Annotated in this window: 219 protein-coding genes, 7 tRNA genes and 1 other RNA gene (2 of these 227 running past the window's edge); 89 read left to right on the forward strand and 138 right to left on the reverse strand. The window is 70.0% G+C overall.

Going from position 1 to position 225,634, the window contains the following annotated elements; translation table 11 throughout:
• The 3 genes from ABD882_RS05730 to ABD882_RS05740 form a co-directional block, all read left to right on the forward strand.
• On the forward strand, positions 1–422 hold the end of the coding sequence (locus tag ABD882_RS05730; protein WP_345185225.1) for an ATP-binding cassette domain-containing protein. 1,933 nt of this gene lie to the left of the window's left edge; the window shows 422 of its 2,355 coding nt (coding positions 1,934–2,355); its start codon lies beyond the left edge, outside the window; its stop codon occupies positions 420–422.
• Between the two features lie 13 nt (positions 423–435).
• Positions 436–1,260, forward strand: coding sequence for a TrmH family RNA methyltransferase (locus tag ABD882_RS05735; protein ID WP_345185227.1), 825 nt, complete (start codon positions 436–438; stop codon positions 1,258–1,260).
• 80 nt (positions 1,261–1,340) lie between these two features.
• Positions 1,341–1,577 carry a hypothetical protein gene (locus tag ABD882_RS05740; RefSeq protein ID WP_345185228.1) on the forward strand — a complete coding sequence of 79 codons (237 nt, stop codon included), beginning with the start codon at positions 1,341–1,343 and terminating at the stop codon, positions 1,575–1,577.
• An 80-nt stretch (positions 1,578–1,657) separates the two neighbouring features.
• On the opposite strand, the gene ABD882_RS05745 is transcribed toward ABD882_RS05740, so the two are convergent.
• Positions 1,658–1,960, reverse strand: coding sequence for a hypothetical protein (locus tag ABD882_RS05745; protein WP_345185230.1), 303 nt, complete (start codon positions 1,958–1,960; stop codon positions 1,658–1,660).
• A gap of 219 nt (positions 1,961–2,179) precedes the next feature.
• A complete protein-coding gene (locus ABD882_RS05750) occupies positions 2,180–2,533 on the reverse strand; it encodes a metalloregulator ArsR/SmtB family transcription factor (RefSeq protein ID WP_345185232.1) in 354 nt (117 codons plus the stop codon).
• 83 nt (positions 2,534–2,616) lie between these two features.
• On the opposite strand from ABD882_RS05750, the gene ABD882_RS05755 reads away from it, so the two are divergent.
• On the forward strand, positions 2,617–3,939 hold the full coding sequence (locus ABD882_RS05755; protein ID WP_345185234.1) for an NAD(P)-binding domain-containing protein: 1,323 nt from the start codon (positions 2,617–2,619) through the stop codon (positions 3,937–3,939).
• Between the two features lie 257 nt (positions 3,940–4,196).
• Here ABD882_RS05755 and ABD882_RS05760 read toward each other — a convergent pair whose 3' ends face one another.
• The 3 genes from ABD882_RS05760 to ABD882_RS05770 form a co-directional block, all read right to left on the reverse strand.
• Positions 4,197–4,535 carry a hypothetical protein gene (locus ABD882_RS05760; protein WP_345185235.1) on the reverse strand — a complete coding sequence of 113 codons (339 nt, stop codon included), beginning with the start codon at positions 4,533–4,535 and terminating at the stop codon, positions 4,197–4,199.
• A 153-nt stretch (positions 4,536–4,688) separates the two neighbouring features.
• Entirely contained in the window at positions 4,689–5,630 is a 942-nt protein-coding gene (locus ABD882_RS05765) for a class I SAM-dependent methyltransferase (RefSeq protein ID WP_345185237.1), read from the reverse strand.
• Positions 5,631–5,686: 56 nt separating this feature from the next.
• Complete coding sequence (locus tag ABD882_RS05770) at positions 5,687–6,232, reverse strand: GNAT family N-acetyltransferase (RefSeq protein WP_345185239.1); 546 nt, start codon at positions 6,230–6,232, stop codon at positions 5,687–5,689.
• Positions 6,233–6,294: 62 nt separating this feature from the next.
• Here ABD882_RS05770 and ABD882_RS05775 point away from each other — a divergent pair, with 62 nt between their 5' ends.
• Genes ABD882_RS05775 through ABD882_RS05785 form a run of 3 tightly spaced genes read left to right on the forward strand, consistent with a single transcriptional unit; the run spans position 6,295 to position 8,249 of the window.
• Positions 6,295–6,669, forward strand: a complete 375-nt coding sequence (locus ABD882_RS05775; RefSeq protein ID WP_345185241.1) for a TfoX/Sxy family protein — start codon at positions 6,295–6,297, stop codon at positions 6,667–6,669.
• 3 nt (positions 6,670–6,672) lie between these two features.
• On the forward strand, positions 6,673–7,323 hold the full coding sequence (locus ABD882_RS05780; protein WP_345185243.1) for a DUF2461 domain-containing protein: 651 nt from the start codon (positions 6,673–6,675) through the stop codon (positions 7,321–7,323).
• Entirely contained in the window at positions 7,323–8,249 is a 927-nt protein-coding gene (locus ABD882_RS05785; protein WP_345185245.1) for an alpha/beta fold hydrolase, read from the forward strand. Before ABD882_RS05780 ends, ABD882_RS05785 begins: the two co-directional genes overlap by 1 nt.
• 31 nt (positions 8,250–8,280) lie before the next feature.
• Here the strand turns inward: ABD882_RS05785 and ABD882_RS05790 are convergent, their stop codons facing one another.
• Complete coding sequence (locus ABD882_RS05790; RefSeq protein ID WP_345185246.1) at positions 8,281–9,024, reverse strand: formylglycine-generating enzyme family protein; 744 nt, start codon at positions 9,022–9,024, stop codon at positions 8,281–8,283.
• Between the two features lie 56 nt (positions 9,025–9,080).
• On the opposite strand from ABD882_RS05790, the gene ABD882_RS05795 reads away from it, so the two are divergent.
• From ABD882_RS05795 to ABD882_RS05830, 8 genes are read left to right on the forward strand one after another with little or no spacing between them, the layout of a single operon-like run.
• On the forward strand, positions 9,081–9,593 hold the full coding sequence (locus ABD882_RS05795) for a DUF2127 domain-containing protein (protein ID WP_345185248.1): 513 nt from the start codon (positions 9,081–9,083) through the stop codon (positions 9,591–9,593).
• A gap of 9 nt (positions 9,594–9,602) precedes the next feature.
• The gene (locus tag ABD882_RS05800) at positions 9,603–10,178 is read left to right on the forward strand and encodes a dihydrofolate reductase family protein (protein WP_345185249.1); all 576 of its coding nucleotides are present in this window, start codon (positions 9,603–9,605) and stop codon (positions 10,176–10,178) included.
• Between the two features lie 49 nt (positions 10,179–10,227).
• On the forward strand, positions 10,228–11,667 hold the full coding sequence (locus ABD882_RS05805) for an adenosylhomocysteinase (RefSeq protein ID WP_345185251.1): 1,440 nt from the start codon (positions 10,228–10,230) through the stop codon (positions 11,665–11,667).
• Positions 11,664–12,977, forward strand: coding sequence for an amidohydrolase family protein (locus tag ABD882_RS05810; RefSeq protein WP_345185252.1), 1,314 nt, complete (start codon positions 11,664–11,666; stop codon positions 12,975–12,977). Before ABD882_RS05805 ends, ABD882_RS05810 begins: the two co-directional genes overlap by 4 nt.
• Positions 12,974–13,411: a cupin domain-containing protein gene (locus tag ABD882_RS05815; RefSeq protein ID WP_345185254.1), complete on the forward strand. Its 438-nt coding sequence runs from the start codon at positions 12,974–12,976 to the stop codon at positions 13,409–13,411. Before ABD882_RS05810 ends, ABD882_RS05815 begins: the two co-directional genes overlap by 4 nt.
• 53 nt (positions 13,412–13,464) lie before the next feature.
• A complete protein-coding gene (locus tag ABD882_RS05820; protein ID WP_345185256.1) occupies positions 13,465–14,322 on the forward strand; it encodes an ABC transporter substrate-binding protein in 858 nt (285 codons plus the stop codon).
• Entirely contained in the window at positions 14,319–15,185 is an 867-nt protein-coding gene (locus tag ABD882_RS05825; RefSeq protein ID WP_345185257.1) for an amino acid ABC transporter permease, read from the forward strand. The genes ABD882_RS05820 and ABD882_RS05825 overlap by 4 nt, the downstream gene beginning before the upstream one ends.
• On the forward strand, positions 15,182–15,919 hold the full coding sequence (locus ABD882_RS05830) for an amino acid ABC transporter ATP-binding protein (RefSeq protein WP_345185259.1): 738 nt from the start codon (positions 15,182–15,184) through the stop codon (positions 15,917–15,919). The genes ABD882_RS05825 and ABD882_RS05830 overlap by 4 nt, the downstream gene beginning before the upstream one ends.
• A gap of 21 nt (positions 15,920–15,940) precedes the next feature.
• Here ABD882_RS05830 and ABD882_RS05835 read toward each other — a convergent pair whose 3' ends face one another.
• The 4 genes from ABD882_RS05835 to polA form a co-directional block, all read right to left on the reverse strand.
• A complete protein-coding gene (locus ABD882_RS05835) occupies positions 15,941–16,714 on the reverse strand; it encodes an SGNH/GDSL hydrolase family protein (protein ID WP_345185261.1) in 774 nt (257 codons plus the stop codon).
• Positions 16,715–16,766: 52 nt separating this feature from the next.
• Positions 16,767–17,801 carry an LLM class flavin-dependent oxidoreductase gene (locus ABD882_RS05840; RefSeq protein WP_345185262.1) on the reverse strand — a complete coding sequence of 345 codons (1,035 nt, stop codon included), beginning with the start codon at positions 17,799–17,801 and terminating at the stop codon, positions 16,767–16,769.
• 84 nt (positions 17,802–17,885) lie between these two features.
• Positions 17,886–19,571: a DUF885 domain-containing protein gene (locus ABD882_RS05845; RefSeq protein ID WP_345185264.1), complete on the reverse strand. Its 1,686-nt coding sequence runs from the start codon at positions 19,569–19,571 to the stop codon at positions 17,886–17,888.
• A gap of 31 nt (positions 19,572–19,602) precedes the next feature.
• Positions 19,603–22,236 carry a DNA polymerase I gene (gene polA, locus ABD882_RS05850; protein ID WP_345185265.1) on the reverse strand — a complete coding sequence of 878 codons (2,634 nt, stop codon included), beginning with the start codon at positions 22,234–22,236 and terminating at the stop codon, positions 19,603–19,605.
• A 116-nt stretch (positions 22,237–22,352) separates the two neighbouring features.
• Between polA and ABD882_RS05855 the strand changes: the two genes are divergently transcribed.
• Positions 22,353–22,730, forward strand: coding sequence for a hotdog fold thioesterase (locus tag ABD882_RS05855; protein WP_345185847.1), 378 nt, complete (start codon positions 22,353–22,355; stop codon positions 22,728–22,730).
• A 7-nt stretch (positions 22,731–22,737) separates the two neighbouring features.
• Here the strand turns inward: ABD882_RS05855 and ABD882_RS05860 are convergent, their stop codons facing one another.
• The 17 genes from ABD882_RS05860 to rpe form a co-directional block, all read right to left on the reverse strand.
• The gene (locus ABD882_RS05860) at positions 22,738–23,289 is read right to left on the reverse strand and encodes a GNAT family N-acetyltransferase (protein ID WP_345185266.1); all 552 of its coding nucleotides are present in this window, start codon (positions 23,287–23,289) and stop codon (positions 22,738–22,740) included.
• Between the two features lie 4 nt (positions 23,290–23,293).
• The gene (locus ABD882_RS05865) at positions 23,294–23,911 is read right to left on the reverse strand and encodes an ANTAR domain-containing response regulator (RefSeq protein WP_045252013.1); all 618 of its coding nucleotides are present in this window, start codon (positions 23,909–23,911) and stop codon (positions 23,294–23,296) included.
• A 43-nt stretch (positions 23,912–23,954) separates the two neighbouring features.
• Positions 23,955–24,040: transfer RNA gene (locus ABD882_RS05870), tRNA-Leu, on the reverse strand.
• A gap of 88 nt (positions 24,041–24,128) precedes the next feature.
• On the reverse strand, positions 24,129–25,577 hold the full coding sequence (gene pyk / locus ABD882_RS05875; protein ID WP_345185272.1) for a pyruvate kinase: 1,449 nt from the start codon (positions 25,575–25,577) through the stop codon (positions 24,129–24,131).
• A 55-nt stretch (positions 25,578–25,632) separates the two neighbouring features.
• Positions 25,633–27,096: a glutamate synthase subunit beta gene (locus tag ABD882_RS05880; RefSeq protein WP_345185274.1), complete on the reverse strand. Its 1,464-nt coding sequence runs from the start codon at positions 27,094–27,096 to the stop codon at positions 25,633–25,635.
• The gene (gltB, locus tag ABD882_RS05885) at positions 27,089–31,678 is read right to left on the reverse strand and encodes a glutamate synthase large subunit (RefSeq protein ID WP_425563331.1); all 4,590 of its coding nucleotides are present in this window, start codon (positions 31,676–31,678) and stop codon (positions 27,089–27,091) included. The genes ABD882_RS05880 and gltB overlap by 8 nt, the downstream gene beginning before the upstream one ends.
• A 108-nt stretch (positions 31,679–31,786) precedes the next feature.
• Positions 31,787–32,806 carry a prolipoprotein diacylglyceryl transferase gene (gene lgt, locus ABD882_RS05890; protein ID WP_345185275.1) on the reverse strand — a complete coding sequence of 340 codons (1,020 nt, stop codon included), beginning with the start codon at positions 32,804–32,806 and terminating at the stop codon, positions 31,787–31,789.
• A 29-nt stretch (positions 32,807–32,835) separates the two neighbouring features.
• Entirely contained in the window at positions 32,836–33,624 is a 789-nt protein-coding gene (gene trpA, locus ABD882_RS05895) for a tryptophan synthase subunit alpha (protein ID WP_345185277.1), read from the reverse strand.
• The gene (gene trpB, locus ABD882_RS05900; protein WP_345185279.1) at positions 33,621–34,838 is read right to left on the reverse strand and encodes a tryptophan synthase subunit beta; all 1,218 of its coding nucleotides are present in this window, start codon (positions 34,836–34,838) and stop codon (positions 33,621–33,623) included. Before trpB ends, trpA begins: the two co-directional genes overlap by 4 nt.
• The gene (gene trpC / locus ABD882_RS05905) at positions 34,835–35,611 is read right to left on the reverse strand and encodes an indole-3-glycerol phosphate synthase TrpC (RefSeq protein WP_345185850.1); all 777 of its coding nucleotides are present in this window, start codon (positions 35,609–35,611) and stop codon (positions 34,835–34,837) included. Before trpC ends, trpB begins: the two co-directional genes overlap by 4 nt.
• 2 nt (positions 35,612–35,613) lie before the next feature.
• Positions 35,614–35,844, reverse strand: coding sequence for a DUF6704 family protein (locus ABD882_RS05910; RefSeq protein ID WP_345185280.1), 231 nt, complete (start codon positions 35,842–35,844; stop codon positions 35,614–35,616).
• A gap of 79 nt (positions 35,845–35,923) precedes the next feature.
• On the reverse strand, positions 35,924–36,505 hold the full coding sequence (locus ABD882_RS05915) for a Trp biosynthesis-associated membrane protein (protein WP_345185281.1): 582 nt from the start codon (positions 36,503–36,505) through the stop codon (positions 35,924–35,926).
• On the reverse strand, positions 36,505–36,900 hold the full coding sequence (gene hisI / locus ABD882_RS05920) for a phosphoribosyl-AMP cyclohydrolase (RefSeq protein WP_425563332.1): 396 nt from the start codon (positions 36,898–36,900) through the stop codon (positions 36,505–36,507). Before hisI ends, ABD882_RS05915 begins: the two co-directional genes overlap by 1 nt.
• Positions 36,901–36,917: 17 nt before the next feature.
• The gene (gene hisF, locus ABD882_RS05925) at positions 36,918–37,679 is read right to left on the reverse strand and encodes an imidazole glycerol phosphate synthase subunit HisF (RefSeq protein WP_345185284.1); all 762 of its coding nucleotides are present in this window, start codon (positions 37,677–37,679) and stop codon (positions 36,918–36,920) included.
• Complete coding sequence (gene hisG, locus ABD882_RS05930) at positions 37,679–38,518, reverse strand: ATP phosphoribosyltransferase (protein ID WP_345185287.1); 840 nt, start codon at positions 38,516–38,518, stop codon at positions 37,679–37,681. Before hisG ends, hisF begins: the two co-directional genes overlap by 1 nt.
• A gap of 37 nt (positions 38,519–38,555) precedes the next feature.
• Positions 38,556–38,819, reverse strand: coding sequence for a phosphoribosyl-ATP diphosphatase (locus ABD882_RS05935; protein WP_345185288.1), 264 nt, complete (start codon positions 38,817–38,819; stop codon positions 38,556–38,558).
• Complete coding sequence (gene rpe, locus ABD882_RS05940) at positions 38,816–39,511, reverse strand: ribulose-phosphate 3-epimerase (protein WP_345185290.1); 696 nt, start codon at positions 39,509–39,511, stop codon at positions 38,816–38,818. Before rpe ends, ABD882_RS05935 begins: the two co-directional genes overlap by 4 nt.
• Before the next feature lie 123 nt (positions 39,512–39,634).
• Between rpe and ABD882_RS05945 the strand changes: the two genes are divergently transcribed.
• Positions 39,635–40,414, forward strand: coding sequence for a COG4705 family protein (locus ABD882_RS05945; RefSeq protein ID WP_345185291.1), 780 nt, complete (start codon positions 39,635–39,637; stop codon positions 40,412–40,414).
• A 7-nt stretch (positions 40,415–40,421) separates the two neighbouring features.
• Here ABD882_RS05945 and ABD882_RS05950 read toward each other — a convergent pair whose 3' ends face one another.
• From ABD882_RS05950 to ABD882_RS06100, 31 genes are all read right to left on the reverse strand, one after another.
• Positions 40,422–41,870, reverse strand: coding sequence for an RsmB/NOP family class I SAM-dependent RNA methyltransferase (locus ABD882_RS05950; RefSeq protein ID WP_345185293.1), 1,449 nt, complete (start codon positions 41,868–41,870; stop codon positions 40,422–40,424).
• Positions 41,867–42,793: a methionyl-tRNA formyltransferase gene (gene fmt, locus ABD882_RS05955; protein ID WP_345185296.1), complete on the reverse strand. Its 927-nt coding sequence runs from the start codon at positions 42,791–42,793 to the stop codon at positions 41,867–41,869. Before fmt ends, ABD882_RS05950 begins: the two co-directional genes overlap by 4 nt.
• 48 nt (positions 42,794–42,841) lie before the next feature.
• Complete coding sequence (locus tag ABD882_RS05960) at positions 42,842–44,797, reverse strand: primosomal protein N' family DNA-binding protein (protein ID WP_345185297.1); 1,956 nt, start codon at positions 44,795–44,797, stop codon at positions 42,842–42,844.
• 14 nt (positions 44,798–44,811) lie between these two features.
• Positions 44,812–46,005, reverse strand: coding sequence for a methionine adenosyltransferase (gene metK / locus ABD882_RS05965; protein ID WP_345185299.1), 1,194 nt, complete (start codon positions 46,003–46,005; stop codon positions 44,812–44,814).
• A 110-nt stretch (positions 46,006–46,115) separates the two neighbouring features.
• Positions 46,116–46,370 (reverse strand): DNA-directed RNA polymerase subunit omega, encoded by a 255-nt coding sequence (gene rpoZ, locus ABD882_RS05970; protein WP_179434547.1) that lies wholly within the window; start codon positions 46,368–46,370, stop codon positions 46,116–46,118.
• 117 nt (positions 46,371–46,487) lie between these two features.
• Positions 46,488–47,435: a guanylate kinase gene (gene gmk / locus ABD882_RS05975; protein WP_345185302.1), complete on the reverse strand. Its 948-nt coding sequence runs from the start codon at positions 47,433–47,435 to the stop codon at positions 46,488–46,490.
• On the reverse strand, positions 47,395–48,237 hold the full coding sequence (pyrF, locus tag ABD882_RS05980) for an orotidine-5'-phosphate decarboxylase (RefSeq protein WP_345185303.1): 843 nt from the start codon (positions 48,235–48,237) through the stop codon (positions 47,395–47,397). Before pyrF ends, gmk begins: the two co-directional genes overlap by 41 nt.
• The gene (carB, locus tag ABD882_RS05985) at positions 48,234–51,521 is read right to left on the reverse strand and encodes a carbamoyl-phosphate synthase large subunit (RefSeq protein ID WP_345185305.1); all 3,288 of its coding nucleotides are present in this window, start codon (positions 51,519–51,521) and stop codon (positions 48,234–48,236) included. Before carB ends, pyrF begins: the two co-directional genes overlap by 4 nt.
• Complete coding sequence (gene carA, locus ABD882_RS05990; protein ID WP_345185306.1) at positions 51,521–52,708, reverse strand: glutamine-hydrolyzing carbamoyl-phosphate synthase small subunit; 1,188 nt, start codon at positions 52,706–52,708, stop codon at positions 51,521–51,523. The genes carB and carA overlap by 1 nt, the downstream gene beginning before the upstream one ends.
• Positions 52,705–53,226, reverse strand: a complete 522-nt coding sequence (locus tag ABD882_RS05995; protein ID WP_345185308.1) for a PH-like domain-containing protein — start codon at positions 53,224–53,226, stop codon at positions 52,705–52,707. The genes carA and ABD882_RS05995 overlap by 4 nt, the downstream gene beginning before the upstream one ends.
• Positions 53,223–54,524, reverse strand: a complete 1,302-nt coding sequence (locus ABD882_RS06000) for a dihydroorotase (RefSeq protein ID WP_345185310.1) — start codon at positions 54,522–54,524, stop codon at positions 53,223–53,225. Before ABD882_RS06000 ends, ABD882_RS05995 begins: the two co-directional genes overlap by 4 nt.
• Positions 54,521–55,492 carry an aspartate carbamoyltransferase catalytic subunit gene (locus ABD882_RS06005; RefSeq protein ID WP_345185311.1) on the reverse strand — a complete coding sequence of 324 codons (972 nt, stop codon included), beginning with the start codon at positions 55,490–55,492 and terminating at the stop codon, positions 54,521–54,523. Before ABD882_RS06005 ends, ABD882_RS06000 begins: the two co-directional genes overlap by 4 nt.
• Positions 55,489–56,028, reverse strand: coding sequence for a bifunctional pyr operon transcriptional regulator/uracil phosphoribosyltransferase PyrR (pyrR, locus tag ABD882_RS06010; protein WP_345185313.1), 540 nt, complete (start codon positions 56,026–56,028; stop codon positions 55,489–55,491). Before pyrR ends, ABD882_RS06005 begins: the two co-directional genes overlap by 4 nt.
• A gap of 78 nt (positions 56,029–56,106) precedes the next feature.
• Positions 56,107–56,487, reverse strand: a complete 381-nt coding sequence (locus tag ABD882_RS06015) for a type II toxin-antitoxin system VapC family toxin (RefSeq protein WP_345185315.1) — start codon at positions 56,485–56,487, stop codon at positions 56,107–56,109.
• Positions 56,484–56,747 carry a hypothetical protein gene (locus ABD882_RS06020; protein ID WP_345185317.1) on the reverse strand — a complete coding sequence of 88 codons (264 nt, stop codon included), beginning with the start codon at positions 56,745–56,747 and terminating at the stop codon, positions 56,484–56,486. The genes ABD882_RS06015 and ABD882_RS06020 overlap by 4 nt, the downstream gene beginning before the upstream one ends.
• A 52-nt stretch (positions 56,748–56,799) precedes the next feature.
• On the reverse strand, positions 56,800–58,377 hold the full coding sequence (locus tag ABD882_RS06025) for a Rieske 2Fe-2S domain-containing protein (protein ID WP_345185318.1): 1,578 nt from the start codon (positions 58,375–58,377) through the stop codon (positions 56,800–56,802).
• Positions 58,378–58,447: 70 nt separating this feature from the next.
• Positions 58,448–61,390 carry a DEAD/DEAH box helicase gene (locus ABD882_RS06030; protein WP_345185320.1) on the reverse strand — a complete coding sequence of 981 codons (2,943 nt, stop codon included), beginning with the start codon at positions 61,388–61,390 and terminating at the stop codon, positions 58,448–58,450.
• 163 nt (positions 61,391–61,553) lie between these two features.
• The gene (nusB, locus tag ABD882_RS06035; protein WP_345185321.1) at positions 61,554–61,964 is read right to left on the reverse strand and encodes a transcription antitermination factor NusB; all 411 of its coding nucleotides are present in this window, start codon (positions 61,962–61,964) and stop codon (positions 61,554–61,556) included.
• Between the two features lie 3 nt (positions 61,965–61,967).
• Complete coding sequence (gene efp / locus ABD882_RS06040; protein ID WP_345185323.1) at positions 61,968–62,531, reverse strand: elongation factor P; 564 nt, start codon at positions 62,529–62,531, stop codon at positions 61,968–61,970.
• Positions 62,532–62,650: 119 nt separating this feature from the next.
• On the reverse strand, positions 62,651–63,109 hold the full coding sequence (aroQ, locus tag ABD882_RS06045; RefSeq protein WP_345185325.1) for a type II 3-dehydroquinate dehydratase: 459 nt from the start codon (positions 63,107–63,109) through the stop codon (positions 62,651–62,653).
• 12 nt (positions 63,110–63,121) lie between these two features.
• Complete coding sequence (locus tag ABD882_RS06050; protein WP_345185326.1) at positions 63,122–63,637, reverse strand: GNAT family N-acetyltransferase; 516 nt, start codon at positions 63,635–63,637, stop codon at positions 63,122–63,124.
• On the reverse strand, positions 63,634–64,740 hold the full coding sequence (aroB, locus tag ABD882_RS06055) for a 3-dehydroquinate synthase (protein ID WP_345185327.1): 1,107 nt from the start codon (positions 64,738–64,740) through the stop codon (positions 63,634–63,636). The genes ABD882_RS06050 and aroB overlap by 4 nt, the downstream gene beginning before the upstream one ends.
• The gene (locus ABD882_RS06060; RefSeq protein WP_345185328.1) at positions 64,737–65,264 is read right to left on the reverse strand and encodes a shikimate kinase; all 528 of its coding nucleotides are present in this window, start codon (positions 65,262–65,264) and stop codon (positions 64,737–64,739) included. Before ABD882_RS06060 ends, aroB begins: the two co-directional genes overlap by 4 nt.
• Positions 65,251–66,480, reverse strand: coding sequence for a chorismate synthase (gene aroC / locus ABD882_RS06065; protein WP_345185329.1), 1,230 nt, complete (start codon positions 66,478–66,480; stop codon positions 65,251–65,253). The genes ABD882_RS06060 and aroC overlap by 14 nt, the downstream gene beginning before the upstream one ends.
• Positions 66,481–66,484: 4 nt before the next feature.
• A complete protein-coding gene (locus ABD882_RS06070) occupies positions 66,485–67,384 on the reverse strand; it encodes a shikimate dehydrogenase family protein (RefSeq protein WP_345185330.1) in 900 nt (299 codons plus the stop codon).
• Positions 67,354–68,733, reverse strand: coding sequence for an endolytic transglycosylase MltG (gene mltG / locus ABD882_RS06075; RefSeq protein ID WP_345185331.1), 1,380 nt, complete (start codon positions 68,731–68,733; stop codon positions 67,354–67,356). Before mltG ends, ABD882_RS06070 begins: the two co-directional genes overlap by 31 nt.
• A 1-nt stretch (position 68,734) precedes the next feature.
• On the reverse strand, positions 68,735–69,208 hold the full coding sequence (ruvX, locus tag ABD882_RS06080; RefSeq protein WP_345185332.1) for a Holliday junction resolvase RuvX: 474 nt from the start codon (positions 69,206–69,208) through the stop codon (positions 68,735–68,737).
• Positions 69,205–71,865, reverse strand: a complete 2,661-nt coding sequence (gene alaS, locus ABD882_RS06085) for an alanine--tRNA ligase (protein ID WP_345185334.1) — start codon at positions 71,863–71,865, stop codon at positions 69,205–69,207. Before alaS ends, ruvX begins: the two co-directional genes overlap by 4 nt.
• Before the next feature lie 68 nt (positions 71,866–71,933).
• Positions 71,934–72,125 carry a hypothetical protein gene (locus tag ABD882_RS06090; RefSeq protein WP_345185335.1) on the reverse strand — a complete coding sequence of 64 codons (192 nt, stop codon included), beginning with the start codon at positions 72,123–72,125 and terminating at the stop codon, positions 71,934–71,936.
• Between the two features lie 133 nt (positions 72,126–72,258).
• Complete coding sequence (gene rpsD, locus ABD882_RS06095) at positions 72,259–72,888, reverse strand: 30S ribosomal protein S4 (protein WP_345185337.1); 630 nt, start codon at positions 72,886–72,888, stop codon at positions 72,259–72,261.
• Between the two features lie 207 nt (positions 72,889–73,095).
• Positions 73,096–74,433, reverse strand: coding sequence for a replication-associated recombination protein A (locus ABD882_RS06100; RefSeq protein ID WP_345185338.1), 1,338 nt, complete (start codon positions 74,431–74,433; stop codon positions 73,096–73,098).
• 92 nt (positions 74,434–74,525) lie between these two features.
• Here ABD882_RS06100 and ABD882_RS06105 point away from each other — a divergent pair, with 92 nt between their 5' ends.
• The 3 genes from ABD882_RS06105 (at position 74,526) to ABD882_RS06115 (ending at position 77,127) form a co-directional block, all read left to right on the forward strand.
• A complete protein-coding gene (locus tag ABD882_RS06105; RefSeq protein ID WP_345185340.1) occupies positions 74,526–74,813 on the forward strand; it encodes a hypothetical protein in 288 nt (95 codons plus the stop codon).
• Positions 74,814–74,905: 92 nt separating this feature from the next.
• Complete coding sequence (locus ABD882_RS06110; protein WP_345185341.1) at positions 74,906–76,492, forward strand: DUF349 domain-containing protein; 1,587 nt, start codon at positions 74,906–74,908, stop codon at positions 76,490–76,492.
• A 77-nt stretch (positions 76,493–76,569) separates the two neighbouring features.
• The gene (locus tag ABD882_RS06115) at positions 76,570–77,127 is read left to right on the forward strand and encodes a type IV toxin-antitoxin system AbiEi family antitoxin (protein ID WP_345185343.1); all 558 of its coding nucleotides are present in this window, start codon (positions 76,570–76,572) and stop codon (positions 77,125–77,127) included.
• A 24-nt stretch (positions 77,128–77,151) separates the two neighbouring features.
• Here the strand turns inward: ABD882_RS06115 and ABD882_RS06120 are convergent, their stop codons facing one another.
• The 10 genes from ABD882_RS06120 to pdxS form a co-directional block, all read right to left on the reverse strand.
• Positions 77,152–79,452 carry a RelA/SpoT family protein gene (locus tag ABD882_RS06120; RefSeq protein WP_345185344.1) on the reverse strand — a complete coding sequence of 767 codons (2,301 nt, stop codon included), beginning with the start codon at positions 79,450–79,452 and terminating at the stop codon, positions 77,152–77,154.
• 57 nt (positions 79,453–79,509) lie between these two features.
• Positions 79,510–80,508, reverse strand: a complete 999-nt coding sequence (gene secF / locus ABD882_RS06125; protein WP_345185346.1) for a protein translocase subunit SecF — start codon at positions 80,506–80,508, stop codon at positions 79,510–79,512.
• Positions 80,508–82,238 carry a protein translocase subunit SecD gene (gene secD / locus ABD882_RS06130; protein WP_345185347.1) on the reverse strand — a complete coding sequence of 577 codons (1,731 nt, stop codon included), beginning with the start codon at positions 82,236–82,238 and terminating at the stop codon, positions 80,508–80,510. The genes secF and secD overlap by 1 nt, the downstream gene beginning before the upstream one ends.
• Positions 82,239–82,291: 53 nt before the next feature.
• Positions 82,292–82,747 (reverse strand): preprotein translocase subunit YajC, encoded by a 456-nt coding sequence (locus ABD882_RS06135; protein WP_345185349.1) that lies wholly within the window; start codon positions 82,745–82,747, stop codon positions 82,292–82,294.
• Between the two features lie 75 nt (positions 82,748–82,822).
• Positions 82,823–83,851 (reverse strand): Holliday junction branch migration DNA helicase RuvB, encoded by a 1,029-nt coding sequence (gene ruvB / locus ABD882_RS06140; protein ID WP_345185350.1) that lies wholly within the window; start codon positions 83,849–83,851, stop codon positions 82,823–82,825.
• Positions 83,844–84,446: a Holliday junction branch migration protein RuvA gene (ruvA, locus tag ABD882_RS06145; protein ID WP_345185352.1), complete on the reverse strand. Its 603-nt coding sequence runs from the start codon at positions 84,444–84,446 to the stop codon at positions 83,844–83,846. The genes ruvB and ruvA overlap by 8 nt, the downstream gene beginning before the upstream one ends.
• A gap of 9 nt (positions 84,447–84,455) precedes the next feature.
• A complete protein-coding gene (ruvC, locus tag ABD882_RS06150) occupies positions 84,456–85,040 on the reverse strand; it encodes a crossover junction endodeoxyribonuclease RuvC (protein ID WP_425563333.1) in 585 nt (194 codons plus the stop codon).
• A gap of 253 nt (positions 85,041–85,293) precedes the next feature.
• Positions 85,294–86,052, reverse strand: coding sequence for a YebC/PmpR family DNA-binding transcriptional regulator (locus ABD882_RS06155; RefSeq protein WP_345185354.1), 759 nt, complete (start codon positions 86,050–86,052; stop codon positions 85,294–85,296).
• 105 nt (positions 86,053–86,157) lie between these two features.
• Positions 86,158–86,769, reverse strand: coding sequence for a pyridoxal 5'-phosphate synthase glutaminase subunit PdxT (gene pdxT, locus ABD882_RS06160; RefSeq protein ID WP_345185853.1), 612 nt, complete (start codon positions 86,767–86,769; stop codon positions 86,158–86,160).
• Positions 86,763–87,665 (reverse strand): pyridoxal 5'-phosphate synthase lyase subunit PdxS, encoded by a 903-nt coding sequence (gene pdxS / locus ABD882_RS06165; protein WP_345185356.1) that lies wholly within the window; start codon positions 87,663–87,665, stop codon positions 86,763–86,765. The genes pdxT and pdxS overlap by 7 nt, the downstream gene beginning before the upstream one ends.
• A gap of 86 nt (positions 87,666–87,751) precedes the next feature.
• Between pdxS and pdxY the strand changes: the two genes are divergently transcribed.
• Complete coding sequence (gene pdxY, locus ABD882_RS06170; protein WP_345185357.1) at positions 87,752–88,603, forward strand: pyridoxal kinase PdxY; 852 nt, start codon at positions 87,752–87,754, stop codon at positions 88,601–88,603.
• A gap of 206 nt (positions 88,604–88,809) precedes the next feature.
• On the opposite strand, the gene ABD882_RS06175 is transcribed toward pdxY, so the two are convergent.
• The 6 genes from ABD882_RS06175 to ABD882_RS06200 all read right to left on the reverse strand — a co-directional run bounded on the left by ABD882_RS06175 (position 88,810) and on the right by ABD882_RS06200 (position 93,303).
• Complete coding sequence (locus tag ABD882_RS06175; RefSeq protein WP_345185359.1) at positions 88,810–89,406, reverse strand: HIT family protein; 597 nt, start codon at positions 89,404–89,406, stop codon at positions 88,810–88,812.
• Positions 89,403–91,331, reverse strand: a complete 1,929-nt coding sequence (gene thrS / locus ABD882_RS06180) for a threonine--tRNA ligase (protein ID WP_345185854.1) — start codon at positions 91,329–91,331, stop codon at positions 89,403–89,405. Before thrS ends, ABD882_RS06175 begins: the two co-directional genes overlap by 4 nt.
• Positions 91,332–91,676: 345 nt before the next feature.
• Positions 91,677–92,864, reverse strand: coding sequence for an alkaline phosphatase family protein (locus ABD882_RS06185; RefSeq protein ID WP_345185361.1), 1,188 nt, complete (start codon positions 92,862–92,864; stop codon positions 91,677–91,679).
• Between the two features lie 146 nt (positions 92,865–93,010).
• Positions 93,011–93,082, reverse strand: a tRNA-Val gene (locus tag ABD882_RS06190).
• A 26-nt stretch (positions 93,083–93,108) separates the two neighbouring features.
• A tRNA-Cys gene (locus tag ABD882_RS06195) sits at positions 93,109–93,179 on the reverse strand.
• Between the two features lie 48 nt (positions 93,180–93,227).
• A tRNA-Gly gene (locus ABD882_RS06200) sits at positions 93,228–93,303 on the reverse strand.
• Positions 93,304–93,533: 230 nt separating this feature from the next.
• Between ABD882_RS06200 and ABD882_RS06205 the strand changes: the two genes are divergently transcribed.
• Together ABD882_RS06205 and ABD882_RS06210 are read left to right on the forward strand one after the other, a co-directional pair.
• Positions 93,534–93,609 (forward strand) — tRNA-Val (locus ABD882_RS06205).
• Positions 93,610–93,768: 159 nt separating this feature from the next.
• Positions 93,769–94,926: an N-acetyltransferase DgcN family protein gene (locus ABD882_RS06210; RefSeq protein WP_345185362.1), complete on the forward strand. Its 1,158-nt coding sequence runs from the start codon at positions 93,769–93,771 to the stop codon at positions 94,924–94,926.
• Between the two features lie 21 nt (positions 94,927–94,947).
• Here the strand turns inward: ABD882_RS06210 and ABD882_RS06215 are convergent, their stop codons facing one another.
• The 3 genes from ABD882_RS06215 to ABD882_RS06225 all read right to left on the reverse strand — a co-directional run bounded on the left by ABD882_RS06215 (position 94,948) and on the right by ABD882_RS06225 (position 98,973).
• Positions 94,948–96,156 (reverse strand): acetate/propionate family kinase, encoded by a 1,209-nt coding sequence (locus ABD882_RS06215; protein ID WP_345185363.1) that lies wholly within the window; start codon positions 96,154–96,156, stop codon positions 94,948–94,950.
• Positions 96,153–98,312 carry a phosphate acetyltransferase gene (gene pta, locus ABD882_RS06220; protein ID WP_345185365.1) on the reverse strand — a complete coding sequence of 720 codons (2,160 nt, stop codon included), beginning with the start codon at positions 98,310–98,312 and terminating at the stop codon, positions 96,153–96,155. Before pta ends, ABD882_RS06215 begins: the two co-directional genes overlap by 4 nt.
• A 73-nt stretch (positions 98,313–98,385) precedes the next feature.
• The gene (locus ABD882_RS06225; protein ID WP_345185366.1) at positions 98,386–98,973 is read right to left on the reverse strand and encodes a hypothetical protein; all 588 of its coding nucleotides are present in this window, start codon (positions 98,971–98,973) and stop codon (positions 98,386–98,388) included.
• 183 nt (positions 98,974–99,156) lie between these two features.
• Here ABD882_RS06225 and ABD882_RS06230 point away from each other — a divergent pair, with 183 nt between their 5' ends.
• Together ABD882_RS06230 and ABD882_RS06235 are read left to right on the forward strand one after the other, a co-directional pair.
• Complete coding sequence (locus ABD882_RS06230; protein ID WP_345185368.1) at positions 99,157–100,422, forward strand: sensor histidine kinase; 1,266 nt, start codon at positions 99,157–99,159, stop codon at positions 100,420–100,422.
• 9 nt (positions 100,423–100,431) lie between these two features.
• Entirely contained in the window at positions 100,432–101,094 is a 663-nt protein-coding gene (locus ABD882_RS06235) for a response regulator transcription factor (protein ID WP_345185369.1), read from the forward strand.
• 65 nt (positions 101,095–101,159) lie between these two features.
• On the opposite strand, the gene ABD882_RS06240 is transcribed toward ABD882_RS06235, so the two are convergent.
• From ABD882_RS06240 to ABD882_RS06270, 7 genes are read right to left on the reverse strand one after another with little or no spacing between them, the layout of a single operon-like run.
• Positions 101,160–102,809: an alkaline phosphatase family protein gene (locus tag ABD882_RS06240; RefSeq protein ID WP_345185370.1), complete on the reverse strand. Its 1,650-nt coding sequence runs from the start codon at positions 102,807–102,809 to the stop codon at positions 101,160–101,162.
• A complete protein-coding gene (locus tag ABD882_RS06245; protein WP_345185371.1) occupies positions 102,806–103,555 on the reverse strand; it encodes a RibD family protein in 750 nt (249 codons plus the stop codon). Before ABD882_RS06245 ends, ABD882_RS06240 begins: the two co-directional genes overlap by 4 nt.
• Positions 103,552–104,508 carry a flippase-like domain-containing protein gene (locus ABD882_RS06250; protein WP_345185373.1) on the reverse strand — a complete coding sequence of 319 codons (957 nt, stop codon included), beginning with the start codon at positions 104,506–104,508 and terminating at the stop codon, positions 103,552–103,554. Before ABD882_RS06250 ends, ABD882_RS06245 begins: the two co-directional genes overlap by 4 nt.
• Positions 104,496–105,311 (reverse strand): SAM-dependent methyltransferase, encoded by an 816-nt coding sequence (locus tag ABD882_RS06255; protein WP_345185374.1) that lies wholly within the window; start codon positions 105,309–105,311, stop codon positions 104,496–104,498. The genes ABD882_RS06250 and ABD882_RS06255 overlap by 13 nt, the downstream gene beginning before the upstream one ends.
• Entirely contained in the window at positions 105,308–106,348 is a 1,041-nt protein-coding gene (locus ABD882_RS06260; protein ID WP_345185375.1) for a glycosyltransferase family 4 protein, read from the reverse strand. Before ABD882_RS06260 ends, ABD882_RS06255 begins: the two co-directional genes overlap by 4 nt.
• Complete coding sequence (locus ABD882_RS06265; protein WP_345185376.1) at positions 106,345–106,740, reverse strand: 6-pyruvoyl trahydropterin synthase family protein; 396 nt, start codon at positions 106,738–106,740, stop codon at positions 106,345–106,347. Before ABD882_RS06265 ends, ABD882_RS06260 begins: the two co-directional genes overlap by 4 nt.
• Complete coding sequence (locus tag ABD882_RS06270; protein WP_345185377.1) at positions 106,737–107,759, reverse strand: zinc-dependent alcohol dehydrogenase; 1,023 nt, start codon at positions 107,757–107,759, stop codon at positions 106,737–106,739. Before ABD882_RS06270 ends, ABD882_RS06265 begins: the two co-directional genes overlap by 4 nt.
• 29 nt (positions 107,760–107,788) lie before the next feature.
• Between ABD882_RS06270 and ABD882_RS06275 the strand changes: the two genes are divergently transcribed.
• Both ABD882_RS06275 and ABD882_RS06280 read left to right on the forward strand, forming a co-directional pair.
• Positions 107,789–108,532: a CDP-alcohol phosphatidyltransferase family protein gene (locus tag ABD882_RS06275; protein WP_345185378.1), complete on the forward strand. Its 744-nt coding sequence runs from the start codon at positions 107,789–107,791 to the stop codon at positions 108,530–108,532.
• 5 nt (positions 108,533–108,537) lie between these two features.
• Positions 108,538–108,939 (forward strand): hypothetical protein, encoded by a 402-nt coding sequence (locus ABD882_RS06280; RefSeq protein WP_345185380.1) that lies wholly within the window; start codon positions 108,538–108,540, stop codon positions 108,937–108,939.
• Positions 108,940–108,973: 34 nt separating this feature from the next.
• Here ABD882_RS06280 and ABD882_RS06285 read toward each other — a convergent pair whose 3' ends face one another.
• From ABD882_RS06285 to zapE, 3 genes are all read right to left on the reverse strand, one after another.
• A complete protein-coding gene (locus tag ABD882_RS06285; RefSeq protein ID WP_345185381.1) occupies positions 108,974–109,534 on the reverse strand; it encodes a type II toxin-antitoxin system PemK/MazF family toxin in 561 nt (186 codons plus the stop codon).
• Between the two features lie 54 nt (positions 109,535–109,588).
• Entirely contained in the window at positions 109,589–110,824 is a 1,236-nt protein-coding gene (locus ABD882_RS06290) for an ammonium transporter (protein WP_345185382.1), read from the reverse strand.
• 117 nt (positions 110,825–110,941) lie between these two features.
• Positions 110,942–112,012, reverse strand: a complete 1,071-nt coding sequence (gene zapE / locus ABD882_RS06295) for a cell division protein ZapE (protein ID WP_345185383.1) — start codon at positions 112,010–112,012, stop codon at positions 110,942–110,944.
• Positions 112,013–112,157: 145 nt separating this feature from the next.
• Between zapE and ABD882_RS06300 the strand changes: the two genes are divergently transcribed.
• Complete coding sequence (locus ABD882_RS06300) at positions 112,158–113,051, forward strand: sulfurtransferase (RefSeq protein ID WP_345185384.1); 894 nt, start codon at positions 112,158–112,160, stop codon at positions 113,049–113,051.
• A 19-nt stretch (positions 113,052–113,070) separates the two neighbouring features.
• On the forward strand, positions 113,071–113,517 hold the full coding sequence (locus ABD882_RS06305) for a SufE family protein (RefSeq protein ID WP_345185385.1): 447 nt from the start codon (positions 113,071–113,073) through the stop codon (positions 113,515–113,517).
• Positions 113,518–113,520: 3 nt separating this feature from the next.
• Here the strand turns inward: ABD882_RS06305 and ABD882_RS06310 are convergent, their stop codons facing one another.
• Complete coding sequence (locus ABD882_RS06310) at positions 113,521–114,681, reverse strand: alpha/beta hydrolase family protein (RefSeq protein WP_345185386.1); 1,161 nt, start codon at positions 114,679–114,681, stop codon at positions 113,521–113,523.
• Positions 114,682–114,706: 25 nt separating this feature from the next.
• On the opposite strand from ABD882_RS06310, the gene ABD882_RS06315 reads away from it, so the two are divergent.
• The 4 genes from ABD882_RS06315 to ABD882_RS06330 all read left to right on the forward strand — a co-directional run bounded on the left by ABD882_RS06315 (position 114,707) and on the right by ABD882_RS06330 (position 119,972).
• Complete coding sequence (locus ABD882_RS06315; RefSeq protein WP_345185387.1) at positions 114,707–115,288, forward strand: DUF3000 domain-containing protein; 582 nt, start codon at positions 114,707–114,709, stop codon at positions 115,286–115,288.
• Positions 115,281–116,477 carry an HRDC domain-containing protein gene (locus ABD882_RS06320; protein WP_345185388.1) on the forward strand — a complete coding sequence of 399 codons (1,197 nt, stop codon included), beginning with the start codon at positions 115,281–115,283 and terminating at the stop codon, positions 116,475–116,477. Before ABD882_RS06315 ends, ABD882_RS06320 begins: the two co-directional genes overlap by 8 nt.
• Positions 116,478–116,615: 138 nt before the next feature.
• Positions 116,616–117,821, forward strand: coding sequence for a thiolase family protein (locus ABD882_RS06325; protein WP_345185389.1), 1,206 nt, complete (start codon positions 116,616–116,618; stop codon positions 117,819–117,821).
• Positions 117,822–117,827: 6 nt separating this feature from the next.
• Positions 117,828–119,972: a 3-hydroxyacyl-CoA dehydrogenase NAD-binding domain-containing protein gene (locus tag ABD882_RS06330; protein WP_345185390.1), complete on the forward strand. Its 2,145-nt coding sequence runs from the start codon at positions 117,828–117,830 to the stop codon at positions 119,970–119,972.
• Positions 119,973–120,033: 61 nt separating this feature from the next.
• Here the strand turns inward: ABD882_RS06330 and ABD882_RS06335 are convergent, their stop codons facing one another.
• From ABD882_RS06335 to ABD882_RS06345, 3 genes are read right to left on the reverse strand one after another with little or no spacing between them, the layout of a single operon-like run.
• The gene (locus ABD882_RS06335; RefSeq protein WP_345185392.1) at positions 120,034–121,671 is read right to left on the reverse strand and encodes a GMC oxidoreductase; all 1,638 of its coding nucleotides are present in this window, start codon (positions 121,669–121,671) and stop codon (positions 120,034–120,036) included.
• Positions 121,668–122,570, reverse strand: coding sequence for a diacylglycerol/lipid kinase family protein (locus tag ABD882_RS06340; RefSeq protein ID WP_345185393.1), 903 nt, complete (start codon positions 122,568–122,570; stop codon positions 121,668–121,670). Before ABD882_RS06340 ends, ABD882_RS06335 begins: the two co-directional genes overlap by 4 nt.
• Positions 122,571–122,572: 2 nt before the next feature.
• A complete protein-coding gene (locus ABD882_RS06345; RefSeq protein ID WP_345185395.1) occupies positions 122,573–124,237 on the reverse strand; it encodes an FAD-binding oxidoreductase in 1,665 nt (554 codons plus the stop codon).
• Positions 124,238–124,257: 20 nt separating this feature from the next.
• Here ABD882_RS06345 and ABD882_RS06350 point away from each other — a divergent pair, with 20 nt between their 5' ends.
• The 4 genes from ABD882_RS06350 to ABD882_RS06365 all read left to right on the forward strand — a co-directional run bounded on the left by ABD882_RS06350 (position 124,258) and on the right by ABD882_RS06365 (position 127,707).
• Positions 124,258–124,857, forward strand: coding sequence for a TetR/AcrR family transcriptional regulator (locus tag ABD882_RS06350; RefSeq protein ID WP_345185396.1), 600 nt, complete (start codon positions 124,258–124,260; stop codon positions 124,855–124,857).
• An 11-nt stretch (positions 124,858–124,868) separates the two neighbouring features.
• A complete protein-coding gene (locus tag ABD882_RS06355) occupies positions 124,869–126,380 on the forward strand; it encodes a glycerol-3-phosphate dehydrogenase/oxidase (RefSeq protein ID WP_345185397.1) in 1,512 nt (503 codons plus the stop codon).
• A gap of 65 nt (positions 126,381–126,445) precedes the next feature.
• Positions 126,446–127,138, forward strand: coding sequence for a TetR/AcrR family transcriptional regulator (locus ABD882_RS06360; RefSeq protein WP_345185399.1), 693 nt, complete (start codon positions 126,446–126,448; stop codon positions 127,136–127,138).
• A complete protein-coding gene (locus ABD882_RS06365) occupies positions 127,135–127,707 on the forward strand; it encodes a hypothetical protein (RefSeq protein WP_345185400.1) in 573 nt (190 codons plus the stop codon). The genes ABD882_RS06360 and ABD882_RS06365 overlap by 4 nt, the downstream gene beginning before the upstream one ends.
• Here ABD882_RS06365 and dxs read toward each other — a convergent pair.
• Positions 127,704–129,683: a 1-deoxy-D-xylulose-5-phosphate synthase gene (gene dxs / locus ABD882_RS06370; protein WP_345185402.1), complete on the reverse strand. Its 1,980-nt coding sequence runs from the start codon at positions 129,681–129,683 to the stop codon at positions 127,704–127,706. The two genes, ABD882_RS06365 and dxs, sit on opposite strands and share 4 nt — an antisense overlap.
• A 44-nt stretch (positions 129,684–129,727) precedes the next feature.
• On the reverse strand, positions 129,728–131,026 hold the full coding sequence (locus ABD882_RS06375) for a citrate/2-methylcitrate synthase (RefSeq protein ID WP_345185403.1): 1,299 nt from the start codon (positions 131,024–131,026) through the stop codon (positions 129,728–129,730).
• 118 nt (positions 131,027–131,144) lie between these two features.
• On the opposite strand from ABD882_RS06375, the gene ABD882_RS06380 reads away from it, so the two are divergent.
• From ABD882_RS06380 to ABD882_RS06470, 20 genes are all read left to right on the forward strand, one after another.
• On the forward strand, positions 131,145–132,305 hold the full coding sequence (locus tag ABD882_RS06380; protein ID WP_345185405.1) for a citrate/2-methylcitrate synthase: 1,161 nt from the start codon (positions 131,145–131,147) through the stop codon (positions 132,303–132,305).
• A 174-nt stretch (positions 132,306–132,479) separates the two neighbouring features.
• Entirely contained in the window at positions 132,480–133,739 is a 1,260-nt protein-coding gene (locus ABD882_RS06385) for a serine hydrolase domain-containing protein (protein ID WP_345185406.1), read from the forward strand.
• A 139-nt stretch (positions 133,740–133,878) separates the two neighbouring features.
• Positions 133,879–134,058, forward strand: a complete 180-nt coding sequence (locus ABD882_RS06390; protein WP_345185407.1) for a hypothetical protein — start codon at positions 133,879–133,881, stop codon at positions 134,056–134,058.
• A complete protein-coding gene (locus ABD882_RS06395) occupies positions 134,055–135,497 on the forward strand; it encodes a recombinase family protein (protein ID WP_345185409.1) in 1,443 nt (480 codons plus the stop codon). The genes ABD882_RS06390 and ABD882_RS06395 overlap by 4 nt, the downstream gene beginning before the upstream one ends.
• A 188-nt stretch (positions 135,498–135,685) precedes the next feature.
• Positions 135,686–135,982 carry a helix-turn-helix domain-containing protein gene (locus ABD882_RS06400; protein ID WP_345185410.1) on the forward strand — a complete coding sequence of 99 codons (297 nt, stop codon included), beginning with the start codon at positions 135,686–135,688 and terminating at the stop codon, positions 135,980–135,982.
• Positions 135,983–136,145: 163 nt separating this feature from the next.
• The gene (locus ABD882_RS06405) at positions 136,146–136,982 is read left to right on the forward strand and encodes a hypothetical protein (protein WP_345185412.1); all 837 of its coding nucleotides are present in this window, start codon (positions 136,146–136,148) and stop codon (positions 136,980–136,982) included.
• A complete protein-coding gene (locus ABD882_RS06410; RefSeq protein ID WP_345185413.1) occupies positions 136,979–138,046 on the forward strand; it encodes an AAA family ATPase in 1,068 nt (355 codons plus the stop codon). The genes ABD882_RS06405 and ABD882_RS06410 overlap by 4 nt, the downstream gene beginning before the upstream one ends.
• Entirely contained in the window at positions 138,043–138,225 is a 183-nt protein-coding gene (locus ABD882_RS06415; protein ID WP_345185415.1) for a hypothetical protein, read from the forward strand. Before ABD882_RS06410 ends, ABD882_RS06415 begins: the two co-directional genes overlap by 4 nt.
• Complete coding sequence (locus tag ABD882_RS06420; protein ID WP_345185416.1) at positions 138,222–138,443, forward strand: hypothetical protein; 222 nt, start codon at positions 138,222–138,224, stop codon at positions 138,441–138,443. The genes ABD882_RS06415 and ABD882_RS06420 overlap by 4 nt, the downstream gene beginning before the upstream one ends.
• Entirely contained in the window at positions 138,440–138,655 is a 216-nt protein-coding gene (locus tag ABD882_RS06425; RefSeq protein ID WP_345185417.1) for a hypothetical protein, read from the forward strand. The genes ABD882_RS06420 and ABD882_RS06425 overlap by 4 nt, the downstream gene beginning before the upstream one ends.
• Positions 138,656–138,767: 112 nt before the next feature.
• Entirely contained in the window at positions 138,768–139,106 is a 339-nt protein-coding gene (locus tag ABD882_RS06430; RefSeq protein ID WP_345185419.1) for a hypothetical protein, read from the forward strand.
• Positions 139,103–139,411: a hypothetical protein gene (locus ABD882_RS06435; protein WP_345185420.1), complete on the forward strand. Its 309-nt coding sequence runs from the start codon at positions 139,103–139,105 to the stop codon at positions 139,409–139,411. The genes ABD882_RS06430 and ABD882_RS06435 overlap by 4 nt, the downstream gene beginning before the upstream one ends.
• Entirely contained in the window at positions 139,408–139,986 is a 579-nt protein-coding gene (locus tag ABD882_RS06440) for a hypothetical protein (RefSeq protein WP_345185422.1), read from the forward strand. Before ABD882_RS06435 ends, ABD882_RS06440 begins: the two co-directional genes overlap by 4 nt.
• Before the next feature lie 14 nt (positions 139,987–140,000).
• Complete coding sequence (locus ABD882_RS06445) at positions 140,001–140,399, forward strand: hypothetical protein (RefSeq protein WP_345185424.1); 399 nt, start codon at positions 140,001–140,003, stop codon at positions 140,397–140,399.
• 3 nt (positions 140,400–140,402) lie between these two features.
• Positions 140,403–140,609, forward strand: a complete 207-nt coding sequence (locus tag ABD882_RS06450; RefSeq protein ID WP_345185425.1) for a hypothetical protein — start codon at positions 140,403–140,405, stop codon at positions 140,607–140,609.
• A 131-nt stretch (positions 140,610–140,740) separates the two neighbouring features.
• The gene (locus tag ABD882_RS06455; RefSeq protein ID WP_345185427.1) at positions 140,741–141,076 is read left to right on the forward strand and encodes a hypothetical protein; all 336 of its coding nucleotides are present in this window, start codon (positions 140,741–140,743) and stop codon (positions 141,074–141,076) included.
• Between the two features lies 1 nt (position 141,077).
• A complete protein-coding gene (locus tag ABD882_RS06460; RefSeq protein ID WP_345185428.1) occupies positions 141,078–141,464 on the forward strand; it encodes a hypothetical protein in 387 nt (128 codons plus the stop codon).
• Positions 141,461–141,751 (forward strand): HNH endonuclease, encoded by a 291-nt coding sequence (locus ABD882_RS19090; protein WP_425563334.1) that lies wholly within the window; start codon positions 141,461–141,463, stop codon positions 141,749–141,751. Before ABD882_RS06460 ends, ABD882_RS19090 begins: the two co-directional genes overlap by 4 nt.
• Before the next feature lie 332 nt (positions 141,752–142,083).
• Entirely contained in the window at positions 142,084–142,338 is a 255-nt protein-coding gene (locus ABD882_RS06465; protein WP_345185429.1) for a WhiB family transcriptional regulator, read from the forward strand.
• A 78-nt stretch (positions 142,339–142,416) separates the two neighbouring features.
• Complete coding sequence (locus ABD882_RS06470; RefSeq protein ID WP_345185430.1) at positions 142,417–142,728, forward strand: hypothetical protein; 312 nt, start codon at positions 142,417–142,419, stop codon at positions 142,726–142,728.
• A gap of 72 nt (positions 142,729–142,800) precedes the next feature.
• Here the strand turns inward: ABD882_RS06470 and ABD882_RS06475 are convergent, their stop codons facing one another.
• The 5 genes from ABD882_RS06475 to dut form a co-directional block, all read right to left on the reverse strand.
• The gene (locus tag ABD882_RS06475) at positions 142,801–143,166 is read right to left on the reverse strand and encodes a hypothetical protein (RefSeq protein WP_345185431.1); all 366 of its coding nucleotides are present in this window, start codon (positions 143,164–143,166) and stop codon (positions 142,801–142,803) included.
• 182 nt (positions 143,167–143,348) lie between these two features.
• Complete coding sequence (gene acnA / locus ABD882_RS06480) at positions 143,349–146,171, reverse strand: aconitate hydratase AcnA (protein ID WP_345185432.1); 2,823 nt, start codon at positions 146,169–146,171, stop codon at positions 143,349–143,351.
• A gap of 159 nt (positions 146,172–146,330) precedes the next feature.
• Complete coding sequence (locus ABD882_RS06485; RefSeq protein WP_345185433.1) at positions 146,331–147,140, reverse strand: DUF3159 domain-containing protein; 810 nt, start codon at positions 147,138–147,140, stop codon at positions 146,331–146,333.
• A gap of 11 nt (positions 147,141–147,151) precedes the next feature.
• A complete protein-coding gene (locus ABD882_RS06490) occupies positions 147,152–147,760 on the reverse strand; it encodes a DUF3710 domain-containing protein (protein WP_345185434.1) in 609 nt (202 codons plus the stop codon).
• Complete coding sequence (gene dut, locus ABD882_RS06495; RefSeq protein ID WP_345185435.1) at positions 147,757–148,266, reverse strand: dUTP diphosphatase; 510 nt, start codon at positions 148,264–148,266, stop codon at positions 147,757–147,759. Before dut ends, ABD882_RS06490 begins: the two co-directional genes overlap by 4 nt.
• A gap of 12 nt (positions 148,267–148,278) precedes the next feature.
• Between dut and ABD882_RS06500 the strand changes: the two genes are divergently transcribed.
• The gene (locus tag ABD882_RS06500; RefSeq protein ID WP_345185436.1) at positions 148,279–148,761 is read left to right on the forward strand and encodes a DUF3093 domain-containing protein; all 483 of its coding nucleotides are present in this window, start codon (positions 148,279–148,281) and stop codon (positions 148,759–148,761) included.
• An 89-nt stretch (positions 148,762–148,850) separates the two neighbouring features.
• Here the strand turns inward: ABD882_RS06500 and ABD882_RS06505 are convergent, their stop codons facing one another.
• Positions 148,851–149,144 (reverse strand): DUF4193 domain-containing protein, encoded by a 294-nt coding sequence (locus tag ABD882_RS06505; RefSeq protein WP_345185438.1) that lies wholly within the window; start codon positions 149,142–149,144, stop codon positions 148,851–148,853.
• A 197-nt stretch (positions 149,145–149,341) separates the two neighbouring features.
• Between ABD882_RS06505 and sepH the strand changes: the two genes are divergently transcribed.
• Positions 149,342–150,415 (forward strand): septation protein SepH, encoded by a 1,074-nt coding sequence (sepH, locus tag ABD882_RS06510; RefSeq protein ID WP_345185439.1) that lies wholly within the window; start codon positions 149,342–149,344, stop codon positions 150,413–150,415.
• A gap of 23 nt (positions 150,416–150,438) precedes the next feature.
• Here the strand turns inward: sepH and ABD882_RS06515 are convergent, their stop codons facing one another.
• Complete coding sequence (locus ABD882_RS06515; protein ID WP_345185441.1) at positions 150,439–151,566, reverse strand: alkaline phosphatase family protein; 1,128 nt, start codon at positions 151,564–151,566, stop codon at positions 150,439–150,441.
• 81 nt (positions 151,567–151,647) lie between these two features.
• On the opposite strand from ABD882_RS06515, the gene ABD882_RS06520 reads away from it, so the two are divergent.
• Positions 151,648–154,092 (forward strand): DNA gyrase/topoisomerase IV subunit A, encoded by a 2,445-nt coding sequence (locus ABD882_RS06520; RefSeq protein WP_345185443.1) that lies wholly within the window; start codon positions 151,648–151,650, stop codon positions 154,090–154,092.
• 19 nt (positions 154,093–154,111) lie between these two features.
• Here the strand turns inward: ABD882_RS06520 and ABD882_RS06525 are convergent, their stop codons facing one another.
• The gene (locus ABD882_RS06525; protein ID WP_345185444.1) at positions 154,112–154,591 is read right to left on the reverse strand and encodes a GNAT family N-acetyltransferase; all 480 of its coding nucleotides are present in this window, start codon (positions 154,589–154,591) and stop codon (positions 154,112–154,114) included.
• Entirely contained in the window at positions 154,588–156,684 is a 2,097-nt protein-coding gene (locus ABD882_RS06530; RefSeq protein WP_425563335.1) for a DNA gyrase/topoisomerase IV subunit B, read from the reverse strand. Before ABD882_RS06530 ends, ABD882_RS06525 begins: the two co-directional genes overlap by 4 nt.
• A 182-nt stretch (positions 156,685–156,866) precedes the next feature.
• On the opposite strand from ABD882_RS06530, the gene ABD882_RS06535 reads away from it, so the two are divergent.
• Positions 156,867–157,079: a DUF7455 domain-containing protein gene (locus tag ABD882_RS06535; protein ID WP_345185445.1), complete on the forward strand. Its 213-nt coding sequence runs from the start codon at positions 156,867–156,869 to the stop codon at positions 157,077–157,079.
• 95 nt (positions 157,080–157,174) lie between these two features.
• Here ABD882_RS06535 and ABD882_RS06540 read toward each other — a convergent pair whose 3' ends face one another.
• Both ABD882_RS06540 and ABD882_RS06545 read right to left on the reverse strand, forming a co-directional pair.
• A complete protein-coding gene (locus ABD882_RS06540) occupies positions 157,175–158,215 on the reverse strand; it encodes an alanine racemase (RefSeq protein WP_345185856.1) in 1,041 nt (346 codons plus the stop codon).
• On the reverse strand, positions 158,212–158,931 hold the full coding sequence (locus tag ABD882_RS06545; protein ID WP_345185446.1) for an alanine racemase C-terminal domain-containing protein: 720 nt from the start codon (positions 158,929–158,931) through the stop codon (positions 158,212–158,214). The genes ABD882_RS06540 and ABD882_RS06545 overlap by 4 nt, the downstream gene beginning before the upstream one ends.
• Positions 158,932–159,048: 117 nt before the next feature.
• Between ABD882_RS06545 and ABD882_RS06550 the strand changes: the two genes are divergently transcribed.
• A complete protein-coding gene (locus ABD882_RS06550) occupies positions 159,049–160,071 on the forward strand; it encodes a sugar-transfer associated ATP-grasp domain-containing protein (RefSeq protein WP_345185447.1) in 1,023 nt (340 codons plus the stop codon).
• A gap of 63 nt (positions 160,072–160,134) precedes the next feature.
• Here the strand turns inward: ABD882_RS06550 and ABD882_RS06555 are convergent, their stop codons facing one another.
• The 3 genes from ABD882_RS06555 to ABD882_RS06565 form a co-directional block, all read right to left on the reverse strand.
• The gene (locus ABD882_RS06555) at positions 160,135–160,839 is read right to left on the reverse strand and encodes a coenzyme F420-0:L-glutamate ligase (RefSeq protein WP_345185449.1); all 705 of its coding nucleotides are present in this window, start codon (positions 160,837–160,839) and stop codon (positions 160,135–160,137) included.
• Positions 160,836–162,095 (reverse strand): RNA polymerase sigma factor, encoded by a 1,260-nt coding sequence (locus ABD882_RS06560; RefSeq protein ID WP_345185450.1) that lies wholly within the window; start codon positions 162,093–162,095, stop codon positions 160,836–160,838. The genes ABD882_RS06555 and ABD882_RS06560 overlap by 4 nt, the downstream gene beginning before the upstream one ends.
• A 173-nt stretch (positions 162,096–162,268) precedes the next feature.
• The gene (locus ABD882_RS06565; protein WP_345185451.1) at positions 162,269–163,204 is read right to left on the reverse strand and encodes a proteasome assembly chaperone family protein; all 936 of its coding nucleotides are present in this window, start codon (positions 163,202–163,204) and stop codon (positions 162,269–162,271) included.
• A 110-nt stretch (positions 163,205–163,314) separates the two neighbouring features.
• On the opposite strand from ABD882_RS06565, the gene ABD882_RS06570 reads away from it, so the two are divergent.
• The 3 genes from ABD882_RS06570 to sucB all read left to right on the forward strand — a co-directional run bounded on the left by ABD882_RS06570 (position 163,315) and on the right by sucB (position 167,949).
• On the forward strand, positions 163,315–164,805 hold the full coding sequence (locus tag ABD882_RS06570) for a leucyl aminopeptidase (protein ID WP_345185452.1): 1,491 nt from the start codon (positions 163,315–163,317) through the stop codon (positions 164,803–164,805).
• A complete protein-coding gene (gene lpdA / locus ABD882_RS06575) occupies positions 164,802–166,175 on the forward strand; it encodes a dihydrolipoyl dehydrogenase (RefSeq protein WP_345185453.1) in 1,374 nt (457 codons plus the stop codon). Before ABD882_RS06570 ends, lpdA begins: the two co-directional genes overlap by 4 nt.
• Positions 166,176–166,272: 97 nt before the next feature.
• On the forward strand, positions 166,273–167,949 hold the full coding sequence (sucB, locus tag ABD882_RS06580; protein ID WP_345185454.1) for a 2-oxoglutarate dehydrogenase, E2 component, dihydrolipoamide succinyltransferase: 1,677 nt from the start codon (positions 166,273–166,275) through the stop codon (positions 167,947–167,949).
• A 14-nt stretch (positions 167,950–167,963) separates the two neighbouring features.
• Here the strand turns inward: sucB and ABD882_RS06585 are convergent, their stop codons facing one another.
• Complete coding sequence (locus ABD882_RS06585; RefSeq protein ID WP_345185456.1) at positions 167,964–169,394, reverse strand: THO complex subunit 7 family protein; 1,431 nt, start codon at positions 169,392–169,394, stop codon at positions 167,964–167,966.
• A gap of 161 nt (positions 169,395–169,555) precedes the next feature.
• Between ABD882_RS06585 and ABD882_RS06590 the strand changes: the two genes are divergently transcribed.
• Positions 169,556–170,266, forward strand: a complete 711-nt coding sequence (locus ABD882_RS06590) for a DUF4191 family protein (RefSeq protein WP_345185457.1) — start codon at positions 169,556–169,558, stop codon at positions 170,264–170,266.
• A gap of 19 nt (positions 170,267–170,285) precedes the next feature.
• Here ABD882_RS06590 and ABD882_RS06595 read toward each other — a convergent pair whose 3' ends face one another.
• The gene (locus tag ABD882_RS06595) at positions 170,286–171,482 is read right to left on the reverse strand and encodes a RimK family alpha-L-glutamate ligase (protein WP_345185459.1); all 1,197 of its coding nucleotides are present in this window, start codon (positions 171,480–171,482) and stop codon (positions 170,286–170,288) included.
• A 25-nt stretch (positions 171,483–171,507) separates the two neighbouring features.
• Between ABD882_RS06595 and ABD882_RS06600 the strand changes: the two genes are divergently transcribed.
• Positions 171,508–171,990 carry an ATP-dependent zinc protease family protein gene (locus ABD882_RS06600; RefSeq protein ID WP_345185460.1) on the forward strand — a complete coding sequence of 161 codons (483 nt, stop codon included), beginning with the start codon at positions 171,508–171,510 and terminating at the stop codon, positions 171,988–171,990.
• Positions 171,991–172,012: 22 nt separating this feature from the next.
• Here ABD882_RS06600 and ABD882_RS06605 read toward each other — a convergent pair whose 3' ends face one another.
• Genes ABD882_RS06605 through ABD882_RS06620 form a run of 4 tightly spaced genes read right to left on the reverse strand, consistent with a single transcriptional unit; the run spans position 172,013 to position 175,150 of the window.
• Positions 172,013–172,441, reverse strand: a complete 429-nt coding sequence (locus ABD882_RS06605) for an RDD family protein (RefSeq protein WP_345185462.1) — start codon at positions 172,439–172,441, stop codon at positions 172,013–172,015.
• Between the two features lie 51 nt (positions 172,442–172,492).
• Positions 172,493–173,164: a methionine ABC transporter permease gene (locus ABD882_RS06610; RefSeq protein WP_345185464.1), complete on the reverse strand. Its 672-nt coding sequence runs from the start codon at positions 173,162–173,164 to the stop codon at positions 172,493–172,495.
• On the reverse strand, positions 173,161–174,225 hold the full coding sequence (locus ABD882_RS06615) for a methionine ABC transporter ATP-binding protein (protein WP_345185465.1): 1,065 nt from the start codon (positions 174,223–174,225) through the stop codon (positions 173,161–173,163). The genes ABD882_RS06610 and ABD882_RS06615 overlap by 4 nt, the downstream gene beginning before the upstream one ends.
• A gap of 7 nt (positions 174,226–174,232) precedes the next feature.
• Positions 174,233–175,150: a MetQ/NlpA family ABC transporter substrate-binding protein gene (locus ABD882_RS06620; RefSeq protein ID WP_345185467.1), complete on the reverse strand. Its 918-nt coding sequence runs from the start codon at positions 175,148–175,150 to the stop codon at positions 174,233–174,235.
• Positions 175,151–175,372: 222 nt separating this feature from the next.
• Between ABD882_RS06620 and glnA the strand changes: the two genes are divergently transcribed.
• Positions 175,373–176,797: a type I glutamate--ammonia ligase gene (gene glnA, locus ABD882_RS06625; protein WP_345185468.1), complete on the forward strand. Its 1,425-nt coding sequence runs from the start codon at positions 175,373–175,375 to the stop codon at positions 176,795–176,797.
• A gap of 69 nt (positions 176,798–176,866) precedes the next feature.
• Here the strand turns inward: glnA and ABD882_RS06630 are convergent, their stop codons facing one another.
• From ABD882_RS06630 to ABD882_RS06645, 4 genes are read right to left on the reverse strand one after another with little or no spacing between them, the layout of a single operon-like run.
• Positions 176,867–177,793 (reverse strand): diacylglycerol/lipid kinase family protein, encoded by a 927-nt coding sequence (locus tag ABD882_RS06630; protein ID WP_345185470.1) that lies wholly within the window; start codon positions 177,791–177,793, stop codon positions 176,867–176,869.
• Between the two features lie 29 nt (positions 177,794–177,822).
• On the reverse strand, positions 177,823–180,804 hold the full coding sequence (locus ABD882_RS06635; RefSeq protein ID WP_345185472.1) for a bifunctional [glutamine synthetase] adenylyltransferase/[glutamine synthetase]-adenylyl-L-tyrosine phosphorylase: 2,982 nt from the start codon (positions 180,802–180,804) through the stop codon (positions 177,823–177,825).
• A 12-nt stretch (positions 180,805–180,816) separates the two neighbouring features.
• The gene (locus tag ABD882_RS06640) at positions 180,817–182,154 is read right to left on the reverse strand and encodes a glutamine synthetase family protein (protein WP_345185474.1); all 1,338 of its coding nucleotides are present in this window, start codon (positions 182,152–182,154) and stop codon (positions 180,817–180,819) included.
• A gap of 5 nt (positions 182,155–182,159) precedes the next feature.
• The gene (locus ABD882_RS06645) at positions 182,160–182,366 is read right to left on the reverse strand and encodes an SPOR domain-containing protein (protein WP_345185475.1); all 207 of its coding nucleotides are present in this window, start codon (positions 182,364–182,366) and stop codon (positions 182,160–182,162) included.
• 66 nt (positions 182,367–182,432) lie between these two features.
• On the opposite strand from ABD882_RS06645, the gene ppgK reads away from it, so the two are divergent.
• Both ppgK and ABD882_RS06655 read left to right on the forward strand, forming a co-directional pair.
• On the forward strand, positions 182,433–183,176 hold the full coding sequence (ppgK, locus tag ABD882_RS06650) for a polyphosphate--glucose phosphotransferase (RefSeq protein WP_345185476.1): 744 nt from the start codon (positions 182,433–182,435) through the stop codon (positions 183,174–183,176).
• Positions 183,177–183,328: 152 nt separating this feature from the next.
• Complete coding sequence (locus ABD882_RS06655) at positions 183,329–184,669, forward strand: HNH endonuclease signature motif containing protein (protein ID WP_345185477.1); 1,341 nt, start codon at positions 183,329–183,331, stop codon at positions 184,667–184,669.
• 45 nt (positions 184,670–184,714) lie between these two features.
• On the opposite strand, the gene rnpB is transcribed toward ABD882_RS06655, so the two are convergent.
• Positions 184,715–185,081: RNase P RNA component class A (gene rnpB / locus ABD882_RS06660), an RNA gene on the reverse strand.
• 12 nt (positions 185,082–185,093) lie between these two features.
• The gene (locus tag ABD882_RS06665) at positions 185,094–186,806 is read right to left on the reverse strand and encodes a bifunctional 3'-5' exonuclease/DNA polymerase (protein WP_345185479.1); all 1,713 of its coding nucleotides are present in this window, start codon (positions 186,804–186,806) and stop codon (positions 185,094–185,096) included.
• A gap of 128 nt (positions 186,807–186,934) precedes the next feature.
• On the opposite strand from ABD882_RS06665, the gene ABD882_RS06670 reads away from it, so the two are divergent.
• Positions 186,935–187,774 carry an aldo/keto reductase gene (locus ABD882_RS06670; protein WP_345185480.1) on the forward strand — a complete coding sequence of 280 codons (840 nt, stop codon included), beginning with the start codon at positions 186,935–186,937 and terminating at the stop codon, positions 187,772–187,774.
• Between the two features lie 21 nt (positions 187,775–187,795).
• Here the strand turns inward: ABD882_RS06670 and ABD882_RS06675 are convergent, their stop codons facing one another.
• The 4 genes from ABD882_RS06675 to ABD882_RS06690 form a co-directional block, all read right to left on the reverse strand.
• Positions 187,796–188,551, reverse strand: a complete 756-nt coding sequence (locus ABD882_RS06675) for a zinc ribbon domain-containing protein (protein WP_345185482.1) — start codon at positions 188,549–188,551, stop codon at positions 187,796–187,798.
• A gap of 48 nt (positions 188,552–188,599) precedes the next feature.
• Positions 188,600–188,992: a YchJ family protein gene (locus ABD882_RS06680; RefSeq protein ID WP_345185483.1), complete on the reverse strand. Its 393-nt coding sequence runs from the start codon at positions 188,990–188,992 to the stop codon at positions 188,600–188,602.
• A complete protein-coding gene (locus ABD882_RS06685) occupies positions 188,992–190,122 on the reverse strand; it encodes a pyridoxal-phosphate-dependent aminotransferase family protein (protein WP_345185485.1) in 1,131 nt (376 codons plus the stop codon). The genes ABD882_RS06680 and ABD882_RS06685 overlap by 1 nt, the downstream gene beginning before the upstream one ends.
• A gap of 47 nt (positions 190,123–190,169) precedes the next feature.
• Positions 190,170–190,243 (reverse strand) — tRNA-Val (locus tag ABD882_RS06690).
• Between the two features lie 167 nt (positions 190,244–190,410).
• Here ABD882_RS06690 and aceE point away from each other — a divergent pair.
• The 6 genes from aceE to ABD882_RS06720 all read left to right on the forward strand — a co-directional run bounded on the left by aceE (position 190,411) and on the right by ABD882_RS06720 (position 198,050).
• Positions 190,411–193,137, forward strand: coding sequence for a pyruvate dehydrogenase (acetyl-transferring), homodimeric type (gene aceE / locus ABD882_RS06695; RefSeq protein WP_345185487.1), 2,727 nt, complete (start codon positions 190,411–190,413; stop codon positions 193,135–193,137).
• A 32-nt stretch (positions 193,138–193,169) separates the two neighbouring features.
• Positions 193,170–194,369, forward strand: coding sequence for a PucR family transcriptional regulator (locus tag ABD882_RS06700; protein ID WP_345185857.1), 1,200 nt, complete (start codon positions 193,170–193,172; stop codon positions 194,367–194,369).
• A gap of 105 nt (positions 194,370–194,474) precedes the next feature.
• A complete protein-coding gene (locus tag ABD882_RS06705) occupies positions 194,475–195,407 on the forward strand; it encodes an ACP S-malonyltransferase (RefSeq protein ID WP_345185488.1) in 933 nt (310 codons plus the stop codon).
• Positions 195,404–196,402: a beta-ketoacyl-ACP synthase III gene (locus tag ABD882_RS06710; RefSeq protein ID WP_345185490.1), complete on the forward strand. Its 999-nt coding sequence runs from the start codon at positions 195,404–195,406 to the stop codon at positions 196,400–196,402. The genes ABD882_RS06705 and ABD882_RS06710 overlap by 4 nt, the downstream gene beginning before the upstream one ends.
• A 61-nt stretch (positions 196,403–196,463) precedes the next feature.
• The gene (locus tag ABD882_RS06715; protein WP_045270633.1) at positions 196,464–196,712 is read left to right on the forward strand and encodes an acyl carrier protein; all 249 of its coding nucleotides are present in this window, start codon (positions 196,464–196,466) and stop codon (positions 196,710–196,712) included.
• A 96-nt stretch (positions 196,713–196,808) separates the two neighbouring features.
• A complete protein-coding gene (locus ABD882_RS06720; RefSeq protein ID WP_345185492.1) occupies positions 196,809–198,050 on the forward strand; it encodes a beta-ketoacyl-[acyl-carrier-protein] synthase family protein in 1,242 nt (413 codons plus the stop codon).
• A gap of 275 nt (positions 198,051–198,325) precedes the next feature.
• Here ABD882_RS06720 and ABD882_RS06725 read toward each other — a convergent pair whose 3' ends face one another.
• Positions 198,326–198,829 (reverse strand): DUF3145 domain-containing protein, encoded by a 504-nt coding sequence (locus tag ABD882_RS06725; protein WP_345185493.1) that lies wholly within the window; start codon positions 198,827–198,829, stop codon positions 198,326–198,328.
• A gap of 269 nt (positions 198,830–199,098) precedes the next feature.
• Positions 199,099–199,872 (reverse strand): hypothetical protein, encoded by a 774-nt coding sequence (locus tag ABD882_RS06730; protein ID WP_345185495.1) that lies wholly within the window; start codon positions 199,870–199,872, stop codon positions 199,099–199,101.
• Between the two features lie 175 nt (positions 199,873–200,047).
• On the opposite strand from ABD882_RS06730, the gene ABD882_RS06735 reads away from it, so the two are divergent.
• Positions 200,048–202,048 carry a GmrSD restriction endonuclease domain-containing protein gene (locus tag ABD882_RS06735; RefSeq protein ID WP_345185497.1) on the forward strand — a complete coding sequence of 667 codons (2,001 nt, stop codon included), beginning with the start codon at positions 200,048–200,050 and terminating at the stop codon, positions 202,046–202,048.
• Positions 202,048–203,313: an alpha/beta fold hydrolase gene (locus ABD882_RS06740; RefSeq protein ID WP_345185498.1), complete on the forward strand. Its 1,266-nt coding sequence runs from the start codon at positions 202,048–202,050 to the stop codon at positions 203,311–203,313. The genes ABD882_RS06735 and ABD882_RS06740 overlap by 1 nt, the downstream gene beginning before the upstream one ends.
• A gap of 19 nt (positions 203,314–203,332) precedes the next feature.
• On the opposite strand, the gene ABD882_RS06745 is transcribed toward ABD882_RS06740, so the two are convergent.
• Entirely contained in the window at positions 203,333–203,497 is a 165-nt protein-coding gene (locus ABD882_RS06745) for a hypothetical protein (RefSeq protein WP_345185499.1), read from the reverse strand.
• Between ABD882_RS06745 and ABD882_RS06750 the strand changes: the two genes are divergently transcribed.
• Positions 203,496–203,801 (forward strand): low temperature requirement protein A, encoded by a 306-nt coding sequence (locus ABD882_RS06750; protein ID WP_345185500.1) that lies wholly within the window; start codon positions 203,496–203,498, stop codon positions 203,799–203,801. The two genes, ABD882_RS06745 and ABD882_RS06750, sit on opposite strands and share 2 nt — an antisense overlap.
• Positions 203,802–203,889: 88 nt before the next feature.
• Here the strand turns inward: ABD882_RS06750 and ABD882_RS06755 are convergent.
• The 3 genes from ABD882_RS06755 to ABD882_RS06765 all read right to left on the reverse strand — a co-directional run bounded on the left by ABD882_RS06755 (position 203,890) and on the right by ABD882_RS06765 (position 206,677).
• Positions 203,890–203,963 (reverse strand) — tRNA-Ile (locus ABD882_RS06755).
• A 49-nt stretch (positions 203,964–204,012) separates the two neighbouring features.
• Positions 204,013–204,543: a gamma carbonic anhydrase family protein gene (locus ABD882_RS06760; protein WP_345185501.1), complete on the reverse strand. Its 531-nt coding sequence runs from the start codon at positions 204,541–204,543 to the stop codon at positions 204,013–204,015.
• Positions 204,544–204,568: 25 nt separating this feature from the next.
• Positions 204,569–206,677, reverse strand: a complete 2,109-nt coding sequence (locus ABD882_RS06765; RefSeq protein ID WP_345185502.1) for an acyltransferase family protein — start codon at positions 206,675–206,677, stop codon at positions 204,569–204,571.
• Between the two features lie 204 nt (positions 206,678–206,881).
• On the opposite strand from ABD882_RS06765, the gene ABD882_RS06770 reads away from it, so the two are divergent.
• Complete coding sequence (locus tag ABD882_RS06770) at positions 206,882–207,364, forward strand: Dps family protein (protein ID WP_345185503.1); 483 nt, start codon at positions 206,882–206,884, stop codon at positions 207,362–207,364.
• A gap of 29 nt (positions 207,365–207,393) precedes the next feature.
• On the opposite strand, the gene ABD882_RS06775 is transcribed toward ABD882_RS06770, so the two are convergent.
• Genes ABD882_RS06775 through ABD882_RS06795 form a run of 5 tightly spaced genes read right to left on the reverse strand, consistent with a single transcriptional unit; the run spans position 207,394 to position 211,766 of the window.
• Positions 207,394–208,899: an amidohydrolase gene (locus ABD882_RS06775; protein WP_425563336.1), complete on the reverse strand. Its 1,506-nt coding sequence runs from the start codon at positions 208,897–208,899 to the stop codon at positions 207,394–207,396.
• The gene (locus ABD882_RS06780; RefSeq protein WP_345185504.1) at positions 208,896–209,546 is read right to left on the reverse strand and encodes an FMN-binding negative transcriptional regulator; all 651 of its coding nucleotides are present in this window, start codon (positions 209,544–209,546) and stop codon (positions 208,896–208,898) included. The genes ABD882_RS06775 and ABD882_RS06780 overlap by 4 nt, the downstream gene beginning before the upstream one ends.
• 35 nt (positions 209,547–209,581) lie before the next feature.
• Positions 209,582–210,586, reverse strand: a complete 1,005-nt coding sequence (locus ABD882_RS06785) for an Fpg/Nei family DNA glycosylase (protein WP_345185505.1) — start codon at positions 210,584–210,586, stop codon at positions 209,582–209,584.
• Positions 210,586–211,071, reverse strand: a complete 486-nt coding sequence (locus ABD882_RS06790; RefSeq protein WP_345185506.1) for a ribose-5-phosphate isomerase — start codon at positions 211,069–211,071, stop codon at positions 210,586–210,588. Before ABD882_RS06790 ends, ABD882_RS06785 begins: the two co-directional genes overlap by 1 nt.
• A gap of 47 nt (positions 211,072–211,118) precedes the next feature.
• The gene (locus tag ABD882_RS06795; protein ID WP_345185508.1) at positions 211,119–211,766 is read right to left on the reverse strand and encodes a TetR/AcrR family transcriptional regulator; all 648 of its coding nucleotides are present in this window, start codon (positions 211,764–211,766) and stop codon (positions 211,119–211,121) included.
• A 60-nt stretch (positions 211,767–211,826) separates the two neighbouring features.
• Between ABD882_RS06795 and ABD882_RS06800 the strand changes: the two genes are divergently transcribed.
• Both ABD882_RS06800 and ABD882_RS06805 read left to right on the forward strand, forming a co-directional pair.
• Positions 211,827–212,264 (forward strand): nuclear transport factor 2 family protein, encoded by a 438-nt coding sequence (locus ABD882_RS06800; protein ID WP_345185509.1) that lies wholly within the window; start codon positions 211,827–211,829, stop codon positions 212,262–212,264.
• Positions 212,261–213,133, forward strand: a complete 873-nt coding sequence (locus tag ABD882_RS06805; RefSeq protein ID WP_345185510.1) for an SDR family oxidoreductase — start codon at positions 212,261–212,263, stop codon at positions 213,131–213,133. The genes ABD882_RS06800 and ABD882_RS06805 overlap by 4 nt, the downstream gene beginning before the upstream one ends.
• A 24-nt stretch (positions 213,134–213,157) precedes the next feature.
• Here the strand turns inward: ABD882_RS06805 and ABD882_RS06810 are convergent, their stop codons facing one another.
• Positions 213,158–214,348 carry a ferrochelatase gene (locus ABD882_RS06810; protein WP_345185512.1) on the reverse strand — a complete coding sequence of 397 codons (1,191 nt, stop codon included), beginning with the start codon at positions 214,346–214,348 and terminating at the stop codon, positions 213,158–213,160.
• A gap of 220 nt (positions 214,349–214,568) precedes the next feature.
• Here ABD882_RS06810 and ABD882_RS06815 point away from each other — a divergent pair, with 220 nt between their 5' ends.
• From ABD882_RS06815 to ABD882_RS06835, 5 genes are all read left to right on the forward strand, one after another.
• Complete coding sequence (locus ABD882_RS06815) at positions 214,569–216,092, forward strand: HNH endonuclease signature motif containing protein (protein WP_345185514.1); 1,524 nt, start codon at positions 214,569–214,571, stop codon at positions 216,090–216,092.
• Positions 216,093–216,240: 148 nt separating this feature from the next.
• Positions 216,241–218,829, forward strand: a complete 2,589-nt coding sequence (gene pepN / locus ABD882_RS06820) for an aminopeptidase N (RefSeq protein WP_345185515.1) — start codon at positions 216,241–216,243, stop codon at positions 218,827–218,829.
• Positions 218,830–218,936: 107 nt separating this feature from the next.
• Positions 218,937–220,061: a mechanosensitive ion channel family protein gene (locus ABD882_RS06825; RefSeq protein WP_345185516.1), complete on the forward strand. Its 1,125-nt coding sequence runs from the start codon at positions 218,937–218,939 to the stop codon at positions 220,059–220,061.
• The gene (locus tag ABD882_RS06830) at positions 220,058–220,495 is read left to right on the forward strand and encodes a globin (protein WP_345185518.1); all 438 of its coding nucleotides are present in this window, start codon (positions 220,058–220,060) and stop codon (positions 220,493–220,495) included. The genes ABD882_RS06825 and ABD882_RS06830 overlap by 4 nt, the downstream gene beginning before the upstream one ends.
• Positions 220,496–220,532: 37 nt before the next feature.
• A complete protein-coding gene (locus ABD882_RS06835) occupies positions 220,533–222,203 on the forward strand; it encodes an FAD-binding dehydrogenase (RefSeq protein ID WP_345185519.1) in 1,671 nt (556 codons plus the stop codon).
• A 48-nt stretch (positions 222,204–222,251) separates the two neighbouring features.
• Here ABD882_RS06835 and ABD882_RS06840 read toward each other — a convergent pair whose 3' ends face one another.
• Complete coding sequence (locus ABD882_RS06840) at positions 222,252–222,917, reverse strand: DUF8185 domain-containing protein (protein WP_345185521.1); 666 nt, start codon at positions 222,915–222,917, stop codon at positions 222,252–222,254.
• A gap of 64 nt (positions 222,918–222,981) precedes the next feature.
• Here ABD882_RS06840 and ABD882_RS06845 point away from each other — a divergent pair, with 64 nt between their 5' ends.
• On the forward strand, positions 222,982–223,866 hold the full coding sequence (locus tag ABD882_RS06845; RefSeq protein WP_345185524.1) for an acyl-CoA thioesterase: 885 nt from the start codon (positions 222,982–222,984) through the stop codon (positions 223,864–223,866).
• A 37-nt stretch (positions 223,867–223,903) separates the two neighbouring features.
• Here the strand turns inward: ABD882_RS06845 and ABD882_RS06850 are convergent, their stop codons facing one another.
• Together ABD882_RS06850 and ettA are read right to left on the reverse strand one after the other, a co-directional pair.
• Positions 223,904–224,431 (reverse strand): acyl-CoA thioesterase, encoded by a 528-nt coding sequence (locus ABD882_RS06850; RefSeq protein ID WP_425563337.1) that lies wholly within the window; start codon positions 224,429–224,431, stop codon positions 223,904–223,906.
• On the reverse strand, positions 224,424–225,634 hold the 3' portion of the coding sequence (gene ettA, locus ABD882_RS06855; RefSeq protein ID WP_345185526.1) for an energy-dependent translational throttle protein EttA. It continues 469 nt past the right edge of the window; only the last 1,211 of its 1,680 coding nucleotides appear in the window; its start codon lies beyond the right edge, outside the window; it ends in the stop codon at positions 224,424–224,426. The genes ABD882_RS06850 and ettA overlap by 8 nt, the downstream gene beginning before the upstream one ends.

Consider the following 225,634-nt stretch of genomic DNA (forward strand, 5'->3'; position numbering starts at 1 on the left):
AGGCCAGGATCCCCGCCGCGGCGGCGATCCTCAGCCGCCTCGAGGATGTCGGGCTCGGCTACCTGTCGCTCGGCCAGCCGCTGTCGACGCTGTCGGGCGGGGAGCGCCAGCGCATCAAGCTCGCGACGCAGATGGCGGACGGCGCGGCGACGTACGTGCTGGACGAGCCGACCACGGGCCTGCACCTCGCCGATGTGCAGAACCTGCTCGGGCTGCTGGATCGGCTGGTCGAGGCGGGCAAATCGGTGATCGTGATCGAACACCACCAGGCCGTCATGGCGCATGCCGACTGGATCATCGATGTGGGTCCCGGCGCCGGTCACGACGGCGGTCGCATCGTCTTCGAGGGCACGCCGGCAGAGCTGGTCGCGGCGAAATCGACGGTCACGGGCGAGCATCTCGCCGCCTACGTGGGCGCGTGAGAGGCTGTCTGTGATGGCCGATCTGAAGATCTCGACGCGCAACTCGCGCTTCCAGCTGCTCGAAGCGCTGACCCGCAACCGCAGCCACCGCACGCGCGAGCATCGCTTCGTGGTGCAGGGCGTGCGGCCGATCTCGCAGGCGATCGAGCACGGCTGGGCGATCCTCACCGTGATTCACGACGCCGAGCGCACACTGTCGCCGTGGGCCCGGGGCGTGCTCGCTCAGGCGCCGGAGACCATCGCGATGAGCCCGGCACTGCTCGCCGAGCTGTCCGAGAAGGACGAGGGGACGACCGAGATCATCGCGATCGTGGCCATGCCGGCCGACGAGCTGTCGCGGATCCCGGTTCCCGCCGATTTCCTCGGGATGGTGTTCGATCGCCCGACGCAGCCGGGAAACATCGGCTCGATCCTGCGCTCGATGGACGCCCTCGGCGGGCACGGCCTGATCGTCTCGGGCCACGCCGCGGATCCGTACGATCCGAAATCGGTACGTGCGTCCACCGGATCGATGTTCGCGACGCCCGTGGTGCGCGCGGCGTCTCCTGGCGTGGTCTTCGACTGGGTGCGGGACCTGCGCGCACAGGGAACGCCGCTCACGCTCGTCGCCACGGACGAGCGCGGCGAGGTCGACGTCTGGGACCACGACTTCACGCAACCGTCGTTGATCCTGATCGGGAACGAGACCACCGGGCTCGCCCGGGGCTGGCGCGAAGCCGCCGACGTGACCGTACGGGTGCCGATGAACGGTTCGGCGAGCTCGTTGAACGCCTCGAACGCCGCAACGCTCATGCTGTACGAGGCTGCGCGGCAGCGGGCGGGTGCCGCGAGGACGTAGGCGCTCGACATCTGACGTCCCCATCGCTCTGCGGAAACGATGAATGGCTACGCCAGGACGTCTGCGGATAGCATGCGGGCATGACCATGGCCGATGGTGAAAGCGGCAGAACCCCCAGCGCCGAAATGGGGGAGCGCCCGGGCGTGGTGCAGGTCGCCATGCGCTGGTGGCTCGCACAGCTGCTTCTCACCGTCTACGGCGGCTACCAGACCTGGATGTCGCCGTTCAACGGGGACAGTTGCGGCGTCGGTGGTGGATCCTGCAATTTCGACGCCCTGGAGCAAGCTGCGTTCAACCTGCCGTTCGTCCCACGCTGATGCAGCATGAGGTGGCCCGGCGGTGCGCCGCATCCTGAGACCCGCACCGGAGGCGGAGGTCTCGTTTCGTTATGTCAGTTTCATGTCTGCGGACCTGGACGCAGCGACACGGGGAACAGCGCGGTGCGGGCGACGACGCGATCCCGTTCCTCGGACAGAGCAAGTCGGCGCGGATCCGCGAGATAATCGTCGAGCGCATCCTGTGATGCGAACGCGTAGAACTGAATCTCGTGTGGCGACCCGTCGGATCCGTCGCTGACGGCGCGTTGGACGATCTCGGCATCGTGATCGCGCAGCAGCGCCAGGACAGCGTCTTCGTATGCATGCAGGTCGGTACGTCGTCCCAGGTTCGCCCAGAGAAGGCAACACAGCGTGATCGGCATGGATCGATGCTGTCATGACACCCCGATGCGGTATCGCTGATAATGCACATTATGTCAGTTCGCTTCAAGAGTGGCCCACTCGATATCGACTCCGCTTATCCCCTTCGGCAGGCAGCATCTGGCGGATGAACACGGCTGCCCCTTCGGCTGGCACGGGCCGGCACTTCACTCGTAACGCGCTGCCGTCGCGGTGTACCCGCGACGGCGACCGGACCAGCCTCAGGCCGTCTCGAGCATGCGGGTCACACTACTCAGGGCCTCCGGAATGAGCCGGTAGTACGCCCAGGTCCCCCGCTGGGATCGAGTCAGGAAGCCGGCCGCGGTGAGGACCTTGAGGTGATGGGACACGGTCGGTTGCGATAGCCCGATCGGCTTGATCAGGTCGCAGACGCACGCTTCCTGGTCGGAGCTCGAGGCGACGATCGACAGCAGTCGCAGCCGTGCCGGATCCGCGAGGGCCTTCAAACGCACGGCGAGACGCCCCGCATCCTGCTGGCTGAGGGGTTCCTTCACGAGCGGCGCACAGCAGGTCGCGCCGGCGGAGACATCGATGACCTCGAGCAGCTGGACCATATATCGATACTAATCGATATTGACAGTCATCGATAGATGCGCTCATACTTGCATCGACGTTCATCGATATACGGAAGGTTCTGATGGTGACGATGCTGGATCTCACTCCCCGGGCAGTGGTCTCGGACCGACTGGCGACCCTGCCGGTCGTGATCATCGGCGCCGGACCGATCGGGCTGGCGGCGGCGGCGAATCTCGTGGAGCGGGGCATCGATTTCACGATCCTCGAGGCCGGCGATCGGGTCGCGACATCGGTTCACCTCTGGGGGCACACCCGCTTCTTCTCTCCCTGGAAGCACCTGGTCGATCCCGCGTCGCGCCGTCTGTTGGAGGCGTCTGGTTGGGTGCTATCCGCGGCAGAGGGGCGGGCGCCGACCGGGCAGGAGCTCGTCGACGACTACCTGGCGCCACTTTCCGATCTGCCGGAGATCGGATCGCGGATCCGGTTCGGGCAGCGGGTGATCGCGGTGTCCCGGGAGGGGATGGACCGCACCCGCACGGCCGGGCGGGCGCAGGCCCCGTTCCTGCTGCGCGTCCAACACGCCGACGGACAGATCGACGAGTTCACGGCGCGGGCCGTGATCGACGCTTCGGGCACCTATACAACCCCGAACCCTCTCGCGTCCTCCGGGCTCCCCCCGCTCGGCTTCAACCAGGTCACCGACCGGGTCCTGCACGCCCTCCCCGACGTTCTCGGGGCCGATCGGGCCCGATTCGCCGGCAAGCACACGGTCGTCGTCGGCGCCGGGCATTCAGCGGCGAACACGCTCATTGCGCTCGGCAAGCTCGCCCGGGACGAACCGGGCACACGGATGACCTGGGTGCTCCGGAACCCGTCCGCGATCCGGGTGTCCTCCTCCCCCGATGACGAGTTGCCGGATCGGGCGAAGCTCGGCACCCGCACCGACCGGCTCGTCGCGTCCGGGGTCGTGGCGGTGGTCGACTCGTTCGAGATCTCCCGCGTCGAGCCTGCAGGCTCCGGGATCCGGCTGATCGGCGCCCGATGCGGTGAACCGGCGGTGGCGGACGCGGACCTAGTCGTGAACGCGACCGGGTTCCGCCCCGACCTGGACATGCTCCGCGAGGTGCGGCTCGAGCTGGATGACGTCGTCGAGGCGCCGAAGCGGCTGGCGCCTCTGATCGACCCGAACTTGCACTCTTGCGGGACGGTCGAGCCGCACGGGTTCCGGGAGCTCATGCACCCGGAGCAGGGGTTCTTCATCGTCGGGATGAAGTCCTACGGCCGCGCTCCGACGTTCCTGCTCACCACGGGATACGAGCAGGTACGCTCGGTAGTCGCCTGGATCGACGGCGACGTCACCGCGGCGTCGCAGGTTGCTCTGACGCTGCCGGCGACCGGGGTCTGCTCCACGAGCGACAGCGTTGGCGGTTCCTGTTGCTCATGAGTTCCGTCCGCCCGATGGTCCCTGGCGATTGGGGGCGGGTCGAGGAGATCTTGGCAGCCGAGATCGCGGGCGGTGAGGCCACGTTTGAAACGCGCGCCCACACCTGGGAGCAGTTCGACTCCGGCGCGAGACGCCCATCGAGGGTGATCGAGCATCTTCCCGGAGAACACCGCGAGCCTGCGCCTGCATAAACAGGTCGGGTTCCGGGTCGTTGGCATCCGGGAGCGCATCTCTCGCTCCCTGAGGAGCTATCCCCGCTAGCTGTGCAAGTCTTCGGGCGGGGGCAAGGCCGAGTACTCGTCCACCGACCGCGTGATCGGCGTCGTACGGACTCGCCCGAGATACAGGTCATTGACCGGGTCAATCCCTCCTTCGACCCCGACGCCGTCACCGTGCTGGGTCCGCCGCGGAAGAATTGCGCGCAGGAGCAGGCCCAGCCCGATGAGGGCGGCGAGGCCCCAGGAGATCGACATCACGATGCCGGTGCTGAGCGATGACATGCCGAGAACCGTCGCGAGTATGTACGTCAGTATCCCGCCGGCAATCAGCGCGATCGCGATCGCGCTGAGCAGGTGCGTCAGTCGATATCGGTTCATGACATGCCCCGTCGAATCGCGGGCACGCGGCCCTCGTCCGTCTGCTCACCATAACGACCCTTTTAGTAGCCCAGCTAGGAAACCGTCAGCGCGACGCTCGCCGACGACCGGCGACGACGTAGCGTCTGACCCGGGAGGCGGATCGCCGACCCTTCAGGATCCGTATCGCTCGCGAGCAGCGTCGAGTGGTCGCCTGGCCGCGATCGTGAAGGTGCAGGGGATCTTGTCGCGCCACTCGGGACCGAACTCCCACGAGCCGTCGATGGGCGTCATCAGCTCGGAGAACTGCCACGGGAGCGTCCTGCCCTCGTCGAAGCGCTCGAGGACGAGCCCGGCCGCGAGAAGCGATCCGATGATCTCCGAGAGCGAGTGCGGCCACTCGTAGCTGCGCGTATGAGCGGTCGTGCCTTCTCCGGCGTACGTCGAGCCGTCGTCCCAGGTCTGCGCGCGACCGTTGGCGAAGTAGCGGTAGCCCACCGTCGGCGTGCCGATCCGCTCGTCGAGCGCCAGCAGCGCCGGGTGCCCGTCGCGGATGTAGAACACACCACCCGCGCGCAGGAGCACCGCGATCTGGCCCGCCCAGGTCGCGAGATCGTTCAGCCAGATGATCGTTCCGATGCTGGTGTAGACGACGTCGAAGTCCCCGGCCACGGCCTCGCGTGCGTTCAGGACGTCGGACTCCACCCACGCGATCTCGAGCCCGGCCTCGTCGGCGAGACGTCGCGCGACGTCCAGTGCGGCGGCCGAGAAGTCCAGCCCCGTGACGCGTGCACCCAGCCTCGCCAGGGAGAGTGTGTCGGTGCCGATGTGGCACTGCAGGTGCAGCAGGTCAAGATCGGCGAGAGGTGCCCCGAAGCCGTGCGCATCATCCGCCGGCACCATGCGACCGCGCAGGTGCTGCATCAGGACCGGAAGGTCGTCACGGATCACCGTGCTGAGGGCGTCCGTGTCGCCCGCCAGCGCATGGGAATCGTAGAGCCCCTCATGCAGGACCGCGCGATCCTCCCACAGTTCACGATTGGCGTCCCTGGCGTCTTCCCACTCGACAGCGCTGTCGAAGCCGGCCACAGCCGAGGCATCGTCGATTCCACTCATGTCGTGCGCTCCTCGCGTGCAGGGCTCGTCCCGCTGACCATTGTTGCGCGGCGTCCTCAGAGCTCGAGGACGGTCAGCAAGGATCGCCCGTGCGCGCTCTCCCGATTCACCACGTCGGTCTCCCGGAAACCGAGCTTCTGCAGCGCGCGCCGCGACGCGGCGTTCCAGTCCCACACGCTCGCCCAGATTCGCGGATAACCCGCCGTCCGCACCCACTCGATCACCGCCCGCCCGGCCTCGGTGGCGTATCCGCGGTTGTGCACGGATCGCAGCAGTTCGAACGCCAGCTCCGGATCCTCCGCGCTCCCATTGCCGTTGAACACCACACCGCAGTACCCGATGACGTCGCCGGTTCCTCGCAGTTCGGCTGCGAGCAGACCAGGCCTCATACCGCTGTCCTCCGCGCGGATGTGTCGCGCGATCTCTTGCACGGTCGGATGCCCGTCCGTATCCAGTCGGCGGTGGGCCGGGACCCTCTCGTCGCGCTCTGTCCACAGCTGCCGGAAGACGGTCGCATCGTCCTCTTGCTGCGGTCTCAGAAGAAGGCGATCGGTCTCGAGCCTGTTCAGTCGCGGTTCTGCGGCCATACGCCATCTTCCCATTTCGGATCCACCGGGGAAGGTCTCCCCTCCCCTGGCGACGCGAACCGTGGGATAACTGTCCTATGCAGATTCCTCGCCCCTCCGAAGACGTCAAGGCGTTCTTCCGCGCTGTCGTTCCGTCCGCTCCCGGCGTCGAGGTGAAGCCGATGTTCGGCAACCTCGGCGCGTTCGTCAACGGCAACATGTTCGCCGGCCTCTTCGGCGACGACATCGGCGTGCGCCTGCTTGAGGACCAATCGGTCGCCGCACTTGCCGCCGTGCCCGGGACCGGTCCGTTCGGGCCCGCGGAACGGCCGATGGGCGGATACACCGCCCTCCCCGCGGCGTGGCGGGAGTCGCCCGAGCAGGCCTCGGAGTGGATCGCGGTCGCCCTGGAACAGGTCGGCCGGCTGCCGGTGAAGCAGCCGAAGCCCCGCGCCGCCAAGAAGCAGGCCTGAGCGGTGTCCGCGTCGTTCCACGGGTGGTCGCCCGCCGCCGTCGAGTTCTACCGCGGACTGGAGGCGGACAACTCGAAGGGCTACTGGACGGCGCATCACGACACGTATGACGCCGAGGTCCTCGCGCCGATGCAGTCGCTTCTCGCCGAACTCGCGGACGAGTTCGGCGAAGGGCGCGTCTTCCGCCCGCAGCGCGACATCCGGTTCAGCGTGGACAAGTCGCCCTACAAGACAGCCACCGGCGCCCTGCTCGGGCGGGGGTACGTCGAGTTCTCCGCCCGCGGCATCGGCGTCGGCGCCGGACTCCACATGATGGCGCCGGATCAGCTCGCGCGGATGCGCACTGCGGTCGCCGACGACGCGTCCGGCCCGCGGCTCGAGAACATCATCGGCGCACTCGCCGATGCGGGGATCGACGTCGTCGCGCGTGAACGCGTCGCGACGACGCCGCGCGGCTACGCGAAGGATCACCCGAGGATCGAGCTCCTCCGCAACAAGAACCTCGCTGCGTGGAAGCAGTGGCCGGCGACAGAACCGTGGCTGCACACCGCCGATGCGAAGGCCCACGTGGTGGACGTGCTGCGCGCGGCGGGGCCACTGGTGGACTGGCTGGATCAGCATGTCGGGCCAACGGAGCTCGAACGCCGGCGCTGATGACGCCGTCGCGCCTGCTGGGGATGGCCGTCGTCGGCACCGTGCTCGTCCTCACCGGCTGCACCGATATTCCGGCCGCTCCCCCGGCTTCCTCGCCATCGACCTCGTCGACCTCGTCGACAGGACGCGCGTACGGGCGCCTCGTCGACATCGGCGGAGGGCGGAGCATGTTCCTCACCTGTCGCGGATCCGGCACCCCCACGATCGTCCTGTTCTCCGGGACGGGCGGTGCCGCCGATGAGTGGACGACGCTGCCCGCCGCCGGACCGAGCTCCTCTGCGGTGCCGGTCTTCACCGCCCTGTCCGCGTCCACGCGGGTCTGCGCCTATGACCGCCCCGGCACCGCGCGGGAGTCGGGAGCCACCTCCCCCACGACCGCGGTCGCGCAGCCGACCACGGCGTCGCAGGGCGTCCGCGATCTCGATGCACTCCTCGCGGCGGCTCACGAGAACGGCCCGTACCTGCTCGTCGGCGCATCCTGGGGCGGTCTGCTCGCGCAGCTGTTCGCCCGCGAGCATCGGGGGTCGACCGCGGGCCTGGTTCTGGTGGATTCCGCGTCGGCCTACCTCGAGAAGACGCTCACCCCCGAGCAGTGGCGGGCGTGGATGACGACGATCGCGACGGCGCCCAGCGCTCCGCAGGCCGAGCGTCCGGCGTACGAGCCCACACTGACGGAACTCGCGGATGCTGGGCCGGCGCCGTCGGTCCCGGCGGCCGTGCTCTCCTCCGACCAGCCCTGGGATCTGGGAGTCACGCCCGGCGCCTCGACCTGGCCGGGATGGCTGGCGGCGCAGGATCGGCTCGCCGCGGAGTTGCACGCCGCCCACATCGGTGACACGCACAGCGGGCACGGCATCCAGGTCGAGCAGCCCGCGCTCGTGACGGACGCGATCCGCGCCGTGCTCGCAGACGCCCGCCGTCGGTGAGCGGGCGGCGCGCCTGACGCCGGCGTGTCGATCAGCGCCGCGGCGTCCAGCCGCTCGGCAGCGGTCCGGCCAGCAGGGCACGCTCCTCGTCGGCGGCGAGCGACCAGCCCTGGGCTGCGTCGGCGCGGTCGAACCCGCCGCGTGCGAGGCGGAACCCGAGGTCGTCCTGTGCAGTGCGCGGATCCCCGCCCCGGCGCACGGCGGCGCGCACGCTCCACGCGTCGTCGGCGAACCCGCCACCGCGGAACACCCGGTAGTCGCCGTAGCGCGCCGGATCCAGCAGGTCCCAGCACCACTCCCAGACGTTGCCGAGCGTGTCGAACAGCCCGTTCAGATTCGGCATCCGCTCCCCCACGCGCTGCGCGTGCCGCACGCCATCCTCAGCCGTCCAGGCGACCTCCGCCAGAGGCCCGTAGTGCGGCGCGCGGGACCCCGCCCTGCACGCGTACTCCCACTCGGCCTCGGTCGGAAGGCGATAGCCGTCGGCAGTGGTGTCCCACTGCACCTCCGCCCCGTCGAACCGATATACCGGATCCAGGCCTTCCCACTCGGAAGCCGCGTTGCACACGCGGATCGCGCGCTGCCAGGACAGATCGACCGCCGGACGATCCGGGTGCTCGGCAGTGATCCCGAGCAGCTCGGAGATCTGCTCCTCCGTGACCGCGAACACCCCGATCTCGAACGGTTCCAGCTGCACGGTCCAGCGCCGCCTCGATCGGGCGTCATGCAGCTCGACGGCGCCGGCCGGCAGTGCACGCATCTCGATATCGCTCATCGCGACCCAGCCTACGAGCCCAGGCGGATCACACGCCGCGCCCGTAACATCGGCGCATGACCGTCGCAGCCCCGCACCGCACCCTCGACCGGGTGTTCGCCGTGAGCATCGTGCTCAAGGGGCTCGACGGGGCGTTCGAGCTGATCGGCGGGTTCGCGCTGCTGTTCATCTCCGCTGCGACGCTGCGCGACTGGCTGGGCGACGTCGTCTCTTTCCTCCTGGTGGGCCACGAGAGCTCACCGGTGTTCCACTGGGCGATCCATCTCGGCGACTCCTGGGGCGCCAAGACCACGCTGTTCGCCGCCGCGTACCTGCTGCTGCACGGCATCATCAAGGTCGTCCTGGTCTGGGCGCTGCTGCGGCAGCAGCTCTGGGCCTATCCGTGGATGCTGGCGGCCCTCGGCGTCTTCATCGCGCTGCAGTGTTACGACCTGATCGTGCGCTTCAGCTGGTGGATGCTCGCCCTGACGCTGTTCGACGTCTTCATCGTGATCCTCACGGCCCGCGAATGGCAGCTGCATCGTGCGCGTCACGCCGCCTCGGCCGGCGATGTCGGCGCCGGGGCGTAGCGTCACGGCATGACACGCGCGATCTTCTACACCGCCTCGACGCTGAACGGCTTCCTCGCCGACGTCGACGATTCGCTCGGCTGGCTGCTGTCCATCCCGCAAGAGGGTGCGACGGCCGACATCGCGGCCTTCACCGCCGGCATCGGCGTGATGGTCGAGGGATCCTCCACGTACGAGTGGGTGCTCAGGGAGGAGGAGCTGCTCGCGCATCCGGATCGCTGGCAGACGTATTACGGCGATCGTCCCACGTTCGTCTTCACCTCGCGCGAGCTTCCGGCGGTGCCGGGTGCCGACATCCGGTTCGTCCGAGGATCCGTCTCCGATCACTGGGACACGATCGTCGCGGCCGCGCAGGACCGCGACATCTGGATCGTCGGCGGCGGTGATCTCGCCGGACAGTTCGTCGACGCGGGACTGCTCGACGAGATCGTGGTGACCTTCGCCCCGGCCACCCTGCGCGCGGGCAAGCCGCTGCTGCCTCGGGATCTCGACCACTCCCGGCTCGAGCTGGTCTCGGTGCGCCAGGCGGGCCCCTTCGCCGAGCTCACCTATCGGCTGCGTCGGCCGTCGGACGCTCTCGCGTAGCAGTCCCGCACGGCGCGGCCGGGCATGGCGAAGCGTCTACGCTGATCACGTGCCCGACGCCCTCCTCACCGCCGAGCGCCTCGTGCGCCGATTCGCCCGCGAGACCAACCTCCTGCTCGCCGGGCGGACGGTGTCGGTCGTCGGCACCGACCTGATCGCCGCAGAGGTCCGTGCAATGCTGCAGCGACTGGGCGCCCATCTCGGCAACGGAGAAGTCGAGTTCGCCCCCGGCGCCGAACCCGAGATCACGCTGCAGGGCGCTCCCCTCCCGCTGCGGCGATCTGCCGACGAGCGGATCGACTTCGCCGGGGCGCACATGCCGGTCTCGGCCGGGGTCGCCGCCGAGCTGCGCGCGGCGCACCTCGTGGAGGGCGTTCGGATCGGGATCGCGATGGTGCTCGAACCGAAGACCGCGCAGCTCGCGCTGATGCTCCGCGACGCCGGAGCCACCGTGTCCGTCTATGCGCACCCCGACGAGATCGACGTCGAGGTCGCCCGGGCGCTGCGAGCCCGTGGGATCCCGGTCGACGGCGACCCGGCGCTGAGCGGCGCGGCCGAACGCGCGGCCGCAGTCGCCTTCCTGCGGCGCGGCCTCGACCTGTTGCTCGACGACGGATCCCATCTGATCCGGCTCGCCCATGAGCAGGGGCTCACCGACGCCCTCCGTGGCGCCGCCGAGGAGACCACGAGCGGGCTCACCCCGCTGCGCCTGATGGAGGCGCAGGGTCTTCTGCGGATCCCGGTCGTCGCGGTCAACGACGCGCCGATGAAGACGGCCTTCGACAACCGCTACGGCACCGGCCAGTCCTGCGTGTTCGCGATCGGCGACGTGCTCGAGGGCGCCGGGATCGGCCTGCGCGATCAGCCCGCGGTGGTCGTGGGGTACGGTCCCGTCGGCGAGGGGGTGGCCGCCCACCTCCGAGCCCTCGGCGTCGCCGTCGCCGTGACCGAGACGGATCCGGTGCGTGCGCTCCGTGCGGCGCACGACGGGTACGCGACCGGAGTCCTGAGCGATTTCGCGCCCGGTTCGCTGGTGATCTCGGCGACCGGCGCGCCGCACACGATCGACGCCGCGATCCTGGCCGTCGCGCACGTCGTCGCGGTCGCCGGAGGCGTGCCGGATGAAGTCGACGTGGATCCCGCCGTGCTGCGGCCTCACGTCCTCGACGGGGTCACGGTGCCGCACCTCGACCGGGTCGCGCACGGCGCGCTGCTCGTCGCCCGAGGCGGCTGCGTGAACCTCGCCGCTGCCGAGGGCAACCCGATCGAGATCATGGACCTGTCCTTCGCCGTGCAGCTCTCCGCGGTCGCGCAGCTGCTTCGCACGTCCCTCCCCGCGGGAGTGCACGCGTTCCCGTCCGAGGCCGACGATGCTGTCGCCCTCGCCGCCCTCCGCGCGCGTGGTGAGCACCTCGGAACCCCGAGCGCCGCGCAGCAGCAGGCGCAACGCGACTGGCGTTCGCCGCGCTACCGGGAGGTCTGGGCATGAGCCGGGTGACGCTGTACTCGGCGGGACTGGTGATCCCGGTCACCGCGCCGCCCATCGCCGACGGGGCCGTGGCTGTCCGCGACGGCAGGATCCTGCATGTCGGCGAACGCTCCTGGGTGCGGCGTTCCCTGCAGGACCGCGGCATCGACCCGGTCGAGGTGCACTGGCCCGGCGTCCTCACCCCGGGGCTGGTCAACGCGCACACCCACCTGCAGTACACGGGCATGGCCGAGGTCGGGCGGGGACGCTACCAGGGCTTCGAGGACTGGGCCCGGGCGTTTGATCCGGTCTACGAACGGGGCAGGGACTGGGCGGCGGACGCAGCCGACGGGGCGTCTCGCTTGATCGGATCCGGCACCACCGCCGCCGCCGATGTCGTGACGGATGTGAGCGCCTCCTCCGCGCTGCACGACGCGCGTCTGCACGGCATCACCTACTGGGAGGTGATGAGCTGGACCAACGCCGACTGGGCGCGCACCGGACGCCGTCAGGTCGAGCAGGCGCTGGATTCGCTGCCCACACCCCCGGGCACCGGGCTCTCCCCGCACGCCCCGTACTCGCTCGACATCGAGCCGCTGCTGGAGATCCCGGACATCGTCCGTGAGCGCGGCGGACGGATCCACATCCACCTCGGTGAGGCGGCGTTCGAGAGCGAGTTCGCACACGACCACGCGCGCGACTGGCACACCGCGGGGCTGGGCAGCTTCCAGGAGCTGCGCGACGCCGGATTCGGCACGAGCGCCACCGAGTTCGTGGACCAGCTCGGCGTGCTCGGCCCGGACTGCCACATCGCGCACGGCGTCTACATGAGCGCGCGGGATCGCGCGATCCTGCGCGAACGACGCACCACCGTCGCCCTGTGCCCGCGCTCGAACGCGGTGATCGGCCTCGAAGACCCGCCGATCGCCGCCTATCTCCGCGAGGGCAGCCCGATCGCCGTCGGCACCGACTCGCTGTCGTCCAGCCCGTCCCTCGACCTGCTCTCCGATGTCGCCGAACTCGCCAGGATCGCCCGCTCCCAGGGCTACACGGACCGCGATTTGCACGCGCGCCTGCTGGGGGCCGCGACCCTGGGCGGAGCCCATGCGATGGGGATCGATGTCGGCCCCGATCGCACCGGCTACCTCGCCGTCGGCGCGCTCGCCGACCTGGCCTTCTTCGACGTCGCGGCCGGCCCGGACGCGCTCGTCGAGCTCGTGGAGGCGGGGGCGGGACGCGCGGCGGCAACGATCATCTCGGGCGAGCTCCGGTACGCCGTGCCCGCTTTCGACGCACCCGACGCCCCGACCGAATCCGGAGATCCCGCATGACCGAACCCGCTCCCGCAACTGCTCTCCGTCTCGGCCTGGAACCTCATCCGGAGGGCGGGTGGTTCCGACGCACCTGGACCAGCTCCCACCCGATCGAGACGGCGGGCGGTACCCGCCCTGCCGCCACGTGCATCCACTATCTGCTGACTCCCGGCGAAACGAGCGCCTGGCACGTCGTCACGAGCGACGAGCTCTGGCTGTGGCATGGGCCGGGCCGACTCGAACTCCGACTCGGCGGCTCCGCCGACGCCGCCGCTCCCGGCGACGCGGATGTCGTGGTGCTCGGAGCGGGTGAGCAGGCGCAGGCGCTGGTGCCCGCCGGAGTCTGGCAGGCGGCTCGTCCGCTGGACGACCAAGAGGTCCTGGTGTCGTGCTTCGTGTCCCCCGGTTTCGACTTCGCGGATTGGCGGCTCGCGGAGTCCTCTACGGTATGAAGCAGTCCCCTACCCTTGTAGGAATACCCTTTCGCAGCTCTCCAGGAGTCCCCGTGCCCTTCGCTCCCGCCCTCCGGCGTGCCGTGGTCGTCGCCACCGTCGTCGCCGCAGCCCTCTCTCTCGCCGCGTGCAGCGGCTCGTCCTCGACGCCTTCGAGCGATCCCGCCTCCACCGGCGCCGCCCTGCAGACCGTGACCGCGGGCAAGCTCACGATCGCCACGGGGGACCCGGACTACGAGCCCTGGTTCATCAGCAACGACCCGTCCAACGGGAAGGGCTTCGAGTCCGCCGTCGCGCACGCGGTCGCCGCGAAGCTCGGCTACGCGGACAAGCAGATCGTCTGGACCAGGACCGGGTTCGACGCCGCGATCGCGCCGGGGCCGAAAGACTGGGATCTGAACATCCAGCAGTTCTCGATCTCGGACGACCGCAAGAAGGCCGTCGACTTCTCCTCGTCGTACTACACGACCACGCAGGCGGTCGTCGCCGCGAAGGGCACGCCCGCGGCCTCGGCGAAGAGCATCGCGGATCTGAAGAAGGCGAAGATCGGCGTCGCGACCGGCACCACCAGCTACACGGTCGCCAAGGCGCAGATCGGCACCGGCGACCTGGCCGTCTTCAACTCGGTCGACGACGTCGTGCAGGCGCTCAAGGGCGGCCAGATCGACGCGATGATCACGGATCTGCCCGGCGCGTTCTACGTGACCGGCGCGCAGTTCGACAACGGCACGGTCATCGGGCAGTTCGCGGATGACAAGGGCGGCGACCAGTTCGCGTTCGTGCTGCCGAAGGGATCGTCGCTGACCCCCGCCGTCACGAAGGCCGTCGATGCGCTGCGCGCCGACGGCACGCTCGACGGTCTGCAGAAGAAGTGGCTGAGCGAGGCCGTCAACGTGCCTGTCCTGAAGTGACCGGAGTCCCCCTCGAGGCGACGTGGCAGCCGAGCGCGCTCGAGCTGTCCCGTCGCGCACTCCGCCGCAGAGCGACCACCCGGTCGGTGCTCGTCGCGCTCGGGAGCAGCGTCGTGCTCGCGGCGGTGCTGATCCTCTCGGTCGTGAACACCCCCGGGTGGAAGGTCGTGCGCGAGACCTTCTTCGACCCGAAGGTCGCGCTCGCCAGCGTCGGGCCGATCTTCCAGGGCCTGCTGCTGAACCTGCTGGTCCTGGTGATCTCCGCGATCTGCGTCGCGCTGCTCGGCACACTGCTCGCGACGCTGCGTTCGCTGCGCGGGCCCGTGTTCTTCCCGCTGCGGCTCCTCGCCGCCGCCTACACCGACTTCTTCCGCGGCGTCCCGCTGCTGATCGTGCTGTACCTGGTCGGCTTCGGGATCCCGGCGCTCATGATCTTCCCGCGCATGCCCGCGATGTTCTGGGGCACGATCGCCCTCGTCATCAGCTACTCGGCCTATGTCGCGGAGGTGCTCCGCGCCGGCATGGACGCCGTGCACCCGTCGCAGCGGGTCGCCGCACGGTCGCTGGGCCTCACGCACGGCCAAACGCTGCGCATCGTCGTGATCCCGCAGGGCGTGCGCAAGGTCGTCCCCGCGCTGATGAACGACTTCGTGTCGATGCAGAAGGACGTCGGGCTGATCTCGGTGCTCGGCGCGGTCGATGCGGTGCGCGCCGCGCAGCTGCAGGTCGCCGAGACCTTCAACTTCACGCCCTACCTCGTCGCGGGGCTGTTCTTCGTGATCCTCAGCTGGCCGATGATCCGGTTCACGGATGTGGTGACGGCGAGGCTCAACAAGCGCGAGCAGTCCGGAGGCATCGTATGACCGTCCCCGTGATCGAGGCCGTCGGCGTCCGCAAGCGGTTCGGCGACCACGACGTGCTGCGGGGCATCGACCTCGCCGTCGCCCCGCACGAGGTGGTGGTGCTGATCGGCGCGTCCGGCTCGGGCAAGTCGACGCTGCTGCGCACCATGAACCTCATCGAGCGCGTCGACGACGGGCAGATCTTCCTGTCCGGCACCGACATCACCGACCCGCGCGCGGACGCGGACGCGATCCGCGCGCGGATCGGGGTCGTGTTCCAGCACTTCAACCTGTTCCCGCACCTGACCGTGCTGGACAACGTCACGCTCGCCGCACGCTGGGTGCACCGCACCGCGAAGGCCGAGGCCGCAGCCCGCGGGCGCGAACTGCTGACTGCTCTCGGGCTCGGCGACAAGGCCGGCGCCTACCCGGATCGCCTGTCCGGAGGACAGCAGCAGCGCGTGGCGATCGTGCGGGCGATCCTCACAGAACCGGAGCTGCTGCTCCTGGATGAGATCACCAGTGCGCTGGATCCTCAGCTCGTCGGCGAGGTGCTCGATCTGGTGCGCGAACTCAAGAACCGCGGCACGACGATCCTGATGGCGACGCATGAGATGTCGTTCGCGCGCGAGGTCGCCGATCGGGTCGTGTTCCTCAAGGACGGCGTGCTGGTGGAACAGGGGCCGCCGGAGCAGCTCTTCGAGGCGCCGCAGCATCCGGCGACCATCGAATTCCTCTCCCGCGTGCACCGCTGACCCGGGGGCGGGCTCTCCGCCTCAGTCGCCGGCGGAGTCGCGCGGAGCGATCTCGGTCCACTCCCCGAACTTGGGCCGGCGGCCGTCGCCCGAGGACCGGCCGGTGACCCGGCGCCTGATCCACGGTCCCACGTGCCGACGGTAGTACTCGGCCGTTCCCAGCCGCTCGTCCTCCGGCAGCGTCGCCGCGTTCCACCATTCGGCGGGCGCGCCCGCGCCGACCGCGTCCAGCACCCGCGCGGCGACCCGGTGGTGGCCGTTCGCGTTCATGTGCAGACGGTCCTCGGCCCAGTACACGGGCTTGCTGAGCTCCCGATCCGGCCAGTTCAGCGCCTGGATCACATCCGGGCGGTCCTGGATCCGTCGCAGCACGGCGGCGGAGAGCTCGTCCCCGCGCCGCTGGATCAGGGACGCGAGCGGCAGCCCTGCCGAGGGATTGGCGCCGGAGAGCACGATGAGGGTCGCGCCGGCTTCATCGCAGCGCCGCAGCACGCGCGAGAACGCGTCGGCGATGTGCTCGATGTCGGCGCGCGGACGCAGCATGTCGTTGCCGCCCGCGTTGAACGACAAGTGCGTCGGCCTGAGCGCCAGCGCCGGCTCGAGCTGCTGCTCGACGACGGGCCAGGCCAGACGCCCGCGGATCGCGAGGTTCGCGTACGCGATCGACTCGCCGCGCGCGTCCGCCCAGCCCTGCGCGGCGATGTCCGCCCACCCGCGCACCGATCCGTCGGGCAGCTCGTCCCCGACCCCCTCGCTGAACGAGTCTCCGATAGCGACGAAGCGAACCGCGGTCATCCCTTCAGCCTACGATGCCGCAGGCCGCGGGGCCGCCGCCCGCACCCGGACGTCAGTCGTCCGCGAGCAGCCTCCGCACGCGCGGGATGACCTCGGTGCCGTATAGCTCGATGCTGCGCATCAGCGCCTCGTGCGGCATCGACCCGGTGGCGTATTTGAGGTCGAAGCGCCCCACGCCCAGCGTCCGGACCGTGTCGGCGATCTTCGCGGCGACCCGCTCGGGCGACCCGGCGTACACGGCGCCCGCCGGGCCGACCTCGTTCTGGAACTGGGCCCGGCTGTAACCGGTACCCCAGCCGCGCTCGGCGCCGATGGTGTTGCGCATCGTCTCGAAGCCCGGGTAGGCCGTGGACCACGCCTCCTCGTCCGTGTCGGCGATGTGCCCCGGCGAATGCACGGCGATTGGCAGCGCCGGGTTCCCGAACGCGGTGACGGAGCGGTGGTACAGATCGACGAACGGGCGGAATCGCGCGGCCGAGCCTCCGATGATCGCGAGCATGAGGCCGAGACCGTGCCGCGCGACGCGCACGACCGATTCCGGCGATCCTCCGACGCCCACCCAGGCCCGCATCCCGTTCTCGGTCTTCGGGAAGACGTCCACGTTCTCCAGAGGAGAGCGGAGGGTGCCCTGCCAGGTCACCGGCTCCTCCTTGAGCAGCTCGACAAGGAGCTCGAGCTTCTCCTCGAAGAGGCGGTCGTAGTCGCGCAGGTCGTATCCGAACAGCGGGAAGGATTCGGTGAAGGATCCGCGCCCCAGGACGACCTCGGCGCGACCGCCGGAGAGCGCGTCGAGCGTGGCAAAGCGTTCGTAGACGCGCACGGGGTCATCGGAGCTCAGCACCGTCACGGCCGTGCCGAGGCGCAGGCGCTCCGTGCGCGACGCGATCGCGGCGAGCACCATCTCCGGGCTCGACACCGCGAAGTCGCGGCGGTGGTGCTCCCCCACCCCGATGAAGTCGACACCGACCCAGTCGGCGAGTGCCGCCTGCTCGACGATGTTGCGGATCGTCTGCGCGCCGCTGAGCGGCTTCCCGTCCTCGCCGACGGTGATGTCCCCGAATGTGTCCAGTCCGAACTCGATGTTCATCCCGACCCCTTTTCTATTCACCTGAATGAACTGAGGAGGGGCCGCGGACATTCCCACGACCCCTCCTGCGACCTCCGCGGGCGCTCAGCCGACCTGGAAGACGGAGCGCAGGGTGTCCAGTCCCACGCCGCCCAGGTCGAGGGCGCGCTTGTGGAACACCTTGATGTCGAAGCCGTCGCCTTCGCGAGCCTTGACGGCGTCGCGCACCTGCTCCCAGATCCGCTGACCGACCTTGTAGGACGGCGCCTGGCCCGGCCAGCCGAGGTAGCGGTTCACCTCGAACTGGCGGAACTCGTCGGACATGTTCACGTTGCGACGCATCATGTCGAGGGCGTAGTCGTGGTCCCAGACGCCTTCGCCGTCGAGCCGCGGCTTGCCCAGGTGCACGCCGATGTCGAGCACGACGCGCAGCGCGCGCATGCGCTGCCCGTCGAGCATGCCCAGCCGGTCGGCCGGGTCGTCGAGGTAGCCGAGCTGCGCCATCAGCCGTTCGGCGTACAGCGCCCAGCCCTCGGCGTGCCCCGACGTGCCCGCGAGCACTCGGCGCCAGGTGTTCAGCTCTGCGCGGTTGTACGTCGCCTGCGCGATCTGCAGATGATGTCCCGGCACGCCCTCGTGGTAGACGGTCGTGAGCTCACGCCACGTGTCGAACTCGGTGACGCCTTCGGGCACCGACCACCACATCCGGCCTGGGCGCGAGAAGTCGTCGGTCGGACCGGTGTAGTAGATCCCGCCCTCCTGCGTCGGCGCGATCATGCACTCGAGCTCGCGGATCTGCTCCGGGATGTCGAAGTGCGAGGCCCCGAGTTCGGCGATCGCGCGGTCGCTGGTCTCCTGCATCCAGCGCTGCAGCGCCTCGGTCCCGACGAGCTTGCGGGACGGATCCGCCTCCAGATGCGCGACGGCCTCCTCGACGGTGGATCCGGGCAGGATCTCGTTCGCGATCGCGGTCTGCTCGGCGACCATCCGCGCCAGTTCCTCGCGACCCCACTCATAGGTCTCGTCGAGGTCGATCGTCGCGCCGAGGAAACGCCGCGAGGCGAGCGCGTAGAGATCGCGCCCCACCGCGTCCTGCTCTCCGGCCACCGGCGCCAGCTCGGCGCTCAGGAAGGTGCGCAGGCCGTCGTAGGCCACGCGGGCCGCCGCGGAGCGATCCGCGAGATCACGCGCGAGGCTGGCGGGCAGCTGACCCTCGTCCGGATCCGCCTCCGCGACGAAGGAGGCGAAGAAGCCGTCGTCGGCGGTGTACCGCGCGATCTGCGTGGCGACCTCGACGACCTGGCGACGGGCCGGCACCACGCCCTGGGCGATGCCCTCGCGGAGCGTCGCGACGTAGCCCTCGATCGCGGCGGGGACCGCGCCGAGCCGCTCGGCGATCACGCTCCAGTCGTCGGCCGTCGCGGTGGGCATGAGATCGAACGCCTGGCGCACGTCCTGCGCGGCCGAGGCGATGACGTTCAGGTCGCGCAGATGCCACCGGGCGTCGTGCTGCTCGAGCGAGAGCCGCAGCTCGGCGGACAGGTCGGTCTGGGTCACCCGGTCGATCTCGTCGACCGGGTCCTGCGCGTCGAGCTCGGCGAGCACCCGGCGGGTCTCCGCGATCGCGCGCTCATGGCCGTCGGGGCTGAAGTCGTCGAGGCGCGCGTTGACCTCGTTGCGGCCGATGTAGGTGCCGAGGATCGGTGAGATCTCGGTGAGGGTGTCGACCCAGCCTTCGGCGATCTGGTCGATGGCGGAGGGCGTGCGCGTCGTGGGCTGCTCTGCGGTCATCCCCCGAGCCTAACCACAGGACCGCCCCGCGTCAGTGCGCCGCCTCGTTCCAGTCGGCGCCGCGGCCCACCTGCACATCGAGCGGCACCGAGAGATCAGCGGCTCCAGCCATGCGGTCGCGGACGATGCGCTCCGTGGCGTCCCACTCCCCCGGGGCGACCTCCACGACGAGCTCATCGTGGATCTGCAGCAGCACGCGGGACGAGAGCCCCTGCGCGAGCAGGTCGGCGTGGATCCGGAACAGCGCGATCTTCATGATGTCGGCGGCGCTGCCCTGGATGGGCGCGTTCAGGGCAGCCCGCTCGGCGTTCTCGCGGAGCACGCGGTTCGGGCTCGCGAGGTCGGGGAAGGGTCGGCGACGCCCGAAGATCGTCTCGGTGTAGCCGACCTCCTTGGCCGCGATCACGGAGGCGCGCAGGTAGTCGCGCACCGCGCCGAACCGCGCGAAGTACTCCATCATCAGCTGCTTCGCCTCGGACTGCTCGATGCGCAGCTGCTTCGACAGGCCGAACGCGCTGAGCCCGTAGACCAGGCCGTACGACATCGCCTTCACCTTGGTGCGCATCGCGGAGCTGACCTCCTCCGGCTCCACGCCGAACACCCGCGCACCCACGAAGCGGTGCAGATCCTCACCCGAGTTGAACGCCTCGATCAGACCCGCGTCACGGCTGAGATGCGCCATGATCCGCATCTCGATCTGCGAGTAGTCCGCGGTGAGCAGGGTCTCGTAGCCCTCGCCGACCTGGAAGGCGCTGCGGATCCGCCGCGACTCCTCCGTGCGCACCGGGATGTTCTGCAGGTTCGGGTCGGTGCTGGAGAGCCGGCCGGTCTGGCTGCCGGTCTGCACGTAGGTGGTGTGCACGCGGTGATCCGCACGGATCGCCACGTCGAGCGACTCGATGATCTGGCGGAGCTTGGTGGCCTCGCGGTGCTGCAGCAGCAGGTCGAGGAACGGGTGCGGGTTGCTCTCCTGCAGATCGACCAGCACCGCGGCGTCGGTGGAGTATCCGGTCTTCGTCTTGCGCGTCTTGGGCAGTTCGAGGTCTTCGAACAGCACCTCCTGCAGCTGCTTCGGCGAGCCGAGGTTGACCTCGCGCCCGATGATCTCGAACGACTCCGCCGCGATCGAAGACGCGCGCTCGCCCAGCTCCTGCGAGAAGCCGGACAGGATCTCATGCGAAACGGCGACCCCGGCCAGCTCCATGTCGGCGAGCGCCATCAGCGTCGGCAGCTCGATCTCGCGGAGCACCCGGTCCACATCCTCGGGCACGTCGGCGCGCAGGGCTGCCGCCACGCGCGCCGCGAACCAGGCCAGCTGGGCCGGCGATGCTCCCTCGGTCTCCGGAACCAGCTGGGTCGGATCCGCCTCGGGCAGCTTCTCCCCCAGATAGCGGTCGACGAGGTCGGCGAGGCTCTTGTCCGGGTAGCTGGGGCGCAGCAGCCAGCCCGCCAGGTTCGTGTCGTAGGCGAGCCCGCCGAGGCGCACACCCGCCGTCCGCAGCGCCTTCACCTGCGGCTTGGCATCGTGCAGAACCTTCGGCGCGTCCGACGCGAGCCAGTCGCTCAGCGCGGCCTGCACCCCCGGCGCCCACGAGAGTTCGACCAGGTCGTCGCCGTGGGCGAGCCCGACGCGCTGGGGCAGACCGCCGGAGACGGTGACCTCGACCGCGACCTCGCCGGTCGCGGCCTCCAGCCACGCGGCCACGCCGTCGGCGGCGAGCTCGCCCGCGGCAGGGAGCGCGACCGTGGCGGAGCCGTCTTCCTCCGGCGCGTCCTCCCCCACAGCCTCGAACACGCGGGGCAGGAGCGTGCGGAACTCCAGACGGGCGAAGATGTCGCGCACCGCCTGCGCGTCCATCGGGGTCACGGCGAGATCGGCGGGACCCACGGGAAGCTCGACGTCCTGCAGGAGCCGGTTCAGTCTGCGGTTGCGACGGACGTCGTCGATGTGGTCGCGGAGGTTGCCGCCCACCACGCCCTTGATCTCGCCGGACCGTTCCAGCAGCTCGTCGAGCGTGCCGAACTGGGTGAGCCACTTGACCGCGGTCTTCTCGCCCACCTTCGGCACCCCGGGCAGGTTGTCGCTGGTCTCGCCCACGAGGGCGGCGATGTCGGGGTACTGCTCGGGCCGCACGCCGTAGCGCTCCTGCACCGTCACAGGGTCGTAGCGCTTCAGCTGGGACACGCCCTGCACGTTCGGGTAGAGCAGGGTGACCTCGTCGTTCACGAGCTGGATGGTGTCGCGGTCGCCGGAGACGACGAGCACGTCGAAGCCCTGCGCGGATCCCTGCGCGGCGAGCGTGGCGAGGATGTCGTCGGCCTCGATCCCCTCCTTCATCAGCACCGGGATCGACATCGCGGCCAGGCAGTCCTGCAGCAGCGGGATCTGGCCGCGGAACTCCGACGGGGTCTCGGAGCGGGTCGCCTTGTACTCCGGGTACACATCCGTGCGGAACGAGTGACGCGAGGTGTCGAAAGCGATCGCCAGATGAGTAGGCCGCTCGGCCTTGATCAGGTTCACCAGCATCGACAGGAAGCCGTAGATGGCGTTCGTGTGCTGGTTGTCCTTGGTCGTGAAGTTCTCGACCGGGAGGGCGAAGAACGCCCGGTAGGCGAGCGAATGGCCGTCGACGACCATGAGGGTAGGCTTTACGGAGTCCGTCACACTGCCAGCCTAACGATCACCGCGGACATCGAAACGAGGAGGTCCGGGTGAGCGAACCGGCGGATGCGCACACCGCGCGGACGAGCCCTGGATTGGACTGGGCGACCGAGCGCGGAATGGGCGCGCTGGCGGAGAAGATGGGCCTGCGCTTCACCGAGTTCTCCGTGCAGCGCTGCGTCGGAACGATGCCCGTCGAGGGCAACACCCAGCCCGTCGGCCTGATGCACGGCGGCGCCTACGTGGTGCTCGGCGAATCGCTCGGCTCCATGGCCGCGAACCTGCACGCCGGCCCCGGCCGTCTCGCCGTGGGGGTCGACATCAACGCCACGCACACGCGCTCCGCGACCAGCGGGATCGTCACCGGCGTCTGCACCCCGGTCCATCTCGGCCGCAGCATCACGGTGCACGAGATCGCGATCAGCGACGAGAAGGGCCGGCGCTGCTCGACGATCCGGATCACGAACATGATCAAGGACCTGCCCGCCGGACGCTGACCGCCGGTCAGAGGGTCTCGTCGACCGGATCCTCCAGGATCCGCTGGAACAGCAGATGGTCCTGCCACTGGCCTGCGATCCGCAGATAGCGGGGCGCCTGGCCGATCTCGGCGAATCCGGTGGTTGCGAGCACACGCTGCGAGGCGATGTTGTGCACGAGCGTCGCCGCCTGCAGGCGGTGCAGCCCGAGATCGTCGCGGGCCTGGACGCTCACCGCGGCGACCGCCCGGCGCATGATGCCGCGCCCCGCGATCGCGCCGTCGATCCAGTAGCCCAGATGCGCGCTCCAGAACGCGCCGCGCACGATGTCGCTGAGGTTCACCCGCCCGACGAGGCGCCCGCGATCGTCCGTGAGCACGTAGGCCGCGGTGCGGCCGTCCGCGGCATCCTGCAGCGTGCGGGTGACGAGCTCGTCCTGGCGCTGGGTCGTGTAGTAGTCCTCACGTCGCGTGGGCTCCCATGGCGCGAGATGCGCGCGGTTGCGCGTGTACGCCGCGGCGAGCTCTGCGCCGTCACCGGCCAGGAGCGGGCGGAGCAGGATCCCGTCGCCGAGATCCATGCCCTTACTTCTTGGGCGCGAGCTGCTCGATGATCGCCTTCGCCACGTCCTGCATGGTGAGACGGCGATCCATCGACGCCTTCTGGATCCAGCGGAACGCCTCGGGCTCGCTCAGGCCCATCTTCTCGTTGAGCAGGCCCTTGGCCCGGTCGACGAGCTTGCGGGTCTCGAAGCGCTCGACCATGTCGGCGACCTCGGCCTCGAGCGTGATGATCTGCTCGTGCCGGGCGAGGGCGATCTCGATCGCCGGGAGCAGATCGTTCGGGGTGAACGGCTTCACGACGTACGCGAGGGCGCCGGCCTCGCTGGCGCGCTCGACGAGTTCCTTCTGGCTGAAGGCCGTCAGGAGCACGACGGGGGCGATGTTGCCCTTGTGCAGCTTCTCGGCGGCGCTGATGCCGTCCAGCTGCGGCATCTTCACGTCCATGATCACGAGGTCGGGACGCAGCTCGGTGGCCAGCTGCACCGCCGTCTCGCCGTCACCGGCCTCTCCGACGACGTCGAAGCCGTTGTCGCGGAGGATCTCGACGATGTCGAGGCGGATCAGCGACTCGTCCTCGGCGACGACCACGCGTCGCGGAGCGGACGAGGCGGGCTGCTCAGGCTGCTGCTCTTCAGTCACGGATCCATCCTAACGGAACGCGTTCATGGATCAGTCGACCCGCTGGTGCCGGCGGTGGGACTCGAACCCACACGTCCTTTCGGACAAAGCATTTTGAGTGCTCCGCGTCTGCCATTCCGCCACGCCGGCCCGGAACGACTGTACCGTACGACCGCTCAGGGCTCCGCGGACACGACGAAGGGGCCGATCCCCGCAGGAACCGGCCCCTTCGTTCGCGTTATTGCTTCGCCTGGTACGCGGGAGCGGCGCCGCTGGCGGCGTCTCCCACCCGGTGGATGCGAAGGTCGTTCGTGGAGCCGATGATCCCGGGAGGGGATCCGGAGATCACCACGACCTTGTCGCCTTCCTTCGCCAGGCCCGAGCCGAGCAGATGCTCGTCGACCTGGTGATACATCATATCGGTGTGCGTCACCATGTCGACGAGGGTCGTGCGGATGCCCCAGCTGACGGCCAGACGGCGGCGGATGCCGGGATCCGGCGTGTACGCCAGCATCGGGATGCGCGAGCGCAGCCGGCTCAGGCGCCGGGCCGAGTCGCCGGACTGGGTGAACACGCAGAGGAACTTCGCCTCCACGAACTCGGCGACCTCGAGCGCGGCCAGCGTGATCGCGCCGCCCTGCGTGCGCGGCTTGGTGGTGAGCGGGTGGATCCGCTCCAGGCCGTGATCCTCGGTCGACTCGATGATGCGCGCCATCGTCTCCACGACGATGACCGGGTACTCCCCCACGCTGGTCTCGCCCGAGAGCATGACCGCGTCGGCGCCGTCGAGGACGGCGTTGGCCACGTCGGAGGTCTCCGCGCGGGTCGGCACCGGGCTGGAGATCATCGACTCGAGCATCTGCGTCGCGACGATGACGGGCTTCGCCATGCGGCGGGCGAGCTCGACCGCTTGCTTCTGCACGATCGGCACAGCCTCGAGTGGCAGTTCGACGCCGAGGTCGCCGCGGGCGACCATGATGCCGTCGAACGCGTCGACGATCTCCTCGAGCGCATCGACGGCCTGCGGCTTCTCGATCTTGGCGATGACGGGGACGCGCACGCCCTCCTCCGCCATGATCTCGTGCACGCGGTCGACGTCCTCGGCGTTGCGCACGAAGGAGAGCGCGATCAGGTCGGCCCCGATCCGCAGGCCCCAGCGCAGGTCGTCCTCGTCCTTCTTGCTCAGCGCGGGAACGCTGACGGCGACACCGGGAAGGTTGATGCCCTTGTTGTTCGAGACGGTGCCGGCCACGACCACGCGCGTCGTGACGACGGTGCCGTCGGTCTCGACGACCTCGACGCGGACCTTGCCGTCGTCGATGAGGAGGAAGTCACCCGCCTTGACGTCCTGCGGGAGGCCCTTGAACGTCGTGCCGCAGATGTCCTTGGTGCCGAGGATGTCGTCGGTGGTGATCTTGAAGATGTCGCCCACGGCGAGGTCGTGCGGTCCGTCGGCGAACTTGCCCAGGCGGATCTTCGGGCCCTGCAGGTCGACCAGGATCGCGACGGCGCGGCCGGAGTCCTCTGCGGCGCGGCGCACGTTCGCGTAGTTGTTCTCGTGCACGGAGTAGTCCCCGTGGCTCAGGTTCAGTCGGGCGACGTCGACGCCCGCGTCGATAAGAGCCCGCACCGTCTCATACGTCGAGGTGGCGGGGCCAAGAGTAGCCACGATTTTGGCACGTCTCAATGCGTTCTCCGAGTGTCTCAGGGGGTGGGTGATCGGCCACGTTGCCGGGTTCAGCCTACGCGGGCTGAACTCCGATCGCGACATCTGACGGGCGGACGGGCGCGGGCAGGACGGTCTCGCCCATCAGGTGGCGATCGACCGCGGCGGCCGCGGCGCGGCCCTCGGCGATGGCCCACACGATGAGCGACTGACCCCGGCCGGCATCGCCCGCCACGAACACGCCCGGCACGGTCGAGGCGTAGTCCTCGTCACGGCGGAAGCCCCCGCGCTCGCTGCGCTGCGGACCGTCGTCGCCGTAGGCCTCGTACTCCGGGCCTGTGAAGCCCATCGCGATGAGGACCAGATCGGCGGGGATCTCCCGCTCGGTGCCGCTGCGCGGCACGCGCCGCCCGTCGACGAATTCGGTCTCGGCGATGCGCAGCGCGCGCACCTCGCCTGCCGCGTTGCCGAGGAACTCGACGGTGGAGGCGAGGTACATGCGCTCCCCGCCCTCCTCGTGCGCGGACTGCACCTCGAACACGGTCGGCATCATGGGCCACGGCTGGTGCTCGGGGCGACCGGACGACGGCTGCCGGCCGATCGCGAGGTTCGTCACGCTGAGCGCGCCCTGACGGTGCGCCGTGCCGATGCAGTCGGCGCCGGTGTCGCCGCCGCCGATGACGATGACGTGCTTGCCCTCCGCCGAGATCTGGTTCGCGATCGGGTCCCCCGCGACGGCCTTGTTCGACTCGACGAGGTACTCCATGGCGAAGTGCACGCCGTCCAGGTCGCGGCCGGGGATCGCGAGATCGCGAGGCAGCGTGGATCCGGTCGCGATCACGACGGCGTCGTAGCGGGCGCGCAGATCGGCCCAGGAGATGTCGGTGCCGATGCTCACACCGGCGCGGAAGCGGGTGCCCTCCTCGGACATCTGCCGCAGCCGCGCGTCCAGGTGCGACTTCTCCATCTTGAAGTCCGGGATGCCGTAGCGCAGCAGACCGCCGATGCGGTCGTCGCGCTCGAACACGGCGACGGTGTGCCCGGCGCGCGTGAGCTGCTGTGCGGCGGCGAGCCCGGCAGGACCGGATCCGACGACGGCCACGGTCTTGCCGGTGAGGCGCGCGGGGGGCTGCGCCTCGACCCAGCCCGACGCGAACGCCTCATCGATGACCGAGACCTCGATCTGCTTGATCGTGACGGCCGGCTGGTTGATGCCGAGCACGCACGCGCTCTCGCAGGGCGCCGGGCACAGCCGCCCGGTGAACTCCGGGAAGTTGTTCGTGGCGTGCAGCCGATCGATCGCGGCGCGGGATTCGCCGCGCCAGGTCAGGTCGTTCCACTCCGGGATGAGGTTGCCGAGCGGGCAGCCCTGGTGGCAGAACGGCACTCCGCAGTCCATGCAGCGGCCCGCCTGACGGCGCAGCACCGCGGCGTCGCCCGGCTCGTACACCTCTTTCCAGTCCATGATGCGGACCGGGATCGGCCGTCGTGCGGGGAGCTCGCGCTCCGTGACGGTCAGAAAGCCCTTGGGATCAGCCACCGGTCACCTCCAGGATGCGGGTCCAGACAATGGAGCCGTCGGGGTCGATCCCCTCGGCCTCGGCCTCCGCGCGGGCGCGCAGCACGGCTGCGTAGTCCCGCGGGAGGATCTTCGTGAAGGAGGCGGCGAACGCGTCGTCGGCGAGGATCTCGGCCGCGAGGGCGGATCCGGTGCGCTCGACGTGCTGCGAGAGCAGCTCGCGCAGCTCCTGCGTGTCCACCTCGTCGAGCGGGAGGAGCTCGAGCTCCCCCGTCTCGAGGGCGAGCGGGTTGACCCGTTCGGTGCGCAGCCCTCGCACGTAGGCGATCCCGCCGGACATCCCGGCGCCGAGGTTGCGCCCGGTGTCGCCGAGGATGACCGCGACGCCTCCGGTCATGTACTCCAGCGCGTGGTCTCCGACACCTTCGGCGACCGCGGTCGCGCCGGAATTGCGCACCAGGAACCGCTCGCCGACGACGCCGGCGATGTGGATGGTGCCGCTGGTGGCGCCATAGCCGATGACGTTGCCCGCGATCACGTTGAGGTGCGACACGAACGTCGCGTCGCGGTGCGGACGGATCGAGACCTCACCGCCGGAGAGTCCCTTGCCGACGTAGTCGTTGGCGTCGCCTTCGAGCCGCAGCGAGATGCCGCGCGGAAGGAAGGCGCCGAGCGACTGACCCGCCGTGCCGTGCAGCGCGATGTCGATCGTGCCGTCCGGCAGACCGTCGGCGCCGTGCCGTGTCGTCACCGCGTGGCCGAGCATCGTGCCGACGGCGCGCTCCGTGTTGCGGATCGGCAGGTCGAACGAGATCGGCATGCCGAGCTCGATCGCCTCGCGAGCAGCCTCCAGCAGCGGTGCGTCGAAGTGCTTGCCCAGCTCGTGGTCCTGCGGGCGGCCGCTGCGACGCGGCTCATCCGCGGGGAACGCCGGGCCCTGGAGCATCGGGGTGAGATCGAGCCCGTCCGCCTTCCAGTGCCGGATCGCCGCGTCGGTGCGCAGCAGATCCGCGCGTCCCACGATCTCCTCGAGGCGGCGGAACCCGAGCGCGGCAAGGTGCTCGCGCACCTCTTCGGCGATGAACTCCATGAAGTTCACCACGAACTCGGGCTTGCCGGTGAAGCGCTCGCGCAGCACCGGGTTCTGCGTGGCGACGCCCACCGGGCAGGTGTCCAGGTGGCACACCCGCATCATGATGCAGCCGCTCACCACGAGGGGGGCCGTGGCGAAGCCGAACTCCTCGGCGCCGAGAAGCGCGCCGATGATGACGTCGCGACCGGTCTTCAGCTGTCCGTCGACCTGCACCACGACGCGGTCGCGCATGCCGTTCAGCATGAGCGTCTGCTGCGTCTCGGCGAGGCCCAGCTCCCACGGCGTGCCGGCGTGCTTGAGCGAGTTCAGCGGGCTCGCCCCGGTGCCGCCGTCGTGTCCGGAGACAAGGATGACGTCGCTGAGCGCCTTCGCCACACCGGCCGCGACCGCGCCGATGCCGGACTGGCTCACCAGCTTGGTGTGGATCCGGGCGTTCGGGTTGGCGCGCTTGAGGTCGAAGATGAGCTGCTTGAGGTCTTCGATCGAGTAGATGTCGTGATGCGGTGGCGGGGAGATGAGGCCGACGCCGGGCGTCGCGTGCCGGGTGCGCGCGATCCACGGGTACACCTTCTGCGGCGGCAGCTGGCCGCCCTCGCCGGGCTTGGCGCCCTGGGCGAGCTTGATCTGGAGGTCGTCGGCCTGCGTGAGGTACTGGCTGGTGACGCCGAACCGCCCTGACGCGACCTGCTTGATCGCGCTGCGCCGCTCGGGATCGACCAGGCGCTCCGGATCCTCGCCGCCCTCACCGGTGTTCGACTTCGCGCCGAGGCTGTTCATCGCGATCGCGAGAGTCTCGTGCGCCTCGCGGGAGATCGAACCGTAGCTCATCGCACCGGTCGAGAAGCGCTTCACGATCGACGCCACCGACTCGACCTCGTCGATCGGCACGGGGGGACGCTCTCCCGTGCGCAGCTCGAACAGGCCGCGCAGGGTTTTCAGCTCCTTGGCCTGATCGTCGACGAGCTGCGTGTATTCGCGGAACACGTCGTACCGGCGCGTGCGCGTCGAATGCTGCAGCCGGAACACCGTCTCCGGGTTGAACAGGTGCGGGGATCCGTCACGCCGCCACTGGTACTCGCCGCCGGTCCAGAGCCGCTCGTGCGCGCGCGCCGCGGCGTCCTCCGGATAGGCGAAGTCGTGGCGTGCCTGGTTCTCGGCGAACACGTCCTCGATGCCGATGCCGCCGAGCTTGGTCTCGGTGCCGGTGAAGTAGGCGTCGATGAACTCGTGGCTGAGCCCCACGGCCTCGAACACCTGCGCGCCGGCGTAGGAGCCGACCGTCGAGATGCCCATCTTCGACATGATCTTCAGCACGCCCTTGCCGAGCGCGTAGATGAGGTTGCGGACCGCCTTCTCCGGCTCGATCCCCGTGATGTAGCCGGTGCGCACCAGGTGCTCGACCGTCTCCATGGCCAGATACGGGTTCACGGCGGAGGCGCCGAAGCCGATGAGGGTCGCGACGTGGTGCACCTCGCGGACGTCGCCCGCCTCCACGATCAGCCCGACCTTCATCCGGTCCTCGCGGCGGATGAGGTGGTGGTGCACCGCCGAGAGCATCAGCAGCGAGGGGATCGGGACGAGGTCCTTGTTCGAGTCGCGGTCGCTGAGGATGATCAGCTCCGCGCCCGCCTCGATGGCCGCGTCGACCTCCGCGCACATCTCGTCGAGGCGCTCGGCCAGCGAGTGCGGGCCGGCGTCGAAGTGGTAGAGACCGCGGATCGTCGCGCTGGAGCGCTCCGGCAGCACCCGGTCGATGTGCCGGAGCTTCGCGAGCTCGTCGTTGTCGATCACGGGGAAGTCGAGCATGATCGTGCGCGCGTGATCCGGGCCCCAGCTCAGCAGGTTGCGCTCGGGACCGACGCTCAGCGCGAGATTGGTGACGACCTCCTCGCGGATCGCGTCGAGAGGCGGGTTCGTGACCTGGGCGAACTGCTGCACGAAATAGTCGAAGAGCAGGCGCGGACGCTCGGAGAGCACCGCGATCGGGGTGTCGCTGCCCATGGCGCCGAGCGGCTCGGCGCCGTTCTGCCCCATCGGGGTGAGCAGGATCCGCACCTCCTCCTCGGTGTATCCGAAGGTGCGCTGACGGCGGGTGATCGAGGCGACCGGGTGCACGATGTGCTCGCGCTCGGGAAGGTCGGCGAGGCGCACGCGCCCCTCGTCCAGCCACTCCTGCCACGGGTGCAGGGCGGCGAGGTCGCGCTTGACCTCCTCGTCCTCGACGATGCGGCGCTGCGCCGTGTCGACGACGAACATCGTGCCGGGCTGCAGCCGTCCGCGGCGCTTGATCCGCTCCGGGGCGAACTCCAGCACGCCGGTCTCGCTGCCGATCACGATGAGGCCGTCGGTCGTCTCGGTCCAGCGGCCCGGGCGCAGGCCGTTGCGGTCGAGCGTGGCGCCGACGACGGTGCCGTCGGTGAAGATCAGGGCGGCCGGACCGTCCCACGGCTCCATCTGGTTGGCGTGGTACTCGTAGAACGAGCGCAGCCCGGGATCCAGATCCAGCTGGCGCTCCCACGCGGCGGGCACCATCATCATCACGGCGTGCGGCAGGCTGCGGCCGGTGAGGGTGAGCAGCTCGAGGACCTCGTCGAACGAGGCCGAGTCGCTGGCCCCGGTGGTGCAGATCGGCAGCAGCGGCCGGATGTCGCCGAGCAGCTCGGACTCCAGCTGGGACTGGCGGGCCCGCATCCAGTTGCGGTTGCCGCCGACGGTGTTGATCTCGCCGTTGTGCGCGAGCATGCGCAGCGGCTGCGCGAGCGGCCAGGACGGGAAGGTGTTGGTGGAGTAGCGCGAGTGCACGACGGCGAGCTCGGAGGCGAACCGCTCGTCCTGCAGATCCGGGTAAAACGGCTCGAGCTGCAGGGTCGTCACCATGCCCTTGTACCCGAGCGTGCGGGCCGACAGCGAGACGAAGTAGGCGTCGAGTTCATGTCCCGCGCGCTTGCGCAGCCGGTACGCGACGCGGTCCAGGGCGATGCCGGACAGCGCCGGGGCGGATGCGGCCGCGGGACGGGAGACGAACAGCTGCTCGAACGCCGGGCGTGCCTCGTCGGCGAGCTTGCCGAGGTGCTGGTTCGCGGTGGGCACCTCGCGCCAGCCCAGGACCGTGAGGCCCTCCTGCGCCGCGATCTTCTCGATCCCGGCCTTCTGCATGCGCCGCGCCCGCGAGTCCAGGGGCAGGAACGCGAGTCCGGCGGCGTACTCGCCGACCGGCGGCAGGTCGAAGGCGACCACCGCGCGCAGGAAGGCGTCCGGCATCTGGGTCAGGATGCCCGCCCCGTCGCCGGTTCCCGCGTCGGAGCCGATCGCACCGCGGTGCTCCAGGTTGCGCAGCGCCTCGAGGGCCAGCGCGATGATGTCATGGCCCGGCTCGCCGCGGAGCGTGGCGACCATCGCCAGACCGCAGGCGTCCTTTTCGAACGCGGGGTTGTACATGCCCTGGCGCTCCGGGAAGCCCTGACCGGGAACGGTGCGGGCGGGGTCGCTGAACGAATGGCTCGATGCCATGGCTACCGTCCTCAAGAGAACTGTTGCTCCAAGGGACTTCGTCGGCCCGCGCAGCGTGGGAGGGGGATGGTCGCGGGAACCCCGGTCGCGCCCTTGGAGGGCGAGACCTCAGCCCGCGGCGGCTGTGCTTGTGGCAGCTGCCTCGGAGTCCGCGCCCCCGGCCTCAGGCGCGCTGAGGTCGACGTACTCGGACTGATCGTCCTGCGATTCTACATCAGCCTTCTTCGGCTGCCGCCCCGGCTGGTAAGCGGACGACTCGAAGCCGGTGTGGCGGCGCGTCTGCACGAACAGGATCACGATCCCCAGCACCACGGCGGCCAGCGCCGCCCACACGTTCGTGCGCAGCCCGAAGTAGATCTCGCTCGGATCGATCCGGATCGACTCCCAGACCGCGCGGCCGGCGCCGTACCAGATCAGGTAGACCGCGAACAGCTTGCCCCACTGCAGGCGCAGCCGGCGGCCGAGCCAGAGCAGGAAGAGGCACCCGAGCGTGTTCCAGATGACCTCATACAGGAACGTGGGGTGGAACAGGGTTCCCGGGGCCAGGCCGGCCGGGAACGCCGCGTTGGTCGACTCGATCTCGAGGCCCCACGGCAGGTTGGTCGGCAACCCGAACAGCTCGTGGTTGAAGTAGTTGCCGAACCGGCCGAACGCCTGCGCGAGGATCAGTCCGGGGGCCAGCGCATCCGCGAAGGTGGAGAAGCGGACGCCCGTCCAGCGGCAGCCCAGCCAGGCGCCGATGCCGCCGCCGATGAGGGCGCCGAAGATGGCGATGCCGCCCTCCCAGATCGCCCACACGGAACCGGGCTGGAACGGGTTCCAGGTGTTCGCGCCGGGGCCGAAGTAGAAGCCCGGGTGGGTGAGCACGTGGAAGATGCGCGCCGCGATGATCGCGAGCGGCACGGCGATGATGCAGATGTCCACGACGACCCAGCGCTCCGCACCGCGCTTGGTGAGGCGGTTGTTCGTCATGAACGTCGCCACGATGATCCCCGCGATGATGCACAGCGCGTAGTAGTGGATCGTGAACGGACCGACCTGAAACGAGCTGATCGGCGGGCTCGGAATGCTGGCGTGCACGCCGAGACCGGCCGCGCTGGAAAGGGCACTGTGGAGCGCGAAAGACATGCTCACGAGTCTACGTCGTCAGTGCGTGCTCACCGTGCGCGCACGGTGCCGGTGGCGAGCTCGCGGGTCACCTCGGCGAGGCGCTCCACTCCTCCGTCCCGCAGGGCGCGCACCAGGGCGGTGCCGACGATCGCGCCGTCCGCGTACTCGAGCACCCCCGCGATCTGCGCGGCGGTGGAGATCCCGATCCCGACGCAGGCGCGCCCGGCGCCGTGCTCCCGCAGGCGCCCGACGAGCGTGCGCGCCGCCTTGTCGAGCTCGGCGCGCTCCCCGGTGATGCCCATCGTCGAGACCGTGTACACGAAACCGGTCGATGACGAGCTCACCAGGTCCAGGCGGGCATCGGTCGACGTGGGCGCGGCGAGGAAGATCCGGTCCAGGCCCGTGCGCTTGCTCGCGGCGATCCACTCCGGGGCGGCCTCCGGCGTGATGTCGGGGGTGATCAGCCCTGCTCCGCCCGCGGCGAGCAGGTCGTCCGCGTACCGGTCCACCCCGTGCTGCAGCACCGGGTTCCAGTAGGTCATGACCACGACGGGCGCGTCGACGGCCTCGGTGATGGCCTTGACCGCGCTGAACAGATCGCGCATCCGGAATCCGCCGGCGAGGGCCGCCTGCGTGGCCTCCTGGATGATCGCGCCGTCCATCACCGGGTCGCTGTAGGGCGGACCCAGCTCGATGACGTCGACGCCGTTGCGTGCCAGGGCGATGGCCGCGTCGATGCTGGTCTGCAGATCCGGGTAGCCGACCGGCAGGTAGCCGATGAACGCGCCCCTGCCCGCATCGTGCGCGCGCTGGATGGCCTCTTCTACGCGGCTCATGCTCCTGCGGCTCCCTCGTCGTACAACCCGAAGTAGCGGGCTGCGGTGTCCATGTCCTTGTCGCCGCGGCCGGAGAGGCAGACGGCGAGGATGGCGTCGGGACCGAGCTCCTGGCCGATCCGGATCGCCCCGGCGAGGGCGTGCGCGGACTCGATGGCCGGGATGATGCCCTCCGTGCGGGTCAGCAGGCGCAGCGCCTGCATGGCCTCGTCGTCGGTGGCGGGGATGTAGTCGGCTCGGCCGATCGCCGACAGCCAGGAGTGCTCGGGGCCGACGCCCGGGTAGTCCAGCCCCGCGGAGATCGAGTGCGACTCGATCGTCTGCCCGTCCTCGTCCTGCAGCACGTAGGTGCGCGCGCCGTGCAGCACGCCGGGACGACCGCGTTCGATCGACGCCGCATGCTTCTCGGTGTCGACGCCGTCTCCGGCCGCCTCCACCCCGTACAGGCGCACGCCCTCATCGTCGAGGAACGCGTCGAACATGCCGATGGCGTTGGATCCGCCGCCGACGCAGGCGATGACGGCGTCGGGCAGGCATCCGGCCTCGTCGAGGAGCTGCCGGCGCGCCTCCTCGCCGATGATCTTCTGGAAGTCGCGCACCATGGCGGGGAACGGGTGCGGGCCCGCCGCCGTGCCGAAGATGTAGTTCGTGGTCTCGACGCTCGCGACCCAGTCGCGGTACGCGTCGTTGATCGCATCCTTCAGCGTCCGCGATCCGGTGGTGACCGGGACGACCTCGGCGCCGAGCAGACGCATGCGTGCGACGTTCAGCGCCTGTCGCTCGGTGTCGACCTCACCCATGTAGATGGTGCAGTCCAGGCCGAACAGGGCGGCGGCGGTCGCGGTGGCGACACCGTGCTGCCCCGCCCCGGTCTCGGCGATCACGCGCGTCTTGCCGAGCCGCTTCGTGAGCAGCGCCTGGCCGAGCACGTTGTTGATCTTGTGCGATCCGGTGTGGTTGAGGTCTTCCCGCTTGAGGAAGATCCGCGCTCCCCCGGCGTGCTCGGCGAACCGCGGCACCTCGGTGATCGGCGACGGGCGCCCCGCGTAGGAGTGCAGCAGGTGCGCGAGCTCGGACTGGAACGCGGGATCCGCGATGGCCGCGTGGTAGGCGTCGGTGAGCTCATCGATCGCGGCGATGAGGGACTCGGGCATGAACCGCCCGCCGAAGTCGCCGAAGAACGGGCCCGGCTGGTCCCGCAGGCTCTGAGTCATGATCCGGCCTCCAGGAAGGAATGCAGAGTGGCGACGGGATCGCCGGTGACGAGCGCCTCGCCGATCAGCACCGCATCGGCACCCGCGGCGCGGTAGTGCGCGACGTCGGCGGGTGTCAGCACGGCCGACTCGGCGATCTTGACGGCCGACGACGGGATCCGGTCGACGAGCCGGCCGAACAGGTCGCGATCGAGCTCGAGGGTCTTCAGATCGCGCGCGTTGACGCCGATCAGGGAGGCGCCCAGGTCGATGGCGACCTCGAGCTCCTCGGCGGAGTGGGTCTCGACGAGCGGGGTCATGCCGAGTTCGAGGATGAGCGCATAGAGTCGCTCGAGGTTCGCCCGCTCCAGTCCCGCCACGATGAGCAGCGCGAGCGAGGCGCCGGCGGTGCGGGCCTCGAACACCTGGTACGGCGTCGCGATGAAGTCCTTGCGCAGCACGGGGACCGAGACCGCGGCCGTGACGGCCTCGAGGTCGGCCAGGCTGCCGCCGAACCGGCGCTCCTCGGTCAGCACGCTGATCGCGGACGCACCGCCCTGCTGGTACAGAGACGCCTGCAGGGCCGGATCCGGGATCTCGGCGAGGGCACCGCGGGACGGACTCGCGCGCTTCACCTCGGCGATGATCTTCACCCGGTCGGCAGGAGCCAGCGCGGCGCGCGCATCGAGGGCCGGTGCGCGATCCCGTGCGGCGCGCTCGAGGACCGCGAGAGGACGTGCCTGCTCGCGACGAGCCGCGTCCTCGACTGCGCCGGCCGTGAGGTCGGCGAGCACCATCAGTGCGCCTTCGGCTGGTACTTCGGGCCCTTCGCACCGTAGCCGGCCTTGGCCAGCACCACGCCTGCGATCGCGCCGATGACGGTGATCGCGACGCCCACCCAGACCACGACGGGCACATCGAGGAAGAACGCGGTGGTGCCGACCGCGAGTCCGAGCAGCATGATCACCACGGCGGTCCAGGCGGCAGGCGAGTGTCCGTGGCCGGGGTCGGCGATGGGGTTGGTCATGTTCTCCTCCGAGCTGCAGTGGTTCACGTCGAGTCTAATGGATCGCCCCGATTCGCCGTGGTCGACGGGCGGGGCCGGGTCAGCGGGTCGGGTCCGTGCCGCGGCTGAGATCGTCCCAGCTCTCCACGGCGTCGACGGGGCCGTCCACGGGCGCGGTCGCCGTCGTCCGGTACCGGCGCCCGCCCGACTTCCAGCGTCCGGCGGTGACCAGCGCGAGCGCACCCCCCAGCACCAGCAGGATCCACGCCGCGAGGGCGATCCATCCCCAGGCGCCGACAGCGATCGCACGCACCACCGCGCCGAGGGCCGTGTCGCCGGCGAGACCCGTCGCCTTGGTGAGCGACGGCGCCACGGCGTCGAGGGGGTGCTGCACCAGGATCCGGATCGTCATCACGCCCAGGAGCACACCGACGGCCAGTGCGATCGTCGCGAACACCCGCCGCATCACCGGGCCGACCAGCGCGAGGGCGGCCGCGAGGGCGAGCGCGGTGAGGCTGAGCGGCGCGAGCACCGGCAGGGCTGCATTGCCGGCGACATCGAGCGGTTCGCCGCCGTCGGTGCGCGTCACGGTGAGCCAGGTCTGCGTCGAGGACAGGATCCCGATGGCGCCCGCCAGCAGGATCAGCAGCAGGCTGTTCGACTTGGCCCGGCGGGTGAGCATCAGCCCTGCGCCTGCTCGGACGAGGCCGTCTGCGCCTCGTCCCCCGGCAGGATCGGATCGAGATCCACCCCGTCGAAGCACGTGCGGGTGCCGGTGTGGCAGGCCGCGCCGATCTGGTCGACGAAGAGCAGCACCGTGTCGCCGTCGCAGTCCAGCCGGGCGCCGCGCACATGCTGCACGTGACCCGAGGTGTCGCCCTTGCGCCAGTACTGCTGCCGGGAGCGCGACCAGTACGTCGCCCGCCCTGTGGTGAGGCTGCGGCGCAGCGCCTCCTTGTCGGCCCACGCCATCATGAGGACCTCGAGGGTGTCCCACTGCTGCACGATGACGGGCACGAGGCCCGCCTCGTTCCAGGTGACGAGGCGCAGTTCGGCCTCGATGCGGTCGTCAGTCACGTCGTCTCGCTCTGCTCTCATCGCACCAGCACCCCTGCCTCGCGCATCGCGGTCTTCACGTCGCCGACGGTGAGCTGTCCCGAGTGGAACACGCTCGCGGCGAGCACGGCGTCGGCGCCCGCGGCGATGGCCGGGGCGAAGTCCTCCGCCTTGCCCGCTCCCCCGGACGCGATCACCGGAACGCTGGAGACCTCGCGCATCAGACGCACGAGCTCCAGATCGAAGCCGTCCTTCGTGCCGTCGGCGTCGATCGAGTTGACCAGCAGCTCGCCGGCACCGCGCTCGATCGCCTCGCGGGCCCAGAGGAGGGCGTCGAGGTCGGTCTCGGTGCGGCCTCCGTGCGTCGTGACGACGAAGCCGCTCGCGGTGCGCGTGGTGCGCCTGATGTCGAGGGACAGCACCAGCACCTGAGCGCCGAAGCGGTCGGCGATCTCGCCGATGAGGTCGGGCCGGGCGATCGCGGCGGAGTTCACGCCGACCTTGTCGGCGCCGACCGACTGCAGCCTGGCGACGTCGTCGACCGAGCGCACACCGCCGCCGACGGTGAGCGGCACGAACACCTCTTCGGCGGTGCGGCGCACCACGTCGTAGGTGGTGGCGCGCTCGTCCACGGTGGCGGTCACGTCGAGGAACGTGATCTCGTCCGCGCCCTGCGCGGCGTAGTGCCGAGCGAGTTCGACGGGATCGCCCATGTCACGCAGGTTCTCGAACTTCACGCCCTTCACGACGCGGCCCGCGGCCACGTCGAGACACGGGATGACGCGCGCGGTGAGCGTCATCAGAGCCTCGCGGCGTGGATCGCGGTGACCAGGATCGCCCGGGCGCCGAGCGCGTACAGCTGGTCCATCACCTGGTTCATGCCGCGGCGAGGGATCATCACGCGCACGGCGACCCAGGCCGGATCCCGCAGCGGCGAGACCGTCGGGGACTCCCGTCCCGGCGCGATCGCCGCCGCCTGCTCGACGAGGTCGGCAGGGAGGTCGTAGTCGAGCAGCACGAAGCGGTGCGCGACCATCACGCCGCGCAGGCGCCGCAGCAGCCGCTCGGTGCCGTCCGCACCGTCGGGCCGGGAGATCAGCACGGCCTCCGACTCCAGGATCACCGGTCCGAAGATCTCCAGCCCGGCCTGGCGCAGCGTCGTCCCGGTCGAGACGACGTCGGCGACCGCATCTGCGACGCCGAGCTGCACGGCCGACTCCACCGCGCCGTCGAGCTGCACGAGCTCGGCGGTGATGCCGTGCTCCTGCAGGAAGGCCCCGACCAGGCCCGGGTAGGCGCTGGCTACCCGCACGCCGTTCAGATCCTCGACGGTGAAGAACCGCCCGGGGCGCCCGGCGAAGCGGAACGTCGAGGCGCCGAAGCCGAGTCGCTCGATCTCCTGCGCGGGCTGGCGCACGTCCAGCAGCAGGTCACGACCCGTGATGCCGACGTCGAGCGCGCCGGACGCGACGTAGGTCGCGATGTCGCGGGGACGCAGATAGAAGAACTCGACGTCGTTCTCGGCGTCGATCACATGCAGGGTCTTCGGGTCACGGCGACCGGCGTAACCGGCCTCCTGGAGCATCTCGATGGCGGTCTCGGACAGCGATCCCTTGTTCGGGACGGCGATGCGCAGCATGAAAGGTCTTTCGTCGGAAGCGGGAAGGGGGCGCGCTTCACAGATGTCGGTAGACGTTCTCCAGCGACAGTCCCTTGGCCAGCATGAGCACCTGCAGGTGGTAGAGCAGCTGGGAGATCTCCTCGGCAGCCTCTTCGTCGCTCTCGTACTCGGCGGCCATCCAGACCTCGGCCGCCTCCTCCACGATCTTCTTGCCGATCGTGTGCACGCCCGCGTCGAGTTCGCGTACCGTCCCGGATCCCTCCGGGCGCTCGGCCGCCTTGCGGCTCAGCTCGGCGAACAGTTCGTCGAAGGTCTTCACCCTCCCAGGTTACCGGCTCGCGCGAGGCCCCGGAGCCGCGTGACCGCAGCCGCGATGTCGTCGGCGCCGTAGACCGCGGATCCCGCGACGAAGGTGTCGGCGCCGGCCCAGGCCGCCTGCTCGATCGTCGCATCGGAGATCCCGCCGTCGACCTGCAGCCAGACGTCGGATCCGCGGCGCTTCGCCTCGTCGGCCAGCGCGCGCAGCTTCGGCATCGTCTCGGGCATGAAGCCCTGACCGCCGAATCCGGGCTCGACCGTCATGACCAGGATCTGGTCGAACTCGTCGAGGATGTCGTAGAGTGGCTCTCCCGCCGTGCCCGGCTTGATGGCGACCCCGGCCCGGGATCCGATGCTGCGCAGCCTCCGCGCCAGCGCGACCGGATCCGCCGCCGCCTCGAGGTGAAACGTGACGCTCGCTGCGCCCAGTTCGGCGTAGCCCGGCGCCCACCGGTCGGGGTCCGTGATCATCAGATGCACGTCGAGCGGGATCGGGCTGGTCGCCTGGATGCGCTCGACCATCTGCGGGCCGAAGGTGAGGTTGGGCACGAAGTGGTTGTCCATCACGTCCACGTGCGCGAAGTCGGCCGTGGCGATGCGGGCGAGATCCGCCTGCAGGTTCACGAAGTCGGCGGCGAGGATCGACGGATTGATCCGGGGAGCTGCGGGGAGTTCGACGGAGGATGCGGCCATGCGCCCATTATCGCGGTGCCGCGCGAGTGGCGATGTCAGGGCGCGCTTAGGCGCGGCGGATAGCGTCGTGGCGGATCTCTGCGCCGCGCCGGATCCGCACATCCCGTGCCTGTGAGGAGCCAGATGAGAAGTCCGAGCGACGTCGACCGGCAGAGCGGGCCCGTGCGGGTTCCGGATCCCACGGTCGGCTTCTGGGTCGCCAAGGCCGCGTCGACCGCGTTCGGCGAGGCGGCGTCCGACTTCTCGATCCACGTGATGCCGCCGGTCGCCGCCGTCCTGCTGGGCTTCGTGCTGTTCCTGATCGCCCTGGGCTGGCAGCTCACGCGTCGCCGCTACACGCCCGTCGTGTACTGGTTCACGGTGGCGATGGTGGGCGTGTTCGGGACGATGGCCGCCGACGTCGTGCACGTGGTGCTCGGCCTCCCCTATGCGGTCACCACGGTCGGCTACGCCGCCGCGCTCGCGGCGGTGTTCCTGCTCTGGTGGCGCACCGAGCGCACGCTCGACGTGCACGAGGTGCGCACCACCCGCCGCGAGCTGTTCTACTGGGCGGCCGTCGTCGCCACCTTCGCCCTCGGCACGGCTGCCGGCGACCTCGCCGCGATCGGCCTGCACCTGGGCTACGTGCCGTCGATCCTGCTCTTCGGGGTGCTGATCCTGGTTCCCGCGCTCGGCTACCGGTTCCTGCGCTGGAACGGGATCCTCGCGTTCTGGACCGCGTATGTGCTCACCCGGCCGCTCGGCGCCTCGGTCGCGGACTGGCTCGGCAAACCGGTGACCGAGGGCGGGGTGGGTGTGGGATCGGGGTGGATCGCCCTCGTGTTCGCGATCGCGATGGTCGTCGTCGTCGCGGTGACGGCGCGTGCGCGCCGGGTGCTCGCACGGGAATCCGCGGTCGGATAGGGCCCGCTCAGCCGATCTTGCGGATCAGCGACAGGAACATGGCGTCGGTGCCGTGCCGGTGCGGCCAGAGTTGGGCATGGCCGGATCCGCTGGCCGGGGCCGGCAGGTCGATCGGGCTCTGTGAGACCGCACGCAGGACCTCTCGCGCATCGAGCTCCTCGAGGTCCGCCCGGTCCCGGAGCACCGTCGACACGACCGCTGCGGTCTCGGCCAGGTGCGGAGAGCAGGTGACGTAGGCGAGCAGTCCCCCGGGTGCGAGCGCGTCCACCGCGGCGCCCAGCAGCTGCTCCTGGAGGGCGGCGAGCTCCGGCACGTCGCCGGCAGTCTTGCGCCAGCGCGCCTCGGGGCGGCGACGCAGGGCCCCCAGCCCGGTGCACGGGGCGTCCACGAGGATCCGGTCGTAGCGTCCTGGGCGTTCGGCGGCGAGCTCGCGGCCGTCCTGCTCGAGCACCTCGACGTCGGCGGGGACGGCGGCGACCGCCCGGCGCACGAGCCCGGCCCGTGCCGGGATGACCTCGTTCGCGTCCACGCTCGCGCCGGCGCGCAGCGCCTCGGCGGCGAGGAGCGCGGTCTTGCCGCCCGGGCCGGCGCACAGGTCGAGCCAGCGCTCCCCCGGTCGGACCGGCTGCGCACCGACCAGCGCGAGCGCGACGAGCTGGGAGCCCTCGTCCTGCACGCGCACCCGGCCCCGGTGCTCGGCGACGATCGCTCCGGGGTCGCCGCCGGGCGATCCGAACGCGGTGACGGCATACGGGCGCCGCGGATCCTGCGGTTCGGCGAGCCCGGGAAGTGCGACCAGCGTCACCTCGGGCGCCGCGTTGTCGGCGTCGAGAAGAGCTTCGAGCTCGTCCTCCCTGCCCTCCGCGGCGAGGGCGCGGCGGAACGCGCGGATGATCCACACGGGGTGCGCGTGACGCAGACCCAGGCGCTCGTCGTCCGAGCGGGCCGCGGCCGTGATGGCGTCGAGCCACTCCTCCGCCGTGCGCCCGGCGACCGCGCGCAGCACCGCGTTCGCGAATCCGGAGGCTCCGCGCCCCGCGGCGAGAGCCACGAGATTGACGGTCTCATTCACGGCCGCGTGCGTTGCGACCCGGGTGGCGAGGAGCTGGTGCACACCCAGGCGGAGCGCGTCGAGCACGGGCGGATCGATGTGCGCGACCTCGCGACCCGCCGCCAGCGCGATGATCGCGTCGTAGCTGCCGGCCTGACGCAGCGTCCCGTAGGCAAGTTCCGTCGCGAGAGCTGCATCGGGGCCCGCGAGGCCGGCGTCGCGGATCGCGCCGGGCAGCAGCAGGTTGGCGTACGCGTCGGAGGAGCTGACGGCGCGGATGACGTCGAAGGCCACGCGGCGGGCGGGCTGCACGTCCCGCGGGCGAGGCGGCCGGGATGCCTGGGAGCCACGGCCGGCGGAGTTCGCACGTCCGTTTCCGGAGGGACGCCGTCCGGGCGCGCTCATGCGCCGAACCTCACGGTCTCGTCCGCGGCGACGTGCAGTCCGCGGAACCAGTCCGCGGCGGCCATCGCGGGCTTGCCGGCGGGCTGGACCCGCACGAGCAGCAGCGGCTCGGTCGCGGTGCCGACGAGCACGCCCTCCTTGACGCCGCGCAGTTCGCCGGGCGGCAATGTCTCCGCCTCCGCGGCGCGCGCGATCTCGCGGACCTTCATCGGGGCGCCCTCGAAGCTCGTGTGCGCGCCGGGTTCGGAGGTCACCCCTCGGTAGCGCGCGAACACGACCTCCGCGGGCTCGGTCCAGTCCAGCAGTCCGTCGGCCAGGGACAGCTTGGCCGCGTGCGTGGCCTCGCCGTGCTGCGGCACCGGCCGCGCCGAGCCGTCGGCGATCGCGGCGACCGCCTCGGAGGTGAGCGCAGCCCCGTCCTCGGCGAGCGAGGCGAGGGCGAGATCGGCGGTGGCGTCGTCGGGGACGGGGAACGTCTGCGCGAGGTGCACGTCGCCGGCGTCGAGCGCGGGGACGAGCTGGAACACCGTCACGCCCAGCTGCGCATCGCCGGCGATCAGCGCACGCTGCACGGGAGCGGCCCCGCGCCAGGCGGGCAGCAGGGAGAAGTGCAGGTTGATCCAGCCGTGCGCCGGCGTGCTGAGCAGCGGCTCGCGCACGAGACCGCCGTAGGCGACGATGACCCCGAGCTCGGGGCGCAGCGCCGCGATGCGACCGGTGGCGTCCTCGTCCAGCCGTGCCGCCTTGATCACGTGGATCCCGAGCGCCTCCGCTTCCTGCGCCACCGGCGATGCGGTCAGGATGCGCTTGCGGCCGAGCTGCGCGTCCGGCCGGGTCACGACCGCGACGATCTCGTGCTCGGTGGCGAGCCTGCGGAGCGTGGGAACGGCGGCCGCCGGGGTGCCGGCGAAGACGAGGCGCATGAAAGGTCCTTCGGAAGGTGTTCCGCCCGCTCGAGGCGGACAGTCGATTCAGAGGTCGGGTTCGGTCACGTCCAGCCTCACTGAAAGCGTAGTCCGTGCGGTGCGGCCCTTGCCGCGGCGCCGGCCCATCGCCTCGGCGACCACGGACGCGCGCAGCGACTCCGCGACGCGTGTGCCCTCTGCGTATGGGAAGCGCACGAGCGCGCGCTCCCGGCTGTTCTCGTCGCCCTCGATCAGAACCGGTCCGAGCACGGCATCCGCGGGCAGCGCCAGCACGGCGAGATCGTCCAAGGCGCGCCGCACGCCGGCAGCGGAGCCCTCGAGCTGGGCGACGCGCACCGCCGGCGGCATGCGCAGCGGCGCCCGTTCCGCGAGCTCGGAGCGGGCATACGCCGGCTGCGACCAGGTGGCGAAGGCTCGTGCGACCGCCCCGTCCACGCCCACGAGGTGGATCGGCGCTCCCGGAGCGGCGAGGGCTGCCGCGTTCGACCACCAGCGCAGGCAGGACTCGCCGATCCGCAGATCCGGCGCCTGCAGCATGCGCGATCCGTCCAGCAGCACCACCGCGCGGTAGCCGCCGTCCGCCTGGGGCTCCGCGCCGCGCGTGGCGACGACGAGAGCGGGACGCGCATCCACACGTTCCACCGGATGCGCGCCGTCCGCCACGATCACCCGGATCCCGGGGAACGCGCGGCCGAGTTCCTCCGCGGTGCGCTCGCTCCCGGACACGGCGAGGCGCACGGTCTCACCCCCGCACGACCCGCACGCCCAGGATCGCGCTCCGCGTCCGCACCACGCGCACACGGGAACCGCTCCTCGATGCGCGGCGCCGAGCGGCCCCCCGCAGGCGGGGCAGCGCGCGGGGGTGCGGCAGGACGCGCAGAGCAGCGTCGGCGAGAAGCCCGGTCGGGCGACCTGCAGCAGCACCGGCCCGGTCGCCGCCGCCTCGCGGGCCGTGAGGAAGGCGCGGGACGGCAGCCGCTGCCCGCGGCGGTCGAGATCCTCCGGAGAGTCCAGCGCGACGCGCGGCAGCACACGGCGCTCCGCGGTGATCGCGCGGATCCAGCCGCCCTCGACCAGCCGTTCCACATCGGTCGTCCTGGAGTGCCCGGCGAACAGCAGCGCCGATCCCTCCTGCTCCTGCCGGAGCAGGGCGACGTCGCGCACGTGCGCCCCGGGCGACAGCGGTTCGGCGAGGAGCCCGTCGCCGTCGTCCCACACCGCGATCAGCCCCGCCCGCACGGGCGCATAGCAGGCGGAGCGGTTGCCCACGACGATCCACGGCGCGTCCTCGAGGGTGCGCAGGTAGGCGCGGTAGCGATCCGGCCCGGTCTGGCGCGAATCCAGCCGCGCGATCGGAGCGCCGGGGGCGAAGGCCTCCAGCGTCGTGAGGAGCACGTCGAGATCGCGGTAGTCGGGCACGACGAGGATCGCGGATGCACCGCCCGCCAGCGTCGTCGCGGCCGCGGCGGCCAGCAGCCGTGACCACTCGGGATGCCCGTCCTGCCCGGGACGCGGGATCGCCTCCACCGCTGCCCGTTCGCGGTCCTCGAGCGTCTCCCGCAGGCCCGCATAGAGCGCGACCGTCGCGGCGACCTCTGCCGCGGGAACGAACGCCGGCACAGACGGCTGCTCCGCACCCGCGGCGAGCCAGGCCTTCTCAACCCGCACCTGCCGCTTCGGCACGATGAGGCGCAGCACGTCGGACGCGCTGCCCGCGGCACGGTCGGCGACGCGGCGGGCCAGCGCGTACAGGCGCTCCGGCAGCACCCGGGCGGCAGAGACGACGGTCTCGATCTCGGCGAGGGTCCTCGCGTCGTCGTCCTCGGTTGCGCGCTCGATCACATAGGCGTCGATCAGGCGCCCCGCGGAGCGCAGCGGCACCCGCACGCGGACTCCGGGAACCGCCGCATCCTCGAACGGCGCCGGGACGGCGTAGTCGAACAGCCGGTCGAGCTGCGGGACCGGCGAGTCCAGCAGGACGCGGGCGATCGGCCGTGTCACGACGAAGGCCGCTCTCAGAGTCCGGCGGCGCGGCGCAGGTCCGAGGCTCGGGTGGTCTGCTCCCAGGTGAACTCCGGCAGTTCGCGGCCGAAGTGGCCGTAGGCCGCGGTCTGCGCGTAGATCGGGCGCAGCAGGTCGAGCTCCTCGATGATCGCCTGCGGACGCAGGTCGAACACCTCCCGGATCGCGCGCGTGATCGTGTCGTCGTCGACGGCGCCGGTGCCGAAGGTCTCCACGTACAGCCCGACAGGCTGCGCGACACCGATCGCGTAGGCCACCTGCACCTCGAGCCGGGAGGCGAGGCCGGCGGCGACGGCGTTCTTCGCCACCCAGCGCATCGCGTAGGCGCCGGAACGGTCGACCTTGGACGGATCCTTGCCGCTGAAGGCGCCGCCGCCGTGCCGCGCGGCGCCGCCGTAGGTGTCGATGATGATCTTGCGGCCGGTGAGGCCGGCGTCGCCCTTCGGTCCGCCGATCACGAACGGGCCGGCCGGGTTGATGTAGTGGGTGACCCCGTCGAGGTCGAGCCCCGTGGTCGCGAGCACGGGATCGATCACGTGCTCGCGGATCAGGGCCTTCAGCTCGTCCTGCGAGATGTCGGGGTGGTGCTGGGTGGAGAGCACCACCGCGTCGACCGTCTTGGGCGTGTAGCCCTCGTAGCCCAGCGTGACCTGGGTCTTGCCGTCCGGGCGCAGGAACGGCAGGGTGCCGTCGCGGCGCACCTGGGTGAGCCGCTCGGCGAGCCGGTGCGCCGTCCAGGCGGCCATCGGCATCAGCTGCGGCGTCTCGGTCGTGGCGAAGCCGAACATGATGCCCTGATCGCCCGCGCCGAGCAGATCGCGCGGATCGGAGGATCCGTCCTCACGGTGCTCCCTCGCCTGGTCGACGCCGCTCGCGATGTCGGAGGACTGCTCCCCCACCGAGACGCTCACGCCGCAGGAGGATCCGTCGAAGCCCGTGTCGCTGGACGTGTAGCCGATGCCGTTCACGACGTCGCGGACGATCGTGGGGATGTCGACATAGCCGGAGGTGCGGATCTCGCCGGCGACATGCACGAGGCCGGTGGTCACCAGGGTCTCCACCGCGACGCGGGCGCCGGTGTCCACCGAGAGCAGTCCGTCCAGGATCGAATCGGAGATCTGGTCGCAGATCTTGTCCGGATGTCCCTCGGTGACGGACTCGGAGGTGAACAGACGCAGCGCGCTCATCGGTGCTCCCTGGTTGGCGTGGCAGACGGAGTCCGGCCGGCCGGACTCGGGCCCAGTATGGGCGGAGCCGCCGACATCCGGACGGATGACGGCGGCTCCGAGAGGTCAGCTCACTCCGCGTGGCGGATGCGGAGCTTGTCCTCGTTGATCTCGTGCAGCGCGATCGTGAGCGGCTTGTCCTCGACCGACGAGTCCACGAGCGGGCCCACGTTGTCGAAGAGGTTCCCCTCGTGCAGGTCGGAGTAGTAGTCGTTGATCTGGCGCGCGCGCTTGGACGCGTAGATCACGAGTTCGTACTTGGACTCGACGCGGTCGAGCAGGTTGTCGATGGGCGGGTCGATGATGCCCTGGTTGCTTCCGGCCATGGTGGACCTCCTGGATCAGGCGACGCGGAGTCGCGGAGAAATGCAGGCGCGCCGCCCTTCGAGCGGTTGCTGTGCTTGTCGAGCGGTTGCTGAGCTTGTCGAAGCACAGGAAGCGGGTCAGCGCGCAGAGTCTGACGTCAAGTCTACGACCTCGCGGGCCGCCGCGGCGACGTCCGCGTTCACGACCCGGTGATCGAACTCGCTCTGCGAGGCCAGTTCGACCTTCGCGGTGCGCAGCCGACGGGCCCGCTCCTCGGAATCCTCGGTGCCGCGGCCGACCAGTCGCTGCACGAGTTCATCCCACGACGGCGGGAGCAGGAACACGAGCGACGCGGACGGATCCGCTGCGCGCACCTGGCGGGCGCCCTGCAGATCGATCTCGAGCAGCACCGTCCTGCCCTCGGCCAGCGCGCGCTCAATAGGTCTGCGCGGAGTGCCATAGCGGTACTTGTTGTGCACCGTGGCGTGCTCGAGCAGCTCGTCCGCCGCGATCATGCGGTCGAACTCGGCGTCATCGACGAAGAAGTAGTGCACGCCGTCCTGCTCGCCGGGACGGGGCGCGCGGGTGGTCGCCGAGACGGAGAGGTGGATCTCGGGGTGATGGCTGCGGATGTGCGCCGCGACCGTGCCCTTGCCGACCGCCGTGGGACCTGCGAGCACGAGCAGACGGCTGCGGCCCTCGCGCGGGGCCGTCAACGGGAACCGGGCGTCCAGCCACGTGCGCAGGGCCTGGTGCTGGCGGCTGCCGAGCCCGCCGAGCCGCTTCACCGGGGAGATGTGCAGCTCGGCGAGGATCCGGTCGCGCTTGCCGATACCGATCGCGGGGAGCGAGGTGAGGAAGTCGGGCACGCGCAGCGAACCGGCGGTCGACTCGGCATCCGCGAGGGCGGCGTCCAGCACGTCCTGCGGCGCCACCACCCGCATGCTCAGGTCGCGCTTGAGCGAGGCCCGCGCACGGCGGCGCTCGACCGCGCGGCGCGCCGCCGCAGCACGATCGACCTCGGGGACCGCACGCTTCGCCGGTTCAACCACCCATGACCTCCTGGTAGCGCGCCGCGCGCTCATCGATCGTCGCTGCGATCCGATCCGGACCGGCGGACAGAATGCTCCGGCTCTCGCAAGCCAGGACGTTTCCTGCCAGCGTACCGAATCCGGCGCGCAGATCCTCCGGTGCCGCACCCTGCGCGCCGAACCCGGGCGCCAGCAGGGGAACCGTCCGCAGCGTCGCATCGTCGAGCGAGAAGTCCGCGCGATCGATCGTCGCGCCGATCACGAGCCCGACGGAGCCGAGGTCGCCGTGGGGCGCATCGAGCGCGATGACGTCGCGCGCCACGCGCAGCGCCACGCTCTCCCCCACGACATCGGTGCGCCCGCGCTGCACCGCCGCCCCTTCCGGGTTGCTCGTCGCGGCGAGCACGAACACGCCCTTGCCCGCGGGCAGGGCGACCGTGATGGCCTCCGCCAGCGCGCCGCCGCCCAGGTACGGGCTGACCGTGAGCGCGTCCGCCTCGAGCGGCGCCCCGGGTGCGAGCCACGCCTGCGCGTAACCGGCCATCGTGGTCCCGATATCGCCGCGTTTCGCGTCCGCGACCACGAGGAGCCCTGCCGCGCGCGCGGCCGACATGACGTCCTCGAGCGCGGCGAATCCGCGGGATCCGAACCGCTCGAAGAACGACACCTGCGGCTTCACCGCGCCGACCCGGCCGGCCGCCGCGTCGACGACCCGGAGGCCGAACTCACGGACGCCGACCGGGTCCTGCGGCAGGCCCCAGGCGTCCAGGAGCGCCGCGTGCGGGTCGATGCCCACGCAGAGCGGCCCGCGCGCACGCAGCGCCGCGCGGAGCCGCTCCCCGAACGAGGCGCTCATCCCCGGGCCGCCCTGTCCTGGGCGTACTCCTGGAGGCTGCGCACCTCGAAGCCCTTGTCCGCCGCGTCCATGCCGCTCACAGCCGCACCCAGCGTCGCGATCGTGGTGAACAGCGCCTTGTCCGCGGCGACCGCGGCGGCGCGGATCTCGTAGCCGTCGGCCCGTGCCGCGCCGCCCGAGGGCGTGTTCACGATGATGTCGATGGAGCCTTCATCGATGAGGTCGACGATGTTCTTCTCGCCCGTGTCCTGCGTCTCGCTGTATTTCTCGACGACCGTCACGGGGATGCCGTTGCGGGACAGGATCTCCGCCGTGCCGGACGTCGCGACGATCGTGAAGCCCAGCTGATGCAGGCGGTGCGCGGGCAGGATCACGGCGCGCTTGTCTGCGTCGGCGACCGAGATGAACACCGTGCCAGACGTGGGCGTCCCGCCGTAGGCCGCGGCCTGGCTCTTCGCGAACGCGGTCGGGAAGTCGCGGTCGATGCCCATGACCTCGCCGGTCGAGCGCATCTCGGGGCCGAGGATGGAGTCGACGATCCGGCCGTCGGCGGTGCGGAACCGCTTGAACGGCAGCACCGCCTCCTTGACCGCGACCGGCGCGCCGAGCGGCACGCGCGATCCGTCCACCACAGGCAGCATGCCCTCGGTCTTGAGCTGGGCGATCGTGGATCCGGACAGGATCCGGCTCGCAGCCTTCGCCAGCGGGATGCCCAGCGCCTTCGACACGAACGGCACGGTGCGGCTCGCGCGCGGGTTCGCCTCGATGACGTAGAGCACGCCGGCGCTGATCGCGAACTGCACGTTCAGCAGGCCGCGCACGCCCACGCCCTCGGCGATGGCCAGGGTCGCCTCGCGCACCCGGTCGATGTCGGTGCGGCCGAGCGAGACCGGCGGCAGCGTGCAGCTCGAGTCGCCGGAGTGGATCCCGGCCTCCTCGAGGTGCTCCATGACCCCGCCGACGTAGAGCTCGACCCCGTCGTACAGCGCGTCGACGTCGATCTCGATCGCGTCGTCGAGGAACCGGTCCACGAGCAGCGGCTTGCCCTCCTCGATGATGACCTCGCCGGCCGTGCGCACGAAGTAGTCGTGCAGCGCCGGGGTGTCGTAGACGATCTCCATGCCGCGGCCGCCGAGCACGAAGCTCGGACGCACCAGCACGGGGTAGCCGATCTCCTCGGCGATCGCGACGGCGCCGTCCGCGTCGATGGCGGTGCCGTTGCGCGGCGCCACCAGTCCCGCCTCATCCAGCAGGCGCGAGAACAGCTCCCGCTCCTCGGCGAGGTCGATCGCCTCCGGGCTGGTGCCGAGCACGGTGTATCCGGCGGCCTCGATGCCCTTCGCGAGACCCAGCGGCGTCTGTCCGCCCAGCTGGCAGACGACGCCGAGGATGGTGCCGCTCTGCGCCTCGGCGTGCAGCACCTCCAGCACGTCCTCGAGGGTGAGCGGCTCGAAGTACAGCCGGTCGCTGGTGTCGTAGTCGGTCGACACCGTCTCCGGGTTGCAGTTCACCATGACAGTCTCGAAGCCCGCGTCCGACAGCGCGAACGCCGCGTGCACGCAGGAGTAGTCGAACTCGACACCCTGGCCGATGCGGTTCGGACCGGATCCGATGATGACGACCTTCGTGCGGTCGGAGGGGGTGACCTCGGTCTCGCTGTCGTAGCTCGAGTAGTGGTACGGCGTGAGCGCGGGGAACTCGCCCGCGCAGGTGTCCACCGTCTTGTACACCGGGCGGATCCCGAGCCCGTGCCGCACGCCGCGCACCTCATCCTCGGTGAGGCCGCGAAGCTGTGCGAACTGCGCGTCCGAGAAGCCGTGGTCCTTGCCCAGGCGGATCGTGGCGGCGTCGAGCTCGGGCGCGGTGCGGATCTGCTCGGCGACCTCGTTGATCAGCACCATCTGGTCGATGAACCAGGGGTCGATCGCGGTGGCCCCGAACGCCTGCTCGATCGTGGCGCCCTTGCGCAGCGCCTGCTGGAGCGTGACGATCCGGCCGTCAGTCGGGGTCTTCGAGATCTCCAGCAGCTCCTCGACCGAGCGCGGCTCCTCGCCCCAGTGGAACGAGGATCCGCGCTTCTCGAGGGACCGCAGCGCCTTCTGCAGCGCGGTCGTGTAGTTGCGCCCGATGGCCATCGCCTCGCCGACCGACTTCATGGTCGTGGTGAGGGTGGCGTCGGCGGCGGGGAACTTCTCGAAGGCGAACCGCGGCGCCTTCACGACGACGTAGTCGAGCGTGGGCTCGAAGCTCGCCGGAGTGACGCCGGTGATGTCGTTCGGGATCTCGTCGAGGCGGTAGCCGAGCGCGAGCTTGGCGGCGAGCTTGGCGATCGGGAAGCCCGTGGCTTTCGACGCGAGCGCCGAGGAGCGCGACACCCGGGGGTTCATCTCGATGACGATGACGCGGCCGTTTTCCGGATTCACCGCGAACTGGATGTTGCAGCCGCCCGTGTCCACGCCGACCGCGCGGATGATGTCAATGCCGATGTCGCGGAGGTTCTGGTACTCGCGGTCGGTGAGCGTGAGCGCCGGGGCCACGGTGATCGAGTCGCCCGTGTGCACGCCGACCGGGTCGACGTTCTCGATCGAGCAGACGACGACCGTGTTGTCGGCGGTGTCGCGCATGAGCTCGAGCTCGTACTCCTTCCAGCCGAGGATCGACTCCTCCAGGAGCACCTCGCTGGTGGGCGAGTCGTGCAGGCCCGCGCCGGCGATGCGGCGCAGGTCGGTCTCGTCATACGCGAAGCCGGAGCCGAGGCCGCCCATGGTGAAGCTGGGGCGCACCACCAGCGGGTAGCCGAGCTCCGCGGCGGCGGCGAGGCACTCGTCCATGGTGTGCGCGATGCGGCTGTCCGCGACATCCGCGCCCGCGTCCAGGACGAGCTGCTTGAAGATCTGCCGATCCTCGCCCTTCCGGATCGCCTCGACCTTCGCGCCGATGAGCTCGACGCCGTACTTCTCCAGGATCCCGCGCTCGTGCAGCGCCATGGCCGCGTTCAGCGCGGTCTGGCCGCCCAGGGTCGGCAGGATCGCGTCGGGCTTCTCCTTCGCGATGATCGTCTCGATGACCTCGGGGGTGATCGGCTCGATGTAGGTCGCGTCGGCGAAGTCGGGGTCGGTCATGATCGTGGCCGGATTCGAGTTGACCAGGATGACGCGGATGCCGTCCTCGCGGAGGACACGGCAGGCCTGGGTGCCGGAGTAGTCGAATTCGCAGGCCTGACCGATCACGATCGGGCCGGATCCGATGACGAGGACGGAGTGGATGTCGTCGCGCTGGGGCATTACTTGCTGTCCTTCGTGGAGAGATGGGCGACGACGACGTCGCGGAAGCGATCGAAGAGGTAGTTGGCGTCGTGCGGGCCGGCGGCGGCCTCGGGGTGGTACTGCACCGAGAAGGCGGGGATGTCGAGCGCGCGCAGGCCCTCGACGACCTGGTCGTTGAGGCCGATGTGGCTGACCTCGACCCTGCCGTAGCCGTTGGGGCTGTCGAAGGCGCCGTCGATCGGCGCCTGAACGGCGAACCCGTGGTTGTGCGCCGTGATCTCGACGCGTCCTGTCGCCCTGTCCAGCACCGGCTGGTTGATGCCGCGGTGACCGAACGTGAGCTTGTAGGTGCCGAGGCCGAGTGCCCGGCCGAACAGCTGGTTGCCGAAGCAGATCCCGAAGTACGGCAGGCCGGCGTCGAGCACCTCGCGGAGCACCGCGACCTGCGCGTCGGAGGCGGAGGGATCCCCCGGTCCGTTCGAGTAGAACACCGCGACCGGCTCGATGGCGGCGATGTCGGCGAAGGTCGACGCCTGCGGCAGCACGTGCACGTCGAAGCCGCGGGCCGCGAGGTTGTCCAGCGTGGACTGCTTGACGCCGAGGTCGAGCACGGCGAGGTTGCCGATCCGCGGCACGGTGTCGCTGACGACGGCCGGGGTCACCTGGACGGTGTCCACGGAGACGGCGGCGGACAGGTTCTGCCCGGCCATCTCGGGCGCCTCGGTGACCTGGCGCAGCTGCTCCTGCGCGTCCAGGGCCGCGTCGGCGCCGGAGAAGATGCCGCCGCGCATGGACCCCGCCGAGCGGATGTGCCGGGTGATCGCGCGGGTGTCGATCCCGCTGATCCCGACGATGCCGTCGCGGACGAGCGTGTCATCGAGCGAGCCGGTCGCCCGCCAGTTCGAGACCACGCGCGAGGGGTCGCGCACGATGTAGCCGGCCACCCAGATGCGACGGGATTCGGGGTCTTCGTCGTTCATGCCGGTGTTGCCGATGTGCGGGGCGGTCTGCAGCACGATCTGGCCGGCGTAGGAGGGATCCGTGAGGGTCTCCTGATAGCCGGACATGCCGGTGGCGAAGACGACCTCGCCCAGCGTGGTCCCGGTCGCGCCGTAGGCATGCCCGACGTGCCGGGTGCCGTCCTCCAGCACCAGCACGGCGGCGCCGGTCCCTGAGCCTGTCGAAAGGCCTGTCGAAGTGGTCATGCGGGTTCTCCCGTCTCGGAGGCAGCGCACAGGCGCTGAAGGTCGGTGAGCGCGGCGCCGGCGGCATCGGTGTTTCCGAGGTCGCCGGTGATGCGGAGATAGCTGTCGACGACGGTGCCGTCGACGGTGCGCCAGACGACGCGGATGAGGCCGCCCGGCTCGACCACGCGGTCGATCGTGACGGTGGCCCGGTCGGCGCCGATCAGGCGCTCCGAGGCCAGGAACACGGTGGGTGCGCCGTCCAGGCTCAGGGCGGCGCCGCGGTCGGTGATGGTGAGCTCGCCGCGGGCCCGGTACACGAGCGGCCGGATCGCGAGGCGCTCGAGCGACTGGTCGTGCTTCGTCGTCGCGACGTACAGCGTCTCGTAGCGTTGGCGGACCTCGGCGTGTTCCGGCACGCCCAGCGGTGCGGTGAGGCCGGAGTCGCGGCGCAGCCGTGCCCGCCAGGCGAGGACGCCGGCGAGGATCAGCAGCACGGCGACGACGAGGACGACGGCCCCGGCGATCTGCTGGTTCACTCGCCCAGCTCCCGGAGAACGCCGTCCTCGAGCGTGACGTAGCCGCGGTGCACGGTCCAGAGGACCTTGCCGGGCAGGTCGCGGCCGAGGTAGGGCGAGTTGGTGCTCTGCCCGTGCAGATCCGCCTCGGCGAAGACGCCCTGCGCATCCGCGTCGTAGAGCGTGAACTCCGCCGGCTGACCCGCGGCGATCGGGGTGCCGTGACCGGCGAGCGATCCGATCCGGGCGGGGTTGGCGCTCATCACCCGCGCCACATCCGCCCAGTCCAGCAACCCGGTCTGCACCATCGCCTGGTGCACGACCCGCAGCGCGGACTCGAGGCCGACCATGCCGTTCGCGGCGGCCTGCCACTCGCACGCCTTCGCCTCGCTGGGGTGCGGGGCGTGATCGGTGGCGACGATGTCGATCGTGCCGTCGGCGAGCCCCTCGCGCACGGCGAGCACGTCCTCCTGGGTGCGCAGCGGCGGGTTCACCTTGAACCGCGCGTCGTAGCCGCGCGCCAGCTCGTCGGTCAGCAGCAGGTGGTGCGGGGTGACCTCAGCGGTCACCGCGACGCCGCGCTTCTTCGCCCAGCGGATCAGTTCGACGGAGCCGGCGGTGGACAGGTGGCAGACGTGCAGCCGGGATCCGACGTGCTCGGCGAGCAGGATGTCGCGCGCGATGATCGACTCCTCGGCGACCGCGGGCCAGCCGGCGAGTCCGAGTTCGGCCGACACGGAGCCCTCGTTGAGCTGCGCGCCCTCGGTCAGGCGCGGATCCTGTGCATGCTGGGCGATCACCCCGCCGAACGCCTTCACGTACTCGAGCGCGCGGCGCATGATGAGCGGATCCCAGACGCAGAACCCGTCGTCGCTGAAGACGCGCACGTTCGCACGCGAGGTGGCCATCGCGCCGAGCTCGGCGAGACGTTCGCCCTTCTGGCCGACCGTGACCGCGCCGATCGGCTGCACCGTGGCGTAGCCGGCGGCCTCGCCGAGGGCGAGCTCCTGCTCGACCACGCCCGCGGAGTCGGCGACCGGGGAGGTGTTCGGCATCGCGAACACGGCCGTGAAGCCTCCGGCCGCGGCGGCCCGCGTGCCGGACAGCACCGTCTCGCTGGCCTCGTAGCCGGGCTCGCGAAGATGCGTGTGCAGGTCGACGAGGCCGGGCAGGGCGACCAGGCCGTCGGCGTCGATCACGCGCGCGCCGGTCGCGCTGAGGCCGGATCCGACCTCGGCGATGAGTCCGTCACGGACGAGGATGTCGGCGGATTCGGCACCGACGATCCTCGCGCCTCGGACGAGCAGGCTCTCGGTCATCGGTCTCCTCGATTCAGTTCGTCGTCGGTCTGCTCCCCGGCGAGCAGCATGTACAGCGTCGCCATCCGCACGGAGACGCCGTTCGCGACCTGCTCCAGCACGGTGGAGCGGGCGGAGTCCGCGGCCTCGGACGAGATCTCCAGACCGCGGTTCATGGGTCCGGGGTGCATCACGATCGTATCCGCGGGGAGCCGCTTCATCCGCACCGCGTCGAGTCCCCAGCGCCGGGTGTACTCGCGTTCGGAGGGGAAGAACGCCGCGTGCATGCGCTCCAGCTGGATGCGCAGCATCATGACGGCGTCCGGCTCCTCGGCCAGTGCCTCGTCCAGGTCGTACCGCACGCGCACGGGCCACGCGGAGACGTCCTGCGGGATGAGGGTGGGCGGGGTGACCAGCGTCACCTCGGCGCCGAGCGTGTCCAGCAGCCAGACGTTCGAGCGCGCCACGCGCGAGTGCAGCACGTCGCCCACGATCACGACCCGGACGCCCGCGAGATCCCGGCCACGGCTGTCCGCGCCGAACCGGCGCTTGCGGATCGTGTACGCGTCCAGGAGCGCCTGAGTGGGGTGCTCATGCGTGCCGTCCCCGGCGTTGACCACGCCGGCGGAGATCCAGCCGCTGGTGGCGAGGGTGCGCGGTGCGCCGGAGCCGGGGTGGCGCACGACGACGGCGTCCGCGCCGATCGCCTCAAGGGTCTGCGCCGTGTCCTTCAGGCTCTCGCCCTTGGAGACGCTGGATCCCTTCGCCGCGAAGTTGATCACGTCGGCGGACAGGCGCTTCGCGGCCGCCTCGAACGAGATGCGGGTGCGGGTGGAGTCCTCGAAGAACAGGTTGACGACGGTCTTGCCGAGCAGGGTGGGAAGCTTGCGGACCTTCCGGGACTGCGCGTCCGCCATGTCCTCGGCGATGTCGAGGATCTGCAGCGCGTCCTGGCGCGCGAGGGTGCGGGTGTCGAGCAGATGCCTCATTCGTCGCCCCCCTCGATCGAGACGAACTCCTCGCCGTCGTCGCCGCGCAGCCGCACGAAGACGCGCTCAGAGCGCGCGGAGGGGATGTTCTTGCCCACGAAGTCAGGGCGGATCGGCAGCTCCCGGTGTCCGCGGTCGACGAGGATCGCGAGCCTGACGACCGATGGCCGGCCGATCGACTGCAGGGCGTCGAGGGCCGCGCGGATGCTGCGGCCGGAGAAGAGCACGTCATCGACGATGACGACCGTCTTGCCGTCGACACCACCGGCCGGGATCTCGGTGCGGTGCGGGGTGCGCGTGGGATGCTTCGACAGATCGTCGCGGAAAAGCGTCACGTCGAGGGCTCCCACCGCTACGGCGGTCTGCGCGATCTCGCTGATCAGCACACCGAGTCGCTGCGCAAGCGGAACGCCGCGGGTGGGGATGCCCAGGAGAACCAGATTCTCGGCGCCGCGATTGGACTCGAGGATCTCGTGGGCGATACGCGTGAGTGCGCGCCTGATGTCGGCTTCGTGCAGCACGATGCGTGCGCTCATGGACCGGCTCCCTTCTCCGCCTCTCTGGACGGTGTTAAAGGTTGCTACTGAGGTGTGGCTCCAGTCTAGCCGGTGCGGCTACGTCCCCTGGACGGCGATCCCGCGCTCGCGGGCGGCATCGGCGAGTCGCCGGTCGAACGTCGCAAGAGTGGCGTCGAGCGCGATCGCGGTGGCCAGCACGTACGTATCGGGCAGTTTCAGGCCCGTCAGCGCACGCAGGCGAGCAGTGCGCAGCGACTCATCGGCAAGGGGCGAATACCGTTCGACGCCCAGACGCAGAAAAGCCTGCAACGCGTCCTCCTCGCGTCCTGCGCGGACAGGCCCGACGAGCGTCTCCGCCAGCGTCACCGGGTGGATCGTCAGCTCCTCCTCCGTGTCGAGCAGTTCGTAGCTCGCCTCGGTATGCGCATCCGGTCGGCCCCAATAGGAGATGAGCACGTTCGCGTCGAGGACGATCATTCAGGCCAGTCCCTGCGCAACTCATCGAGATATCCCGGCGGATAGACGTCGGCGAACATTCCGCGGGTCTCTTCGAGCACCTTCCGACGCTCCGCCCTACGCGCCGCCCGCTTCGCGGCGATCGTCTCGGTGCCGGCCTCCGCCAGGCGCGCGACGAGCTCGGACCGGGACGCGCCAGGCCACTCCTTCGCCGCCAGTTCGAGCCCCGCGGCGAGCTCAGGCGTCTGCGTCACCTGGATCCGCGGCAGTGTGGTTGCCATGCACCCAGAGTACCACCCACCCACTCAGTGGTACAGATGAGTCTGCGAACGCTCAGGCTCCAAGGCGCAGCGCCTCCGCGGTGACCGGGTCGATCTGCTGCGCGCGGATGGGGTGTCCGCTCGTGGACAAGCAGCGTCCGGTGTTCAGATCCCACTTCCAGTCGTGCATGCTGCAGGTGAGCACGCCGTCCTCGTCGACCTTGCCGGTCCTGGTGAGGTCCGCACGCAGGTGCGGGCAGCGGCGCTGCACGACCCAGCCGCCGACCTCGGCGTCCTCGGTCTGATCGGTCTGCTCCTGGTACCAGTTCTCGACGTACTCGATCCGGTCGTTCGACAGGCACTTCAGGAACGTCGTGAGGAACTCGTTGAACTTTCCGCTGCGGCCCACGCTGAACTGCATGGACAGGAAGATCGAGTTGGACCAGTCGATCTCGTGGTCGCGGATGTTGGTCGAGACGAGGTCGGCGGGGATCGTGTACCAGTAGATGCACTCCTCCCCCGCGTACTCGCGCACCTTCGCCCGCGGGAAGTCCACGACCATGTCGAGGTCGCCGATCCGGAAGCGCACATTGCCGCCGACGCCGAGCCGGATCGTGCGGGACTTCTTCAGCAGCGGCTCCCACCACTCCTTGATCGCCTGCAGGATCTCGGCGGCTGGCAGAGCGGGGGCACGAGACGCCTCCTCGTCGCGGAGCTCCTGCTGGCGCGAGGCCCGCTGCTCCTCCAGGTAGTCCCACTTCTCGTCGAAGATGTGCGCGAGCTCGGCGTCCGTGTAGAGCGTCTGCTCGCTGGTGACCTGTCCGCCGTCGACCGTCACCACGGTGCCGGGCACGAACAGGCGGCCGTCGTACTGCGGCGCCTGCTCCTGCATGTGCGCCAGGAACTGCTTCTGATCGGTGAAGATCGAATCGCCCTCCCGGCCGACGCCGTTGTAGCGGAACAGCTCGTCGCGCAGGAACATCGGCGGGCCGGCCATCGGGAAGACGTGCGGAGCGTCGACCTTCTCGATGTAATACATCGCCCGCTTGTTCTGCGCCTCCCGCTTGAGCTTCGCGAAGTTCTGCTTGGCGTCCTGCGGCAGGTCGTAGACCATGGGCCACCAGATCGCCCCGGAGACCTGCGTGAAGTACGCGTCCGGCGTGCCGAAGTGCAGGAGCGTGTCGAGGTCGAGCGGGTGCGAGTCGTTCTGGTTCAGCACGGATCCGGTGCCGTCATCGACGCTCAGCGAGGAGTCTCCGATCGGGCCGTCGCTGGGTGCGCGCAGCGGGGTGATCATGATCTTCAGCGCCCCGCGCTGGATGATCTCGCCTGCGGGTGCGTAGGTGATGTTCGTGTAGCCGAGCGCGCGCAGATCCTGCTCGAGGTCGTCGGTCGGGTACTCCGGCAGCAGCACCTCGATGTCCTTGCGGATGTAGCGCTCGAGCAGTCGCGGGTCGAAGTGGTCGCGGTGCCGGTGCGAGACGTACAGGAAGTCCGCCTCGCGTCCGAAGCGCTCCCAGTCGAGGCCGCGGTTGTCGGGGAACGGGAACCAGGATCCGAAGAATGAGGGACCGAGGACGGGGTCGCAGATGATCGAGCCGCCCTTCGTCTCGATGAACATCCCGGCGTGGCCGAGTCCCGTGATCCGCATGCGTGTTCCTCCCGTGTGGACCCGTCGATTCTACCGGGGCCGCCGGGAACGGCTCCGGACGACGCGGGGCTCAGGCCAGCAGTTCGCGGATGTCCTGGGCGGTGAGCGTCTGTGCGAACAGGTCCTCGTCGTCGAGCACGGCCGACGCGAGACGCGCCTTGCGCTCCTGCAGCGCGAGCACCTTCTCCTCGATCGTGCCCTCGGCGATCATCCGGTACACGAAGACGCGGTTCCGCTGCCCGATCCGGTGCGCACGATCCGCGGCCTGCGCCTCCGCCGCGGGGTTCCACCACGGATCGAGCAGGAACACGTAATCGGCCTCGGTGAGCGTCAGACCCGTTCCGCCCGCCTTCAAGCTGAGCAGGAAAGCGTCCTGCTCCCCCTCACGGAACTCCTGCACGACCCGATCCCGGTGACGCGTCGATCCGTCCAGGTAGGACACCCGCAGCCCCGCACGGCGGAGGCGCTCGGCGGCGAGGGTCAGGAACGAGGTGAACTGGCTGAACACGAGCGCACGGTGCCCCTCCGCCCGCAGTTCCAGGAGTCGCTCGACGAGCTCCTCCACCTTCCGCGAGGCGATGCCGGCGTCCTCCGGGTCGATGAGCCCCGGCGCGAGACTCAGCATGCGCAGCATGGTGAGCGAGCGGAACACGATGAAGCGGTGGCGATCGAGATCGGGCAGCAGCCCCAGGATCTTCTGCCGTTCGCGCTGCAGCACGGTGTCGTAGCGCAGCCGGTGCGCGGGACCCAGCTCGATCCGGAGCACCTGCTCCTGACGCTCGGGCAGCTCCGGTGCCACGAGCTCCTTCGTGCGCCGGATCAGGAACGGGCGGATCCGCCTGCGCAGCAGGTCGATCCTGCCCTGCCGGTAGGGCGCGCCCTCGGCGTTCTCGGGGACCTTGCCCTGCTCGACCGGCTGGATGAAATCCTCCCGGAAGCGCCGCGCCGAGGGGAAGAGCCCCGGGCATGTCAGTGCCAGGATCGCCCACAGCTCGGCGAGGCCGTTCTCCAGCGGCGTGCCGGTCGCCGCGTATACCGCCGTCGCGTCCAGCGCCGCCACCGCCTGGTGCAGCCGGGTGGCGGGGTTCTTGACGTGCTGGGCCTCATCGAGGATCACCCCGGGCCAGTGCCGACCGGCGAACGCGCCGGCGTCCAGGCGCAGCACGGCGTAGGTGGTCAGCACGAGGTCGGCGCCGGCGATGTGGTCGCTCAGCTGGACGCCGTGCGCAACCCTCGTGCGATCGGCGACGGCGACACGCAGCCCGGGCGCGAACCGCGCCGCCTCACGCTGCCACACCGGCAGCACCGAGGTGGGCGCCACGACCAGCCACGGGGCGTCGCCGCCCGCTTCACGGGCGTGCGCGACGAGGGCGAGCAGCTGCAGGGTCTTGCCGAGTCCCATGTCGTCGGCGAGGATCCCGCCGAGGCGGTGCTGCCACAGTCGTGCCAGCCGGGTGAAGCCCTCGCGCTGATAGGGACGCAGTTCCGCGCTGATCCCGGCGGGCACCGGGACCGGATCCGACATCGGATCGGCAGGCAGATCCTGCACCGCGGCCCGCCAGGTGCGCGCAGGGAGCGCCTCGTCGGCGAGATCCTCGAAGTCCTCCCAGAGCGTGAGATGCGCGCGGGAGATGCGGGGACCGGTCTCCCACTCGGCGAGGTCCGCGGCCTCGTCGAGCAGCTCCTTCAGCCGGTCGAACGCGGGGTGGCGCAGCGAGAACCAGGTGTTGTCGACCATGCGCAGCTTGGTGCTGTGCAGCGCGAGGGCCTCGAACAGCGGCTTGAACGGAATGCTGCGCCCCTCGATGCGGACGATCACGCCGAGGTCGAACCAGTCCGGATCCGAGCTCTCCACCGTGTTCACGGTGATCGCCGGATCTCCGGTGAGCTCGTGATAGGCGCGGGGCGTTCCGGTGGTGTGAACGGCGATGCCTCGCTCTTCGAGCATCGGCACGAACGCGGACACGAATTCCGCCGCATCGGCATCGCGAAGCGCACCGGTCAGCGCGAACGGCAGACCGGTGATCTCGGTCCACGCGGCGACGGCGGCGGGACGCTGCTCCGCCTCCAGAGCGGGTTCGCGGATCGCCGACGCGCCGGGGTTCTCGTCCAGGGGGAACCGCCCGTATCCCGGGTAGTCCCAGCACAGGTCGTACGCGACGACATCCGCAGGGCGGAAGTCGAGCACGAGCATCGGCACGGGGCGCGGCGGATCCGGCATCGACACGCCCGCTCCCGCGCGGATCTCGGCTCCACGGCGCAGGAGCGGGTACGCCTCACGGAAGAAGGCGGCCCGGTCGACGGGCGCGACGGTCACGGCGGACGGCGCGGTGAGCAGGGCCCGCACGCTCGGGGTGAGTGCCACCGGCGCCAGCACCAGCTCGATCTCTGCGCCCTGCACCCGGTGGGCGTACACGCCGCCGTCGCCGATCGGATGCACCGATCCGCCCGTGAACGCCTCGCCCGAGATCGAGGCCTCGGCCGCCACGCCGAGTCCGCCGCCGCGCTCGGCGCGGATGTCGACGGCGATCCGGATGTCATCGGACCAGCGCAGGCGAGTGTCCCGCTCCGTCGGCACGAGGTCGATCCCGCGGGACGCCGCCCCCTGGAGGTGCGGCCAGAGCAGCGGCGATGCCACCGGATCCAGCAGCAGCCAGTCACCCGCGGTCCCGGACAGCAGCGAGTCCCGCGAGATGCTCAGCAGGTCGGCGAACCAGCGGGACTGATCCGGCAGATAGCGCGGGCCGGGGCGGCGCACCGCGTCCCAGCCCGCATCGCCCTGGATCCACGAGTCGCCGGCATCGTTGCGCCGGAGCGGGCGCACCGCGAGGAACAGCTCCCCCGGGTCTTTCACGAGATCGCGGGCCGTCGCCGTGCGCAGTGGCCGATTGCCCCAGTGCCGGGCGTCGGCCCGGTCTCTGCGGCGCAGCTCCACACCGAGTGCGAGCGGAACGCCGCCGACGCTGCGCGCCGGCAGCAGCACGCGCCAGTCGTCGGGTTCAGCGGGGGTCATGATGATCCATCCTCCCCCAGACCCCCGACACGACCAGTGCAATCACGCACGAGAGCGCAGGGTCCGGGAGGTCGGGCGCGCAGGCTCGGGACTGGCGGGGCTCGCGCAGCGAGCCGGGACCGCGCGCCCGACCTCCCGGACCCGGAGCGTTCCTACGACAGGTTCAGGCGGTACGGGCGACGCGCGCCAGCACGCCGTGCACGAACGCACCGGAGTCGTCGGTGGAGAACTCCTTGGCGAGCTCCACGGCCTCATCGATCGCGACGGCCGTGGGCACCTCGTCGTTGTGCAGGATCTCCCACACGCCGATGCGGAGCAGAGCGCGGTCCACGGCCGGCATGCGGTCGAGCTTCCAGTCGCGGCTGTGCGTCGTGATCTGCTCGTCGATGTCGTCGTGATGATCGATGATGCCGTCGACGATCTCACGGGCGTACAGCCAGGATCCTTCGCGTGCGGGTTCGGAGACCGCGCGTCTGGCCTCGGCCGCGAGCGTCACGGCGAGGTCGTCTCCGCGCACGTCCGCGGAGAACAGGATGTCGAGGGCGCGCTTGCGCGCCTTTGTCCGGGCTCCCACGCGTCAGTCGTTGATGCGGCCGAGGTAGCCGCCCGTGCGGGTGTCGACCTTGACCTTGGTGCCGGTCTCGAGGAACAGCGGCACCTGGATCTCGTAGCCGGTCTCGAGCGTGGCGGGCTTGGTGCCCGCGGAGGAGCGGTCGCCCTGCAGGCCGGGCTCGGTGTAGGTGACCTCGAGCACGACGGAGGCCGGGAGTTCGATGTAGAGGGGGTTGCTGTTGTTCAGCGCGATCTGCACCTGCTGGTTCTCCAGCATGAAGTTCTTCGCGTCGCCGACGGTCGCCGCGCTCACCGTGATCTGGTCGTAGTCCTCGACGTCCATGAAGACGAAGCCGTCGCCGTCGGTGTACAGGTAGGTGAAGTCACGGCGGTCGACGTTCTCGATCTCGATCTTCGCGCCGGCGTTGTAGGTGCGGTCCACGACCTTGCCGCTGACGACGTTCTTCAGCTTCGTGCGGACGAACGCGCCGCCCTTGCCGGGCTTGACGTGCTGGAACTCGATGACGTTCCAGAGCTGCCCGTCGATCGAGAGGACGACGCCGTTCTTGATGTCTGCGGTGGATGCCATGGGTCTGAGAAGTCCGTTCCTGAGGGTCGTGGCCGAGTGGCCGACGTCCAATCTTACGGGATGCCCTCTGAGTGGGCCTGCGAAGACCTCCCGAGGGCGGCCGTCGTGCAGCGGCGGGCTCAGCCGTCCGCCTGGCCTTCGAGCAGGGCGATCAGGCGGCGCACGGCCGTGGCGTAGCCGTCCACGCCCTCCCCCACGACGTGCACGGCGGCGACGTCGGTGAGGTAGGAGAAGTGCCGGAACTCCTCGCGGGCGTACACATCGGAGATGTGCACCTCGGCGAACGGCAGCGCCACGCCGGTGAGCGCGTCGCGCAGCGCCACGGACGTGTGGGTGTAGGCGCCGGCGTTGACGACGATCCCCCCGCAGTCCTCGCGCGCGTCGTGGATCGCATCGAGCAGCACGCCCTCGTGGTTGCTCTGCACGGCGCGGGTCTCGTAGCCGTACGCGGCTGCGGCGTCGGCGGCGATCCGTTCCACATCGGCGAGCGTGGCGGATCCGTAGATCCCGGGCTCGCGGACGCCCAGCAGGTTGAGGTTCGGACCGTTCAGGAGCAGGAGGCGGCGCGGCGTGGTCACGCCCTCACGGTATCAGCGCGCGGCGGGGATGAGCGGGCGCGCCATCACGTACTCGCGCCCGTTCTCCTGCTCGGTGATCTGACCGGTGCGGACGAAGCCACAGCGTTCGTAGGCGGCCTGAGCCCGGGCGTTGTCCACATGCACCTCGAGGACCAGCTCGGTGAAGCCGCGTTCGGCGGACCACGTCGCGCACTCATCGAAGAGGGCCTCGATCGCACCCTCCCCGCGGTGCTGCTCGGCCACGAACACGCCCACCACGAGCGCGGAATCGGTCGCGTCGCGATGCCCGAGCACTGTCGCCGTGCCGCACCACTCGTCGTCCTCCGCGACCGCGACGAACTGGGCCGCCGTGTCCCCGTCAGCGGCGTTCGCGGCGCGCGCCTGCCAGAACTCGTCGGGCTGTGCCGAGGCGTTCTCAAAGGTGTCCAGGAACGCGATCGCGGCCACCGGATCCTGCAACGCGTGCAGGCGCAGGTCGCGGACGCGGATCCACTCGTCCGCGCGGATCCGGCGCACCTGGGCGATCACTCACCGACCTCCTGGTAAGCGGCGAACAGCAGAGACTCGTCCGGCGCCTGCAGCACGGTGGGCTTGGCGATCGCATCCAGGACGATGAAGCGCAGCATGCCGCCGCGGCTCTTCTTGTCGCGCTGCATCGTGGCGAGCAGCGTCGGCCAGGCGCCCACGCGATAGGACGTCGGCAGCCCCAGCGACTCCAGGATCGTGCGGTGCCGGTTGGCGTCGGCGTCGGACAGGCGCCCCGCCAGACGCGACAGCTCGGCGGCGAACAGCATCCCGACGGAGACCGCGGCGCCGTGCCGCCAGCGGTAGCGCTCGGCGTGCTCGATCGCGTGACCGAGGGTGTGACCGTAATTGAGGATCTCGCGCTGCCCGGCCTCGCGGAAGTCCTCTGAGACGACCTGCGCCTTCATCCCGATCGCGAGTTCCACGGTGCGGCGGAACTCCGGCGTGAGCGGATCGACCGCACGCGCGGGATCGGCCTCGACGATGTCGAGGATCTCCGGCGCCCAGATGAACCCGGCCTTGACGACCTCCGCGAAGCCGGCGGTTGCCTCGTTGCTGCTCAGACTGGACAGTTCGTCCAGGTCGCCGATCACCGCGCGCGGAGCCCAGAAGGCGCCGACCAGGTTCTTGCCCTCGTTCGTGTTGATGCCGGTCTTGCCGCCGACCGCCGCATCGACCAGGCCCAGGACCGTGGTCGGGACCTGGATCACCTGCACACCGCGCAGCCAGGTCGCCGCGACGAAGCCCGCGAGGTCGGTGACGGCACCTCCGCCGTAGCCGACCACGGCGTCGGTGCGGGTGAAGTCCGCCTGCCCCATGACCTGCCAGCAGAACGCGGCGACCTCCATGCGCTTGCCCTGCTCGGCATCCGGGATCTCGGCGAGCAGGACCTCCCGCGGCCCGTCCGCCGTGTCGGCCAGGATCCGCTCCCGCAGCTGCGCGGCACGGTCGCCCAGCGTGGGCGGGTGCACGACGAGCACCTTGCGCACGGACGGCGCAAGCGCCGCGGAGACCCGGTCCAGGATGTCGCGCCCGACGGTGATGTCGTACGGCGTGCTCCCCGTCACCGGGATCGTGGTCACCGCGTCGTTCTGTTGCGTGCTCATGCTCGTCCTCTCAGCCATTCCGCGATCTGCTGCGCCACGCGGCTCATCGGCACCCGGGAGGTGTCGAAGGTCGCATCGGCGATCTCCTCGTACAGGGGGCGGCGCTCCGCGAAGATCCTCGTCCAGCGGACGAGCGGATCCTCCTCGCCGGAGAGCAGCGGTCGGGCCGTGCCGGTGATCCGTGACGCGACCGCTTCGGGGGTCACGGTCAGCAGCACCACGGGGACGGTCCGCAGCAGCTCCCTGGTGTCCGCGGCGAGCACGGCTCCCCCGCCGAGCGAGATCACACCTCCCCCGTCGAGCGCCTCGACGACCGCCTCGCCCTCCCAGATGCGGAACTGCTCCTCGCCGTGCTCCGCGAAGATCGCGGGGATCGGGCCGTGCGCGTGCACGATCGTCTTGTCGGTGTCGACGAAGCGCAGTCCGGTGGATCTGGCCACCCGCCGCCCGATGCTGGTCTTGCCCGCCCCCATGGGACCGGCGAGCACCAGCGTCCGCGCGTGCGCCGGGTCAGCCGAGTTCATCGTGCAGGATCAGCGCGGCCTCGGAGGCCGGCGTGGTGCGCAGCTCTTCCGGGATCGCGGCGAGGTACGCCTCGAGGTTGCGGCGGGTCTCGGCGACGTTGTCTCCGCCGAACTTCTCCAGCACCGAGTTCGCCAGCTCGATCGCGACCATCGCCTCGGCGACGACGCCCGCCGCGGGCACCGCGCACACGTCCGAGCGCTGGTGGTGCGCGGTGGCCTGCTCGCCCGAGGCGACATCGACCGTGCGCAGCGCGTGCGGAATGGTGGCGATCGGCTTCATGCCGGCGCGCACGCGCAGCACCGTGCCGGTGGACATGCCGCCCTCGGTCCCGCCGGCGCGGTCCGAGCCGCGGGCGATCCCGTCGCCGGTCGCGAACAGCTCGTCGTGGGCCGCGGATCCGCGCCGCCTTGTCGTCTCGAAGCCGTCGCCGACCTCGACGCCTTTGATCGCCTGGATCCCCATCAGAGCGTAGGCGAGGCGGGCATCGAGCCGTCGATCCCCGTGCACGTGCGAGCCCAGCCCCGGCGGCAGCCCGTAGGCAAGCACCTCGACGATGCCGCCCAGGGTGTCGCCGTCCTTGCGGGCGTCGTCGACCTCGGCGACCATCCGCTCACTCGTGGCGGGGTCGAAGCAGCGCAGCGGATCCGCGTCCAGGACATCGACGTCGTCGGGCGTCGGCAGCGCGGATCCCTCCGGCACCCGGACGGGACCGATCGAGAGGGTGTGGCTCACGAGCCGGATGCCGAGCTCGCCGAGGAACGCCCGGGCGACCGCGCCGAGGGCGACGCGGGCTGCGGTCTCGCGGGCGCTCGCGCGCTCCAGGATCGGGCGGGCCTCGTCGAAGCCGTACTTCTGCATGCCGACGAGGTCGGCGTGGCCGGGGCGCGGGCGGGTCAGCGCGGCGCTGCGGCCGCGGGACTTCTCCGTCAGCTCGACGGGCTCGGCGCTCATGACCTCGATCCACTTCGGCCACTCGGTGTTGCCGATGCGCATCGCGATCGGGCTGCCCAGGGAGAAGCCGTGCCGGACGCCGCCGGAGATCGTGAGCTCGTCCTGCTCGAACTTCATCCGCGAGCCGCGGCCGTAGCCGAGCTTCCGGCGCTGCAGATCGGACTGGATCGCCTCGCGGGAGAGCGGGACGCCCGCAGGCAGACCCTCCATGACGGCAATGAGTTCGGGGCCGTGCGATTCGCCGGCCGTGAGCACGCGGAGCATGCCTCTAGTCTCCCATGCGCTCGGCCAGGGCCGTGCGCATGACCGCGAGGATCCCGGGCTCGTCCGGAAGCTCACGATCCGGGGAGCCGTCGCGGAAGATCCGGATCTGCCGCACGGCCTGATGCAGCAGCATCTCGAGTCCGCTGATCACCGGCGCGTCCGACTGCGCCGTCCAGGTCTGCACGAGCGCGGTCGGCCAGGGCGCGTAGGCGGCGGAGAACAGCGCGCCGCCCTGACGTGCCAGGGCTACCGCGACGGCGTCCGCCAGCGCGACCGTTCCCGGCAGCGTCGACACCGTGAGGTCGACGGGCGCGGGCCGGAGCGCGCCGTCCAGGATCGCGGGGGTCGCGCGCAGACCGATCCGCTCCGCGAACCCGACGAGATGGTCGGCCTGTGCGGCCCTCCGCGTCACGATCTCGACGTCGGCGACGCCGAGCCGGAGCAGGGACACCAGCGCGGAGCGCGCCGTCGCGCCGCCGCCGAGGATCCGCGCCCTGCGCGATGAGCCCAGTCCCGCCTCGAGGAGGGCCGACGCGAGACCGCCGACATCGGTGTTGAACCCGCGCGTCTGCGCTCCGAGCAGCAGCGTGTTCACGGCGCCCGTGAGGCGGGCGTCGTCATCGAGGATCTCGGCGCGGTCGAACGCACGCTCCTTCAGCGGCATCGTGAGCGAGAGCCCGCGCCAGGTGGGATCCAAGCCCGCCACGGCGTCGTCGAACTCTGCCGCGTCGACCTGGCGTCGGTCGTACTCCCAGTCCAGCCCGAGCACGCGATAGGCGGCGCGGTGCAGTGCGGGAGAGCGGCTGTGTCCGATCGGGTCTCCCCACACCGCCAGCCGGAACGGCTCCGCCGCCGCGTCGATGGCCACGGCCGTCAGCACCCGGAGTCGGGGTGCGCCTTGCACCAGGTCTGCCACTGGGCCACGGCCGCCTCGTGCTCGGCGTACGTGGTGGAGAACACGGTCTCGCCGGTGTCGAGGTTCACGGTCACGAAGTACAGCCACGGCCCTGCGGCGGGGTGCATCGCGGCGTCGATCGCCTTGTCGCCCGGATTGGCGATGGGCGTCTTCGGCAGTCCGTCGATCACGTACGTGTTCCACGGGTTGTCGTCGTTCTGGGCCTGGTCGGACGTGCTGACGCTGCCGCTGTGCAGCTCGCCGTATCCGTACTGCGCGGTGGAGTCCATCTGCAGCTTCATGCCCTGGTCGAGCCGGTTCGCGATCACCCGTGACACCTTGTAGAAGTCGGCCTCCGCCCGCGCCTCGCGCTGCACGATCGACGCGATCGTGAGGATCCGCTCCTCGTCGGCCGCGGGGACCCCGGCCGCCGCCAGCGAGTCCCTGGTGCGCTTGACCAGGGTCGAGACGATGTCCTTCGCCGTCGCGCCGGGCGGGAACTCGTACAGCGCCGGGAACAGCCAGCCTTCCAGCGACGGCGCGGTCACGCCGTAGTCCGCCGGGTTCTGCACGGCGGCCTGCAGGTCGGCGAGTGGCACATCGACGCTCTTCGCGATCTTCGCGATCGTGTCGGTGACCGTGTAGCCCTCCGGGATCAGCGCCGAGTTCTCCATCTTGTTCTTGGGATCGTTCAGCGCCCTGAGCGCCGCGGCGGCCGTCATCTTGGTCTGCAGCCGGTACACCCCGGGATAGAAAGTGCTGGCGGTGCCGTCTTTGACCAGCATCGTGTAGAACACGTCCTGGGTCTTGGTCACACCGGCTTGGTAGAGCGCGTCGGAGACCTGCTTGCCGGTGTCGCCCTTGTTGATGGTGACGAGCGCCTGGCCGGTCGCCTGGCCGGCCTCGAAGTCCTTCGACGGCCCCCATCCCATGGTCTCGCTGATCTGCGCGCCGTAGGTGTTCCACACCCAGAGTCCCCCGGCGGCGATGCCTCCGATCAGCACGAAGACGATGATCAGCGCAGTCAGGCAGCCCCGCCGGCGACGTCCGGGCTTCGCCGGCACGGAATGATCGCGCTCGTGGTGGAACAGCGCGGCCAGAGTGGAGTGCACGTCGTCATGGTGCTCGGGGCCGGCGCCCGCGGCCCCCTTCGTCGGCAGCTCGCGCGTCGCCGTCTCGGCAGGGGCCGCAGGTGCGGTCGTCTCGGCCTGCTGCCCGGCTTCACGCGCCGCGCGACGGGATCCGGGCACCGGCGCCGGCTGCGTCGGGCGCGGTACCTGCACCTGAGGGTCCGGCAGCGCCCCGAACAGGTCGGGTGTGTTCTCGGGCGTGGCGGCCGATCCTTCTCGGTCGGACATGTCAGAGGCTCTCCTCGTCGAGGATCAGGGCGGATCCCGCCGGGGCGCCGGTGTTCTTCTCGGTGTCGATGGCGTGCTGCAGCAGCACGACGGCCGCGGCCTGGTCGACGACCCCGCGGGAATCGCGCTGGCTGCGCCCGGAGGCGCGTAACGCCTGGTGCGCGGTGACGGTGCTGAGGCGTTCGTCGATCATCCGGATCGGCACGGACGACGCGGCGCCGAGGGCGCGCGCGAAGTCGCGGGCATCCACGGTCGATGGCGTGTCCTCGCCTCGCATGTTGATCGGCAGGCCGACCAGGATCTCCAGCGGCTCGTATTCGCCGATGAGCTGGGCGATCCTCGCCACGGAGCCGTCATCGCGTGCGACCGTCTCCACCGGTACGGCGAGCATCCCGTCCGGGTCGCTGCGCGCCACCCCGATCCGCGCTCGGCCGACATCGATCCCGAGCCGTACACCTCGCCGGAAGCCGGTCACGCGCGGAGCAGCTCCTGCTCGATCGCCGCGAACGCCGCCGGCAGCGCCGAGGCGTCCGATCCGCCGCCCTGAGCCACGTCATCACGGCCGCCGCCGCCGCCGCCGAGCACGCCGGCCGCGATCTTCGCCAGCGCGCCGGCCTTGGCGCCGGCCGCGCGCGCCGTGTCGTTCGTCGCGATGACGACCATCGGACGCCCGTTCGCCACCCCGGAGACCGCGGCGACGACGGGCGTGCCGCCGAACGTGTCGCGCACGCCGGTGGCGATCTCACGGACCTCGTCCGCGCTGCCGACCGCGCCCAGGTCGTGGCCGACGAACTGCAGCGCGCCGAGCGTCGTGGCGGTCTGGGCGATGGCCGGCACCCGGCCCGCGCGCGCCGCCGCCTCGAACTGGGCGATCCGCTTCTCCGCGGCCTTGAGCTGCGCGGCGAGATCGGCGACGCGCTCGGTGAGCTGGTCCCGCGGTGTCTTCAACGCGGAGGTGAGCTGCGAGACGAGGGCGCGCTCGGCGGCGAACTCGCGGAAGGCGTCCTGCCCGACCAGCGCCTCGACACGGCGGTTCGACGCTCCCACGGACGATTCGCCGACCAGGTTGATCAGGCCGACCTCGGCGCTCGTGGAGACATGGGTGCCCGCGCACAGCTCGCGCGACCACGGGCCGCCGATGTCCACCATGCGCACGGTCGCGCCGTACTTCTCGCCGAACAGCGCCATCGCGCCCGCGGCCTTCGCGTCGTCGAGCGACATGATCTTCGTGGTGACCTCGAGACCGTCCTGCACGGCGCGGTTCGCGATCTCCTCGATCTCGGTCCGCGTCTCTGCCGACAGCGCCTGCCCCCAGGAGAAGTCGAAGCGCAGGTATCCCGCGCGGTTCAGGGATCCGGCCTGGGTCGCGGTCTTGCCCAGCGTGTCGCGGAGCGCCGCGTGCACGAGGTGGGTGGCGGAGTGCGCCTGCCGGGCGGCGCGGCGGTTGGCCGCGTCCACGCTGGTCGTCGCCGGGGCGTCGACGGACACCACGCCGGTGGTGACCTCGACGGTGTGGCTGATGAGACCCGGGACCGGGCGCTGCACATCCAGGACCTCGAGCGAGTAGCCGGGCCCGGTGATCACGCCCTTGTCGGCGACCTGGCCGCCGGATTCCGCATACAGGGTGGTCTCGGCGAGCACGACCTCGGCCACCTGTCCCTCGACGGCGCTGGCGGCGGGGCGGCCGTCGATCAGGATGCCGAGCACCGTGGACGACGCCTCCAGCTCGTCATAGCCGAGGAAGGCGGTCTCGCCGAGCGCACGCAGGTCACGGTAGACGGACACGTCGGCGAGCTGGCGCTTGCGGCTGCGGGCATCGGCCTTCGCGCGGGTGCGCTGCTCGAGCATGAGGCTGTCGAACGCCGCGCGGTCGACGTTGAGGCCGGCCTCCTCCGCGATCTCCAGGGTGAGGTCGATCGGGAAGCCGTACGTGTCGTGCAGCAGGAACGCCTCCGAGCCCTTCAGCGTCTCGGATCCCGCCTTCTTCGTCTCGTCGAGTGCGAGATCGAGGATCGTGGATCCCGCGACCAGCGTGCGACGGAAGGTCTCTTCCTCGGCGTAGGCCGCGGAGGACAGCTGCGCCCAGTCCTGCTCCAGCACTGGATACGCCATCTTCATCGCGTCCTTGGACGCGGCGAACAGTTCGGGGAAGACCGGCTCGTCCACGCCGAGCAGCCGCATGGAACGGACGCTGCGGCGCATCAGGCGGCGCAGGATGTAGCCGCGGCCCTCGTTGGAGGGACGCACGCCGTCGGACAGGAGCATCAGCGAGGAGCGCACGTGGTCGGCCACCACGCGGAAGCGCACGTCGTCCTCATGCACGGCGCCGTAGCGACGGCCGGAGAGCTCGACCGCACGATCGAGCACCGGCCGCACCTGGTCGGTCTCATACATGTTCTCGACGCCCTGCTTGAGGAAGGCCACGCGTTCCAGGCCCATCCCGGTGTCGATGTTCTTCATCGGCAGCTCGCCCACGATGTCGAACTCGGTCTTGCCGCGCACGTTCTCGATGAAGTCCTGCATGAACACGAGGTTCCAGATCTCCAGGAACCGGGTGTCATCGACGGCGGGTCCGCCATCCTTGCCGTAGGAGGGGCCGCGGTCGAAGAAGATCTCCGAGTCGGGGCCGCCGGGGCCCGGCTGACCGGTGTTCCAGTAGTTGTCCGCACGACCGAGACGCTGGATGCGCTCCGGCTTCAGCCCGATCACGTCGCGCCAGATCGACTCGGCCTCGTCGTCGGTCTCGAAGACCGTGACCCAGAGGTCCTTCTCATCGAAGCCGAGGCCGCCGTCGCTCTCGGCGCTGGTGAGCAGCTCCCAGGCGTAGCGGATCGCGCCCTCTTTGAAGTAGTCGCCGAAGGACCAGTTGCCCATCATCTGGAAGAAGGTGCCGTGCCGCGCCGTCTTGCCGACCTCTTCGATGTCGTTGGTGCGGATGCACTTCTGCACGTCCGCGATGCGCGGGTGCGGGGCGGGGACCACGCCGGTGAGGTACGGGATGAACGGCACCATGCCGGCCACGGTGAACAGCAGCGTGGGGTCGTCGCTGACCAGCGATGCCGAGGGGACGATCACGTGATCGTTCTTCTCGAAGAAGCTCAGGTAGCGCTGCGCGATCTCCGCGGTCTTCATGCTCGCTCGGGGGTCCTTGCTGTACGGCGCGCCGCAGCGCGAGGGGTCGGTTCGGAGAGAGGTCCGCGTCAGTCCGCGGTGATGTCGTGGGTCAGGCGGGCCTCCTGCGCGCGGAACGCGTCGCCGAGGATGCCGGTGAACTCGTTGATGCGGTTGTCGACCTCGGCGAGGAGGTCATGGCCGCGGGGGTCCTTGTTCATGAAGTGCGCGGCCACGAAACCGCCGATCACACCGATCAGGAACCATGCCAGGCTCTTCATGCCACCACCTCCGCATCAGGGCCGCACGACGCGACGTGTCCCATCGTATGCGCAAACACGAAGGAGGCGCCGGGGATAACCCCGACGCCTCCTCGGTGTGTTCGCTCAGTGAGCTGAACGCGATCCGCTGGACTCAGCGAGCCGCGTAGTACTCGACGACCAGCTGCACGTCGCAGGTCACGGGGACCTCGACGCGCTTCGGACGACGCACCAGACGTGCCTGCAGCTTGTCGAGCTCGACCTCGAGGTAAGCCGGAACGTTGGGGAGCACCTCGGCGTGACCGCCGGCTGCCGCCACCTGGAAGGGCTCGAGGCCCTCGCTCTTGGGCTTGACGTGGATGAGCTGACCCGGCTTCACGCGGAAGGACGGGCGGTCGACGAGCTGACCGTCGACGAGGATGTGACGGTGCACGACGAGCTGACGGGCCTGCGCGGTGGTACGCGCGAAGCCCGAGCGCACCACGAGCGCGTCCAGACGCATCTCAAGCTGCTCGACGAGGTTCTCACCCGTCATGCCGTCCTTGCGACGGGCCTCGTTGAACTGGATGACCAGCTGCTTCTCGCGGATGCCGTACTGCTCGCGCAGGCGCTGCTTCTCACGCAGACGGACGGCGTAGTCGCTGTCCTGCTTGCGCTTGGTGCGGCCGTGCTCGCCGGGAGCGTACGGGCGCTTCTCGAGGTACTTGGCCGCCTTCGGGGTGAGGGCGATGCCGAGTGCGCGGGACAGGCGGACCTTGCGGCGGTCCTGGGACTTCGTGACCACGAAGTGTTCCTTCCATGACGCGGCCGTGTCGGTCACGGCTCGCGGACGTATCGTCTCGATTCCGCCCCTCACGAACGCACGCCGGGGCGGACGGAAGGGTGTTGCAGGAGTGGAGAGATGCTCGAAAACTCTGTTTCGAGCCGGTCCATGCTATCAGACCGGCCCTGAGCGTCCGTCCCGGACTCCGCGGGCGTGCGAGCCCGGCGATCAGTCCCCCAGGATCCGCCGGATCCGCTCCAGCCGTGCCTGCACGTCGCGCTCTGCGCCGAGCGCCTTGGGCTGGTAGTAATGACGCCCGCGCAGCTCATCGGGGAGGTACTGCTGCGGCACGATCCCGGCGTCGCTGTCGTGCGGATACCGGTAGCCCTTCCCGTGGCCGAGCCGCTTCGCGCCGGGATAGTGGGCGTCACGCAGATGCACCGGCACCCGGCCGAACCCGCCCGCGCGCACGTCGGCGATCGCCGCGTCGATCGCCATATAGGCCGCGTTCGACTTGGCCGTCGTGGCGAGATATACCGTGGCCTCGGCGAGCGGGATGCGTCCCTCCGGCATGCCGATGAAGGCGACCGCGTCGGCGGCGGCGACGGCGATCACGAGGGCGTGCGGGTCGGCGAGGCCGATGTCCTCCGCGGCGGAGATCACGAGCCGGCGCGCGATGAAACGCGGATCCTCCCCCGCCTCGATCATCCGCGCGAGGTAGTGCACGGCGGCGTCGACGTCGGATCCGCGGATCGATTTGATGAAGGCGCTGATCACGTCGTAGTGCTCGTCGCCCTGCCGGTCGTAGCGCAGCAGCGCGCGGTCCACGGCCTGGGCCACGTCGTCGTCGGTGATCACGGGGGACGACGCGTCGTCCGCGACGCGATCCGGCGACGCGGCGACGGTGGCCGCCGCCTCGAGCCCGGTGAGGGCGCGGCGTGCGTCGCCGGAGGCAAGACGGATCAGCGCAGCCCTCGCGCTGTCCGCCACCGTGACGGCGCCGTTCAGCCCTCGCGCGTCGCCCACGGCCCGGTCGATGAGCAGCCCGATGTCGTCGTCCGTGAGCGCCTGCAGAGTGAGCAGGAGCGAGCGGGACAGCAGCGGCGAGATCACGGAGAAGGAGGGGTTCTCCGTGGTCGCCGCGATCAGGATCACCCAGCCGTTCTCCACGCCGGGCAGCAGCGCATCCTGCTGCGCCTTCGTGAAGCGGTGGATCTCGTCGAGGAACAGAATCGTGGTCTGGCCGTAAAGATCGCGCTGCGTGAGCGCCTCCTGCATCACCTCCCTGACGTCCTTCACCCCGGCCGTGACGGCGGAGAGCTCCACGAAGCGCCGGCCGGAGGAACGCGCGATCGCCTGCGCCAGGGTCGTCTTGCCCGTGCCGGGCGGACCCCAGAGGATCATGGACACGCTCGCGGCGGTCTTCGCCTCCGGATCCGCAAGGGTCACGATGGGAGATCCGGGGCGGAGCAGATGCTGCTGCCCGGCGACCTCGCCGAGCGAGATCGGTCGCATCCGCACCGCCAGCGGCGTCTGGCCGGACATCAGCGGGGACGCGGGACTCATGCGCACCAGGCTAGCCGCGTGCGCCGACATCCCGGCGCACAGCGGCCACGGCCCCGCAGGGTAGGCTCGGTGCCCGACATCCAGGAGGATCCATGGCCGGTCGCCGTCCGACGAACGCCCGCGAGCAGCGTGCTCGACTCGAACAGGAGCGCGCCCGCCTGCACGGCGCGCGGCGGGCTTGGCATGACGGCATCGTGCGGCGCCGGATCCGGGACAACACCGTCGCGATCATCACGGGCTCGGTCATCGTCGTCGCCGCCATCGTCAGCCAGGTGCTGCATGCCGAGGCGACCGCGCCCGCACCCAAGCCCTCGCCGACCGTCACGCCGACCCCGGCGGTCACGCCGACGCCCACGGCCACGTCGACCCCGGCGGGCTGAGGACACCGGGTCCTGCTCGCTCCCGCGCCCGGCGTACTAGGCTGAGGCTGTCCTTTCCGCCTCCCGCGGCCCGCCCGCGCAAGGAGTTCACCGTGTCTGCCCCAGAGCCGAACAACACCGAGTCCACGACCGCCCCCGAGCCCACGCCCATCCCCGATCCCACGAACAGCGCGGAGGCCGCGACCGGCTCCGAGCCGGTCGCGAACACGGAGGCTGCCGTCGTCGCTCCGGAATCCGCCGGGACCACGGAGACCACCGCGGAAGCGACGGAGGCCCCGGAGGCCGCCCCGGCCCCGGAGGACGCCCCGGCCCCGGAGGCCGCCCCGGTTCCGGCGCCCGCCCCGCGACCGTCGGCGATGCCGCGGCCGCCCGCGATGCCGCGTCCGCCGGCCACGCCGATCCGCCCCGCCGCCCCGGCCGCGCCGATCATCGCCGCACCGGCGGCATCCTCGGATGCCGCAGAGTGGGGCCGGGTCGAGGTCGACGGCACCGTCTCCGTCCGCGAGGGTGAGACCTGGCGCGTCGTCGGCGAGTACCCGGACGGCACCCCGGCCGAGGCGCTCGCGTACTTCGCGCGCAAGTACGACGACCTCGCGTTCAAGGTGAACACGCTCGAGCAGCGCGTGCAGTCCGGGGGTGCGGCCGCGGGCGATCTCGCCAAGCAGGCCGGGCACCTCGTCGCCGAAGTGACCGACGCGACCGCCGTGGGAGACCTCGCCGGCCTGCGCGGCCGGCTCGACGCGCTGACGGCGTCCCTCGCCGGCGCTGCCGCGGCAGAAGCCGTGGAGGCGAAGGCGGCCGTCGACGCCGCGATCGCCGAGCGCACCGCCCTGGTGGAGCGTTCCGAGGCGATCGCCGCTCAGGATCTCTCCGCGGTGCAGTGGAAGAAGGTCACCGAAGAGATGGCGGCCCTGTTCGACGCGTGGCAGAGTCACCAGCAGAACGGCGCCCGGCTGCCGAAGGGCGCGGCGAACCAGCTCTGGAAGCGATTCCGCGACGCCCGCGCCACCGTCGATCGTCAGCGCCGCGCGTTCTACGCCGAGCTCGACGAGACGCACAAGGCGGCACGCGACATCAAGGCCCGTCTGGTGGAGCGCGCCGAGGCCCTCGCGCCGAAGGGCGTGGACGGCATCCCCGCCTATCGCGGGCTGCTGGACGAGTGGAAGGCAGCCGGCCGCGCCGGCCGCAAGGCCGATGACGCACTGTGGGCGAAGTTCAAGGCCGCGGGCGACGCGCTGTATTCGGCCCGCGCCGAGCATGCCGCCGCCACCGAAGCCGAGTCCGCCCCGCGGATCGAGGCGCGCACGGCGCTGCTCGCCGAGGCCAAGGCCGTCGCCGACGAGCCGAACCTCGGCAAGGCCCGTGCTCTGCTCACCCGGATCCAGCGCCAGTGGGACGACGTCGGACGCATCTTCCCGCGCGAGCGGGAGCGCGCGCTCGATGACCGCCTGCGCGCGATCGAGCAGGAGTTGAAGGCGCGCGAGGACGTCGACTGGAAGCGCAACAATCCTGAGACGAAGGCCCGCGCCGGCGCGATGAGCGAGCAGCTGCTGCAGGCCATCGAGAAGCTCGAGGCCGAGCGCGATGCGGCGGAGAAGGCCGGCGATGCGAAGGCGCTGAAGCAGGCGAACGAGGCCCTGGAGGCCCGTCGCGCCTGGCTCAACGCGCTCGACGGCTGAGTCCGCTGCAGCGGAGTTGTCCACAGGGCGGGGGTCTTCGGATCCCCGCCCTGTGCCGTCTCGCCCAGACTGGACCGATGCACAACATGTTCCTGCATGTCCCGGGTGAGCGGCTCTCCGGCGCCGAGCTCAGCGCGGCGCGCCTCGACGGCGATGTCGTGGAGCTCGGTGAGGCGTACGCGCCGGCCGACCTCGTCGAGACCGCCGCACTGCGCATCGCATCGCTCGCCCCGCTCGTCCGAGGCATGCCCGGGGCAGCCTTCGCCGGCATGAGCGCGGCCTGGATCCACGGCGCCGGAGACGCTCCCCCGGCGGTGCACGAGCTGCAGAGCGCGACCCAACGGCGGCTGCGCGGTTCGAGCACCTGGAGGGTGCTCGTGCATGACCCGGCGCTCGAACCCGAGGACGTGCAGCGCTTCGGCACTCTGGCCGTCGCCACAGCCGAGCGCACGCTCATCGACCTGCTGCGCTGGCCTTCGACCGTGGCCGACCGTCGACCCTGGGCGCTGGCGCTGGCGCGCGCCGACCCCGGGTTGGCCGCACGCGCGGCGATCCGCCTGTCGCAGATCGCCCGCGGCCCCGGCCGCCACCGTGCCGAGCGGTTCCTCGCCGAGCTGATCGAGCGTCAGGGCTGATCGAGGGTCGGGGCTTACGGCGGATCAGGAGGATGTCACGCGGTACACGTCGTACACCGCGTCGATGCGCCGCACGGCGTTCAGCACTCGGTCCAGGTGCACCGTGTCGCCCATCTCGAACACGAAACGACTCAGCGCCAGCCGGTCGGACGTGGTCTGCACGGTCGCCGACAGGATGTTCACGTGGTGCTCGCTGAGCACCCGGGTGACGTCGGAGAGCAGGCCGGCGCGATCGAGCGCCTCGACCTGGATCTGCACGAGGAACACGCTGCGCGAGGTCGGCGCCCAGGTCACCTCGACCATGCGATCCTTCTCGGCGGACAGCGCCTTCACGTTCACGCAGTCGGACCGATGCACGGACACGCCGCTGCCTCGCGTCACGAAGCCGACGATCTCGTCTCCCGGGACCGGTGTGCAGCACTTGGCGAGCTTGACGAGGATGTCCGAGGCACCCCGCACGAGCACGCCCGAATCGCCCTCTCGCGGAATCCGGCTGCGGCCCTGCGCGGGGACGTCGATGACGCCGGTCGTGGTGTCCTCGGCCGTCGAGATCAGCGCGGTGACCTTCTCCAGGACCGACTGCGTCGACACGTGGCCCTCGCCGACGGCGGCATAGAGCGCGGAGACGTCCTCGTAGCGCAGCTGATGTGCGACCTCCGTGAACGACTCCTGGCTCATCAGTCGCTGCAGCGGCAGGTTCTGCCGGCGCATGGCACGGGCGATCGCCTCCTTGCCCTGCTCGATCGCCTCCTCGCGCCGCTCCTTGGTGAACCAGCCGCGGATCTTGTTGCGCGCGCGCGTGCTCTTGACGAATGTCAGCCAGTCCTGGCTGGGTCCGGCGTCGGGGTTCTTCGAGGTGAACACCTCGACGACGTCGCCGCTGCTCAGCGTCGTCTCCAGCGGCACCAGGCGTCCGTTCACCTTGGCGCCCATCGTGCGGTGGCCGATCTCCGTGTGCACCGCGTACGCGAAGTCCACCGGCGTGGCCCCCGCGGGCAACCCGATCACGCGTCCCTTCGGCGTGAAGACGTAGACCTCCTTCGCGCCGATCTCGAATCGCAGCGAATCGAGGAACTCGCTCGGATCCGCGGTCTCGGCCTGCCAGTCCGAGATGTGCGCGAGCCAGGTCATGTCCGCGTCGGTCGTGGAGCTCTTGCCGCCGCCGTTCATCCGCTCCTTGTACATCCAGTGCGCGGCGACGCCGAACTCCGCCTGCTGGTGCATCTCCTGCGTGCGGATCTGGATCTCGACGGTGCGGCCGCCCGGACCGATCACGGTCGTGTGCAGCGACTGGTAGAGATTGAACTTCGGGGTGGCGATGTAGTCCTTGAAACGACCGGGCAGCGGCGTCCAGCGGGCGTGAATGGCGCCGAGCACCGCATAGCAGTCGCGCACGGTGCCGACCAGCACCCGGATCCCGATCAGATCGTAGATGTCGTCGAATTCGCGGCCGCGCACCACCATCTTCTGGTACACGGAGTAGAGCTGCTTGGGCCGCCCTGCCACCTTGCCGCGCACGCGCAGGTCGCGCAGATCGCTCTCGACGGCGTCGACGACCTCCCGGATGTACTTCTCCCGCTGCGGGGTGCGCTGCTTGATCAGGCTGTCGATCTCGGCGTAGATCTTCGGATGCAGCACCGCGAAAGACAGATCCTCGAGTTCCGTCTTGATGGCCTGGATGCCGAGACGATGAGCGAGCGGCGCGTAGATCTCGAGCGTCTCGGTGGCCTTCTTCGCCGCCTTCTCCGGGGGGACGAAGCCCCAGGTGCGGGCGTTGTGCAACCGGTCGGCGAGCTTGATGATGAGCACTCTGATGTCCTTGGACATCGCGACGATCATCTTGCGCACCGTCTCGGCCTGAGCGCTGTCGCCGTACTTGACCTTGTCGAGCTTGGTGACGCCGTCGACGAGCATCGCGACCTCGTCACCGAACGTCGCGGTGAGCTCGGTCAATGCGTACCCGGTGTCTTCGACCGTGTCGTGCAGCAGGGCCGCGGCGATGGCGCGCGGGCCGAGACCGAGGTCGGCCAGGATTTGCGCGACCGCGAGCGGGTGCGTGATGTACGGCTCGCCGCTCTGGCGCTTCTGACCCTCGTGCTTCTCGGCCGCGACGGCGTAGGCGCGCTCGATGATCGCGAGATCGCCGCGCGGATGGTTCTGCCGGACGGTGCGGATCAGGTTGTCGAGGTCGTTGATCCGGGGCGCGCGCGAGAAGATGCGCGGCACGAGCCTGCGCAGACTCGAGCCCTGCCCCTGATTCTGACCCGGGGTCTGATTCGCCCCCTGACCCTGATTCGAGCCCCGAGCCGTTCCGACCTCGCTCATCCGACCTCCAGGCAGATCATCCTACGCGCGGAGCGGATGGCGGGGCGCATCGAGAGGTCAGACCTCCACCGCGGTCGCCGTGGCGCGGGAGCGTGCCTCGGTGACGCGGCTGTCGTGATCCTTGATCGTCTTCTCGTTCTCACGGAACAGCGAGTACAGCGGCGCCGCGACGAAGAGGGTCGAATACGTGGCCACGATGATGCCGACGAAGATCGACAGCGAGATGTCGGTCAGGGTCTGCGCCCCCAGCCAGAAGGCGCCGATGAAGAGGATCGCACCGACCGGCAGCGCCGCGATGATGGCGGTGTTGATCGAGCGCACCAGGGTCTGGTTCACGGCCAGGTTCACCGCTTCGCCGAACGTCCGGGAGGACTTCGCCCCCTCCTCCGTGGTGTTCTCCCTGACCTTGTCGAACACGACCGTGGTGTCGTAGAGGGAGTACGCGAGGATCGTGAGGAAGCCGATCACCGCCGCCGGGGAGATCTCGAACCCGGCCAGCGCGTAGACGCCGATCGTGATGACGAGGACGTCGAGCAGACCGAGGATCGAGGCCGCCGACATCTTCCAGGTGCGGAAGTAGATCGCGAGGATCAGGAAGGTCAGCGCGAGGAAGATCGCCAGGCCCCAGAGCGACTGGCGGGTGACGCCCTCGCCCCAGCTCGGCCCGATGAACGACGTGTTCACCTTGTCCGTCGGCACGTCGTAGGCCTTCGCCAGCGCGGCGGCGACCTGCGTCGTCTGGTCCGAGGACATCTGGCCCGTCTGCACGCGGATGTCGCGGTTGCTGACCGTCGTGGTCTTGGTGGTGATCGCCGGGGTGACCGAGTGCACAGCCGCGGTCGCCAGACTCTGGTCGCGGTTCGCCGGCGCTTCCACAGTGAACTGCGAGCCGCCGGTGAACTCGATCGAGAACTGGACGGGGCGGAACACCGGCACCAGGGCCGAACCGATCACGAGCAGGATCGCGATCACGAACCAGACGCGCCGCCTCCCGACGAACGGGAAGGAGGTCTTGCCGGAGTAGAGGTCGTTGCCGAACTCGTTCATGGAGCGCATCAGTCGTTCTCCTCGTTCCCGGAACGGGCCGAGCCCGATTCGGCCGCGGCAAGGGCCTCGGCCCGCTTGCGCTCGGCGATGGTCTGGCGGCGCTCCGCCTCACCGCGGGAGCGTCCGGCACGTGCCGCCTTGCCCTGCGATGCTGTGGCGACCTCGCGGTACTCGGTGCGCGTCCGGTAGACGGCGCCGAGCGCCTCCGGATCCATGCCCGACAGCGGGTGCCCGTTGCCGAAGAACCGCGTGCGGGCTAGCAGCTGCATCACCGGGTGCGTGAAGATCACGAAGATGGCGACGTCGATGAGCGTGGTGAGGCCGAGCGTGAACGCGAAGCCCTTGACCGTCGCATCCGCGAGGATGTACAGCACGACCGCGGCGAGCACGTTGATCGACTTCGAGATGTAGATCGTGCGCTTGGCGCGTGCCCAGCCGTCCTCGACGGCACCGGTGATGGACTTGCCGTCGCGCAGCTCGTCTCTGATGCGCTCGAAGTACACGATGAACGAGTCGGCCGTGAATCCGATCGACACGATCAGGCCGGCGACGCCGGCCAGCGAGAGCCGGAAGCCCATCCGCCAGCCGAGGATGCAGATGATCACGTAGGTGAGCACCGCCATCACCGCGATCGACGCGACGATCACGAACCCGAGCGCCCGGTAGCTGAGCAGCGAGTAGAGCGCGACCAGGCCGAGGCCGATGAGGCCGGCGATCAGGCCGATCTGCAGCTGCTGGGAGCCGAGCGTCGCAGAGATCGTGTCGGAGCTCTGCACGGTGAAACTGAGCGGCAGCGCCCCGTACTTGAGCTGGTCGGCGAGGCTCTTCGATGACTCCTGCGTGAACGATCCGCTGATCGAGGGCCGGCCGTCCAGGATGATCCCGTTCATCGACGGCGCCGAGATGACGGATCCGTCCAGGACGAACGCGAACTGGTTGCGCGGCGTGAGATTCTGCTGCGTGTAGGCGTAGAGGCGCTGGCTGACCTTGCCGAACGCGTCGGTGCCCTTCCCGTTGAAGGTCAGGTTGACCTCCCATTGGCCGTTCTGCTGGTTCATGCCGGCGACGGCATCGGTGATCGAGGTGCCGTCGAGCTCCACCGGGCCGAGCAGGTACTTCGCCTGCCCGCTGCTGTCGCACGCGATCAGCGGCTCACTCGCCGGCAGCTTCGCCGCGTCACGCTTGGTCTTGCAGTCGTAGGAGAGGAACTCGGCCTTCAGCTTCGGCGTGATCCAGGACAGGTCGCTGCCGTCCGTGGGCGACGGCGACGGCGTGGATCCGAGGTCGGGTGCGGGGGTCGGATAGGGTGTCGACTTGCCGTCGCTGCCGACGAACGACGTCGCAGGACTGGTCGCCGCGAGCACGGCGCGCAGCTCCATCTTGGCGCTCGCCTGGATGCGATTGCGGGTGGCCTGGTCGGCCTTGCCCGCGATCTGCACCACGATGTTGCGACCGCCCTCTGTGGTGATGTCGCTCTCGCCGACACCCGAGGCGTCCACGCGCTGACGGATGATCTGCGCCGCCTGATCCAGCTGATCCGCACTCGGATCCTTGCCGTCGGGCGTCTGGGCGCTGAGGATGATCTGCGTGCCGCCCTGGAGGTCGAGCGCGAGCGAGGGCGCCCAGGAGCTCTTGCTGAAGATCACGCCGCCGGCGTTGATGCCGAAGAGCACCGCCACGAGGACGAGCAGGCCGAGCAGGACCCGCCAGGCGTGCTTGACGGGGGAAGAAGATGCCACGAAGGTTCTTCGCTTTCTAGGAGAACGGACTCTCTACGAGAGCGGGACGGGCGTCAGTTCTTGTCGTCCGCCTCGCGCTCCAGGCGCGCGCGGGTCTCCTCGGCGGACTCGATGCGGATGTCGCCCGCCTTCGCGGGGCGCTCGTCCAGCGGGGTCTGGTCGTCGAGGGGCGTGTGGTCGAGCGGCGCGGCCGCGTCGTCAGCGGCAGCGGCATCCACATCGTCGGTGACGACGCGCAGGATCGCCTGGGAGTGCACGTCGATGACCACGCCGGGCGCGATCTCGACGCGGGCCGGGCGATCCAGGTTCTCCGGGTCGAACTCGACGATCGTGCCGTACAGGCCGCCCTGCAGGAGCACCCGAGCGCCCGGGACCGTCTCGGTCGCCTTCTTCGCCTGCTCGTCCTTCATGCGCTTGTTGCGCCGACGGGTGCTGAACACCATGAAGACGAGCAGGATCGCGAGGACGAAGAACAGGCCGTACTGCGAGAAGAAGGTCGCGATGTTCATGCGAGGAGAAAGCCTTTCGGGCGTGCGCACCACCGATGGCGCGCGAAAAGAGGGGATGGTGGAAGTCTTCAGCGATTATAGGTCATTGAACAGCGCCGCCCCCTCGGGGTGGGTCACGCCGAGGTGCGCGTACGCTTCCGGCATCGCGATCCGGCCTCTCGGCGTGCGCCCCAGGAAGCCGATCCGCACCAGGTACGGTTCGACCACGCTCTCGATGGTGTCCGGTTCCTCGCCGACCGAGACGGCGAGCGTGCTGAGCCCGACCGGACCGCCGCGGAACCGGCGCACGATGGCGTCGAGCACCGCGCGGTCCAGCCGGTCCAGCCCGATCCTGTCGACGTCGTAGAGCTCGAGTGCCGCGCGCACGTCGTCGACGGACGCGGAGGATCCGCCGCCGTGCACGAGAGCGTAGTCGCGGACCCGGCGCAGCAGCCGGTTGGCGATGCGGGGGGTGCCGCGGGAGCGCCGCGCGATCTCGGCGCGCGCGATGGCCGGCACGCCGACGCCGAGCACGATCGCCGAGCGCTCCACGACGCGCTCCAGCTCGGCCGGCTCGTAGTACTCCAGGTGCGCGGTGAAGCCGAACCGGTCGCGCAGCGGATTGGGCAGCAGCCCCGATCGCGTGGTCGCCCCGACGAGCGTGAACGGGGCCAGCTCCAGCGGGATGCTGGTGGCACCGGCGCCCTTGCCCACCATGATGTCGATCCGGAAGTCCTCCATCGCGAGGTACAGCATCTCCTCCGCGGAGCGTGCCATGCGGTGGATCTCGTCGATGAACAGCACCTCGCCCGAGGTGAGGCTGGAAAGCAGTGCCGCGAGGTCACCGGCGTGCTGGATCGCCGGACCGCTGGACATGCGCAGCGGGCGCTTGCTCTCGTGCGCGACGATCATCGCGAGCGTCGTCTTGCCGAGACCCGGAGGGCCGCTGAGCAGGATGTGGTCGGCCGGGCGCTCTTGGATCCGAGCGGCCTCGAGCAGCAGCTTCATCTGCCCGCGGACCTTGTGCTGGCCGACGAACTCGTCGAGGCTGGTCGGACGCAGGGCGCCCTCGATCGCGAGCTCGATCTCGTCGACGGCTTCTCCGGAGTCCTGGATCTCAGCCACGGGCCGGCCCCAGGGTCGCCAGGGTGCGGCGCAGCAGCAGCGCCACGGATCCCCGTTCGGTCTCGCTCGCCTCGCTGACACTGCGCTCGGCAGCATCCACCGCGATGCGCTCTGTCCATCCCAGTCCGATCAGGGCGGCCACGAGCTGGGTGCTGATCTCGTCGGGGATCGCCGCGGAGGGTGCCGCGGCGGTCGGAGCGTGCAGCTTGCCCGCCAGTTGCACGACGATGAGCTTGGCGGTCTTCGGGCCGATTCCCGAGACGCGGCGGAACGGCGCATCGTCGTCCGCAGCGACGGCGGAGGCGATCTGATCGACAGACAGGTGCGAGAGCACGCCGAGCGCCGACTTCGGTCCGACGCCGGTCACCCCGAGCAGGTGCCCGAACACCTCGAGCTCGGTGGCGTCGGCGAATCCGTACAGCGAGAGCGCGTCTTCCCGCACGATGAGCGAGGTGTGCAACCGCAGCTCGTGGCCGACCCGCGCCGTGTGCGCGACGTCGCCCGGGACGGCGACGAAGAACCCGACTCCCCCGACTTCGATGACGACCGAATCCGTGGTCGCGGACAGCACGATGCCGCGGAGCGAAGAGATCATGGGGCGAGTCTACGCACGTGCTCGTAGATATGTTCGAGCGACACGCTCGGCATCGGCCCAGGCCTTCTGCGCGGGTGTCAGCGCCTCGGCATCCGCGCCGGCCGAAAGGCCCGGCCCTCGCCAGGCGTGGCAGAGCGCGATCGCGAGAGCGTCGGCGGCGTCCGCGGGCTGCGGCGGCGCGTCCAGGCGCAGGATCCGCGCGATCATCGCCTGCACCTGCTTCTTGTCAGCGGATCCGTAGCCGGTGACCGCCGCCTTCACCTCGCTCGGCGTGTGCGTCGCTGCGGGCAGGCCGTGTTCGGCCGCGATGAGCAGCGCGACGCCGCTCGCCTGGGCCGTGCCCATCACCGTGTGGCTGTTCTGCTGGGCGAAGACCCGCTCGACCGCGACCGCGTCCGGCGAATGCTCGGCGATGACGGCGCGGATCCCGGCGGCGACCGCCGCGAGCCGCTCCCCGATCGGCGCATCGACCGGCGTGCGGATCACCCCCACGTGCACCAGGGTGCCGCGGCGCGTGGCGTCGACGTCGACCACTCCCACGCCGCAGCGCGTGAGTCCGGGGTCGATGCCCAGGATCCGCCGTACTCCCATCATCCCCCCAGGCTAGGCCGGGTCCGCCCGTCCCCGCCCCAGGCGCGCGGCCAGCCCATCGCGGCCTGCGCCTGTCGGCGCTGTTTCACGCTGTCGATTCCTGCTTCGCGCTGTTGATTCCTGGGAATGCTGCGGATAACTGTGCAGCGTGATCAGATATTGACCGCGTGAGCATCGCGACGGGCCTCAGCGCGCCACGCCGGATCGTACGGAACGATCTACGGCGCGGCCATCGGTCGGTGCTGCCCGGGAGGGCTCAGTCGTCGTTCTCGAGCTCGGCCTGCACCTCAGCGGTGAGGTCGAAGTTCGCGTAGACGTTCTGCACGTCCTCGCTGTCCTCGAGCGCATCGATCAGCCGGAAGATCTTCCGCGCCGTGTCTGCGTCGATCTCGACCTTGAGGTTCGGCACGAACTCCACGTCGGCGGACTCGTATTCGATGCCCGCCTCCTGCAGACCGGTGCGGACCGGCACGAGGTCGGAGGCCTCGGTGATGACGGCGAAGCCCTGGCCGTGCGGCTCGATCTCCTCAGCGCCGGCCTCGAGAGCCGCCATCATGAGGTCATCCTCGGTGGTGCCCTCGGCATCGACGACGATGACGCCCTTGCGGGTGAAGTTGTAGGCGACGCTGCCCGGGTCGGCCAGCGTTCCGCCGTTGCGGGTGAGCGCCGTGCGCACCTCGGCCGCCGCACGGTTCTTGTTGTCCGTCAGGCACTCGATCATCAGGGCCACGCCGTTGGCGCCGTACCCCTCGTACGTGATCGTCAGGTATTCGACCGACTCGCCGCCGATGCCGGCGCCGCGCTTGATGGCGCGGTCGATGTTGTCCTTCGGCACCGACGTCTTCTTGGCCTTGAGCACCGCGTCGAAAAGCGTCGGGTTGCCGGCCAGATCAGCGCCGCCGAGCTTCGCGGCGACCTCGATATTCTTGATGAGCTTGGCCCACGACTTCGCACGGCGCGAGTCGATGACGGCCTTCTTGTGCTTGGTCGTGGCCCACTTGGAATGCCCGGACATATCTCTCCCGCTCGTATCCCCCGGCGGAACGTCCCGCAGGGCATCGTCCATTCTAGAAGATCCCGGCTGGGATGACCGCGATGCCGTGCCACCGACCCGAACGGCTCAGACCAGGGATGCCCCGCGACGGCGACGGACGCGCTCGAGCAGCCGCTCATGCAGCCGGGTCTCGCCGTTCATCTCCGGGTGGAAGCTCGTGCCGAGCAGATTGCCCTGCTCCACGGCGACGACGCCGCCGTCCGGCAGCGCGGCGATCGCCCGCGCCTGCGCGCCGACCCGGGTGATGAGCGGCGCCCGGATGAACGTCGCCGCCACCTCCCCCTCGATGCCGTCGATCAGGAGATCCGTCTCGAAGGACTCGACCTGGCCGCCGAACGCGTTCCGCGCCACGGTGACGTCGAGCCCGCCGAGCGTGAGCTGGCCGTCGATCGCGCCTTCGAGCTCATCTGCCAGCAGGATCAGTCCCGCGCAGGTCCCGTAGACCGGCAGCCCGTCGGCGATCAGGGCACGCAGCGGCTCCCGGATCCCGAAGATCCGGGAGAGCTTGTCGATCACGCTCGACTCCCCGCCGGGCAGCACCAGACCGTCGAGCCCGTCCAGCTGCTCGGGGCGGCGGACGAGAACCGCCTCCGCCCCGAGCGAGGTCAGGATCGCGGCATGCTCGCGCACATCGCCCTGCAGCGCGAGCACCCCGATCCGGAGGGCGGATGTCACCAGCCGCGCTCCGCGAGCCGGTGCGGGGCGGCGAGGTCGGTCACGTTGATGCCGACCATCGCCTCGCCGAGTCCCCGGGAGACCTGGGCGATCACGGCGGGATCGTCGAACGCGGCGGTCGCCTTCACGATGGCGGCGGCGCGGGCGACGGGGTCGCCGGACTTGAAGATGCCGGATCCGACGAACACGCCGTCGGCGCCGAGCTGCATCATCATCGCGGCGTCCGCGGGCGTCGCCACTCCCCCGGCGACGAACATGACGACCGGCAGCGCGCCCTTCTCGGCGACCTCTGCGACGAGCTCGTACGGCGCCTGCAGCTCCTTCGCGGCGACGTACAGCTCGTCCTTGGACAGCGAGCCGAGACGCGCGATCTCGCCGCGGATGGTGCGGATGTGCTTCATGGCCTCGGAGACGTCGCCCGTGCCGGCCTCGCCCTTGGAGCGGATCATCGCCGCACCCTCGGTGATGCGACGCAGCGCCTCGCCCAGGTTGGTCGCGCCGCAGACGAAGGGAACCGTGAAGCCCCACTTGTCGATGTGGTTGACGTAGTCGGCCGGCGAGAGCACCTCGGACTCGTCGATATAGTCGACGCCGAGCTCCTGCAGCACCTGCGCCTCGACGAAGTGCCCGATGCGCGCCTTCGCCATGACCGGGATCGACACGGCCGAGATGATGCTGTCGATCATGTCGGGGTCGCTCATGCGGGAGACGCCGCCCTGGGCGCGGATGTCGGCCGGGACGCGTTCGAGCGCCATGACGGCGACGGCGCCGGCGTCCTCGGCGATCTTCGCCTGGTCGGCGGTGACGACGTCCATGATGACGCCGCCCTTGAGCATCTCGGCGAGTCCGCGCTTGACGCGGCCCGTGCCCGTGGTCGATTCGGGTGCAAGTTCTGTCATAGGACAGATCATACGCGGTCTGGATCGTCCCGCCTGGCCCTCCGCGCACGGCGGGACGCACCGCGTCGGGATGGGAAGATCGAAGGATGAAGATCCTCTCGATCCAGTCCGCCGTCGCGTACGGCCACGTCGGCAACTCCGCCGCGGTGTTCCCGCTGCAGCGCATCGGCGTCGAGGTCCTGCCGGTCTACACGGTGAACTTCTCCAACCACACCGGCTACGGCGCCTGGCGCGGACCGCTGATCCCCCCGGACGATGTGCGCGAGGTCATCACCGGCATCGAGGAGCGCGGCGTGCTCGGCCAGGTCGACGCCGTGCTGAGCGGCTACCAGGGCGGCGAGGGCATCGGCGACGTCATCATCGACGCCGTGGCGCGGGTGAAGGCGGCGAACCCGAACGCGGTGTACGCGTGCGACCCCGTGATGGGCAACGCGAAGTCGGGCTGCTTCGTGGCGCCCGCGATCCCCGAGCTGCTGCGCGAGCGGGTCGTGCCGGTCGCCGACATCATCACGCCGAACCAGTTCGAACTCGGCTACCTCACCGGCACCTCGCCCGACACGCTCGCCTCCACTCTCGCGTCTGTGGACGCGGCGCGGGCCATGGGGCCGCGCACGGTCCTCGTGACGAGCGTCGAGCGTCCCGATCGTCCGGAGGGCACGGTCGAGATGCTCGCGGTCGACGACGCGGGCGCGTGGATCGTGCAGACGCCGCAGCTGCCGATGAAGGCGAACGGATCCGGTGACGTCACCGCCGCGTTGTTCACCGCGCACTATCTGGAATCCGGATCCGCCGCGGTCGCACTGCGCAAGACCGTCTCCAGCGTCTTCGACCTGCTCGCGCTCACCCTGGACTCGGGCGATCGCGAACTGCGGCTCGTCGAGGCGCAGGAGTTCTACGCGCACCCGCGCGAGCAGTTCGCTGTGATACAGGTCCGCTGACCCGGGGCCGCTATAACTCTCGTAGGGCCCGCCTTGGAACTCGCGGACGTGATCCCGGAAGACATCGTTGTGCAGGTCGGCCGCGCCGACGCGGGTGCGCTGGAGCGCCTCCGCAGACTTTCTTCCAGCCTTCGAACATGCGCGCCGCCTACTTCGTGAGCACGATCGGCGACGACCTCGCGTCGACCGGAAGGACGGCTCCGATCCTATTCCTGCGCGGGAGCGATGTGAGAGGAATCGCGCGCGGCCGGCCAGGCCGCGGCGACGGTGTTGCGCACGTCGCCCAGCAGCTGCGGCAGCGCCTTCGTCTTGGCGATGATCGGGAAGAAGTTCGCGTCGCTGTTCCAGCGCGGCACGACGTGCTGGTGCAGGTGCCCGTCCACACCGGCGCCGGCCACCGCGCCCTGGTTCATGCCGATGTTGAAGCCGTCGCAGCGCGACGTCGCCGTCAGCACGCGCATCGCCGTCTGCGTGAGAGCGGCGATCTCCGCCACCTCGTCATCGGTGGCCTGGTCGTACCGGGCGACGTGACGATACGGGCAGACCAGCAGATGCCCGGAGTTGTACGGGAACAGGTTCAGCAGCACGTAGGCGGTGCGCCCGCGCGCGACGATCAGCCGTTCCTCGTCCGGATGCTTCGGCGCCTCGCAGAACGGGCACTCCTCGCGCAGAGGCTCCGGGCCCGCCTGGATGTACGTCATCCGATGCGGCACCCAGAGCCGCTGGAACTCGTCGGGGACGCCGGCGAAGTGCGCAGCATCCTCGAGCTGCACATCGCCGCCGGAGCCGCCGTCGGCGCTCATGCCAGGTCGCTCGCCGTGTGGATCAGCGCGTGGTCCTCGATCGCGCGGCGGACGCGTTCGACCGCGTCGGCCAGCGGCACGCCGTTCTCCTGGGTACCGTCACGGAAACGGAATGAGACCGTCCCCGCCGCGCGGTCCTGCTCCCCCGCGATGAGGATCAGCGGGATCTTGCCCGTGGTGTGATTGCGGATCTTCTTCTGCATCCGCTCATCGGAGTGGTCGACCTCGGCGCGCACGCCGACGGCGCTCAGCGCAGCGACCGCGTCGTCGAGGTAGTCCGCGAACTCCTCGGCCACGGGCACGCCCATGACCTGGACGGGCGAGAGCCACAGCGGGAAGTCGCCCGCGTAGTGCTCCAGCAGAATCGCGAAGAACCGCTCGATCGAGCCGAACAGGGCGCGGTGGATCATGATCGGGCGCTTCTTCTGCCCATCCTTGTCCATGAACTCCAGGTCGAAACGCTCCGGCAGGTTCGGGTCGACCTGCACGGTGGACAGCTGCCACACGCGGCCGATCGCGTCGGTGGTCTTCAGGTCGATCTTCGGACCGTAGAAAGCGGCCTCGCCGGGCACCTCGGTGAGCTTCAGACCCGACGCGAGCGCCACGCGGCGCAGCGCATCCGTCGACGACTCCCAGAACTCGTCGGATCCGATCCACTTGCTCTTCTCGTCGTCCTTCATGGACAGCTCGAGCTCGAAGTCGGTCAGCCCGAAGTCCCGGAGCATGGAGAGGATGAATTCCAGGACCTTCGCGACCTCGGTCTCGAGCTGGTCCGGGGTGACGAACAGGTGCGAGTCGTCCTGGGTGAAGCCGCGCACGCGGGTGAGGCCATGCAGTGCACCGGAGAGCTCGTTGCGGTAGACGGTGCCGTTCTCGGCGAACCGCAGCGGCAGATCGCGGTAGCTGCGCGCACGCTCCTTGTAGATCAGGATGTGCATCGGGCAGTTCATCGGCTTCAGGTAGTAGTCCTGGCCCTGCTTGGTGACGTGCCCGTCCTCGTCGCGCTCCTCGTCCATCCGGATCGGCGGGAACATGCCGTCGCGGTAGGTGACGAGATGGTTCGAGGTGAGGAACAGGTCCTCCTTCGAGATGTGCGGGGTGTACACGTACGTGTACCCGGCGGCGATGTGCCGGCGTCGCGCGTGCTGCTCCATCTCGCCGCGGATGACGCCTCCGCGCGGGTGCCAGACCGACAGGCCGGATCCGATCTCGTCGGGGAACGAGAACAGGTCCAGTTCCTTCCCCAGGCGGCGGTGGTCGCGCTTGGCGGCCTCCTCGAGGCGCTGCTGGTAGGCGCGCAGCTCGTCCTTGGTGGGCCACGCCGTGCCGTAGATGCGCTGCAGCTGCGGGTTCTTCTCGGATCCGCGCCAGTAGGCCGCAGCGATCCGGGTCAGGTCCCAGCCGTTGCCGATCAGGCGGGTGCTCGGCAGGTGCGGGCCGCGGCAGAGGTCCTTCCAGACGACCTCTCCGTCCTTGGAGACGTTGTCGTAGATGGTCAGCTCGCCCTCGCCGACCTCGACGGAGGCGCCCTCGGTCTTGTCCGCGCCCGGGCCCTTGAGCCCGATGAGCTCGAGCTTGAACGGCTCGTCCGCGAGCTCGAGCCGCGCCTCCTGGTCGGAGACGACGCGGCGCACAAACCGCTGGCCCTCGCGCTGGATCCGCTGTATCTCCTTCGAGATCGCCTTGACGTCCTCGGGGGTGAACGGGGTGTCGACGCCGAAGTCGTAGTAGAAGCCGTCGGTGATCGGCGGACCGATGCCGAGGTTCGCCTGCGGCTTGATGCGCTGCACGGCCTGCGCCAGCACGTGGGCCGTGGAGTGGCGGAGGATCGCGAGCCCCTCAGAGCTGTCGATCGTGATGGGCGCGACGACGTCGTCCTCCGTGACGAGGGCGGCGAGGTCCTTCTGCTGGCCGTTGACGAGCATGGCGACCACGGCGCGGTCGGCGAACGGTCCGTTCGCGCCGTACAGGGCGAAGCCGTCGCAGGGATAGGACGGCGCCGACGAGGGGGACGCAGGGTTCTCAGACAAGGGAGTTCTCCAGATAGGCGATGGTCTCGGCTGCTCAGCTTCGGGCGCAGAAACGCCCTGCCCGCTCAGGCCCTGAGCGTTCGCGTGCCGGTGACCACGACCACGGTCGTGCGCATCTCCCGGGCGAAGTCCATAGGAGAATCCTACGACGAGGCGGCCGCCGCCTCGTCCAGGTGCCGCGGCGCGATCCGCCAGGAGGTGCTGCCCGGGACGCCGGTTGCGCGGCGGACCCTGGCCCGGTCAGCCCTTCGGAGCCTTCGGCGGGTGGGGGCGCACGAGGCCGTCCGTCGGGGCTGCCAGGACGCTGCCGTCGCGCGTCACGAGGGCCGGCATCGCCACGCCGAGCGGGCCGGGCCAGGGCTGGGGCGCGACCGGCTTCGGCGTCGGCTTCGGAGGCGCCGGCTGCGTGATCGTCGCGCCCGGCGCCGGCGGCACGGGGCGCGAGAGCGACGGGTCGATCAGGTGCGCGAGAGACGGGGCCGTGTCGACCCGGGGAACGCCCATCGCGGGCAGGCCGAGCAGGTCGATGATCGTCTTCGGGATCGACGCGTGCGAGTGCCATTCCGGATCGATCCGCTGCGAAACCATGCCTCCGAACATCAGCAGCGGGATCCGCGAGCCGCCGATCGCCTGGAAGCCGCCGGGGTGGATCGCGTCCGGGACCGTCTCGATGTCGGGCGTGGGCACCGAGTCCGCATAGCCGCCCCAGTCGTCCCACGTCAGGATGAACGTTGTCTGCTCCCAGCCGCCGCCGTCGATGACCGCCTGGATCCGATCGTGCACCAGGTTCTGGCCGTGCGTCACGTAGTCGGGGTTGCTCACCATCGGCGGATGCTCGTCGTAGCCGGAGGGGCTCCACACGTAGCAGATCTGCGGGAGTTCCCCGGCCTTCGCCATCGGGATGAAGTCTTTCGGCGGGTGCACGTTCGCCGTGCCGGGAGCCTCACTGAGCGTCTTGTAGAACTTGGTGGGATATCCGCTCTGATCCGGGAACGCGGCCCAGCTGACTCCGGCTGACTCGGCGACCGAGAAGATCGACGGGATGTCCCAGACCGGGTGCGCGCCGGTGAAGGGCGGGTTCCGCAGCGTCGGCATCTGCCCGCCGATCGCGAGCATGTGGCCGGGCGTCGAATTGGATCCGGATCCGAAGTGGTGGTCGCTGAACACGAATTGCTTCGCGAGCCAGCTGTAGTATGGGATCACGGTGTCGTTGTCGATCTGCGCGGCGAGTGCCGGATAGTCCCCCATCGCGAAGTGCACCCAGGCGTTCCGATCATGCGGCTGATCGAAGTTCGGCGGCGCGGAGAGGAGGTTGCCGTGGTTCGCGACGACGGCGCCCCACGCGGCCATCGTCGGGAAGTAGAAGTCCGTGGTCTTGTTCTCCTGGATGAACACGATCACCCGATGCCCTGCCATCGCCTGTGCCATCACGGTTCCTCCGTCCGGGACTCGCTGCCAGCACACCACGAGCGGCCACGGCACGCCAGATGCCGACGAGAATTCCCGGGGAGGAGATAGGAACGGAGACTGTCCTTCCAACGAAAAAACCCCCGGCTGACCGGGGGTTTCTGTTGTGCGCGATACTGGGATCGAACCAGTGACCTCTTCCGTGTCAGGGAAGCGCGCTACCGCTGCGCCAATCGCGCCTATTCAGGCTATTAAGTTGAGAGCGAGGTGGCGACGGGATTCGAACCCGTGTAAACGGCTTTGCAGGCCGGTGCCTAGCCGCTCGGCCACGCCACCATGTGGATTCGAACCCACATGCCGAAGCCCCCGAAGGGGCACCGGCACTGGAGCGGATGACGAGACTCGAACTCGCGACCCCAACCTTGGCAAGGTTGTGCGCTACCAACTGCGCTACATCCGCATTTCGTGTTCCCCGGTGTCCCGGGCACTTGAAATACATTAGCCGAGGTTCGGAGGTTCGCCAAACCGGGGCCCGCTCTCGGGCGTGTCCGCGCGCGAGCCCCTGGAACATGGCCGCCCGCCGTCCCGCGGGCGGGCGCGTCGCCACGCCCGGGCATCGGGGCAGTCGTCAGTGCATGCGCCAATCCGGTATGATTTCCAACTGTGCCCAGCGCACACCAAACTTCACAGGGGCGATTGGCGCAGTTGGTAGCGCGCTTCCTTCACACGGAAGAGGTCGTCGGTTCGAGTCCGGCATCGCCCACCACACCCTCTTCCGCCGTCCCAGGCGGTTCTCCCAGGCTCGACTGATACCGTGACGATATCGGCATCTTGCCGGTATCAGGGAAGACTTCTCGTCAACCGACCGGCTGTGCCTCGCCTTTCGTTCTCCGTCGCCTCCTCTGTGAGACCAGAGGAGCCCCCCTTGAACGCGCATCCGACCGTGACGTCCGCCGACCCCGCATCTGAGAGCTGGGGTGCCGGCGCATCCCTTCCCGTGGGCGCCACCGCGATCGTGTACTGCGAAGGCCAGTTCGGCGAGCAGGACGGCAAGACCGCGAACGGACTCGTGCGCCATTCCGAGAAGTACGAGATCCTCAGCATCCTCGACAGCACCCACGCCGGCGCCGACGCCGGAGTGGTGCTGGACGACCGGCCGAACGGCATCCCCGTGCTCGCGACGCTGGACGAGGCCATCGCCCACGCCGGGCGCACGCCCGACTATCTCATCTGCGGCGTCGCGCCCGCCGACGGGCTGCTCTCCCCCGCGCAGCGGCTCGTGCTGCTGGACGGGATCGCACGCGGAATGCACGTCATCAACGGGCTGCACGAGTTCCTGAGCGATGACGTGGAGTTCGTCGCGGCCGCGCTCCTCGCCGACGTGACGATCACCGACATCCGGCGCCCCCGCCCGGCGAAGGATCTGCACCTCTTCTCCGGCCGGATCTTCGACGTCACCTGCCCGCGGATCGCGATCCTCGGCACCGACGGCGCGATCGGCAAGCGCACCACCGCGACGCTCCTGGTCCAGGCGCTCCGCTCCCGCGGCGTCAACGCGGTGCTGGTCGGCACGGGACAGACGACGATCATCCAGGGCGGCCGCTACGGTGTCGCCCTCGATGCGCTGGTACCGCAGTTCTGCTCGGGTGAGGTGGAGCACCAGGTCGTCGCCGCGTTCGAGGGCGAGGATCCCGATGTCATCATCGTCGAGGGCCAGGGCGCCCTCAGCCACCCCGCCTACCTCACGTCGGCGCACATCCTGCGCGGCAGCCGCCCGGAGGCCGTGATCGTCCAGCACGCCCCGGGCCGTCGCGTGCTCGGCGACTTCCCGATGGTCGCCATGCCGACCGTCGCGAGCGAGGTCGCGCTGATCGAGGCCTTCGCGGACACCCGGGTGATCGGGGTGACCGTCAACCACGAGCACCTCACCGATGCGCAGCTGAGCAGCGCGATCGATGACATCGAACTGGAACTCGGCGTGCCCGCCACCGACCCGCTCACCCGACCCCTGGGCGAGCTGGCCGAGATGGTCCTGCAGGCATTCCCCCTGCTCACCCCGACGCTGGCCCCCGGTCGCAGCTGACGCCCCGCGGCGGCCTGCCGATCAGCGGGTCGCCTCCAGCGTCTGCCGCGCGATCTCCAGCTCCTCGTTGGTCGGAACCACCAGAACGGTGACACGGGAGGCGTCCGAGGAGATCACCCGTGTCCCGTGCTCCCGCGCTTCGTTGCGCGCCGGGTCGATCTCGACGCCGGCGAAACCCAGGGTGGCCATCGACTCGCGGCGCACCAGCGCGTTGTTCTCCCCCACGCCGGCCGTGAACGAGATGACATCCGCGCCGCCGAGCTGGGCGAGGTAGGCGCCCGCATAGGCGCGCAGCCGGTGGATGTAGACGTCCAGGGCGAGAACGGCGTCGCCGTCGCCGTCGGCGGCGCGCTGCTGCAGATCGCGCATGTCGGAGACGCCGGCGAGTCCGAGCAGACCGCTGCGCTTGTTCAGCAGATCGTCCAGCTCGGCGATCGACAAGTCGGCGCGGCGCGCCAGCTGGATCAGCACGGCCGGATCGATGTCGCCGGATCGCGTGCCCATCACCAGCCCCTCCAGCGGCGTCATGCCCATCGACGTCTCCACGGAGCGGCCCCCGTCGATGGCGGTCACCGACGCGCCGTTGCCGAGGTGGAAGACGATCTGACGCAGTTCCGCGAGCGGACGGCCGAGAAACGACGCCGCCTGTTCGGAGACGTACTTGTGCGAGGTGCCGTGGAAACCGTACCGGCGCACTCGGTGTTCGCGGGCGAGATCCTTGTCGATCGCGTACGTGTAGGCGGCCGGCGGGAGCGTCTGATGGAAGGCGGTGTCGAACACGGCCACGTGCGGGAGATCGGGGAAGGCCGCCTCGGCGGCTCGGATCCCCTGCAGGGCGCCAGGGTTGTGCAGCGGCGCGAGCACCGACAACTCATCGATCCCGTGCTCGACCTCGGGCGTGATGAGGGTCGGGGCGAAGTATCTCGCCCCGCCATGCACCACGCGGTGCCCCACCGCCAGCGGCGGATGCTCGGAGAGAGAAGGGCCGTGCTCGGCGAACGCATCGAGCATCACTTCGAAACCGGCCGTGTGGTCCCGGATCGGCATCTCGCGCCGGAACGTCTCTTCCGCACCGCCCTGCGCGGTCGCGAGCACCGTGTGCGAGGACAGGCCCTCGGACTGCCCGATCCGCTCCACGAGGCCGGTGGCCAGCGCCCGCTCGCGCTCCACGTCCAGCAGCTGGTACTTGAACGAACTCGACCCGCTGTTCACGATCAGGACGACGGTCACGCCGGCTCCTCCTCTGTGCCGGCCGGATCCGACGGCTCCTGCGCCTGGATCGCGGTGATCGCGATCGTGTTCACGATGTCCTCCACGAGTGCGCCTCGGGAGAGATCGTTGATCGGCTTGTTCAGTCCCTGCAGCACCGGTCCCATCGCGACGGCCCCGGCCGAGCGCTGCACCGCCTTGTACGTGTTGTTGCCGGTGTTCAGATCCGGGAACACGAACACCGTGGCCCGTCCTGCCACCGACGACCCCGGCAGCTTCGCCCTGGCGACCGCGGCGTCCGCGGCGGCGTCGTACTGGATCGGCCCCTCGACGAGCAGGTCCGGCGCACGTTCGCGCACGAGCTCCGTGGCCGTGCGCACCTTCTCCACCTCCGCGCCGGATCCGGAGTCGCCGGTCGAGTACGAGAGCATCGCGACGCGCGGCTCGATCCCGAACGCGGCAGCCGTCGCGGCCGACGAGATCGCGATGTCGGCGAGCTGGGTGCTGGTCGGATCCGGGATGACCGCGCAGTCGCCGTAGACGAGCACGCGATCCGCGAGTGCCATCAGGAACACGGACGACACGACCGAGACGCCGGGACGCGTCTTGATGATCTCGAACGCCGGCCGGATCGTGTGCGCGGTGGTGTGCGCGGCGCCGGAGACCATGCCGTCGGCGAGCCCCAGGTGCACCATGAGCGTGCCGAAGTACGACACGTCGGTGACGGTGTCCGCGGCCTGTGCGAGCGTGACGCCCTTGTGTGCGCGCAGCCGTGCGTACTCGGCGGCGAAGCGCCGCACGTGCTCCGGATCCGTCGGCGACACGATGCGGGCCCCGTCCAGTTCCACGCCGAGCTCCTGCGCGCGGCTGCGGATCGCGGGTTCGTCGCCGAGGAGCACGAGATCCGCGATCCCCCGCTGCAGCACGGTGCCGGCCGCGCGTAGCACCCTATCGTCGTTCCCCTCGGGCAGCACGATGGTGCGGCGCCCGGCGCGCGCCCGATCGAACAGCTCGTACTGGAACATGAGCGGCGTCACGACGTCGGAGCGCGCCACGCCCATCAGCGCGATGAGCGCCGGCACGTCGACATGCGATTCGAACAGCGCGAGGGCGCGATCGACCCGGTGCGGTGCGTCGACCGACAGCCGCCCGGGAGCGTTCATGACCCGCAGCGTGGTGTCGTAGGTCCCGAGGTCGGTGGTGATGATCGGGATCGAGGGCCGCAGGCCGTCCAGCAGCCGCTCGATCGGCTCGGGGAGGGTGAACGGCCCGTTGAGCACGATCGCCGCGATGGACGGGAACGTGCCGGCCGCCTGCGCGAGCAGCGTCGCCAGCAGCACCTCTTCCCGATCTGCGGGGATCACCACGACCGCCGACTCCTTCAGCCGCGGCAGCACGTTCACCATCGACATGCCGGCGATGACGATGTCCAGCACCTCGCGGGAGAGCAGCTCGACGTCTCCGCGCACCAGGCGCCCCTCCAGGGCCCGCAGCACCCCGTGCACCGAGGGTGCGACCAGCGAACGATCCTCGGGAATCGCCCACACCGGCACCGGCGCGTCGGATCGTGCGCCCTCGGCGAGGACCGCCGTCACCGCCGCGACGGTCTCCTCGATGTGGTCCGCATCGGCGCGGTTAACGATGACGGCCGACAGCACGGCCCGCTCCTGGGCGAGCTCGGCGACGCCGAGCCCTGCGAGCTGACCGAGTTGCTCGGGCGTGCGCGCGCTGGTCACGCCGAGCTGCTCGCCGTGACCCTGGTGCTCGCGTCCGCCCAGCACGAGCAGCACGGGCGCGCCGAGGTTTGCCGCGATGCGGGCGTTCACGCCCAGTTCGGCGGGACTCGCGACGTCCGTGTAGTCGCTGCCCAGGATCACGACGGCGTCGCACTGCGCCTCGACGGCGTGATACCGCTCCAGGATCCGGCCCAGTGCGAGCTCCTGGTCCGCGCGGAGCTCGTCGTAGCCGACGCCGATGCACTCCGCCGCGTCGAGTCCGACATCGGTGCGGGCGAGCAGCATCTCGAGGACGTCGTCCGTCCCGTCGCTGCTCCGGGCGATCGGACGGAACACGCCGACGCGCGCGGTCGCCCGGCTCAGCGCGTCGATCACGCCGAGAGCGATGAGGGACTTTCCGGAGTGGCCCTCGACGGACGTGATGAGGATGCTCTTCGCCACGTGCTCAGCCTACGCGTGCCGCTCCGAGGGCCCTCGCCTCCCAGCCTCTGCGAGGACCCTCGACGTTCGGCCGCTACTTGACGGCGACGAAGACCGTGTCCGCCAGCATTCCGGGGCGCACCGCCAGGACGCCCTTGTCTCCATCCGCCGTCGGAACCGCGATCACGATGTTCCCCGTCGTCGCGGCGCCGTTGTATAGCGGGCTGATTCCGTCGAACGCGGGGGCCGGCGCCACCGCGATCGTGCTGGTGCGGCTGATCGTCTTCCCCTCCGGGGTGACGTAGTCGATGCCGACCTCCGCGGGCATTCCGCCTTTCGCGTCCTTTCCGATGTACGTGGCCGTGTAGTTGACAACGGCATAAGCCGACCCGACCGGTGCATCGCCGTTGAACTGGTTCGCCGCCTTGACGGCGTCATTCGCGCCCAGTGCGACCGAATTGACGACGACCTCCCAGTCCTTGCCGCTGATCTTGGACCCGAGGGCGGCCGGGTGCTCCCGGGTTCCGCTCTGGGCCGCCGGCTGTCCGGCCGCAGGTGACTGCGTGGACCCGCCGGCGGCCGGCGCGGTGATCGCCGTCGATGTGCCGGAGCAGCCGGAAAGCGTGATCGCGCCAGCGATCACGAGCGCGGCAACCGGGCCCGCGAGACGGTGGATGTTCATGGAGTCCTCCTCATGTGACGGCGGCGTCCAGTTCAGCCGCACGACATCAGTGCACCAGTGCGGGCGCACGCGGGGTCACCCTCGTCCGCCCAGACCAGCCCGACCGGAAGGAGGGGATCCCGCCGCACGATCCCCTCCTCCCGAAGGTGGGGCGGTGTCCCCTGCTCCGCCTAGCATCGGAGCATGACCGCTCCACCCCCGCGACCGTCCTCCTGGGCGACGCTCCCGGCCGCAGCACCGGTCCGGCGCGCGCACCGTGGCTGGGCGCGCTCGGGTGACATCACCCTCGCGGTGCTGTGTGCGTTGCTCGCGATCTCTGCCGGCGGTCAGCACGGCGGTTCACAATCACTGCTCCCCGCCCCGCTCGCGACGTTCGCGATGGTCGGAGTGTTCCCCATGATCGCCGTCTCCGTGCTGATCGTGTGGCGACACCGCTGGCCCATCGCGCTGTCGATCGCGGCGATCTGCCTGACGCTCGTCGTCCCCACAACGCTGCTGCCCGTGCTCATCCTCGTCGCGGCGACCTCTGCGGTGACGATCGGCTGGACCCGCTGGGCCTTCATTCTCGGCACTTATGCAGCCGCGGTCAGCTCCCTCGCCTGGGATGTGTTCGCGCGGACCTCTCTCCTGTCCGCCTTCGTGAACAGTCCCGCGGCCGGCACACCGGCCCGACTGGGGCTGCTCTGGGCCGTCCCTGTGGTCGCGGCGATGCTCGTCGCTCCGTTCGTCGCATACGGAATCGCGCGTCGTCTCCGGATCGAGCGCGACACCGCGCAGCATGGCACTGCCGCAGCGACCCGCAATGTCGCCGCGCTCGAGCGGACGGTCGAGGTCGAGCGGCAGCGTCAAGAGATCGCACGGGAGCTGCACGACACGCTTGCCGCGCGACTCTCGCAGATCTCGCTGCACGCGGGTGCCCTGGAGCTGTCCGCCGCCGGCGATGAGCGCACGGCGACGGCGGCGCGCGCGGTGCGTGAGTCCGCGCAGTCGTCGATGGATGACCTGCACCAGGTCGTGCGCGCCCTGCGCCATCCCGAATCCGCGACCTCGACGAACACCGGCCTTTCGGATCTCGCCGGACTCGTCGATGACGTCCTCCGTGACGGTACGGACATCCGAGCACAGCTCCTCATCACGGATCCGTCCTCGTGTGATCCGCGGGTGGCGCATTCGTCGTACCGCCTGGTACAGGAGGCGGTCTCGAACGCCCGCCACCATACGCCTGGGGCGTCGATCTTCCTCGATCTTCGGGGCGGACCGCAGACGGGTCTGACCATCAGCGTGACCAGCTGGCTGGTGCCAGGTGGTCACGCGCTTCACCTCGGAGGCGGGCATGGGCTCGCCGGGATGTCCGAGAGAGTGGGGCTGGTCGGAGGTAGGTTTCAGGCCGGAGCGACCGCGGAGAGCGCGTTCGCTGTGCTCGCCTGGCTTCCCTGGTCGCCTCGATAGACTGGCGCCGTGTCGGCTCCCTCGCGTGTTCTCATCGTCGATGACGACCCGATGGCGGCCTCCGGTGTCGCTGCGATCCTCGGAACCTCCAAAGAGTTGACCGTCGTCGGGATCCGCAACAGCGCGACGACACTGGGCGACGCGATCCAGGCACTGCGTCCAGACATCGTGCTCTGCGACGTTCGCATGCCTGAGGTGGACGGGGTCGAGGCCGCGACCCGGCACGCACGTCAGCCGGATGCCCCCCGGTTCTTGATGATGACCGCCTTCGACGAGGAAGGCCGGGTACTCGATGCGATTAATGCGGGCGCCGTGGGTTTCCTCCTCAAACACGACGATCCCCGCTGGATCCTCGATGCCGTACTGGCCATCAAGAACGGCGGCTCGGCCTACTCACCCAGGGCGGCCGCGCAGCTCACGGAATGGATCCAGAACTCTCGTTCGAGCGCCGCACAGCGGGCCGCAATCGAGAAGATGAAGTTGCTCACTGATCGCGAGCGACAGTTCGCCATCGCGCTCGTCACAGACGGCGCATCCGATGCCGACCTCGCCGCCCGCTTCTTCGTCGCGGAGACGACCGTCAAGTCGGCGCTCGGTGCAATCAGAACGAAGTGGGGTGTGCGCAGCCGCACCGAGATCGCCGTGATCGTCGCCCAGTCCGGCTTGGCCTGACAGGTCTCCCCGCAGCGCCGCTCGCGGTGAGCGGTCGTCTGACGCTCACGCGGTCGTCATGACGCTCACAGTGTCGGGCTGAACGCGGCGAGCAGGCGATCGCGGAACGCGTCCATCCGCCAGACCGGCGCCCCGCTGCCGGGGATGAGCCCGGGTGTCCACTCCCAGTCGGAGATCGCGGTGAACACGGCCGGGTCGCGGGCGATGATGCTGATCGGCACGTCGTGAGAGGCGCCGGCACCACTCACGATCGATGCGGGCTGGTGATCGCCGAGGACGATCAGGACGAGATTCGGATCATCCACGTTGCTCAGGAACGACTCGAGCGCCCCGAGCGAGTACTGCACGGACTGCCCGTAGAAACGCTGCACCATCGTCGGGCTCTGCCACACGGTGCTCGCGGACTCGCTGGCGGCCGGCTGCCCGGCATACGCGGTGCTGTCCGACGCCCGCTGCCAGGGCACGAGCTGCGGCAGCGGTGCCCACGGCGTGTGCGATGACACGAGATCGATCTCGGCCATGAGCGGAGCATGCGGGTGGCTGAGATCGGTGTCGGCGAAGCGCTTGAGCGTGTACTGATCGGGAACTCTGGCATACCCGAAGGTCGGGCCCCGATAGCCCACGTCGGTGGCATCCCGCAGTGTGCGGTAGCCGTAGAAGGACGTACCCACATCCCAGCGCTGGGTGTCGGAGGGCACGTCGCTCACCGTGTTCCATCCCTCCCGGCCGAACGCACGTGCCAGCGAGAGGCGGTCGCTGCCGACCACCTGGTCGTAGGCGGATTGCGTGTCCGTCCATACCCCGGTCTGCAGAGTCGCGTGCGCGAGCCAGCTGAGGCCGCCGAAGGTCGGCGACGTCAGCCAGGCGCTGCGGGTCGTGTACCCCTGGGCGGAAAGCATCGTCTGCCCGTTCTCGAGCACTCCCGTCACACCTGGGGCGATCCCCTTCGCCTCGAGCGCGACGCGACCGTAGCTTTCAACGAAGGCGATGACGACGTCCTTGCCACGAAGGCCGGTGAGCAGCCGGTCGGCCGGCACACCGGCGAACGGATCGCGTTCGATCGCGCGCGCGACCGCGGCCTGGTCGGCGAGCACCCTCTCGGTGCGCGACACCGCCGTCTCGATGGTCTCCGCCGACGCGGCAGCGGCGAACGGCGGCGCCATCAGGGCCGCCCCCACCCACACCGCCGTCGCTGCGGCGAGGACCCTCCTGCCTGCCGCGTAGGTGCGGACGACCCGCGCGACGAGCAGCGCCGATCGGGCGAGCAGGATCGCGCACACGACGACCGCGGCGAGGACGGCGACGACGAGCAGATCCGCCGCGAACCACCCGACCGCATCTGCCACCACTCCGTAGCCGTCGCCGAGCCGCGGCCAGTCCACCGGCACGAACACGGTGCCGACCGAGGACTGGAATCCGAGGTCGATTCCTGCGAGCACGAGGGCTACGGTCACGAACCCGCTGAATACCGCGGCGAGAACGAGTCGCGGGATCCGACCCGGCACGACGACGAGCAGCAGCAGGATCACGAGCGATTCGACCGGCAGGCCGATCAGGCCCGCCGTCGTCGCCGCAGAGCGCCCCGCGAGCAGCGCAGGGGCGAGCGGAAGCACCATGAGCACGGCGACCGCCGCTGCGACGGCGAACGGACCTGCATCGCGGCGCGCCGGCTGACCGAGCCCGCGCACGGCGGATCCGTCGCCGTGCCTGATCATGGCTTCTCTGTGGCGAACGCGACGTCGTCGCGGAGCATGGAGGGATCCGTGCCGAGTGCGTCACAGCGCTCCGAGAGCGCGTAGCGCAGCAGCACCACGTCGCCGATCTGCCGGGTGCCTGCCAGGCGCGCGCGTCGTGACGCGGTCCAGGGGAACCGGCCGGGGCCGACGGCGCGCGGCGCGCCGGGCTCGCCCACGAAGAACGGCGCGATCACGAGCTGCAGTTCGTCGACGAGGTCCGCTTCGAGGAACTGCGTGAGAACCCGACCTCCCCCTTCGACCATGAGCCGGCGCACGCCCTGTCGTTCGCCGAGATCGTCCAGCAGCGCGGCCATCGTGACGTGCGACCCGAGCCCGACGACCGTCGCTCGCTCACCCAGCCGCGCGCGCAGCCGCGCCGCACGGTTCGTCGTGCTGTAGACCACGCGCGGCGCGTCGCCGACGGTGAAGAAGGCGGCATCCGGCGGGAGATCCCCCGACGCGGTCACGGTCACCTTCGTCGGCGATTCCGGGCGGCCGCTGGACAGACGTCGCGCGCGGCGCACGGTGTCACGCACCAGCAGACGCGGGTCGTCCCGCCGCACGGTCGAGGCGCCGACCATGATCGCGTCGTTCTGGGAGCGCAGGTCATCGACACGATCCAGGTCGGCGGCGTTCGACATCGCGAGCCGGCGCGGGCTCGCACTGTCGAGGCAGCCGTCGATCGACATCGCGCAGCTGAGCGTGACATACGGACGTTCGCTCATCCTCTCCTCCTTCGGCCGATGAGCAGCACCACGGCCCCGGGCAGGACGCCCACGAGCGCCAGCACTCCGAACGCGGTCGAGGCGGCGACTCCTGCCGAGGCTGCGAATCCGACGAGCGCGAACGCCGCGCCGGCCGCGGCCTCGCGCGGACCCCAGCCGCCCACGTTGATCGGGACGGCGGATGCCGCCAGCACGGCGAGCCCCACGGCGGCGGCGCCTGCGGTGTGCAGAGCCGGGCCGGTGACCCGGCACGCCACGACGAAGAGCGTCGTGTGCGAGGCCACCACCACGACCGATGCGGCGACGATCGCCAGCAGCGCGCGTGGCCGAGCCAGGACCGGGCGAAGCAGATCGAGCTCCCGCCGCAGCAGGCGACGTGCGCGCGGCAGCATCAGCGCGATCCCCGCGCCCACCGCGACGGCGGCAGCGAGCGCACCCGCACCCCACGCGACCGGAACGAGCGATGAGCCGAATCCGAGCGGCAGCAGGATGACGAGCGTCAACACGATCTGGACGCCCTGCCCGAGGATGCGCTCCACCGCGACCGCGCGGGCCGCAGCGCCGACGCGCTGATGGGCACGGCCGTGCATCCATGCGCGATGGACGTCGCCCGCGAATCCCGCAGGCAGCACCGAGTTGAGGAACTGCGACCGGTAGTACGCGCCGAACGCCGTACGCCAGCTCAGCGGCAGACCGTATCCCGCGGCGACGAGGTGCCAGCGCCAGGCCGCGGCAGCAGTCCCGACGGCCGCGAGGATCAGTGCCGCCATGATCGACAACGGCGAGATCGCGGCGATCCCACGGAGGAAGGGGCCGAAGCCGACGACCAGCACCATCACGGCGATGATCGCGATCGCCGCCCCGACACGGATCGCGACGGCGAAGGCGGGCCGACGCGGCGCGACGAGACCGGTGTCTGCCCGTACCTCTGCGACCGTGCTCATCGCGGCCATGCCAGCACGTCCTCATGCCCGACCTGGACGCCCATCACGCCGGCGACCGCCTGGGCACGACGTCGGACGAGGTAGGCCGCCGCTTCCGGAGCCAGCTCCGGCTGCTGCTCGACCGCCGCGCCGACCCAGCCGTCCAGCCACTCCGCGATCAGCCTGGCGTGAGCGGTGTCGAGGCGCCACGGCGTTGCTGCGCGTCGCACGCTCCACCCGGCGGCGACGAACAGTGCCGCGAACGTGTCCACCGCGTCGGGGCCGAGCATTCGCCGTCCGCCCGCGTCCCTGCGCTGGTGTGCGTTGAAGGCCTGTGAGATCTCGGCGTCGAAGGGCTCGGGCGGATCCAGGTCCACGCGACCCGTCACCGAGAGGCTGAACAGGGCCGGAGTGCCCGCGGCGACGCAGGCATCCACGATGCGCGCGGCCTCGTCACGCGTGACGACGTCGAGCAGGGCGGAAGCGGTCACCGCCGCGGCGCCCGAGAACGAGTCGAGCCGCACGTGCTCGAGGTCTTCGACGAGCACAGTCGCATCGATCGGCCTCCCCGCCTCATCGGTCACCGTTTCGAGCGCGACCTCCTCGGTGATGCGGGCGTCGCCGTCGTGCAGCACCCACTCCTGCGGCCCGGGCAGCAGCGGGGCCAGCCAGCGCGGCATGCCGCCGGTGCCGGTGCCGAGGTCGTGCAGGACGACGCGCCCCGGCGGCAGCAGTCGGGCGAGGTCCACGGCCAGCCGACGCGAACGCGCGGCACCGTCCGCCGCCGCCCGCAGCGTGAGCCAGGACGCGGTCGCCGTCGAGATCTCACTCATGGCGCCTCCAGCACGGCGGCGACGGCCGTCACCGTGTCCGCCCAGGTGGACAGCCGTGATCGTGCCGCACGGGCTTCAGTCCGCAACCGGCGGCGCAATGCTGGATCGCTCAACCAGCCATCGAGCGCGTCTGCGAGGGCCGCGGGGTCGTCCGGCGGAACCAGCACCGCGCCGCCCCCTGCCACCGTGTCGGGGATGCCGCCCACGGCGGCCGCGACCACCGGCATCGCGTGCCCTCGGGCCTCGGCGATCGCCATCCCGGAACTCTCGATCCGGGAGGGCGCGACGAGCAGCGCAGCGCGGCGGTACTGCGCCGCGAGCTCGGATCCGTCGAGCGTGCCGGCCAGCCGCACCCTGCCGTCGAAGCGCTGCGCGCCACGTGCGACCGTGTCGGCGAATCCGCGGAACGGACGCGTCGAGCCGACGAGCGTGCACCGCCACTGCCGATCCGGCAACCGCGACAGCGCGTCGAGCAGGAGATCCTGACCTTTGTGCGGGGCGATGACTCCCACGCAGAGCAGCTCACCGGCGTCGTCGTCGCACAGTTCGTCGCGGCGGGCGGAGGTGTCATCGCCCGCGTTCGGGAGCTCGACCCCTGGCGCGGCGACGCTCACCCGCGCGGGACCTGCAAGCCCGCGACGCGCAAGCTCCGCCGCCGTCCACCGGCTGGTCACGATGACGTGGCCGGCGGCATCCAGCATCTGGCGCTCGGCGGACATCGTCCTCGCCGTCGCATCGGGGAAGGATCCGGCGACCATGTGCGCGAGCACGATGATCCTCAGCCGTGTCGACGCCGCAGCGATCTCGTCCGGTGCCCCCAGCGCGACGAGTCCGTCCACCAGGACGGCGGATCCGAGGGGCTGGCCGCGAAGCACGCGGGACGCCCCCGCGGCATCGGTCACCTCGACCGTGGACACCGCCCAGCCGCACGCGACCAGCCCATCGCGGACGCGTCGATCGTAGACGTTCCCACCGCTCACCCTGGCAGGATCGTCGATCCCCTCCGGAACGAGGAAGGCGACCTCGCGGCGGGTCACATCTGCACCTCGTACGACGCCGAGGCGATGTGCGATTCGTGCAGTGTCACGCCGATGCCGGTCGGCGGCGCCCCGCCGAGCGCGCCGTCGCGCACCCGGCTCGCCAGCCGGTCCCCGATGATCTGGCACAGCCGTTCGGTCGTCGTGTTCACACCCTGCAGATCCGGCTCGTCATCGAGGTTGCGATACGACAGCGCGGCGACGATGTCGCGCAACGCGTCCGTCGCCCGTCCGATGTCGACGACGATGCCGTTCTCGTCCAGCTCGTCGGCGCGGAACGAGGCGTCGACCACGTACGTCGCCCCATGCAGCCGTTGCGCGGGGCCGAAGACCTCGCCGCGCAGGCTGTGGGCGATCATCAGGTGATCGCGGACCGTGACGGCGAATGTCATTCCTCGCTCCAATCGATGATCTCGCAGAGCTCGCCCGCGGTGCCGTCCGCGAGAGCGGAGGTGATCGCGGGGAGCCGGCGCCACGACGAGGTCGCGCCGAGCAGCAGGTCGAACGTGGGATCCTCCAGGAGACGGAGCGCGAGCGCCAGCCTGTCCCCCGTCGTGCGGCGTCCACGCCGGGCCGGTGCCACCGCGCCGACCTGGCTCGAGCGGATCGTGAGCCGGCGCGCGTGGAAGTCTGCGCCGAGGTCGAGCGACACGGAGGGCGCGCCGTACCAACTGGCCACCACGACCTCGCCGTCTGTGGGCGCGACCCGGAGCGCGAACTGCAGCCCGGCGCCCGAGCCGCTCGCCTCGATCACGACGTCCGCCGCAGCGATCGGATCCGTGGCGAGGGCGAACGACGCCCCGAGCGCCTCGACGACCGCCTTCTTGCGCACATCGACGTCGACGATGGTGACGGATACGCCCGGAATGCCCTGGGCGAGCCGGGCGATGGCGCACCCGATCATCCCCGCCCCGACGATCACGACGCGGTCGCCGAGCACGGGTCCGGTGTCCCACAGCACATTCACGGCCGTCTCGACCGCGCCTGCGAGCACAGCGCGCCGCGCCGGAACCCCGGGCGGCACGGGTGTCAGCGCCCCGGCCGGGGCGACGAAGCGCGACTGGTGCGGGAACAGCGTGAACACCAGGCGATCGCGAAGTCCGGACGGCCCGGCCTCGACCACGCCGACGTTGAGATAGCCGTACTTCACCGGGAACGGGAAATCGCCTGCCTGGAACGGCGCGCGCATGCGCTCGTACTCGGATGCGGGAACCGATCCGCGCGCGATCAGCGATTCCGTTCCGCGGCTGACCCCCGTGAAGAGCGTGCGCACGGACGCGTCGCCTGCGCCCGCCGCCGACAGCGGCTCCTGCCGGAACTCGCCGCGGCCGGGTCCGGTCGTCCACCACGCCGTCGCAGCCTCCGTGCGATCCGGGTGAACCTGATCAGGCCTCTGCGTCGTTTCGCTCATGACTACCATGAACGTAACACGGAGGCCGGATGCGGAAAGTTCAGCTCACGCCCCTGCTCTGGGGCGGCGCAGGTGTCGCGCTGCTGCTCGCGTTCGGAGCCGCGGTTCCGCTGTCGGCTGCGGGCTGGACCGCAGCGCTGGCCTACCTCGTCGTGTCGTCGTGGCTGGTGTCGCGGGGGCTCCGCCGACGACGCAGCACCCGGTTCGGCGCCGCCAACGCGGTGACATCGATCCGGTCGATCCTCGTCGGCGTCGTGGTCGCCCTCGTGGCCACGGCGCTGGGCGGCACAGCCCCTGCTCCTCTGCTGGTGCCGGTCGTCGCCGTCGCACTCGCCCTCGACGGGGTCGACGGGTTTGTCGCGCGCCGCACCGGCAGCGTGAGCGAGCTCGGCGCGCGCTTCGACATGGAGGTCGACGCCTTCCTGCTCCTCGTGCTCAGCGTGCACGACGTGCGGTACGTGGGCTGGTGGGTGCTCGCGATCGGGCTCATGCGCTACGCGTTCGTCGCGGCGGCCTGGCTGCAGCCGTTCCTCGGCCGCACCCTGCCGTACCGGTACTGGCGGAAGGTCGTCGCCGCCGCCTGCGGGGTCGCGCTGGCCGTCGTCGCGGCGCAGTTCCTGCCGCCCGCCGGGAACGTCATCGTGGCCGCAGCGGCGCTTCTGCTGCTGATCGAGTCGTTCGGTCGCGACGTGATCTGGCTCATCCGCGTGAACCGTGCGGACGCGCATCTCGTGTCACCGGAGAAGGCCTCGATTCAGGACGGAAGCAGGTAACAGCCATGATGTCGACCACCCCCGCGGCGCACCGCATCATGCGGATCCTCAGCGCCGTCATCCTGCTCGCCACCGGCGGCATCCACCTGTTCCTCGTCTTCGACGGGGTCGGCGGCCTGCTCGGCGTGCTGTTCGTGCTCAACGCCGTCGCGGCGCTGGTGCTCGCCGTCGCTGTGCTGGTCCTGCGGGGCAGGCTCGCGCAGGCGGCCACGGTGCTCTCGCTCCTGTTCCTGATCGCGACTCTCGGTGCTCTTCTGCTCGCCCTCACGGTGGGGTTGTTCGGGATCACCGAGACGTGGACCTTCACCCTCGTCCCGCAGACGGTCATCGTGGAGGCGATCGGGATCGTCGTACTCGCCGTGACCACGGCGCTGGTGCTGCGCGCGCCGGCCCCGGCTCGGCGCTGACCGGATCAGTTCGCGCTGAGCCGCGAAGGCGGCGTCAGGCCGCGGTCCAGCCGAATCGACGCTCGAGGACGCTCGCGACCCGGTCGAAACGCGCGCGGTCGAGCGCTGCGGCCTCGCGCCGCACTCCCCCGACGTGCACGCTGTACAGCTGGTCGATGTCGACCCAGCTCTCCCTGCCCTGGCCGTCCCAGGGACCGGATCCGAGGGTGAGGAAATCGCGGTCGCCGTCGTGCGACTTGCTGGTCAGCTTCACCGCGTAGACCCGGTCGGCGGACTGTGTGGCGATCACGAGCACGGGCCGATCCTTGCCGCGTCCGTCCCGCTCGGCGTACGGCACCCAGGTCCAGACGACCTCGCCGGCGTCGGGCGCGCGGTCGCGATGCGGCGCGTAGGACACGCGCAGGTCGCGCACGGATCGCGGATCCAGCTCGATCGTCTCGGTGGATCCCCCGTGTCCGGGCGTCGGGGCCGTGGCCGCCGGGGCCGCCGAGGATCCGCCGGCGGTGCTCTGCCGCTGGTTCGCGGTGAAGACCTTCGCGATGGCCGCCGCGGCGGACACGAGCGCGGACAGGATGCTGTTGCGAGGGGTGGTCACACCGACACCCTATCCGCGGGGCCAGGGCCCTTCAGGTCAGGCACGGGGCCCGGCTCACGAGGTGAGCGCGTAGCCCTCTTCGCCGTGCTCCACGAGGTCGACGCCGGCGATCTCGTCTTCACTGGTGATCCGGAAGCCGATGGTCTTCTCGATCGAGAAGCCGATGATCAGCGCGACCAGGAACGAGTAGACGAGCACGCCGCCCGAGGCGAGCACCTGGACGACCAGGAGCCGCGCGTCGCCGCCGACGAACAGCCCCTGCCCGGTGGCGAAGAAGCCGAGGTAGATCGTGCCGAGGAATCCGCCGACCAGGTGCAGGCCGACGACGTCGAGAGAGTCGTCGAAGCCGAGGCGGAACTTGAGCTCGACGGCGAGGGCGCACACGGCGCCGGTGATCGCGCCGAGCAGCAGCGACCAGCCCGGGGTCAGGTTCGCGCAGGCGGGGGTGATCGCCACGAGACCGGCGACCGCGCCGGAAGCCGCACCGATCGAGGTCGCCTTGCCGCCGCGGATCCGCTCGACCAGGATCCACCCCAGGATGCCCGCGGCCGCCGCGCCGAACGTGTTGATGATGATGAGCCCGACGCTCTCCATGCCCTTCGTGGCCCACTGGGCTCCCGCGTTGAAGCCGAACCAGCCGAACCAGAGCAGCGCGGCGCCGAGCAGGGTGAGCGGCACGTTGTGCGGCTTCTGGATGCCCTTCTGGAATCCGATGCGCTTGCCGAGCACGAGCGCGAGGGCGAGGGCCGCGGCGCCGGCGTTGATGTGCACCGCGGTGCCGCCGGCGTAGTCGATGAACTCGATGCCGCTCTTCGCGCCGAACAGCGCACCGCCGAGGTGCATGATCCAGCCGCCGCCCCAGACCCAGGCCGCGATCGGGAAGTAGCCGACGGTCGCGAAGACGCCGACGAAGATCAGCCACGGTCCGAACTTTGCCCGGTCGGCGATCGCGCCCGAGATCAGCGCAACCGTGATGATCGCGAACGTGGCGCCGTAGCCGACGGTGAGCAGGGCGACGTTCGCGCCCTTGCCGCTTGCCATCGATGCGAGTCCGAAGTCGGCGAACGGGTCACCGGCGAACTGCCCCGGCGAGGAGACGCTGGCCATCGAAGATCCGTACAGGATCCACAGCACGGCGACGAGGCCGATGGCGCCGAAGCTCATCATCATCATGCTGACGACGCTCTTCGCCTTCACCAGGCCGCCGTAGAAGAACGCCACGCCCGGCGTCATCAGCAGCACCAGGGCGGTCGCCGTGACTCCCCAGGAGATGTTGCCCGTTGCGTCCATGTTTCCTCGTTCCCACTGATTCGCGCTGTGCGTTTCAGTGTGGCGAGGGTGTGTTTCCGCGGACTGCGGTGCGTGTTGCGGGGGTGTTACAGGAGGGTCCGTTGTGTGAACAACGTGTTAACCGGCGCTCGGGCGTCCGGCCGTCTCGGCGTCCGCCGCGTGCGAGAGAGCGTTCAATCGTGAGACGGCGCGGAGGTACTTCTTGCGGTAGCCACCACCGAGCATCTCCTCGCTGAAGACGTCGTCCAGAGGACGGCCGGTGGCGAGGATCGGGATCTGCGCGTCGTAGGCGCGATCCACGAATGCGACGAACCGCAGCGCCTCGGACTGATCCGTGAGCTGGCGGACATCGCGGATCCCGAGCGCGCCGATCCCGGCCAGCAGCCGGATGTAGCGCGACGGGTGCACCTGCGCCAGGTGCCGGATCATGTCGTCGAACGCGTCGTCAGAGACGGATCGGGTGCTGCTCAGCGCCGCGAGGTCGTGCGCGTACTCCTCGGCGCCGAGCGTGACGGCGTGGCCGTCCAGTGCGCGCTGGCGGAAATCGACGCCGTCGATGCGGATCGTCTCGAAGCTGTCCGACATCTGGTGGATCTCGCGCAGGAAGTCCTGCGCGGCGAACCGGCCTTCGCCGAGCGCGTTCGGCGGCGTGTTCGAGGTCGCGGCCAGCCGCGTGCCGGATCCGACGAGCTCGCCGAGCAGCCGGGTCATCACCATCGTGTCGCCCGGGTCGTCGAGCTCGAACTCGTCGATGCACAGCAGGTCGGATCCGCGCAGCAGGTCCACGGTGTTGCGGTAGCCGAGCGCTCCCACGAGCGCGGTGTACTCGATGAACGATCCGAAGTACTTCCGGCGCGCGGGCATCGCGTGGTAGATCGCGGCCAGCAGGTGGGTCTTGCCCACACCGAACCCGCCGTCCAGGTACACGCCCGGCTTGATCTCCGGCTGCTTCGGCGCGCGGCGGAAGAGCCCCGCGCGCTTGACCGGCTGCGCGCCCACGGCGAACGCGAACAGCCGCTGCTTCGCGTCCTCCTGGGACGGGTAGGCGGAGTCGGAACGGTAGCTGTCGAACGTGGCGCCGTCGAACTGCGGAGGCGGGACGAGGCCTGCCAGCAGCTCGGTGCCGGACATCTGCGGCTGGCGCTCGATGAGGTGGACGACGCCGGAAGGGGCGGCCTGATCGGTCATGCGGATCCTGTGTCGAAGTCTTACCCCTCGGATGCGCGCACGCTCCCGGGGTTCTAGTGTCGAGAAGACGGATCAACACTACGCCGTCGCCACCCCCGCCTTCCGCGCACCACCTTCGCGCCGGCATCATCCCAGGGAGCCCATTGTGACCGTCGAGTTCGACACCACCGCCGCATCGTTCGCCGACTACGCCGAGCCCGGCCGCCTCGTCACCACGGACTGGCTCGCCGCGCACCTGGGCGATGAGGGCCTCGTCGTCGTGGAGTCCGATGAGGATGTGCTGCTGTACGAGACCGGTCATATCCCCGGCGCGGTGAAGGTGGACTGGCACACCGAACTCAACGACCCCGTCGTGCGCGACTACGTCGACGGCGCGGGTTTCGCCGCTCTGCTCGGAGCCAAGGGCATCTCGCGCGACGACACCGTCGTCATCTACGGCGACAAGAACAACTGGTGGGCCGCCTACGCGCTCTGGGTCTTCTCCCTGTTCGGGCATGAGGATGTGCGTCTGCTCGACGGCGGCCGCGACCGCTGGATCTCCGAGGGCCGCGAGATCACCACCGCCCTGCCCGATCGCACCGCCACCGACTACCCGGTGATCGAACGCGACGACTCGGTCCTGCGCGCCTACAAGGACGACGTGCTCGCGCATCTGGGAAACCCGCTCATCGACGTGCGCTCACCGGAGGAGTACACCGGCTCGCGCACGTCGGCCCCCGCCTACCCCGAAGAGGGAGCCCTCCGCGCGGGCCACATCCCCACCGCGCAGAACGTGCCCTGGGCGAAGGCCGTCGCTGACGACGGCGGCTTCAAGTCGCGCGCCGAGCTCGAGAGGATCTACCTCGACGGCGCCGGCCTGTCCGCCGGGGACGACGTCGTCGCCTACTGCCGGATCGGAGAGCGGTCCGCGCACACCTGGTTCGTGCTGAAGCACCTCCTCGGTTTCGAGAACGTGCGCAACTACGACGGATCCTGGACGGAGTGGGGCAGTGCGGTGCGCGTCCCGATCGTCACGGGCGACGAGCCGGGCACCCTCTGATCGTGTGAGAATGGGCGGGATGTCTGACACCCCCGCCTTCGCCCTTCCCGACTCGCTCGCGGAGATCCGGGACGAGTTCCTGGAACTGCCCGAATCGGATCGCCTGCAGCTGCTGCTCGAGTTCTCGAACGACCTCCCCGCCGTCTCGGACCAGGTCGCTGCGCACCCGGAGATGTACGAGCGCGTCGCCGAGTGCCAGTCGCCGGTCTACATCTACGTGGAACTGACAGACGGCGTCGTGACGATGCACGCGACGGCGCCCGCGGAGGCCCCCACCACGCGGGGGTTCGCCAGCATCCTCGCGCAGGGCATGGCGGGGCTCTCACCGGCCGCCGTGCTCGCGATCCCGGACGACTTCCCGCAGTCGATCGGGCTCACCCGGGTCGTCTCGCCCCTGCGGATCTCGGGAATGACCGGCATGCTGCTGCGCGCCAAGCGCCAGGTGCGGGAGCGCCTCGCCGCCTGAGATTCAGTCGGCGAACCCCTGCGCGCCGAGCCAGTCGGTGATCGCGTCGGTCCAGCGGTTCTGGTCGTAGTTCCACAGCTTCGTGTGCCGTGCGCCCGTGAAGATCGGCATCGTGACCAGGTCCGGCCGGGCCTTTGCCAGGGCGTGCGAGGCGTCGGAGGGCACGAAGCCGTCGTCGTCGCTGTGCAGCAGCAGGATCGGCACGTCCAGCTCTGCGGCGCGGGAGACCATGTCCAGGTCGTCGAACGGGATGGCCTGGTCCGCGCCGCTGAGACGGGCCGCCCAGGGCTGCCCCAGAGCCTCCATCGCGAGCTGCGGCAGCGGATCCGGCAGCTTCATCTCCTTCGCCTGGAACCGCAGCACCGAACGCCAGTCGACCACCGGGGAATCCAGGATCAGTCCGGCGATGGCGTCGACGTGCGCGGAGGACATCAGCGTCTGGAGCACCACGGCGCCGCCCATCGACCAGCCCATCAGCAGGATCCGTTCGGCGCCGTGCCGCAGCGCGTAGCCGATCGCCGCGTCGACATCACGCCACTCGGTCGAACCGAGCCCGTAGGAGCCGGGCCGCGTGCGCGGACCCTCGCCGTCGTTGCGGTAGGAGGTGATGAGCACCGGCAGACCCGCAGCATGCAGCACGGGGACGGCGCGCAGGCACTCCGAGCGGGTCGCGCCCCTGCCGTGCACCTGGATCACCCACGTGGTCGATTCGGCGGGGAAAAGCCAGGCCGGGCATGGTCCGGCGGGAGTGCCGATCAGCTCGGACTCGTACGGCAGGTGCAGCTCTCCCGGCGCGAGGTAGTAGTAGCCGCTGAATCCGGCTCGGCGACCGACCTGCGCACCGGGGTCGATCTGGGTGAGCAGCTTTCGACGCACGCTCGTCGCATCGGCCTGCAGCACCGCTCCCAGCTTGACGTAGCCGGGTGTCCCGTCGACGAACAGTCCGTACCGGCCGGGCAGCTCCGTGTCCGGCGTGCGGGCGAGCTCGATGGTCTGCGCCCCCGTGTCGACGGCGATCACGTCGGTGTCGTGCTTGCGCGGCGAGGGAGTGACCACCTCGCGGGCGATGCGCAGGACGAGCGCTCCTCCGATTGCCGCCCCCAGAACTGCGGCGCCCGCCAGCGCGATCGCGCCGATCGTCGCGGCGTGCCTGAGACCCTTCATCGTCTCCTGACTCTAGTCTGTCCGCGTGAGCGCTCATCCCGGATCCGACGACGTCTTCGCACGCGCCGCCGAAGAGTTGCGGGCGCTGCGCTTCCGCGCCGACATCGTGGTCCGCGAGATCCCCGCGCCGACCGGGCTCGCACCGGACGCCCTCGCGTTCGCGGCGGACGTGCGTCCGGACGAGCACGGCGATTCGCTGTACGGCACGGGGCGCTTCGTGCTGCTGCACGACTCCGCGGCTCCGTCCGCGTGGGACGGACCGTGGCGGATCGTCGCCTTCGCGCAGGCCCCGCTGGAGCCGGAGATCGGCACCGATCCGCTGCTCGCGGATGTAGCGTGGTCGTGGCTGATCGATGCGCTCTCCTCCCGTGATGCAGAGCACCATTCCGCGTCGGGCACGTCCACCAAGACCCTGTCCAAGGGTTTCGGCGGGCTGGCGGCGGAAGGGGATGGCGCGCAGATCGAACTCCGCGCCTCGTGGTCGCCGGAGGGACCGCTCGCCCCGCACGCCGAGGCGTGGGCCGAGCTGGTCGGAATGCTCGCGGGACTGCCGCCGGGCTCAGAGGACATCGCCGTGTTCGGCGCCAGGAGAACCATCCGTGACTGACTACGTGGTCATCGAGACCGATGAGGCCTTCGTCGAGGCGTGCCGGATCCTGTCCGGCGGATCAGGTCCGGTCGCCGTCGACGTGGAACGCGCCTCCGGGTTCCGCTATTCGCAGCGCGCGTATCTCGTGCAGGTGTTCCGTCGTGACGCCGGTGCGTTCCTGTTCGACCCGATCCCGCTCACCTCGTTCGCTCCGCTGCAGGAGGCCATCGGAGCCGAGGAGTGGGTGTTCCACGCGGCGAGTCAGGATCTGCCCTCGCTGCATGAGCTGCAGCTGGAGCCGGCGAGGGTGTTCGACACCGAGCTCGCGGCCCGTCTTCTCGGCTACGAGCGGGTGGGACTCGCCGCCGTGGTCGAGCGCGCTCTCGGCATCGTGCTCGCCAAGGAGCACTCCGCCGCAGACTGGTCGACCAGGCCCCTGCCGAACACCTGGCTCGAGTACGCCGAGCTCGACGTGCTGCATCTCATCGACGTGCGCGACTTCATCGCCGCTGAGCTCGCGGAGACGGGCAAGACCGAGTTCGCGGCCCAGGAGTTCGAAGCCACCAGGATCCGCCCGCCCAGGCCGCCGCGCGAGGAGCCGTGGCGACGGCTGAGCGGGCTGCATCAGGTGCGCGGCGCGAAGAACCTCGCCGTCGCCCGAGAGCTGTGGCAGGCCCGCGAGGACTACGCCCGAGAGGTGGATGTCTCCCCCGGGCGGCTGGTGCCCGATCGCGCGCTCATCGCCGCGCTCATGGCCGCTCCCCCGAGCAAGGGCGCGCTCGCCGCGGTGACGGCGTTCACGGGGCGCGCCAGCCGCAGCCAGCTCGACCGATGGTGGGCGGCGATCGAACGAGGCCGGGAGCGCACGGATCTGCCGCGCGAGCGCGTGCCCAGTGACACGCCCCCGCCGCCACGGGCTTGGGCGGATCGCAACCCCGAGGCGGACGCACGCCTCAAGGCGGCCCGTCAGGTGGTGGAGGCGCATGCCGAGGAGCTCGGGATGCCCGTGGAGAACCTGCTCACGCCCGAGACGCTGCGCCGTGTCGCCTGGGAGCCGCCGACCGTGATCGACGTCGACACGATCGGACAAGCCCTCGCGGAACGCGAGGCACGGCCGTGGCAGATTGAGGAAACCGCACAGCGGATCGCCGATGCTTTTGTGGAAGCTGCGCAAACGCCGGCGGAACCGTCTGACCCGGCTTCGTAGGTTCAGCCCAACCGATTCGTCCGCGGATCGGTCCCCGCTCCTAGGCTGAGGACGATCCTGATATTCGGAGGCCGTACTCTCGTGCGGCCTCGTAACTGAAGGCCGTGCCAGGGGCGCGGCCGCGTCATTGGAGGCAGAGTGGCCGAGATCTCGGACGTCTTCTTCGTCGATGGAGTGCGCACCCCGTTCGGGCGCGCCGGCGAAAAGGGCCAGTACTGGAACACCCGTGCGGACGACCTGGCTGTGAAGGCCACGATCGGCCTGATGGAGCGCAACGCGAAGGTCCCGCTGGAGCGGATCGACGACGTCGCGATCGCGGCGACGTCGCAGACGGGTGACCAGGGTCTCACCCTCGGACGCTCCGTCGCGATTCTCGCCGGCCTTCCGGTGACCGTGCCAGGACTCGCGGTGGAGCGCATGTGCGCGGGTGCCATGACGAGCGTCACCACGATGGGCGCCTCGATCGGCATCGGCATGTACGACCTCGCCCTCGCCGGCGGCGTCGAGCACATGGGCCACCACCCGATCGGCGGCAACGCCGACCCGAACCCGCGCTTCGTCGCGGAGCGGATGGTCGACCCGGGCGCGTTGAACATGGGCGTCACGGCGGAGCGGATCTTCGACCGCTTCCCGCACCTCACCAAGGAGCGCTCCGACCGCTTCGGCATGCTGAGCCAGCACAAGGTGCAGGCCGCGTACGACGCGGGCAAGATCCAGCCCGACCTGGTGCCGGTGGCGATCAAGGGCGCCGACGGCGCCTGGGGTCTCGCCACCGAGGACGAGGGCCGTCGCCCGCAGACCACGATGGCGGATCTGGCGGCGTTGAAGACGCCGTTCCGCCCGCACGGCCGCGTCACGGCCGGCACCTCCTCGCCGCTCACCGACGGCGCGACCATGTCGCTGCTCGCCGGTGGCGGCGCCGTCAAGGAGCTCGGGCTCGCTCCGAAGATGCGCATGGTGTCGTTCGCCTTCGCGGGCGTGCAGCCCGAGATCATGGGCATCGGCCCGATCCCGTCGACGGAGAAGGCGCTCAAGAAGGCCGGTCTGCAGATCTCTGACATCGGCCTGTTCGAGCTGAACGAAGCGTTCGCGATCCAGGTCATCTCGCTGCTGGACCACTTCGGCATCGCCGACGACGACCCCCGGGTCAATCAGTGGGGCGGCGCGATCGCCGTCGGCCACCCGCTCGCCGCGTCCGGCGTGCGCCTGATGATCCAGCTCGCCGCGCAGTTCGCGGAGCGCCCCGACGTGCGCTACGGCCTCACGGCGATGTGCGTGGGACTCGGCCAGGGCGGCTCGGTCATCTGGGAGAACCCGCACTTCGACGGCAAGAAGAGGAAGTAAGTCGCGATGACCAACTACGACGAGATCGACTTCTCGCCCATCACGGCCCTCACCGAGGGGGAGGTCGTCACGCACTCCCCCGTGCGCGACGTGCGCCTGCCCTCCGGCAAGGTGCTCGCCCTCATCACGCTCGACAACGGGCGCGACCACACCCGTCCGAACACCCTGGGGCCGGCCACGCTCACCGAGCTCGGTGAGACCCTGGCCGGCCTGAAGGCGCGCGCCGCGGCGGGTGAGATCCAGGCGGTCGGCATCACCGGCAAGCAGTACATCCTGGCCGCCGGCGCCGACCTCTCCGACATCAGCCGGGTCGGATCCCGTGACAACGCGAAGCTCATCGCGCAGCTCGGCCACAAGGTGCTGGGGTCGCTCAGCACGCTCGGCGTGCCGTCGTTCGCGTTCGTGAACGGCCTCGCCCTGGGCGGCGGCGTCGAGATCGCGCTGAACTCGACCTACCGCACGGTCGACGCCTCCGCCGCGGCCCTCGCGCTGCCCGAGGTGTTCCTCGGGATCATCCCGGGCTGGGGCGGGGCGTACCTGCTGCCGAACCTCATCGGCATCGAGAACGCCCTCGAGGTGGTCATCTCGAACCCGCTCAAGCAGAACCGCATGCTCAAGCCGCAGCAGGCCTTCGAGCTCGGCATGATGGACGCGATCTTCCCGGCCGCGAACTTCCTCGAGGACTCGCTGCGCTGGGCCGACGCGGTGCTCGGCGGCACCAAGGTCGAGCGCAGGAACGAGCCCGGTAAGATCGAGCGCCTCACCAAATGGCCGATCGCGATCAAGATGGCGCGCGGCATGCTCGAGTCGAAGATCGGCACCATCCCCCGGTCGCCGTATGTGGCCCTCGACCTCCTCGACAAGGCGCGCAGCGGCTCCCGCGAGGATGGATTCGCCCGTGAGGACGAGGCGCTCGCCGACCTCGTCACCGGCGACCAGTTCGCCGCGTCGATGTACGCGTTCGACCTCGTGCAGAAGCGCGCGAAGCGTCCCGTCGGGGCCCCCGACAAGGCCCTCGCCAAGAAGGTCACCAAGGTCGGCATCATCGGCGCGGGCCTCATGGCCAGCCAGTTCGCGCTGCTGTTCGTGCGCAAGCTGCAGGTGCCCGTGCTCATCACCGACCTCGACCAAGCACGCGTCGACAAGGGCGTCGCCTACATCCACGACGAGATCGGCAAGCTCGAGGCGAAGGGCCGGCTCGACTCCGACTCCGCCAACAAGCTGCGCGCGCTGGTCACCGGCACCACAGACAAGAGCCTCTACGCGGACTGCGACTTCGTGATCGAGGCCGTGTTCGAGGAGGTCGGTGTCAAGCAGACCGTGTTCGGCGAGATCGAGAAGATCGTCGCGGAGGACGCGATCCTCGCGACCAACACCTCGTCGCTCTCGGTCGAGGAGATCGGCGCGAAGCTCGCCCACCCTGAGCGCCTCGTCGGCTTCCACTTCTTCAACCCGGTCGCGGTCATGCCGCTGATCGAGATCGTGAAGACGCCGACCACCACCGAGGGCGCGCTGTCGACCACGTTCGTGGTCGCGAAGGGTCTGGGCAAGAACGCGGTGCTCACCGCCGACGCTCCCGGATTCGTCGTGAACCGGCTGCTGGCCAAGGTCATGGGCGAGGCCGCGCGCGCGGTTTACGAGGGCACGCCGGTCGCCGACGTCGAGAAGGCGTTCGCGCCGCTCGGGCTGCCGATGGGACCGTTCCAGCTCATCGACCTGGTCGGCTGGAAGGTCGCCGCGCACGTGCAGGACACCATGGTGCATGCGTTCCCGGATCGCTTCTACGCGAACGAGAACTTCCACGCCCTGGCGGATCTGCCCGAGGTCGTCGAGAAGGACAAGGGCGGGCGGGTGACCGGCTTCACCAAGGCCGCGGACAAGCTCGTGAAGCAGGCCGCGGGTTCCACGCCGACGCCTGCCGCCGAGATCCTCCGCCGGGTTCAGGACGGCCTCGCGCAGGAGATCAGGCTCATGCTCGACGAGGGCGTGGTGCCGGAGGTCGAGGACATCGACCTGTGCCTCATCCTCGGCGCGGGCTGGCCGTTCATCGACGGCGGCGCATCACCCTACCTCGACCGCGAGGGCGCCTCGGAGCGCGTGTTCGGCGCGACCTTCCACACGCCCGCGATCCGCGGGATCGCGCACAGCTGACCGCTCGGATCGAAACGGGGTTCCCTGCAGACCTGCTCTGCGGGGAACCCCGTTTCGTGGTTCAGCGACCGGGAGCCGCCTGCGCCGGGCGGGGATCCGGCTCGCCCTGGCGCGGCCAGTACGACATCGCGCGCTCCGCGAGTGCGGTGATGGTGAGCGACGGGTTCACGCCAGGGTTCGCGGGAACGGCCGCTCCGTCCACCACGGAGAGCCCCGGATGCCCCCAGACCCGGTGGTAGGGGTCGACGACACCGCGGTCAGGGCTGTCCGAGAGCACGGCGCCGCCGAGGAAGTGCGCCGTGAGCGGGATCCCGAACACCTCCGGCCAGGAGCCTCGGGCGGCGGCGGGCGTGCCCGTCTCGCGGGTGATCCGGGCGGCGATCGCGGCCGCTGCCCGATGCGCCTCGGGCAGATGGCTCGGGTTGGGCGCTCCGTGCCCCTGAGCGCTGGTCAGCACGTCGCGCCCGAACCGCCGGCGCAGCGACAGCGTCAGCGAGTTGTCGGCGTTCTGCATTACGAGGGCGATGATCCCGCGCTCGCTCCACCGACGCAGCGTCCCGAGCCGGAACTGCCGGATCGGGTGTCGCAGCACTGCGCCGCAGAGGGCGCCCAGTCGGCGATGCAGCGGTACGCCGCCCGGCACCAGCACGGTGGCGAGCATCCCCATCAGATTGGATCCCGGTCCGTACCGGACGTTCTCGATGTGCGTGCGGTCATCGACGTGGAACGAGGTCGTGATCGCGACGCCGCGCGCGAACTCGGCGCTCTCCGGCACGCGCGTTGCGACGGCGCCATCGAGCGCCTCGGAGTTCGTGCGGGTGAGCTGGCCGAGCGTGTCGGGGATCCGGGGCAGCGCGCCCGTGGCCTTCATCCGGTGCAGCAGCTGCTGCGTCCCCCAGGTGCCGGCCGCGAGCACGACACGTTCGGCGGTGACGGTGCGTCGCCCTCGCCGACCCCAGGCGCCGCTGCGACGGGTCGTCACGGCGAATCCGCCCGCCGGCCGCTCCCGCACCTCGACGACCGTGCGCAGCGCCTCGACCACCACGCCGCGCCTCTCGGCGAGGGCCAGATAGTTCTTCATGAGCGTGTTCTTCGCGCCGACCCGGCAGCCCACCATGCAGTTGCCGCACAGCGTGCAGCCGGTGCGCGCCGGCCCTTCTCCGCCGAAGAACGGATCCGGTGCCGTCTCCCCCGGCTTGCCGAAGTACACGCCGACCGGCGCGCGACGGAAGGTGTCCGCGACACCCAGGTCTTCGGCGGCTCCGGCCATGATGCGTTCGACCGGGCCCGTGTGCGGGTAGTGCTCCACGACCCCGAGCATGCGTCGTGCGGTGGCGTAGTGCGGCTCGAGCTCCTGCTGCCACGGTGCGATGCCCGCCCATTGCGGATCCTCGAAGAACGCGGCGCCCGGCTGGTAGAGCGTGTTGGCGTAGTTGAGGGATCCGCCGCCGACGCCGGCGCCCGCGAGGATCATCACATGCGGCAGGCGATGGATCCGCTGCACGCCGAAGCATCCGAGCGCGGGAGCCCAGAGGTAGCGCCGCAGGTTCCAGTTCGTGGTCGCGAAGTCGGTGTCCTCGAACCGGCGGCCGGCCTCGTAGATCCGCACCCGGTAGCCCTTCTCCGCGAGCCGGAGCGCGGCGACCGAGCCGCCGAATCCGGATCCGATCACGACGACGTCTTCATCGAACGCGCTCATGCAAGCTCTCCTTCCGGGACCATCACGGTCAGCGCACCGGGACGCACCCGGATGGTGCAGGCGCGTTCGGCGATCCGCTCGCCGTCCGCGTAGACGACGAGGTCCGGCGCCGACACGACGATCTCATGGACCCGGCGATGGGCGACCTCGCGCCGGATCAGGTGCCGGCCCTGCAGCAGCAGCGGGAACAGCCGGATCAGCGTGCGCCGCCGCAGCGGAGCCACGTGCACCACGTCGAGCAGGCCGTCGTCGGGGCGCGCGTCCGGGCACACCGGCATGCCGCCGCCGTAGCTCGCGGTGTTCCCGACGGCGACGAGCGTGCCGGGGGCCTCGTGCGCCTTCTCGCCGTCGCACGCGAGCCGGAACCGGGTGGGCCGCAGGCGGGCGAGCTCGATGAGGATCGCCAGGTAGTAGCGGGCGGCGCCGCGCGGCCAGCGGAGCAGGTTGGTGCGGTCGCTGACCTTCGCGTCGAATCCGAGCGCCGCGACGGTGAGGAACGGGGTCGTCGCGTCCGCGGTGACGATCTCGCCGAGGTCGAGGCGGCGCGGGTGGCCGTGCACGGCGATCGCGGCGGCCGCGGCGGGATCGTGCAGCGGCAGGCCCAGCGCCCGGGCCAGGTCGTTCCCGGTTCCGGCCGGCACCAGCGCGATCGGCACGTCCGACCCGATCAGCGCGGGGAGGATCCCCGACACGGTGCCATCCCCGCCCACCACGACGATGACGTCCGGATGCTCGGCGAGGGCGATGCCGATCAGCCGGCGCGTGTCGGTCGCCGATCCTCCGGAATGCACCCGCACGTCCGCCCCGGTGCCGCGCAGGTGCGCGACGGCCTCGTCCGCGGCTGACGCGCCCCGGCCCTTGCCTGAGCGGGGATTGGCGACGACCGCGATCGTCGGCATCTCTACGCTTCCCCGCCGGGCGCGGCCGGCACGGGCGTCGCGGCACCGAGCACCGCCCCGGGGTTCATGATCCCCTGCGGGTCGAGTTCGCGTTTGACCGCGGCGAGGATCCGCATCCCGGTGTCGCCGATCTCCTCAGCGAGCCACGGGGCGTGGTCGCGGCCGACGGCGTGGTGGTGGCTGATGGTGCCTTCCGCAGCCATGATCGCGTCTCCCCCGCGCCGCTTGATCGCGGCCCAGATGTCGAGCGCGTCCGGGCGGAGCGGGGCGAGCACGGTGAAGTACAGCGACGCCCCGGTCGGGTACACGTGCGAGATGTGGCACATCACGAACGACTTGAGTCCCGCTGCCGTGAAACCCGCCTTCAGAGCCTCTGTGACCGCCGTGCGCAGCCCGGACAGCCCGGCCCAGGTCGTGGCGGTCTCGAGCGTCTCGCAGAACACTCCGGCGTCGAGCAGGGCATCGCGCAGATAGGGGCCGTCGAACCTCGTGCGCAGCCACTCTTCGGCGCCGCCGTCGCCGAGCGATGTGCCGCCGGCCCCGCGCAGCAGTGCAGAGGTCCTCGCTCGACGACCCTCGACGTCCTCCCCCTCGAACACCGTGACAGCGCTCGCGCCCTTGGCGAGCGCCTTGCCGATCCGACCGACCTGAGCGAGGCTGACGCTGGTCTCCGTCTCGTCGGAGAGGCGGATCACCGTCGGACCGGGGCCGTGCTGCGCCACCGCGCGGAGCGCGGCCATCCCGCTGGCGAAGTCGGGGAACGTCCATGACTCCATCACGCGGTCGACCGGGATCGGATGCACCCGCACCCGCACCTCGGTGATGACGCCGAAGATGCCCTCCGAGCCGAGGAAGAGCCGCACCAGGTCCGGCCCCGCGGCGCTGCCCGGAGAGCGCCCCAGCTCGATGTCTCCTGTCGGCGTGGCCACGCGGATCCCGGTGACCATCGTCTCGAACCGGCCGTGCCCTGCGGAGTTCTGCCCGGACGACCGCGCCGCGGCGAAGCCGCCGATCGTGGCGTAGCGGAAGCTCTGCGGGTAGTGCCCCAGCTCCATCCGCTCCGCCGCGAGCAGCCGTTCGGCCGCGGGCCCCGTCGTTCCCGCGGCGAGCACGGCCTCGGCGCTCACCGCGTCGAATCGGAGCAGACCGGTCAGGCGGGCGAGATCGAGGCTCACGACGGCGCGGTGCGTCCCGCGCTCCGGATCCAGCGCGCCGACCACGCTCGTGCCTCCGCCGAACGGGATCACGGCGAGGTCGCGCTCGGCCGCGAGGCGCAGGCAGGCCACGACCTCGTCATGGTTCGCCGGGAGCAGCACCGCGTCGGTGGCGGACTGGGCAGCGCTCCGCCGGCGCAGCAGATCGGGTGTGGATCGACCGCCCGCATGCCGGATCCGCGACTCCGCATCGGTGCGGACGTGCTGCACCCCCAGCAGTGCAGCGAAGGCGCCGGCGTCTTCGGCCGTGAACGCGGAGGGTTCGAGCCGCACCTCGGCGAGGTCGGGTCCGGGCACGGGCCGGCGGACGCGCCCCAGCAGGAGCGGCAGCAGGGAGCGGACCGCGAACGGCAGCGCCTCTGCGCGCTCGGGGTCTCCCCAGCCGTCCCAGCGCATCGGCGCGACGGGCGTCCCCGGGCCCTCGTCGGCACCTCTGCCGTTCTCGATCGTCATGCGTTACAGTGTGACAGATCATGGCAAAACGTCAAGCAGACCTCGACGCGGCGCTGCCGACCTGGGACGCGACGCAGACCCGGATCCTCGATGCCGCTGATGCGCTCATCGCGACCCGCGGGGTGCGCGGCGTGACCATCGCCGAGCTCGCACGCAAGGCGGGAGTGAGCCGTCCGACGATCTACCGGAGCTGGGCGGATGCGGACGATGCGGTACGCGCGGCGCTGCTGCGTCGCGTCGTGGGGATCCTCGCGAGCTTCGGCGAACCCGCCACGACTCGCGCGGTGATCGTCGATGACGTGCTGCGCTTCTCCGCCCTGTTCCGCGCCGACCCGGTCTACCGCCACCTGCTGGCTGAGGAACCCGAGGCGTTCACCCGGTACACCCTGGAGCGCGTCGGATCCAGTCAGCGCGCGATCCTCGCCTGGCTCGCCGCCTCGATCGCCGCCGCCCAGCGGGACGGATCCGTGCGCGAGGACGAACCGCAGGCGATCGCCGTCATGCTCCTGCTCATCGCGCAGTCGGCGCTGCTCTCGCACAACACCGTGAGCGAACTGATCGATGAGACCTCCTGGGAGCGTGAGCTGCGCGCCGCTCTGGAGGGGCTGCTGCGGCCATGATCGGATCCGGGATGCTCAATGCCGAGCGTCGCAGCCGCGAACTGCTCCTCGCGTCCGAGCAGGAGACGGACCTGCTGGTCGTCGGCGGCGGCATCACCGGAGTCGGGGTGGCGCTCGATGCCGCATCCCGAGGACTGAGCGTGGTGCTCATCGAGGCGGAGGATCTCGCGTTCGGCACGAGCCGGTTCAGCTCAAAGCTCGTGCACGGCGGGCTGCGCTATCTCGCGACCGGCGATGTCGCGACGGCGCGAGAGAGCGCCCACGAGCGCCACCTGCTGATGACGCGGATCGCGCCGCACCTCATCCGCCCCATGGCGCAGCTGCTGCCGTTCTCCCCCGCAGTGACGCTCACGCAGCGCGCCATGGGCGCCGCAGGATTTGCCGTCGGCGACCTGCTGCGACTGCGCGTCGGCACCCCGCGTGCCGTGCTTCCCGCCCCGCGCCCCATCACCGCGGCGACCGCGTTGCGGATGGTTCCCGGGCTCGATCCCAGACGACTGCGCGGCGCCATGCTGGCCGCCGACGGTCAGCTGGTCGATGACGCACGACTGGTCGTCGCGGTCGCGCGCACCGCCGCGATGCACGGCGCACGGATCCTCACCCGGGTGCGGGCACGCGAACTGCGACGCAGGGGCGCCTCGGTCGAAGATGTCCGCACGGGCGAGAGGTTCGAGCTCCGCGCCAAGGCCGTCGTGAACGCGACGGGCGTGTGGGCCGGACAGCTCGACGACGCGATCCGGATGCGTCCGAGCCGGGGAACGCACATCATCCTGGATGCCTCCGCTCTGGGGGATCCGACCGCCGCGCTCACACTGCCGCATCCCGGATCCATCAGCCGCTTCGTGTTCGCTCTGCCGCAGCAGCTCGGGCGCGTGGTGGTCGGCCTCACGGATGAGGACGCGCCAGGCCCTGTGCCCTCCGTGGCCGCGCCCACGGAGGGTGAGATCCGCTTCCTCCTGGACACCCTCAACCGCGGGCTGCGGACGCCGATCCGACGCGACCAGGTGCGCGGCGCCTACGCCGGGCTGCGCCCTCTCGTCGACACGGATGCCGCGACGACGGCGGACATCTCGCGGCGCCATCTCGTCAACGTGTCCGAGGGCGGTTTCGTGAACGTGCTCGGCGGAAAGCTCACGACCTACCGCCGGATGGCCGAGGATGCCGTGGATCGCGCGGTCACGCTGGCGGGTTTGCCTGCAGGCCCGTGCCGCACGGCCTCCTTGCCGCTCATCGGCGCGGTCGCGGCTCCGACGAACCCGGCCCGCACCCTGGACTGGCGGTTCGGCGCCGAGGCGGGTCGCGTTCTGGCCCGTGCGCGGTGCGCGGATCCGGCCGAGCCTATCGCGGAGGGCATCGACGTCCGCCGCGCCGAGGTGGAGTTCGCCGTGCGCGCGGAGGGCGCTCTGACCGTCGACGACGTCCTGGACCGCCGCACCCGGATCGGCCTGGTCGACGACGACCGCCGGCGGGCGCAGGATGAGGTCGCCTCCCTCGTCGCCGAGACGCTCGCCGATTCATCCTGACCCGCCCGCTCCCTGTTGGCACCGTGCGGCTGGACGAGGTCCGTCGGGCGGGCTATTCTTTGAACATGTTCAGTTCATCGGCGGAGCCTCCTCAGAAGCCGCTCACCCCCAAGGCCGAGGCGACGAAGGCGCGCATCCGCGATGCGGCGATGGCGTCGTTCGTCGAGCGCGGCTACCCTGACACCACGATCCGACTGATCGCCAAGGAAGCAGGAGTCTCGGTCGGCAACGCCTACTACTACTTCCCCTCCAAAGAGCACCTCGTGCAGGAGCTCTACGAGCAGGTGCAGCACGATCACGGGGCTTCGGCGCGCCCGCTGCTCGAGGACGTCGCCGGGCTGGTCGATCGACTGCGGATCTTCTTCGAGACGGGCCTCGAGACCGTCGGCGCCTACCGCCGCGTCGCGCCGGGCTTCCTGAGCGCGATGGTCTCGCCGGACTCGCCCATCAACCCGCTCTCCGCAGAGTCCTCCCCCGCCCGAGACCTGACCGTCGGGCTGCTCCGTGACACCGTGAGCGGCGCGTCGCATCGCCTGCCCGACGACATCGCCGACCACCTTCCCGAGGCCCTGTTCCCGGCCTATCTCGCACTCATCCTGCGCTGGACCTACGACGAATCGCCCGAGCAGGCGAAGACGACCCGGCTCCTGGACACCGGCCTGAAGCTCTTCGCCGTCGCCCTGCCATTCCTCCGTGTTCCCGGCGTGCGCGGTGTCACCCGCGATCTCCTCGACCAGATCGCGGACGTTCGGCCATGAACGATGAACCGGCGCCGTCGCTGCGCACTGCGGAAGAACCGATGACGTTCCGCAGGTCCGAGTTGATTCGCGGCGGTTTCTGGACGTGGGTCACGTTCGTCGCCCTCATGGAAGCGCTGCTCGCGGTCGGCGTCGTGATCGGCGCATCGACCGCGGCCGGCCCTCACGGCTCTTCCGCCGCACAGGACGGCGGTGCCTTCGGCGCTGCATGGCAGTCGTCGATCTCGCTCGGGCTGTACGGGATGTTCCTCGCGGCGCTGATCGGCGGCACTGTCTCGGGCCTGGTCGCACTGGTCGCGACGCCTCTGGCGGGGGTGCTCGGACGCCGCCTCCGCCACGTGCGCGCGACAGCGATCCATGTAGCCGCCTATGCGATCCTGGGCGCGGTGGTCGGTACGGCGATCAGCCTCGCTATCGGGTCACTGAGCAGCGGAACCGCTTCGGCTCTCCTGGCCGGAATCGCGGCGCCACTCACCGCGGTCGCCGCCGCTACCGGCTGGTGGATCACGGCGCATCAGGCACTGCGAGAGGACGCGCGCGTCGCAGCCGCCTGGCCCGACCCTGTCTAGCGCCGGCGCTCCTCGGCGTCGGCTTCGACGCTGCGCCCCGCGACGATCTGCACCGTGCCCGTGTGCAGCGGGACCTCGCCGGTCGGGCGCGCGATCGGCACGCGGGTGCCGAGCACCTGTGCGACCACGTCCTGCGCGATCTTGCCCGCGGTGAGCCCGGCTTCTTCGAGGATCTGTTCCCGGCTCGCGTGATCGATGTACTCGTCCGGCAGGCCCAGCTCGTCGACGGCCGTGTCGATCCCCGCCTCGCGCAGGACCTGACGCACCCGGGTGCCGACGCCGCCGACGCGGATCCCGTCCTCGAGCGTGATCACCAGACGGTGCCGCGCGGCGAGTTCGACGACCGAGGGCTGCACCGGGATCGCCCAGCGCGGGTCGATCACGGTCGCACCGATCCCCTGCGCCTTGAGCCGCTCCGCCACATCGAGCGCGAGCGTCGCGAACGGCCCGATGCCGACCAGCAGCACGTCCTCGCCCTCGCCGCGGGAGAGCACGTCCACGCCGTCATGCAGGCGCTCCAGCGCGGGGATCTCCGGGGTCACGCCGCCCTTCGGGAAGCGGATCACCGTCGGCGCGTCATCCACGGCGACAGCCTCCTCGAGCTCCTCCCGCAGCCGCGCGGCGTCGCGCGGCGCTGCGATCCGGATCCCGGGAACGATCTGCAGCATCGACAGGTCCCACAGGCCGTGGTGGCTGGGGCCGTCGGGACCGGTGACCCCGGCGCGATCGAGCACGAACGTGACCCCCGCACGGTGCAGGCCGACGTCCATGAGCACCTGGTCGAACGCGCGGCCAATGAACGTGGCGTACAGCGCGACGACCGGGTGCAACCCGCCGTAGGCGAGGCCTGCGGCGGCCGTCACGGCGTGCTGTTCGGCGATGCCGACGTCGTAGACCCGGTCGGGGAAACGCTCGGCGAACGGGGCGAGTCCGGTCGGGCGCAGCATCGCCGCGGTCATCGCGATGACGTTCGGGGTGCGGGATCCGACATCCACGAGCGCTTCGGCGAAGACATCCGTCCACCCAGTGCCAGAGGCGGCGAGTGGTGTCCCGGTCTTCGGGTCGATCTTGTTCACCGCGTGGAACTGGTCTGCCTCGTCATCGAGCGCGGGCTGATAGCCACGACCCTTCTCCGTGATGACGTGCACGATCACGGGCGCGCCATAATCCTTCGCGAGCTGGAGCGTCTCGGTCAGCGCCTGGATGTCGTGCCCGTCGACAGGCCCCAGGTACTTGATGTCGAGGTTGGAGTACAGCTCCTCGTTGTTCGAGAAGCGCGAGAGGAACCCGTGCGTGCCCCCGCGCACCCCGCGGTAGAACGCGCGCCCGACGGGTCCGAAGGCGCGAAAGAATCGGTCCGAGGTGCGATGCAGGCCGCGGTAGACGCCCGCGGTGCGCACCCGGTTCATGTACCGGGCCATGCCGCCGATCGTCGGGGCATAGGAGCGCCCGTTGTCGTTCACGACGATCACGAGGTTGCGCTCGTTGTCGTCCGAGATGTTGTTGAGCGCCTCCCATGTCATGCCGCCGGTGAGGGCACCATCCCCGACCACGGCGACGACATGGTGATCCGCCCGCCCCGTCGCGGTGAACGCGCGGGAGATGCCGTCCGCCCAGCTCAGCGAGCTGGAAGCGTGCGATGACTCCACCACGTCGTGGGGGCTCTCCGAGCGCTGCGGGTAGCCGGCCAGGCCGCCGCGGGAACGGAGCGCCGAGAAGTCCTGCCGTCCGGTGAGCAGCTTGTGCACGTACGACTGATGCCCGGTGTCGAAGATGATCGGGTCGTCCGGGGAGGAGAACACGCGGTGCAGGGCGATGGTGAGCTCGACGACTCCGAGGTTCGGCCCCAGGTGTCCCCCGGTGCGGGCGACGTTCTCGATCAGGAACGTGCGGATCTCTGCCGCCAGTTCGTCGAGCTGCTCGGGCGAGAGCCGATCGAGGTCGCGCGGACCCGCAATGCCGGGAAGAATCGCCACCGTATCTGCCTCCTGGGAACGAATGGAACGGATCCGCCTCGGCTTCACCGCATCTCTTCAGCGTAGCGAGCATTACTGCTCGCACGCTGGACATCCGCGGGGTCAGGGCCGACGTAGCGGCCGATCGGACGCAGCCGCAGCGGCGCACGTCCGTACTCGTCGAGGGCGTGCGCGCACCATCCGGCGGAGCGCGCGATCGCGAACACCGTCTCCCCCGCATCGGGAGCCATGTCCCCGGCCACGGTCATGACGGCCAGCATCAGATCGATCGTCGGGAGCAGTCCGGTTCGCTCCCGCACCACGTCGCCGACCTCCGCGGCGATCCGCAGGGCCGCGTCCGCGCGCGCGTCGCCCAGGGCCGCCATCCGATCCCGCAACGCCCGCGCACGGGGGTCTCCGCCGGGGTACAGCGGCTGCCCGAACCCGGGAATGCCCGCATTGCTGCGGCGAGTCGCCGCCGCCACGGCCGCCGCGGGATCCGTCCCCTGCTGCACGTCGCGGAGCATCGCATGCACGGACGCGCTCACCGCGCCGTGCAACGCGGAGTCCAGCGCGCCGAGCCCCGCGGCGACGACGGCGTAGGGATGCGCGCGTGCCGAGGCCGCCGCACGGGCCGCGAGGGTCGACGCCGCCATGTCGTGATCGACGAGCAGGATCAGCGCCGCATCCAGCATCCGGATCCGGCCACTGTCGGCGGGAAGGCCGGAAAGGCGCGCCCACAGCCGTTCGGCGACCGGCGCCTCCGAGCCGGGAGCGTCCCCGATCGGCGCAAGCGCATCCACGAGCCCCGCGACCAGCCGTGTCGCGACCCGGCCCACGGCCTCCGGCCGCAGGTCGTAGCGCTCCGGGTCGCCGGCAGCGAGAGCTGCGACCGCGGCGAGCAGACGACTGAACGCCCCTGCGCCCGGCGGCAGCGCGTCGAGCATCCGCCGGGCCGCCTCCGCACCTGCCGACACGAGCGGGTGCGGGGCCGCTCGCGGATGCTCCGTCCGTTCGAACAGCCAGCGCACGACCGCGTCGAACTGCGGCGGTTCGCCCGGTGCCGCAATCAGCTCCTGGACCGGAACTCCGCGGATCCACAGCTCGTCGTCCTCGATCAGCGCGATGTCGGTGTCGATCACCGCGAGCGGACTGCCATCCGCGCCGGCCACGCGGGCGCCGCCGTGCGACGGCGATGTCGATCTCCGGCGGGTCCGTGCGAACCGCTCGACCTCGAGCGGGTCGAACGCCGACCCGTGCGAGCCGCGCTCTCGAGCGATCAGTCCGCGCGACACATACGCGTACAGCGTCTCCGTGCGCACGCCCAGGCGCGCCGCCGCCTGTGCCGCTGTGAGCCGATCCATGCGCCGCCTCCCGCCGGTCCGATCCGTCATTGATTCGATCAACATTGACGATAGCCGGATCCATGTTCGATCGTGGGCAGAGAGCCGCCATCCGCGGCGCGAAGGAGAGGGATCCGACATGGCCATCACGATCGATCGCGACGACGCACAGCTCATCGACGTGCCCCGCGGACTGGCGAACGTCGTCGTCGCTGAGACGCGCGTGGGCGACGTGCGCGGCGCCGAGGGGTTCTTCCACTATCGCGGGGTCTCGGGCGTGGAGCTGGCGGCCGGCGCGCGGTTCGCGGACGCCTGGCGGCTGATCGCGCTCGGTGCGCTCCCCCGGGACACCGCAGAGACCGCCGAGTGGCGGGACCGCACCGGAGCCGCACGCACGGTCCCGGAGGAAGTGCTCTCGGCACTGCCCGCGCTCGCCTCCTCCGGGCTCGACCCGATGATGCAGCTGCGCACCGCGCTCGCACTCGTCTCCGCCGCCGACGGGCGACACGCCCTGTACGACGAGACCGAGGCGGAGCGCATCGATGACGCGATCCGCCTCGCCGCTGTCGCGCCCACGCTCATCGCGGCGCTGCACCGTCTCAGCACCGGTCAGGATCCGATCGACGCTGATCCGACGCGCGACCCGATCTCCGACTACCTGCGCATGCTCTCCGGCGTCGAGCAGGGCGACCGCCTCGTCGCCGCGCTGGGTACCTACCTCACGGCGGCGATGGACCACGGCTTCAACGCCTCGACGTTCACCGCGCGGGTGATCGCGTCGACCGGCGCCGACCTCGCCTCCTGCGTCGCCGGTGCACTCGGCGCCCTGTCGGGTCCGCTGCACGGCGGCGCCCCCGCGCGCACCCTGGACATGCTCGACGAGATCGGATCCCCCGAACGTGCTGAAGCGTGGGTGCGCGAGCGCGTGCGCAGTGGCGGACGGATCATGGGCTTCGGCCACGCGGTGTACCGCACCGAGGACCCGCGCTCCCGGCTGCTGCGCGAGATCGCACAGCGCCTGCGCGGTGACGGCCTCGCCTCGGAGCGTGTCGATCTCGCCGTGACCGTGGAGCAGACGGTGCTGCGGGTGCTCGACGAGCTCAAGCCCGGCCGTGCCCTGCGCACGAACGTCGAACTGTACGCGGCGGTCGTCATGGAGGCGTGCGGGATCCCGAGGGAGCTCTTCACACCGACCTTCGCGTCGGCCCGGCTGATCGGCTGGGGAGCGCATGCGTGCGAGCAGGTCGCGGACGGCAAGATCCTGCGTCCGGCCTCGCGGTACGTCGGCCCGCTCGTGTGACCCCGCACAGCCGGCATTGTCGACGCGCTCCGCCGAGGTCTATGCTCAGCCAGCAGGTCTACCCGACGACCGGCGTCTCGACTCGCGGCGCCGCCTGATGATCTCTGCGGACTCCGCGAGAGGACAGATGTGAACACGGCAGCGCGCACGTCCGGTTCTGCGACGCATCGGCGCGTGATCAGCGTCCTCGCGGGCGGCGCTGTGGTTCTGCTCGCCCTGACGGGATGCTTCGGATCCGGTCCCTCAGGCACGGCGACTCCCGGCAGCACCACAGCCCCCGCCTCCACGACCGCGCCCGTGCGAGGCGCCACCGCCGACGCTGTGGCCCAAGTGGTGCAGAAGGCGATGACGACGGACAGCCTCAAGGCCGTGATCGTGCGAGTGACGATCGGCGACAAGGTGGTCGCCATGCAGGCGTTCGGCGACTCGATGACCGGGGTGCCCGCCACCACGGACATGCACTTCCGCAACGGCGCGGTCGCCTTCGAGTACGTCTCGACTTTGCTGCTCGAGTATGTCGATGAGGGCAAGATCACACTCGACGACACGATCGACAAGTGGATGCCGACGCTGCCCGAGGCGAAGACGGTCACGCTCAAGATGCTGACCAACCAGACCACCGGATACCCGGACTTCGAGACCGATCCCGGGTGGACGGCCGCCTACAACGCCGACCCGTTCCACGAGTTCACCTTCGACGAGCGAGTGAAGGACGCCTTCAACCGCCCGCTGCAGTTCGCGCCCGGGACGAACTGGAGCTACTCGCACACCAACTTCATGATCCTCGGCCACATCCTGTCCATGATCGGCGGTGCGCCGCTCGACCAGCTGCTGCAGAAGAAGGTCCTCGGGCCGATGGGGCTGACGCAGACGGCGGCGTACGACACGGCGACGATTCCGGAGCCCGTGCTGCACGCCTTCAGCTCGGAACGACGCGTCGCCCTCGGAGTTCCGCCGTCGATGCCGTTCACCGAGGAGTCGACCTTCTGGAACCCCGTCTGGGGAACTCCGATCGGCGCGGCCGAGACGACCACGATCACCGATATGACGACGACGGCGGTCGCGGTCGGCACGGGGAAGCTGCTCTCCTCGAAGAGCTTTCACGCGATGACCGATTCCACCCTCATCGGATTCGGCACGGCGCTGCCCGCCTGCGCCGGATCCTGCTTCACCCAGGTGGACGGGTACAACTACGGACTCGGGGTGGTGCGGTCCGGATCCTGGCAGCTGCAGAACCCGCTCCTGAGCGGCTACAGCGCCACGGAGGCCTATCTGCCGTCGCAGAAGATCGCGATCGCCGTGGCCACGACGTTCCTGCCGGGAGCGTTCGACGAGAACGGCAACTACGACAACGCGAGCGACCGACTGTTCCGTGAGATCGGCGCCGTGCTCGCACCGAACGACCCGCCGCCGATCGCCGCGAAGAAGAAGTGACACCTCACTGACGGAACGCAGAACGGGCCGGATCCCGAAGGATCCGACCCGGTTCGCGCTGAGAGCGCTCAGACCAGCGAGCGCAGCACGTACTGCAGCGTAACGTACCGACTACTAGACTAACTAGGAGGTCGGAACCATGAGCACCACGCTGATCAAGCACCACGTCATCACGGTCGAGCGCAGCGGCGGCTACGCGGCACGATGCGAAGTCGAGATCGACGGCACGATCCAGATCTGTGACATCACGTTCGGCGGCTTCCGTACCCGCACCGAGGCCCGCCAGGCCATCACTCACGAGATAGGGACCGCCCGATGATCCGAGCAGCAGGGTACGCCCGTCAATCGCTCGACGTGGCCGAGGGAATCGACCGCCAGAAGCCGCGCATCCGCGCCCTGATCGACGCGCGCGGCTGGACGTTCACTGGGGTCTACGAGGACAACGACACGTCGGCATCCAAGGCCCGCGGCAAGGGCACCGCCTGGGCGACGATGCTGGATGACCTGCGAGCGGGCCGCGTGGACGCCATCGTGGCCGTAGACCTTGATCGACTGCTCCGCACGACGCGCGACTTGAACACGCTGATCGACCTGGGCGCGAAGGTTGTAACCGTGGACGGTGAGATCGACCTCTCGACGGCGGACGGTGAGTTTCGCGCGACGATGCTCGCCGGTATCGCTCGGTTCGAGTCGCGGCGCAAGGGTGAGCGGCAGAAACGTGCGAACGATCACCGCGCCAAGCTCGGCAAGCCGCAACACTCGGGCCGCGCCTTCGGCTACGACCTTGACGGCACGATCCGCCCCACCGAGGCCGATGTCGTGCGCGAGGTCTTCCACCAGTTCACTCGGGGCGACGGGCTGCACACGATCACCGCATGGCTGGCCGCTACTGGCGTCACCAACACTCGCGGCAAGGCCTGGACCCGCTCCGGCGTTCACGATCTGCTGCTGAACCCGCGCTACGTCGCTGAGCGCTGGATTCTCCGCACGCAGCCGGACGGCAAGCGGGTGCGCGAGTACGTCGGACCAGGCACCTGGGAGCCGATCATCACGGAGGACGCCTTCCGGGCGGTCGGCGCTGTGCTGACCGATCCCGCACGCCGGGACAAGGCCGCAGCCGAGGGCAATGCGCGGAAGTACTTGGGCGCGGGCACATACTTGTGCGCCGTGTGCGATGCACCGCTGAAGACCGCCTACGGCGTCCTGAGCGCCAAGGATGGCGCGAAGACCACCTACCGCAAGTACGAATGTCCCCGGTTCCACGTCTCGCGCCGCGCGGACTACACCGACGAGGTTGTCGAAGGTGCGATCTCTGCACGGCTCCGGGATCCCGCAATCACCTCCGCACTGGCATCCGAGGACAACGCCGGAGCCGTGCGCGAGCTTCGCGACGAAGCGAACGGGCTCCGGGATCGTATCGACGGGTTCGCCATCGACTTCGCGGACGGGCTGCTGAATGCCCGGCAGGTGCAGATCGCCACAGAGCGCGCTGAGACGCGCTTGCACGAGCTGGACATGCAGCTGGCGCAGATCGGCTCCACGAACGCGCTGAGCGGCATCCTGGGCGCGCCTGACCCCGCTGCCGCCTGGCTGGCCCTGCCGGATCCGCGGGCGCGTGCCGTCGTGCTCGACGCGCTCTGCACTGTGCGGATCCATCGCCAGCCGCGGGGCCGTCGCCCGTCCGATGCGAACCCGGACAAGGTGGCCGCGTGGGCCGAAGGCTTCGCCGCGGGGATCGAGCTGGTGTGGAATGAATGACAGATTCACTCATTACCACCGCTATTCACCACTTATAGACAAATGTTCACCACTGACATTAACACGAGATGAACGACGCAATGAATAACGCTCCTCTAGGCAGAGATGCGCTATTCTTGTGAGCAGGACGGATTGGAAATGCAACCGTCTCCCAGCTCTGAGGGCCGCGCGGAACCCGGAGCAAGACAATGCACACCCGCGCGAAGGAACCACTTGACAACGCCTCTCCCCTGACTTTCGCCCCCGACCTGTGCGCCGGGGGAATGAACAAGAGAATCCCGCCCGAATATCTATCCCCACGCGAAGCTGCCGAGCGTCTGAATGTCTCGGTCGATTCGATTCGCCGCCTGATCGCATCCGGCACGCTCCAGGCCTTCAAGTTCGGCAATCCGCCGACTCACAAGGGCCGCGACATGCGCCCCATCCGGATCCCGGTCGAAGCTGTGGATGCCGCGCTGCACCTCATGATCCCCGGTGCAGCATGAGCGCCGAACTGTCCGCGCTGGCGGCTGCTGGTGCACGTCTCGCTGACTCTGCTCCCCCGCTGTCTCGCGCGCAGATCGACCGCATCGTCGCGGTGCTCCGCCCATCCGTGGCGGTGGCCTCGTGAACGCGAGGGACGTTTACGGGGCTAGCCCCGTAAAAAGAATGCGCCGGACTAAGGCCGAACTTGCAGACCTTGATGACGCGATTTTCGCCGCGGCCAAGGAGGAGCATCCAGTCACTTTGCGGGGCATCTTCTACCGCGTCGTGTCGATGGGCGCAATCGACAAGACCGAGAAGGCCTATGAGGCCGTAGGGCGCAGGCTCCTCGCATTGCGCCGCTCGGGCCAAATCCCCTACCGGTGGATCACAGACGGCACGCGGCTCCGCTGGAAGCCGGAAACCTGGGGATCGGTTGACGCGCTGCTCGACAACGCGGCCAGCAGCTACCGGCGCGCCCTGTGGGACAACCAGGACGCCGAGATCATCTTCATCAGCGAGAAGGACGCCATATCCGGTGTCGTGCATCCGATAACCGACAAGTGGGATGTCGAGCTCTCCGTAACACGGGGGTATACGTCGGAAACGTTCGTCGAGTCGATCTCCCAGACCGTCATCGACAACGACGCAGACGGTAAGACGACGTTCATCTATCAGCTGGGCGACCATGATCCATCTGGTGTGGACGCCTGGCGCGACTTCACGAAGAAGATGAACACGTTCACGCAAGGCGCCAGCGTCAAGTTCGAGCGCATCGCGGTCACGCCGGCGCAGATCGTCGAGTACAACTTGTCGACGCGACCGACGAAGAAGACCGATACCCGCGCCGCCAACTTCGTGGGCGACTCAGTAGAGGTGGACGCGATCCCCCCGAGTGTTCTCCGTCGCCTCGTGGAGGATGCAATCCTGCGGCATCTTGATGAGCATCAGTACTTGGTCATGAAGATGGCCGAAGAGTCGGAGCGCAGCATTCTGCTCCGTATGCGCGGGATGATCTCGTGAACGCGCTCGTCGTCGCGGCTGCCGAATATGTGGACGTGCGCGCGATCCTGGATGGCACTCTGACCGCGCCGGAGACGGCGTGCGGTGGCGTCCGAACCGATGGCGTTCGGCTCTGCTATCTCGGTGCCGTGAATGTGCTGCTGGGCGCGCCCGAGGCGGGCAAGACGCTCGTCGCGGGCGGCATGGTTGCAGATGAGCTGTTCTCGGGCGGAGCCGTGCTCTGGATGGATCTCGATCACAATGGCGCGCCCGCCATCCTTGACCGTCTTCGCCGGTTCGGTGTCCCGAAGAGCACCCTGGTGGATCCGAATCGATTCCGCATGGCCACGCCGGAGGACGCCGACGCCATCGCCGCCGTCGTGCAGGACGCTGCCGACTGGCGTCCGACGTTCGCCGTGCTCGACTCCATCGGAGAGCTGCTGCCGATGTACGGCGCGAACAGCAACGATGCCGACGACTACACGCGTGTGCACCGGGTGGTGTTGACTGCCCTCGCACGTACCGGCGCAGGCGTCCTTGCGATCGATCATGAGGCGAAGGGCGTCGAGTCCCGCAACTACGGCGCTACCGGGTCCGCGGCGAAGAAGCGTGCCGTCGATGGCGCTCTGCTCCGTGTGACCAGCTTGGAGCCTTTCACGAAGGAGGGTGGCGGGCGGGCGCAGCTGTCTATCGTCAAGGATCGCCACGGGGCACTGCGTGGACTCACTTCGGGACGTGAGCCGGTTGTCGCGTCTTTCGTCGTCTCCCCTATGCCTGGCGGCAATGCCTACCGATTTGAGACTCCGATCCAGACCGCGCGCCCGACCTCTGATGTGGAGATCCTGGCCGCACTGGTGCCGCCGCCGTCGAGCAAGCGTGACGTCCAGGATCGACTGCACTGGGGCGGAACTCGTGCAGGTGCAGCCCTCCGGTTGCTTCGAGAGCGTGACGGTGGTCCCGGTGGTCCGCATGGTCCCGGACCGGTCCCGGCCCATGGGTCCGAGAGTGGTCCGGCTGGTCCCCCCCCTTACAAGGGGGACCAGGACCACGACCAGGACCCGACCTCGAATGAGGTGGCATCGTGAGCGCGGCACAGGACCGGATGCGCAACGCATTCGGCCAGCTACTCGGACGCACGACGCAGCACTCTGACGCCTGTCCCGATTGCGATGCAGACCTTCGCATGGTCGAGCAGTACGAGGGCGTGTTCGTGATGACGGTCTTGCACGACGCGACCTGTCCGGCCTACGGCGGTGCATCGTGACCGCCGTCGTGCCTGAGCGGTTCCACGTCTCGGAGGCGACCTATCTGTTCCTCCGGCGTGAGGTTGGTCGCCTCCAGGCCGAGAACGTGCGTCTCCAGGCCGAGTGCGATCACTGGTATGTCGCCAGCCGCTACACCCGTGAGGAGATCGCGGACATGCGCCGCAGGGCATCGCTCACCGGCAAGCAGATCGACTGGACGAACGGGGTGATCGCATGACCTCCCCGGCATACGTCGAGCTAGGAGGACTGCTCCATGAGGTGCGGCCGCGCCGTCGTCGCGTCGAGGCTCCGGCCCCGGTCGTGACCGAGCACGGGCACCGGTTCGACCCGATCAGCGGCTACTGCACCCGATGCGGACGCCGTGACACCGGAGAGGCTGCCGAGGGCTCGCAGGCCTGGTATGCCGACCGCGAACGGAGTACCCGATGAACGCCATCGCCACGCCGGACCTTGCCACCGCGCTCGCCCGACTGGAAGGCGTTCTTGACACCTGGAGCGCCGTCCTTCGCACTGAAACCCCCACCACCGAAGAGAGAACATCATGACCATCGCCACGAGCACCACGACGACCGAAGAGCCCGACCTGTCCACCATGCATCCGGGCGTACCTGCCGAACACCTAGAGGCGCACCACCTCGCGGTTACGGTCGGGATCGGCGTCCTCAATGAGATCGCCAGAATCAGGGCTGAGACTTCCGAGCTTCGACTTCAGATTGAGCAGACATATCTGGACTACGACGCACGGCTGAACGGCCCGACGCACAAGCAGCTGTCCGAGTTGCACCGGAGACTTGCCCGGCTGTCCGACAATCTGCTGATCCTGAGTGTCCCAATGGTGGACGGTACAGCCCCCGCGTGGTGGGACTGGGATGAGTCATGAACGACCAGCTGGTCGACCTGTTCGGGAGGCCGGTCAGCCCTCAGCCGCTCCCCGATGATCGGCCTACGCGCTCGGTCCCGCAGCCGCCGCCCGACCTCGCGGACCGGCCCGGCCACAAGATCACCAGGGAAGCCCTGAGGATGTCCGGTACCTCGCGCGCCGCCGGCTACAGCCCGCCCATTCACCGGGCGACATGCTCGTGCGGCTGGTCGGCGGAATCATCGGCACCCGCTGCCGTCGCCCACATGACCGAGCGTCACCTCATCACCACCCCCACCTCTACCACCAAGGAGAACGCATCATGAGCACCGCAACGAAGACCCCTTCACTCGATCAGCAGATCCGGGAGGCCGCGCAGCTCGCAGCCGATCTGGAGCAGCGAAAGCGCGACCGCGTAGTCGAGCGCCGCCATGCAGAGGATGCCGCAGCCCTCCAGGCGCTGGAGGATCAGCGCCCCGAGCGGGTCAAGCTCGCAGAGCGGATCGTCGCCGCGGACCGTGCACTCCAGGCCGTCGCATCCGCGGACGTCCTGGACCTCCAGGCGGTTTTCGTGGCCTGGCTCGCGATGGCGGAGGCCTACCAGGCCGCGAACGCATTCGACCGCGAGATCTTCGCACGGAGCGACCGGTACGTGCCGCTGGAGCTCGCCGTCCCCGGTCGGGGCTCAGTCGGCGGGAAGGTCGAGCGCGGCGGCGTCATGTACGAGCCGCGCTACAGGCAGGTGCCCTCCCCGTTGGAGCCGTTCGCCTGGTCGAAGTATCTCGACCAGCTCGCGACCGATCGCCAGCTAGCGGCTGGAGCTGCCAGCGCTTCCGCTGTCGGCGATGCCATCACGTCCGCGATCTCCGCAGCCCGCGACAGCTTCACCGACCTCCACTGAAAGGAACCACCACCATGTCTGCCAACGAATCCCCCCAGGGGACACAGCCAACCATCGAGCACGTCAGCTGGTCCGGGTTCACGAGAGCGATCCAGGAGCGCCAGGAGCGCGAGGAGCAGGAGCGTGAAGCCATGGCCAGCGCCCACCGCCAGGCCGTCGCCGCCGAGCTGGCGACACCCGAGGGCCGCGCGCGTTTCGCGCGCCGCAAGGCCGAGGCCGAGAACGCCGCCGACATCGCGAAGCAGGCCACCGAGGCCGAGCAGCGCATGCAGCGCGGGTTCGTGGAGGGCACCGCCGATCGGATCCAGGGGCTCCGGGACAGCATCCGCGCGAAGTCCTCGCAGTTGGCGCTGCTCCGAGATCGGGCCGACGACCGGGACCGCAGGGCCGCAGGCCTTGGGAAAGGGAACTAGATCATGACCACTCACGCAGCCATTGCCGACGCCAGCAGCACCACCGCCTGGGGTCAACCCGTCACGACCGTCGCATGCTCGTGCGGCACGTCCATCCGCATCGTGGGAGAGCCCACGGGTGACAACGGCGTGAACGTCACGAGCGCACACGCGCAGATCACGCAGCACGTGGCCTGGGCGAACGACGCCACGCACCCGAACGGCCCGTAGCCACCAGACCGCCGTGGGGCGCTCCCTAGTGCCAGGTAGCAGCGCCCCGCGGCACCCCCGGGCAGTGTGATGCGGATCCGCCGCCCGGGGATCCCCACCCTCACCAACACACGAAGCACAAGGAGTACACCATGACAACGCCCACCACCACCCCGACGATGCCCACCCTCCACTCGGAGCCGGAGGAGATGCCCGACGACGCGACCCTCGCGGAGATCGGGAGGCATGTTCTGGGCGACGTCCACCACCTCCGCGCCCGGGTGCAGTCGCTCCGCGCGGGGATCCACAACCTCATGAACACCAGGTCGGCGTATTCGAAGATGTCCCCGACGTTCGTGGAATCGGCACTGGACGCCCATGACCACGAAGGGCTCCGGGACGACTATGCCGAACTGGCTGGCATCTTGAAGCGTCTCGCTGTCCTCCGGGATTACGCGCCGCCCCGAGCTTCCAGCGAAGGAGCGTGACATGGCCAGGCTCAAACCCGAGGAACAAGACCTCTCCCGCACAGCGCGATTCTGGCGCGACCTGAAGCACCGCCCCATCCCGGACGGGGAGCCAGTGAACTACGACCCCGAGACCGGGGAGATCCGGCCCTGGAACCCCAACCCCTGGTACGTCGCCATCCGCGACCGGCACCGAGCCTGGGGCAAGGCCCGGTTCGGCGACGACTGGACCCCGCAGCACGTCCGCGAACGCGCCGTGATGATCCGCGCAGGCTTCCTCTGCGAGCACAGCGGGTGCACCACTGAGGCTCACATCGTGCGCCCGCTCACGCCCTACGAGATCGGCGGGTACGGGACCGACAACCTGATGGCGCTCTGCCGGAGCCACGAAGGGATGGCAGGCGTATGACCGCCTACCGTGAGGGATATCAGCCCTTCCCTGGCCCCGTGAAACGCGCAGCCCTGGCACGTGCGGAAGGCCGGTGCCAGCGGTGTGGCAGGGAAGATCTTCCTCTACAGGTCGACCACTGGGTGAACGACGCCAGCGGTGGGAGCAACACCATCGACAACGCCGTCGTGCTGTGCACCAACTGCCACTCAATGAAGAGCGCGACCGAACGACAGGCAGGCGTCCAGCAGAGGACAGAGCAACGACGACGCAACACGCGGTGGCACGAACCGCACCCCAACTCGTGACACCCCGACCACGAGCCGCCCGGCACCCGACCAGCTCCCCGCGACAGGCGCGACACCCCCCACCCCGTAGCCCCCCGGTGCCGGGGGGTGGATTAGCGACGCGGTATACCGGGAAAGCAATAGCGTGCGCTCATCCGTTTCTTTTCCCAGGTTTGACCAGGAGGTTTCATCATGACTGCTCGCGCCGAAATTGAGGCTCGATCTGCCCGCGCTGCCGCTGTTTGTCCCATTTGCGGGGAGCCTGTGGGCCGCGGGAACCGTGCCACCTGCCCGAAGGCCGCTTGTCGTGGTGCGCATGCGATGCAGCGCAAGATCGCGCGTTTGAGGCTCCAATGATCGCGGATCCGTGGCCGCTGGCCCCACTTCAGCCCGGCGATTGGCGCTGGGACGCGCTCTGTGCCGAGACGGACCCGGAGGCGTTCTTCCCGCTGAAGGGCGGCACGACCGCACCAGCGAAGGCCATCTGCGCGCGCTGCACCGTCGCCGCCGAGTGTCTGGCGTACGCGCTGCTGCACGATGAGCGCTTCGGGATCTGGGGCGGGCTGTCCGAGCGTCAGCGGCGCAGGATGAAGCGGGCGGGCGGCTGATGCCCTACGCCGACCCCGCCCGCCAGCGCGCTTGGACTCGTGACTACCAGCGTCGCCGCCGTGCAGCAAGATCCTGCTGTGCGTGAGGCTGACGCGGCCCGCGAGCGTGCGCGCTGGCACACCGACCCGGAGCACCGAGCCCGCCAGATCGCCGCGATGGCCGAACGTCGCCGCCGTCGTGCTGCTGTGCGCGCCGCCGTGGCCCGAATCCCGCTCGTGCGCGCTGCACATCGTCCCGTAGCGCCGATCATGCGTCCGGGCGGCTGGCAGATCGCGGATCCCGCCGCCTGGTGTGCTGCTGGCTTGTACAACGACGCGGACGTGACCGCCGTGCTGGATCCCAGCTACGCGCGAGGCGACCTCTGGAGCCGCGCCGCCGCAGGGTGGTGACGTGCGAAGATTCGGCCCGATTCTTGACACATCGCCACGACCTGCGAAGCGGCTTGTCACACGACCGGGAGGCTACGACCGCAGCGCGTCGAGCACGGCTCCGGCGTCGTCGAGCCAGCCGGGGAGCTCCCGCACGACTGTCTCCGCCAGATCGGACGCTTCCGCACCGGTCAAGAGCACGCCTTCAAGGTCAGTCGTGACGATGAGCTGGAGCCCGTGCGCGCCGCGCGAGATAGCCGCGTGAGCGCCGCACTGGCCCAAGTAGGACTCCCACACCACACCGGGCTCGGTAGTGAGCAGGCCGGGCTCGTGGCGGCTGCTCAGATCGAGCATGGCGACGCTGAGGATGGCGGACGGGCGGAGGCCGTGGCGAACGGCCAGATCCATGAGTCCGGAGACGTAGGCGGGTGCGGGCTGGGGCAGTGTGTTCGTTTCCATGGCCCCATCGTGCGCCGCCACCGACCGGTTTGTATATGCGTCTAACGAAGGTGTTCAAATCGGTCAGTTTCCCTAGACAGTTGTCCACAGGCTGGGCACTCCTGCGTCTGTCGCAGAGGTGCCCTAGACGCACGAGCGCCCCGGCCAGGTGATCCCAGCCGGGGCGCTCAAGCTCACTCGATTTAGCTGACCATTTGACGCAGCACGTACTGCAGGATGCCGCCGTTGCGGTAGTAGTCGGCTTCTCCGGGGGTGTCGATGCGGACGATCGCGTCGAACTCGATCGGCTGCTTGCCCTCGGCCGAGAACTCGCTCGGGGTGGCGGTGACCTTGACCGTCTTCGGCGTGGTGCCGTTGTTCAGCTCCTCGAGCCCCGAGATCGAGACGATCTCGGTGCCGTCCAGGCCCAGCGTCTCCCAGGTCTCGCCCGCCGGGAACTGCAGCGGGACCACACCCATCCCGATCAGGTTCGAGCGGTGGATGCGCTCGAAGCTCTCGGTGATGACCGCCTTGACGCCGAGGAGGTTGGTGCCCTTCGCCGCCCAGTCGCGGGAGGATCCGGATCCGTACTCCTTGCCGCCGAAGATCACCAGCGGGGTGCCCTGCGCCTGGTAGTTCTCCGAGGCGTCGAAGATGAACGCCTGCGGGCCGCCGGCCTGCGTGAAGTCGCGGGTGTAGCCGCCCTCGATCTGCTCGCCGTTGTTGACCGCCTTGACGAGCGCGTTCTTCAGACGGATGTTCGCGAACGTGCCGCGGATCATCACCTCGTGGTTGCCACGACGCGAGCCGTAGGAGTTGAAGTCCTTCTGCGCCACGCCGTGCCCGGTCAGGTACTGCGCCGCCGGGGTGCCCGCCTTGATGTTGCCGGCCGGGGAGATGTGGTCGGTGGTGACCGAGTCGCCCAGGGTCGCCAGCACGCGGGCGCCGGAGATGTCCGCGACGGGAGCCGGGGTGGCCTCCATGCCGTCGAAGTACGGGGCCTTGCGCACGTACGTCGAGTTGGCGTCCCACTCGAAGATCGGGCCGGTCGGCGTGGGCAGGCTGGTCCACCGCTCGTCGCCGTCGAACACCGTCGCGTACTGCTTGATGAACTGGTCGCGCGAGATCGACGAGTCGATGATCTCCTGCACCTCGGCGGGGTCCGGCCAGACGTCCTTGAGGAACACGTCGCTGCCGTCCGTGCCGGTGCCGAGCGGCTGCGTCTCGAAGTCGAAGTTCATCGACCCGGCCAGCGCGTAGGCCACGACCAGCGGGGGGCTGGCGAGGTAGTTCATCTTGACGTCGGGGCTGATCCGGCCCTCGAAGTTGCGGTTGCCCGAGAGCACCGCCGTGACGGCGAGATCGTGCTCGTTGACCGCCGCGGACACCTCTTCGATCAGCGGACCGGAGTTTCCGATGCAGATCGTGCAGCCGTAGCCGACGGTGTAGAAGCCGAGACCCTCGAGATCCTTGTCGAGGCCCGACTTCTCGTAGTAGTCGGTGACGACCTTCGAGCCGGGGCCGAGCGTGGTCTTCACCCACGGCTTCTGCTTCAGGCCCTTCTCCCGCGCCTTGCGGGCGAGAAGACCGGCCGCGATCATGACCGAGGGGTTCGACGTGTTGGTGCACGACGTGATCGCCGCGAGCGTGACCGCGCCGTTGTCGAGGATGTACTTCTGACCGTCCGGGGTCTTGACCTTCACCGGGTTGGATGCGGCCCTCGGCGAGCCCGAGGTGAGCGTCGGGATCTCGTTGGTCTCGACCTCCTCGCCGGGCACGGATCCGGGATCCGAGGCCGGGAACGTGCCGGAGTCGTTGATGTCGATCGGGCCGGTGGCGTAGCTCAGGATGTCCTTCTCGAACTGCGCCTTCGACTCGGACAGCAGGATCCGGTCCTGCGGGCGCTTCGGCCCGGCGATGGACGGGACGACGGTGGACAGATCGAGCTCGAGGTACTCGCTGAAGTGCGGCTCGTTGGCGGCGTCGTGCCAGAGCCCCTGCTCCTTGGCGTACGCCTCCACGAGCGCCACGGCCTGCTCGTCGCGCCCGGTCAGGCGCAGGTACTCGAGCGTGACGTCGTCGATCGGGAAGATCGCGGCGGTCGACCCGAACTCCGGGGACATGTTGCCGATCGTGGCGCGGTTGGCCAGCGGCACCGACGCCACGCCCTCGCCGTAGAACTCGACGAACTTGCCGACCACGCCGTGCTGGCGGAGCAGCTCGGTGATCGTCAGCACGACATCGGTGGCGGTGACGGCGGCCGGGATCGCACCGGTCAGCTTGAATCCGACGACGCGCGGGATCAGCATGGAGACGGGCTGACCGAGCATCGCGGCCTCGGCCTCGATGCCGCCGACGCCCCAGCCGAGCACGCCCAGGCCGTTGACCATGGTCGTGTGCGAGTCGGTGCCGACGCAGGTGTCGGGGTAGGCGCGAAGCACGCCGTTGACGTCCCGGTCGTAGATGACCTTCGCCAGGTGCTCGATGTTCACCTGGTGCACGATGCCGGTCCCCGGCGGGACGACCTTGAAGTCGTCGAACGCCGTCTGGCCCCAGCGCAGGAACTGGTAGCGCTCGCCGTTGCGCTCGTATTCGATCTCGACATTGCGCTCGATCGCGTCCGGGCGGCCGAACAGGTCGGCGATGACCGAGTGGTCGATGACCATCTCGGCGGGTGAGAGCGGGTTGATCTTCTTCGGGTCGCCGCCGAGGGCGGTGACCGCCTCGCGCATCGTGGCGAGATCGACGATGCAGGGCACGCCGGTGAAGTCCTGCATGATCACGCGCGCCGGCGTGAACTGGATCTCCGTGTCGGGCTGCGCCGACGGATCCCAGGATCCGAGAGCCTCGATCTGCGCCTTCGTCACGTTCGCGCCGTCCTCGGTGCGAAGCAGGTTCTCCAGGAGGACCTTGAGGCTGAAGGGGAGCTTCTCGAAACCCTCGACCGTGCCGATCCGGAAGATCTCGTAGTCGGTGCTGCCGACTGTCAGGGTGCTCTTCGCACCGAAGCTGTTCACCGTGGACACGGATCCGTCTCCTTCTGATCGGATGGAAGCGACAGGCGACTCCATCTTGCTCGGCTGCGACCCTGCGCGGCTAGCAAGGCGGGCCTTACCAGTCTGCTCTTCGCGACAGCCGAGCGAAAGGTGTCGATTTATCTTGACGTCAAGATAAATCTAACACGTTCAGGGGGCCTGGTCGTCCTCACTCGCGGGAGCTCCAGCATTCGATCCGGAGGGATTGAGCCTGCGCGCGACGATCCAGGTGAGTGCGAGCAGGAGCGCGAAGAACGGGATCCCCATCAGGATCTTCACCGTACCGAGCGACGCAACGTCCCCCGCGAAGTAGAACGGGAGCTGAACACAGAGCCGCGCCAGGAACAGCCCGGCCCATGCGACCGACAACCAGAAGTAGGCGCGGCGCTTGCGAGGTGCATCGCGCCACGCCAATCCCTCCCCCGTGAGGAAGCCGACGACTATGCCGATCAGCGGCCATCTGACGAGCGCCGAGATCAGGAACGCCGCGCCGTAAGCGATGTTCGTGATGAATCCGATGACGAATTGGTCCTCGGCGCGCCCCGTGAACAGCGGCAGGCCCGCCGCGACGACAGCGGCGATCAGACCGGAGAGGGCGGCCACGGGTGGCGACTTCATCAGCAAGCGAATTGACGTAAAGACCGCCGCGAGCCCCACCGACAGAGCAAGACCGAGAACAAGATTGCGGGTCGCGGTGAACGTGATCACGAACGCGAGAAGTGGGAGGGTCGACTCGAGAATCCCCCGCCATCCGCCGATGACCTGCCAGACCATCGCACCTGTGGAGAGCTGGGCATCGGGATCGATTCCCGCGCGGCGCGCCGCGGACCCGAGCGATGTGCCGATCGCTTCGGCAAGAGTCGGCTCCGCGGACCTCTCGGCGTCGGACGCGGGCGGCGGCGCATACTTCGCCGTGCGTTCATCTCGCGCCGCTGGCTCGACCGGGTCCGAGGCCGGCATCTCCGGAGTGCTCACGCAGTGCCGGGCGCGGACGGCATCCGCAGCGGGATGAGGTCACGGGGCGGCATCGGCGCACCGCCGCGCACGACCACGATCGAGCGGAAGAGGTCCTCCACGGCCGCGGCCGCCTCGGCATCGGCCGCAGCCGCCCCGCCGATCACGCCGCGCAGGAACCAGCGCGGCCCGTCCACGCCCACGAATCGCGCAAGTCGCGTGGTCGCGGCGTCCCCGGCCACGGCGGGGATCTCCGCGAGCAGCTCGGCGCCGAGGGCGCCGTCGCGTTCCTGGACCCGACCGCCCTGCTGCGTGATCTGCTCCTGGATCTGCGCCCGGGTCTCCTCCCACAGACCGCTCGTGCGCGGCGCCGCGAAGGGCTGCACCTGGAGCGTGGAGTCGGCGTAGTCGAGACCGACCGCGACGATGCGCTGCGTCTGCTCCTCGACCTCCAGCCGCAGGTTCAGCCCCTCACGCGGCAGGATCTTGATCGCGCCGAGATCGATGTACGGGCGGACCGGATTCGCCTCGCTCTCATCGAACGGGCCGTCCACGGCACGATCGTGAAGCCCCGCGTCGGGGGTCTCCTCGATCTGCTCGTGCTCCGACGTGCTGTCGTCACTCATGCGTTCTCCTCGATCCTCGCCCGGCCCTGTGCTGCGGGAGCTTCGGGTGTCTCCCCGCGGGCCGCGCTCTGCGTCTGGTAGCCGGTGGATCCGAATCCGCCCGCTCCTCGATCGCTCTCGTCCAGCGCCTCGACCGGGATGAACCGGGCTCGGGTGACGGGCATGACGATCAGCTGTGCGATTCGATCACCGACCGCGACATCGTACGCCGCGTTGCTGTCGGTGTTCAGAAGACTCACTCTGATCTCGCCGCGATAGCCGGCATCGACGGTGCCGGGCGAGTTGACGACGGTGATGCCGTGCTTGGCCGCGAGCCCGCTGCGCGGCACGACGAACGCCACATATCCGTCCGGCAGGGCGATGCGCACGCCGGTGCCGATCAGGGCGCGCTGCCCCGGCTCGAGGCGGACCGACTCGGTCGAGATCAGATCGGCTCCCGCGTCGCCCGGGTGCGCGTACGCGGGAAGCTCGGGCGCGATAATGGGAACATCCACGGAATCGGTCACGGAAAGAGGCTAATGCAGAACGCAGCCGGCGAACCCCGCCCCCGCTATCGCGAGCGACTCGCCCCGAGCCTGTGGCTGTTCCTCGCCGCCGCGCTCGGCGGACCCATGCTGTCTCTGGTCTTCGTCCCGGCAGGGTCGGGCATCGCGCTGATCATCGGCGGCGCCGCCACGATCGCGATCATCGCACTGATGGTGTTCGGATCCCCGCGGGTCCTCGTCGAGGGACGCGAGCTGCGCGCCGGCCGCGCCTGGATCGACGCCACCTGGCTCGGCGATCCCCAGGTGCGCACGGGCGACGAGGCGCGCCAGGCTCGCGGCCCCGGCCTGCCCGCCCGCGGCTGGCATCTCATCCGCGGTGGCATCGACGGGATCGTCATCGTCCCGAACACGGATCCGAACGATCCCGCGCCCAGCTGGACGATCTCGTCGCGCACGCCCGACCGGCTGGCTGCGGCGATCTCCGCCGCGCGGCTCTCCGCCGGCGTCGACGCCTGAGCATTGTGCGGCGGGCCACATTCGGCCCGCAGACGCAGAACGCGCCCAGGACCGAAACCGGTCCGGGCGCGTAGAGCGCGTCTTCGGCGTCAGGCGGCGCATTCCTTGCAGATCGGGCCTGTCGCGTCTTCGTGGTCGAGCTGCGAACGGTGCTTCACGAGAAAGCAGCTCACACAGGTGAACTCGTCCTCCTGCGGAGGCAGCACGACGACGTCGAGCTCGACGTCGGAGAGGTCGGCTCCGGGAAGATCGAATCCGCCCGGGTTGTCCGAATCCTCGACATCGATCGAACCCGACATCTTGTCCGGGACGCGCTCCTTGAGAGCCTCGATGGACTCGCTCTCGTCGTCGCTCTTGCGCGGGGCGTCGTAATCGGTTGCCATGGGGTGGATCTCCACTTTCATCCTGCGAGTGGCGGGCGCCGGGGGTGTTCGGCGGCCCATAGTTTGCATGACGCGCGCGCGTTTGGCAAATGCCACTCTTCCGCGGGATCGAACTCACGGCGCGCCCACGTTATTCCCGGGCCCGTCGCCCACCCCGTGACACCATGATCAAACACCCATTTTGAGGGGCTGAAGCCATGGAACACGTCACGATCGTCGGCGCCGAAGACGACCTCCTCGTCCTCGCCACCGAGGCGGGAGAGCGCTTCGCCCTCCCCATCGACGAAGTGCTGCGCGACCAGTTGCGCCGGGCCAAGGCGGGACGCGAGGAGAAAGCACCTCCGCTGGCCGCGAGCCCCCGCGAGATCCAGGCGCAGATCAGGGCTGGCATGTCCGCCCCCGACGTCGCCGAACTGCTCGGAGTGAGCCGCGCCGTGGTGGAGCGGTTCGAGGGGCCCGTGCTCGCCGAGCGCGAGCACATCGTCGGCCAGGCCCTCGCCGTGCCGGTGCTGATCGGCAGCGAGGTCGAGCCCGACGCGCAGCCGACCTTCGGCGTCGCCATCCGCGCGAAGCTCGCAGAGCTCGCCGCCGAGAGCGAACGCTGGGCCGCCTGGAAGGACGAGTCCGGCTGGATCATCAAGCTCGAGTTCCGCGCCAACGACGTCGATCACGACGCGCGGTGGGGATTCGATCCGCGGCGCAGCGCGCTGTCCCCGATCAACGCCGATGCGACGCAGCTGTCGCGACAGGGCTCGCTCCCGGACGGACTCATCCCCCGGCTGCGGGCCCTCGACAAGGATCGTCCGTCGCCGTACAAGGACGAGACCCGTTTCGACTCCGGCGCCTTCGGTCCCCGCCTGGTGCCCGCCCCCGCCGAGACCGAGGCCTCCGCCGACGACGAGGCCGTCGCAGACGCCGCAGAGCCGCGATCCGCCCGCCATCCGCAGTCGTCCTCGAACGCGCAGGAGGCGGCCACGCGCAGCGCCGCGTTCGCGCCGTCCACCCCCTCGGACACGGCGGACCTGCTGGAGGCGCTGCGGCGCCGCCGCGGGCAGCGCGAGGCGCGCCCCTCGCTCGAGGAGGAACCGGCGGACGCGCGTCCCCTTGCGCTCTTCGAGGCACTGGAGCCGGGCTACGAGCCCGATCGAACAGCGGAGCCGGAAGACGAGACGCGGACCGCCCCTGCCGAGCAGGACGGCGGACCGCGCCGGCGCCGGCGCGAGATGCCTTCGTGGGACGAGATCGTGTTCGGCGCCCGCAGCGACGACTGACACCGCCCCGGTCCGAAGCCGCGTCAGTGCGCGAAGGCGCCGAACCGCAGCAGCGGGACCCGCAGTTCCTCGGGGCTGAGCGAGCCGTGCTGACCGATCATGTCCTGGGCGCGCTGATCCGCCGCCGCGCCGTCGTACAGCGCCCAGAGGCCACGCGCAGGCACCACCAGATCGCCGATGCGTGCTTCCGCCTCCGCAGTGACCTCCGCGCCGAACAGGTGGCTCTGCACTGCCTGCTCGCGGGTGAGCACGTCGGCCGCGCCCTCCGTCTCGCGCCGCCACACCGCGGCGACGTCATCCACCTGCGCGGGCTCGTCCAGATAGACGTGCAGCATGCGCGGCTCCCCCGCGATGGCCGCGATGCCCTGCTGCAGCGGACTGTGCTCGTCGACGACGAGATGCCGTGATCGTGGCACGTCAACCATGCCGTGGTCCGCGGTGACGATCATCCCGACGCCCGCCGGCGTCGTGGCGGGCATCGCGGCGTCCAGGCCCTCGAGCGCCGCGACCCACTCGGCGGAGGCGACGCCGTGCTTGTGGCCCGCCTTGTCGACCTCGGGCAGATAGCAGTACACGAGCGCGCCGTCGTGCTCCTCCGCCAATGACAGCGCGAGGGCGACCCGGTCCGCGGCCGTGCGGGCGGAGCGGAACTGCGCGCCGCGCAGCGTGGCCGCAGAGAATCCGCTGTGCGCGTATTCGGGCAGCCCTACGGCGAATGCGGGCCTTCCCTGTGCGATCGCCCGTTCGAAGATCGTCGGCTCGGTCTGCCAGGCGGACGGATCCGCCCCCGCCTGCTCCCAGCCGGACAGCTGATTGACCAGCACGCCGCTCTGCGGATCCCTGACCTGATAGCCGACGAGGCCGTGCCGTCCCGGATCGGCGCCCGTCAGCAGGCTGGTGAGCGCTGCCGCGGTCGTGGACGGGAAGACGCTGGAGATCACGTCCTTCTTCGCCATCGCCCCGGCGAGGCGGCGGGCGTGGCCGGCGTGTCCGCGCAGCTGGATCGCGCCGAGACCGTCGATCACGCAGAGCACGGCGGAGCGGGCGGGCTTCAGCGACTCCGCGGAGCCGTCGAGGGCCCCGAACAGGTCGTGCGCCACCCCGGTGATGCTCCGGGAAGACGGCGGGATCGCCGGTAGCATGAGGCTCATCCACGCCAGTCTCGCACAGGGACCGGCACGGAACCGGCGTCGAGAAGCCCTCCGCCGGCCCCCGAACACCGCAGGAAGCCGATGCCCCGCACCACGCCGTCCGAGCCGATCGATGAGCACATCGAGGACATCGACCTCACGAGCGAGATGCAGGGCTCGTACCTCGAGTACGCGTATTCCGTGATCTACTCCCGTGCCATCCCCGATGCCAGGGACGGGTTGAAGCCGGTGCAGCGCCGGATCCTGTACCAGATGTCGGAGATGGGCCTGCGCCCGGACCGCGGACACGTGAAGAGCGCGCGCGTCGTCGGCGACGTGATGGGCAAGCTCCACCCGCACGGCGACTCCGCCATCTACGACGCGCTGGTGCGTCTCGCCCAGCCGTTCGCGCTGCGTCTGCCCCTCGTCGACGGGCACGGCAACTTCGGATCGCTCGACGACGGGCCCGCCGCGTCGCGGTACACCGAGGCGCGCCTCGCCCCGTCCGCGCTCGCCCTGACGGAGAGCCTGGACGAGGACGTCGTCGATTTCGTCCCCAACTACGACGGCCAGTTCCAGCAGCCGTCCGTGCTGCCGGCCGCGTTCCCGAACCTGCTCGTGAACGGCGCCAGCGGTATCGCGGTCGGCATGGCCACGAACATGGCCCCGCACAACCTCCTGGAGGTCATCGCCGCGGCGATCCATCTGCTGGAGCACCCCGAAGCCACGACAGAAGAGCTCATGGAGTTCGTCCCCGGTCCAGACTTCCCGTCCGGGGGCATCCTGATGGGCCTGGACGGGGTGCGCGACGCCTACGCGAACGGACGCGGCGCGTTCAAGGTGCGCGGCAAGGTCTCGATCGAACCGCTCGGGCCCCGCCGCACCGGCATCATCGTCACCGAGCTGCCGTACATGGTCGGCCCGGAACGCGTGATCGAGAAGATCCGCGACGCCGTGCAGGCCAAGAAGCTGCAGGGCATCAGCGACGTCAACGACCTCACCGACCGCAATCACGGCATGCGGATCCAGATCGGCATCAAGAACGGCTTCGACCCGAACGCCGTGCTCGAGCAGCTGTACCGGCTCACGCCGCTGGAGGACTCCTTCAGCATCAACAACGTCGCGCTCGTCGGCGGGCAGCCCCGCACGCTCGGCCTGAAGGAGCTGCTCAGCGTCTACGTGCAGCACCGCCTCGAGGTCGTCACCCGGCGCAGCCGCTTCCGCCTGGCCCGCCGCGAAGAGCGACTGCACCTGGTCGAGGGTCTGCTCATCGCGATCCTCGACATCGACGAGGTCATCCAGGTCATCCGGTCCTCCGACGACTCCGAGCAGGCGCGTGCCCGTCTGCAGAGCGTCTTCGATCTCAGCGAGCGGCAGGCCGAGTACATCCTCGAGCTGCGCCTGCGGCGACTGACGAAGTTCTCCCGGATCGAGCTCGAGACCGAGCGCGACGCGCTGCTGGCCGAGATCGCCGCGCTGCGGGAGCTGCTCGGCAGCGAGGCCCTGCTGCGCGCGCAGGTCGCGACCGAGCTCGACGCGGCCGCCGAGGCATACGGCACGCCGCGGCGCACCCTGCTGCTGAACGCCGCCCCGCCCAAGCCGCGCGCGAGCAAGGGTCCCGTCGATCTGCAGATCGCCGACGCGCCGACCGTGGTCGTGCTGTCCACCACCGGCCGGGCCGTGCGCGTGGACCTGGAGCCCGGACAGGACCTCTCCCCCGCCCCGCGCCGCAGCAAGCACGACGCCGTGCTCGCGACGCTCGCCACCACCACGCGCACCGAGATCGGCGCGGTCACCTCCGCGGGACGGGTGCTGCGGTTCACCGCGATGGATCTGCCCTCGGTCCCGCCCGCCTCCGTGCATCTGGCCGCGGGGGTGCCGCTGCACGACTATGTCGGGCTGCTCGATCGGAGCGAGCGGATCCTGACGCTGATCCGGTTCGACGACGACACGCCACTCGCGCTCGGCACCCGCACCGGCATCGTGAAGCGCGTCGTCCCCTCGACGCTGGCGGTGCGGCCCGAGCTGGAGATCATCGGCCTGAAGCCCGGCGACGCGGTCGTCGGAGCCGCCGCCGCACCCGACGACACCGAGCTGGTGTTCGTCGCCAGCGACGCCCAGCTGCTGCACTTCTCCGCCTCCGCGGTGCGGCCTCAGGGCGCCCCCGCCGGCGGCATGGCCGGAATGAAGCTCGGCGCCAAGGCGGAGGTCATCGCGTTCTCGGTGCTCGCGCAGGAGGAGGATGCCGTCGTCGTCACGGTCTCCGGCGCCTCAGGCATTCTCGCCGGCACGGACGCGGGACGCGCGAAGTCTTCGCACTTCGCGGAGTTCCCCGGCAAGGGGCGCGCCACCGGCGGCGTCAGGGCGCACGCGTTCCTGAAGGGCGAGGATCGCCTCACGCTCGCCTGGGTGGGCGCCCTGCCGGCCCTCGCGGTCGGCCCCGACGGTTCCGCGCGGACGCTGCCAGACACCGGCGCGAAGCGGGACGGCTCCGGGCAGCCGATCGACGGCGTGATCGGCTCGATCGGCGGCGTGCTGGGCGCGTGACCCGCGCGCGCCGGCTGGGTCAGTCGCCCGATGCGGACGGAGAAGTCCAGCCAGGGCCACGGCGCATCCAGATGTCCACCCCGTCGTCGTGCTCGACGACGAACCCGTGCCGCTCGTACAGACGCCGCGCGGCGGATCCGACGAGCACCTGCAGCCGCAGCGCGCGATCGTCGTCGACCTCGGCGAGAACAGCGCGCAGGATCGCGGATCCGATCCCCCTGCCCTGATACACCTCGTCGAGATAAAACATCTCCAGCCACAGCGCGTCAGAGTCGCGCCGCAGCGTGATCGTTCCGGCGACCTCCGCGTCGATCACGATCATGCGGGTGTGCAGCGGGGAGAAGTGCTCGACGATGCGGGCACGAGAGCGCTCCGGATCCCACCCCACCAGCGGTTCGAGGTCGCGCCGCAGCACCCGCTCCTTGAGCGCGGCGATGACGTCGACATCGTCCATGGTGGCCGCACGCAGGGCGACGCCACGCGGGAGCGCCGCAGTCACGCGTCGATGGCCTCGCGGGCGAGCCGATCCGAGGAGTCGATGATGAACTCGCGACGAGGGGCGACCTCGTTGCCCATCAGCAGCTCGAACACGCGACCCGCGACTTCCGCATCCTCCATCCGGACCCGGCGCAGCAGCCGGCCGGACCGGTCCATCGTCGTCGTGGCGAGCTGTTCGGCATCCATCTCTCCGAGACCCTTGTAGCGCTGGATCGGCTCATGCCAGCGCTTGTTCTGCTTGCGCAGCTTCGCGAGCAGCGTGTGCAGCTCCTTCTCGCTGTACGTGTAGATCGTCTCGTTGGGCTTGGAGCCCGGATTCATCACGATCACCCGGTGCAGCGGCGGGACGGCGGCGAACACGCGGCCGTCCTCGATGAGCGGACGCATGTACCGGAAGAACAGCGTCAGCAGAAGCGTGCGGATGTGGGCGCCGTCGACATCCGCGTCGCTCATCAGGATGACCTTGCCGTAGCGCGCCGCGGAGAGATCGAACGAGCGGCCAGATCCGGCGCCGATCACCTGGATGATCGACGCGCACTCGGCGTTCGAGAGCATGTCGCTGATCGACGCCTTCTGCACGTTCAGGATCTTGCCGCGGATCGGCAGCAGCGCCTGATACTCGCTGGTGCGCGCATGCTTCGCCGTGCCGAGGGCGGAGTCCCCCTCCACGATGAACAGCTCGGTCTGCGCGATGTCGGTGGAGCGGCAGTCCACGAGCTTGGCCGGCAGGGACGAGGATTCCAGGGCGTTCTTGCGGCGCTGCGTCTCCTTGTGCGCACGGGCGGAGACGCGGGCCTTCATCTCGGCCACGATCTTGTCCAGCAGCTGCGTGGCCTGGCTCTTGTCGTCGCGCTTGGTGGAGCTGAACCGCTCACCCAGATCCTTGCGGAGCACCTGCGCCACGATCTGCCGCACCGCCGGGGTGCCCAGCACCTCCTTGGTCTGTCCCTCGAACTGCGGCTCGGGGACGTTGACCGTCAGGACCGCGGTGAGCCCGGCCAGCACGTCGTCCTTCTCGAGCTTGTCGCTGCCGACCTTCAGCCGCCGCGCGTTCTGCTCGACCTGGGCGCGCAGCACCTTCAGCAGCTCCTGTTCGAAGCCCTGCTGATGCGTGCCGCCCTTGGGCGTCGCGATGATGTTCACGAACGACCGGGTCGTGGTCTCGTAGCCGGTGCCCCAGCGCAACGCGATGTCCACGGCGCACACGCGCTCCACCTCGGTCGCGACCATGTGGCCGTCGGCCTGCAGCACGGGAACCGTCTCGGTGAAGGTCCCCTGCCCCTGCACCCGCCAGGTGTCGGTCACCGGGGCGTCGGCGGCGAGGTACTCCACGAACTCGGAGATGCCGCCCTCGTAGCGGTACGAGGTCTGGTTCCCGTCGCCGGTCGCCGAGTCGGCCGAGGCGCGGCCGTCATGGACGACCAGCTCGAGACCGGGCACGAGGAACGCGGTCTGACGCGCCCGCGTCTCCAGCTCCGCGAGCTGGAACGTGGCGTCCTTGGTGAAGATCTGGCGGTCGGACCAGTAGCGGATCCGCGTGCCGGTGACCCCGCGCGGCGCCTTCCCGATGACACGCAGCTCGCTGTTGTCCTGAAACGGCGTGAACGGCGCGTCGGGGCGCTTCTCGCCGTCGTCCGCGAACAGGCCCGGCTCGCCGCGGTGGAACGACATCGCGTAGATCTTGCCGCCGCGATCGACCTCGACGTCGAGCCGCTCCGAGAGCGCGTTCACGACCGAGGCTCCGACACCGTGCAGGCCGCCGGAGGCGGCATAGGATCCGCCGCCGAACTTGCCGCCGGCGTGCAGCTTGGTGAAGACCACCTCGACGCCCGTGAGGCCGGTGCGGGGCTCGACGTCGACCGGGATGCCGCGTCCGCGGTCGTGCACCTCGACGCTGCCGTCCGGGTGCAGCATGACGTCGATCTTCGAGCCGTTGCCGTCGACCGCCTCGTCGACGGCATTGTCGATGATCTCCCAGAGACAGTGCATGAGCCCCGGAGACCCGTTCGAGCCGATGTACATGCCGGGTCGTTTGCGGACGGCTTCGAGACCCTCGAGGACCTGGAGGTGGTGGGCGGAGTACTCGGCTGTCACAATCCTCAATCGTATCGAGCGCCACAGACACGGGGGCGGCGACACTCCTAGCGCGGAACGGACTGGGGCGGGTCGCGTACGCGCTGAGCGAAACACGCCGTCGCGCGGGCATGACTCCCAGGTCGGCGTGGTTGTATTTAGTACACCTTGCCGCAGACCCGAATCACCAAGGAGGCATCGAGATGAACGCGACGACCGAACGGGACACCACCGTCATCCGCCACCTCACTGCGATGGACCGATGCGATGCCTGCGGTGCGCAGGCCTACATCGCCGCCGTGGTCAACGGACACGAGCTGCTCTACTGCGCCCATCACGGCCGCAAGTATGAGGAGAAGCTCCGCGCGGTAGCGACGAGCTGGCACGACGAGACCTCGCGTCTCCTCGACTCCTGAGGCCCCCAGAAACCATCACACCGATACGCCCGGCGTCCTGCGACGCCGGGCGTTCTCGTGCTCCGGGCGTTCTCGTGCTCCGGGCGAGAGCCGGCTCAGCGGTACTCGCGGCGGACGTGCGCGGTGAGCCGGCAGAGGATCTCCTCGCCGACGGTGCCGATCTCCTCGGCGAGGGTCGTCGGCGACGACTCGCCGGATCCGCCCCGGCCGAACAGCACGACCTCGTCGCCGACAGCGGCGCCGTCCCAGGCCGCCACCCGCACGGTGTCGAGCTGCACGGAGCGCAGCGTCCTCGGCCCGGCGGGCGTGCCCACCTGCACGCGCCCGCCGAGCGTCGACGGCAGCCCGTCGAAGGATCCGATCCCGGCGACGACCTCGTCACCATCGATCCCCAGCACGGTCGCCGTGAGTTCGGCGGCCGGCACGATGCCGGGCAGCTCGGGACCGTCCGCTGAGCGCACGCCGTAGCAGAACGCCCCCACCCGCACCAGGCTCCCGCGCAGTTCCGGACGCGCCCAGGTGGCGGCGGACGCGGTGAGGTGCACATACGGAAGTTCGGCGCCGAAGTCCCGCGCGCGCCGCACGGCGGCCAGGAAGCGCGCCTGGGCGAGATCGTCCTCCTCGTCGCTCGCCTCGGCGAGATGGCTCCAGGCGCCGGCCAGCTCCGCCTGCCCGAGAGCCTGGGCGCGCAGGGAGAACCCGACCGCCTCGTCCCACTCCTCGGCGGAGAGGCCGTTGCGGTGCAACCCGGTGTCGACCTTGAGGTGGATCCTCGCCCGCGCGCCGAGCGCCGACGCCCGCGCGATGACGCGCGTCAGATAGTCCCTGGTCCCGACGCCGAGGTCGATCCCGGCCCGCAGTGCGGCGTCGATCTCCGCGTCCTCGGACGTGACCCAGGCGAACAGCCGAGGACCCGCTCCCACTTCGGCGCGCAGCCGCACCGCGGTCGGGATGTCATAGGTGCCGATCCAGCCGACCCCGGCGGCGACGGCGACCCGCGCCGACCACGCCGCGCCGAGCCCGTAGCCGTCGTCCTTGACGACCATCATCAGCACGGCCGGGTCCACCCGTGCGGTCACGGCGGCGATGTTCGCGCGCAGCACCGTCTCGTCGGCCCGCAGCACGGGCCCGATCATGCCTCCCACGCCCGCTCCGTCCGCAGACCCGCGACCGCGACCAGCTCGCCGGCGGTCATGCCCGTGATCCGCGCCCAGTCCGCGACGGCGCCCGACTGCGGGCCGCCGCCGCCGAAATAGGTGGCCTCGACGCCGAGCGCGACCTCCGCGGATCCGATGTCGGCCACGCAGACGTCCATCGCGATCCGCCCGACCACGGGATGCACCACCCCGCCGATCTCGACCGAGATCCCGCTGCCGAGCGCCCGCACCACGCCCTGTGCGTAGCCGCCGGTGATCAGCGCCAGGCGCGAGTCGTGCGCGGCGCGATGGAGGTAGCCGTAGGAGACCCCACCGCCCGCGGCGATGTCCTTGGTCGAGAGCACGCGGCCGACCAGCCGCATCGCGGGCGCACCGGCGAGCACGCCGTCCGCGCCCGGCAGCCCGTACAACAGCAGCGGATCGAGGTCCGGCACCGCATCGCAGGAGGCGGCGATGCCCTCCGTCTGCAGCAGCGCGACCTCGTCCTCGCCATCCACGCGCACCGCGCGGGCGCCCGCCGCCATCACGGCGCGCGCGACCTCGAGCAGGCCGTGCCCCCATGCATCACGACGCAGATCCGCCGTCCCGGGACCGCCCGCAGCGACCGCCCTGGCCGCTCCGGTCGCGAGTGCCGAGCGGGAGATCCGGGACCGCAGCAGCGCGCTGCGCACGACGGTGGCAGGCGGCTCGGTCATCGTTCCAGCCTACCGGCGCGGGTCGGACCGGACCCGTGCCGTGGCGCGCGCCCGGGGGTCTCGGAGGCGCGCCCGCCTAGAATGGACCGGTTCCCTGATTCCCTACCCGGAGTAAGCATGCCCTCGAACGGCCTCGGCCTCACCTCCCGTCTCGGCTACCTCGCCGAACGCGCCCGTCGCATCAACGTCGGCTCCGTGATCGAGCGCGCCAGGGAGGCGTCGGCGCAGCACGGCAAGGCCGTCCCCGCCGTCGTGGTGGACATGCTGTGGTCCGCGGGCCGGCACAACGTGGGCTTCCAGGACTACATCGATTACGACTTCGCGATCCTGAACCGCGCCGAGCGCGCCACCTACATGACCCACCCCGTGTCGAACCAGATCTCGGAGCGCTACGCGCACCCCGACTACCGGCACCTGTTCCACGACAAGATCGAGTTCGACGAGACGTTCAGCGACTTCCTCCGTCGTGAGTGGATGGTGGTGAAGCCCGGCAACGCCGACGAGCTGCGTGCGTTCGTCGAGCGCTTGGGCACCGTCATCGTGAAGACCCCGATGGGACAGGCCGGATCCGGCGTGTTCCGCTACCACGCCGCCGACGTCACCGACTGGAACGCCTTCCACGCCGACCTGCTCGGCCAGGGCCGTCTGCTCGTCGAAGAGGTCATCAAGCAGCACCCCGATCTCGCGGCGGTCTGCCCCGGCACCGTCAACACCACCCGGGTGACCGCGTTCTTCGACGGCACGACCACGCACATCCTGGCGATGGCGCAGAAGTTCGGCCGCGGCGAAGTCAGCGACCAGATGTCGTTCGGCGGCTTCTACACGATGCTCGACGACGACGGCCACGCGGTCAGCGCCGGCTACGACTCGCACGGGCATGTGCACGAGCTGCACCCCGATTCCGGCTTCCGCATCGCCGACTTCCAGCTGCCGCTGATCGACGAGGTCAAGGCGTTCGTCGACCAGGTCGCCCGCGTGGTGCCGCAGGTGCAGTACGTCGGCTGGGACATCGTGGTCGGCCCGGACGGCCCCGTGCTCGTCGAGGGCAACTGGGGCGCCGGGGTGTACGAGAACAAGCCCAGCGTCTCGGGCATCCGCATCGGCCACAAGCCCCGCTACCAGGCCGCCATCAAATTCTGAGCGCCGCGAAGAGGGCCGCCTGTCGCGACGACGGGCGGCCCTCTTCGTGGTTCTCGCGGCGGGTCAGGCCGGGCGGATGACGCCCATCGGCGTGGACTCCGTGCCCTGGCCGAGCGGGTTGTCCTTGAGGATCGCGACGAGTCGCTTCTCCTCGGCCTTCTCCAGCGTCGAGCCGAGGATGTTGCCGCCGAGGTCGTTGATGTCGACGACGGCCACATCGCAGACGTTCCCGAGCAGCCGCTGCATCTCGTGCGCGACCTCGCGCGGGCGGGCGGGCCCGAGCACGACCGAACGGTCGTACGGCGGCATTGTACCCTCGGTCGGGCCGTCGATCGCGCGGGCCTTCTCTCCCGCGATCCGGTAGAAGTCACCCCGTCGACCGAACGCCTTGGTCACCGCGGACACGGCGGCGGCGAGGAGGATCCGCGGGGTGCCGCACTCGCGCAGCGCCATCTCCATGGTCTCCGGCATGCCGAGACCGATGCCGTACGGCGTGCGGGTCACGTACTTCGAGAGGAAGAACGCCAGCTTGCGCGGCTGGATCTCCTCGAGCAGGAACGACCGCCCCTGGGTGATGCCGACGATCTTCTCGGTGATGAAGAGCAGATCGCCCTCGCGCACCTCACCGGACGCGTACTCGGTGACGATGTCGGCGAGTACGTCGCCCGGCATGACGACCTTCGTGCGGATCGGGATCCGCACGAAACGGGCCCCGTCGACGGAGATCTCGAGGTTCTTGCCGTCGTTCGGCCGGGCGGCGCCGCTCACTCGAGGTAGTCCCGCAGCGACTGCGAGCGGCTCGGGTGACGCAGCTTCGCCATCGTCTTGGACTCGATCTGGCGGATCCGCTCGCGGGTCACGCCGAACGTGTCGCCGATCTGGTCGAGCGTCTTGGGCTGGCCGTCGCCGAGGCCGAAGCGCATGCGGATCACGCCCGCCTCGCGCTCGGAGAGCGAGTCGAGCAGCTGCTCGAGCTGACGCTGCAGCATCGTGAAGCCGACCGCGTCCGCGGGGACGACTGCCTCGGTGTCCTCGATGAGGTCGCCGAACTCGCTGTCGCCGTCCTCGCCGAGCGGGGTGTGCAGCGAGATCGGCTCACGGCCGTACTTCTGCACCTCGACGACCTTCTCCGGGGTCATGTCGAGCTCGCGGCTCAGCTCCTCGGGCGTGGGTTCGCGACCGAGATCCTGCAGCATCTGCCGCTGCACCCGGGCCAGCTTGTTGATGACCTCGACCATGTGCACCGGGATGCGGATCGTGCGGGCCTGGTCAGCCATCGCGCGGGTGATCGCCTGACGGATCCACCAGGTGGCGTAGGTCGAGAACTTGAAGCCCTTGGTGTAGTCGAACTTCTCGACCGCGCGGATGAGACCGAGGTTGCCCTCCTGGATGAGGTCCAGGAACTGCATGCCGCGACCCGTGTACCGCTTGGCGAGCGAGACCACGAGGCGCAGGTTCGCGCCGAGCAGGTGGCTCTTGGCGCGCTGGCCGTCACGCGCGACCCACTGCAGGTCGAGCCCGAGCTGATTGGTCTTCTCGGCCGCCGACATCGTCGACAGCTTCTCCTCCGCGAACAGACCGGCTTCGATCCGCATCGCGAGTTCGACCTCTTCGGCCGCGTTCAGCAGCGCGACCTTGCCGATCTGCTTGAGGTAGTCCTTGACCGGATCCGCGGTGGCGCCGGTGATCTGGGTGGAGTAGACGGGGACGTCGTCCTCGTCGGCGGAACTGATCCGGATCGCGCCGGTCGGCAGCGGCTCGGTGAAGGCGGGCTTGGCGCCCTCCTCGTCATCGCCCTCGTCATTCGCGGCGTCGTCGGCGGCGGCCGGTTCCTCCACCGGTTCAGCGACCTTGCTCTTCGCACGGGACGGCCGCTTGGCCGCAGGAGCCTTGGCCGCCGGCTTCTTCGCCGCGGCCTTCTCCGCAGCGGGGGCCTCTACGACGTCGACGGCGTCAGCCGCGACCTCGTCGGGTTCGGTCGCCGTGGTCTTCGTCCGGGTGTTCTTCTTCGTGGCAGTCGTCACGTCTCGCCTTTCAACGGGGAGCTGCGCGGGCTTCCCCGGGCCATTTCGGACACTAGTAAGACCCTTGTCAAGTCCCGATCCTCGCGGATAGGTGGTTGACAATGGGTCGCCGAATAAGTATGTCACACTCTGCGCGCTCCGGCTTCGTGTGCGCGATTTCGCTCCGGGACTGCTCAGACCCGGCCGTTCTTGTCGTCGTCACCGCTCGGGCGGGAGGCCAGGAAGCGTTCGAGCTCCGCCGCGAGTTCGTCCGCGCTGGGCAGGGAGCCCTCATCGAAGTCCGATGACGGTTCGCCCTCGACCTCGAGGCCGGCCATGTAGGCGTCGTACCGGTGCTCGAGGGTGCGCACCATCTGCGCGAGCTCCTCGTTCTCCACGACCTGCTCGTCGACCCGCTCGAGGTAACCGGCCCGCTTGTCCCGCAGTCCGTCGGTGAGCAGCACCAGCCCGGTCGCTGCCATGACCTTCTCGGCCGCGGTGAGCACGGCATCCGGATACTCCGTGTCGGCCAGATAGTGCGGGATCAGCAGCACGAAGCTCGCGACGCTGCGCTCGCTCTGCATGAACCGGTACTCCAGCAGGTGACCGACCGTGCCCGGCACCTGCGTGCGCGGGCGCCAGACCGAGTGCGCGGCGATGAGCTCGGCCCTGTTGCCGCTCACCGTCACCCCGATCGGGCGCGTGTGCGGGACCGGCATCGCGATCGAGTGGATCCAGGTCACGGATGCGACATCGTGCTCCTGTGCGAACGCGAGCACGACGTCGGCGAAGGCGTTCCAGGCGAAGTCGGGCTCATAGCCGCTCAGCAGCAGGAACGGCCGGCCGAGCGCGTCGTGCGCCAGCGACAGTTCCAGGCGCGCGGGGCGCAGATCGGCGATGTGGTCCTGATCGAAGGTCAGCACGGGCCGGCGCGCGCGGTAGTCCAGCAGCACGTCGTTGTCGAACACCAGCAGCGGCTCGGGATCCGTGGTCTCCACGAGGTGCTCGAGCAGGCCGGAGACGGCGGAGCCGGCGTCGGTGAAGCCGGTCAGCAGGACGACCATCGGCAGGCCGGACGGCACATCGCCGGCACGGGCGACGCGTTCGTGGATGTCTCCGGAGAAGGGCATGACTCCATGCTACGAGCCGGTGCCGCGCACAGGTCCGCTGAGCGCTGAGAGCGAACACGCTTCCCGCACCTCCCGACGCCGCGGGGCAGGTCGATCCTAGGATGGACATCATGACGTCTCCTGCGCTCGAGCTCTCACCAGGTGCTCCGGCGGACGCGAACGCGGATGCGGTCGTGCTCGTCGTCGCCGGTCTCACCGACACACCGGCTGACCTGAATCCCTTCCCCTCCATTCACCCGGCTCTGACCGCGGTCGGCTTCACCGGGAAGGCCGGCGCCTTCGCCCGGATCCCGGCCGCCGACGTCGCCGACGTCCCCGTGGCCGTGGTCAGCGCAGGGCCCGACCCGGACGCCGACGCCGTGCGCGAGGCCGTGGGTGCTGCGCTGCGCACGCTGACCGGGTTCCCCCGGGTCTCGGTGCAGCTCGCGGAGAGCGTCGCGCCGTTCGCGGCCGCCGCGGCCGAGGGTGCGCTGCTCGGCGGGTACCGGTTCGACGACTACCGCTCGGGCGATCAGCCGCAGCGGGCCGCCGTCGTCGTCCTGCACGCCGACCTGGCCGAGGCGGAGGTGGCGAAGGCCCGTGTGCTCGCCGATGCCGTCGCCCTGACGCGCGACCTCGTCACCACCCCCGCACAGTGGCTCGGACCCGCCGATCTGGCGACCCGCGCGAGCGAGGCCGTCGCCGGGCTCGATGTGTCCGTAGAGATCCTCGACGAGGCGGCGCTCACCGCCGGCGGCTACGGCGGCATCCTCGGCGTCGGGCAGGGATCCGCCCGCCCGCCCCGCCTCGTCCGCCTGGACTACTCCCCCGCAGACGCCGTCTCTCACATCGCGCTGGTCGGCAAGGGCATCACGTTCGACACCGGCGGGCTCTCGCTGAAGCCTCCGGCCAGCATGGTGGGCATGAAGACCGATATGGCGGGGGCTGCGAGCATCCTCGCCGCAACGAAGGCCGTCGCCATCCTCGGCTTGCCCGTCCGCCTCACCTCCTGGCTCTGCATCGCCGACAACATGCCGTCGGGCAGCGCCACCCGTCCAGGCGACGTGCTCCGCATGCTCGACGGCCAGACCGTCGAGGTGCTGAACACCGACGCCGAGGGACGCCTCGTGCTCGGCGACGGACTGGTCGCGGCGAGCAGGGAGAACCCCGACGTCATCCTCGACGTGGCCACGCTCACCGGGGCCATCATCGTCGCGCTCGGCATGCGCCACACCGGCGTGTTCGGCGACGACGACACCGTGCAGGAGGTCCTCGACGCCGCGTCGGTCACCGGCGAGGCCGCCTGGCCCATGCCGCTGCCCGCGCACATGGAGGACGAACTCAAATCCCCCATCGCCGACCTCGTGAACGCGAAGATCGGCGACCCTGCGGGCGGCTCGCTCTTCGCGGGCCTGTTCCTGCGCCGCTTCGTGGGGCGCGTGCCCGGTGCCGGTGACGACACCGCCGACGCGCCGCGGATCCCGTGGGCGCATCTCGACATCGCCGGCTCCTCGGAGCACAAGGGCGCCCCCTACGGCTTCACCGACAAGGGGGCGACCGGCGCGATCGTGCGCACCCTGATCGCCTTCGCCGAGGCCCGCGCGAACGGAGCACGAGCATGACCGAGCACACCTTCGACATCGTCATCCTCGGCGGCGGAAGCGGCGGGTATGCGGCGGCGCTGCGTGCCGCCGAGCTCGGCAAGTCGGTCGCACTGATCGAGAAGGACAAGGTCGGCGGCACCTGCCTGCATCGCGGCTGCATCCCGACGAAGGCACTGCTGCATTCCGCCGAGATCGCCGAGAACGTACGCGACGCCGCGAAATACGGCGTCGGAGCCTCTTTCGAGGGAATCGACGCCGCCGGCGTCCGCTCCTATCGCGAGGGCATCGTCGCGAAGAAGTACAAGGGCCTCGAAGGCCTCATCAAGGCTCGCGGCATCACGGTGGTCGCCGGTTCCGGATCCCTCCGCCCCGACCGCTCCGTGGCTGTGGGAGACGACGTCTACACCGGCGCCGACGTGATCCTCGCGACCGGCTCGTACAGCCGCTCGCTGCCCGGTCTGGACATCGGCGGGCGGATCCTCACCAGCGAGCAGGCCCTGGGCCTCGACGTGGTGCCGCAGAAGGTCGTCATCCTCGGCGGCGGTGTGATCGGCGTGGAGTTCGCGAGCGTGTGGCGCTCGTTCGGCGCCGAAGTCACGATCGTCGAGGCGCTCGACCACCTCGCCCCGAACGAGGACATCGCGCTCAGCAAGGGCCTGGAGCGCGCGTTCCGCCGTCGTGGCATCACCTACTCGCTGGGTGTGCGATTCTCCGGCGCCACGCAGACCGAGGACGCGGTGACGGTCACTCTCGAGAACGGCACGACCTACGAGGCCGACTACCTCTTGGTCGCGGTCGGCCGAGGCCCGGCCACGGCGGACCTCGGGTTCGAAGAGGCGGGCGTCGCGATGGAGCGCGGCTTCGTGCTCGCGGACCCGGAGCTGCGCACGAACGTGGCGCACGTCTGGGCGGTGGGCGACATCGTCCCCGGTCTGCAGCTCGCGCACCGCGGGTTCCTGCAGGGCATCGCCGTCGCCGAGCGGATCGCGGGGCTCTCCCCCGCCGTCATCCCCGACGCCCAGATCCCGCGCGTGACCTACTGCAGCCCCGAGGTCGCCTCCGTCGGCGTCACCGAGGCGGCCGCGATCGCCGAGCACGGCACAGATGCGATCGTCGCCTACGAGTACAACCTCGCGGGCAACGGCAAGAGCGAGATCATCGGCACGGGCGGGCTCGTGAAGGTCGTGCGGCTCAAGGACGGCCCTGTTCTCGGCGTGCACCTGTTGGGCGACCGCGTCGGGGAGCTCATCACGGAGGGCCAGCTCGCGGTGAGCTGGGAAGCCCACCCCGAGGACATCGCCCCGCTGATCCACGCGCACCCCACGCAGAGCGAGGCCCTGGGCGAGGCTTTCCTCGCCCTCGCGGGCAAGCCGCTCCACGCGATGTGAAACTTCACTTACGCATCGTGGAAATCCCTGTCGGGCCGCACGGCCCCTTCCCTACTAAGCTGAACACCATCACGAACATCCTTAAGGAGACTCCGTCATGAGCACACCCGTGGTCCTCCCCGCCCTCGGAGAGAGCGTCACCGAGGGCACAGTGACCCGTTGGCTCAAGCAGGTCGGCGACACGATCGAGGCCGACGAGGGCCTTCTCGAGATCTCGACCGACAAGGTCGACACCGAGATCCCGTCACCGATCAGCGGTGTGATCGAGGAGATCCTCGTCTCCGAGGACGAGACCGTCGAGATCGGCGCGATCCTCGCCCGCATCGGCGACGGCTCGGGCGCTGCGGCTCCGGCCGCTCCCGCCGCGGAGGAGGCTGCTCCCGTGGCCGCAGCCGCACCGGCGGTCGAGACTCCGGCGCCGGCCACAGAAGCACCCGCCGCCGAAGCACCCGCTCCTGCCGCCGCTCCGGCCGCATCCTCTGACGCGACCGACGTGCGCCTGCCCGAACTGGGCGAGAGCGTCACCGAGGGCACAGTCACCCGCTGGCTGAAGCAGATCGGCGACGACGTCGCCGTCGACGAGCCGCTCCTGGAGATCTCCACCGACAAGGTCGACACCGAGATCCCGTCTCCGGTCGCCGGCACGCTGCAGGAGATCCTGGCCGCCGAAGACGAGACCATTGCGGTCGGCTCCGTGCTCGCTCGCATCGGCAGCGGTGCTCCCGCCGCTGCACCGGCCCCTGCGGCTGCAACTCCGGCCTCGGCGGCTGCCGCTCCGGCACCCGCTCCCGCGGCTCCGGCACCTGTGGCTGCTCCGGCCCCCGTGGCGGCTCCGGCACCTGTGGCAGCTCCGGCCGACTCCGGTTCTGACTCGCTCTACGTGACGCCGCTGGTGCGCCGTCTCGCCGCAGAGAAGGGCGTCGACCTCGCCGCTCTCGCCGGCACGGGCGTCGGCGGTCGCATCCGCAAGGAGGATGTCATCAACGCCGCGGCCGCTCCGGCAGCCGCAGCTGCACCCGCTGCGGTCGCCGCCGCGCCGAAGGCCCGTGAGATCTCGCCGCTGCGCGGCACGACCCAGCCGATGTCGCGTCTGCGCAAGGTGCTCGCCGAGCGCGCCGTGGCATCGATGCAGCAGACTGCGCAGCTGACCACGGTCGTCGAGGTCGACGTGACCCGCCTGTCCAACTACCGTGACAGCGTCAAGGGCTCGTTCCAGCAGAAGACCGGCGACAAGCTGTCGTTCCTGCCGTTCTTCGCCCTGGCCACGGCCGAGGCGCTGCAGGAGTTCCCGATCGTGAACTCCACGGTCGACGGCACGAACATCGTCTACCCCGCGAGCGAGAACATCTCGATCGCGGTCGACACCGAGCGTGGACTGCTCACGCCGGTCCTGCGCGACGCGGCTTCGAAGAGCATCGCGCAGATCGCTCACGAGATCGCAGACCTCGCCGCACGCACCCGCGACAACAAGCTGAAGCCCGACGAGCTCGCCGGCGGCACGTTCACGCTGACCAACACGGGGTCGCGTGGCGCGCTGTTCGACACTCCTGTGGTGTTCCTGCCGCAGTCCGCGATCCTCGGCACCGGCATCGTCGTGAAGCGCCCCGGTGTGGTCACGGTCGACGGTCAGCAGGCGATCGCCGTCCGCTCGTACGTCTATCTCGCACTGTCGTACGACCACCGCACGATCGACGGTGCCGACGCCGCCCGCTTCCTGTCGTCGGTGAAGGCGCGTCTCGAGCCCTCGGACTTCGCCTCGCAGCTCGGCGCCTGACCAGGGCTCACCGCTCACAGGGCTGCCGCCCCACCGGATGGCGGATCCGCGACGTCGTACACGTCGCGGATCCGCCATTCGCCGTCTCTGCGGATGATCACGATCATCTGCGCGCCCTCCTGAGCGGGATTGCGCACCGCGGCGATGTCGCCGTAGTCCTCGATGAGGACCGGTGCTGCGCCGTCTCCGCGGATCTGGATGGCGGCGTCTCGTCCGCCGTCCCAGAGCACATCGCAGGCGGGGGCCGGCGTCTGTCGGCACCGCCGCACCCCGGCGATCAGCTCCGTCGCGGCGGCTGTCGGATCCTGACTGCGCGAGGGCCCGAGGGTCGGCGCGATTCCTGGCGTGGCAGTCTTCGGCGGGATTGCGGCAGGGGATGTCGTGGTGGGCGCGGGCGACCGACCAGGCGTTCCCGCGGATGCGCCGGGCCACGGCGAGGCCGAAGGCGTGCTGCGGCGGTCCGCGGCGCCGGCCGTGGGAGGGCCCCCGCCGGTCGGCCAGACGACACCGAGCACGCAGACGGCTGCCGCGGCCCCGGCTGCGACCACGGCCGGGCCGACCCAGCGTCTCCGACCCGTCGGCGGTTCCGCTCGCTGCCCCACCCGCCGAGGCATGCGCTCGACGACCCGCTCCCGGGCAGTCCGCCAGAGTGCGGCGCCCGCACGGGGCCAGCTCCGCAGCCCCGGGTGGCGGGAATCGTCGCTTCCGGCCCCGCCGGTCGCGTTCGGGCCGAGGGCCCGCAGCTCCCGACGGCGCACGCCCCGCGTCCGGTCCTGCGACTCGCCGACCCGGATCAGCGCCGCTTGCCCTTCGCCGTCGACAGTGCGAAGGGCGCGGGGAGCGGCGACCTCGAGCAGTTCCTGCTCCCATCGCGCGATTTCGGCGCGCAGCCGACGGGGCTCGTCGAGCGCGGCACGCAGCCGCGACAGCACCCGCCGCAGTGCGCGGTCTTCGATCCCCGTCTCGAGCACGTCGATCAGGCGCGCACTCACCGCCCGCGGCGGATCCCCGGCACCGATCACGAACACCGGTCGCCCCTCGTCCGTGAGCCACCACTGCCCGGCGGGCGCGTCATCGGCGTCGTCCAGGGCCTCGAGCTCCACCAGCCCGCGCAGCACGCTCACCGCCAGGGTCACAGCCTCGCCGTTCGCGAGCGGATCCTCATCCGACCGCAGCCCGAGATAAGACTCGACCGAACGCACGCACCACGGGAGCAGGGCATCCTGCCCATCCGCGCGCAGCGCCAGATCCTCGGGTGCGGCCACATGCTCGGATCCGGCGAATCGCCACCCTGCCCACCCGGCCAGCAGAGCGGCGTCGACGCACACGGCGACGCCCTCGCCCCGCGTCACCAACCCGCCCGCAAAAGGCCCCTCCCCATCCGTCAGCGTGCGCACGGTGCGATGTGCACCCGCCACGGCGATTCCCCTGCTGCGCTCCGTCATGCGCCCATCCCACCGGCCTGCGCGTCGCCGCGGGACGCCCGTCGCCGAATCGGTGCACAATCCCGGCGCGAAGGCGCCTGTGCGGGATCACCGCGTTCGCTCACCGCGAGCGGCTCAGATCCGGCCCTGCAGACCCCCGCGGACTCGGTAGGCTGGAAGGCATGGCAAAAAGTCCCACGGCGACGGAGAAGCAGCCCGGCTTCTTCTCGCAGCTGCGCTCCCTCTTCATCTTCACGCGGGAGATCTACCCGTGGCTGCCCTGGGCGCAGATCGCCCTGCTGGTCTTCGGTGTGCTGGTCGGTCTGATCGTCGGCTACCTGATCCCCCCGTTCCAGATCTGGAGCGTCGTGCTGTGGGGCATCACCGGTCTGCTGCTGGGCCTGCTGGGTGCCATGTTCCTCATGACGCGCCTATCGACCACCGCCATGTACCGCAAGCTCGACGGCATGCCGGGAGCCGCAGGCCATGTGCTCAGCACGGCGCTCGGCCGCAACTGGCAGGGCTCCGAGATCCCGGTGGGCGTGAACCCGAAGTCGCAGGACGCGGTGTACCGTGCGATCGGCCGGGGCGGCATCGTCGTCGTGGCAGAGGGCTCCCGCGGCCGGCTGACCCGCCTTGTCAAGGATGAGCAGACCAAGGCCATGCGCGTCGCGCAGGGCGTGCCCGTGAACGTGTTCTACGTCGGCCACGGCGACGATGACGTCCCGATCGAAAAGCTCGCCCGCACGGTCAAGAAGCTGCCGAAGGCGATCGACAACGCCACCATGGCCGCCGTCATCAAGCGCATGGAGTCGGTGTCGCAGTCCGTCGCCTCGCTGCCGATCCCGAAGGGCATCGACCCGCTGCGCGCGCGCGCACCGCGTCCGCGCTGAGCGACGCGCCGCGCGCCGATCAGGCCGTGGCGTCCGGCAGGTGCTCCTTGCGGAGCTTGCGGACCTTCGCCCGGCGGCGACGCCGCTCGGGGATCATGGAGCGCATCTCATCGAGCTTGCCGAAGCAGAGCAGCCGGTCCTCATCCTCGAGCACGACGTGTTTGCGCGGGTTCGGGATCACGGTCACACCGCGGTGCAGGGTGAGCACCGTGATGTCGCGATCCCACAGGCCCAGGTCACCGAGCTGCTTGCCGACCTGCTCGGCTCCCGCATGGATGACGAGTTCTGCCACGCCGTATCCGGTCGACACGCTCAAACGCTGGCGCACGTCGATCTCGGGGAAGTTCACCTGGTTGGCGATGAAGTCGATGATGGCACCGGCGACGTCGAGCCCGGTGGCGGCCTCGATGCCCTGCAGACCGGGTGAGGAGTTGACCTCCATGACCAGCGGCCCGTCGTCGCCCTCGAGCATGTCGACGCCCGCGACGCGCAGGCCCATGATCTGGGCGGCGCGCACGGCGGTCTGCTCGTAGACGGGGTCGAGGGTGACGGGTTCGACCGTGCCGCCGCGGTGCACGTTGGAGCGGAACTCGTCGCCGTTCGCGACCCGGCGCATGGCGGCGACGACCCGATCGCCCACGACGAGGGCACGGATGTCGCGTCCTCGGCTCTCGGCGATGAACCTCTGGATCAGCACGTTCTGCTTCGTCGAGTGCAGCGTCTCGATGATCGCTTCGGCGACCTTGACCTGCGGCGCGAGGATCACGCCGATCCCCTGCGTCCCCTCCAGCAGCTTGATGACGACGGGCGCACCGCCGACGCGTTCGATCGCCGGGCGCACGTCGGCGCGGTTGCGCACGAACGCCGTCGGCGGCATGGCGATGTTGTGGCGGGACAGGATCTGGTTCGCGCGGAGCTTGTCGCGCGCGCTCGAGATGCCGTTCGCGGTGTTCGGCGTGTACACGTCCATCTGCTCGAACTGGCGCACGACGGCGGTGCCGAAGTACGTGATCGAGTTTCCGATCCGCGGCAGGATCGCGTCGTAGTCGCTGAGCCGGCGGCCGCGATAGTGCAGGTCGGGTTCATCCGCGGTGAGGTCGATCGCGAACCGCAGGGTGTTCAGCACCCTGATCTCATGTCCACGCTGCACGGCGGCCGCGCGGAAGCGCTGGGTGGAGTATGACTGCGGGGCGCGCGAGAGCACGGCGAGCTTCACTGTGATTTCCTGCCAGGATGTGTACGTGGATCGATCCCCTCATTCAAGCACCCTTATCGGGTGGCGGGAGTGGGTGACTCTCCCGGACGTCGGGATCCCCTGGATCAAGGCCAAGGTCGACACCGGCGCCCGCAGTTCCTCGCTGCACGCGCAGCACATTCACGAGTTCGAACGCGAGGGCGCGCCGTGGGTGCGCTTCGATGTGCGCCCCTGGCAGGGCGCGCACGAACTCGTCGCCGTGGAGCTTCCTGTCTTCGACCGTCGCGACGTGCGCTCGTCCTCGGGGCATGCGCAGAGCCGCCTGGTCGTGCTGCTCGACCTCATGCTGGTCGGGCACCGCGTCACCGCCGAGGTCACGCTCAGCAACCGCAGCGAGATGGGATTCCGCATGCTGATCGGCCGCGAGGCGCTGCGCCAGGGCTTCACGATCGACCCCGCGCGCTCGTTCCTGGGCGGCAAGCCGCCGAAGCCGTTCCGGCGTCTGAACCGGGGCCACGAGGGCGAGTGAACGCGACGGCGCGCCCTGGGTCTCAGGCCCGGACGAGCACCGTCCCGATCGCCTGGTCGTGCAGTCCGCGCTGATCGGAGTCGAAGATCACCGCAGGGATCACCACGACGAGCAGCAGCGTGCGCACGATCGGCCGCCACAGCCCCACCCACGTGCCGTTCAGCATCACGAGACGCATTCCCACGAGCCGGTGCCCCGGGCTGCCGCCGATGGTGGGGATGAACAAGATCTGCAGCACGGCGAACACGATCATCGGCGCGAACTGGGTGATCCCCGCTTCCTTGGGAAGCGCGAACTGCTGGAAGCCGAGGAACGCCGAGGCGATGATGGAGGCGGCCGCGTAGTCGATGGCCAGAGCGGCGATCCGTCGGCCGATCCGGCCGACGCTGCCCGGGCCGCTCTTCGGCAGGCCGAGTCGTTCACCGGGATAGCTCTGGGCGGAAGCAGACATCGCTCCAGCCTAGGCGAAGCGCCATGCCCTGCCCGCCGACATGATCGCCGCTCAGCGGTTGAGGATCCGCTGCGCGAGCCGGTTCCCGAGGAACTGACCGACCTGGACGATCACGACGATGATCGCGACCGTCACCCAGGTCGCCTGGGCGTCGAACTGCTGATAGCCGTACAGGATCGCGAAGTTGCCGAGCCCGCCTCCGCCGATGTAGCCGGCCATCGCCGACATGTCGACGACGGCGATGAACATGAACGTGTACCCGAGGATGAGCGGCGCGAGTGCTTCCGGGATCACGACGGTGAACAGGATCGAGATCCGGCGTGCGCCGATCGCCCCTGCCGCCTCCACGATGCCGGGATCGACAGCGACGAGGTTCTGCTCGACGACGCGGCCGATCACCACGGCCGCCATGATCGTCATCGGCACGATCGCGGCCGCTGTGCCGAGCGTGGAGCCCACGACGGCTTTGGTCACCGGGGCCACCGCGGTGAGGAAGATGATGAACGGGATGGGTCGGATCAGATTCACGACCAGGTTGAGCGCGTGGAACAACAGCGGATGCTGGAACAGGTTGCCCGGTCGGGTCGCGTACAGAAGCGCTCCCAGCAGGAGCCCGGCGATCCCGCCGATCACGAGCGTGACGACGACCATGATCACCGTCTCCTGCACGGACTGCAGCAGCACCGGCGCGAGCGAACCCCAGTCGGCCAGCGAGACGGTCATCGCGCAGCTCCCGCCGGTGCTCCGACGTCGCCAGGCAGTACGGCGCGCGTGCGTGCTGCGAGCTCTACCGCGATCGGCACCACGGCGGCGCGTTCCGCCTCGATCCGGTAGGTGAGCGTGCCGAGCTGCTGTCCGCGCACGTCGGTCACGCCGCCGTACACCACCGTGCCGCGCACGCCGTGCCGGTCGAGCACCGCCGACACGTCCTCGCTGGTGACCTCGTTCACGTCGACGCTGAGCAGCACGCCTCCGCCCGAACGCAGGGCCTCGAGCGTGTCGCCCTGCGGCACGCCTTGCGTGACCGCGTCGACGAAGCGCGCAGTGAGCTCCGCCCGGGGGTGCGCGAACACACGGTAGGTGTCGCCCTGGTCGACGATCCTGCCGTTCTCCATGACGACCACCCGGTCGCACAGCTCGTGCACGATCGAGATCTGGTGGGTGATCACCACCATCGTGATGCCCAGCCGACGGTTGATCTGGCGCAGCAGGTCGAGCACTTCCGCAGTGGTCTGCGGATCCAGTGCGCTGGTCGCCTCGTCCGCGAGCAGCAGCTCGGGGCTGGCGGCGATGGCCCGCGCAATGCCGACACGCTGCTTCTGCCCGCCGGAGAGCCGCCGCGGGCGCTGCCCCGCCTTGTCCGTCAACCCCACGAACTCCAGCAGTTCGGTGACTCTCGCCTCGATGTCCGCCTTGTCCCAGCCCGCGACCCGCAGCGGATAGGCGATGTTCCCGCGCACCGTGCGCGCGTGGAACAGGTTGAACTGCTGGAAGATCATGCCGATGCGGCCGCGCAGCCTCCTCAGCTCCGCCGGAGACGACGCTCCGACATCGATCCCCAGGACACGGACCTCGCCGGAGGTCGGGCGCTCCAGCCCGTTGATGAGGCGCACGAGCGTCGACTTGCCCGCTCCGGAGTATCCGATCACGCCGACGATCGACCCCTTCTCGACGGTGAACGTCGCGTCGTCCACGGCGGTGAACCCGCCGGACCGCCGGGATCTCCCCGACGGCGCGGCAGGATACGTCTTGGACACCGCATCGAACTCGATGACCGATGCCATCTCGGGCTCAGCCCTTGGTCTTCAGCTGAGCCTGCAGCGAGGTGAGCTCCTCCCCGAGCTTCGCCGCCGTCCAGCTGCCCTGGAACTTCAGGTTCTTCTGGTTGAGCGCAGTGACGGCGGCCTCGACCTCCGGCGTGTGATAGGCCGCGACGAGCTTCGCCCAGCGCGGATCGTCCTTCTTGTCGGCGCGGGTGACGAAGACATTGATGTAAGGGGCGAGCTTCGGGTCGTCGAGCGTCTCCTTGAAGATGATCCGATCGTCGGCGAGGCCGCCCTTCTGCGCCTGCGTGTTGTTCACCACCGCCGCCTGTGCGCTGCCGTCCTTCAACGCCGTCACGGTCTGATTCGTATCGACGGGCTTGAGCGTGATCGACGACGTCACGATGTCGTCCGGGGTGGCCAGGGCGCTGCCGCCGTCCTTCAGGGTGATCAGGCCGGCCTTCTGCAGGTTGAGCAGGGCGCGGGCGAGATTGGTCGGGTTGTTGGGAACGGCGATGGTCGCTCCCTTCGGCAGATCCTTCACCGCGTGGTACTGCTCGGAGTAGAGCGCGAGCGGATAGACCGCGGTCGCCCCGACCGGGACCAGCGTGCCGCCGTTCTTGACGTTGAACTGGGACAGGAAGATGAGGTGCTGGAAGAGGTTCACGTCCAGCGCGCCGTCCTGCACGCCCTGGTTGAGCTGCACGCCGTCGCTGAGGGTGCGCACCTCGAGGTCGATGCCCTCGGCCTTCAGTTTGCCCTTGAGGATCGTCCAGTACTGCTCGTTGCCGTCGTCGGTTCCGATCACGATGTGCTTCGCGGCCGCCGAGTCGGAGGATGCGCTCGATGCGACGCCCGTCCCGGACGCACACCCGGCGAACACCATCATGCCGGCCGCCGTGAGCGCGAGGGCGGACAGGATGCGGTTCACTCGATGAGTAGTCATACCGAGGATCGAACCATCCCGCACGGCGTGCGCGCCCGTCGCCCGAAATATCGGGTCATGGATCGTCGCACTCGGAAACACAGCCCGGATGAGGCAGGGTGGTGTGGGGACGCACGGCCCCACGTAACACCCCGGAAACATTCCAGACACGATCGCGTCATCCCTCGCTCGTAACCTGCTTGCAGGTCGCTCGACCACACCCGTTCCCTCAGGAGTTCACGCATGTTCACCGATTCCGCCGAGTTGCTCGCGTACATCCGCGACAACGACGTCAAGTTCCTCGACATCCGCTTCACCGACCTCCCGGGCGTGCAGCAGCACTTCAACATTCCCGCATCGACTGTCGATGAGGACTTCTTCCTCAACGGCCAGCTCTTCGACGGCTCGTCGATCCGCGGCTTCGCGTCGATCCACGAGTCCGACATGCAGCTCATCCCCGACGTGACCACCGCGTACGTGGACCCGTTCCGCGAGGCGAGCACCATCGTCCTGGTGTTCGACATCTACAACCCGCGCACCGGCGAGATCTACGGCAAGGACCCGCGTCAGGTCGCCAAGAAGGCGGAGAAGTACCTCGCGTCGACCGGCATCGCCGACACCGCCTACTTCGCCCCCGAGGCCGAGTTCTACATCTTCGACGACGTGCGCTACTCGGTCACGGCCGGCGAGAGCTTCTACAAGGTCGACTCCGAGGAGGCCGCGTGGAACTCCGGCCGCGAGGAGGAGGGCGGCAACCTCGGCAACAAGACGCCGTTCAAGGGCGGCTACTTCCCCGTCGCCCCGGTCGACAAGACCGCCGATCTGCGCGATGACATCACGCTGCGCCTCATCGACGCCGGCTTCACGCTCGAGCGCTCGCACCACGAGGTCGGCACCGCCGGCCAGCAGGAGATCAACTACCGCTTCGACACCATGGTGCACGCGGCCGACGACATCCTGAAGTTCAAGTACATCGTCAAGAACACCGCGCAGGAGTGGGGCAAGACGGTCACGTTCATGCCGAAGCCGCTGTTCGGCGACAACGGATCCGGCATGCACACGCACCAGTCCCTGTGGCTGGACGGCAAGCCGCTGTTCTTCGACGAGAACGGCTACGGCCAGCTCAGCGACACCGCCCGCTGGTACATCGGCGGCCTGCTCAAGCACGCCCACGCCGTGCTCGCCTTCACCAACCCGACCCTGAACAGCTACCACCGCCTGGTGAAGCACTTCGAGGCCCCGGTGAACCTGGCGTACTCCGCGGGCAACCGCTCGGCCGCGATCCGCATCCCGATCACCGGCTCGAACCCGAAGGCCAAGCGCATCGAGTTCCGCGTGCCGGACGCCTCGGGCAACCCGTACCTCGCCTTCGCCGCGCAGCTCATGGCGGGCCTGGACGGCATCCGCAACCGCATCGAGCCGCTCGAGCCCATCGACAAGGACCTCTACGAGCTCCCGCCCGAGGAGGCCAAGAACATCCCGCAGGTGCCGAACTCCCTGCTGGACTCGCTCGAGGCGCTCCGCGAGGACCACGACTTCCTGCTCGAAGGCGGCGTGTTCACGAAGGACCTCATCGAGACCTGGATCGACTACAAGTACAACAACGAGATCCTGCCGATGGCGCAGCGCCCGCACCCGTACGAGTACGAGCTGTACTTCGGAGTCTGAGCCTCGCGATTCCCAGAGCCCCGTCCTGCCCCTCATCCCCCGGGCAGGACGGGGCTCTTCGCTGCGTGCTCAGGCGCGCACGAGGAGCACTCCCGGCCGCACGGCGACCGTGAAGGCGCGGACCTCGCCGCGCTCCTCCCCGTCGATCTGGAACGGCTGCGCCACGTCCAGCTCGACCCGGATCCGCTGCGCGGAGGCATGGCGCACGGTGTCCGTGCTGGTGGTCTCGTCGTCTCCGAACAGGCGCCGCAGGCCGTTGTCCCAGACAACCGTGCGCACCGTCTCGAACCAGCCCGCTGCATCGTCGGCGCTGATCAGCAGGAGATCCAGCACCCCGTCGTCCGGCTCGGCATCCGGAAGCAGGGTGATGCCGCCCTGGATCATGCCGCAGTTGCCGATCATGAGCGTGTGGATCCGGGCCTGCGCCGGCTCATCGTCGTCGAGGACGATCTGCGCGGAGACGAGCTCGGTCGCGGCGGCCGCGACGCCGAGCGCCTTCACATACGCGAGCCAGCCGGCCTTGGCCTTGAGATCGTCATCGGTCTCGACCAGCATCCGGGCGTCGAGGCCCAGCCCCGCCATGACGACGAACGTGTGCGGACCCGACGCGTCGCCGTCGGTGACGTCGATCGTCCCGACGTCGATGCGCCGCGGCGCCGCGCGGAGGGCGTGGGTGACCGCATCCGCGACCCCGCCGAGCGGCACCCCGAGGTTTCGTGCCAGCAGATTCCCGGTGCCCTGGGGAACGATCGCGAGCGCCGTCTCCGTCCCGGCCAGGACGTCGGCGACCTCGCGGACGGTGCCGTCGCCGCCGGCCGCGAAGACGATCTCGCAGCCGGCATCCAGCGCGGCCTGCGCCATCGCGCGGCCGGGGTCGTCCTCAGTGGTGGGGAACGAGTGGATCCGCGCATCAGGATCCTGCGCGAGGATCGCCGCACGCAGCTCGTCCTCGGAGTCGAGTTTGACAGGATTGCGGATCACACCGATGGTCGCCATGCATGCCAGCATGCCGTATGAGTCGCTGCTCAGCCGTAGAACAGCTTCTCGAAGTCGCGGCGAGCCCGGCGGGTGACGCCGAGATACTCCTCCTCGACCGCGGTGGCGGAGCGATCCGGGTAGCCGAGGATCCTGCCCACGCCGTCCAGCTCACGGGGGTCCACCGGCAGCACGTCCCTGGTCTGGCCGCCGAGCAGGGTCATCGCGGAGCGGAGCCGGCTGGACAGCCGCCAGGCCTCGCGCAGCCGTTCGCCGGCGACCGCCGGCACGAGCCCCTCCGCCACCGCGACCTCGAGCGCGCCGAGCGTGGAGGTGGTGCGCAGCGCCGGCACCGCGTGCGCATGCTGCAGCTGCACCACCTGGATCAGCCACTCCACGTCGCTGATCGTGCCGGGGCCCAGCTTGAGGTGCCGGCGCGGATCCACACCCTGCGGAAGCCGCTCCCCCTCGACCCGCGCCTTGATCCGCTTGATCTCGCGCAGCGAGGCGTCGTCGAGCGACTCCGGGTAGCGCACGCCGTCGGCGAGGTCCAGGAAGCGCTCGATGAGCCGGTGGCTGCCGGCCACTCCCCTGGCCCGCAGCAGCGCCTGCGCCTCCCAGGAGACGGACCAGCGCCGGTAGTACGCCGCGTACGCGTCCAGACTGCGCACGACCGGGCCGTTGCGGCCTTCGGGGCGCAGATCGGCATCGAGCTCGAGCGGCAGGCGGTGGTCGGCGAGATGCTCGCGCAGCCCCGCCACGATGCGCGCGGAGAGCTGCTGAGCCCGCTGCGCCTCCACCCTGTTCGCCTCATACACGAACAGCACGTCGGCATCGGATCCGAACCCCAGCTCCGCGCCGCCGAAGCGTCCCATCGCGATGACGGAGAAGTCCAGCGCGTCATCCTCCGGGGGCACGACCTCGCGACGGACCGCGCGCAGCGCGGCTTGGATGGTCGCCTCGGTGATGTCGGTGAGGGCGATCGCGACCTCGTCGATCGTGAGCACGTCGAGCACGGCGCCCATCGCCGTGCGCAGCAGCTCACGCCGGCGGAGGGCCCGCACGGACCGCATCGCATCGGCGATCGTGTCGTGGCGGGTCTGGATCGCCCTGGCCTCCTCGTCCAGCGCCTGCGACCCGCGCGGGCGCAGCTGCTCGGTGCTCTCCAGCCACGCGACGGATTCCGGGATCCACTCCATCAGCTCGCCGACGTACCTCGACGTCGACAGCACCCTGGTCAGCCGCTCGGCCGCGCCGGAGGAGTCGCGCAGCATGCGCAGGAACCACGGGGTGTCGCCGAGGCGCTCGCTGATCCGGCGGAACGCGACGAGTCCGTAGTCCGGATCCGTGCCATCCGCGAACCAGCGCACCATGATCGGCATCAGGTGCTTCTGGATCGTCGTCTTGCGGCTGAGTCCCGTGGTGAGCGCGCCGATGTGCCGGAGCGCCCCGGCAGGGTCGCGGAACCCGATCGCGGCGAGGCGGTCGTGCGCCCGGTCCGCGGAGAGCGTGCGCTCCTCCTCCGGCAGCGAGGCGACCGCGCTCAGCAGCGGCCGGTAGAACAGTCGCGTGTGCAGGTCGCGCACCTCACGGCGCACGTCCTCCCAGACCCGGCGGATCCCCTCCGCCGTCTCGGCGAGGCCCGTGGCGCGGGCGAGCACGCGCAGGGCGTCCTCCTCGCGCGGCACCAGATGGGTGCGCTGCATCTCGCGCAGCTGCAGCCGATGCTCGATGAGGCGCAGCACGCGGTAGTCGTGTGCGAACAGCCCGGCCTCGGCGCGGCCGATGTACCCACCGGCGACGAGCGCGTCGAGCGACTCGAGGGTGCCGCGGGTGCGGATCGCCGGATCCGTGAGTCCGTGCACGAGCTGCAGCAGCTGCACGGTGAACTCGATGTCGCGCAGCCCTCCGGGGCCGAGTTTGAGCTGGTAGGGCACGTCGTCCGGGTCGATGTGCTCGGTGACGCGCTCGCGCATGCGCTGCACGCTGCCGACGAAGTCCTGTCGAGCGGCGCTGGACCACACCTTCGGCTGCACGGCCTCGATGTAGGCGCGGCCGAGCTCGGGGTCTCCGGCGATCGGTCGCGCCTTCAGGAGGGCCTGGAACTCCCAGCTCTTCGCCCAGCGGTCGTAATACGCGACGTGCGAGGCCAGCGAGCGCACCAGGGCTCCCTGCTTGCCTTCCGGACGCAGGGCGGCGTCGACCTCCCACAGCGGCGGCTCGGCCTCGATGCCCGACAGCGCCTGCATGCTCTCACGGGCGAGCCGGGTCGCGACATCGATCGCCCGGGACTCGGCGAGCTCCTCCTCGTCGAAGGTTCCCGCCACGTAGATCACATCGACATCGCTGACGTAGTTCAGCTCGCGCGCCCCGGCCTTGCCCATCCCGATGATCGCGAGCCGCGTGAGCCCGACCTCACGACGACCGGCCGCGGAGTCGCCGGCGACGACCGTGCGGGCGATCGCGAGCGCCGCCTCGAGCGCTGCGGAGGCGGCATCGGCGAGAGCCGCAGACACCGCATCGGTCGCGGCCACCGGATCCGCCGCGTCGAGGTCGAGCGCCGCGATCCCGGCGACGGCGCGGCGATACGCGATCCTCAGCCGGGTGCGCGCCTCGGCGTCGTCGGCACGCGCGAATCCGCCCTCCGCGTGCACGGCGGCGAGCAGCGCCGCCCGCAGCTCTCCGGCGGTCGGCAGCGCGACCCGGAGGTCGCGGAGCACATCCAGCTCGTCCGGGCGCCGCTCGAAGAACCGGGCGAGCCCGGGGGACGCACCGAACACCCGCCAGGCGCGGGCCCTCGTGCGCTCGTCGCGGAGCACCGGGCCGAGCAGCGACGCATCGCGGCGGCCGACCCGGATGAGCCCCGCGAGAGCCTCGTCCGGATCCGCGCTGCGCATCCGGTCGATGAGCTCGACGGGCGCGATCCCGGTGATCCCGGACAGCTCATGCAGCCCCGAGGTCGCCGCGGACAGCCCGACGAAACCGAGCCGGGCGAGCGCCGTCAGCGAAAGGGAGTCGTCGGAACGTGCCACGGGCGCCCCGGCTCAGAGCAGTTCGAGGTTGCTCTTGAGCTCGAACGGCGTGACCTGGCCGCGGTACGCCTCCCACTCCTTGCGCTTGTTCAGCAGCACGTAGTTGAAGACCTGCTCGCCGAGCGTCTCAGCCACCAGCTCCGACTCCTCCATGAATTCCAGCGCGTGGTCGAGGCTCGCGGGCAGCGGAGCGTAGCCCAGCGCGCGGCGCTCGGCGTCGTTCAGCGACCACACGTTGTCCTCGGCCTCGGGAGGCAGCTCGTAGTCCTCTTCGATGCCCTTGAGACCGGCGGCGAGCATGAGCGCGTACGCGAGGTACGGGTTCGTCGCCGAGTCCAGCGCACGGTACTCGACGCGCGAGGACTGCCCCTTGTTCGGCTTGTACATCGGCACCCGGATCAGCGCCGAGCGGTTCGCATGGCCCCACGTGACGAAGCTGGGCGCCTCGTCCCCGCCCCACAGCCGCTTGTACGAGTTCACGAACTGGTTCGTGACGGCGGCGATCTCGTTGGCGTGGCGGAGGAGCCCCGCGATGAACTGACGGCCGGTGCGTGAGAGCTGGTACTTCGCGCCCTCCTCGTAGAACGCGTTCATGTCGCCCTCGAACAGCGACATGTGCGTGTGCATGCCGCTGCCGGGGTGGTCGCTGAGCGGCTTCGGCATGAACGTCGCGTACACGCCCTGCTCGATCGCGACCTCCTTGACGACGGTGCGGAACGTCATGATGTTGTCGGCCGTGGTGAGGGCGTCAGCGTAGCGCAGGTCGATCTCGTTCTGACCCGGGCCGCCCTCGTGGTGGCTGTACTCGACGGAGATGCCGAGGTCCTCCAGCATCCGCACAGAACGGCGGCGGAAGTCGTGCGCGGTGCCACCGGGGACGTTGTCGAAGTAGCCGGCCGAATCGACCGGCACCGGGCCCTCCGGCCCGAACTGCGACGACTTCAGCAGGTAGAACTCGATCTCCGGGTGCGTGTAGAAGGTGAAACCGGCATCCGCGGCCTTCGCGAGGGTGCGCTTGAGCACGTGCCGCGGGTCGGCGACGGCCGGGCGGCCGTCCGGCGTCGTCAGGTCGCAGAACATCCGGGCGGTCGGATCGATCTCACCGCGCCAGGGCAGGATCTGGAAGGTCGTGGGATCCGGCTGGGCGAGCAGATCCGACTCGAAGCTGCGAGTGAGGCCCTCGATCGCGGAGCCGTCGAACCCGATGCCCTCGGCGAACGCGCCCTCGACCTCGGCCGGGGCGATGGCCACCGACTTCAGCGTGCCGATGACGTCGGTGAACCAGAGCCGGATGAACTTGACGCCGCGCTCCTCGATGGTGCGCAGCACGAAGTCGCGCTGCTTGTCCATCCCGCTCATCGAGTGCCGTCCGAGCCGCCCCAGTTGTCCTCGGCGGCATCCTCGTCCGCCCAGGCCTTCGCGCGCTCCTGCAGCACCTGTGGTGCGCGAGCGGCCTCCTCTGCGGAGTCGAAGGGACCGATCCGGTCGATCGACGGCGACTCCAGGCCGTACTCGACCTCACCGGTGCTGCTGTTGAACCAGTACTTGTTCTCGCCGGACATCGCTTCTCCTCCGCTGTGCCTGTCACGATCCTACTGGCGTCCCCGCCGCTCGCTAGGCTGTTGCGCATGGCAAAAGCGATCGGCGTGGACATCGGCGGGACCGGCATCAAGGCGGGACTCGTCGACCTCGAGCACGGCACTCTCGACTCGGACCGGATCCGGGTCCCCACCCCGCAGGGCGCGGCCCCTGCAGACGTCCTCGCGGCCGTCAAAGAGGTGCTCACGACTCTGAAGCTGGAGGATCCCACCCTCCCTCTCGGCGTCGCCTTCCCGGCGATCGTCAAGCATGGCAAGACCCTCTCCGCCGCGAACATCTCGAAGGACTGGATCGGCTTCGAGGCCGAGCGCTTCTTCGAGGACGGCCTGGGCCGCCAGATCACCTTCGTGAACGACGCAGACGCCGCCGGTGTCGCGGAGAGTCGCCATGGTGCGGCCCGAGACGCCCAGGGCCTGACGATCCTCGCCACCCTCGGCACCGGCATCGGATCCGCGTTCCTGTACGACGGCGTGCTCGTGCCGAACACCGAGCTCGGGCATCTGTCGTTCCGCGGGGACTCGATCGAGAAGTGGGCCGCGTACTCCGCGATGGAGCGCGACAAGCTCAGCTGGGAGGAGTGGTCCGCGCACCTGCAGGACTTCTTCTCGCACGTCGAGTTCCTGTTCAGCCCCGACCTGTTCGTGGTCGGCGGCGGCGTCTCCAAGCACCCGGAGAAGTTCCTGCCCCTGCTCGAGCTGAACACCCCCATCGTCGCCGCGATCCACCGCAACTCGTCCGGTATCATCGGCGCCGCGTCCCTCGCCGCCGACTGACCCGCCCCCACGTCGAAGAGGCCCGGATCCGCGTCCTGCGGATCCGGGCCTCGTTCGTATGCATGAGCTAGTCTGCGCCAGAAGCCGCGCTTCTTGGACTCAAATCGATCGCCAATTCCGGCTATTTTCGTATCTTTGTGCTAGACTGTGGTATGGACTTCACCACAGACGATGTCGAGGCGGACGGCGATTTCGCGGCCGTTTCGGTCGGTCGTGAGCAGGTGGATGAGACATTCGTCGCGGCGCGTCTGCTGGACGATCTGATCCAGGACGATGTCGCGATCAACCGCCGTGCGGCGCGTCGTGCTGTCGGGGTGTGCACGGTGCTGGAGCACGTCCGTCGCCATCCCGAGATCTACACGGTCGGTGACGCGGCCGATGACGCCGATCACTCTCTGCGGTCCGCGATCTTCGAGGTGTCCCTGCGGTTGCAGGTCTCGGAGGACGAGGTGCGCCGGCTGCAGTGCATCGCCGAGACGGCCCCGGAGTTCTTGCCGCTGCTGTGGGCGCAGGCGTGGGAGGGCCTCGCCGCCCTGCGCTTCGTCGAGGCGGCGGTCTCCGCGGCTCTGCGCCTGCGGGCGCCGGTGGGCGCTGACCGTGCCGAGCGCGAATATGCGGCGGAGGCGATCAGCCTGATCGATCAGGCCAGTGCAGAGTGGGCGATGTCTCTGTCGCTGCCTGCGTTCCGGCGGCGGCTGAAGCTTCTGGTCGCTCGGCTGGATCCTGCGTCCCAGGACTCGAAGCACGCCCGTGGGATGGCCGACCGTCGCGTCGTCGTCGAGGATGCCGATGACGGCATGTCGTGGGTGATGGCGCTGGTGCCGACGATCACCGCGCTCGCGATCAAGCGGCGCCTCACCGCGACGGCGAAGCACCTGCAGAAGGATCGGCGCGAGCAGCGCACCCGTGATCAGATCCGTGCGGATCTGTTCGGTGATTGGCTGTGCGGGGTCGGCACGTCGTCTGCAGTGAAGACGAAGGTGTTCGTCACGATTCCCGCCGGACTCCTCGCCGGCGCGGGGACGGCGACAGCCGGCACCGCTACGCTGACGGGCGGTGCGGGCAACCCGGTCACCTCGCTCACCCAGGCGCAGCTCGTCGGGCACGGGCCGATCGATCCGCTCACCGCTCAGCAGCTGTTCCTGGAGGCGACGGCGTTCCGGCGGGTGATCACGGATCCGGTCCGCGGCGTCGTGCTCGACATGGACCGCCGCACGTACCGCCCCACCACAGCGCAACGCGACTGGCTGATCCTGCGACACGGGACCTGTGCGAGAGACGGGTGCACCCGGCTCGCGCTCGATGCCGATCTCGACCACGAGCGGGCGTGGGCTCGAGGCGGGCCGACCGACGTCGGCAACCTGCGCCCGCTATGCCCCGCCGACCACGCGCGCAATCACCGCACCCGGTTCCACTTCCGGAGCCGAGAGGATCGCACGGTAGAGGTCACCAGCCCGACCGGATTCCACACGACCGACCCGCCACCGTTCTGAGACGGCGACGAGCTGACCGGGAAATCCTGATCAGTCTCCAGTTTGTGAACGGGCCGGCCTGTACGCCGGGTTCTGTGCCGGGGCCGAAGCCCCATCGACGGTCATCTCTCTCGGCGACGCGTTGCCGCGCCGCTCCAGCGGCCTACCCGGGGACTCGGCGAGCCGCGTCATCATCCCCTGTCTGGCCTTGCTCCGGGCGAGGTTTACCTGGCGGGCCGTGTCACCACGGCCCCCGGTGGTCTCTTACACCACCCTTTCACCCTTACCCCGCGGCCTTGCGACCGGGGGCGGTCTTCTCTCTGTGGCACTGTCTCGCGGATTGCTCCGGGTGGGTGTTACCCACCGCCCTGCCCTGTGGAGCCCGGACGTTCCTCGGTGCGGTTGCCCGCCACGCGACCGTCCAGCCGACCCGTTCGGATCCAGTCTACGAGTCCTTACCCGCATCTTCGGCGATCTTCAGATCCAAGGGGACGTCGATCTCGAACCCGGGGAACAGTCGCCGGGTCGCCGCCACCGCTGCCTCCTCGACGCAGCGTGCCGCCGCATCGGCCAGCTCGCGCGGCGCATGCACGATCACCTCGTCGTGCAGGAAGAACGCCAGATGCGCCCGCCGCGCGAACACCGGCCCTGAACGGTCCGCCGAGGTCCGTGCGTCCGGCAGGGTCCAGAGCCGGTGCCGGATCTCCGCCAGCCAGAGCAGCGCCCACTCGGCCGCGGTGCCCTGCACGACGAAGTTGCGGGTGAACCGTCCGCGGTCCCTCGCCCTGCTGCGGGCGAACCGTTCGTCGGAGCCGTCGGCGTCGGGGTCGCTGGCCCGCGACTGCGCGGACGTCCACGCGGTGTCCGGCCGGGGCGAGCTGCGGCCGAGCAGCGTGCTCACCACTCCGCCGTCCTCACCGGTCTTCGCTGCACCGTCGACGAGCGCCATCGCACGGGGGAAGACGCTGCGCAGCCGCGGCCCGAGGCGTCCGCTCGGACCGGTGGTGGCACCGTACATCGCCCCGAGGACCGCATATTTCGCCTCCTGCCGGGTCTGCACCGCGCCCGAGCGCACCACGCCCTCGTACAGGTCGGCGCCGCGCGCGGCTCCCGCCATCGCCGTGTCCTTCGACATCGCGGCGAGCACGCGCGGCTCCAGCTGCGCGACATCAGCGCAGATCAGCACCCACCCGTCGTCGGAGCGCACCGCCGGACGCAGGCTCCGGGGAATCTGCAGCGCTCCCCCGCCGCTGGACGCCCACCGGCCGGTGACGACGCCGCCGGTCAGGTAGACCGGCCGGAACCGCTCCTCGTGCACCCACTCGGACAGCCACGCCCAGCCGTTCGCAGCGTAGAGCCGGGCGAGCTTCTTGTACGCGAGCAGCGGCTCCACGACAGGATGCTCGATCTCGCTCAGCTCCCACCGCGAGGTCGAGTCGACCACGATCCCGGCCCGCCGCAGCGACTTCAGCAGTCGCGGCGGGCTGTCCGGGTTGAGCGAGGGATCCTCCAGCGCGTCGGCGATGCGGGCGGCGAGCTCGGCCATCCGGGCCGGGCGCGCACCCGAGGCGGGGCGGGGCCCGAGCGCCTCGCGCAGCAGCCGCTCATGCTCGGCCGTGCTCCACGGCAGCCCTGCGGCGGTCATCTCCTCGGCGACGAGGGATCCGGTCGACTCGGCGGCACAGAGCAGTGCGAGGCGGCTGTCGGGGGCGCGGCTGAGCGCCGCCCGCTGCCTGGCGTACTCCTCGAGCAGCTCGTCGATCTGCGGCGTCTCGCCCGTCCCCTCCTGCAGCGAGAACAGCGCCGGCGCCTCCGCCCCGATCAGCGGATCGACGCGGATCCATCGGCCCGACGCGGGGACCGGCACGGCGAGGCTCGCCGTGTCGCGGAGGATCGCGTGACACAGCAGCAGGTCGTGCGCGCGGTGGATCCGCACGCCGGCTGCGAGCAGCGGCGGGTAGACGTCGCGCAGGCTGCGCAGAATCCAGCGCGGCCGCGCGGACGCCTCCCACACCGCGACCGTCGACGCGAGATCCTGAGGGGCAATGCTCTCGCGGCCGAGCTCGACACCGGCCCCGTCGAGCTGCACCGCACTCCAGGACTCACCCGACCCGCCGCGCCCCAGCATGATCTCCTGCGGAGCTGCGCGTTCGATCATGTCTTCGAATCTACGCGCCGTGACCGACGCCGGGCCACAGGACGCGCCCCGCGTGTGTCGACTTGTATCGAGGCCGAGGCGGATGTCGTCGTGGCGGGCTAGCGTTGAGGAACCGGAGAGGAGACCCTGTGTCCGACGCATCGCCCTTCATCGCCCACAACGGCTTCGCCCTGCCCGCGCAGGGCCTGGGCACCTACGACTTCCGCGGCGAGGAAGGCGCGGACGCGGTCAGAAGCGGCATCGAGAGCGGCTACCGGCTCATCGACACCGCGTTCAACTACGAGAACGAGGGCGCGGTCGGCTGGGGCATCTCGGGTGCGGCGGTGGATCGCGGCGAGCTCATCGTCACCACGAAGATCGCCGGCCGCCACCACGCCAGGCACAAGGCACTGGTCACGATCGAGGAGAGCCGATTCCGCCTCGGGGTGGACGCGATCGACCTGCTGCTCATCCACTGGCCGAACCCTCGGATCGATCGGTACGTCGAGGCCTGGGCCGCGCTCATCGAGGCCCGCGAACTCGGACTGGTGCGCCAGATCGGGGTGTCGAACTTCCTGCCCGAGCACCTGGAGAAGATCGAGGACGCCACCGGCGTGCGGCCGGTCGTGAACCAGATCGAGCTTCATCCGCGATTCCCCCAGCAGGAGGCGCTCGACTACCACCGCGAGCGCGGCATCATCACCGAGGCATGGAGTCCGCTCGGCAAGGCCGGAGAGATCCTGCAGGATCCGTCGATCATCACGGTCGCCGAGGCGCACAGGATCACGCCGGCGCAGGCCGTGCTGGCCTGGCATGCGGCCCGCGGCGTCGTGGCCATTCCCAAGGCCGCCTCGCTCGAGCATCAGGCGCTGAACCTGACCGCGGCTCAGGTGAGGCTCACGGCCGAGGAGGTCGCGGCGATCACGGCCCTCGGCCGCGCGGACGGCCGGCTCTGGGCAGCCGACCCCGCCACGCACGAGGAGCTCTGAGCCACCCGGGTCAGAGCGGAATCAGTCGGCAGCCGGGGCGTTCGAGCCCAGGCCCGACTCCTCCGTGCGGATCAGGATGCAGCCGCACTCGGGGCACGACACCACCTCGTCGTCGGCGGCGAGGCGGATCAGGTTCAGATCCGTGCCGGGCAGCACCATCCGGCAGCCCTCGCAGGTCCCCCGGCGCAGCAGCGCCGCGCCCGCCGTGCGTCCCACCCGGCGCTGATACTCGGCCATGAGCGACGGCGAGACCGAGTCGACGAGCGCGACCCGGTCGCGCCCGAGCTGCTCCAGCGAGCTCGTGGCCGCGGCGATGAGCGCCTTCGCCTCCACCGTCAGCCGGGTCCCCTCGGAGACCGTCTCGTCGATGAGCGCCTGCTGCGCGGCAACGGCCGCTTCCGCGTCTTCGAGACGTGCCATGAGCTCCAGTTCCGCGTCCTCCAGGTCGCTGATGCGGCGCCCGAGGCTCACGATCTCCTGCTCGAGCGCGACCGCGTCCTTGGCGTTCTGCGTCGCCGCGAGCCGGCCCGCGTCGCGATCCCGGCGCTGTGCGGCGAGCACCACGTCGGACTCGAGACGCTTCAGCTCGGTCTGCACGTCATCCCTGGCGCCGGCCAGCTGGGTGAGCTCGCGCAGCTGCCCCTGACGCTGGGCCGAGAGCTCGTTGATTCGATCCCCCTGCGCGGGGTGCGTGCGGGCATACTCCGACTGCACGATGCGGCGATCGATGTCGGCGATGTCGAGGAGCACGAGCTGGTGCACGGGGTTGGCTTTCACGCGATCAAACCTACGCCAGCGCGGGGTGCGCCGACGTCGGGAGTTGCGTCACGCCACATCGCCGTCGACGTAGTACCAGCGCCCGCCCTCGCGCACGAAGCGGCTGCGTTCTCTCAGCACGCCTCGTCCGCTCGCGTCGCGGTGGATCGCCTCGAACTCGACCACGCCGGCCGCATCGAACGGGCCGCCCGCCTCTTTCCCGATGATGTCCAGCCGGAGCCAGCGCAGCTCAGGGTCGATGTCGATCGCATCCGGCCGCGTGGACGGATGCCAGGAGCGCCGCAGATATGCGGCGTCCCCCACAGCGAACGCCGTGTACCGCGAGCGCATCAGGCGTTCGGCGGTCGGTGCGGGACGCCCCGACAGGATCGGCCCGCAACAGGCCTCGTAGGCGTCCCCGCTGCCGCACGGGCACCGGCCCGCGGCAGATGGGGCCGCCATCAGACGCCGATCCGGTCGAGCGCGTCAGCCAGTCGCTGCACCGTGCCGTCCACGTCGGCGAGCTTGTCCAGGCCGAACAGGCCGATCCGGAACGTCGAGAACGACTCCGGCTCACCGCAGTGCAGCGGCACGCCGGCCGCGATCTGCAGACCCTGCTCGCGGAACAGGACTCCCGTGCGCAGCCCCGGATCGGTGGTGTGCACGACCGCGACACTCGGCGACGCGAATCCGTCCGCGGCCACCGAGGGCAGGCCCCGTTCTGCGAGCAGAGCGCGCACGCGGGTGCCGAGGTCCCACTGCGCCGCGCGCAGCGCCTCGAAGCTGCGCTCGCGGGTCTCGGTCATCACCACGGCGTTGTGCTGCAGTGTGTCGGTGGGCATCGTCGCGTGATAGGGCGCGCGGCCCTGGCGGTACTCCTCGGAGATCCACAGCCACTTCGCGAGATCGATCGCGAAGCTCGACGAGGTGCGCGTCAGCACCGCCTCGCGCGCAACGTCGCCGAGCATGACGTATCCCGCACCTGGGGATCCGCTCCAGCCCTTCTGCGGGGCGCTCAGCAGCACGTCTACGCCGAGGGCGGCGATGTCCACCCAGAGCGCGCCGGACGCGATCGAGTCCAGCACGAGCAGACCGCCGACCTCGTGCACGGCGTCCGCGAGGGCGCGCACGTACTCGTCCGAGAGCAGGATCCCCGCGGCCGTCTCCACATGCGGGGCGAACACGACCTCGCTGCGCTGGGCGCGGATCGCCGCGACGACCTCGTCGATCGGGGCCGGCGCCCAGCCCGGCTGCGCAGAGTCATCGACCGGGCGGGCAGCGCACACCACCACGTTCGGCGAGATCTCCCCCGCGTCCAGGATCTGGGACCAGCGGTAGGAGAACAGGCCGTTGCGCACGATGAGGCAGCGTCGACCCGTGGCGAGCTGGCGTGCGACTGCTTCCATGGCATAGGTGCCGCCACCGGGAACGATCGCGGTCGTCGCGGCGCCGTACGCGGCACGCAGATCAGACTGGATGCTCTGCATCACCCCGATGAAACGCTCGGACATGTGGTTCAGGGAGCGGTCCGTGAAGACCACCGAGTACTCCAGCAGGCCACCGGGATCGACCTCATCGTGCGGAAGATGCATGGCCCCACCTTGCCACGAACGACCGGATCGCGGCACGTCGTCTGCGGTGCGCCCAGAGAGACTCGAACTCCCGACCCCCTCGGTGTAAACGAGGTGCTCTAACCGACTGAGCTATAGGCGCGCACCTCCGACTTTAGCCGCCGCTGCCGCGTCCTCCGTCGCGCACCGCCTCGGGGGAGGAACAGGGATAGGCTGGATCCGCGCGCCTTTGTGCGGAGTCGACAAGACTCCCCCGCGTGGCATCCCGACTTCGTTGGCTCGACCAGCCAGACAGACGAAAGGCCCCCTGTGACTGTTCACGACCAGGATCCGTACTCCCAGGGCCCGCTCGACAGCGACCCCGAAGAGACCACCGAGTGGCAGCAGTCGCTCGACGAGCTCGTCGACGCGAAGGGCCACGGCCGCGGGCGCGAGATCATGCTCAGCCTGCTCAAGCGCTCGAAGGACTTGCATCTGGGCGTGCCGATGGTCCCGACCACGGACTACATCAACACGATCGCCCCGGAGAACGAGCCTGCCTTCCCGGGCGACGAAGACCTCGAGCGCCGCTACCGGCACTGGATCCGGTGGAACGCCGCGATCACCGTGCACCGCGCGCAGCGCCCCGGCATCGGCGTCGGTGGCCACATCTCCACCTACGCCTCGGCCGCCTCGCTGTACGAGGTCGGCTTCAACCACTTCTTCCGGGGGCAGAACCACCCCTCGGGCGGCGATCAGATCTTCTACCAGGGGCACGCCTCCCCCGGCGCCTACGCCCGCGGTTTCCTCGAGGGCCGGATCAGCGAGCACCAGCTCGACGCGTTCCGCCAGGAGAAGTCCGGCGCGCCGAACGGCCTGCCGTCGTACCCGCACCCCCGGATGATGCCGGAGTTCTGGCAGTTCCCGACGGTGTCGATGGGCCTCGGCCCGATCAACGCGATCTACCAGGCGATGACGAACAAGTACCTCGCCAACCGCGGCATCAAGGACGTCGCCGACTCCCACGTGTGGGCGTTCCTCGGCGACGGCGAGATGGACGAGGTCGAGTCGCGCGGACAGCTGCAGGTCGCGGCGAACGAGGGCCTGGACAACCTCACCTTCGTGATCAACGCCAACCTGCAGCGCCTGGACGGCCCGGTGCGCGGCAACGGCAAGATCATCCAGGAGCTGGAGAGCTACTTCCGCGGCGCCGGCTGGAACGTCATCAAGGTGGTGTGGGGCCGGGAGTGGGACAAGCTGCTCTCCCGCGACACCGACGGCGCCCTGCTGAACCTGATGAACGTCACCCCCGACGGCGACTACCAGACCTACAAGGCCGAGAGCGGCGCCTACGTGCGCGAGAACTTCTTCGGTCGCGACGAGCGCGCCCTGGCCCTGGTCAAGGACTACACGGACGACGAGATCTGGCGCCTCCGCCGCGGCGGCCACGACTACCGCAAGGTGTACGCGGCCTACAAGGCGGCCATGGAGCACAAGGGGCAGCCGACCGTCATCATCGCGAAGACCGTCAAGGGCTACGGCCTCGGCCCGCACTTCGAGGGCCGCAACGCGACGCACCAGATGAAGAAGATGACGCTGGACGACCTGAAGCTGTTCCGCGACACGATGCACATCCCGATCTCGGACGCGCAGCTCGAGGCCGATCCGTACCGTCCGCCGTACTTCCACCCGGGAGAGAACGACGAGACGATCCAGTACATGCTCGAGCGCCGCCGCGACCTGGGCGGATTCCTGCCCGAGCGCCGCACCACGCATGTGGACCTGGAGCTGCCGCAGGACAAGGACTACGCGCTGCCGAAGAAGGGATCCGGCAACCAGGAGGTCGCCACGACCATGGCGTTCGTGCGCATGGTCAAGGACCTCATGCGGGTCAAGGGCTTCGGCGAGCGGATCGTCCCGATCATCCCGGACGAGGCGCGCACGTTCGGCATGGACGCGTACTTCCCGACCGCGAAGATCTACAACCCGAACGGCCAGAACTACACCTCGGTCGACCGGGAGCTGCTGCTCGCGTACAAGGAGAGCCCGCAGGGCCAGCTCATGCACGTCGGCATCAACGAGGCGGGCGCTGTGGCCGCGTTCACCGCGACCTCGACGTCGTACTCGACGCACGGTGAGCCGCTGATCCCGATCTACATCTTCTACTCGATGTTCGGCTACCAGCGCACCGGTGACGCGTTCTGGGCCGCCGGCGACCAGATGGCGCGCGGCTTCGTCATCGGCGCCACCGCGGGTCGCACCACGCTGACCGGCGAGGGCACCCAGCACGCCGACGGGCACTCGCCGCTGCTCGCGTCGACGAACCCCGCCACGCTCGTCTACGACGCGGCGTACGGCTACGAGGTCTCGCACATCGTGCAGGCCGGCATCGAGCAGATGTACGGCGGGAACCACCCCGACCCCAACGTCATGTACTACCTCACGGTGTACAACGAGCCGATGCGCCAGCCGGCCGAGCCGGCGGACGTGGATGTCGAGGGGATCCGCAAGGGTCTGCACCGCATCTCGGTCGGCGAGGGAGACGGGCAGCGCGTGCAGCTGCTCGCCTCGGGCGTTGGCGTGCCGTGGGCAATGGAGGCGCAGCAGCTGCTGCGCAACGACTGGGGCGTGACCGCCGACGTGTGGTCGGTCACCAGCTGGACCGAGCTTCGCCGCGACGGCCTCGCCGCCGACGAGCACAACTTCCTGCACCCGGACGAGGAGCCGCGCACCGCGTACCTGACCACCAAGCTGCGGGACGCGCAGGGTCCGTTCATCGCCACCAGCGACTACATGCACGCGGTGCAGGACCAGATCCGGCAGTGGGTGCCCGGCGGGTACTACACGCTGGGCGCCGACGGCTTCGGCTTCGCCGACACGCGTGCCGCTGCTCGTCGCTTCTTCAAGATCGACGGCCCGTCCATGGTCGTGCGCGCCCTGCAGGCGCTGGCGGACGAGGGCAGGATCGACCGTTCCGTGGTCGGCCAGGCGATCGCGAAGTACGACCTGCACAACGTGAACGCGGGCACGAGCGGGAACGCCGGCGGCGACAGCTGACCCCCTGACCGCCCGTGAGCACACCCCCGGAGATGAACAAGCAGGAGACGCTGGCGTGGCTGCGCCGCATCTCCGGCGACCTCGCCACCGCGACGCTGCAGCGTCTCGAGGACTCGCTGCCCTGGTACGCCGAGATGCCACCGGCCCGACGCTCCGCCGTCGGGCTGGTGGCACAGGCCGGCATCACGTCGTTCATCCAGTGGTATGACGATCCGACGTCGACGCCGTGGATCGCGGCCGACATCTTCGCCGCGGCTCCCCGCGAGCTGCTGCGCAGCGTGAGCCTGCAGCAGACGCTGCAGCTCATCCGCGTCACGGTCGAGGTCACCGAGGATCGGGTCGCGGGCAAGGGCCGGAACCTGCGTGACGCGATCCTGCTCTACTCGCGCGACGTCGCCTTCGCGGCCGCCGATGTGTACGCCCGCGCCGCCGAGGCCCGCGGTCTCTGGGACGCACGGCTGGAAGCCCTGGTGGTCGACTCGATCCTCACGGGCGAGGCCGACGAGGAGCTCCCCAGCAGGATCGCCGCACTCGGCTGGCACGGGCACGGCGAGGTGTGCGTCATCGTCGGCACCACCCCGTCGCAGTTCGACGTGGACCAGGTGCGCCGCACCGCGCGCAAGCTCGCCGTCGACGTGCTGATCGGGGTGCAGGGATCCCGGCTGGTGCTCGTGATCGGGCGTGCCAAGCTCGAGACCCGCGAGGACGGCGGCGAGCCGGACGAGGTCTCGTTCGGCGACATGGCGCGCACGCTCGAACCGTCATTCGGCCCGGGATACGTCGTGGTCGGGCCCGCCGTGGCGGCGCTCGTGGACGCCGGTCAGAGCGCCAGAGCGGCGCTGGCCGGCTTCGCGGTGGCGCGCGCCTGGCGCGGCGCGCCACGTCCCGTGGACGCCGATGAGCTCCTCCCGGAACGGGCAATCGCGGGTGATCCGCTGGCCAAGCAGACCCTCATCGAGCGGGTCTTCCGCCCGTTGCACGACCACTCCACCGACCTCGTCACGACGCTGTGGAGCTACCTCGACAACGGTCGGTCCCTCGAAGCCACCGCCCGCGAGCTCTTCGTGCACCCGAACACGGTGCGGTACCGGCTGAAGCGGATCAGCGAGGTGATCGGCTGGGACGCCACCGGCCCGCGCGAAGCGTTCATCCTGCAGACCGCGCTCGTGCTCGGCACGATCGGCATCACGGATCCGGTCCGCCGTGGCCTGCGCCCCCGCCGCCCGCGCTGATCGGTCCCTGAGCCTGTCGAAGGCTGTGCGCATCGCACAATCGTTCTGCGGAATCTTGTGAGGGTTATGCCACCGAATCCCGCAGATCGTTGGCAGACTGTACAGGTGATCGTCTTCGCATGCCCGGGTCAGGGTTCCCAGACCCCCGGCTTCCTCTCCCCCTGGCTCGAGCTCGACGGCGTGGCCGAGGACCTGGCCGCGTATTCGGACGCCGCCGAGGTCGATCTGGTGACGCACGGCACGATCTCGGACGCCGACACGATCCGCGACACCCGCATCGCGCAGCCGCTGATCGTGGCCGCGTCCCTCATCGCCGACAAGGCCTTGCGTGAGCGTGCCGGCCGTGGCCCCGACGGAATCGCCGGGCACTCGGTCGGCGAGTTCGCTGCCGTCGCGGCCGCAGGAGTCTTCGACGGCATCACCGCGATGACTCTCGTCGGCATCCGCGGGCGCGCGATGGCGGACGCGGCAGCGCAGACCCCCACGGGGATGAGCGCCGTCGTCGGCGGCGACGAGGAGGCGGTCCTCGCTCTGCTCGCCGATCTCGATCTCACACCCGCCAACTACAACGGCGGCGGCCAGATCGTCGCGGCGGGCGCCCTTCCCGCCCTCACCGCTCTGGCCGAGACACCGGTGCGCGGATCCCGCGTGATCCCGCTCCAGGTCGCCGGAGCCTTCCACACGGACTACATGGCGTCCGCCGTGGCCCTGCTACGCGACGCCGCCGGAGGCGTCGACGCCGCTGACCCGGCGCTGACCCTGTGGACCAATAAGGACGGATCCGTCCTCGGCGACGGAGCCACAGCCCTGCAGAACCTGGTGACGCAGGTCTCCTCGCCCGTCCGCTGGGACCTGTGCATGGCCTCGTTCGCCGCGCACGGCATCACCGGCCTCATCGAGCTCACCCCGGCCGGCGCCCTCACCGGGCTCGCCAAGCGCGGGCTGCGCGGCGTCCCCGCCGTCGCCGTGAAGACCCCTGACGACCTCGATGCGGCCGTGGCGCTGCTGAACACCCCCTCGAACGGAGAAGCAGCATGACCACGCTGAAGCAGGCTTCCGGCCCCGCGTTCACCCGCATCTACTCCGTCGGCGCGGCACGCGGCGAGAACGTCGTGCCCAACGACGACCTGATCGGCCCGATCGACTCGAGCGACGAGTGGATCCGCCAGCGCACCGGGATCATCACCCGCACACGGGCGGTGGCGACCACCGACGCGATCGACCTGTCCACGACCGCCGCGCGCGAGGCCATCGAGAAGTCCGGTGTCGCTCCCTCCGACATCGACGTCGTGATCGTCGCCACGATCAGCAACCCGAAGCAGACCCCGTCGGTGTCCGCGATCGTCGCCGATCGCGTCGGCGCGAACCCCGCCGCGGCCTACGACATCAACGCCGCGTGCGCGGGATACGCCTACGCCGTCGCGCAGGCCGACGCGCTCATCCGCGCGGGCGCCGCTCGGCATGCTCTCGTGATCGGTGCGGAGAAGCTGTCCGACGTCGTCGACCCGACCGACCGGAGCATCTCGTTCCTACTCGGCGACGGTGCGGGCGCGGTCGTGATCGGCCCGAGCGACACGCCCGGCATCTCCGCCACGGTGTGGGGCTCGGACGGCTCGAAGGCCGATGCGGTCGGCATGAACCACACGCTCACCGACTTCCGCGACGGCAAGGCCCCCTGGCCCACGCTGCGGCAGGAGGGCCCGACGGTGTTCCGCTGGGCGGTCTGGGAGATGGCCAAGGTCGCCAAGCAGGCGCTCGAGCTGGCCGGCATCGAGGCGTCCGATCTCGCCGCGTTCATCCCGCATCAGGCGAACATGCGCATCGTCGACGAGTTCGCGAAGCAGCTCAAGCTCCCCGAGTCGACCGTGATCGCGCGGGACATCGAGACGACCGGAAACACGTCCGCCGCCTCCATCCCGCTCGCCACGCATCGGCTGCTGCAGGAGCACCCGGAGCTCAGCGGGGGCCTCGCGCTGCAGATCGGCTTCGGCGCCGGTCTGGTGTTCGGCGCGCAGGTGGTCGTGCTCCCCTGAGCGGGCGCGCCGCCTCCTAGACTGTTCACCGGTTCGAAACCATCCAACGAAAGAGGAAAACATGGCCTTCAGCAACGACGAGGTCCTCGCGGGCCTTGCAGAGCTCATCACCGACGAGACCGGCATCGACGCCTCGGAGGTCGCTCTGGAGAAGTCCTTCACCGACGACCTGGACATCGACTCGATCTCCATGATGACGATCGTCGTCAACGCGGAGGAGAAGTTCGGCGTCACCATCCCCGACGACGAGGTCAAGAACCTCAAGACCGTCGGGGACGCCGTGAGCTTCATCGTCGCCGGCCAGGAGTGACACCCGCGGATGCCACCCCCGGGTCCCCGAGCCTGTCGAAGGGCGCGGGGCGTGGCATCCTCCGCCTCCCCTAACGCTCCCTGAGAAGGATCACGCATGACCAAGCGCATCGTCGTCACCGGCATCGGTGCCACGTCCGCCCTCGGCGGCACCGCCCCGGAGAACTGGGCCAACCTGCTCGCCGGCGTCTCCGGCACGCACACGCTCACGCACGACTGGATCGAGACCTACCAGATCCCGGTCACGTTCGCCGCTGAGGCGTCCGTCCGGCCGGAGGAGGTCCTTCCGCGGCACGAGGCCAAGCGCCTCGACCCGTCCGTGCAGTTCGGCATGATCGCCGCCCGCGAGGCGTGGGCCGACGCGGGCGCCCCCGAGGTCGCCCCCGAGCGCCTTGGCATCGACTGGGCCACCGGGATCGGCGGCCTGTGGACGCTGCTCGATGCGTGGGACACGCTCCGCGAGAAGGGACCGCGCCGGGTCATGCCGCTCACCGTCCCGATGCTGATGCCGAACGCGGGAGCGGGCAACCTGTCGCTCTACTTCGGCGCCAAAGCGTTCGCCCGCACGGTCGTGAGCGCCTGCGCCTCGAGCACCGAGTCGATCGCGAACGCCTACCAGCACCTGCAGGACGACCTCGCCGACGTGATCATCGCCGGTGGCGCGGAGTCCGCGATCCACCCGATCACGATGGCGTCCTTCGCGTCCGCGCAGGCGCTGTCGCGCCGCAACGACGACCCCGAGCACGCCTCCCGTCCCGGCGCGATCGACCGCGACGGCTTCGTGATGGGCGAGGGCGGCGCGGCGCTGGTCATGGAGACCGAGGAGCACGCCAAGGCGCGCGGCGCCAAGATCTACGCCTACGTCGTCGGCGGCGGCGTGTCGGCCGACTCGTACCACATCACTGGCAACGACCCCGAGGGTCACGGCGCCGCCCGCGCAGTGGAGCAGGCGCTGGCGCAGGCCGGGGCCTCCCCGGACGAGGTCACCCACATCAACGCGCACGCGACGTCGACGCCGGTCGGCGACCCGAACGAGTACGGCGCGCTGAAGAAGGTCTTCGGCGACCGCATCGACCAGATCCCCGTGTCGGCGACCAAGGCGTCCACCGGGCACCTGCTCGGCGGCACCGGCGCGCTCGAGGCCGTGTTCACGATCCTCGCCCTGCGCGACCGGGTGGCTCCCCCGACGATCAACATGACCGAGCCGGATCCGGCGGTGCCGTTCCAGCTGTCCGGCGAGCCCCAGCCGCTCGGCCCCGGCCCTCAGCTCGGGATCAGCAACTCGTTCGGATTCGGCGGCCACAACGCGGTCGTCGCGTTCCGCTCCTACGACGGCTGAGCCCGTACCCACGGACACGAGCATCGCCCCGGTCGCTTCTTCCTCGAAGCGGGCGGGGCGATTCTCTTCCTTGCGTCGTCGTGTGTTCCTTCTCCGGTCGTGGGCCGAGGATTCGCTTTCTCGGGTTCCGGGTCCCTGCTCTCCGACCCCCGATAGTCACGCCTCCTGCGGTCCGCGTCCCTTCGTGTGATCCGGGCCCCTCGACCGGCCGCTGAGCCTGTCGAAGCACATGGACCGGATCACACGAGTCCTATCCGACCTTCCAGCACAGCGGCTCAACCGACCTTGTGCAGCCAGACCACGCGGGCGTCGTCGCTCGCGTGCCGGAACGGCTCCAGCTCGTCGTCCCAGGCCGAGCCGAGGGCGACGTCGAGCTCGCGCTGCAGTTCCGCGGCGCTGCCCGCGGCGATCTCCATCGCGTAGCGGATCCGGTCCTCGCCGATGACGATGTTGCCCGCGGCGTCGGTCTGCGCGTAGTGCACACCGAGGTCAGGCGTGTGCAGCCAGCGGCCGCCGTCGCTGCGCGGGGTCGGATCCTCGGTCACCTCGAAGCGCAGGTGCTCCCACCCGCGGATCGCGGTCGCCAGAGCGGCTCCGGTGCCGATCGGGCCGTCCCAGTAGAACTCCGCGCGGCGGGCGCCGTTCAGGACGGGCTGCTCCGACCACTCGAAGTTGACGGCGCGCCCGATAGCGCGTCCGACCGCCCATTCCAGGTGCGGACAGAGCGCGCGCGGCGCGGAGTGGATGTACACCACCCCGCGAGCTTGTGCTGTCGCCATGGTCTCTCCGTTTCATCAGGTGCGTCTTCCCCTACGACCTGATCCGCGAAGCACGGCGTTATGCGGTTATGCGCCCATTCTCACCGATCCCCAGCGAAATCACAAGCATGTAACTCTCGTTTCTTCCCCTTTTCCACCTCCTGGCGTGAGCAGGATGCCCCCGAGCGCAGCAAGGGGCCCCTCAGCCGCGCTGGCTCGGGTCGGGCGGGGCGCGCGAAGCGCGCCGGGACTGCGCGGCTGAGGGGCCCCTTGCGGAGCGGCGACCTGGGTCAGGCCTCGCTCATCGCGATCTTCTCCTGCTGCCCCTTGGCGGCGTAGTACGCGGCACGGGCGGCGTCGCGGCGCGCCTGCTCCTCGTAGCCGGCGTCCAGGATCGCCTGGTCGACCGGGTAGTTCTCCACGTCCTGGGTGCCGTGGTACTTCTCGATGTAGGCGTCGAGCTCGGGCCCGGAGGTCCACGAGGTGATCAGGCAGTAGCGAGGCTCGGTGCCGTTGTGGGTGGTGGCGTGCCAGAGACGCTGGGTGTCGACGATCAGCTGCGCGCCGGCCGGCAGGGCGATGCGGTACTCGACGCTCGGGTCGGTGCGGTTCTCGCGGAGGACGAAGTAGCTGTCCTTGTCGTCGGTGAGGTTGAAGAAGCCGCGCACGACCCAGCCGGTGCCGTCGGGGTTCAGGCGGTTGTTGTCGTCCTGGTGCAGGTTGTAGAGGCACTCGCCGTACGGCGTGGGCTGCAGCTCGATCACACGGCACCGGCCGACGTTCGCGCCCGGTTCCTGCGCGCGGCGCGTCAGGTTCGGGGCCTTGGCGGTCTGCTCGTCGATCCAGACGCCGTCCTTGTCGGTCCGCGGCGGCACGTGGTTCCAGAAGCCGTTGCACTCGATCTCGCCCTTGGCGGAAGCGAGCGGGGCGAAACGGGTGTCGCCCGAGGACTTCCAGTCGTTGTACTCGATGTCGAGCCACTCCTGGGGGTCCAGCTCCTGGTTGTAGCTGTCGAGGACGAGGAAGCCCTTGTCCGCGAGGGCTGCGGAGGTGATGTATGCCATGAGCGAGTCATGTCCTTTCATAAAGGGGCCAGCACGTTTTAACAGGCCCTTCTTAGGCCAGCCTAACAGCGGCCCCTTCGAGGCCCCCGGAGTGCGGCCCGTGAATATCCGGAACCGCCTCGAGCCCTGAATAGACTGGTTCGGCAGGACCCGATCCGAGGAGACGCACAGCAGCATGAGCACGGCCACCAACGTCGAGGCGACCGCCGTCAGCACGATCGAGTGGCTCTCCTCCCCCTCCACCTCGATCGTGGTGCCCGTGTATCAGCGCCAGTACCGCTGGGACATCGGCGGCTGCGAGAAGCTGCTCACCGACATCCGCGCCGTCGCCGACGAGGACGACGCGCATCGGCACTTCATCGGCTCGATCCTGTCCGCCGAGGACCCGGCGCACCCGGACGCCGACCTGATCCTCATCGACGGGCAGCAGCGGATCACCACGCTCATGCTCCTGATCGCGGCGCTGCACCACGCCGTGCGGGACGCGGATCCGGCCCTCGCCGCGGAACTCCGCCGCGTCCTGCTCCGCGCCGATGATCCCGATCGCACCAAGCTGCGCCCGCATGACGCCTGGGCCCACCTGTTCGAGTCGGTCGTGCTGGACCGCGGGGACGGCGCCGCGCGGGAATCGCGCTTCGATGACAACTATGCGTTCTTCCGCTCGCAGATCCAGGCCGACGAGGCGGCGCGGATCTGGCGTGGTCTGGAGCGTCTCGAGCATGTGTCGATCACGCTCGGCCCCGCTGCCAGCGCGCAGCAGATCTTCGAGAGCCTGAACTCGACCGGCGAGCCGCTGCGGGATCACGAGCTCATCCACAACTACGTGCTGATGGGGTTGTCGCACGCCGAGCAGCAGCAGGTCGAGGACGAGTTCTGGCTGCCGATCGAGCGCAGCACGGGCGACGCGATCGGCGCGTTCTGGCGCCATTTCCTGATCATGACCACCGGCCGCGAGGTCGCCGTCGGGGGCGAGCACGGGGTGTACGAGGCGTTCCGGCGCGAGTTCCCGGGGCAGGACCTGGACGCCCTCCGCACCCAGGCGCAGGTGTGGCGGGAGTACTCCGACATCTACCGGGTGCTGCTCGATCCGACCGAGGAGCAGGATCCGGAGATCCGCCGGCAGCTCTCGTACGTGAACGCCTTCGGCCGTGCGACCTACCCGCTCGTGCTGAGCGCCTACCGGGACCACCAGCGCGGCACGATCACGAAGGACGAGCTGATCCGCACGCTGGAGCGGATCCAGTCCCTGCTGCTGCGCCGCGCTGTCGTCGGCGTCCCGACCGACCGGCTGATCGCACGCCTGTGCCGGGCCAGGGCGGAGGGCCCGGAGCAGCTTCTGAAGGCGTTCGCCCGGATCACGCCGTCAGACGAGCGCATCCGGGTCGCGCTCAAGTTCGCCGATCTTCCGCACGCGCTGTACGTGCTCGGTCGCCTCGAGGGACTGCAGGACCCGGCCGGGTTCGACGTGGAGTACGTCGTCCCGCCCGCGCCGCACAACAACTGGTCCGGCGACGGCGAGCGCCTCTGGAGCGAGTACAGCGAGGACGAGCAGAACAGTCACCGCGCGCTCGCCTCGACCCTCGGAAACCTCGCGCTGATCGAGCAGCCTCTCGCGGAGCGCGTCTTCGGCGATTCCTTCCCGGCCAAGCGCGACACGTATCGGCGCAGCCGGATCGCGGGGACCGCCGAGCTCGCCGGCCTCGACACCTGGGGCACGGCCGCCATCGCCCGGCGCACGGCGGCACTCACCGCGGCGTTCGTCCGGATCTGGCCGCGTCCGGCCGTGACCGACATCGACGACGACGGCCTCACCCCCATCCTCGACGCGGTGCGCCGCCGCGGCTGGCCCGCCGGGTGGGAGCGCGAGTTCGAGTACGTCGAGTACCGCGGAGAGCGCTGGGACGTGCCGGACGTGAAGTACCTGTTCAACCGGGTGTTCCGCCGGGGCTGGACCGACACCCGCGAGGCGCTCGACGCCTTCACCGCGCGCAACGGCGGTCCGATCTACCCCGAGATGGCCTGGAAGGGCCCGTGGGACGAGCTCGACGAGAATCACTTCCTCTACATGGGGTGGGACTCGAAATACATGATGAGCGCGGTGCAGGGCCTCCTGGAGGAGGCGGGTCTTGCCTCGGAAGTGTTCGTGAAGTACTCCTATATCGGAAATGTGATGTGATGACGACGATCTCTGCCGCCCCCGTGCTGCGCCGCCGGATGATGGACCTGACTCTGGAGGAGCACACGCTCACCGTGCCGCTGGTGTGGTCGGATCCCGCCGACACGCGCACGATCGACGTGTTCGCCTCCGTCGTCACCCGTGAGGGCGGCGAGACCCTCCCCTACCTCGTGTTCCTGCAGGGCGGCCCCGGATCCGAGGCGCCGCGAGCGATGCACGCGCCCGCGTCCCCCGTCTGGCTCGACCAGGCCCTCGCGCACTACCGCGTCGTCATGATCGACCAGCGCGGCACCGGACGCTCCACGCCGGTCGGCGACGGGATCCTGGAGCGCGGTGCAGACCAGGTCGCGGAGTACCTCACGCACCTGCGCGCGGATGCGATCGTGCGCGACTGCGAGGCGATGCGGGAGCACCTGGGAGCGCCGACGTGGAACGTGCTGGGCCAGTCGTTCGGGGGTTTCACGACCCTCGCGTACCTGTCCACCGATGCCGCCTCGCTCGATCGCGCCTACATCACCGGCGGTCTGAGCACGGTCACGCGCACGCCGGACGAGGTCTACGCGCTCTGCTACGACAAGATGCGCACCTCTTCGGAGAAGTACTACCGGCGTTTCCCGGAGCACCGTGAGCGGATGCGCCGCCTCGTGGATCTGGCCGCGGCGGGCGACATCGTGCTCCCGGACGGGGAGATCGTCTCGCCGTCTCGGCTGCGGTCGGCCGGATCCGCCCTCGGCACGAACGACGGCTGGCAGACGCTGTGGCAGCTGCTGGAGCTGGATCCTTCGACCAACGCGTTCCGGTACGACCTCGCCGACGCGATGCCGTTCGGCGGGCGCAACCCGCTCTACTTCGTGTTCCACGAGTCCAGCTATGCGAGCGGTCACGTCACCGGCTGGTCGGCCGAGCGCGTGGAGCCCTCCGATTTCGCCGAGGACGTGACGCTGTTCACCGGCGAGCACATCCGTCGCGACTGGACCGAGACGGTGCCCGCCTTCCGGCCGTGGCGAGACGTCGCGCTGGCCCTCGCCGAGCACGAATGGCCGACGATCTACGATCCGGCCGCGATCGCCTCTTCGGGTGCGCGGGGTGCCGCCAGCGTCTACGTGAACGACGTCTACGTGCCGCTCGAGTACTCGCTCGAGACCGCGGAGCTGATGCCCGACCTGCGGCTCTGGATCACGAACGAGCACGAGCACAACGGCCTGCGCTCCGGCCCCGTCCTGGAGCGCCTGATCGAGCTCGCCCACGACCGCAGGATCCGCTGACGCGTACCCGCCGCCGTGCTCAGGGAGTGCGGCGGCCGGTGATCGAACGGATCAGCCACGCGATCACCGCGAGGACCAGCAGGATCAACCCGACCCAGAGCAGGAAGTTCAGGGACTGCACGAACCCACCGGTGATGGCCAGGATGACGGCGATCACGATGATGACGATGAAGAGGATGTTCATGACGGACTCCTTTCAGGCGTCGCGGGTGCGACGGTGGCCCTTACGCTACAGCGCCACGGCCGGCGCGGGCCAGACCTCGTATCATCGCGCGACACCCGGGACGGAGGTCTTCCTGGCCCTGTTCGCATCGGTGTGGTGGTCTTGGGTGAACCTGACCTACACGGTGAACGTGCAGATCGGACTGACGCGACGTGCGCTCGCCGCGTACATGTTCGCCGCCATGGCTGCGACCGGCGCGATCGCGGTCGCCGCTCCGCAGGCCATCGGGGAAAGGGCATGGCTGTTCGCTCTGGGCACGCCGTGATCCTGCCGCTCGCAGTGATCCTTGTCGCGTTCCTCGCCCCCGCGGGCCGGTCCGCACTTCCGGGCCACGACGGGCTCAGCGAGCTGAGTGGGGCGGGCGGGACTTGAACCCGCGATCGTTGGGTTATGAGCCCACTGCCTTCACCAGCTTGGCCACCGCCCCGGACTTCTGAGACTACCGGTCCGCGGTGACAAGATCGGCGTGCGAGCGCTCAGGCCGGGGTCGCGTCGCGATGCGTGTCGGCGTGATCGCGGTAGATGCGGGCGTTGGCACGCAGCCCCTCGCGTTCTTCGGTGCTCAGTGCGCGGCGCACCTTCCCGGGGACGCCTGCCACGAGCGATCCATCGGGGACCTCGGTGCCGGAGAGCACGAGCGCTCCCCCGGCGATGAGGCATTCGGATCCGATCACCGCGCCGGAGAGCACCACGGCGCCCATCCCGATCAGCGACCCGTCGCCGATCGTGCAGCCGTGCACGACCGCATTGTGCCCGATCGACACGTCGGTGCCGATCACGACGGGATGGCCTTCGTCGACGTGGACCGAGACGTTGTCCTGCGCGTTGCTGCCCGGCCCGATCGTGATCGTGTCGGAGTCGGCCCGGAGCACCGCGTTATACCAGACGCTCGCGCCCTCGCCGAGGGTCACCGCGCCGATCACCCTCGCCCCCGCGGCGAGGAACGCCGAGGGATCGATCGCGGGCACGCGGCCGGGCAGAGACAGGACGGTGGCTTCTGCGCTCATGATGCGATTCTCCCTGCTCGTGGGGTCATCCCGCCACGCCCATCGCCTGCTTCAGGGCCGCGGTGTACTGCGGAGCGAGCGAGTTCACGAACGTCACGGTCAGGTGATCCTGGTCGCGGTAGATGTTCGCTCCGCCGACCACGGTGCGGCACAGCGTGTCGTCGCAGTACACCTTCGTGAAGTCCAGCAGGGTCACGTCCTTCGCGCCGTCGGCCGCAGCGCGGAGCGGATCCTTCTCGGTCAGCACATCGGCACGCGTCCCGTCGCAGGCGCTCTGCGCGCGGGTGCGCAGGCACTTGTTCGGGTCGGTCTCCCAGACCGGATTGTCCACGACGGTGACGACGGGCGTGCCCTTCGACGTCTGCGTAGCCCACGCCGCCTTGTAGCCCGCGACTGCGGCCTCGTAGGACGAGCCCTGGCCGTTCGCGGAATAGGGGGTCGTGGAGAGCGCTGCGGTGAAGATCACGTCGAAGTGCTTCTGCTGCAGCTTCTGCGCGACCGCGGCACGGTATTGCGTGCAGGCGTCGCCGAAGGCTCCGCCGGTCGACAGCGGGGTCGTGTTCCACGGGCAGGCGCCCTTGAAGAAGGTGGTGAGGTGCCAGCCCTCCTTCTCCGCGATCGCCTGGAAGGTGGTCAGGAGCTGGTACGCGTGGCTGTCGCCGATCAGGGCGACCTGCTTGGCGCTCGGATCCTTCGAGCCGAATTCGCAGGAGACCGCTCGCGCGTCGTTCAGCTGCACGAAGCACTGTGACTCCTCCGGCCGGTCGACGCCGGCGAACCCCGGCGCGGGCAGGATCTCGTCGGTCTTCTTCCCCGCGCACGACGCGTCGAGCACAGCCGCGGCGCCGAAGCAGGCCGGCGGGTTCGCACGCAGCTGCGCGATCGCGGCCACACCGGCGTCGTACGTGGAGGCGTTCGCCGCCCACCCCGCTCCGGACACGCCCGCGACGATGACCATCGCCGCCAGCGCGGCCCAGAGGGACACTCGCGGACGCCGCGCGGTCAGCGGCTTCCAGGTGCGCAGCGGATCCTCGACGAAGCGTTTGGTCAGCCAGGCGAGCAGGAAGCAGATGCCGACGAGCGCGACCCGGTGATAGATGGTGAGACCCCAGAACGGCACCGAGGGCGCGATGATGATCAGCGGCCAGTGCCACAGGTAGAGGCTGTACGAGATGTCCCCGGTGAAGCGCATGGGTCGGATCGCGAGGATCCGAGTCGGGTACCACCAGCGCTGCGTGTTCGAGGCGGCGATCACGGCTGCGGCGGCGAGGGTCGGGATCGCTGCCATGTAGCCGGGGAACGGGGTCTGGCCGTCGAAACGGTAGATCACGACGAGCAGCACGATGATGCCGCCCCAGCCGAGGATGAAGCTCCCGATCGCGTTCTGCACGCGCAGGCGTGGCACGAGCGCCAGCAGGGCGCCGACGCCGAACTGCCACATGCGCCCGAACGTCACGAAGTAGGCCGGCGCCGGGTTGGTCAGGGTGTAGACCACGCAGAACACGAACGATGCTACGGAGACCACGCCGATGGCGATCGCCGCCGCCCGCAGCCGGGAGCCGCGGAAGAACTTCACCGCGATCCATGCCGCCAGCAGCATGATCAGCGGCCAGAGCACGTAGAACTGCTCCTCCAGCGACAGCGACCAGTAGTGCTGCACCATGGTCGGGTCCCCGGAATGGGCGAGGTAGTCCGCGGAGTTCAGCGCCAGATACCAGTTCTCGACGTAGAACGTGGAGGCGACGATCTCCTTCAGCTGCGCGGGCAGCTGAGACGTCGGCGACAGCAGCGGAACGGACGCCACGATCGCGCTGAACAGCAGCACGAGCAGCGACGCGGGCAGCAGCCGTCGGGCGCGGCGGGCCCAGAACTGCCCGAGCTTCACAGAGCCCGTCGAAGTGAGCTCGCGCGCCAGGTGGGCGGTGATCAGGAATCCGGAGATCACGAAGAAGATGTCGACGCCGACGTATCCGCCGCTCAGGCGCCCCGGCCAGAAGTGGTAGAGCACCACAGCGAGGACGGCGATCGCACGCAGACCCTGCACGTGCGGAATGAAGTTGGCTCCGACCTTGTCCACGGTCGTCGTACGGGAACGGCGCAGAGCCGCGCGGGAGGAGGTACCTGCTGAAGCCACCTCACGAAGGTATCCCGGATCTCCGGCTCCTCCCGCCTTCACACGCGGCGTTGCCGCCCATCCCCACCAAGGCAAGCCTTGCCGAAATCGGCGTTGATCAGCGAGTTAGCGTTGCCTCAGCTTGGTTGCGGAACATTCCCCGCCGAGTAGCGTTGAGCAAAGACATCACCGCACGCCCGCAGTCGAAAGCACCGAGGAGACACCATGAGCGCCACCACCACCGCCACCACTTCTGCCGACCCGACCGTCGCCGCCGGCGCCGCGCAGTTCCTCACCCCGGTCGTGCTGGGCCTGCAGGCTCTCACCGTGAACGGCAAGCAGGCGCACTGGCACGTGCGCGGCGCGAACTTCGTCGGCGTGCACGAGCTGCTCGATGTGATCGTGGATCACGCCGGCGACTTCGCCGACACCGCCGCGGAGCGCATCGTGGCACTCGGCCTTCCGATCGATGCGCGCGCCACGGTCGTCGCCGAGAAGGCGGGCGCCACGAACGTCCCCGCCGGATTCACGCAGTCCGATCAGCTGGTCCGCGCCGTGATCGCCGACATCGACGCGATCCTGGTGACCGTGAAGGCCGCGGTCGACGGTCTCGACGAGATCGACCTGACCAGCCAGGATGTCGCGATCGAGATCCAGCGTGGCCTCGAGAAGGACCGCTGGTTCCTGGTGTCGCACATCGCCGCCTGACGCGGATCAGCGGCCCCTTCGTCCACCCCCTACACCGCGTAGGTCACCCGACCGCCGACGAGCGTCGCGCCGACCGGCATCTCGCGCAGCGTGCGTGGGCCCGCCGTGGCGAGGTCCGCACCGATCACCACGAGGTCCGCCGCGGCGCCCGGGCGGAGGCCCGCACCGCCGTCGGTGCCGTCGTGCGCACTCGCGGCGAGAGCGGTCTCGACGTCGAGACGCTCCTCGGGGTGCCACGGCTCACGACCGTCATCACTGCGGAACACGGCGGCCGCGATGGCCTGCCACGGGTCCAGCGGTGCGACGGGCGCATCGGATCCGAATCGCAGCGTCGCGCCGGCGCGGTGCAGCGAGGCGAGCGGATACGGGATCGCCGTCTGCGCCGCCCACAGCACGTCGGCCGCGTCGCGGTCATCCAGCGCGTGCTGCGGCTGCGCGCTGGCCGCGACACCGAGCCGGGCGAACCGGGCCAGGTCGCCGTGCCGGACGAGCTGCGCGTGCTCGATGGTGCCGTGCGCACCTGTCACCGTGAACGCGTCGAGAGCGGCCGTGACCGCGAGGTCACCGATCGCGTGCAGCGCGATGCCCAGCCCGGCGCCGGTGGCGCGGATCAGCAGCTCCTGCAGTTCGGCGGGCGGGACGGTGAGCACGCCGTGGTTGTGCGGGTCGTCGGCATAGCCGTGACTGCACGCGGCCGTGCGGGTGCCCAGCGATCCGTCGGAGATGATCTTCAGCGGCCCGACCCGGACGAGGCCCCGCGGGTCGTCGGGGAGCGGATCCCCGGTGGCGAGCCGTGCGGCGATCGCGCGGTCGAGATCGTGCGGATACACGGCGAACTCGACGCGATGCGTGTCGAAGCCGGCGGCGATCCGGCGAGACCAGGCCTCGGCGTTCCACGCCATGTCGAAGTCGACCAGTCCCACGATGCCGCGGCTCGCGGCCCGTCTCGCCGCGTCGGACACGGCGAGGTCGGCGATCCGAGGATCCGCGGCGTTCAGCCGGCGGGAGATCTCGAACGCGTCCTCCTCGCGCAGCACGCCGTCCGACGGCGCCGGGAAGCCCTCGCGCCGGAACGCCGCCGAGTTCATCCACACGCTGTGCACATCGGCGCCGATGAGATAGGTCGGCACCTCGCCCGTGCGCGCGTCGAGGAGCGCAAGCTCCGGGCGATCCGTCCACCGGTTGCTGCGGAAACCCGCGCCGACGCGGCGCCCGCCACCGAGCACCGGCGCGTCGGCCATGAGCGCCGCCGCCTCGGCCGCGCTCGAAGCATCGGCGAGGTTTTCACGTTGCGCCGCCAGCGCCCACTGCACCGTGTGCACGTGGTGATCCCAGAGCCCCGGGATCACCCAGCCGCCGTCGCCGTCGAGGATCTCGCCACGAAGCGGCAGAGCCCCCGTCGGGGCGATATCGGCGATCCGTCCGTCTTCGAGCAGCACATCGACGGGACCGTCCACGGCGAGCAGGCGCCGATCCGGTGTGGCGATGCGCACGGCACGGAGCGCGGAGACGGTCCCGCCCTCGGCGCCGGTCACTCGACCGCCGCCCGCGCTGACAGCCTCGCGTCATGGGCGCGCTGCATCTCGGCGGCGAGGGCGGCGTTCGCGTAGACGCCGTCACCCCGCAGCTCGAGGATGACGTTCTCGATCACGTCGTCCGGCTTGTTCTGGCTGAGCTTGCGCTTCGCGGTGACCCTGGTCGGGGTGAGCCGGAAGCCGATCGTGCCCGCCTCCATCCGACGGACGAAGGCGTCGTCGTTCGGCGGGACCCACATGCCGCGGGGGTCGGTCAGCCGTCCCTCGAAATGATCGACGAGATGCTCCAGCACGCGCAGGTTCTCCTCGGTGTCGAGCAGCTCCGGCACCCCGGACAGGTGCACGGCCACGTAGTTCCAGGTCGGCACCGCCGCGACTCCGCCGTACCAGCCGGGAGAGATGTAGCCGTGCGGGCCCTGGAAGATCACCATCAGCTCCTGCGTGCCGAGGCCCAGGATCCGTTCGTCCGGGCGCCCGACGTGCGCCACGATCGTGAGGTCCTCGCGGTCCGGATCCAGCAGCACCGCGTAATGTGATGCGGTCATCCCGTTCTCGTCTCGGCCCACGAGCATCGCCCACGGATTCGCGGCGATGATCCGCCGGAGCTCTGCAACATCCGTCATGGCGAAACTGGGGTTCTGGCGCATGAGATCAGCTTAGAAGCCTGCCGGCGGCCGGGACCCTACGCCTGGCAGCGCGGGCACCAGTACAGCTTGCGGGCGCCGATCTCCTCGAGCACGATGTCCGTCCCGCAGACCCGGCAGGGCAGACCCGTGCGGTGGTAGACCCAGTGCCGGTCGTCGCGATGCGCCATCGCCGCGCGATACTGCTCGAACGTGAGATCGTCCATGGTCATCATCTGACCGGTCTCGACGCCGATCGCGAGCAGCCGCACCCAATCGCGCCAGAGCCCCCGCACGATCTGCTCCGGCACGTCCCGGCCCGGCGTGTGCGGATTCAGACGCGCACGGAACAGCATCTCGGCCCGATACACGTTGCCGATACCGCTCACCACCGACTGATCCATGAGCAGCAGGGCGATGGGCGCGGCCTTCTTGCGCACCGCGGCGACGAAGCGCTCCTCGTTCTGGACCGGGTCGCCCACGAGCGGATCCGGCCCGAGCCTGGCCACTGTGGCGAGCTTCTCATCCGGTGTCTGCAGCACGCACGCGGTCGGTCCCCGCAGGTCGGCGCAGGTGGCATCGGTCATCAGACGCAGCCGCACCTGCCCGACCACGGGCGGCGGCCACTCCAGACCCTCGTCGGCAAGCCCCTTCGTCGCCTCCGACATGCGCACGTGCACCCGCGTCTTGCGCGGTGCGCCGATCGAGGCGAGCGAGTTCTCCCCCGCGCTGTCGAGGATCGGGGCATCACCGGCGAGGTCGGTGCCGCGCTGGTTCGTCTGCCCCATCCGTCCGTTCGCCGACGCGATCGTCGGGTCGACGAGGATCTCGCCAGAGAAGTCCCAGGCGCCGTAGAGGCCGAGATGCACACGCAGCCACAGATCGCCCTCGGTCTCCAAGAACATCTGCTTGCCGACGGCCTGGACGCTCTCCACGATCCGGCCGTCGAGCAGGGCGGCGCCCTCCGCGAAGCGGCCCTGCGGGCTCGACGCGGAGACCGGCTTGCCGACGAAGTTGCGCGCGAACTGCCGGGCGATGCGGTGGACGGAATGGCCCTCGGGCATCAGGCGCGCGGGTCGGGCAGCAGAGAACCGTCGCGCTCGAAGTCGGCGATCTGGCCGATCCGGCGCACGTGCCGCTCCTCGTTCGAGAACGGCGTGGCGATGAAGCGGTCGATGAAGCCCGTGACCTCATCGAACGTGTGCTGGCGCGCCCCGATCGCGATCACGTTCGCGTCATTGTGCTCGCGGGCGAGCTCTGCGGTGGCGATGCTCCATACCAGCGCAGCGCGGATCCCCTCGACCTTGTTCGCCGCGATCTGCTCGCCGTTGCCGGACCCGCCGAACACGATGCCGAGCGCGTCGACACCCGCGCGCTGGTCCGCGATCGTCGCCTGTGCGGCCCGGATGCAGAACGCCGGGTAGTCATCGAGCGCGTCGTACTCGATCGGTCCGTGGTCGACGACCTCGTGCCCCGCCTCGGCGAGGTGGTGCTGCAGTTGCGTGGAGAACTCGAGACCGGCGTGATCGGTGGCGATATGGATGCGCATGGCTCAATCCTAGGGAGCGTCGTGAGGGTGCGGACAGCACCCTCCGCTCAGCACGGCGGTCTCAGCAGGGCTGCCGCCAGTGCGTCTCCGACGAAACGGCCGTATCGCGACGCATCCCAGCCGCAGCGCAGCACCAGGCGCTCGTACGTCTCCGGGGCGCTGTAAGCCCACAGCACGTCCGCGGCCTCGTCCAGGGCGACTCCCGACCGCAGGTGCCCGGCGTCGGCCAGCGTGTGTGCGTTGCGGCGCATCCGCTCGCGGCGCTCGTCCTCGCTCTGCCGCAGGAGCAGCGCCATCTCGGGATCCGACGCCGCCGCGTCCCTGATCAGCAACAGGATCGGGACCACGAGCGGTGCGACCTCGCTGCTGAGCTCGCCCCAGCTCCGCACGATCGCGTGCGGATCCCGCTCGTGCTCCTGCATGTCATCCGACCGCACCCATGCGGGAACAGGCCCCGCTCCCCCGAGTCCGCGCTCGTACAGGGCGCGCACGAGCCCCGCCTTGCCCCCGAACGCCTTGTGCACGGTGTCGACGGAGAACCCGGACGCCTTCGCGATCGACGCCATCGTGGTCGAGGCGTAGCCGTTCGCGAAGAACTCCGCGCGCGCGATGTCGAGGATCGCCTCTCGGTTCCTGCTCGCCTGCGCGCGCCTGCGGCTCGAGTCGTATACGCGTTCGCCCTGATCGCTTCTCATCAGGTTCATTCTATGTTGCCGTATTCAATCTAGTCACCTGTACTGAATAGAGGCGCGGAAATGGATCCGCAGACCGATCCCGCCAAGGTCGTCCGAGCTCTCGCCGCAGCGACCAGCGCCCACGATCTCGAGGCCCTCGTCGCGTGCTTCGCCGACGACTACCGGAACGAGACGCCTGTGCATCCCGCCCGGGGGTTCCGCGGCGCGACTCAGGTGAGACGAAACTGGGCCCAGCTGTTCGCGGGGATCCCGGATCTCACGGCACGGGTGGTCGCATCCGCCACAGCGGGCGACACCGTGTGGTCCGAGTGGGAGATGTCGGGTGCGCGACAGGATGGCACTCCGCACCTCATGCGCGGTGTCATCATCTTCGTCATCGCGGACGGCCACGTGGTCTCGGCGCGGTTCTACCTCGAACCCGTCGATCGCTCCGGGACCGGTGTCGACGAGGCGGTCGCCCGTACGGCCGGCACATCGCCGGCAGGGATCCTGCCATGATCCTCATCGCCGGCGGTACCGGCACCCTGGGGCGGCCGCTCGTAGACGCGCTCCGGTCGGAATCCGGCGGCATCCGCGTGCTCACGCGCGACCACGCCGCCGCTGCCGCGCTCCGTGCCGCCGGGATCGACAGCGTGGTCGGCGATGTGCGGGATCCGGCCGCGCGGGCCGCTGCCGTGGCCGGGTGCGAGACCGTCGTCTCCGCGGTGCACGGTTTCCTCGGAGGTCGCGGTGCAGGCCCCGAGGCCATCGATCGCGACGCCAACGCGTCGTTGATCGGTGCCGCCGCAGCCGCCGGCATCGCGCGATTCGTCCTCCTCTCGGCCTACGGGGCGTCCCCCACGCATCCGATGATCCTGCACCGGATGAAATACGCAGCCGAGGAGGTCCTGCTCGCGAGCGATCTGCGTGGGACGATCGTGCGCCCGACCGCCTACCTCGAGACCTGGATCGACGTGATCGGCGCCCGCACGCCCGGCCGCGGCGCGATCGTCCTCGGCAAGGGCGAGAATCCGATCAACTTCGTGTCGGTCGACGACGTGGTGACAGCGATCCTCGATGCCGTTCGCAGCGCTGCGAACAACCGGATGGTCGACGTTATCGGCCCGGAGAACCTCAGCTTCTCCGAGATCGCGGAGCGACTGGCGGCCCGATCCACGCCGCCCGGAGCGATCGCGCACGTCCCGCTGGCGATGCTGCGGGCGATGTCGCTGCTGGCGGGGCCGATATCGCCGGCGTTCGCTCGGCGGGCGAAGACCGCCGTCGTCATGAACACCGAGGATATGACCGTGGACGTGCGCCGGGCTCGCCCCGGCGCGACGACGATCGACGACGTTCTCGCGAGGCGGGACGCCGACCGGGTGCGGTAGCCACCACTGGCCGCCGCGGCGCTGTCAGGGCGCGATGCCCGCCGCCGCCGGCTTGAAGCCTGCGCGGATGTTCTCGCAGCAACCCGGACGGCACACGTCGAAAGCCGGGCCGAGAGCGGTGACGTGGGCGCGGGCCGCAGCCGGGCGTCCCTCCAGACGCTCCTGGATGAGGTCGACAATCCCCGCGACGAAGGAGTCCGACACCCCAGGCGTCGGGGTGCGCACGAACGCGAGCCCTGCCTCGGCGGCTGCATCCTTCGCCTCGGTGTCGAGATCCCAGAGCACCTCCATGTGGTCGCTCACGAAGCCGAGCGGAACGACGGCGACCGCGATGCGCCCGCGGGCCGGCAGCTCCTCGATCACGTCGCAGATGTCCGGCTCCAGCCAGGGCTGTGAGGCGGGGCCGGAGCGGGACTGGTACACGAGCTCCCACGGCACGTCTGCGGCCACGGGCAGAAGCTCCGACACGCGACTCATCACCCAGGCCGCCACGGCCTCGTGCTGCGCGGCATAGGCGCCCCCGGGGCCCCAGTCGACATCCCGCGGACCCGAGCGCAACGCATCATCGGTCGGCACGCTGTGCGTCGTGAACAGCACCTGCACGGCGGACGGATCCGCGCCGTCGGCGGTGAACCCGTCGATCGCGGCGCGCACGCCCTCCACGAACGTCTCCACGAATCCGGGGTGATCGTAGAACGGGCGGATCTTGTCGATGGTCACCGTCTCGCCCAGTCCGGTCTCCTCCAGCACGCGCGCGAAGTCCTCCCGGTACTGACGACAGCTGGAGAACGAGCTGTACGCGCTGGTGGCGAACGCCAGGAGCGTCGTGTCGCCGCTCTCGGAGGCTTCTGTCACGGCATCGGAGAGGTAGGGCGCCCAATTGCGGTTGCCCCAGTACACCGGAAGATCGAGGCCGCGTCGGGCCAGCTCGGATTCGAGCGCCGTCTTCAGCGCGCGGTTCTGGGCATTGATCGGACTCACACCGCCGAAGTGCCGGTAGTGGTGCGCGACCTCTTCGAGGCGCTCATCCGGGATCCCCCGCCCGCGCGTGACGTTGCGGAGGAACGGGATGACGTCGTCCTGTCCCTCCGGCCCCCCGAAGCCCGCGAGCAGGATCCCGTCGTAGGCGACGGGGGTCTCGACGAACTCAGGCCCGCACGCGGCCGGCGCGGAGGCGAAGGGGACGGTTGCTGCGGTCGTATCTGGGGCACTCACTCTCCCATCCTCCCCCGATCCGTCTTTGCTCGCGCCGAACGTCCCTGCAATGGTGGACTTTCGGCATCGCAAGGTTCTCCGGTCCCTGAGCTTGTCGGAGGGACGTGTTGCAGCGGCCTGTTGGTCCTCCACAGGCAGGAGTTTCGGGAAGTTCTGCACAGTTCGGTTATGTATCGGGATCTGGGGTTTGAATGTCGGTGGCCCCGGGTTGAATGGGGGTATGACATCGACCACGGCAGACACCCTCGAGCAGTTGGAGCAGCTGCTTGCGGGGGTGTGCGGGTCGGTGCAGATGGGCCGTCAGTTCGAGCACGCCACAGCTGCGGAACTGGTCGGCCTGCTGCAGATGCTGGGGCAGGTGCAGCGCCGGGTGGATGCGGTGCTCACCACCGTCACCGGGGAGGTGGCGGATCGGGATTGTCGGCTGTCCGCGGAACGGGTGTCGTCGGCGGCGGGGTGTCGGGATGTGACCGAACTGCTGCGACGCACCCTGCGGGTGGATGCGGGCACGGCCCGGAGGTATGTGACCGCCGGCGACGCTGTGTACCAGGGCACGCAGTTGTCCACGGGCGACTTGCTTCCCTCCCGGTATCCGGCGCTCGGTGCGGTGTTGCGGGACGGGGTGGTCTCGGTGACCGGGTTGCTGGCCGCGACCGGCCCGGTCGAGCGGGCCGGGAACCGGATCAGCACTGCCGAACGCGACGCCGTGGACCGACTGCTGGCGGACACCGCCCGCGGGTTGGACTTGCGGGATGAGCACGGGCGCCCGGGCCCTGCCCCCACCACGGATGAGCTCGCCGACTATGCACGGGCGTTGATGCTCGCCCTGGACCCGGACGGGGCCGAACCCGAGGATGCGCGCGCGAACCGGAACCGAGGGCTCACGTTGGGGCGTGCCCGGGACGGGTTGGTGCCGATCCGGGGCGGGCTGCTGCCGGAGGTGGCGGGACAGTTGCAGCGCCTGCTGGACGCGCTCCTCAACCCCCGCATCGCCGAACCGGCAGGCCCCGACAGTGGTGACGGTGCCGGCACGGGTGATGTCACCTTCATCCCGGTCGATGACACGGACGGCGCGGACGGCGGAGCGGATCCGTCGCATCCGGAGGGTGTGCCGGATCCGGAGGATCTGCGCACCCCCGCGCAGCGGCGGCATGATGCGTTCGCGGCGATCCTGACCACCACCGCCGGCACCGGTCGGTTCCCGACCCTGGGCGGTGCGGCCCCGACCCTGGTCGTGTCCGTCACCGCCGCCGACTACACGGCCGGGGTCGGGCGGGCGCACGTGGAAGGCACCGGCTGGGATGTCCCGATCACCGTGGCGCGGCACACGGCGTGTGCGGGCGGGATCCAGCGGGTCCTGTTCGACGACCGAGGACAGATCGTCAGTATCGGCACCACCGGGCGGATCTTCACCGCCACCCAACGCCGGGCGATCACCCTGAGGGATCGGGAATGCGTGATCCCGGGCTGCCATATCCCCGCGACCTGGTGCGAAATCCACCACGTCCACGAATGGGCCGACGGCGGCCCCACCCACACCAGCAACGGTGTGAGCCTGTGTTGGCACCACCACCGCACCCTCGACACCTCCGGATGGGCCATCCGCATGAGACACGGGACCCCCGAAATCCGCAGACCCCACTGGTGGGACCCCCACCACACCTGGCGACAACCCCGACAGCGTGGCAGCACCAGAACCGCGGCCGAAACGCTCGCCGACGCACTCGGACCACCAGGACCGTAAACCAGCCCGGAAGCCCACCGACCCACCGCGCCGCCGACCGCGCCCGGAATCAGCGCCGGAGATCCACTGGCGTAGGGTGGGAGGGTTGCCGCCGGCGCCAGCAGCGCGGACCTTGCGGCCGAAACCCTCACCCCTGGGAGTCTGAGCAGTGCCTGGAGAGAACCTCACCCGCATCGAGGCGCAGGAGCGCCGCGCGATCATCGACACCGAGTCGTACGAGATCGCGCTCGACCTGACCAAGGGTGCGGAGGTGTTCGGATCCCGCAGCGTGGTGCGCTTCACGGCCACCCCCGGATCCTCGACCTTCATCGACCTGATCGCGCGCGAGGTGCGCGAGATCACGCTGAACGGCGAATCGATCGACCCCACCACGACGTTCGCCGACTCGCGCATCGCGCTGGACGGTCTCGCCGAGGACAACGTGCTCATCGTCGACGCCGATTGCGAGTACACCAACACCGGCGAGGGCCTGCACCGGTTCGTCGATCCGGTCGACGGCGAGGTCTACCTGTATTCGCAGTTCGAGGTCCCCGACTCGCGGCGCGTGTTCGCCGTCTTCGAGCAGCCCGATCTGAAGGCGACCTTCCAGTTCACCGTCACGGCGCCGGCGGCGTGGAAGGTCGTCTCCAACTCGCCGACTCCCGAGCCGATCCAGCACGGCGCGTCCTCGGTGTCTGATGCGGTCGCGACCTGGGGCTTCGAGCCCACCCCGCGGATCTCGTCCTACATCACCGCGATCATCGCCGGACCGTACGAGGAGACCTTCTCCGAGCTGACCAGCGCCTCGGGCCGGGTCATCCCGCTCGGCGTCTACGGGCGCCGGAGTCTGTGGGAGTTCCTCGACGCCGACTACATCTTCGACAAGACCCGCGAGGGCTTCGCCTACTACGAGGAGAAGTTCGGGGTCCCCTACCCGTTCGCGAAGTACGACCAGCTCTTCGTCCCGGAATTCAACGCGGGCGCGATGGAGAACGCAGGCGCGGTGACCTTCACCGAGACCTACGTGTTCCGCAGCAAGGTCACCGACGCCGTCAAGGAGCGTCGCGTCGTCACGATCCTGCACGAGCTGGCGCACATGTGGTTCGGCGACCTCGTCACCATGAAGTGGTGGAACGACCTGTGGCTGAACGAGTCGTTCGCCGAGTGGGCGTCGACCATCGCGACCGCGGAGGCCACAGAGTGGACCGAGGCGTGGACGACGTTCAACGCGATGGAGAAGACCTGGGCCTACCGTCAGGATCAGCTGCCCTCCACGCACCCGGTCGTCGCCGAGATCAATGACCTCGACGACGTGCAGGTCAACTTCGACGGCATCACGTATGCCAAGGGCGGATCCGTCCTCAAGCAGCTCGCCGCGTGGGTGGGCATCGAGGCGTTCTTCGCCGGGGTGTCCGAGTACTTCCAGAAGCACTCCTGGCAGAACACCGAGCTCAGCGACCTGCTCGTCGAGCTGGAGAAGACCAGCGGCCGCGACCTCACCACCTGGTCGAAGAAGTGGCTGGAGACCGCAGGTGTGAACACCCTCGCACCGGTCATCGCCGAAGCCGGCGACCGCACCATCTCCCGCTTCGCCGTGACCCAGACCGCACCGGCGGACTACCCGACGATCCGCCCGCACCGCCTCGGCATCGGCTTCTACAACCTCGATGCGGACGGCGCGCTGGTGCGCACGCATCAGGTCGAGGTGGACGTCGACGGCGACCGCACGGAGATCCCTGAATTGCAGGGTCTGAAGCGTCCCGACCTCGTGCTCCTGAACGACGAGGATCTCGCGTACGCGAAGATCCGTCTCGACGAGCGCTCCCTGGCCACCGCCGTCGCGCACCTCGCCGACATCAGCGACCCGCTCGCCCGCTCGCTCGTCTGGGGCGCCGCGTGGGATCAGACACGCGACGCCGAGAGCGCCGCCAGCGACTACATCGACCTCGTGCTCGGCAACATCGGCCGCGAGACCGAGTCGACCACGGTCCGCACCACGCTCGGCCAGCTGCAGACGGCCGCTGCGCTGTACGTGACGCCGGAGCACCGTGTCGCCGCGCGTACCCGCGTCGCGGACGGCCTGTGGTCGCTCGCGCAGGGTGCGGAAGCCGGATCGGACAGCCAGCTGCAGTTCGTGACCGCGTTCGCGAACTCGCTGACGACGCCCGCGCATGCCGAGACCGTCCGCGCTCTGCGCGACGGCTCGCTGGTGCTCGACGGCCTCACGATCGACACCGACCTGAGCTGGCAACTGCTCGTCGGCCTTGCGGCGGTGGGTGCGGTCGACGACGCCGCGATCGACACCGCCCTCGCCTCCGACAACACCGCGAAGGGCGCCGAGTTCGCCGCTCAGGCGCGTGCGTCGCTGCCCACGCCCGAGGCGAAGCAGGCCGCCTGGTCGTCGCTCGTCGACCACGACGACCTCTCGAACACGATCGTGCGTTCTGCGACGGTCGGCTTCACGCACCCGTCCGGCGCCGCGGTGCTCGAGGCGTTCGTGCCGGTCTACTTCGACCGCCTGCTGTCGATCTGGGAGGGGCGCACCTTCCAGGTCGCGAACTACCTCATCGTCGGCCTGTATCCGAAGTGCCTCGCGAACAGGGCGCTGCGCGACGCGACGCGCGCGTGGCTGTCCGCGAACCAGGACGCCGCACCAGCGCTCCGCCGCCTCGTGTACGAGAACCTTGCGGACGTCGAGCGCGCGCTGGCCGCGCAGGCCCGCGACGCCGAAGGTCACGAGGAGCCGGCTCAGGCCTGAGCCTGGACGAACCGCTCGAAGGCGCCGAATGGGATCCTCCGTCCGGCGCCTTCGTCGTCGCCGGCAATCAGTCGCCGCCCAGAGCCTCGGAACTAGGATCGGAGACGATGAACATCGTGCCCTTCGCGACTGATCCGGCCACCCAGGTGGCGACCTGGTGGACGGACGCCCTCCGCGTCCTCGGCATCCTCGGCGGCAAGGCTCTCGGCTGCCTGATCGTGATCGCCGTCTGCGTGCTGATCGCGTTCGTGCTCCGTCTCGTGATCCGCCGCGTGGTGCGCCGGATCGTCGCCGGCGCGAAGTCGAAAGCGAAGGTCGACGACACCCAGGCGCTCGAGCGCTCGCCGCTCGCCGACATGCGCCTGGTGCAGCGCACCAGGACCCTGGGCTCGATCCTGCAGAACATCGTCAACGTGACGCTCGTCATCGTCGCGCTCGTGCTGTGCGTGAACATCGTCGAACCGACGCTGCTCGGATCCCTGACCCTGCTCACCGCGGCCATCGGCGCGGGGCTCGGCTTCGGCGCGCAGAACATCGTCAAGGACGTGCTGAACGGGATGTTCATCGTCGCGGAGGATCAGGTGGGCATCGGCGACGTGGTCGAGCTGCGTCTCGCGAGCGGCGGGGCGACCGGCGTCGTCGAGTACGTGAGCGTGCGCGTGACGCAGGTGCGCGACGTGAACGGCACGCTCTGGTACGTGCGCAACGGCGAGATCACGCATCTCGGCAACATGTCGCAGGGCTGGGCGCGCGCGATCGTCGACCTCGGCGTGCCCGCCGACGCCGACCTCTCCGCCGTCGAGGATGCTGTGCTCGCCACCGCGCAGGGGCTGGCGAAGGACCCGAAGTGGCGCACGCGCATCATCGAGAAGCCCGAGCTCTGGGGGTTGGAGTCCATCACCGGCGACGCGCTGGTGGTGCGGATCGTCATCAAGACGCGCGCGAACACGATGGACGACGTCGCACGCGAACTCCGGGTGCGGCTGCGCGACACCATGCTCGGCATGGACCTCACCGTCCCGAGCATGCAATCCGTGCAGCTCACGGGTCCGGAAGGCGCGCGACGCGTGCGCGGGGCGAACCCGCCACGCACCCGGCCCAATCCTGTGACCGGGATCCCCGTCGTCGCGGAACGCGGCTTCTGGCGGCGCAAGAAGGCCGACGGCGATCAGGCACCTCCGGTCACGCCCCCGCCGCGCACCAAGCCGGGCCCCGGAGAGGACAACCGATGAGCATCGCCGACGGCGCCGCCACGACGTTCTACGACCAGGTGGGGGGACACGAGACCTTCCAGCGCCTCGTCGACGCCTTCTACCGCGAGGTCGCCCAGGATCCCGTGCTGAAGCCGATGTACCCCGAAGAAGACCTGGGTCCTGCCGCCGAGCGGCTCCGGATGTTCCTGGAGCAGTACTGGGGCGGGCCGACGACCTACGGCGAACGCCGCGGACACCCCCGGCTGCGCATGCGGCACATCCCCTTCCACGTCGATCCCGACGCCCGCGACCGCTGGCTGCGCTGCATGCGGATCGCGGTCGACGAGGCGCAGCTGGCACCGATCCACGAGGCGACGCTCTGGGACTACCTCGAACGCGCCGCACATGCGATGGTGAACACGTTCGAACCGTCCGGGGTCGGCCCGGACGCCGGCGGGCGCCCCACGCTCTAGCAGCGACCGCACCCAGCGAGAGATCGACGGAGACCTCATGACGGCGAAGACCAGCACCCACTCCACCGACGTCCTGGTGATCGGCTGGGGGCTGTCCGGCCTGGTCGCGGCCGCCGAGGCGATCGCGGCGGGCAGACGGGTGATCATCGTCGACCAGGAACCGCGCACCAACCTCGGCGGGCAGGCGTGGTGGTCCTTCGGCGGACTCTTCCTCGTCGACTCCCCCGAACAGCGCCGGATGGGCATCAAGGACTCGTACGAGCTGGCCCGGCAGGACTGGCTCGGCAACGCCGGCTTCGACCGCGAGGAGGACGCCTGGCCACGCCGCTGGGCCGAGGCCCATCTGCAGTTCGCCGCCGGCGAGAAGCGCTCGTGGCTGCGCGAGCGCGGCGTGGGCTTCTTCCCGATCGTGGGCTGGGCCGAACGCGGCGGGTACGGCGCGCTCGGACCGGGCAACTCGGTGCCGCGGTTCCACATCACCTGGGGCACCGGGCCGGGCATCGTGGCGCCCTTCCAGGCCGCGGTGGAACAGGCCGAGAAGACCGGACGACTCACCGTGCTCCCCCGGCACCGGGTGAGCTCGCTCACCATGCAGGACGGCACCGTCACGGGTGCCCAGGGAGAGATCCTCGCGTCCTCCGCCGCCGCCCGCGGCGTCGAGAGCGGCCGGGAGCCGATCGGCGCGTTCCAGATCACGGCCGCGGCGACAGTCGTCTCCTCCGGCGGCATCGGCGGCAACCACGACCTCGTCCGTGCCGCGTGGCCCGAGCGCCTCGGAGCCCCGCCCGCCGAGATGCTCACCGGCGTCCCCGCCTACGTCGACGGATCCATGCAGTCGGTCGCCGCCACGGCCGGCGCCCGACTCATCAACGGCGACCGGATGTGGCACTACGTCGAGGGCATCCGCAACTGGGATCCGGTCTGGCCGGGTCACGGCATCCGGATCCTGCCCGGTCCGTCCTCGCTCTGGCTGGACGCGACCGGTCGGCGCCTTCCCGTGCCGCTCTACCCCGGCTTCGACACGCTGGGCACGCTCGCGCACCTGCGCGCCACCGGACACGACCACTCCTGGTTCGTCACGACCCGGCAGATCGTGGAGAAGGAGTTCGCCCTGTCCGGGAGCGAGCAGAATCCCGATCTCACCGGCAAGGACGTGCCGCTGCTGGTGCGCTCACGGCTCGCGAAGGGCCCCACGGATCCGGTGCAGGCGTTCCTCGATCAGGGCGAGGACTTCATCGTCGAGGCGGATCTCGGCCGACTCATCGCACGGATGCAGACGCTGCCCGGAGGCGAGGCGCTGGATCCGGATCGGGTCCGGGAGGAGGTCGTCGCCCGCGACCGCGAGCTGGACAACGACTTCACGAAGGACGCGCAGATCGCGATGCTGCGCTCCGCCCGCGCCTACCGCGGCGACCGGCTGATCCGCACGGCGACGCCGCACCGCCTGCAGGATCCGTCCGCAGGTCCGATGGTCGCCGTGCGGCTGCGGGTGATCACCCGTAAGTCTCTGGGCGGCATGGAGACGGATCTGGACGGGCGGGCGCTGTCTGCCGGGGGCGAGGTCATCCCCGGGCTGTACGCGGCCGGCGAGGCGAGCGGATTCGGCGGCGGCGGCGTGCACGGCTACCGGGCGCTGGAGGGCACATTCCTCGGCGGCTGCCTGTTCTCCGGGCGCCAGGCAGGTCGCGCGGCCGCGCAGGCCGGCTGAGCGCAGGCCGGCTGAGCGCAGGTTCCTGCGGGGTCGAGGTCGGTACGCCTAGGCCGACGCACCGGTCGAGCGCACGGCTGTGAGCCCCACCGCGGCGGGGCCGCGGCTGAGCACGTGCCCACGGGCGAACGCGAGACGCGTCCACCGTCCGGATGCCGTCACCGACACCTTCTCAGCGCCCGAGATGAACCCGAACGCGTGCGCCGCGAAAGCGATCCCCCGAGGCAACCCGCCGAGGTCCTCGTCCGGCTCGCCCCAGATCGCGGCGCGCAGGGCCCGCACCGCGTCCTCCCCCGCACCTGCCGGCGCACCGTGCGCGACGGCCGAGATCCCCCACTGCGCCCGCTGCGCGATGACGTCGGCGCTCAGCACGCCGGCGGGGTGCCAGCCGCCGCGCGGCGGGGCCACGCCCGCCCATGCCGGGCTGCGGCCGGTGTCCGGCAGCGCCAGCGCGCTCGGGTCCTCGGTCGCGGTGAGCTGGTCGACCACGATGTCACAGCGCAGCTCGGGGTCGGCCCGCACGATGCGCATCGCGAGGATGGTCGGAGTTGCATCGAACAGGCTCTGCGGCGCCAGGGCCGCCGCGGTCATCGCCAGGATCCCGCCCTCGGCCTGCAGGCGCACGCCGTCATCGGAGGCCTGTGCGGCGCGGGAGACGAACGTGAGCGCGTCGCGCGCGGTGTCGGCGTCGGCGAGGATCAGCGGGGTGGGCACGCCATCTAAACTAGCAACCGGCGACGCCTCCCCACGGCGCGCGCAGTGCCAGCGAGAGGATCCCATGAGCTCGGATGAGGACGCCCGCCGGTCCGTCGAGATGCTACTGGGGATCCTCGATCTCGACGCGTCCGAGGCACGCACCACCGAGGACATCTTCACCGGGGCCTCGCATCCGATGCCGACGGGGCGGATCTACGGCGGCCAGGTGCTCGGACAGTCCCTCGTCGCCGCGGAGCGCACGCTGCCCGCCGGACGCGTCGCGCACTCCATGCACGGGTACTTCCTGCGCGCGGGCGACGCCACCGAGGGGCTGACGTTCGCCGTGGACCGGATCCACGAAGGCCGCTCGTTCTCCACCCGACGCTGCCAGGCCTACCAGAACGGCGTGCCGATCTTCTCGATGATCGCGTCGTTCCAGGACGACAATCCCGGCATCGACCACGCCGTGGCGATGCCGGAGGGCATCCCGGGGCCCGAAGGACTGCCGACGGATGAGGAGCTGTCCGAGGGGATGCATCCGCTGGCCCGTCAGCTGCTGACCGATCGCCCCGTCGACATGCGGCACGTGGAAAGGCCGCTCTTCCTCGAGGCGGGTGTCGAGAAGGCCGCGCAGCAGGCGGTCTGGATGCGCATGCGCGCCCCTTTTCCCGACGATCCCGCGCTGCACCGCGCGGCGCTCGCCTACCTCAGCGACATGTCGATCCAGGAGTCGATCCTGCGCGCGCACGGGCTCAGCTGGCAGACGCCGGGCCTCAAGGTCGCGAGCCTCGATCACGCCATGTGGTGGCACCGCCCCGGCCGCGTCGACGACTGGCTGCTCTACGTGCAGGAGTCCCCGAACGCCCGCGGCGGGCGGGGTCTCGCCAGCGGGCGGATCTACGACCGGGAGGGGACGCTGATCGCGAGCGTCGCCCAGGAGATCACGATCCGGGTGCCCGAGGCCTGACCAGCTTCGCCGGGTCAGCGCCCGGTGCCGGCCTCGCTCAGCGGTGCGCGTAGACGATCGACGGGCCCGTGTACGGCTCCCAGGCGGCGCGCATCTCCGGACTGATCCGGATCGGACGCCCCGTCCGCGCGTCGACGAGCACGATGACCGCCGTCGAGCGCGCGTACAGGATCCGCTCCTCGATCGCGGGGTCGTTGAGAACCTCGTAGCAGACCTCGACGCTGGATCCGCCGAGCTTGCCGAACCACATCTGCACCTCGAGCGGATGCCGCTGATACGGCACCGGAGCGAGGTATTCGATCTCCTGCCGGGCGACGAGCGTGAGGGCGCCCGCGTCGATCCCGGAGTCGAGCACGGCCGTGCTGGGTCCGTGCTCCCCCTCACCGGGACGCCAGAACGCCCTCACCCGCGCCTCCTCGAGCAGCTTCAGCATCGAGGTGTTGTTGACGTGGTTGAACGCGTCCAGGTCGCCCCAGCGCAGGTGGATCGGGATGTGCAGGCGCTCCCCGGCGCCGGCCGCCGAGGTGTCCCCCGGGGCCGACGCGATGGCGGCGTCCTCAGTCACGCGTGAGCCTGCGGTGCGTGGAGCGGTGCGGGTTCGCTGCGTCGGCGCCGAGACGCTCGATCTTGTTCGCCTCGTAGGCCTCGAAGTTGCCCTCGAACCAGTACCACTGGTCGGGGTTCTCGTCGGTGCCCTCGTAGGCGAGGATGTGCGTCGCGATGCGATCCAGGAACCACCGATCGTGGGTGATCACCACCGCGCAGCCGGGGAATTCGAGCAGCGCGTTCTCGAGGGAGCCGAGGGTCTCCACGTCGAGGTCGTTGGTCGGCTCGTCGAGCAGCAGCAGGTTGCCGCCCTCCTTCAGCGTCAGCGCGAGGTTCAGGCGGTTGCGCTCACCGCCGGAGAGGATTCCGGCCTTCTTCTGCTGGTCGGGACCCTTGAAGCCGAACTTGGAGACATAGGCGCGGGAGGGGATCTCGACCTTGCCGACCATCATGATGTCGAGTCCGTCGGAGACGACCTCCCATAGCGTCTTGTCCGGGTCGATGTTCGCCCGGGACTGGTCGACATAGCTGATCTTGACCGTCTCGCCGACCTTGAGGTCGCCGCCGTCCAGCGGCTCAAGCCCCACGATCGTCTTGAACAGCGTGGTCTTGCCGACGCCGTTCGGACCGATCACGCCAACGATGCCGTTCGGCGGCAGGCTGAAGCTGAGTCCGTCGATGAGCGACCGCCCGTCGAAGCCCTTCTGCAGCTTCTTGGCCTCGATCACGATGCTGCCGAGGCGGGGACCTGCCGGAATCTGGATCTCCTCGAAGTCGAGCTTCCTGGTGCGCTCGGCCTCCGTCGCCATCTCCTCGTAGCGGGCCAGACGCGCCTTCGACTTGGTCTGGCGGCCCTTGGCGCTCGAGCGCACCCACTCCAGCTCGTCCTTGAGACGCTTGGCGAGCTTGGCGTCCTTCTTGCCCTGGATGTCGAGGCGCTCAGCCTTCTTCTCCAGGTAGGTCGAGTAGTTGCCCTCGTAGCCGATGAGCCGGCCGCGGTCGACTTCGGCGATCCATTCGGCCATGTTGTCGAGGAAGTACCGGTCGTGGGTGATCGCGATCACGGCGCCCTTGTAGGCCTGCAGGTGCTTCTCCAGCCACAGCACGCTCTCCGCGTCGAGGTGGTTGGTGGGCTCGTCCAAGAGCAGCAGATCGGGCTTCTGCAGCAGCAGCTTCGCCAGCGCCACGCGGCGCTTCTCGCCACCCGAGAGGTTCTGCACGC

The sequence above is a fragment of the Microbacterium panaciterrae genome (assembly GCF_039541635.1).
Classification (GTDB): Bacteria; Actinomycetota; Actinomycetes; order Actinomycetales; family Microbacteriaceae; genus Microbacterium; species Microbacterium panaciterrae.

Bases quoted from the DNA above. Each gene is read 5' to 3' on its own strand.
- ABD882_RS06245 (WP_345185371.1), bottom strand. From the start codon at position 103,555: ATGAGCGAACGTCCGTATGTCACGCTCAGCTGCGCGATGTCGATCGAC.
- fmt (WP_345185296.1), bottom strand. From the start codon at position 42,793: ATGCGCCTCGTCTTCGCCGGCACCCCGGCGGCCGCCGTTCCCACGCTC.
- efp (WP_345185323.1), bottom strand. From the start codon at position 62,531: ATGGCATCCACCGCAGACATCAAGAACGGCGTCGTCCTCTCGATCGAC.
- sucB (WP_345185454.1), top strand. From the start codon at position 166,273: ATGAGCACACCCGTGGTCCTCCCCGCCCTCGGAGAGAGCGTCACCGAG.
- ABD882_RS06030 (WP_345185320.1), bottom strand. From the start codon at position 61,390: ATGACCCCCGCTGAACCCGACGACTGGCGCGTGCTGCTGCCGGCGCGC.
- ABD882_RS06490 (WP_345185434.1), bottom strand. From the start codon at position 147,760: ATGAGTGACGACAGCACGTCGGAGCACGAGCAGATCGAGGAGACCCCC.
- ABD882_RS06830 (WP_345185518.1), top strand. From the start codon at position 220,058: ATGAGCATCGCCGACGGCGCCGCCACGACGTTCTACGACCAGGTGGGG.
- ABD882_RS06175 (WP_345185359.1), bottom strand. From the start codon at position 89,406: ATGAGCGCCGACGGCGGCTCCGGCGGCGATGTGCAGCTCGAGGATGCT.
- ABD882_RS06360 (WP_345185399.1), top strand. From the start codon at position 126,446: ATGTTCAGTTCATCGGCGGAGCCTCCTCAGAAGCCGCTCACCCCCAAG.
- ABD882_RS06590 (WP_345185457.1), top strand. From the start codon at position 169,556: ATGGCAAAAAGTCCCACGGCGACGGAGAAGCAGCCCGGCTTCTTCTCG.
- ABD882_RS06445 (WP_345185424.1), top strand. From the start codon at position 140,001: ATGTCTGCCAACGAATCCCCCCAGGGGACACAGCCAACCATCGAGCAC.
- pyrR (WP_345185313.1), bottom strand. From the start codon at position 56,028: ATGAGCGCACGCATCGTGCTGCACGAAGCCGACATCAGGCGCGCACTC.
- ABD882_RS06005 (WP_345185311.1), bottom strand. From the start codon at position 55,492: ATGAGGCATCTGCTCGACACCCGCACCCTCGCGCGCCAGGACGCGCTG.
- ABD882_RS05740 (WP_345185228.1), top strand. From the start codon at position 1,341: ATGACCATGGCCGATGGTGAAAGCGGCAGAACCCCCAGCGCCGAAATG.
- ABD882_RS05945 (WP_345185291.1), top strand. From the start codon at position 39,635: ATGAGAAGTCCGAGCGACGTCGACCGGCAGAGCGGGCCCGTGCGGGTT.
- ABD882_RS06440 (WP_345185422.1), top strand. From the start codon at position 139,408: ATGAGCACCGCAACGAAGACCCCTTCACTCGATCAGCAGATCCGGGAG.
- ABD882_RS06655 (WP_345185477.1), top strand. From the start codon at position 183,329: ATGGACTTCACCACAGACGATGTCGAGGCGGACGGCGATTTCGCGGCC.
- pdxS (WP_345185356.1), bottom strand. From the start codon at position 87,665: ATGACAGAACTTGCACCCGAATCGACCACGGGCACGGGCCGCGTCAAG.
- ABD882_RS06790 (WP_345185506.1), bottom strand. From the start codon at position 211,071: ATGCGCATCCATATCGCCACCGATCACGCCGGTCTCGAGTTCTCCACG.
- ABD882_RS06750 (WP_345185500.1), top strand. From the start codon at position 203,496: ATGACGGACTCCTTTCAGGCGTCGCGGGTGCGACGGTGGCCCTTACGC.
- ABD882_RS05770 (WP_345185239.1), bottom strand. From the start codon at position 6,232: ATGGGAAGATGGCGTATGGCCGCAGAACCGCGACTGAACAGGCTCGAG.
- hisG (WP_345185287.1), bottom strand. From the start codon at position 38,518: ATGCTGCGCATCGCCGTCCCGAACAAGGGATCGCTGTCCGAGACCGCC.
- ABD882_RS06345 (WP_345185395.1), bottom strand. From the start codon at position 124,237: ATGACGATCGAGAACGGCAGAGGTGCCGACGAGGGCCCGGGGACGCCC.
- ABD882_RS06815 (WP_345185514.1), top strand. From the start codon at position 214,569: ATGACATCGACCACGGCAGACACCCTCGAGCAGTTGGAGCAGCTGCTT.
- ABD882_RS06725 (WP_345185493.1), bottom strand. From the start codon at position 198,829: ATGGCGACAGCACAAGCTCGCGGGGTGGTGTACATCCACTCCGCGCCG.
- ABD882_RS06475 (WP_345185431.1), bottom strand. From the start codon at position 143,166: ATGGAAACGAACACACTGCCCCAGCCCGCACCCGCCTACGTCTCCGGA.
- ABD882_RS06605 (WP_345185462.1), bottom strand. From the start codon at position 172,441: ATGTCTGCTTCCGCCCAGAGCTATCCCGGTGAACGACTCGGCCTGCCG.
- ABD882_RS06435 (WP_345185420.1), top strand. From the start codon at position 139,103: ATGAACGACCAGCTGGTCGACCTGTTCGGGAGGCCGGTCAGCCCTCAG.
- ABD882_RS06225 (WP_345185366.1), bottom strand. From the start codon at position 98,973: ATGAACATCCACCGTCTCGCGGGCCCGGTTGCCGCGCTCGTGATCGCT.
- ABD882_RS06615 (WP_345185465.1), bottom strand. From the start codon at position 174,225: ATGGCATCGGTCATCGAGTTCGATGCGGTGTCCAAGACGTATCCTGCC.
- ABD882_RS05830 (WP_345185259.1), top strand. From the start codon at position 15,182: ATGACCGTCCCCGTGATCGAGGCCGTCGGCGTCCGCAAGCGGTTCGGC.
- ABD882_RS06620 (WP_345185467.1), bottom strand. From the start codon at position 175,150: ATGACTACTCATCGAGTGAACCGCATCCTGTCCGCCCTCGCGCTCACG.
- ABD882_RS06015 (WP_345185315.1), bottom strand. From the start codon at position 56,487: ATGATCGTCCTCGACGCGAACGTGCTCATCTCCTATTGGGGCCGACCG.
- gmk (WP_345185302.1), bottom strand. From the start codon at position 47,435: ATGAGCGCGCGGCGCGCTACCAGGAGGTCATGGGTGGTTGAACCGGCG.
- ABD882_RS06390 (WP_345185407.1), top strand. From the start codon at position 133,879: ATGAGCACCACGCTGATCAAGCACCACGTCATCACGGTCGAGCGCAGC.
- ABD882_RS06340 (WP_345185393.1), bottom strand. From the start codon at position 122,570: ATGCCGACGATCGCGGTCGTCGCCAATCCCCGCTCAGGCAAGGGCCGG.
- ABD882_RS06805 (WP_345185510.1), top strand. From the start codon at position 212,261: ATGATCCTCATCGCCGGCGGTACCGGCACCCTGGGGCGGCCGCTCGTA.
- ABD882_RS05775 (WP_345185241.1), top strand. From the start codon at position 6,295: ATGCAGATTCCTCGCCCCTCCGAAGACGTCAAGGCGTTCTTCCGCGCT.
- ABD882_RS06645 (WP_345185475.1), bottom strand. From the start codon at position 182,366: ATGTCCGGCGAGAACAAGTACTGGTTCAACAGCAGCACCGGTGAGGTC.
- ABD882_RS06585 (WP_345185456.1), bottom strand. From the start codon at position 169,394: ATGACGGAGCGCAGCAGGGGAATCGCCGTGGCGGGTGCACATCGCACC.
- ruvA (WP_345185352.1), bottom strand. From the start codon at position 84,446: ATGATCTCTTCGCTCCGCGGCATCGTGCTGTCCGCGACCACGGATTCG.
- ABD882_RS06505 (WP_345185438.1), bottom strand. From the start codon at position 149,144: ATGGCAACCGATTACGACGCCCCGCGCAAGAGCGACGACGAGAGCGAG.
- ABD882_RS06185 (WP_345185361.1), bottom strand. From the start codon at position 92,864: ATGGCACAGGCGATGGCAGGGCATCGGGTGATCGTGTTCATCCAGGAG.
- ABD882_RS05735 (WP_345185227.1), top strand. From the start codon at position 436: ATGGCCGATCTGAAGATCTCGACGCGCAACTCGCGCTTCCAGCTGCTC.
- ABD882_RS06240 (WP_345185370.1), bottom strand. From the start codon at position 102,809: ATGATCAGGCACGGCGACGGATCCGCCGTGCGCGGGCTCGGTCAGCCG.
- ABD882_RS06265 (WP_345185376.1), bottom strand. From the start codon at position 106,740: ATGACATTCGCCGTCACGGTCCGCGATCACCTGATGATCGCCCACAGC.
- ABD882_RS06115 (WP_345185343.1), top strand. From the start codon at position 76,570: ATGCACAACATGTTCCTGCATGTCCCGGGTGAGCGGCTCTCCGGCGCC.
- ABD882_RS06665 (WP_345185479.1), bottom strand. From the start codon at position 186,806: ATGATCGAACGCGCAGCTCCGCAGGAGATCATGCTGGGGCGCGGCGGG.
- ABD882_RS05795 (WP_345185248.1), top strand. From the start codon at position 9,081: ATGACCGTCGCAGCCCCGCACCGCACCCTCGACCGGGTGTTCGCCGTG.
- ABD882_RS06405 (WP_345185412.1), top strand. From the start codon at position 136,146: ATGCGCCGGACTAAGGCCGAACTTGCAGACCTTGATGACGCGATTTTC.
- ABD882_RS06740 (WP_345185498.1), top strand. From the start codon at position 202,048: ATGACGACGATCTCTGCCGCCCCCGTGCTGCGCCGCCGGATGATGGAC.
- ABD882_RS06630 (WP_345185470.1), bottom strand. From the start codon at position 177,793: ATGGCGACCATCGGTGTGATCCGCAATCCTGTCAAACTCGACTCCGAG.
- ABD882_RS06500 (WP_345185436.1), top strand. From the start codon at position 148,279: ATGCAGAACGCAGCCGGCGAACCCCGCCCCCGCTATCGCGAGCGACTC.
- ABD882_RS06610 (WP_345185464.1), bottom strand. From the start codon at position 173,164: ATGACCGTCTCGCTGGCCGACTGGGGTTCGCTCGCGCCGGTGCTGCTG.
- lpdA (WP_345185453.1), top strand. From the start codon at position 164,802: ATGACCGAGCACACCTTCGACATCGTCATCCTCGGCGGCGGAAGCGGC.
- ABD882_RS06330 (WP_345185390.1), top strand. From the start codon at position 117,828: ATGACCAACTACGACGAGATCGACTTCTCGCCCATCACGGCCCTCACC.
- ABD882_RS05860 (WP_345185266.1), bottom strand. From the start codon at position 23,289: ATGGATCTCGGCGACGGGATCCTGCTCCGCCCGCTCCTGGCCGGTGAC.
- ABD882_RS06545 (WP_345185446.1), bottom strand. From the start codon at position 158,931: ATGACCGAGCCGCCTGCCACCGTCGTGCGCAGCGCGCTGCTGCGGTCC.
- ruvC (WP_425563333.1), bottom strand. From the start codon at position 85,040: ATGATGGGAGTACGGCGGATCCTGGGCATCGACCCCGGACTCACGCGC.
- ABD882_RS06720 (WP_345185492.1), top strand. From the start codon at position 196,809: ATGACCAAGCGCATCGTCGTCACCGGCATCGGTGCCACGTCCGCCCTC.
- ABD882_RS06825 (WP_345185516.1), top strand. From the start codon at position 218,937: ATGAACATCGTGCCCTTCGCGACTGATCCGGCCACCCAGGTGGCGACC.
- ABD882_RS06060 (WP_345185328.1), bottom strand. From the start codon at position 65,264: ATGAACTCGGCTGACCCGGCGCACGCGCGGACGCTGGTGCTCGCCGGT.
- ABD882_RS06270 (WP_345185377.1), bottom strand. From the start codon at position 107,759: ATGAGCGAAACGACGCAGAGGCCTGATCAGGTTCACCCGGATCGCACG.
- thrS (WP_345185854.1), bottom strand. From the start codon at position 91,331: ATGCTCGTCAACGGCCAGCAGAAGGACCTCGCCGCCCTCGTCACGGAG.
- carA (WP_345185306.1), bottom strand. From the start codon at position 52,708: ATGACCACTTCGACAGGCCTTTCGACAGGCTCAGGGACCGGCGCCGCC.
- ABD882_RS06395 (WP_345185409.1), top strand. From the start codon at position 134,055: ATGATCCGAGCAGCAGGGTACGCCCGTCAATCGCTCGACGTGGCCGAG.
- ABD882_RS06100 (WP_345185338.1), bottom strand. From the start codon at position 74,433: ATGAGTCCCGCGTCCCCGCTGATGTCCGGCCAGACGCCGCTGGCGGTG.
- ABD882_RS05760 (WP_345185235.1), bottom strand. From the start codon at position 4,535: ATGAACCGATATCGACTGACGCACCTGCTCAGCGCGATCGCGATCGCG.
- ABD882_RS06375 (WP_345185403.1), bottom strand. From the start codon at position 131,026: ATGGATCGGCTCACAGCGGCACAGGCGGCGGCGCGCCTGGGCGTGCGC.
- trpA (WP_345185277.1), bottom strand. From the start codon at position 33,624: ATGAGCCGCGTAGAAGAGGCCATCCAGCGCGCGCACGATGCGGGCAGG.
- ABD882_RS06425 (WP_345185417.1), top strand. From the start codon at position 138,440: ATGACCTCCCCGGCATACGTCGAGCTAGGAGGACTGCTCCATGAGGTG.
- ABD882_RS05840 (WP_345185262.1), bottom strand. From the start codon at position 17,801: ATGAACATCGAGTTCGGACTGGACACATTCGGGGACATCACCGTCGGC.
- ABD882_RS05785 (WP_345185245.1), top strand. From the start codon at position 7,323: ATGACGCCGTCGCGCCTGCTGGGGATGGCCGTCGTCGGCACCGTGCTC.
- ABD882_RS05845 (WP_345185264.1), bottom strand. From the start codon at position 19,571: ATGACCGCAGAGCAGCCCACGACGCGCACGCCCTCCGCCATCGACCAG.
- lgt (WP_345185275.1), bottom strand. From the start codon at position 32,806: ATGTCTTTCGCGCTCCACAGTGCCCTTTCCAGCGCGGCCGGTCTCGGC.
- ABD882_RS05800 (WP_345185249.1), top strand. From the start codon at position 9,603: ATGACACGCGCGATCTTCTACACCGCCTCGACGCTGAACGGCTTCCTC.
- ABD882_RS06685 (WP_345185485.1), bottom strand. From the start codon at position 190,122: ATGCATCTTCCGCACGATGAGGTCGATCCCGGTGGCCTGCTGGAGTAC.
- ABD882_RS06000 (WP_345185310.1), bottom strand. From the start codon at position 54,524: ATGACCGAGAGCCTGCTCGTCCGAGGCGCGAGGATCGTCGGTGCCGAA.
- secF (WP_345185346.1), bottom strand. From the start codon at position 80,508: ATGCGCTCCATGAACGAGTTCGGCAACGACCTCTACTCCGGCAAGACC.
- ABD882_RS06515 (WP_345185441.1), bottom strand. From the start codon at position 151,566: ATGAGCCTCATGCTACCGGCGATCCCGCCGTCTTCCCGGAGCATCACC.
- ABD882_RS06460 (WP_345185428.1), top strand. From the start codon at position 141,078: ATGGCCAGGCTCAAACCCGAGGAACAAGACCTCTCCCGCACAGCGCGA.
- ABD882_RS06250 (WP_345185373.1), bottom strand. From the start codon at position 104,508: ATGGCCGCGATGAGCACGGTCGCAGAGGTACGGGCAGACACCGGTCTC.
- aroB (WP_345185327.1), bottom strand. From the start codon at position 64,740: ATGAGCACGCAACAGAACGACGCGGTGACCACGATCCCGGTGACGGGG.
- ABD882_RS06025 (WP_345185318.1), bottom strand. From the start codon at position 58,377: ATGCGGATCACGGGACTCGGCCACGCCGGGATGTTCATCGAGACGAAG.
- ABD882_RS06730 (WP_345185495.1), bottom strand. From the start codon at position 199,872: ATGGCATACATCACCTCCGCAGCCCTCGCGGACAAGGGCTTCCTCGTC.
- ABD882_RS06540 (WP_345185856.1), bottom strand. From the start codon at position 158,215: ATGATCGGGCCCGTGCTGCGGGCCGACGAGACGGTGCTGCGCGCGAAC.
- ABD882_RS06550 (WP_345185447.1), top strand. From the start codon at position 159,049: ATGCCCTCGAACGGCCTCGGCCTCACCTCCCGTCTCGGCTACCTCGCC.
- ABD882_RS05765 (WP_345185237.1), bottom strand. From the start codon at position 5,630: ATGAGTGGAATCGACGATGCCTCGGCTGTGGCCGGCTTCGACAGCGCT.
- ABD882_RS06800 (WP_345185509.1), top strand. From the start codon at position 211,827: ATGGATCCGCAGACCGATCCCGCCAAGGTCGTCCGAGCTCTCGCCGCA.
- ABD882_RS05950 (WP_345185293.1), bottom strand. From the start codon at position 41,870: ATGAGCGCGCCCGGACGGCGTCCCTCCGGAAACGGACGTGCGAACTCC.
- metK (WP_345185299.1), bottom strand. From the start codon at position 46,005: ATGAGCGCGCTGCGTCTGTTCACCTCCGAGTCCGTCACCGAGGGACAT.
- ABD882_RS06430 (WP_345185419.1), top strand. From the start codon at position 138,768: ATGACCATCGCCACGAGCACCACGACGACCGAAGAGCCCGACCTGTCC.
- ABD882_RS06290 (WP_345185382.1), bottom strand. From the start codon at position 110,824: ATGGACGCAACGGGCAACATCTCCTGGGGAGTCACGGCGACCGCCCTG.
- ABD882_RS06400 (WP_345185410.1), top strand. From the start codon at position 135,686: ATGCACACCCGCGCGAAGGAACCACTTGACAACGCCTCTCCCCTGACT.
- ABD882_RS06710 (WP_345185490.1), top strand. From the start codon at position 195,404: ATGACCACGCTGAAGCAGGCTTCCGGCCCCGCGTTCACCCGCATCTAC.
- ABD882_RS06785 (WP_345185505.1), bottom strand. From the start codon at position 210,586: ATGCCCGAGGGCCATTCCGTCCACCGCATCGCCCGGCAGTTCGCGCGC.
- ABD882_RS06780 (WP_345185504.1), bottom strand. From the start codon at position 209,546: ATGCGCCAGAACCCCAGTTTCGCCATGACGGATGTTGCAGAGCTCCGG.
- ABD882_RS05810 (WP_345185252.1), top strand. From the start codon at position 11,664: ATGAGCCGGGTGACGCTGTACTCGGCGGGACTGGTGATCCCGGTCACC.
- ABD882_RS06275 (WP_345185378.1), top strand. From the start codon at position 107,789: ATGCGGAAAGTTCAGCTCACGCCCCTGCTCTGGGGCGGCGCAGGTGTC.
- ABD882_RS06845 (WP_345185524.1), top strand. From the start codon at position 222,982: ATGAGCTCGGATGAGGACGCCCGCCGGTCCGTCGAGATGCTACTGGGG.
- ABD882_RS06355 (WP_345185397.1), top strand. From the start codon at position 124,869: ATGCTCAATGCCGAGCGTCGCAGCCGCGAACTGCTCCTCGCGTCCGAG.
- ABD882_RS06305 (WP_345185385.1), top strand. From the start codon at position 113,071: ATGTCTGACACCCCCGCCTTCGCCCTTCCCGACTCGCTCGCGGAGATC.
- pdxY (WP_345185357.1), top strand. From the start codon at position 87,752: ATGAAGATCCTCTCGATCCAGTCCGCCGTCGCGTACGGCCACGTCGGC.
- ABD882_RS06835 (WP_345185519.1), top strand. From the start codon at position 220,533: ATGACGGCGAAGACCAGCACCCACTCCACCGACGTCCTGGTGATCGGC.
- alaS (WP_345185334.1), bottom strand. From the start codon at position 71,865: ATGAAGACCGCGGAGATCGCGCAGCGCTACCTGAGCTTCTTCGAGAAG.
- ABD882_RS06230 (WP_345185368.1), top strand. From the start codon at position 99,157: ATGACCGCTCCACCCCCGCGACCGTCCTCCTGGGCGACGCTCCCGGCC.
- ABD882_RS05855 (WP_345185847.1), top strand. From the start codon at position 22,353: ATGGGCGCGCTGGCGGAGAAGATGGGCCTGCGCTTCACCGAGTTCTCC.
- ABD882_RS06365 (WP_345185400.1), top strand. From the start codon at position 127,135: ATGAACGATGAACCGGCGCCGTCGCTGCGCACTGCGGAAGAACCGATG.
- ABD882_RS05790 (WP_345185246.1), bottom strand. From the start codon at position 9,024: ATGAGCGATATCGAGATGCGTGCACTGCCGGCCGGCGCCGTCGAGCTG.
- trpB (WP_345185279.1), bottom strand. From the start codon at position 34,838: ATGACTCAGAGCCTGCGGGACCAGCCGGGCCCGTTCTTCGGCGACTTC.
- ABD882_RS06795 (WP_345185508.1), bottom strand. From the start codon at position 211,766: ATGAGAAGCGATCAGGGCGAACGCGTATACGACTCGAGCCGCAGGCGC.
- ABD882_RS05915 (WP_345185281.1), bottom strand. From the start codon at position 36,505: ATGCTCACCCGCCGGGCCAAGTCGAACAGCCTGCTGCTGATCCTGCTG.
- ABD882_RS06255 (WP_345185374.1), bottom strand. From the start codon at position 105,311: ATGAGTGAGATCTCGACGGCGACCGCGTCCTGGCTCACGCTGCGGGCG.
- ABD882_RS06455 (WP_345185427.1), top strand. From the start codon at position 140,741: ATGACAACGCCCACCACCACCCCGACGATGCCCACCCTCCACTCGGAG.
- ABD882_RS06715 (WP_045270633.1), top strand. From the start codon at position 196,464: ATGGCCTTCAGCAACGACGAGGTCCTCGCGGGCCTTGCAGAGCTCATC.
- ABD882_RS06020 (WP_345185317.1), bottom strand. From the start codon at position 56,747: ATGGCAACCACACTGCCGCGGATCCAGGTGACGCAGACGCCTGAGCTC.
- glnA (WP_345185468.1), top strand. From the start codon at position 175,373: ATGTTCACCGATTCCGCCGAGTTGCTCGCGTACATCCGCGACAACGAC.
- ABD882_RS06535 (WP_345185445.1), top strand. From the start codon at position 156,867: ATGAACGCGACGACCGAACGGGACACCACCGTCATCCGCCACCTCACT.
- ABD882_RS05910 (WP_345185280.1), bottom strand. From the start codon at position 35,844: ATGACCAACCCCATCGCCGACCCCGGCCACGGACACTCGCCTGCCGCC.
- ABD882_RS06485 (WP_345185433.1), bottom strand. From the start codon at position 147,140: ATGCCGGCCTCGGACCCGGTCGAGCCAGCGGCGCGAGATGAACGCACG.
- ABD882_RS06465 (WP_345185429.1), top strand. From the start codon at position 142,084: ATGATCGCGGATCCGTGGCCGCTGGCCCCACTTCAGCCCGGCGATTGG.
- ABD882_RS06770 (WP_345185503.1), top strand. From the start codon at position 206,882: ATGAGCGCCACCACCACCGCCACCACTTCTGCCGACCCGACCGTCGCC.
- ABD882_RS06090 (WP_345185335.1), bottom strand. From the start codon at position 72,125: ATGAAGAGCCTGGCATGGTTCCTGATCGGTGTGATCGGCGGTTTCGTG.
- ABD882_RS06760 (WP_345185501.1), bottom strand. From the start codon at position 204,543: ATGAGCGCAGAAGCCACCGTCCTGTCTCTGCCCGGCCGCGTGCCCGCG.
- ABD882_RS06680 (WP_345185483.1), bottom strand. From the start codon at position 188,992: ATGGCGGCCCCATCTGCCGCGGGCCGGTGCCCGTGCGGCAGCGGGGAC.
- ABD882_RS06135 (WP_345185349.1), bottom strand. From the start codon at position 82,747: ATGAACATCGCGACCTTCTTCTCGCAGTACGGCCTGTTCTTCGTCCTC.
- hisF (WP_345185284.1), bottom strand. From the start codon at position 37,679: ATGACGCTCACCGCGCGCGTCATCCCGTGTCTCGACGTGGCCGCGGGC.
- ABD882_RS06350 (WP_345185396.1), top strand. From the start codon at position 124,258: ATGGCAAAACGTCAAGCAGACCTCGACGCGGCGCTGCCGACCTGGGAC.
- mltG (WP_345185331.1), bottom strand. From the start codon at position 68,733: ATGTCCGACCGAGAAGGATCGGCCGCCACGCCCGAGAACACACCCGAC.
- ABD882_RS06735 (WP_345185497.1), top strand. From the start codon at position 200,048: ATGAGCACGGCCACCAACGTCGAGGCGACCGCCGTCAGCACGATCGAG.
- pyrF (WP_345185303.1), bottom strand. From the start codon at position 48,237: ATGAGCGCCTCGTTCGGGGAGCGGCTCCGCGCGGCGCTGCGTGCGCGC.
- ABD882_RS06640 (WP_345185474.1), bottom strand. From the start codon at position 182,154: ATGGACAAGCAGCGCGACTTCGTGCTGCGCACCATCGAGGAGCGCGGC.
- ABD882_RS05755 (WP_345185234.1), top strand. From the start codon at position 2,617: ATGGTGACGATGCTGGATCTCACTCCCCGGGCAGTGGTCTCGGACCGA.
- ppgK (WP_345185476.1), top strand. From the start codon at position 182,433: ATGGCAAAAGCGATCGGCGTGGACATCGGCGGGACCGGCATCAAGGCG.
- ABD882_RS06565 (WP_345185451.1), bottom strand. From the start codon at position 163,204: ATGCCCTTCTCCGGAGACATCCACGAACGCGTCGCCCGTGCCGGCGAT.
- ABD882_RS06155 (WP_345185354.1), bottom strand. From the start codon at position 86,052: ATGTCCGGGCATTCCAAGTGGGCCACGACCAAGCACAAGAAGGCCGTC.
- aroC (WP_345185329.1), bottom strand. From the start codon at position 66,480: ATGCTCCGCGTGCTCACGGCCGGCGAATCGCACGGCCCCGAACTCATT.
- ABD882_RS19090 (WP_425563334.1), top strand. From the start codon at position 141,461: ATGACCGCCTACCGTGAGGGATATCAGCCCTTCCCTGGCCCCGTGAAA.
- ABD882_RS06520 (WP_345185443.1), top strand. From the start codon at position 151,648: ATGCCCCGCACCACGCCGTCCGAGCCGATCGATGAGCACATCGAGGAC.
- ABD882_RS06570 (WP_345185452.1), top strand. From the start codon at position 163,315: ATGACGTCTCCTGCGCTCGAGCTCTCACCAGGTGCTCCGGCGGACGCG.
- zapE (WP_345185383.1), bottom strand. From the start codon at position 112,012: ATGACCGATCAGGCCGCCCCTTCCGGCGTCGTCCACCTCATCGAGCGC.
- ABD882_RS06700 (WP_345185857.1), top strand. From the start codon at position 193,170: ATGAACAAGCAGGAGACGCTGGCGTGGCTGCGCCGCATCTCCGGCGAC.
- ABD882_RS06380 (WP_345185405.1), top strand. From the start codon at position 131,145: ATGGCCATCACGATCGATCGCGACGACGCACAGCTCATCGACGTGCCC.
- ABD882_RS06450 (WP_345185425.1), top strand. From the start codon at position 140,403: ATGACCACTCACGCAGCCATTGCCGACGCCAGCAGCACCACCGCCTGG.
- carB (WP_345185305.1), bottom strand. From the start codon at position 51,521: ATGCCCCAGCGCGACGACATCCACTCCGTCCTCGTCATCGGATCCGGC.
- ABD882_RS06280 (WP_345185380.1), top strand. From the start codon at position 108,538: ATGATGTCGACCACCCCCGCGGCGCACCGCATCATGCGGATCCTCAGC.
- ABD882_RS05745 (WP_345185230.1), bottom strand. From the start codon at position 1,960: ATGCCGATCACGCTGTGTTGCCTTCTCTGGGCGAACCTGGGACGACGT.
- ABD882_RS05750 (WP_345185232.1), bottom strand. From the start codon at position 2,533: ATGGTCCAGCTGCTCGAGGTCATCGATGTCTCCGCCGGCGCGACCTGC.
- ABD882_RS06310 (WP_345185386.1), bottom strand. From the start codon at position 114,681: ATGAAGGGTCTCAGGCACGCCGCGACGATCGGCGCGATCGCGCTGGCG.
- gltB (WP_425563331.1), bottom strand. From the start codon at position 31,678: ATGGCATCGAGCCATTCGTTCAGCGACCCCGCCCGCACCGTTCCCGGT.
- ABD882_RS06335 (WP_345185392.1), bottom strand. From the start codon at position 121,671: ATGAGCGCGTTCGATGAAGACGTCGTCGTGATCGGATCCGGATTCGGC.
- ABD882_RS05835 (WP_345185261.1), bottom strand. From the start codon at position 16,714: ATGACCGCGGTTCGCTTCGTCGCTATCGGAGACTCGTTCAGCGAGGGG.
- ABD882_RS06745 (WP_345185499.1), bottom strand. From the start codon at position 203,497: ATGAACATCCTCTTCATCGTCATCATCGTGATCGCCGTCATCCTGGCC.
- ABD882_RS06120 (WP_345185344.1), bottom strand. From the start codon at position 79,452: ATGAGCGAGGTCGGAACGGCTCGGGGCTCGAATCAGGGTCAGGGGGCG.
- ABD882_RS05815 (WP_345185254.1), top strand. From the start codon at position 12,974: ATGACCGAACCCGCTCCCGCAACTGCTCTCCGTCTCGGCCTGGAACCT.
- ABD882_RS06105 (WP_345185340.1), top strand. From the start codon at position 74,526: ATGGCCGGTCGCCGTCCGACGAACGCCCGCGAGCAGCGTGCTCGACTC.
- rpoZ (WP_179434547.1), bottom strand. From the start codon at position 46,370: ATGGCCGGAAGCAACCAGGGCATCATCGACCCGCCCATCGACAACCTG.
- sepH (WP_345185439.1), top strand. From the start codon at position 149,342: ATGGAACACGTCACGATCGTCGGCGCCGAAGACGACCTCCTCGTCCTC.
- rpe (WP_345185290.1), bottom strand. From the start codon at position 39,511: ATGGCCGCATCCTCCGTCGAACTCCCCGCAGCTCCCCGGATCAATCCG.